Source organism: Pseudomonas sp. BGA-UO-ETr-WB11 (genome assembly GCF_059567785.1).
Genome location: NZ_JCAQOS010000004.1, coordinates 171,900 through 398,425, shown reverse-complemented (window position 1 = coordinate 398,425; position 226,526 = coordinate 171,900). Strand labels below are relative to the sequence as shown.

The following is a 226,526-nucleotide window of genomic DNA, read 5'->3' as shown; positions in this document are numbered from 1 at the left end:
GAGCGCGCCGCGCGGCGTTTCTCCCTGACCGCCGAGCGCTTCGACGGGCACAAGGCCGCGCAACTGGGCCTGCTCAGCGAAGCCTACCCGGCCGAGGAGTTGGAGACGCAAGCGGACAACTGGATCGCCAACCTGCTGCTCAACGGCCCGCAAGCGCTGGTGACATGCAAGGCGCTGTTCAACGAGGTCGGCGCTGGCGAACTGACTCCCGGCCTGCGCCGCTACACCGAAACCGCGATTGCGCGTATCCGTATCAGCGCCGAAGGCCAGGAGGGCCTGCGGGCGTTCCTCGATAAACGCAAACCGGCCTGGCAGGAGCAAGACTAATGGCGACCATCGACACCCTCTTGATCGCCAACCGTGGAGAAATTGCCTGCCGGGTGATGCGCAGCGCCCGCGACCTGGGCATTCGAACCGTGGCGGTGCACAGCAGCATCGACCAACAGGCTCGCCATGTACGCGAAGCCGATATAGCTATCGACCTCGGCGGCGCCAAGCCAGCCGACAGCTACCTGCTCGGCGACAAGATCATCGCGGCCGCCAAAGCCAGCGGCGCCCAGGCGATCCATCCGGGCTATGGCTTTCTCTCGGAAAACGCTGGCTTCGCGCGTGCCTGCGAGGCTGCCGGCCTGCTGTTTCTCGGCCCGCCCGCCAGCGCCATGGATGCCATGGCCAGCAAATCCGCCGCCAAGGCGCTGATGGAACAGGCGGCGGTGCCGTTGGTGCCCGGCTACCACGGTGAGGCGCAGGACGTGGAAACCTTCCGTGCCGCCGCCGCGGTGATCGGCTATCCGGTGCTGTTGAAAGCCGCCGCCGGTGGTGGTGGCAAGGGCATGAAGGTGGTCGAGCGCGAAAGCGAACTGGCCGAGGCCCTGCAATCGGCGCAGCGTGAGGCGCAATCGGCGTTCGGCGACTCACGCATGCTGGTGGAAAAATACGTGCTACAACCGCGCCACGTGGAGATCCAGGTGTTTGCCGATCAGCACGGCCACTGCCTGTACCTGAACGAGCGTGACTGCTCGATCCAGCGTCGCCACCAGAAGGTGGTCGAAGAAGCGCCGGCGCCAGGCCTGTCGCCGGAACTACGGCGCGCCATGGGCGAAGCCGCCGTCAAGGCCGCCCAAGCGATCGGCTATGTCGGCGCCGGCACCGTGGAGTTCCTGCTGGATGCCCGCGGGCAGTTCTTTTTTATGGAAATGAACACCCGGCTGCAGGTGGAACACCCGGTGACTGAGGCGATTACCGGCCTCGACCTGGTGGCCTGGCAGATTCGTGTGACCCGCGGCGAGGCGCTGCCGATCACCCAAGAGCAGGTGCCGCTCAATGGCCACGCCATCGAAGTGCGTCTGTATGCAGAGGATACCGAGCAGGACTTCCTGCCCGCCTCCGGCACCTTGAATCTGTACCGCGAACCCGCCGCCGGCCCTGGCCGCCGAGTGGACAGTGGCATCGTCGAAGGCGACAGCGTGTCGCCGTTCTACGACCCGATGCTGGCCAAGCTGATCGCCTGGGGCGAGAACCGCGAGGAGGCGCGCCTGCGCCTGCTGAGCATGCTCAATGACACCGCCGTCGGCGGTTTCAAGACCAACCTCGGCTTTCTCAAGCGCGTGCTGGCTCACCCGGCGTTTGCCGCCTGCGAACTGGACACCGGCTTTATCGGCCGCCATGAAGCGCAGCTGCGCCCTGCCCCCACGTCGTTGCCCGAAGCCTTCTGGCAGCTGGCCGGCGAAGCCATGTTGCTCAGCGAAACGCCGGCGCCCCGTGGCGATGACCCGTATTCGCCGTGGAGTAGCAATCTTGGCTGGCGCTCCGGGCTGCCGCAAGAAGTCAGCTTGCACCTCAGTTGCCAGGGCGAACGCCACTGGCTGCGTCTGCGCCGCACGCCGGGCGAGTCGGCCTACAGCCTGTGCGGTGAGCGTCTACTGCACAAGCAGGATGGTCTGCTCAGTAGCCATCAGCTGTTACGCCGTGGCCCGGCGCTGTTTATCGAATGGCAAGGCGAGCTGCGTGAAGTGCGCAAGGTCGATCCGATTGCTGAAGCCGAAGCCAGCCACAGCCATCAGGGCGGCCTGACCGCCCCCATGAATGGCAGTATCGTCCGCGTGCTGGTCGAGGTCGGCCAGGCCGTCGAAGCCGGCACCGCGCTGGTGGTATTGGAAGCGATGAAGATGGAGCACAGCATCCGCGCGCCCCATGCCGGTATCGTCAAGGCGCTGTACTGCAGCGAGGGCGAACTGGTCAGCGAAGGCAATGCGCTGGTGGAACTGGAAGAGACCGTTTGATGGGTATCGCGCGGCTCAACCCATCCTACAAAATTGCACGCGTAGGATGGGTTGAGCGCAGCGATACCCATCATCACGGCCCATGCCGCGTTGCTGAGTAACCCGGATGCAATCCGGGGTGGGTTTGCCGCCGCATCCCGGATTGCATCCGGGCTACGGTGTATTGGCTTGCGCGTTTTTGTAGGAGCGGCCTTGGCCGCGATAAATTGGAGATATGCATGTCCCTGCCAACCAACGTACGCCTGGTCGAAGTCGGCCCGCGCGACGGCCTGCAGAACGAGAAACAACCGATCAGCGTCGCCGACAAGGTGCGCTTGGTCGATGATCTGAGCGCCGCCGGCCTCGGTTATATCGAGGTGGGCAGCTTTGTGTCGCCCAAGTGGGTGCCGCAGATGGCCGGTTCTGCCGAGGTGTTCGCGCAGGTCCAGCAACTTGCAGGCGTGACCTACGCGGCGCTGGCGCCGAATCTCAAGGGCTTTGAAGATGCTGTGGCCGCTGGCGTGAAAGAAGTGGCGGTGTTCGCCGCCGCCAGCGAGGCCTTCTCGCAGAAGAACATCAACTGTTCGATTAGCGAGAGCCTGCAGCGTTTTGTTCCGGTAATGGAGGCTGCCCAGCAGCACGGTATCCGCGTGCGCGGCTATGTGTCATGCGTGCTCGGCTGCCCCTATGAAGGCGAGGTCGCGCCGGAGCAAGTCGCGGCAGTGGCCAAGGAGCTGTTTGCCATGGGCTGCTACGAGGTTTCGCTGGGCGACACCATCGGCACCGGCACCGCTGGCCATACGCGCTCACTGTTCGAGGTGGTCGGCCGTGATATTCCGCGCGACAAACTCGCCGGACATTTCCACGACACCTATGGCCAGGCTCTGGCGAATATCTATGCCAGTCTGCTGGAAGGCATCAGCGTGTTTGACAGTTCGGTCGCAGGCTTGGGCGGTTGCCCTTACGCCAAGGGCGCAAGCGGCAATGTGGCCAGTGAAGACGTGCTCTACCTGCTGAATGGCTTAGGCATTCACACCGGCATCGACCTAGATCAACTGGTCAGCGCCGGCCAGCGGATCTGCAACGTACTGGGCCGGGACAATGGCTCGCGCGTGGCACGGGTTCGCCACGCCGCGCAGTAAACGCAACCTTCACCCTGTCATGCCTTGGAGAACTGCAATGCCGCAACCGCTCTGGACGCCATCCGCCGACAGGATCGCTGCCACCCGCATGACGGCGTTTCGCCTGTTCATCAACCAGCGCCACGACCTGGAGCTAGCCGACTACCCGGCACTGCATGCCTGGAGCGTGGCGCAGCGTGAGGCGTTCTGGCAGGCGATTGCCGATTTCTTCGATATTCGTTTCAGCATTCCGGCCACGGCCGTGCTGCAGGAAGGTTCGGCCATGCCCAGCGCGCACTGGTTCCCTGGCGCCGCCCTGAACTTTGCCGAGCAACTGCTGCGCCGCCGCGATAACCATCCGGCGTTGGTTGCTATTGGCGAAGACGGTTCGCGGGAACAACTGAGCTATGCCGAATTAGCCGCCCATGTTGCCGGCCTGCAACAGCAACTCAAAGCCCTCGGTGTCGGCATCGGTGACCGGGTCGCGGCCTTTATGCCCAACACCTGGCAGACCGTGGTCGGCATGCTTGCCACCGCCAGCCTTGGCGCCACCTGGTCAAGTTGCTCGCCGGATTTTGGTACCCAGGGCGTAATCGACCGTTTCGGCCAGATCGAGCCCAAGGTGCTGATCGCCTGCGGTGGTTACCGCTACGCCGGCAAGACCATCGACCTGACCGTTAAGCTCAATGAAATCCTCGCTCGCCTGCCTTCACTCACTCAACTGCTCGTCGTCCCTTACGCCCGCCCTGAGGCGCAGGCTGGCGATTACCAGACCCAGGCCCAGGTGGCGTTGTGGGACGATTTCTATCAGGCCAGCGGCGAGCCCGAGTTTGTTGCGGTGGCCTTCGAGCAGCCGCTGTATATCCTCTATTCCAGCGGCACTACCGGGGTGCCCAAGTGCATCGTCCATGGCGTCGGCGGCACCTTGCTGCAACACGTTAAGGAACTGGGCCTGCACACCGACCTGACGGCCGACGACACCCTCTTCTACTACAGCACCTGCGGCTGGATGATGTGGAACTGGCTGGTTTCTGGCCTGGCCTTGGGCGCCACGCTAGTACTGTTCGACGGCTCGCCGTTCCACCCTGGCCCCGAGCGTTTGATTGACCTGATCGATGCCGAAAATATCTCCATCTTCGGCACCAGTGCCAAGTACCTGGCAGCGCTAGAAAAGGCCGGCGCCAAGCCCGCCAGCACACACACGCTAACGCGGCTGAAGACCATTTTGTCCACCGGCTCGCCGCTGTCCCACGAAAGCTTCGAATACGTCTACCGCGAAATCAAAAACGATCTGTGCCTGTCGTCGATTTCTGGCGGCACCGACATCGTCTCCTGCTTCGCCTTGGGTAATCCCGTATTGCCGGTGTGGCGCGGCGAATTGCAGTGCAAAGGCCTGGGGATGGACGTACAGGTGTGGAACGACGCTGGCCAGCCAGTACGACAGGAGAAAGGCGAACTGGTCTGCGCCCAGCACTTCCCCTCGATGCCGGTGGGCTTCTGGCACGACCCTGATGGTGCGAAGTTCCAGGCCGCCTACTTCGACATCTTCCCCGGCGTCTGGGCCCATGGCGATTATGCCGAAGTCACCGAACACGCCGGCCTGCTGATCCATGGCCGTTCGGATGCGGTGCTCAACCCCGGCGGCGTGCGCATCGGCACCGCGGAAATCTACCGCCAGGTGGAAAAGATCGAAGCCGTGCTGGAGTCCATCGCAATCGGCCAGCAGTGGCACGATGACGTGCGGGTGGTGCTATTTGTGCGCCTGCGCGAGGGCATCGAACTGACTGACACGCTGCAAGCCGAAATTCGTCAGGTGATCCGCGCCAACACCACACCCCGCCATGTGCCCGCAAAGATCATCGCGGTGGCGGATATTCCGCGCACCATCAGCGGCAAAATCGTCGAGTTGGCGGTGCGTAATGTGGTGCACGACTTGCCGGTAAAAAACACCGACGCCCTGGCCAATCCAGAGGCACTGGCGCTGTTTCGCGACTTGGACGACTTGCGCTGCTGATAGCGTCGAAATTCCCGTCCTGCTTGAGGCCCTCTGCTTATACTGCCTGCAACGCCGGTTATTGGAATGACGCGATGGTTGCGCGCTGGGTCTGCCTTGTCATGCTGTGCTTGCCGCTGAGTTATGGAGTCAAAGCCCAGGAGCTTCTTGAGTTGCATATGCCTGACGCCCCTCCGCTGACCTTGACTAGCGTCCAGGGCCGCTACGGCATGGTTGGCGATGTGGCGTTAGCCGCCATTGCCCAGGCAGGCTATCGCAGCCATATCGCTGTGGCCCCTTGGGCCCGTGCCCAGCAGGACGTCAGCCGCGCACATAATCAGCTGATCATCCCACTGTCACGCACGCCACAGCGGGAAGCGTTGTACACCTGGATTGCGCCGATCATGCCACTCGAGCGTGCGTTCTTCAGTCTTGATACCCCGGTAAGCGATTTTGCCGAAGCGCGGCGTCGCTACCAGCGTATTGCCGTTGGTTTAGGCACGGCACAACTGGAAATCCTCAAGACTCAAGGCTTTAGCGACAAACAACTCTACAGCCTCAAACTCGGTGATAACGCACCGCGCATGCTCGAAAAGGGCCGTATCGATGCATGGTTTACGGGTGTGGAAGAAGGCCTTTACCTCTGGCCGCAAAGCAATCGCACGCTCAAGATGAGCCCAACCTTGTCCAGTGCAGACCTGTATCTGGCCTGCTCCAAGAGTTGCGACGCAGAACTCGTGAGTAATCTGCGCAATGCCGTTGAGGCGCTGCGTGCCGATGGCAGCCTTCAGAAAATTCTTAGCACCTACAGACCCGCGCGTTAACCTTGGCGGTAGGGTTAACGCGCTTTTGCTCAAATGCCCTGTCGACCAGGGTCTTCAGGTGGCAGGTCGACCTCAATCTCCTCCAACTTCAACTCCATGCCCCAGTCGGCGACATCCGCCGCTTTGGCGGCAGGTGCAGCCACGGGCGCAGCGGCCACAGGAGCACTCGGGGTTTCCCGGTAGAGCTTGAGTTTGAGCCGTACGTTGTTCGCAGAGTCGGCGTTTTTAACGGCCTCTTCCTCATCGATGGCGCCCTCATTAACCAAGTCGATCAGGGCCTGATCGAAGGTCTGCATGCCGAGGTTTTTCGATTTCTCCATGATCTCCTTAATCTCGGAGAGGTCATTGCGCTTGATCAGGTCACGAATGGTCGGAGTGCCCAGCAGTACCTCCACCGCGGCGCGGCGCTTGCCATCAGCAGTTTTCACCAAGCGCTGTGAGACAAAGGCCTTGAGGTTGTTGCCCAGGTCATTGAGCAGCTGCGGACGGCGCTCCTCGGGGAAGAAGTTGATGATACGGTCCAGGGCCTGATTGGCGTTGTTGGCGTGCAGGGTGGAAATCGCCAGGTGGCCGGTGTCGGCGAAGGCCAGGGCATGCTCCATGGTTTCACGGTCGCGGATTTCGCCGATCAGAATCACGTCCGGTGCTTGGCGCAGGGTGTTCTTCAGGGCAGCGTGGAAGCTGCGGGTATCCACCCCCACCTCGCGCTGGTTGATGATGGATTTCTTGTGCCGGTGCACGTACTCGATCGGGTCTTCGATGGTGATGATATGGCCGCCGCTGTTGCGGTTGCGGTAATCGATCAGCGCCGCCAGGGAGGTGGACTTGCCCGAGCCGGTGCCACCGACGAACAGCACCAGACCACGCTTTTCCATGATGGTCTTGAGCAGCACTTCCGGCAGTTTAAGATCCTCGAAGGTGGGGATTTCCATCTTGATATTGCGCGCCACGATCGAGACTTCGTTGCGCTGCTTGAAGATATTGATACGAAAGCGCCCGACATTGGGGATGGAAATCGCCAGGTTCATTTCCAGCTCGCGGTCGAACTCCTCACGCTGAGCCGCATCCATGATTGAGTTGGCGATCTCAGTCACTGCGCCCGGCTTCAAGGTCTCGGCCGACAACGGCTTGAGTACCCCATTGAACTTGGCGCAAGGCGGCGCACCGGTTGCCAGGTACAGGTCTGATCCATCCTGACTGGCGAGAATTTTCAGCATTGCGGTGAGGTCCATGGACAGACTTCCTTCAAACAGTTCGATTACTACCTTAGGCCAGATTGTCAGGCCCGTAGCGCTCGTACAGCTTGCCATTTCGCTTGACCGACGACCGTGCATCGCCAGCAATTACTGGCACAATGGCGACCATTTTTTCAGGAGACAGCAGGCATGGCCAAAGCAATGGCGCGGCATATTCTGGTGAAGACCGAAGCCGAAGCAGCACAACTCAAAGCGCGCATTGCCAAAGGCGAAGCCTTCGACGTGTTGGCGCGCAAGTTTTCCACCTGCCCGTCGGGCAAGCGCGGCGGCGATTTAGGCGAAGTGCGGCCAGGGCAGATGGTCAAAGCCATCGACCAGGTTATCTTCAAAAAACCGCTGCGCGAGGTGCATGGCCCGGTGAAAAGCCAGTTTGGCTATCACCTGGTGCAGGTATTTTTCCGCGAGTAACGAAACGGGCGGCAGACGGGTAGCAAACGAAAGGCTCTGCACCCAGTTCACGTTGCATGCACGGGGCGCTCTTTGTAGGCGCCAGCTTGCCTGACTCAGCTAACGACACACGCATTGCATGCAGTGCGTGCGCGACAAGGGACGCAACCGCCTAGCACCGCCTAACGCGCAGACAACAAAAAACCCCGGAGGCTTTTGCCTGCGGGGTTTAGATGTTGGAGGCGCGACCCGGAGTCGAACCGGGCTAACTGGATTTGCAATCCAGGGCATAACCGCTTTGCTATCGCGCCTTAAAGCAAACAGGCCGTATTAGCGGCCTGTTTTAATTTGGAGCGGGAAACGAGACTCGAACTCGCGACCCCGACCTTGGCAAGGTCGTGCTCTACCAACTGAGCTATTCCCGCGTTTTGGTGGCGCCATTGTATCGATTTAAAACTAGTCGTCAACCCCTTGATTCGAAAAAGTTTTATTTCTTTTCCGTGGTCACGCTCAGGTGTGGCCAGGCGGCGCGTAGGTACTGCGTCATGGACCACAAGGTCAGTGCGGCAGAAACAAACAACAGGCCATAGCCGAGGCCGATCCAGAAGGAAAACTGCGGCGAATGCGCCAGGAGAATCACCAGCGCCAGCATCTGTGCTGCGGTTTTCCATTTGCCCACGTTGGACACCGCAACCTGGGCGCGCGCGCCCAGCTCCGCCATCCACTCACGCAAGGCCGAGACAACGATCTCACGACTGATGATCACAGCCGCCGGCAAGGTCAACCACAGGCTGGCGTGCTCATCCACCAAGAGCACCAAGGCCACGGCGACAATCAGCTTGTCCGCCACTGGATCGAGAAAGGCACCAAAGGGTGTGCTCTGCTGCAGCCGGCGGGCCAGGTAGCCGTCGAGCCAATCGGTGGCCGCTGCAAAGGCGAATACCGCGCTGGCGGCCAGATGGCTCCAGGAGAACGGCAGATAAAACAGCAGGACAAAGACCGGGATCAGCAGGACACGCAGTACGGTAAGCAGGTTGGGGATGTTCATCGACACGTCGGGTCCGCAAATTGAAAGGGGATTCTACTCGCTGTGCAGGGTTGCATAAATCAGCTCTGCAAGCTTTTTACTGATGCCAGGCGCCTTGGCGATTTCCTCACTGCTGGCACGCGTCAATTCGTGCAGCCCACCAAAGTGCTTGAGCAACTCTCGCCGCCGCTTTGGCCCAACCCCCGCCACATCTTCCAGGCTGGAGGTGCGCCGAGCCTTGCCGCGCCGTGCACGGTGACCGGTAATGGCAAAGCGGTGGGCCTCATCACGCACCTGTTGGATCAGATGCAGAGCCGGCGAGTCACCCGGCAAGGTAAATTCATGGGCGGCGTCATTCAGGTACAGGGTTTCCAACCCTGGCTTGCGGGTCACGCCCTTGGCCACACCAAGCAAGATCAGCTTCGGCACAGCCAGTTCCTGCATGACCTCCTGGGCCATCTTAAGCTGCCCCTTGCCGCCATCCACCAGCAGGATGTCCGGCAACTTGCCCTCGCCCTCTTTGGCCCGACTGAAGCGCCGGGCCAGGGCCTGGTGCATGGCTGCATAGTCATCGCCCGGCGTCACGCCTTCGATGTTATAGCGGCGGTAATCGGATTTCAGCGGGCCTTCGGGGCCAAACACCACGCAGGATGCCACCGTGGCTTCGCCGCTGGAGTGGCTGATATCAAAGCACTCCAGGCGTTGTGGCAACTCATCCAGCTGCAATGCCTTGGCCAAGGCCGCAAAACGCGCAGCCAGATGCTGGCGGTTGGCCAAACGAGAGATCAACGCCTGCTCGGCATTGGTCACGGCCATTTGCTGCCAGCGGGCCCGGGTGCCACGCACACGATGGACAATGCCCAACTCGATCTGCCGCGACTCGCTGATGGCACTGATCAGCAGGGGGAAGTCATCGTGCACGCAGTTGACGATCACCTCACGCGGCAGATCGCGTTCCTGGCTGCCGAGGTAGTACTGGGCAAGAAACGCCGACAGCACCTCGCTGCCCTCCTCCTCGATGGCCACCTGGGGGAAGAAGTTCTTGCTGCCCAGCACGCGCCCGCCGCGCACGCTGATCAGGTGCACGCAAGCGCCCCCCGGATTGACGATGGCGGCCACTACATCAACGTCACCGCTGCCGCCTTCCATGCTCTGCTGGTCCTGCACACGCCGCAGCAGGGCCATCTGGTCGCGCAGTTCGGCGGCGCGCTCAAATTCAAGCGCCTGCGCTGCCGCCTCCATGGCGCCGGACAGCTCGTCCGCCAGAGCATTGCTGCGCCCTTCCAGGAACATCACTGAACGGCGCACATCCTCGGCATATTCGGCAGGCTCTACCAGGCCGACACAGGGGCCTTTGCAACGTTTGATCTGGTACTGCAGACATGGCCGGGTGCGGTTGTTGAAGTAACTGTCTTCGCACTGACGGACCATGAAGGTTTTCTGCAGCAGGTTGAGGCTTTCACGAATGGCGCCTGCACTCGGATAAGGACCGAAGTAACGGCCTTTGGCCTTTTTGCCGCCGCGATGCAAGCTCAGACGCGGGAAGTCTCCCTCGCTAAGGAGTACGTAGGGATAAGACTTATCGTCGCGTAACAGAATGTTGTAAGGCGGGCGTGAGGCCTTGATCAGCGTCTGTTCCAGCAACAGCGCTTCGGTCTCGTTGGCGGTGACAGTGGTTTCGATCCGGGCGATCTTTGCGACCAGCGCGGCAGTTTTCGGTGCCAGACCGGTTTTGCGAAAATAACTGGAGAGACGCTTCTTAAGGTTCTTCGCCTTACCTACATACAGCAGTCGAGCCTCGGCATCGAACATCCGATACACACCGGGGTGACTGCTGCAAACCGCTAGAAACGCCGCGGCGTCGAGGGCTGGAACCGGCTCAGTGAGTTGCATCTACCATGCCGTGGCGCACAGCCAGCAATGCCAGCTCGACATCGCTGGTGATCGAGAGTTTTTCAAAGATCCGATAGCGGTAAGTGTTCACGGTCTTCGGCGACAGGCACAACTTATCGGAAATGCTCTGCACCTTCTGGCAGCCAGCGATCATCAAGGCAATCTGCACTTCGCGCTCGGAGAGCAGATCAAACGGCGAGCCATTGGTCTGCGGCTGGAAGGATTTCAATGCCAACTGCTGGGCAATCTGCGGGCTGATATAGCGCTGGCCGGCAAACACCATGCGAATCGCCTGGACCATCTCCTCCAGCGCCGCGCCCTTGGTCAGGTAGCCAGCAGCCCCGGCTTGCAACAGCCAGGTCGGGAACGGATCGTCCTCACAGGCGGTCACCGCCAGCACCTTCATGTCCTGATGACTGCGCAGCAGCTTGCGAGTGGCCTCAAGGCCACCGATGCCGGGCATTTTCACGTCCATCAGGACCACGTCTGGCTTGAGTTCGCGGGCCTTCTTCAGCGCTTCCTCGCCCGAATCGGCCTGGCCAACCACCTGCAAGCCACTGATATCGGCCAGCATCCGTGTGATTCCGGTACGCACCAGATCGTGGTCATCGACCACCAATACCCTAATCAAACGACACCTCACAGCACTGCGTACGCCACCACAAACGGCGGGCTGGTTTATTGCCGATCACATTAACAAATGCTATTTGCCAGACCTAGCGCTGCGTCGCCCTACCGGCAAAAAACCAGCAGGCGGTTAGGCGCAGCACTACGGGCGAGGCTTACCCGCGGCGCTTATCGCGCGCCAGAAACGACAAACCCCCGAGCTCGCAAGAGCTTGGGGGTTTGTTCTATATGGTGGAAGGCCAGGGATTCGAACCCTGGGAACGCTACTAACGTTCGACGGTTTTCAAGACCGTTGCATTCAACCGCTCTGCCAACCTTCCAGTTTTTTCTTGAGCCTCTGCAAACCTGCAGCCAAATACTAACTGGCAACACCCTGCTGTGACTCGGGCGGCATCATACCGAAATGAAACACACTGTCAAACTCTCTCGATTGGCAGTCACACTCGGTCTGTTATGATCGAATGCGACCACGGTCATGGAACCTTTGACCTTTTCAGGAGTGACGCCATGCAAGAACAAGATTACGCACTCAGCCACGCCCAGGTTGAGCAACAGCAAGTCAGCAGCGTGCTGCGCAATACTTACGGCCTGCTGGCCATGACCCTGGCCTTCAGCGGCCTGGTGGCGTATTTCGCCCAGCAGATGAATGTGCCCTACCCAAGTTTCTTTGTGGTGTTGATCGGCTTCTACGGCCTGTTCTTCCTCACCGTGAAACTGCGCAATTCGTCCTGGGGCCTGCTGTCCACCTTCGCCCTGACCGGTTTTATGGGTTACACCCTGGGCCCAATCCTCAACCGCTACCTGGATATGCCTAATGGCGGCGAAGTGGTCAGTTCGGCGTTTGCCATGACTGCCCTGGTGTTCTGCGGCCTGTCGGCCTACGTGCTGACCACCCGCAAGGACATGAGCTTCCTGGCTGGCTTTATCACCGCCGGTTTCTTTGTCCTGCTGGGCGCCACCCTGGCCAGCGTGTTCTTCGAGATCAGCGGCTTGCAACTGGCGATCAGCGCCGGCTTTGTGCTGTTCTCTTCGGTGTGCATCCTGTTCCAGACCAGCGCCATCATTCACGGCGGCGAGCGCAACTACATCATGGCGACCATCAGCCTGTATGTATCGATCTACAACCTGTTCATCAGCCTGCTGCAACTGCTTGGCGTGGTCAGTAGCAACGACTGATAGGCCAGGTAAAACATGACTGGCCGGGTAAACAACTGGTCAGCCATAAACGCAAAAACCCGCATATCGATGCGGGTTTTTGCGTTTATGGGCTCTCTAAAACTAATCAGCGAACCTCGAAGGTCTGCTCAGCCAGCAAGCGATCACCCTGGAACACCATGAAGCGCCACTCACCAGGCACAACTTCATAGGTTTCACTGAACTCGAAAGCCATCAGGTCTGCACCTGCGCCCTGCACCATCGGCTGCTGCACAACGAACTTGTCATGACGCAGACCGTCCGGCGTGACGACACCGGGGGTCAGGTACAGCAAGGTCAAAGGTGCATCACCGACTTGCTTGCCCGCCAGGGTATAGCGCAGGCCGAACTTGCTGCCCAGCTTGGCTGGAATCACCTGGGTAGGCTCGATGACCTGGTCACTGCGGGTCAACAAGCGCTCACCAGGGGCAAACTCCTTGGCGTTAGAGATGAAGATGCCGTACTCCACCGGCCCCTGCACCTGTACCTCGGCGCTTGCCAGAGCGGACAACAACAGCCCGCCAACCAGTATGGAAGATCGAATAGCGCGCATAAGTGGCTCCTGAATGATGATGGCCGAGCTTATGACGCTGACATGACAGACAGATGACAGTGCGGCGACTCACCCTTTGGGCCGCACAAACGCAAACCGGGGCCCTAAGGCCCCGGTTTGTGCAGTGCAGTACGACTTAAGCCGACAGTTCAACCAGCAGCTTGTTCAAACGCTGCACATACGCGGCAGGGTCTTTCAGGCTGTCGCCGGCGGCCAGCGCCGCTTGATCAAAGAGGATGTGCGAGAGATCGCCAAAACGGTCTTCACTCTGCTCCGCATCCAGCTTCTCAATCAGCGGGTGCGCCGGGTTGATCTCGAAGATAGGCTTGGAGTCCGGCACTTTCTGCCCGCTGGCTTCCAGAATCTGGCGCATCTGCAAGCCCAGGTCCTGTTCGCCAATGGCCAGAATGGCCGGCGAGTCGGTCAGACGATGGGATACGCGCACTTCACTGACGTGCTCGCCCAGCGCAGCTTTGAGGCGTTCCAGCAGACCTTCCTTGCTCTTGGCCACTTCTTCCTGGGCTTTTTTGTCCTCTTCCGAGTCCAGCTTGCCCAGGTCCAGATCGCCACGGGCGACATCGACAAAGCTCTTGCCGTCGAACTCGGTGAGGTAGCTCATCAGCCACTCGTCGATACGGTCGGTCAGCAGCAGGACTTCAATGCCCTTCTTACGGAACACTTCCAGGTGCGGACTGTTCTTCACTTGCGCGTAGCTTTCGCCAGTAAGGAAGTAGATCTTGTCCTGACCTTCTTTCATGCGGCCGAGGTAATCGGCCAGGGCAACCGTCTGCTCGCCGCTGGTGTCGCTGGTGGACGCAAAGCGCAGCAGGCCAGCGATTTTTTCCTTGTTGGCGAAGTCTTCAGCCGGACCTTCCTTGATCACCTGACCAAAGTTCTTCCAGAAGCCCTGGTACTGCTCAGGCTCGTTCTTCGCCAGTTTTTCCAGCATGTCCAACACACGCTTGGTCAGCGCCGACTTCATCGAGTCAATAATCGGGTCTTTCTGCAGGATTTCCCGCGAGACGTTCAGCGACAGGTCGTTGGAGTCGACCACGCCCTTGATAAAGCGCAGGTACAGCGGCAGGAACTCGTCAGCCTGGTCCATGATGAACACACGCTGTACATACAGCTTCAGGCCACGCGGTGCTTCGCGCTGGTACAGGTCAAACGGCGCGCGCGCCGGCACATAAAGCAAAGAGCTGTATTCGAGCTTGCCTTCAACCTTGTTGTGGCTCCAGGACAGCGGGTTTTCGAAGTCATGGGAGACGTGCTTGTAGAACTCCTGATACTCCTCGTCCTTAACCTCAGTACGCGGACGGGTCCACAGCGCGCTGGCGCGGTTGACGGTTTCCCACTCCGGCTCGGCCGCGGCCTCTTCACCGTGCTGCTCTTTCGGCAACTCGATAGGCAGGGCGATATGGTCGGAGTACTTCTTGATGATGTTGCGCAGGCGCCAGCCATCGGCGAATTCGTCTTCACCGCTCTTCAGGTGCAGGACGATGCGCGTGCCGCGGTCAGCTTTCTCAACCGTGGCCACTTCAAACTCGCCCTCACCCTTGGACGCCCAGTGCACACCTTCGCTGGCCGGCAGACCCGCGCGACGGGTGAACACTTCGACCTGGTCGGCGACGATAAAGGCGCTGTAGAAACCCACACCGAACTGGCCGATCAGGGTCGAGTCCTTCTTCTGGTCACCGGACAGGTTCTTCATGAAGTCGGCGGTGCCTGATTTGGCGATGGTGCCCAGGTGGGCGATCACATCGTCGCGGCTCATGCCGATGCCGTTGTCTTCGAGGGTGACAGTCTTGGCTTCTTTGTCGAAGCTGACGCGAATTTTCAGCGGGTCGCCGCCTTCCAGCAGCTCGGGCTTGGCCAGTGCTTCGAAGCGCAGCTTGTCGGCGGCATCCGAGGCGTTGGAGATCAGTTCGCGCAGGAAGATTTCCTTGTTGGAATACAAGGAGTGGATCATGAGGTGCAGCAGTTGCTTAACCTCGGTCTGGAAGCCCAGGGTTTCTTTTTGAGTTTCCACACTCATACGTTTTAACTCCACGCTGATGACATAAGCCGCGATCGCGGCGGATGTCATACAGATGGGGGCAGCCCTATCGATTTCAAGAGATTACTGCGATTCAGGGCTCCAGCAGTTCAATCTGGGTGATCTCTGCAGGGCGCAGAATATAGCTGGCCTCGCCTGGTCCGCTGAGTTCACGGCGGATGACGATTCGGCCATCGGCATTGATGCCGGCAAATTGGCCCTCAGCAGCACGCCCTTTTTCGGTCAGCGCACGCATGCGCAGGTTCAGGTATTGATCAGGTGCGCGCAGCAGCCGCTCAAGGGAAAAGCGCAAGCGTCGATCCAGCGTACTGCGGCTGCGCGGTGCCTCGACCGGCTTGGTGGCGATCTGCGCCACAGGTGCAGCCAACGAAGCAGGCAGACGCTCGTAATGATCGCCCTGCACCATCCAGCCACGATTGGGCGATTTGCTCAGGGTCAGCGCCAGGGGTTGTACCTGGCCGTCAACAACCGCCTCGATCTGCACATCCACCTGTTGCGCGGGCAAATTGATGATCGGTAACTGGCGCACGGAGACGTTGCGGCTGACATAGCGACGCTGCAGGTAGTCCTCCAGCACATACACCAGGGTGTCGCGGGAATCGAAGCGAGTGTCGACCTTGCCCTCGCGGTAACGCAAGCGATCGGTAAAGAGTTCGAGTTTGCCACTCAAGGCGGTCTGGTATTGCGGTGGCAGAATCAGATGAAACTCGCCGGCCATTTTATTCGGTGCAAGCGGCTGCAGGTTGAGGTGCAAGGTGTAGCCCTGACTCAACCGTCGGGCCTCGGGCAAATCTTGTTCGGGCTGCAACCAGCTGATTTCGATTTCCGGCAGTGGGCCGTTGTCGCCGGGCAGGATATCCAGGCGCAGCTCACCCGTGGGAACCCGTGGCAGGCGGATATTGACTTCGCGCCGGGCAAAAAAATCTTCGCCTTCACGCAGGCTCAGGACGCCATCAATCAATTCCGCCTGCTGTGGCGCGAAGGCTTCACCATGCAGTTGGCCACGCAAATCGATGGTCAGCTCTTTCGGTGCCTGCTCGGCCGGCTCCAGCCAGCGCAGACTGAGGATCGCCTGCAGGCGTTCAGGATCGTGATTGGCCAGCAACACCAGCCCAATCACCAGCGGGATAAAACCCAAACTGCCAAGCACCACGGCTTTGCGCGCGGTGCGCCAGTGACGCACCACGTACAGCAAGGTCAGCGGTGGAAACAGGCTACCCAAGCCCCAGAACAGGCTGCTGCCAAATGCCAGCGTCACCAGCCAGACCAGGCCGAAAACGATCAGCAGCAAGCCGCCGAGGATCAGTAACGCATCCATCCAGAATTCCTTGAGAGTGACGCTGGGCTTATTTCACGGGCCGAACCGCGTTGCTCAAGGCTCATCGACCTTGAAGTGGGCACGCGCGGTGGCAATCGGTTCTGTTTGCGTGGTTTGCCAGGCGGTGATGGCCACGTTGGCAACTCGTCGCCCCTGGCGCCAAACCTGGCATTGCACATAGGTGTCACGATAATGGCCAGCGCGCAGGTAATCTATCGAGAAATCGATGATTTTCGGCATATGTGGAATGCCCATGAACATCAGCAGATGCAACATCGCCGAATGCTCCATGAAGCCGGCGATCACGCCGCCATGAATGGCTGGCAGGATCGGGTTGCCGATGGTGTCCTTGTTGGCGGGCAAGCGAAAGACCATATCGTCGCCCAGGCGCAGACACTCGATGCCGATCAGCTTCGCGTACGGAATCAGGCTCAGCAGCGAGTCGTAGTCATTCTTCTCGTGGGCCTCGCGCACCAGCGCATTCAAATTCAACTGGCTCATGAGTTAACTCCAGGGGCAGGCGCTTTGAACGCCTGGTTGGCCTCGGCGCCTTTGCCCATGCGCATAAAGGTGCCGACCACATGGGCGATGGGCTGCTGCGGATCGTCCTGGTACGCGTAACCACGGGTAAAAATGATATTGGGGGTTACCCGATAGCACTCAGCGAACCCGTACACATCCTTATTAGGCTCGGCTGGACGCATGTAATCGATGCGCAAATCGATGGTTGGACAGACTTCAAACTCCGGCAATACGCAGACAGTCGAAATCCCGCAGGTGGTGTCCATCAAGGTGGTAATGGCCCCACCGTGGATAACCCCGGTTTCCGGATTGCCAATGATCTGCGTGCTGTACGGCAGGCACAGGGTCAAGCCGGCCGGCGTTACCCCATGCACCCGCATGCCCAGCACCTGACAGTGACGCAGGGCGCTCAAAAAACGCTGCGCTCGCTCGAGCATGAGGCTGTCGCTCATTGATCCAACTTCCTAAGGCAAAAACAAGGCGCGCATCATAACCGCTGACGGAGCCTGGACACAGTCTGCGCAGTAGATGACAACCCCTAGTCGAGTTTATCTTTATGCGCCTCGGACTCTGGCGTCGGCGTATAGCCCATCACCGCCAGCACATCGGAATGGAATTCGCGCTGATACAGCACCAATACCACCCCTGCAGTCACCAACATGAAGAACCATGGGTTGATAAACCAGGCCAGGGTAGCCATGCCAAAGTAATACGCACGCAGCCCGAAGTTGAAGGTGTTAGCTGCCATGGAGATGACCCGCGCCGCCCGCGTGGCGAAGGCCTGGCGCTCAAGATCAGTGACATTGCGTTCGCCAGCCATGGGCGCTGACCCCACCAACACGGCGGCAAAGTTGTACTGACGCATGCACCAACTGAAGGTGAAAAAGGCATAGACGAAGACGATGGCCAGGCACAGCAGCTTCAGCTCGGAAACGCTCTGGGTGACCTGGACCACCATGGGCAAGTCGGCCAGGAGAGAAACCGCACGATCGGACGAGCCCAGCACCGTAAGAATACCGGCGAGAATGATCAGCGTACTGGAGGCAAAGAAGGAGGCGTTGCGTTCCAGATTACCGATCACGCTGGCGTCGGCAATACGGTTGTCACGCAGCAGCAAGCGCCGCATCCAGTCCTGACGATACAGATGCAGCACACTGGATAAACACGGCGTGCTCAGCCCCTTCCAGTGGGAATAACGGGTGTAACCCACCCAGCACAGAACAAACCAGACAACGGCAAACAAGTCGGGCAAAAAATCGGGAATCAGCATGCAGCCTCCAGGCAAATCGCGGCGCCGATTATAGCCCTGGCAACCCGCTTACCGGGCACAAAGACACTGCGCCGGCTATCTGCGCATCAGGTCTGAAACTGTTGAATCAAGCGGGTCAACTGCCCGTCCAGCTGCAAAATACTCGCGGCTGCCGTACGCGTACGCTCGACCGTGGCGAAGGTATCTTCACTAATACCATTGGCCCGTGCCACGCCCTCTTCAACCACGTGAGCCACTCGCGCTTGCTCGGCAGCAGCCATCACCACGCGGCGAATATTCTGATCAATAGCATCTACAGCGGCAGTGATTTCCTGCAGCGTCTGACTGGTGTGCAAGGTACTTTCGCTGGCATGGGCAACGGCACTTTGGCTGTCAGTCATCATTGCAATGGCCGACTGGGTGCGTTGCTGCAAGGTCTGAATAATGCCCTGAATCTCTTCAGTGGATTGCTGGGTACGTTGCGCCAGGGAGCGCACCTCATCCGCCACGACGGCAAAGCCGCGCCCCTCATCACCAGCCCGCGCAGCTTCAATTGCCGCATTCAGGGCCAGCAAATTGGTTTGCTCGGCGATCGAGCGAATGACGGCCAGGACTGAGTCGATCAGGCCACTGTCTTTGCGCAATGAGTCGATCACCTGCGCCAGTTTTTCGACCTTCTCGGTCAGGCTGTCCATCGCATCGCGATTGGACTTGACTCGCGCCAAGCCACTGGCTGCCGACTGATGCGCGTCACATGACAGCTGCTCGGCCAACTCGGCGCTACTGGCCATTTGCAGCGCGCTGGCCGCGACTTGAGTCATGGCCGCGGCAATCTGACTGTTCTCGTGCCGCTGGCGACTCACATCGGCGCCCGCGCTTTGCGCATTGTCCTGCAAGTCGACGGCCGCGCGCTCTAGCGTATGCGACGCCAGTGCCACATCCGCCACAGTGCCACGGATTTTCTCGACAAAGGTATTGAAGCTCAGTGCCAGCCGGCCAAGATCATCACGCCCGTACACGGGCAGACGCTTGGTCAGGTCGCCCTCACCCGCGGCCATGTCCTGCAGCATCTGGTTGATCTGGTGCAATGAACGCACCAACGCAGCGCCTATGCCGTAGGCCAGCAGCGCACCAAACAGTATCCCGGCCAGCACCACGCCCCAGAACAGCTGATTGACCTCAACCACCGTTTCCTCGGCAGCCACGGCGGCATCTTGCATGGCCGTCATGATACTGCCCTGCAACTGTTGGGCTAAGTCCGCTATCTGTGGGTCAATCTTGTCCATGGACTGGACTGCCTGGTTGTGCATAGCCACCAACTGCACCAGTTTATCGGCCGCGGTTTTATACAACTCCAGGGCTGCCAAGGCCGCCTGCAACTTGGTTTTGGTGCTGTCACTGCTGGTGCGATCACGCAGCACGCTCATCATGCTCTGCGCATTTTCCAGCTCACGCTGAAACGCTGTGGCCTGCTCAGGCTGATTTTCCTGCAAGAACTGGTAGAGGTACTGGCTACCCAGCAACAGATGGCGCATCCCGGCACTGGCATAAAACACCGCATCCAGATTGAAATCCTGCTGGGCGTTTTCTAATACTGAGGTAAGGATTTTCTCGACCGCTGGGCCATGCACATTCAATCCAGCGGACATCAGTTGCTCGCGCTCCCGGCTGAGGGGGACCAGTTGCTCGCGGAACAGACGTCGATAGTCGCCATGTAATCGGCGTATTTCTCCCAGCATACGCTGACGTTCGGGGTCTCGCAGGCGTCCATCGGCGTGTTCGAGGGCGGTGCTCATGCGCTGATCCAGGGCCGCAAACTGTTGCTCTGCTGCCGAGTCGCCGTTGCGAGCAAAGTGGCGCACGCTCAGCTGCAGGCGTGCCATGGCATCGGTCACCTTGGTCAGTTGATCCATGCTCGGCCCCAGATCCTGGGTCACCACGTCAACCCGGCTGGCAATGCTGCGCAACGACAAGGTCGACACCACGCCCAGCATGACCAGCAGCAGCCCCAACGCCAGCGGCACGATGACAATCTTGTAAGCGATACGTAGATCGGCAAACCATTGCATGGCGCAGGCACTCCTGATGACTGGAAATAGACAGCGTTGCAATGCAAAGCGCAGGCCGCATATCTCGTATCGACCGCCCAACAGCGAATCGTGATTGCATCAGTCTAGTAAGCAAAAAGGCCACCCGAAGGTGGCCTTTTTGTTTTAACCGCTACTTTTACTTCACTTTCCAGCCAGTCAGCTCGGCCAGGGCCGTACCGATGTCAGCCAGGGAGCGCACGGTTTTTACACCCGCGTCCTGCAGGGCAGCGAATTTCTCGTCAGCCGTGCCTTTACCACCAGAAATGATCGCACCGGCGTGGCCCATGCGCTTGCCCGCTGGGGCAGTTACACCGGCAATGTAGGACACCACTGGCTTGGTCACGTGGGCCTTGATATAGGCTGCCGCTTCTTCTTCAGCCGAACCGCCGATCTCACCGATCATCACGATCGCTTCGGTCTTCGGGTCTTCCTGGAACAGTTTCAGGATGTCGATGAAGTTAGAGCCTGGGATCGGGTCACCACCAATGCCGACGCAGGTGGACTGACCGAAACCGGCGTCAGTGGTCTGCTTCACGGCTTCATAGGTCAGGGTGCCGGAACGCGACACGATGCCCACTTTGCCTGGCAAGTGGATGTGGCCTGGCATGATGCCGATCTTGCACTCGCCCGGCGTGATAACGCCTGGGCAGTTAGGGCCGATCAGGACTACGCCCAGCTCGTCGCACTTAACTTTAGCGTCCAGCATGTCCAGGGTAGGAATGCCTTCGGTGATGCACACGATCAGCTTGATGCCGCCGAATGCTGCTTCCAGGATCGAGTCCTTGCAGAAAGGAGCCGGAACGTAGATCACGCTGGCGGTGGCGCCAGTGGCAGCTACAGCGTCTTTCACGGTGTTGAACACTGGCAAGCCCAGGTGCTCGGTGCCGCCTTTGCCCGGAGTTACGCCGCCTACCATCTTGGTGCCGTATTCGATGGCTTGCTGGGTGTGGAAACTACCTTGCGAACCGGTAATACCCTGGCAGATAACTTTGGTGTCTTTATTGATCAGGACGCTCATTATTTGCCCTCCGCAGCTTTGACAACTTGTTGAGCAGCGTCGGTCAGGCTGGTAGCCGCGATGATGTTCAAACCGCTTTCTGCCAGTACTTTAGCGCCCAGTTCAGCGTTGTTACCTTCAAGGCGAACAACAACCGGGATTTTAACGCCGACTTCTTTCACTGCACCGATGATGCCTTCGGCAATCATGTCGCAACGAACGATGCCGCCGAAGATGTTGACCAATACTGCAGCGACGTTGGAGTCGGACAGGATGATCTTGAAGGCTTCGGTTACGCGTTCTTTGGTAGCACCACCGCCCACGTCGAGGAAGTTGGCTGGTTTGCCGCCATGCAGGTTGACGATGTCCATAGTACCCATGGCCAGACCGGCACCGTTGACCATGCAACCGATGTTGCCTTCGAGCGCTACGTAGTTCAGTTCGAACTTGGCAGCGTGGGCTTCACGTGGATCGTCCTGCGACGGATCGTGGAAAGTCTTCAGCTTCGGCTGACGGTACATGGCGTTGGCGTCAATGTTGATTTTGGCGTCGAGGCAATGCAGATCGCCGTCAGCCTTGATCACCAGCGGGTTCACTTCCAGCAGGGCCAGATCGTGATCCTGGAACAGTTTGGCCAGACCGACGAAGATCTTGGCGAACTGAGCAACTTGCTTGCCTTCCAGACCCAGCTGGAATGCCAACTCGCGACCCTGGAATGGCTGAGCGCCAACCAATGGATCGATCGTAGCTTTGAGAATTTTTTCTGGAGTTTCGTGAGCGATCTTCTCGATGTCCACGCCACCTTCGGTGGACGCCATGAACACGATACGACGGCTCGAACGGTCAACTACTGCGCCCAGATACAGCTCTTTAGCGATATCGGTGCAGGACTCGACCAGAATCTTGGTAACCGGCTGACCATTGGCATCAGTCTGGTAAGTCACCAGGCGCTTGCCCAACCACTGAGCAGCGAACGCCTTGGCGTCTTCCTTGTTGCGAACCAGCTTTACGCCACCCGCTTTACCGCGACCACCGGCATGCACCTGGGCCTTAACTACCCACTCAGTGCCACCAATTTTGTCACACGCCTCAGCAGCGGCCTCCGGAGTGTCTACCGCGAAGCCTTGGGACACCGGCAAGCCGTATTCGGCGAACAGCTGCTTACCCTGATACTCGTGAAGATTCATGCTTATCTACCGTCTTCGTTTAGGTATTGCGCATACGGCGCCGCGCTTGTGACGCAACGCCACCTGTGGCTGCTGCTTAACAGCAGCCCGACCAATATTGCCTAGGCAAGCCTTCGCAAAAGCCTGCCCGGACGCTATCAGCCGTGGTTCTCGTCTTAACGCTTTTTCCGGTTGGCAATGTGAATGGCATGACCATTCACTGCCAGGGCGGCTTCGTGCAGGGCTTCGGACAGGGTCGGATGGGAGAAAACCATCATGCCCAGGTCTTCGGCACTGGTGCCGAACTCCATGCCGATTGCGCCTTGTTGTACCAGCTCGGCAGCGCTTGGGCCAATCACGTGCACGCCCAATACGCGGTCGGTTGCTGCATCCGCAATCACCTTGACCATACCGCCGGTGTCATTTGCTGCCATGGCACGACCGCTGGCCGCGAACGGGAAGGTGCCGACGTTAACGGCAACGCCCTCGCCTTTCAGCTGCTGCTCGGTTTTACCCACCCATGCGATTTCCGGGTGGGTGTAGATCACGGACGGGATCAGGTCGTAGTTCATCTGTGCTTTGTGGCCAGCAATACGCTCAGCAACCATCACGCCCTCTTCCGAGGCCTTGTGTGCCAGCATCGCGCCACGCACCACGTCACCGACCGCGTAAACGCCCGGTACGCTGGTAGCGCAGTAGTCATCAACATAGATAAAACCGCGCTCATCCATGGTCACGCCGCTGTCACTTGCCAGCAGATCAGTGGTTACCGGACGGCGGCCGACAGCCACGATCAGCTTGTCGAAGGTCATCTTCTGCTCGCCTTCGGCGTCGGTGAAGCTGACGGTGACTTGCTTCTTCTTCACTTCCGAAGCTGTCAGGCGAGCACCCAGGCGAATTTTCAGGCCTTGTTTGGTGAAGGTTTTCAGGGCTTCCTTGGCGATCTGCTCGTCAGCCATCGGCAGGAATTTTTCCTGCGCTTCGATGACAGTCACTTCGGCACCCAAACGCGCCCATACCGAGCCCAGTTCCAGACCGATAACACCGGCGCCGATCACGCCCAGCTTCTTCGGCACGCTCTGGAATTCCAGAGCGCCGGTGGAGTCAACAATCACGTCCTGGTCAACCGGCGCCGGCGGGATGTCGATTGGCTTGGAGCCAGAGGCGATAATCACGTTGGCGGCATCAATGAGCTGCGTAGTGCCATCCAGACCAGTCACTTCCACCTGCTTATTGGCCAGCAGCTTGCCGTGGCCTTCCAGCAGGGTCACACCGTTAGCCTTGAACAGGGTGCTAACGCCGCCGGTCAGGTTCTTAACGATGTTCGACTTGCGCGCGACCATGGCCGGCACATCGATAGTCACACCTTTGGCTTCAATACCGTGAATGGCGAACCCTTCCAGGGCTTCATGGTACTTCCAGGAGCTGTCCAGCAGCGCCTTGGAAGGAATGCAGCCAACGTTCAGGCAGGTACCGCCAAGGGCGATTTTGCCTTCTTTATCCTGATACTTCTCGATACAGGCAGTCTTCAGGCCAAGCTGGGCCGCCTTGATGGCCGCAACGTAACCGCCGGGGCCGGCACCAATGACTACCACGTCAAATTTCTGGGTCATGCTTCATTCCTTCTCGAATTCAGGCAAACGGCCCCTCGTGAGGGCCGTTGTATAAGGGCTGCGGCTCAGATGTCGAGCAGCAGGCGCGCCGGGTCTTCCAGCAGGTTTTTGATGGTAACCAAGAAGCTGACCGCTTCCTTGCCATCGATCAAACGGTGATCGTAAGACAGCGCCAAGTACATCATCGGCCGGATAACCACTTGACCGTTGATGGCCATCGGCCGTTGCAGAATGTTGTGCATGCCGAGAATAGCGGCCTGCGGCGGGTTAACGATCGGGGTCGACATCATCGAACCAAAAGTCCCGCCATTGGTGATGGTGAAGGTGCCACCCGTCATATCGTCGATCGACAACTTGCCGTCTTTAGCCTTCTTGCCGAAGGTCGCGATACCACCTTCGATTTCAGCCAGGCTCATGAGTTCCGCATTACGCAATACCGGAACCACCAGACCACGGTCGCTAGACACAGCAACGCCGATATCGGAGTAACCGTGATAAACGATGTCAGTACCGTCGATAGAGGCATTAACGGCCGGGAAACGCTTCAGCGATTCGGTAGCAGCCTTGACGAAGAACGACATGAAACCCAGGCGCACGCCGTTGTGAGACTTCTCAAACAGGTCTTTGTACTTCGAACGCAGGGCCATGACTTCGGTCATGTCCACTTCGTTGAAAGTGGTAAGCATCGCCATGTTCGACTGAGCTTCAACCAGACGCTCGGCCACCTTGGCGCGCAGGCGAGTCATTGGCACACGCTTCTCGACGCGATCACCAGCAGCGAGCATCGGCGCGGCAGCAGCAGGAGCGGCAGGTTTGGCGACGGCAGCAACGGGGGCATTCTTCTTCGCTTCAACAGCGGCAACCACGTCCTCTTTGCTGACACGACCGCCTTTGCCGGTACCTACGACAGTGCTTGGATCAATGCCGTTTTCTTCAGCAATCTTGCGCGCTGCAGGCGACAGGATTTGCTCGTCGCCAGCCACTACCACAGCAGCAGCCACGGGGGCAGCAGCCTGGGCGGCAACGGCAGGGGCAGCAGCGACAGCACCACCTTCATTCAGGGTGCCCAGCAGTTCGTTGCTGAGTACGGTGTCGCCTTCGTTCTTGATGATTTGCGCGAGGACGCCGTCGGCCTCGGCCAGCACTTCGATCACAACTTTATCGGTTTCGATGTCGACGATCAGCTCGTCGCGCTTGACCACATCGCCTGGCTTCTTGTGCCAAGTGGCCACGGTGCCGTCGGCAACCGATTCCGGAAAAGTAGGGGCTTTGATCTCGATAGCCATTGTGTGTCGTTCCTTAAATTCGGTTTCTTCTACGAGGCGGCCTCAACAGGCCGCCCGTTGCGCGAAGGCGTTAAACAGTAAAGGCGTCAAGCAGGAGTTTGTCCTGCTGTTCCGCGTGCATTGAGGCATAACCGCAGGCTGGCGCCGCAGAACCATCACGGCCGGCATACTCAAGAAACAAGGTTTTCTTGTGCGCAGTAGCCACACGCCGCATGTGATGCTGACTGCAGTACCACGCGCCCTGGTTCATTGGTTCTTCCTGACACCAGACGATGTGCTTGAGGTTTTTGTAAGGTGCCAAAACCTCCGCCAAGTCGTCTTCCGGGAACGGATACAGCTGTTCAATACGCACGATGGCGATGTCTTCACGGCCTTCAGCGCGGCGCTTCTCCAGCAAGTCGTAGTAAACCTTGCCGCTGCACAGCACCACTCGCTCTACTTTCTTCGCGTCGTGGGCATCGACTTCACCCAGTACGGTCTGGAACGAGCCTTCAGCCAATTCTTCCAAGGTCGAGATAGCCAATTTGTGCCGCAACAGAGACTTAGGGGTCAATGCGACCAAAGGCTTACGCAGCGGACGAATCACCTGGCGACGCAGCATGTGGTAGACCTGCGCCGGCGTGGTCGGGACACATACCTGAATGTTGTGCTCAGCGCACAATTGCAGGTAGCGCTCCAAACGTGCCGAGGAGTGCTCTGGCCCCTGCCCTTCGTAGCCGTGCGGCAAGAGCATGGTCAGACCGCACAGACGGCCCCACTTGTGCTCACCACTGGTGATGAACTGGTCCACCACCACCTGGGCACCGTTGGCGAAGTCGCCGAACTGCGCTTCCCAAATGACCAGCGCATTGGGTGTGGTGGTCGAATAACCGTATTCAAAAGCCAGTACAGCCTCTTCGGACAACAGCGAGTCATACAGGTCGAAACGCGGCTGGCCTTCGTAGAGGTGCTGCAGGGCAATGTGAGTGCTGGCGTCTTTCTGGTTGTGCAGCGCCGCATGGCGGTGCGAGAAAGTGCCGCGACCCACATCCTGACCGGTAATACGGATCGGATGACCTTCGAACAACAAGGTGGCGTAAGCCATGGTCTCGGCGTAGCCCCAGTTGATTGGCAGCGCACCGGCTGTCATTTTCTGGCGGTCTTCGAGAATTTTCGCGACCTGGCGCTGAACCACAAAGCCGTCTGGGGTTTCCAGTAGCTTATTGGACAGTTCCTGCAGGGTTTTCAGCTCGAAACGCGTGTCGTGCCGCGCATTCCAGGCGTGCCCCAAGTACGGACGCCAGTCGACGAACAACTCTTCGTTCGGCTGTTTGACCAGGCTTTTGACCACATGCTGGCCGTTATCCAGCGCATTACGGTAGTCATCGACCTTGGCTTGCACCGCATCACTGCTGTGGCTGCCGGCCTGGGTCAGCGCATCGGCGTAGAGCTCACGAGTGGTGCGCTGCTTGGTGATTTGCTGATACATCAGCGGCTGGGTGCCACTCGGCTCATCGGCCTCGTTGTGACCACGACGACGGTAGCAAACCAGATCGATCACCACATCACGCTTGAACTGCATGCGGTAATCAATGGCCAGCTGGGTAACAAACAGTACAGCTTCCGGATCATCGCCGTTCACGTGCAGGATCGGCGCCTGAATCATCTTGGCAACGTCGGTGCAGTACTCAGTGGAGCGCGAGTCTTCCGGGTTGCTGATGGTGAAACCGACCTGGTTGTTGATCACGATGTGGATGGTGCCGCCTGTTTTGAAACCACGGGTCTGCGACATCTGGAAGGTTTCCATGACCACACCCTGACCGGCAAACGCCGCATCACCGTGCAGGGAAACCGGTAGAACCTTGTCACCGGTGGTGTCGAGGCGACGATCCTGACGGGCACGCACCGAACCCTCTACCACTGGCGAAACGATCTCCAGGTGGGACGGGTTGAAGGCCATGGCCAGGTGAACTTCGCCACCGCTGGTCATCACGTTGGACGAGAAGCCCTGGTGGTATTTAACGTCGCCAGAACCCAGTTCAACCTTCTTCTTGCCTTCGAACTCGTCGAACAGGTCGCGCGGGTTTTTGCCGAAGGTGTTGACCAGCACGTTGAGACGGCCACGGTGGGCCATGCCGATAACGATTTCCTTGGTGCCATAAGAGCCGCAGCGCTGGATGATCTCGTCCAGCAGCGGAATCAGGCTCTCGCCACCCTCCAGGCCGAAACGCTTGGTGCCCGGGTACTTGGTGCCCAGGTATTTTTCCAGGCCTTCGGCGGCGGTCAGACGCTCAAGCAGATGGCTTTGCGCATCGGCACTGATCTGCGGACGGCCGCGCACGCTTTCGAGGCGCTGCTGGAACCACTTGCGCTGCTCGGAATCGACGATATGGGTGAATTCGGCGCCAATGGTCCGGCAATAGGTCTGCCGCAACGCATCGTGAATCTCACGCAGGGTCGCCTCTTCTTTGCCGATATACAGCTCACCGGTACGGAAGACGGTATCCAAGTCAGCAGCGGTCAGACCGTAATGGTCAATCGACAGATCGGCGGGAGACGTACGTTGCCATAACCCCAAAGGATCGAGCTGGGCGGCCTGGTGCCCGCGCATGCGATAAGCCTGAATCAGCCGAAGGACTTCGACCTGCTTCTTCTCATGCTCAGTGCTAACGCTGCCGGCAGAAACCGGTTGGGCGCGGCGCTGGTTTTTGGCCAGTAAAACGAAGTGATCGCGAACCGTAGAATGCGAAACATCGGTGACAGAACTGCCGTCAGCGGGCAGCTTCTGGAAATAGGTGCGCCATTCATCTGGCACAGCGTTGGGATCGTGCAGGTAAAGCTCATAGAGCTCTTCCACATAGGCAGCGTTACCACCGGATAGGTGGGCACTGTTCCACATGCGCTGCATCACGCTTTCTTGCATGCTTGGTCACCCTCGGTAAGGGGACACCATCGGCGTAGATGCCGTAGTTAAGCTAGAACCGAGTCCTGGTGCAGCGACTTCGGTAAAGCCACTACGGGATCCTGCAGATAGTCCGGGTACCAGCCCGGATGCCCCTGCTGGTCGTCGTATTTACGATTTATGAAACGCGGCTTTGTGAGCTGCGTTCTTATTGACCACGGCGCGGAAGTATCTCCGCAGCCGTGGGTATTGCTGGTAAAGCTATTCGTTTATCAGGTCGCGCTTTGCAGCAGCATGCTACGTATGTGGCCGATTGCCTTGGTCGGATTGAGACCTTTAGGGCAAACGTTCACGCAGTTCATGATGCCGCGGCAACGGAACACGCTGAACGGGTCATCCAGTGAAGCCAGACGCTCTTCAGTCTTGGTGTCACGGCTGTCGGCCAAGAAGCGATAGGCCTGCAACAGTGCCGCTGGACCGAGGAACTTATCAGGGTTCCACCAGAACGACGGGCAAGACGTCGAGCAGCATGCGCACAGAATGCACTCATACAGACCGTCGAGCTTCTCGCGCTCTTCTGGCGACTGTAGACGCTCAATGGCAGGGCTCGGCGAATCGTTCTGCAGGAATGGCTGCACCTTCTCGTACTGCTTGTAGAAGATGCTCATATCGACCACCAGGTCACGAATGACCGGCAAGCCAGGCAGCGGGCGAATAACCAGCTTGCCGCCCTTCAGCCCTGCCTCTGACAGCGGGGTGATGCAGGCCAGACCATTCTTGCCATTGATGTTCATGCCATCAGAGCCGCAAACACCTTCGCGGCAGGAACGGCGGTAGGAAAAACCCTGGTCCTGTTCTTTGATCAGAGCCAGCACGTCAAGAACCATGATGTCCTTGCCGTCGGTATTGACCTGGAAGTCCTGCATGAACGGCGCCGCATCCTGGTCAGGGTTGTAGCGATAAACACTGACTTGCAACATATCGGTCACCCTTAGTAAGTCCGAATCTTGGGTTCAAACACAGGTACAGTCTTCGGTGCGAAGTTAACGGCGCGCTTGCTTACGCGCTTTTCACCCGGGAAGTACAGGGAGTGGCACAACCAGTTTTCGTCGTCACGATCTTCGAAGTCTTCGCGGGCGTGGGCGCCACGGGACTCGGTGCGCGTATCTGCCGCAATGGCCGTCGCTTCTGCCACTTCCAGAAGGTTCTGCAGTTCAAGGGCTTCGAGGCGAGCAGTGTTGAACGCTTGGCTCTTGTCCGTGATTTTTACGTTGGCAATGCGCTCGCGCAGGCCAACCAACTGTTCAATACCCTTCTTCATGTATTCGCCAGTACGGAATACACCGAAGTAGTTCTGCATGCAGGTCTGCAGCTCTTTACGCAGCGGTGCTACGTCTTCGCCAGTGGTGCGCTCGTTGACGCCATTCAGACGCTTGAGCGAAACCTCGATATCGGTCTCGGTGGCACCACGGTGCTCGATACCCTCTTTCAAGGCTTTCTCCAGGTGCATGCCGGCGGCACGACCGAAGACCACCAAGTCCAGCAGCGAGTTACCGCCGAGACGGTTGGCGCCGTGTACCGATACGCATGCCACTTCACCGACCGCAAACAGACCTTCAATGATCTTGTCGTTGCCGTTGGCATCCTGAGTGATGGCCTGACCATGAATGTTGGTCGGCACGCCGCCCATCATGTAATGGCAGGTAGGCACAACAGGAATCGGGGCAGTCACTGGATCGACGTGAGCAAACGTCTTGGACAGCTCACAGATACCCGGCAGACGGCTGTGCAGCACTTCTTCGCCCAGGTGATCGAGCTTGAGCATCACGTGGTCGCCATCTGGACCACAACCGTTGCCGGCGATGATTTCCTTGACCATGGAGCGTGCAACAACGTCGCGACCAGCCAAGTCTTTGGCGTTGGGCGCATAACGCTCCATGAAACGCTCGCCATGCTTGTTGATCAGGTAGCCACCTTCACCACGGCAACCTTCAGTCACCAGGGTACCGGCACCGGCGATACCGGTCGGGTGGAACTGCCACATTTCGATGTCTTGCACCGGCACGCCAGCACGCAGTGCCATACCAATACCGTCACCGGTGTTGATCAGGGCGTTGGTGGTCGATGCATAGATGCGACCCGCACCACCGGTGGCCAGAACCACAGCCTTAGAGCGGATATAAACGGTCTCGCCGGTTTCAATGCAGATTGCAATGACGCCAACAAACGCACCGTCTTGGTTCTTCACCAGATCGACAGCAAACCACTCGTTAAGGAACGAGGTGCCGGCTTTCAAGTTGGCTTGGTAAAGCGTATGCAGCAGCGCGTGACCGGTACGGTCAGCAGCGGCACAGGTACGAGCAGCCTGGGTGGAGTTGTCCGGACCCTTGGACTGACCACCGAACGGACGCTGGTAGATGCGACCCTGTTCGGTACGGGAGAACGGCAGCCCCATGTGTTCCAGTTCGAATACAGCCTCTGGACCCACCGAACACATGTATTCGATAGCGTCTTGGTCGCCGATATAGTCGGAACCTTTGACGGTATCGTACATGTGCCAGCGCCAGTCATCATGCGGGTCAGCCGAAGCGATTGCGCAAGTGATGCCGCCCTGAGCGGAAACGGTGTGCGAGCGAGTCGGGAACACCTTGGTGACTACAGCAGTCTTGTGACCACCTTGTGCCAGTTGCAGCGCAGCGCGCATGCCGGCACCACCACCACCAATAATGATGGCGTCGTAAGAAAGCGTACGAATGTTAGCCATGAATCAGATACCCCAAAGAATCTGCACACCCCAGACAAAGAACGTGAACATGGCGATGCCACACGTTGCCTGGAAGAGAAAACGCACAACAGTCGCCCACTTACCCAGTGCCATTGGCGTCAGGTAGTCGGTGGAGATGGTCCACATGCCGACCCAGGCGTGCACGCCAATGGCGACCAGGGCCAGCAGACTGAAGATACGCATCCAGTTCTGGGAGAACAGACCATGCCAATCGGCGAAGCTCAAGCCGGGGTTGGCAATCAGGTATCCCAACAGAAAGAGAAAATAAGCCGCCAGTGCTACAGCGGAAACACGCTGGGCCATCCAGTCATAGAGGCCCGAACGCGAGAAGTTCGTGACGTTGGTTACCATATCCACACCCCTGCCAGCACGATCACTACCGCAGACACGGCAAGAACGATTTGCGAGCCCAGTTTGCCGCCTTCCAGCGTCTCACCGATGCCCATGTCCATAATCAGATGGCGCACACCGGCCACCAAGTGATACAGCAGTGCGGAGAGCAGACCCCAAATCACCAGCTTGGCCAGCGGGCTAGTCATACACGCCTTCACCTGCTCGAAGCCTTCTTCGGACGCCAGCGATTTGTCGAGCGCATAGAGCAGCACGGCAATGCCAACAAAAAGAATGACACCGGAGATACGGTGAAGAATGGACGTGTAAGCAGTGATTGGGAGCTTGATCGTCCTAAGGTCTAGGTTTACAGGTCTTTGGCTTTTCACGGCTTATTTTCACACTGAGAGCCCCTAACAATCAGGGCAAAGTTGTCGGGAAGTGCACAGGTCAGTTACCCACCACCCAGGGAGTGACGACATCCAGAATACAGGCCCTAAAGCCCCTGGCGGTCGGGGGTAGAGTATAGACAGTTAGGGTACTAATGACAACGCACCGACCTTACCCAAAGAGCGCATTGCGCTCTTTATTGAAAGAGCGTAAATAGCCGCTTTTTACCTGCAAAAACAAGGCTCAAACCCCGCTGCCGACTGGGTTCCGGCAAATTGACTTTAGAATTTATCGCTCTATAGTGGTCGAGCCCTGCGTGGGGGGCAGTTGATGATTCCAAGCATAATTAGGAGGCCACACATGGCTGACAAAAAAGCGCAGTTGATCATCGAGGGCGCAGCCCCCGTCGAACTGCCCGTTTTATCCGGCACCGTTGGTCCCGATGTAATTGACGTACGGGGCTTAACCGCCACGGGCCGTTTCACTTTTGATCCTGGCTTTATGTCCACCGCCTCTTGCGAGTCGAAGATCACCTATATCGATGGTGACCAGGGCATATTGCTGCATCGCGGCTATCCGATTGAGCAATTGGCCGAGAAGTCCGACTACCTTGAGACCTGCTTCCTGCTGCTGAACGGCGAGTTGCCAAATGCAGCCGAGAAAGAACAGTTCGTCAACACCATCAAAAACCACACCATGGTCCATGAGCAGCTGAAAAGCTTCCTCAATGGCTTCCGCCGTGATGCCCACCCGATGGCCATCATGTGTGGCGTAGTCGGCGCACTGTCTGCCTTCTACCACGACTCCCTGGACATCAACGACGCGCACCACCGCGAAGTATCGGCCATGCGCCTAATCGCCAAGATGCCGACCATCGCTGCTCTGGCCTACAAGTACTCCATGGGCCAGCCCATGATGTACCCGCGTAATGACCTGAACTACGCAGAAAACTTCCTGCACATGATGTTCAACACCCCGTGCGAGATCAAACCGATCAGCCCGGTGCTGGCCAAAGCAATGGACCGTATTTTCGTCCTGCATGCTGACCATGAGCAGAACGCTTCTACCTCCACCGTTCGTTTGGCTGGCTCTTCAGGTGCCAACCCGTTCGCCTGTATCGCTGCCGGCATCGCCGCGCTGTGGGGCCCCGCTCATGGCGGCGCCAACGAAGCCGTACTGAGCATGCTGGACGAGATCGGCAGCGTCGATAACATCGACAAGTTCATCGCCAAGGCCAAGGACAAGAACGATCCGTTCAAGTTGATGGGCTTCGGTCATCGCGTTTATAAAAACCGCGACCCGCGTGCCACCGTGATGAAACAAACCTGCGACGAAGTACTGAAAGAACTGGGTATCACCAACGATCCGCAACTGGCCCTGGCCATGCGTCTGGAAGAGATCGCCCTGACCGACCCGTACTTCAAAGAGCGCAACCTGTACCCGAACGTCGACTTCTACTCGGGCATCATCTTGAAGGCAATCGGCATCCCAACCAGCATGTTCACGGTGATTTTCGCCATGTCCCGTACTGTTGGCTGGATCTCGCACTGGAAAGAAATGCTCTCCAGCCCGTACAAAATTGGCCGTCCGCGCCAGCTGTACACCGGCTACCCGCAGCGCGACATGACTGCACTGAAAGACCGCAAGTAAGTTTGCGACGGTAATACAGACTGTCCATCGGGCAGTCTGTGCGACATAAAAAATGCCCTCTATCGAAAGATCGAGGGCATTTTTTGTTGTCAGTTAAAAACTCAGCAGCTCCAGCAGCACGCTTATCGAGGCAAAGGGCTGCGCTGCAACGCCCGCCGCGCATTGGCGGCCGCCTCTTTGTGCCCGGCCCGCGCCACTTCATCCGCCGCCAACAACCAGCGCTGGGCATCGACCTTGGCCGGCAACTGCACCGGGGCCAGCACCAGCACCGCCCAGGCGCCGGAAGACTGCCAGGCCGACTCGAAACTGGAAAAACTGGTTTGCCAGCGCCGGCTATTACCCGCGCGCAGCAACAGGGTCTGCTCCGCCCGGTCATAGCCCACCAGCACCGCATAGCGCGGCATCGCCACCCAAGCCAAGCCTTCATTGAAGCGCAGCAACACCGGCAAGCCCGCCGCCACCTGCTCAAGCAACGCTTGCAAGGTCGGCTGCAGCGGATACACCAGCAGTCCATGGCTATTCACTTGAGTCAGCATATTTTGCTGCAGACGCTCCTCAGCCTCGGGCAATTGCAGCGCCTTAGCCTGCAAGCCCGGCGAAGTGTCCACGCCCTGCTGCACCAGCAGGCTGGCCAGGGCCGTCGGCGCACCTTGATAAGCACGCTCAGGGAAGGCCGGCACATCCGTCAGCTCCACCCGCTCGGGCAAGGGCCGCAGTGCCTGCTGCAAGGCCGTCGGCCCACTACAGGCCGACAAACTCAGGCAGGTAGCAAGCGCCAACGGCAGGCAATACGAAGAGCGACGGGAGAGCGGCACGTGGAGGTCCTTCTAAACAGGCAGGTGCCGCCATGATACTGACAGACGAGCAGCACCGCACCGCTCAAAAGGCATCGCGCAGACGGTAATAGGCCTTACCGATAGCCTCCAGCGGCGCCGCCAGATGGCGACCACCCGGGAAGTCATAGGCCTTGATGCGCTGAAAAACCTGCAGGTCGGCATCATCACCCAGGATCGCATCCGCCACCGCCCGCGCACTGGCCAGGGTGGGCAGCACCCCGTGCCCGGAGAAGCCCTGCAGCCAGTAGAGGTTGTTACGCCCACCCACGTCCGGCGTGCGTTTGAGACTGACATCAATATGCCCACCCCAGGCAAACTCAATGGGCACCCCGCGTAGTTGCGGGAATACCCGCTCCAGATAGGGTCGTGTCGCCGCAGCGATATCCCGCGGCATGCCGCCAAGATAAGTGCAGCCACCCCCGAACAGCAGGCGCTGATCCGGGCTCAGACGAAAGTAATCGAGCACAAACTGGTTATCGGTCACGCAGGCATTGCCCGGCAACAGGGACTGCGCCTGCTCGACCGACAGCGGCGCAGTGGCGACCTGATAGGTCCCAACCGGCAAGACGCGCCGCGAGATCGCCGGCGCCAGTTGATCAATATAGGTATTGGCGGCCAGCACCAAGGCACCACAACGCACCCGGCCGTGCTCGCACTGCACTTCGTAGCCATCGCTGCTGGCCTGATAGCTGAGCGCCCGGCTTTGCTCGAAGATCAGCCCGCCGTGGCGCTCAATGGTATCCGCCAGGCCACACACCAGCTTGAGCGGGTTGAGATGACCACCCTCAGGATCAAACAAGCCGGCTTGATAACGCTGACTGCCGATCCACTCCGGCAACTGTTCCTTAGTCACGAACTGCAGGCGGTCATATCCCCACTTCTGCGCGGCCTGCTCCTGCCACTCATGCAGATGGCTAACTCGTCGTGCCAACACCGAGGTCCACAAATGCCCTGCGCGGTAGTCGATATCGAAACCATGGCGTTGCGGTAGCGCCTGAATCTCTTCAGCGGCCCAGCGCACCAACTGCCACAGGCGCAATGCCCCCTCGTGCCCCAGCGCGACCTCAAGGGGCGGCATATCGCAGGACCAGCCAAGAATTGCCTGACCACCGTTACGGCCTGAGGCGGCCCAACCGATCCGGCTCGCCTCCAGCACAGCCACCCGCTTGCCGGCCAACACCAGGCGCAGCGCCGTGTGCAGACCACTGAAGCCGGCACCGATGATCGCCACATCGACATCCAGATCGGCGGCTAACGCCGGCCATGGACGTAACTGCTCGGCGCAACTGCTGGCGTAGTAACTGTCAACGTGCTGGCTGGCTAAGCAGAACATTACTGAAATACCTCACTTAAAGTTTCATGAAATTTACTTTAATTAATTTCATGAAACAAGCGCTCTCATATTTCATACCAGCGCGCAATCCCGGCATAATCGCTACGCCCTTCCCGCTCAACAGTCAGGTCCAGCATGCACAGCGCTCAGTCGACATTACTGGCACAGATCATTCGCGATCTGCGCAAACGCAAGAAAGTCACCTTGCAGCAACTGGCAGACCGCATCGAGCGCTCCATCGGCTTCGTCTCGCAGATCGAACGCGGCCTGTCGCAACCCAGCGTCGAAGATCTGCACGCCATCGGCCTGGCCCTGGACGTACCCAGCACCTACTTCGTCGAGCAAGCTGTCAGCCCGCACCAGCAATGGCTAACCCGGCCCAATGAACGGCGCACCCTGAGTTACGCCCGCGGCATTACCGACCAGGTGATCTCACCGGCCCTGTCAAAGCAATTCATCATGCTGGAAACCCTGCTGGAGCCTGGTTCAGACACCGGCGAGCGCAGCATCATCGACAGCGTCGAGCAAGGTGGTTATGTACTGGAGGGCGAGTTGACCCTGTGGATCAACGAACAAGAGCTACACCTTGGCCCCGGCGATGCCTTTCAGATCACCAGCGGCGTGTCGTGCCGCTATGCCAATCGCGGCAGCAGTAATACCAAGGTCTTGTGGGTTTACAGCTGAGCCCGAATGGGCGGGCAGCGTGGTGACGCAAGGCGAGCCAGAACAACCTGACCCGCCCGCTCACAGGATCAGCCAGCGCTTGGCGCGATAGCTGCATTTACCAGCTCTTGCGCCTCACTCACCAGGCGCTGCAAATGCGCATCACCGAGGAAGCTTTCCGCGTAAATCTTGTAGATGTCTTCGGTACCCGAGGGCCGTGCGGCGAACCAGCCGTTGGCGGTCATGACCTTCAAGCCCCCAATCGCTTCGTTGTTGCCCGGCGCATGGCTGAGAATGCTCTGAATCGCCTCGCCTGCCAGCTCGGTGGACCGCACCTGCTCCGGCGCCAGTTTGCTCAACTGCTTTTTCTGCTCAGGCGTAGCGGCCGCGTCGATGCGGGTAGCCACCGGCTCGCCCAATTCCTGCACCAGTGCCTGATAGCGCTCGCCAGGGTCACGACCGCTGCGGGCGGTCATCTCGGCAGCCAGCAGGGCCGGAATCAAACCGTCCTTGTCCGTGCTCCACACCGAACCGTCACGGCGTAGAAAGGAGGCGCCGGCGCTTTCTTCGCCGCCGAAACCCAAGGAGCCGTCAAACAAGCCGGCGGCGAAATACTTGAAGCCCACCGGCACTTCATACAAACGCCGGCCAAGCTTGTGACTGACCCGATCAATCAGGCCGCTGCTCACCACGGTCTTGCCAACAGCCGCGTCGCTGCGCCACTGCGGGCGGTTCTGGTACAGATAATCGATGGCCACCGCCAGGTAATTATTCGGCTGCATCAGGCCCACGCTCGGGGTGACGATGCCATGGCGGTCGTGATCCGGGTCGCAGGCAAAGGCCACCTGATAACGGTCTTTCAGGGCAATCAGGCCGCGCATGGCGTAGGCCGATGACGGATCCATACGCACCCGGCCATCCCAGTCCAGGCTCATAAAGCGAAAGGTCGGATCGACCTGTTTGTTCACCACATCCAGATTCAGCTTGTAGTGCTCGGCAATCGCCGACCAATAGTTGACCCCGGCGCCACCCAGCGGGTCGACGCCCAGGCGCAGGCCGGAATCGGCAATGGCCTGCATGTCTATGACGCTGCCCAGATCAGCCACGTAGCTGTTCAGGTAGTCATGCCGATGGGTGGTGCTGGCCTTGAGGGCTTGGGCATAACCAATGCGCTTGACGCCCTGCAGGCCGGCAGCCAGCAGCTCATTTGCACGGTTTTCGATCCAGCGAGTGATGTCGCTGTCGGCCGGGCCGCCATTGGTGGGGTTGTACTTGAAGCCACCGCTTTCCGGCGGGTTGTGCGACGGCGTAATGACGATACCGTCGGCCAGGCCGCGTGTACGACCACGGTTGTAGCAGAGGATGGCGTGGGAAATCGCCGGGGTCGGGGTGTACTCGTCATCGGCCGCCAGCATCACGTCGACGCCATTGGCCGCCAGCACTTCCAGAGCGCTGGCACTGGCCGGCGTGGACAGCGCATGGGTGTCGATACCGAGAAACAGCGGACCGTTGATGCCTTGGGCGTGGCGGTATTCGCAAATCGCCTGGCTGATAGCCAGCACGTGCCACTCGTTGAAGCTCAGGTCAAAGGAGCAGCCCCGATGGCCCGAGGTGCCGAACGCCACGCGTTGGGTGCTGATGCTCGGGTCCGGCTGGCCGGTGTAATAGGCGCTGACCAGCAGCGGCACATTGACCAGCATTTCGGGCAAAACCTGGCTACCGGCCAACGGGTGGGTGTTACTCATGTGACGCTCCATGGGTTGAGTCAGGCGCCAAGTTTAACCATTTCAGGCGTAGGCATAACGGCTTTGCGGGAAGAAAATGCGCGCCGAGGGGGCGTGCGCAAGCCCTTACTGGAGCCAGCATGCTGGCGATTCAGGCGAAGCGACTCAACCCGCTCACCCGCATTCGCATCGCCACACAGGCGCAACCGGCGATTGGCTGCATGTCCCACCTCCCTGTGGGGCACACACCTACGCCTGGTGCTTGCACTCAGGTCATCGTGCAGCTCAGAAGCTGTCGCCCGGCACCCGCACCCAGCCTTCCATCAGCACCCGCGCACTGCGGCTCATGATCGCCTTGGTCACGGTCCACTCGCCATTGACTTGGACGGCTTCGGCGCCGACCCGCAAGGTGCCGGACGGATGCCCAAAGCGTACCGCTGTACGCGCACCGCCACCTGCGGCGAGGTTCACCAAGGTGCCGGGCACCGCGGCGGCCGTACCAATGGCCACGGCACAGGTGCCCATCATGGCGTGGTGCAGCTTGCCCATCGACAAAGCCCGAACCAGCAAATCGATCTCGCTGGCGGCGATAGTCTTACCACTGGAGGCCGCGTAGTCCTTCGGTTTGGCGACGAAGGCGATCTTGGGCGTGTGCTGACGTTTGGCCGCCTCTTCCGGCGTCTTGATCAGCCCCATGCGCAGGGCTCCGGCAATGCGGATCTGCTCGAATCTTGCCAGCGCCTGGGGATCCGTGTTGATCGCCTCGCGCAGTTCGGTGCCGGTGTAGCCAATGTCTTCGGCATTGACGAACACGGTGGGAATGCCGGCCGAGATCATGGTGGCCTTAAGCGTGCCGATGCCGGGCACCTCAAGGTCGTCGACCAGATTGCCGGTGGGGAACATAGAGCCACCCTCCTCCCCATCATCGGAAGGATCGAGGAACTCCAGCACGATCTCGGCAGCAGGAAAGGTCACCCCGTCCAGCTCGAAATCGCCGGTTTCCTGCACATGACCATCGGTCACGGGCACATGGGCGATGATGGTTTTCTGGATATTGGCCTGCCAGATGCGCACCACGCAGGTGCCGTTCTGCGGAATGCGGGCTGGATCAACCAGACCAGCATGGATCGCAAAGGCACCGGCAGCGGTCGACAGGTTGCCGCAGTTGCCGGACCAGTCGACGAAGGCCGAATCAATCGACACCTGGCCATACAGATAGTCCACGTCATGCTCGGGCACGGCGCTTTTGGCCAGAATTACGCACTTGCTGGTGCTCGATGTCGCGCAGCCCATGCCGTCGATATGGGCGGCATAGGGATCTGGGCTGCCGATCACCCGCATAAACAACTGGTCACGCGCAGCGCCTGGCACCTGGCAGCGCTCGGGTAGGTCCTGCAGACGGAAGAACACACCCTTGCTAGTACCGCCACGGATATAGGTAGCGGGAATTTTGATCTGGGGTTGCTGAGCCATGATGGTGTCCTGGCTAAGGGATAAAAGTAGCCCGGATGGCATCCGGGCTACAGACTCAATGCACCGCATGGGTATCGCTGCGCTCAACCCATCCTACGGCCTCAATTGGCGGTCGACTCCAGGAAGTCTTGAGCGAAGCGCTGCAGCACGCCGCCCGCCTCGTACACCGAGACTTCCTCGTCGCTGTCCAGGCGGCAGGTCATCGGCACCTCGACCACTTCACCATTCTTGCGGCGAATAACCAGAGTCAGATCGTTACGCGGCTTGCGTTCGCCGATCACGTCATAGGTTTCGGTGCCGTCGATGCCCAGCGTCAGGCGGGTAGTGCCCGGCTTGAACTCCAGCGGCAGTACGCCCATGCCGATCAGGTTGGTGCGGTGAATGCGTTCGAAACCCTCGGCCGCAATCACTTCCACACCCGCCAGGCGCACGCCCTTGGCTGCCCAGTCGCGGGACGAGCCCTGACCGTAGTCGGCACCGGCGACGATGATCAGTGGCTGCTTACGCTCCATGTAGGTTTCGATGGCTTCCCACATGCGCGTCACCTTGCCTTCCGGCTCGATGCGGGTCAGTGAGCCTTTCTTCACCTGACCATCAACCACGGCCATTTCGTTGACCAGTTGCGGGTTGGCGAACGTGGCGCGCTGGGTGGTCAGGTGGTCGCCGCGGTGGGTGGCGTAGGAGTTGAAGTCCTCTTCCGGCAAACCCATTTTGTGCAAGTACTCACCGGCGGCGCTGTTCAACATGATGGCGTTGGACGGCGACAAGTGATCGGTGGTGATGTTGTCCGGCAACACCGCCAGCGGGCGCATGCCTTTGAGCGTGCGTTCGCCAGCCAGCGCGCCTTCCCAGTACGGCGGACGGCGAATATACGTAGACATCGGCCGCCAGTCATACAGCGGGCTGACCTTGCTGGCGCTGTCTTCCTGGATGGCGAACATCGGGATGTAGACCTTGCGGAACTGCTCCGGCTTGACCGCCGCCTTGACCACGGCATCGATCTCTTCATCGGTCGGCCAGATGTCCTTCAGGCGAATTTCTTTGCCATCGACCACGGCCAGCACATCTTTCTCGATGTCAAAACGCATGGTGCCGGCAATCGCGTATGCCACGACCAGTGGCGGCGATGCCAGGAACGCCTGCTTGGCGTACGGATGAATGCGCCCGTCGAAGTTGCGGTTACCCGACAACACGGCAGTGGCGTATAGATCACGATCGATGATCTCTTGCTGGATCGCCGGGTCCAATGCGCCGGACATGCCGTTGCAGGTGGTGCAAGCGAAGGCCACCACGCCGAAACCGAGGGCTTCCAGCTCCTTGGTCAGGCCTGCCTCGTCGAGGTACATGGACACCGTCTTCGAGCCAGGCGCCAGGGACGATTTCACCCACGGTTTGCGGGTCAGACCGAGCTTATTGGCGTTGCGCGCCAGTAAGCCTGCGGCAATCACGTTGCGCGGGTTACTGGTGTTGGTGCAGCTGGTGATGGCCGCGATGATCACCGCGCCATCGGGCATCAGCCCCTGGGCCTCTTCGGCGCGAGCCTTGTCCAGGTCGACAGCAATGCCGCGGGCCGCCAGGTCAGCGACCGGCAGACGGCGATGCGGATTGCTCGGCCCGGCCAGGGTGCGCACCACGGTGGACAGGTCGAAGCTGAGCACGCGCTCATATTCGGCCTCCACCAGGCTGTCAGCCCACAGACCCGTGGTCTTGGCGTACAGCTCGACCAGTTTGACCTGTTCGTCGTCACGACCGGTGAGTTTGAGGTAATCAATGGTCTGCTGGTCGATGGCAAACATTGCCGCTGTCGCACCGTATTCCGGCGCCATGTTGGAGATGGTCGCGCGGTCGCCCAGGCCCAAACTGGCGGCACCGGCGCCGAAGAACTCGAGGTAAGCACCAACCACCTTCTGCTGACGCAGGAACTCGGTCAGCGACAGCACCACGTCAGTGGCGGTGATACCTGGACCGGCCTTGCCACTCAGCTCGACGCCGATGATGTCGGGCAGGCGCATCCAGGAGGCGCGACCAAGCATGACGTTCTCGGCTTCAAGGCCGCCTACGCCGATGGCGATCACGCCCAAGGCATCAACGTGCGGGGTGTGACTGTCGGTACCCACGCAGGTGTCCGGGAAGGCTACGCCGTCGCGCGCCTGGATCACCGGAGACATTTTCTCCAGGTTGATCTGGTGCATGATGCCGTTGCCAGGCGGGATCACGTCGACGTTCTTGAACGCCTGCTTGGTCCAGTTGATGAAGTGGAAACGGTCTTCGTTGCGACGGTCTTCAATGGCGCGGTTCTTCTCGAATGCCTGCGGATCGAAACCACCGCACTCGACAGCCAGCGAGTGGTCGACGATCAACTGAACCGGCACCACCGGATTGACCTGGGCCGGGTCACCACCCTGATCAGCGATGGCATCACGCAAACCGGCCAAATCGACCAGTGCGGTTTGACCGAGAATGTCGTGGCAAACCACGCGGGCCGGGAACCAGGGGAAGTCGAGGTCGCGCTTGCGCTCGATTAACTGGCTCAGCGAAGCCTGCAAAGTGGCCGGATCACAGCGACGCACGAGGTTTTCCGCCAGTACGCGGGAGGTGTACGGCAGCTTGGCGTAGGCACCCGGCGCGATGGCGTCCACCGCCTCGCGGGTATCGAAATAGTCCAGCGCAGTGCCAGTTAGAGACTTACGAAATTGGCTGTTCATGGGCGGTCCTTGAGCGATACAAAGGTCAGGTCTTCCGGGCCAACGTAGTTGGCACTTGGGCGGATGATCTTGCCGTCGATACGCTGTTCGATAACGTGGGAAGACCAGCCCGAAGTCCGGGCAATCACGAACAACGGCGTGAACATGGCCGTCGGCACACCCATCATGTGGTAGCTGACCGCACTGAACCAATCGAGGTTGGGGAACATCTTCTTAGCATCCCACATCACGCTTTCCAGGCGCTCGGCGATGTCGAACATCTTGCTGTTGCCCTGTTCGGCACTCAGCTGACGCGCCACCTCTTTGATCACCTTGTTGCGCGGGTCGGCCACGGTGTACACCGGGTGGCCAAAGCCAATCACTACTTCTTTCTTCTCAACACGGGCACGGATGTCGGCCTCAGCTTCATCCGGGCTGTCGTAGCGCTTCTGGATCTCGAAGGCCACTTCATTGGCCCCGCCGTGCTTAGGCCCGCGCAGCGCGCCGATGCCACCACAGATCGCGGAAAACATGTCAGAGCCCGTGCCCGCCACAACCCGCGAGGTAAAGGTCGAGGCGTTGAACTCATGCTCGGCATACAAAATCAGCGACACGTGCATGGCACGCACCCAGCTCTCCCGTGGCGCCTCACCATGGAGCAGGTGCAGGAAGTGGCCGCCAATGGAATCATCGTCGGTTTCAACGTCGATGCGCTTGCCGTTGTGGCTGAAGTGATACCAGTACAGCAACACCGAACCCAGCGAAGCCATCAGCTTGTCAGCGATGTCGCGGGCGCCTGGGTGATTGTGGTCGTCCTTCTCCGGCGACAGGCAACCCAATACAGAAACGCCGGTACGCATCACGTCCATCGGATGAGCAGATGGCGGCAGTTGCTCCAGCGCCGTTTTCAGTGCTGCCGGCAGGCCGCGCAACGCTTTCAGCTTGGCCTTGTAGCCGGCCAGCTCTGCAACATTGGGAAACTTGCCATGCACCAGCAGGTGGGCAATTTCTTCAAACTCACAGGTGGTGGCGACATCCAGAATGTCATAGCCACGGTAATGCAGGTCGTTACCGCTGCGGCCAACAGTGCACAGCGCGGTATTGCCGGCAGCTGTACCACTCAGGGCCACAGACTTCTTTGGCTTGAAGCCAGGGGTGGTTTCGGTGCTAGCGCTCATCAGGGGGTTCTCCTCATCCAATCCGGTGGGATGCTTCTTGTTTTTACGCGGGTCTTCGCGACCCGCGATCCGGTTATTTCTTGGCGGCAAACAACGCGTCGAGGTGCTGTTCGAAGGCGTGGTAGTTGATGCGCTCGTAGAGTTCCATGCGGGTCTGCATGGTATCGATCACATTCTTTTGGGTGCCGTCACGACGCAAGGCGGTGTAGACATTCTCGGCAGCCTTGTTCATGGCGCGGAAGGCCGACAGCGGGTAGAGCACCAGGGATACGTCTACGCTGGCCAGCTCTTCGGTGGTGTACAGCGGCGTGGCGCCAAACTCGGTGATGTTGGCCAGAATCGGCGCCTTAATGCGGTCGGCGAAGGTCTTGTACATGGCCAGTTCGGTGATAGCTTCCGGGAAGATCATGTCGGCGCCGGCTTCGATGCAGGCGGCAGCACGGTCCAGCGCCGAGTTGAGACCTTCAACGGCCAACGCATCGGTACGCGCCATGATCACGAAGCTGTCATCGGTGCGGGCATCGACGGCGGCCTTGATGCGGTCAACCATTTCCTGCTGGGTCACGATCTCTTTATTAGGGCGATGACCGCAGCGCTTGGCGCCGACCTGGTCTTCGATATGGATAGCGGCAGCGCCAAACTTGATCATTGACTTGACGGTACGGGCGACGTTGAACGCCGAGGAGCCGAAGCCGGTATCCACGTCCACCAGCAAAGGCAGGTCGCAGACGTCGGTGATCCGCCGCACGTCGGTGAGTACATCATCCAGACCCGTAATACCCAGGTCAGGCAGGCCCAGAGAGCCCGCAGCAACACCACCACCCGAGAGATAAATAGCCTTGAAGCCGGCACGCTGTGCCAGCAAGGCGTGGTTTGCGTTGATCGCGCCGACTACCTGCAATGGATGCTCGGCCGCAACCGCGTCGCGAAAACGTTGACCTGGCGTGCTCTTGACTGAACTCATGACTCAGCTCCTGATTTAGTGGTCTTGTCTGCAGCGCCCAGATAGTGGCGCTCAATATTGCGCTTGGATGCGCCGATGTGACGGCGCATTAGCAACTCGGCCAGCTCACCGTCACGGTCAGCAATGGCATCGAGAATTCGGTGGTGCTCGGCAAAGGCCTGGCGCGGCCGGTTGGGCGTCGCGGAAAACTGGATGCGGTACATGCGCACCAGTTGATACAGCTCGCCGCACAGCATCTGGCTAAGGGTGCGATTGCCGCTGCCCTGAATGATGCGGTAGTGAAAATCGAAATCGCCTTCTTGCTGGTAATAGCCCACGCCAGCCTTGAAGGCGGCATCCTGCTCGTGGGTATCCAGCACCCGGCGTAACTCATCGATCTCCGCCGCACTCATGCGCTCGGCCGCTAGACGACAGGCCATGCCCTCCAGCGATTCGCGGATTTCGTACAGTTCAATCAACTCGGCATGACTAAGGGACACCACCCGTGCGCCCACATGGGGGATGCGCACAAGCAGCTTCTGCCCTTCCAGGCGGTGGATCGCTTCGCGCAGAGGGCCACGGCTGATGCCGTAAACCCGCGCCAACTCGGGCTCAGAGATCTTGCTGCCTGGGGCGATCTCACCCTTGACGATGGCAGCCTGAATGCGCCGGAACACGTGTTCGGACAGGGTTTCCGTATCGTCTGACTGGAGACTGGTGAGGCCACTGACATTGGTCATATTGTCGACACATCAGAAAATAGTGAGGCAAAAATAAGCTTTTAACTGCAGCAATGTCAAACAATCGACAGTAACTGTCGACAATTCGCCAGTAAATAATAGCCACAAAGCTTCAGCGGATACTTGCACAAACGCTTATAACCTTATGTCCCCACTGAAAAAGCCCATGTTAGAATGCTCAACCTAGCTTTCACCCTGGCGTCTTTGACAAGCCTGCTAGAATTCCAAGGCTGGTTGATTGACGGCTACTCGCCTCTCCGCCGCCCTCTTTACCCAACCACCGCTATTGCTTTTGGACTTATGACAAACAAGCCCTTTGCCCTACTCTCTTGCCTGGCCCTGCTACCCAGCGTAAGCCTCGCCGCAGAAAAGCCGGTGTTTGGCCTCAATGAGTACGCGCAACTGGCGGGACTCAACCTCGAAGTGGCCGCCAAACTCGATACCGGGGCCAAGACAGCATCGCTCAGCGCCCGCGACATCACCCGTTTTAAGCGCGACGGCGAGACCTGGGTACGTTTCTACCTGGCCATCGACGACGCCCACGAGCACCCGATTGAGCGGCCCCTGGCACGTATCAGCAAGATCAAACGCCGCGCCGGAGATGTTGACCCCGACGAAGGCAAGACCTATACCGCACGACCGGTGATTGAACTGGCCATCTGCATGGGTAAGACCGTGCGCAGCATCGAGGTCAACCTGACCGACCGCAGCGCCTTCCAATACCCCTTGCTGATTGGCTCGGAAGCCTTGAAACGCTTCAACGCCCTGATTGACCCAAACCTTAAATACGCAGCAGGAAAACCTGCCTGCGCCCCTGACGCACACTCTGCCGAGTAATCCACATGCGCGCTCTTAACCTGCATCTGAAAGTCCTCATCGCCCTATTGGTGAGCCTGGGCATTCTGGTCACGGCCTATCAGATTTTCATCCTGGGCATCCCCATGACCACGGATGAAACCGACTACCTGTGGAACGTCGACGCCAAGGTCGAGTTCCAGGCCAGCTCCCGCGACCCGGTCAAGGTGCAGATGTTCGTGCCGCCGCTGAATCAGGACTACGTCAGCCTGAATGAAAGCTTTATCTCCAATAACTATGGGGTGAGCATCAATCGCAACGACGGCAACCGTAAGGTGACCTGGTCAGCGCGGCGCGCCAGCGGCAATCAGACGCTCTACTATCGCCTGGTACTCACCAAGCGCTACAGCGATGAGAAGCCCAAGGCCAAAGGCCCGATTTTCCGCGAAAGTATCGCCGTGGAAGGCGCCGAGAAGATCGCTGCCGAAGCCCTGCTGGCGCCGATTCGCCAACACTCGGCCGACGTAGAGACCTTCATCAGCGAAACCGTCAAGCGGGTCAACAACACGAACGACGACAACGTCAAACTGCTGTTCGCTGGTGACTCGTCGGTGACCAATAAAGCCCGCGTAATCGAGCTGCTGCTGTCCATTGCCCACGTACCCATGGAGCGCGTGCACACCATTCGCTTGGTTGCAGATCAGCCACAAACTCCTGAGCTGTGGCTGCGCAGCTTCAACGGCAACAACTGGCTGTACTTCAACCCGGAAAGCGGCGAGCAAGGCCTGCCGAGCGACCGCCTGGTGTGGTGGACCGGTGACGACAACCTGATCAATGTCGAAGGCGGCAAGAAAGCCAAGGTGACCTTCAGCCTCGACAACAGCGAGATGAACGCCATTCACCTGGCCAAGCTGACCGACGAGAACACCGACGTTAACTTCCTTGAATACTCGCTGTACGGCCTGCCACTGCAAACCCAGCAGACCTATCAGATCCTCATCATGCTGCCGATTGGCGTACTGGTGATCCTGATTCTGCGCAACCTCGGCGGCCTGCAGACCCTGGGTACATTTACCCCGGTGCTGATCGCCCTGGCCTTCCGCGAAACCCAGCTGGGTTTCGGCATCATGCTGTTTACCGTGATCACAGCCCTCGGTCTGTCACTGCGTTCCTATCTTGAGCACCTGAAACTACAGATGCTGCCGCGGCTATCGGTGGTGTTGACCTTTGTGGTCATCCTCATCGCCGTCATTAGCCTGTTCAGTCATAAGCTCGGCCTGGAGCGCGGTCTGTCGGTGTCGCTGTTCCCGATGGTGATTCTGACCATGACCATCGAACGCCTGTCGATCACTTGGGAAGAGCGCGGCGGCGGCCATGCCTTCAAGGTTGCCGCTGGCACCTTGGTAGCGGCGTCCCTCGCCTACCTGCTGATGAACATTCCGGAGCTGACGTATTTCGTCTTCACCTTCCCGGCTGTGCTGTTGATTCTGGTGGGTTTCATGCTGGCGATGGGTCGCTATCGCGGCTACCGCCTGACCGAACTCTTTCGCTTCAAAGCCTTCCTGAAGGATTGAGCCATGATCGGTCTGTGGAAGAGATGGAAAGCCCTGGAAGCCCGCGGCATCATGGGCATCAACCGGCGTAACGCTGACTACGTACTCAAGTACAACAAGCGCAGCCTGTACCCGATTGTGGATGACAAGATCATCACCAAGATGCGCGCGATCGAAGCGGGCATCAATGTGCCGGAAATGTACGGGATCATTTCCACCGAGAAGGAAATCGAGAAGCTCGACGAGATTATCGGCGGGCGTACCGACTTCGTTATAAAGCCGGCCCAGGGTGCTGGGGGTGACGGCATCCTGGTGATTGCCGACCGTTTCGAGGGCCGTTATCGCACGGTCTCCGGCAAGATCGTCAGCCATGAGGAGATCGAGTATCAGATCTCCAGCATTCTCACTGGCCTCTACTCCCTCGGTGGCCACCGTGACCGTGCGCTGATCGAATACCGCGTTACCCCGGACCCGATCTTCAAAAGCATCAGCTACGAAGGCGTGCCTGACATCCGCATTATCGTGCTAATGGGTTACCCGGTGATGGCCATGCTGCGCCTGCCAACCCGTCAGTCCGGCGGCAAGGCCAACCTGCACCAGGGCGCTATCGGCGTCGGTGTCGACCTGGCCACCGGCTTGACCTTGCGCGGCACCTGGCTGAACAACAAGATCAGCAAACACCCGGATACCACCAATGCAGTGGACGGCGTACAACTGCCGGACTGGGACGGCTTTATGAAACTGGCCGCCGGTTGCTATGAGCTCTGTGGACTGGGCTATATCGGTGTCGACATGGTGCTGGACGTAGACAAGGGCCCGCTGATTCTCGAACTCAACGCCCGCCCCGGCCTCAACATCCAGATCGCCAACGACTGCGGCCTGACCCATCGCGCCCATGCGGTTGAAGCACGCCTGGCCGACCTAAAGAAAAAAGGCATTACCGAGACCCCGGAAGAGCGCGTGCGCTTTGCCCAGGAGCTGTTCGGTCACGTGCAGCCTGCTGAAATCTGATAAGCCAACAACCACAAAAAAGCCCAGCTCAGTGCTGGGCTTTTTTGTCGGCGGAAAAACACACTGATCAGCGCACGATGGCCACCTCGAACGCGCCGACTTCAGCATGCTGATGCACCTGCATGCCTGATTCATTCACCGGCAACGCCTGCAGCGGCCGTTTGAACGGCTTGTTGTCCAGGGTTTGCACCTTGCGGTCTTCGTCGGTGGTCAACAGCAACACATAGCGCTCACCCTGGCGGGCATTGACGGGCACCGTGCCCTCGATAAAGGCGTAGCGATACCAGGTTTCGCCGTGCAATTGGTACACCGCATCACTGACCAGCCGGGTTGGCTGTTTACGCTCATCGAGAAACAGCAACGAAGGGTACACCACCTGCTTGTTGGCAAAGCTGCGCACCCGCAGACCATAAGCGTGTTGCGACGTCGGCAGTTTCAGAGCGGCGTAATAACTGCGGCCCATGGGAAAATCGAAACTCGGGGAGAAACCGTTGAGCTCCTGATAACGCGGCTCGTCCGCCGACAGCTCGGTAAAAGCACCTTCCGCCAGATGACCGCAGCACTGGTCCTGCAAGCCTTGATACAAGCCCTCGGCTTTCTCCTGACTGCCTTCCAGCAAGGACTTCATCGCCTCATTGGGCTGACCATCCAGCCCCGGCAATTCGGCGGGTCGCTTGCTGAACAGCACCTGCCGGCCCTCGCTGTATTGAATCTCCCGGCTGGCCTCTGCGCCACTGCGCATACCTGCCGCCCGCTGCTCGGGTGTCACTGGCGAGTTGTGCATGCGCCCGTTTTCATCCACCCACGTGTAATAGGGATTGCCGTTCTCGCTGCGCACAAAGCCTTTGCCTTCAAAAGCCTCGGCGTCAATGTAATCGCTGGAATGCTGGCCGTTGGGCAGGGTCAACCCTTGCTGACCGTCAACTTGCTGGGCACCGGCATAAAAGCTGCTCTGCAAATTGCCCGTGGCATCGACCCAGGTAAAGTAACGGCGCTTGCTTTCCGCCCCGCTCTGCGACCCCGGCCAGGTGCTGCGCGCACCATCGGCCATGCGCTCCTGATCAGCCTGATTGATGCGCTGTGTCGCCGCCCGCTGTTGAGAGCCATAGCGGCTGTCGACAAAAGTGTTGTGCACACGCCCGTGGTCATCCACCCAGGTTAGGTAACGACCATTGCTGGCGTGCACGTCTAGAGCAACCAGCAAAGTCAGCGCAATCCACAGCTTGGACATAGGGCTAAAAACTCGTGGTGTACGTAAGAGCCATCACATACGCCTTGACGGTGGTTTCAACGTTCAAGTCGGCATAAGGGTTGTACACCACACTGTCGATCCCCGAACAGTTGACGTTGCAGCTGGTACCCGCCGGAATGCTCTGCTTTGACACCAAGTAGTTAAAACCGAGATCGATGACCGTGTCCTGATCCCAGCGATACCCCACGCCGAGACCATACAGGTCCGCATCACCCAAAGGTACCAAGGCGTCAGCCTTGTTGCCCGGAATGGCTGAAGGCCGCGGCTCGTAACCAGCACGCAAGCTCAGACGCTCATTGACATCGTACTGCATGCCTAGCGCCCAGCTCCACACTGACTCGTATCCGCGATCCAGGATGATTGAGGTGGCCGTGGCGCTCTGCGGAGAGAAAATCCGCGCGATTTTAAGCATGTCCAGTTCACGGTCGAACTTCAGCTCGAAGTTTTCCCACGCCGCATAGTCTGTCCATTTCACATCGAAATTGAACTGCCACTGGCTGGCAGGCTTGAGCTTGATACCGGTGGCGAAATGCTGCGGATAGGTCAGGTCCATCGACACGTTGCCACGCTCTTCGTCGACGGTGCCGTCAGGGGTAATACTGTTGAAGATGGCACCAAACAGCGAGCTATCCAGGCCTTTCCAGAAGCCCTGCCAGTTTTCGGTGTAATCCACCGTGAACTTACCCTGCATGTGCATCTTGGCTTCGCTCTGGTAGACCGCGCCCCAGGCAAACCAGTCGGTCGGTTCCCAAAGCACGCCCAAGTTCCAGTTCGGCGACAGTGACTGCTGCATGTCCACATCGAGGTTGGCCAAATTAGTAAAAGGGCCAAACTCGCCGCCGCAAATATTGATCAGCACCTCGAATGGGTTGCCCTGCACGGTACAAAGCGCATCTTGAGCAACCTTGGTAAAGCCTGTGAGTAGGTTCGGAGCGCGAAAATCCTGGTTGAGCGCCAACGCTTGATGAGAAAAGTTGACTGCCAGACCAATCGCCAACTCATCATTCATCTGGTAGCCCACTGACGGCGAAAAATAGGTCAGCCGCTGCATCACCACTTCCTTGCCCTGATAGACCGCGGGGTCATTGTCGTCGCGGGTAAAACCCAAGGCTTGCGGGGTGTAGACGTTGGTGGCAAAGGTCAGCTTCGAACCGGGCGGATTAATCGACAACCCGGCCAATGGCATAAACAGCAAAGGCAGCTCAGTGGCCCCGCCAAGCCCTGGCAGATACACCGCAGGGGAAATCGTACGACTGGACGAGTTGGCCACTGGATCATTTTTCAGACCGAGAAACTTGCTGCCGTAATCTGCCGGGGCATCGAACTCCGCACGAATATCCATCACCCCGGTGATGAACTTCATCGTGGTCTTGCGTCCCTTGAGTTTAGTCAGGGCAGCGGGGTTGTAATGCACCGCATCGATGCCACTGGAATCGGCCGTAATGGCGTTGCCCATGGCCATGGCCTTGGGGTTACCAATCGTCAGGTTTTGCGCCAACTGCGCCTGGGCTGCGCTGCTCAAGAGCACAGTCGCCCCGGCAATCGCCCGCGCAAGCAGCGAAAATCGCATGTTCATGAGGTTCTCGCTCGCCGCTTAAGGGGCCTTGAGGCCTTTGATATCCAGGGGCATAGACAGCCCCAAGAGCACATCCGGCGAGTCTTCCGTCATGCCGAAACCGGCATTGATATTGACGATGTAATCCGGCGAAGTTCTTAAGCCCAGCGAGAAGTTCATCAACGCACTGGTCTGCTCAGTGCCCTTAACCTCAGCATCGCTAAAGGTGTAAGTCGGCTTGAGGGTGTAAGCCATTTGATAGGACGTGGATAACGACACGTCATACGACAGCGCATAGGCAAAGCCCATGTTGTAGGAAAGGGTCGAACCAGGTTCGACCTTAGTCAACAAACGTCCGCCACGAACCTGATCAACATCATCAACAGGCAGGTTGTAGGTGTAGCCAAGGGAGCCGAACAGCACCACAGGGTCAATCACATAGGAAACGTTGGCCCCGCCACCAATGCTGTAATAACCACTGCCGGTGGACAGCCCACTGCCTTCGTTGACGTCATACGGACTTTGCCCAGTGGGCAAACCCAAGGTTGCATATAGCGTAGTAACCGGTTTGCCACGGGTTGATGACCACGGCTGCCAACGCAGGCTGGTGGATACATCGCCAAGGCTATAGGCATCAAGGTTACGCTCGGTGTCATAGACAGCCACCAGTGGCAGCCGGATGCTGAACGTCAGGTTGTCCCAGACGCCATAGTCGAAGGTGAACGAGTTAGTGAACGTATGCTGCGCTTCACTTTGCCCCACCACGCTGTAGATATTGTTGCCGGTGCGGAAGGTCTCGATCGCAACATCACGTACCAGGGAATAGTCAAAGCCATAGGTCAGCGTACGCTCACCTTTTTTCAGCAAGGTATAGCTCTGCTCAGAGGCCTGGAAAACCTCTTCAAGCGCCTTGGCGCTGTCGGCATCATCATCTTTCTTGCCCAAAGCCTCACGGGCCTGCTCGACGGACGGCTCATCCGCCCAGGCAAATCCGCCCACCAATAGCGCCAGCATGGCCAACCATGCACTACTCCGAACTACCATCACACATCCCCGATATCTTGTTGTTATGGCGGGTCGTTACTTACGACGGATATAGCGAATATCGCCCTGTGAACCGAGTTCACGCACCTCGTTCTGGGTAAATTTGCTGATCTGCGGAAACTCTCTGAACGCCAGCAAGCTAATTGTTCTGTCATCAATGACTCTCAGGTCATGGTCCTGCAGAGCCAAAGCGTTTTGTGGCTCCTGGCCACTGGGAAAAATCACGAAGACCACGCCGTGATCCCAGATTTCTTGAAAACGTGTACGGGTGAAGCTGATATTGCCAAGCGAAGGGTCAGCGACAAAAACATGATCGTTATAGACATCGCGCAGTACGACAAAATGCTTAAATCCGGCATAGGTAATCGGCACTATCGCCGGGTGCTCCAACTCTTCCAAGTCAGAGAATTCCGCCTTGAAACCGCCACTCTTGTAGCCAAGGGCAGAGACAAAACGCTTCATATCCAGCAGAGAAAACCCCCGCCGCTCAACGATCTTGTCAGCCTCACCAAAGCGCAACAACCCGTCCATGACCTGGCGCTCTTGCAGGTTGCGACCCAGGTAATAATCCAGCAACGTCGTCAAGGCTGCCGACCCACAGCTGTAGTCGTAGGCTTGGCGAATCACATTGCGAAACTGCAGTTGGCTTTTGGGCTCCAGCACCACCGACTCACGCAACGGTCCACTGGACAGTGACGACTGGGTGATATTGACCGTACCCGGTGCAGCCGGTTTGGTGTCAACCGCCTCGGTAAAACCGAACAGGCCGATCAGACTACCCAGCAGGATCTCGATCATTCGCGTTACACACTCCAGACACCGGCAGAAAAAAGCCTTGCCGACCCAGGCCGGCAAGGCTTTTGGTGATTCAGCTCAAGCGAGCAGAATCAATGACCCCATACTTTGATGGTGGTGCCGGACATATTGATATCGGAAATAGCCAGCGAGCCAATGCTAGCAGCGCCAGTGGTCGCGCCGTTAGCGTAGGTACCGCCAACATAGATACCGCCAACCGAAACAGTACCGGTCATAGCAGGCAAGCTGATGGCCAATTGCTCAGTAGCAGTAGAGCCGATGGTGGTGGTGACCACGTCAATCTTCAACGGGTTCGAGTCCGCAATGGAGAAACCAGTGAACGCAATGTTGGTCAGGTTCAGGCTGCCACCAGCGGCATCGTTGTCGGTGTATTTAACGTTACCAACGCTACCGGAGAAGTTACCGGAAATGCTGATACCGTCCTGACCGGTTACGCTCGACAGGGCGCCATCGTCCATAGCGGTCATATCGGCCTGAGCCATGAACGGAGTAGCCAGTACAGCAGCGGCGAAAGCGAGTTGTTTGAAATTCATTGTTGTTATCTCCAATGTTCACAGGTGGGTTGCCCAGAGGGCACTGACTGCGACGCCTGCCACAATCAGCTGGACCGGCTCACGCCAACATCCAGATCAGCCACTGCTTCCGTAGTCGCGACTGACATGGAATCGTGAAGCGCTGGGCTTCTCGTCCTGGTAATCAAACTACTGGCAGCAAACCCAACTGCCAGCCCATCCAAGGGATGGAGCAATAAACCCGCACAACCCCCATGTGCCTCAGGCCTCATTCAACAAGCCCATGCTTTTACCCTTGAGCACAGCCTGGGTGCGGCTGCGCACCCCAAGCTTGGCGAATAGATTGTGCAAGTGCCATTTGATCGTGGCCTCCGACAAATGCACCGCCTGAGCGATATCACGGTTAGACAGTCCGGCCGCAACAAACCGCAGAATCTCTCGCTCTCTATGGCTAACATCTTGATTTTCATCGAAAGTTTCAGGATCAACGGCCAGGCGCCGACATTGCTCGCGCAGCCCCTCGGCCACCCCTTGCCACGCGCTGGCCCGCTTGGGCTCAGCGGCCGCCCAGGCATCCCAGAGCGGTAACAGCCACAGGGCATCGTCCTGAAACAGGCGCCGATAACCGCGTGTCCAGGCCTCTTCCAGGGTTGAATGAAACAAGCTGAACGCCTTTTCACTGTTACCTTTGCGCCAATACGCTACCGCGAGTAACAATGAAACCCGCAGTCGCCGATCACGTTGATGCTCATCTGTGGGCTTGACCAGGCACGCCTCAAGACAGGCTTGGGCTTTTTCAGCACGGCGCTCACTCAGCGCCAAGCGGGCTTCTGCCAAAGCCAGGGCAATATGCGCATCCGGATAGCGTGCGGCAGGCAACACCGCCAAGTGCTGCTGCAACTGCAGGCACACTCTTTCCGCCTCATTGGGACGCCGTAACCACAACAGAAACTGCACCTTGCAGCTCATGGCGAAGGCAAACACCCGCTCGTACCCCGGACGCTGCAAGTCCGCCAGCCATTCGTCGAGCTGAGCCAAGCCTGACTCGGCCTCTCCGGCAAAAAAACGTGCACGGGCCATCACCAGTTGTCCCCGACTGATCAGCTCAACCGGCGTTGCCACATCGCGCCACGTGGTCGCCAGGGGCAGCTCGGCGAGAACCGCGGCATGCCGATCCTGCTCATACAACAAGTCCCCGTAAGCCAGCGCCAACGGCCCACCGACTCGACTGCGGCGCCCGAAAACCCGCTCCACCCGAGCCCGCGCCGCCTCCGCGATGGAGCGACCGCGTTCAAGATCACCGGCCTCCTTGCAAATCAGCACTTCGATCAGGCTGGTCATCACATGCAGGTATTCACTGTCGGCCGCGCCCAGGTAGCTGCGCGCGGCAGCAATTGCCTTGGCCGCCTCGGCAAAGTCGCTCAACAAGGCATACGCGGCGGCCTGCACACAGACCATGCTGGCGCGAAAGATCGGCTGATCACCCGGCACCATGCTCAACCATTGCCGCGAGACCTTGAGGCAGCTCTCCAACTTATCCTGATACAGCAGCACCAGCGCTTTGAGGATCTGCGCCGCAACCAGCAACTCGGCCAGACCAAAGTGCATCGCCTTGCCGCGCCCCTGCATCAAGCGTGTGCTGACCTCCTCAATCAACGCCTCAGCCTCGGCAAACTTCTGCTCGAATGCCAACTGCCAGGCATAGAAAATCTGGAACACCGGATGTTCGCGAATCACATCAACCGGCACGCTATTGAGCATGCTCAGCACGCCGTACACGCGATTGCCGGCGATCAGGCGCGCGCCCTGACGCTCGAGCATTTCAGCCGCGAAGCTGTAATCGCGGCCACGCAAGGCGTACTTGATCGCCCGGTCGGGCAAGTCACGGGCCTCGCACCAGCGCGCAGCCGCATTGAGCAGCGCCGCCTTATCACCGCGCCGCGCCAAGCGACCTTGGAGAAACTCGGCAAACAGGTGGTGATAGCGAAACCACTCGCCTTGCTCGTCCAGCGGAATGACAAACAGCTGTTCACGTTGCAAGCGCATGAGCATGTCCAAGCCGTCACGACGCCCGGTCAAGGCGTTGCACAGCTCAGCGCAGAACTCATCCAGCACCGAGGTCTGATCGAGAAACAGCTGCAGTTCGGCTGGCAGGCTATCAAGCACATCCTCAGCCAGGTAATCGGCGATATTGCGTTCAGTACCCGACAAGCCGGCAAGAAAGGCTGCCCGATCAGGATGCCGGGCCAAGGCCAGAGCTGCCAAATGCAAGGCCGTGATCCAGCCCTCGGTACGCGTCTGGAGCAAATCCAGCTCGGCCGAACTCAGTTCGATTTTTTTGATTTGCAGAAAGTAAGCCGCCGTTTCTTCACGGCTCAACCGCAGATCTTCGGCCAGCAACCAGAATGCCCAGGTATCGGCATCCTGCTCGGTGCTAATAAAGCGCGGTTTGTAACGGGTGCTGACGACCAGGCGCACGTTGTCCGGCAGCGACTTCAAGAGATAGCGTGCGGCCTGCCCTAATGCGAGATGACGAATACGATGAAAGTCATCAAGCATCAAATAAATATCGCCATCCAGGCGCTTCAAATCCGCCACAAAGGCATCAATCAAGGCTTCCACCGGCCAGCTGACATCCCCCGGGACCAAGCCTGCCGGAGTGCTGATGAAGGTCGGCGCCACCGCTTCAATGGCGGCGGACAAATACTGCATCAAACGTGCAGGCTCACTGTCCGACTCATCACACGACAGCCAGGCCACACGCGCACCCTGGCGCATCAGGTGCTGGCGCAGCAGGCTAAGCACGGTGCTTTTGCCAAACCCAGCAGGCGCGCTAAGCACCACCAATCGCTGCGCACGGGCCGCCATTAGGCGTTCAATCAACGCACTGCGCGGCAACAACGTAGGCGCACCGGCATCGGCGGGAAACAGCTTGGTGCGCAACAAAGGCACCGGTGACAGCGGGGGTAAAGTAGTGATCATGGTTCAAGCAGACTCAGTTCACGGACGCGACGGATAGCCTGAGTGCGGTTACGCACCTTGAGCTTCTCGTAGATGTTGTGCAGGTGCCATTTGACGGTGCCCAAGGCCAGAGACAGCTGCTTGCCGATTTCATCATTGGACATGCCCTTGGCAGCCAGGCAGACGACCTCACGTTCACGCTCGGTCAGTTCCTCTTCCAGCCCTTCAGCTGCCTTGCGCACGCTATGCCCAGGCCAGATGCTTAACAGACTGCGGATAAAACCCTGCAACGCTGGCTGGCGCTCGGCCGCTTCCAACTGCTGCAACATTTGCCGAATGGCCTCGCCCTCTTCTACAAAGAGGCTGCGCACCCCTTCCCGCTCAGCCGCCAGCAGGCACTGCTGCAACAAGCTCTGAGCCCGCTCCTGGTAGCCTAAACGCTGGTAACTCAAGGCAGCCAGCAGGTCCAGGCGCAGGCGCTGCAGACCATGCCAATTGGGCTGTAACTGACCGCGCAGCTGGGTAATCTCGTGCAGCGCTTCACTGTAATTGCCTCGCGCCTGCTGCAAGCGAATGCGCGCCAGGCCCAGGACCCAACTCACAGGATTGAACCCCGTTTTGGCATATTGGCCAGCCATCTTGTTCCAATCGACGCTTTGCAAACGCTGATCCGCACGCTTGATCCGATCGGTTGCCGGCTCCTGCAGGATCAGCGCGACCTCATCGCCCACCGCCTGGGCATAAAAACGCCAGGACTGATTGCGTGCCGCCAGATTCTGCATCAGCACCAGACTGGCCAAGGCTTCCTTGGGTTTGTCCTGCATACGTTGGCTGCGCGCCAGGCAAAGCATGCCCTGAGCATAAATATCGATGGGGTTGATCACGTCCACGGTAGCCAACGCCCAGTTGAGTTTTTCCTCAATACCCTGCACATGGCCCTGCTGGTAGGCCACCAGCGCCTCACCGATAGTCGGTAGCGCCAACGCCCGCGACTTTTCGCCAAACCAGGGCATGGCCTTGGCGCGCATTTGCAGGAACAACTGCTGCGCCCGCTGCACCTGGCCCTGCTCCAGGGCCATGAAGATTTCCACGTTGGCCAGCTGGATATCGAGGTAACGCCCCTTGAGAAAATGGTTGCGCTGATGGGCCAGGGCTAACAGCCGCCGCGCCTGCTCAGGCTGTACCAATACCACCTGGGCCAAGGCGGCAATGATCAAAATCGCCACCTCTAAAAAGGCATTGTGCAGCCCCAACTGCGGCTCGATCTTGCGTGCCATGCTGACGCACAGATCCAGATCGTCTTTCTGCAAGGCGATGACTGCCTTGACCGCCAGCGCGGCCAAGTAATTGTCATTCAGCTGGCTTTCACTCTTGCCTCCGTCCCATCGCGCCAGCAGTTCATCAATCATTCGATTGGCCTCAGGCAGCGCCAGTTCGGCGGCCTTGCCCCAGACATCGGCCAACACCAGAAGCGGATAACGCTCAGCAATGGCGTCTGGCACATACTGGCGCCAGCGATATATCTGGTTGAGACGACCGCGGTTGATCAGTTCAAGGCCACAACCGTCCACCAGAGCGGCAATCATCTCCGGGTCATCGGCCAGACACGCATGTTCAATCGCTAGGTCCTGCATGTGGTGGTTGGTAAACCAGAGGCTGGCATTGAAGTGCAGTTGCTTGAAGCGCTCCGGATCACGCTCGCGCAGACGCCCCTGGAGGAACTCGGCAAACAGATGATGAAAGCGATACCACTGCCGCTCGCGGTCCAGGGGCAAGAGAAACAGTTGCATGTCTTCCAACTGTTCCAGCAACGCCTGGCCGTCGGTGCGACCAGTCAATGCGCTGGCCAACTCGCCACTGAGCTGACGAGCAATGCCCAGCGCCAGCAACACTTCCTGCATATCCAGCGGCAATTGTTCAAAAACCGAGCGCAGCAAGTAATCCCCCACAGCGGCCTGGCCGGCACCAATGTCGGGCAATTGGGCGGGTATCTGCGTCTGGTTGCGCAGCCACAGGCTGGCCAGGTGCACGCCAACCATCCAACCTTCGGTATGGCTATGCAGCTCGCTCAGGGCCGTGTCGTTGAGTTGCAAACCCAGGCGATTGAGGTATTCCCGGGTTTCGTCCTCGGTCATGCGCAACTCATCGGGGCCAATTTCCAGCAGCAGGCCTTTCGCTCGCCACGTGGCCAGGTTCAGCGCGGGCTGGGAGCGACTGCCGATGGCCAGGGTAAAACCCACCGGGGCCAGTTGGACCAACCGAGTAAGGGCCGAGAACAGCTCGCGATTCTGTAGCAGGTGCAGGTCATCCAGCACCAGCAACAAGGGCTGCTGCACGTTGGACAGATCGACCAGCAGGCTCTCCATCACCGCCGCCACCGGTACGCGCATGGTGTTTTGCAGGTAGCCCAGAGCGTCCTGACCAAGGCCAGGTATGGCTGTGCTGAGGGTTTCGATCAATTGGGCAAAGAAGCGCGAGGGGTCATCATCTTCGCTGGCCAGGGAAAACCAGGCGACGGCGCTGCCATGGGCCTGACGCGCCAGGGTCAGATCAACCAGAGCAGTGGTCTTGCCAGACCCCGCGGGTGCGCAAAACAGCACCAGGCGCGCATTGGGATGACCGGCCAAGGCCTCCAACACCTGCGGGCGACTGAGGGAATCACTGGCAGCTTGTGGGGCCGTCAGCTTGGGGCGTAGTAAACTGCTGGCAGCAGCTTGCGAAACACTATCCATGGCCTGGATCCCTTGATAATTATCATTGTTGTGCGAGGTCTTTGCCTCTGGGATAGCTGCATACTAATCAGCCCAGCCCTCCCGAGTAAACCCACGCGAAGGCTCTAGGATGTACGGTTGCGCCGGACTACAATCTCTTCCCGCTGATCGCGATCACCCAGCATGCCTATAAGCACCGTACATCCACTGCCTTACAGCGCCGACCCTGGTGCCTACTTTGCCTGCCTACGTCATGCCCCCGGTGCCGTACTGCTCGACAGTGGGCGACCAGGGGCTGGACGCGGACGCTACGACATTCTCAGCGCCTGGCCATTGGCAGAGCTGGCACCGGGTACCGACGAATCGGCCAACGACTTCCTCGCTCGCCTGCGCAAAAGCCTGCAGCGCCTGGGCCCGGCGACCTTGCCGGGCGAATACGAGTTGCCGTTTGTCGGTGGATTGCTGGGTTACCTGGCCTATGACTTTGGCCGGCGCCTGGAACCCATGCCGAACCAGGCCGTCGATGATCTAGGCCTGGCGGACGCGCGCTTTGGCCTGTATGCCTGGGCCTTGATCAGCGACCATCAACGCGGCACCAGCCAGTTGGTGTGTCACCCAACGCTGCCGGCTGAAGAGCGTGAACGCTTGCTGGCCCTGCTTCAGCAGCCGGCCCCAGCTGCCCCGCAGCCGTTTCGCCTCAGTACCAGCTTCAGCGCCGACACTTCGCGCGAGCGCTACCAGCAGGCGATTGAAGCGATTCAAGCCTACATCCTCGCCGGTGACTGTTATCAGGTGAACTTTGCCCAGCGCTTTCGTGCGCCGTGCCAGGGCGAACCCTGGGCGGCCTACCGCGCCTTGCGCGCCGCCTGCCCAACGCCCTTTGCCGGCTATCTGCGACTGAGTGACGACAGCGCCATTCTCAGCCTGTCCCCCGAACGTTTTCTGCGTCTGCACCAGGGCGCGGTGGAAACCCGCCCGATTAAGGGCACCCGGCCGCGGCATAGCGAGCCCGCTGAAGATGCGGCAATGGCCGACGAGCTGCTGGCCAGCGCCAAGGATCGCGCTGAAAACCTGATGATCGTCGACCTGCTGCGCAACGACCTCGGTCGCAGCTGCCGCACGGGCTCGGTCCGGGTACCCGAGCTGTTTGCCCTGGAGAGCTATCCCAACGTCCATCACCTGGTCAGCAGCGTGACCGGCGAATTGGCCGTCAACAAAGACGCCCTGGACCTGATCGCCGGCAGCTTTCCCGGTGGCTCGATCACCGGCGCACCGAAGATCCGCGCCATGCAGATCATCGACGAGCTGGAGCCGAGCCGCCGTGGCTTGTATTGCGGCTCGCTGATGTATCTGGACGTGCGCGGCGAAATGGACAGCTCGATTGCCATCCGTAGCCTGCTAGTCAAAGACGGACAAATCAGCTGCTGGGGCGGCGGCGGCATCGTAGCCGATTCCCAGTGGCAGGCCGAATACCAGGAGTCCATCACCAAGGTGAAGGTGCTGCTCGACACCCTGGAGAATCTCCAGGGCGACGCAAGCGCCCAGCCGTAGGAGCGGCTTCAGCCGCGAATTCGCCGCTAAACCACGCCTACCAACGCGTAGCCATGAGTAAACAGCGAACCTGAACAGCGCCCACAAAAAAGGCCCGCAAATGCGGGCCTTTTTTTATCCAGCGCTGCTGCCTTACAGGCTCAGCTCGCGATTGGATGCCTTGATGAACTCACGCTTGAGGTCGTCAAAGGTGTGCACCGCCGGGAACTGCGGGAACTCGCGGATCACGTTTTCCGGGGCATGGAACAGAATCCCGGCATGGGCCTCGGCCAGCATGGTGGTGTCGTTATACGAGTCGCCGGCGGCCACTACGCGGTAGTAAAGGCTCTTCAGAGCAACCACCGACTGACGCTTGGGGTCTTTCTGGCGCAGCTGATAGCTCACTACGCGATCGGTTTCATCGGTGATCAGCTTGTGGCACAGCAAGGTCGGGAAACCCAGCTGACGCATCAGTGGCTGGGAGAACTCGTAGAAGGTGTCCGACAGAATCACCACTTGGAAGCGCTCACGCAGCCAGTTGACGAACTCTACAGCGCCATCCAACGGCTTAAGCGTGGCAATCACGGCCTGGATATCGGCCAGCTTCAAACCGTGCTCGTCGAGAATGCGCAAACGCTGCTGCATCAGCACGTCGTAGTCGGGAATATCCCGAGTGGTGGCTTTCAGCGCTTCGATGCCGGTTTTTTCCGCGAAGGCAATCCAGATTTCCGGAACCAACACACCTTCCAGGTCGAGACAGGCAATTTCCACGGGACACTCCTCGGGGGGATAAAAATTAGGCGGCACTCTAGCGGCTCATCGGGCGCGGTGCAACGCGCGGCTTATATCCTTAATGAAGCTTTATATAGGAACTTTGTTATTTAGGCGCATAACCGCTTTTTGCTACCATCGCCGGCACAGAGCGCGCAGCGCCATTACCACTAGGAAACCGCCTGATGAGTCACCCTTTCGACGTTGCGGAACTGGCTGCCAGCTACGCCAATAAATCCCCCCAAGACATCCTTAAACTGGCTTTCGAGCACTTTGGCGATGAACTGTGGATTTCCTTCAGCGGTGCCGAAGACGTGGTGCTGGTGGACATGGCCTGGAAGCTGAACAAGAACGTCAAGGTCTTCAGCCTGGATACCGGCCGCCTGCACCCGCAGACCTACCGTTTTATCGAGCAGGTGCGCGAGCACTACGGCATTGCCATCGAAGTGCTCTCCCCGGAAGCCGCCGAGGTCCAAGCCCTGGTCAAGGAAAAAGGCCTGTACAGCTTCCTTAAGGATGGCCATGGCGAGTGCTGCGGCGTGCGCAAGATCGCCCCGTTGCGGCGCAAGCTCAGTACCGTCAAGGCCTGGGCCACGGGCCAGCGCCGCGACCAGAGCCCCGGCACCCGTAGCCAGGTAGCCGCGTTGGAAATCGACAGCGCCTTCTCTACCCCGGAGCGGCCGCTGTACAAGTTCAACCCCTTGGCGCAGATGACCAGCGAGGAAGTCTGGGGCTATATCCGCATGCTCGAACTGCCCTACAACAGCCTGCATGAACAGGGTTTTATCAGTATCGGCTGCGAGCCCTGCACCCGTCCGGTCCTGCCCAACCAGCACGAACGCGAAGGCCGCTGGTGGTGGGAGGAAGCCACCCAAAAGGAGTGTGGCCTGCACGCCGGCAACCTGATCGCCAAGCACTGAATAGAGGTTGGCCTATGGATTGGCCGCCCTTGTAGGAGCGGCTTTAGCCGCGAACTGCGCGGACAAATCAGCACCGACAAAACCCAAGCGCAACGCATACCCAGGCTGACCAGCATTCACCTGCCGGTCAGTTATTCAGGGCAAAAAAAGACCGGACAATGTCCGGTCTTTTTTTGCTTCAAGCACGGGTAATACCCGTGCCCGTGCGGTCTAGCGTTCGATCATCTGTTTCACTTCAGACTTCTGGATCTGCTGGTCGCGACCCTCTTCGTCCTGGTAGTGGAGCATGTCGGTTTCTTCATCCAACTCAGGCTTCTCGTTGGTGGTGATCATCTTGCCGTCGTTGGTGGCGATGATGTATTCGCTGGCGCAACCGGTCAGGCTGAGCAGGCAGAACGCCACAAGCATTAAGTTTTTCATGGTGCATCCTTGAGTAATAAAGCAGGTTAAAACCATTAAGCATTGACCCTGGGCCAAACCTCCCAGAGCCAATCAGGCCATCTGCGCCGCAAGGCGGCGATGCCCTTTAGTTCTTGCGCCCAACCAGCAGCAAGATGCCGCCGAATACCAGCGCACCGATGCCGAGCCAGATCGGTACATTGACCCGCTGCTCTTCATCCACCGACAGGTGCAACGAGCCGATATCGGCTTTGTGGGTTTCTTTGGTGTAGGTGAAGCCGCCGTACGTCAGCCCCAGTACACCGGCAATAATCAGCGCAAGCGCCACGCCTCGTAGTCCATTCATAAACATTATCCCTAAATGATCCGCCGACCCTGGATCAGTCGCACCAGGATCATGACGATCGCCACCACCAGCAGGATGTGGATCAGACCACCCATGGTGTAAGACGAGACCAGGCCCAAGACCCAGAGAATCAACAAGACAATCGCAAGTGTTTGCAGCATGGCGTGAATCTCCGTAGTGCCGATGCAGGCGCAAGGTGCGCTGCACATTGCCAGCACTATGAATGCTTTTGCCCGACCGTTCGGTACGCCAGCACACATAAGCGTACGGCCACTCTGGCAAGAACAGAAAAGGCCTGACCGCTGCGTAACCTCACGAGCAGACAAACGCGTTTAGCGTACCGCCCCCTGCGGCACCAACAGCCTCGAACGTATTCGACCTGCTGCGACATTGCGACCGGCCTGCGACCCACAATGGCAGGCGCTCAAACCAGCGTCGGTGCGCTAGCGCGCTTAACCTAGCCGCCCTATCAACCGCAGCCACCGACTGACTTGATCGCCAACCCGCACGCTTGCAAAAGGCCGGCGTAGCGTCCATATCAGTCTGCAGAGCAGCATATTTGCCACATTGCACGCGCTGGCTGGCGCGCAGACCGTTACGGATGAATCACTCGGGGTAGTGCGATGGACTTTAAGGATTACTACAAGGTACTCGGGCTTGAGCCTGGGGCTGACGACAAGGCGGTCAAGGCCGCCTACCGCAAGCTGGCGCGCAAATATCACCCGGACGTCAGCAAGGAAAAAGACGCCGAGAATCAGTTCAAGGAAGTCGCCGAAGCTTACGAGGTGCTGAAAAGCGCCGAGAAGCGCGCCGAGTACGACGAGCTGCGTAAATACGCCCAGCAAGGCCGACCGTTCGAGCCGCCACCTGGCTGGCAGCCACGTGGCAATGCCGGTTTTGCCGATGAGATGGGCGGCGGCCGCGACTATTCCGACTTTTTTGAATCGCTGTTTGGCGCCGCCGGGCGCACCCAAGGCCCAGGCCGCAGCAGTGGCCGCCGAGGACAAGACGTGGAAATGGAATTGCCGATTCTGCTGGAAGAAACCCTGGCGGATGAGGCCAAGAAAATTGCCTTCCAGTTGCCGCAATACAGCGCCGACGGCCGGCCCCTGGCGCCCATCAGCAAGACCTTGAATGTGAAAATACCCGCCGGCGTCAGCGACGGCGAGCGCATCCGCCTCAAGGGTCAGGGTGCACCGGGCCTGGGCGGCGCGGCAAATGGCGATCTGTACCTGATCATTCGCCTGGTACCGCACCCACTGTTCGATGTCGAGGCACACAACCTGATCCTCACCGTGCCGCTGGCGCCCTGGGAAGCGGCGCTGGGCAGCAAGGTCACCGTGCCAACCCTGGACGGCAAGATTCACCTGAGCATCCCGGCCAATAGCCAGAACGGTCAGCGTTTACGCATCAAGGGCAAAGGCTTGATGAACAAGCAGGGCGAGCGTGGCGACCTGTACGCGCTGTTCAAGATCGTCATCCCCGCCCAGGCCGACGAGCCGACCCGCGCACTGTGGGCGCAACTGGCCGAACAGGCTGCCTTCGATCCGCGTGCCGAATGGAGTAAGTGATGATGAGCAGCCTGATCCTGCAACTGAACATTCACGAGTTCTGCCAGAGCGCCGAGCTGCCCCAGGCGGCGCTGCTGGAAATCATCGAGCACGGTATCCTCGAACCCAGCGGCGCCAGCCCGGAGCAATGGCTGTTCGACGCCAACGCCCTGGCCATCGCCAAGCGCGCACTGCGCCTGCAAGGCGAACTGCAGATCGAATGGGCCGGCATTGCTCTGGCGCTGCAGTTGCTGGATGAACTGGAGCAGCTACGCGCCGAAAACAGCCAATTGCGCCGCCGCTTGAGTCGCTTTGAGGCCGAATAATCCGCTTGCTGGTCGGCTCACCGCCGCGTGAGCCGACGATCCCCTGACTAACCCTATTGTTCCAACACCGGAGTTCACCATGCTTTACCGCCCGCTTGGCACCAGCCCTCTGCACGTCAGCGCCCTGGCGCTGGGTAGCATGACCTGGGGCGAACAAAACAACGAAGCCGAAGGCTTCGAGCAGATCCGCCGCGCCCAGGCCGCCGGCATCAACTTTATCGACACCGCCGAGATGTACCCGGTACCGCCCAAGGGCGAAACCGCCGGCGCCACCGAACGCATCATCGGCAACTATCTGCAACGCTTTGGCGGGCGCAGCGACTGGATCATCGCCAGCAAGGCCGCCGCGCCCGGCAACGGCATGAGCCATATTCGCGGCGGTCACGCCCACTTCGACCGCGCCAACCTGGTGGCCGCCGTGGACGCCAGCCTGCAACGCCTGCAGACCGACTACATCGACCTCTACCAGCTGCACTGGCCGGACCGGCACACCAACTACTTTGGCCAACTGGGCTATACGCACAACGCCGACGCCCACCTCACGCCGATTGAAGACACCCTCGAAGCCCTCGCCGAGCTGGTGGCCAGCGGCAAAATCCGTCACATCGGCCTGTCCAACGAAACGCCCTGGGGCGTGCACCGCTTCCTGCATCTGGCCGACAAACATGGCTGGCCACGGGTGGTGTCGATCCAGAACCCGTACAACCTGCTCAACCGCAGCTTCGAGGTGGGCCTGGCGGAAATCGCCATCCGCGAACAGGTCGGCCTGCTGGCCTACTCGCCCCTGGCCTTCGGCCTGCTATCAGGTAAATACGAAAACGGTGCCCAGCCGGCCGACGGCCGCCTGACCCTGTTCGAACGCTTCCAGCGCTACAACAACCCGCAGGCCCGCCGCGCCGCCAGCGCCTATATCCAACTGGCCCGCGAACACGGCCTGGACCCGGCGCAAATGGCCCTGGCCTATGTGAACAGCCGCGACTTCCTGACCAGCAACATCATCGGCGCCACCACCCTGGCGCAGCTCGACAGCAACATCGCCAGCCTCGACCTGCAACTACCCGACACCGTGCTGCAAGGCATCGAAGCCATCCACCGCGAACAACCCAACCCGGCGCCCTAACCCCGCCGCATAGGCCACAAAAAAACCGCGCACACCTCAATGGTTTGCGCGGCTTTTTATTTGGAAAGCGCCACTCACCCGGCAAGCGTCCGCAGTCCTTTGGTCACCGTCTTCAGTCCGTGCTGCCGCTATGCACTCATCAAAAATTATCTTTTGGTTATATTAAAATTACCAAACAGTCTTTTTAGAAATAATAAAGCCTGATTAGTATCTGCCCCATGCCGCTAACCCGCCGAGCGGCAACCGCAAGGAGCAGAGCAAAATGAGCGCAACTCTTCAAAAAATCGATGGCAGCGATGAAGCCAGCATCCTGCAAGAAATCCAGACGGCCCTGCGCAACCTGCGTTTTGGCTCGGTAGAAATCACCGTCCATAACGGCCAGATCGTACAGATCGAACGGAAAGAAAAAATCCGCCTGCAAGGCAATAACAACCGCCAGGCCTGAAACACCGCAATACCGTCGCCCGACTGGACCACCAGAGGGCGTGACATGACCCCGAGCCACTGACCACAAGAGCACGACCATGACCACGCACCTCAACGCAACTCCCCATCTGTATCGCTGTCGCCGCCGAATGTGTCGCTAACCCGCAACGCAACTACGCCACAGCAACACCCCCAAACAGATGAGCCGTGCCGCCAATGCCGCACGCAGAGGAGATTCACATGTCCATTCGCAAGCTAAGCCTGTCCCTGCTGACCGCCGCCCTGTTCGCCACCCCCGTGTTGGCCGAAACCACCTTGCTTAACGTGTCCTACGACCCGACTCGTGAGCTGTATACCGAGTACAACAAGGCGTTTAACCAACACTGGACCGCCGCTGGCAACGAAGCCGTGACCTTTCAGCAATCCCACGGCGGTTCGGGCAAACAAGCCCGTGCGGTGATCGATGGTTTGAAAGCTGACGTGGTAACCCTGGCCCTGGCTGGCGATATCGACGAGCTGTACAAGCTCGGCAAGCTGATCCCGGAAGACTGGCAAACCCGCCTGCCGCAATCGAGCACGCCGTACACCTCGACCATCGTGTTCCTGGTGCGCAAGGGCAACCCGGAAGGCATCAAGGACTGGGATGACCTGGTCAAGCCGGGCGTTGAAGTGATCACCCCGAACCCGAAAACCTCCGGCGGTGCACGCTGGAACTTCCTCGCCGCGTGGGCCTACGCCCAGCAGAAATACGGCAGCGAAACCAAGGCCCAAGAGTTCGTGCAGCAGCTGTATAAAAACGTGCCGGTACTGGACACCGGTGCTCGCGGTTCGACCATCACCTTCGTTAACAACAACATTGGTGACGTGCTGCTGGCTTGGGAAAACGAAGCCTTCCTGGCCCTCAAAGAGCAAGGCGGCGACAAGTTTGAAATCGTCGCGCCGTCGCTGTCGATCCTGGCCGAACCACCGGTGGCTGTCGTCGATAAAAACGTCGACAAGAAAGGCACCCGCAAGGTCGCCGAAGCCTACCTGCAGTACCTGTACAGCGAAGAAGGCCAGCGCATCGCGGCGAAGAACTTTTACCGCCCACGCAACGAAGCCGTTGCCGCCGAGTACGCCAAGCAGTTCCCGAGCCTGAAGCTGGTGACCATCGACAAAGACTTCAACGGCTGGAAAACCGCCCAACCGAAGTTCTTTAACGACGGTGGCGTCTTCGACCAAATCTACCAGGCCAATTGAAGCTACTGCGCTTGCTCATACTGCGTTGAAGACCGGCTCGGGCCTGCTCATTTACAGCCCGTAAACTCCGCGGCCCTCGCCGGTCTTCGCCTTGTCTGCGCTGCGCTCGTGACGCTTCAGCTGCACCTTCTCTGCATGGAAAAAGCCCTACCGCTCCAACCCAGAATAAGGACACCCCATGTCTCGCCGCATTTCCCCCGTCATACCCGGCTTCGGGCTGACGCTGGGTTACACCCTGGTGTACCTCAGCCTGTTGGTGCTGATCCCCCTGGGTGCCATGTTTCTGAAAACCAGCGATCTCAGCTGGAGCCAATTCATCACCATCATCAGCGCGCCGCGGGTACTGGCTGCGCTCAAACTGAGCTTCAGCACCGCCTTCTACGCAGCCCTGGTGAATGGCCTGATCGGTACCCTGCTGGCCTGGGTGCTGGTGCGTTACACCTTCCCCGGCCGCAAGATCATCGACGCGATGATCGACCTGCCCTTCGCCCTGCCCACTGCCGTGGCCGGTATCGCCCTGACAGCGCTGTATGCGCCCAGCGGTTTGATCGGCCAATTTGCCACCGACCTGGGTTTCAAAATCGCCTACAGCCCACTGGGCATCACCCTGGCGCTGACCTTCGTCACCCTGCCCTTCGTGGTCCGTACGGTGCAGCCGGTGCTGGCGGACATCCCCCGCGAGGTCGAGGAAGCCGCCGCGTGCCTGGGCGCCAAGCCGTTGCAGGTGTTTCGCCACATCCTCATGCCAGCCCTGCTACCGGCCTGGCTGACGGGCTTTGCCCTGGCCTTTGCCCGTGGCGTGGGCGAGTACGGTTCGGTGATTTTTATCGCCGGCAATATGCCGATGAAAACCGAGATCCTGCCGCTGCTGATCATGGTCAAGCTCGACCAGTACGACTACACCGGCGCCACCGCCATCGGCGTGTTGATGCTGGTGGTCTCCTTCGTCCTGTTGCTGCTGGTCAACCTGCTGCAACGCCGTATCGAAACCCCTTAAGGAGGCTGCCATGTCATCTATTACTGTTAGCGCAGCCGCCACTCGCAATGCCGCCCGCCGCGGCAATGCCTGGGCGCGCCGGCTGCTGATCCTCAGCGCCTGGCTGGCCTTCGCGCTGTTTCTGCTGCTGCCGCTGTACATGGTATTGAGCGAGGCATTGAAGCTCGGGTTTGGCACCTTCTTCACCTCGATTCTCGAACCCGACGCCATTTCGGCACTCAAGCTGACCCTGATTGCCGTTGGTATTTCGGTGCCGCTCAACCTGGTGTTCGGCGTCTCGGCCGCCTGGTGCGTGAGCAAGTTCGAGTTCCGCGGCAAGAGCCTGTTGGTGACCCTGATCGACCTGCCGTTCTCGGTCTCGCCCGTGATTGCCGGCTTGATCTACGTGCTGCTGTTCGGCGCCCAAGGCTACTTTGGTGAGTGGCTGAGCGAGCACGACATCCAGATCGTCTTCGCCGTGCCCGGCATCGTACTGGCCACCCTGTTCGTCACTGTGCCTTTTGTCGCCCGCGAGCTGATCCCGCTGATGCAGGAGCAAGGCACCCAGGAAGAAGAAGCCGCCCGCCTGCTCGGCGCCAACGGCTGGCAGATGTTCTGGCACGTGACCCTGCCCAACATCAAATGGGGCCTGATCTACGGCGTGGTGCTGTGTACCGCCCGGGCCATGGGCGAGTTTGGCGCGGTGTCAGTGGTGTCCGGGCATATCCGTGGCTACACCAACACCCTGCCGCTGCACGTCGAGATTCTCTACAACGAATACAACCACGTCGCCGCCTTCAGCGTCGCCAGCCTGCTGCTCGCCCTGGCCCTGATCATCCTGCTGCTCAAGCAGTGGAGCGAAGCCCGTTTGTCCCGTCTGAAATCCGCAGACGATGAGGAATAAGTCATGAGTATTGAAGTTCGCAATATCAGCAAAAACTTCGGCGCCTTCCGTGCCCTCAACGATATCAACCTGGACATACACAGCGGCGAACTGGTGGCCCTGCTCGGCCCGTCCGGCTGCGGCAAAACCAGCCTGCTGCGCATCATCGCCGGCCTGGAAACCCCCGACACCGGCAGCATCCAGTTCCATGGCGAAGACGTGTCCGGCCACGACGTGCGTGACCGCAACGTCGGTTTCGTGTTCCAGCACTACGCCCTGTTCCGCCACATGACGGTGTTCGACAACGTCGCCTTCGGCCTGCGCATGAAGCCGAAAAAGCAGCGCCCCAGCGAAGAAGAAATCGCCCACAAGGTGCATGAACTGCTGAACATGGTGCAGCTCGACTGGTTGGCCGATCGCTACCCGGAGCAACTCTCCGGTGGCCAACGCCAGCGTATCGCCCTCGCCCGCGCCTTGGCCGTGCAGCCGAAAATCCTGCTATTGGATGAGCCGTTCGGCGCCCTGGATGCCAAGGTGCGCAAAGAACTGCGCCGCTGGCTGGCGCGCCTGCACGAAGAGATCAACCTGACCTCGGTGTTCGTTACCCACGACCAGGAAGAAGCCATGGAAGTGGCCGACCGCATCGTGGTGATGAACAAGGGCGTGATCGAGCAGATCGGCACACCGGCTGAGGTGTATGAGAAACCGGCCAGCGATTTCGTTTATCACTTCTTGGGCGACTCCAACCGCCTGCACCTGGGCGATGACGGGCACATTTTGTTCCGTCCGCACGAAATTTCCCTGTCGCGCCTGACCCAAGCCGAGCACCTAGCAGCCCAAGTACGCGACATCCGCCCGCTCGGCGCCATCACCCGCGTGACCCTGAAAGTCGAGGGCCAGGACGAGCTGATCGAAGCCGAAGTGGTCAACGACCACGCCAGCCTGGCCGGCCTGATCCGTGGCGAAACCCTGTACTTCAAACCACGGCCCAGCTTTGCGGCCAACGGTCACTGAGTTGAACCATCACAAAACCAAAGCCCGCTGATCAGCGGGCTTTTTTCTGCGCTGAATCCCCCTGCGGCGCTCCGCCCCAGGCAGGCGCCCAGCGCGTGGTGGTTACAATGGGGTTTTTCACGGAGCATTGCAGATGAGCCAATCCCCTGCCTACGGCGTCGGCGACGCGTCCTACCAGGCCGCCGGCGGTATCGACGGCCTGCAACGCCTGGTCGATGACTTCTACACGCTGATGGATGAACGGCCCGAAGCTGTGGCGATCCGCGCCATGCACCCTGAAAGCCTGCAACTGGCACGCGACAAGCTGGCCTGTTTTCTCAGCGGCTGGCTGGGCGGCCCGCGGTTGTTCAGCGAACGCTACGGGCCGATTGCCATCCCAGCGTTCCATGCCCAATGGCCCATCGACGAAACCCACAGCGCCGCCTGGTTGCAGTGCATGGCCGGCGCCATCGCCCGTCAGCCTTACGCGCCAGACTTTGCCGAATACCTCCTGACCCAGTTGCGCGTGCCCGCCGCCCGTATCGTCCAGGCCAGCGGCAATCGGCATAAACAGGGATAAAACCTAAAGGCTACGCACAACCTGAAAAGGAGGGTCTTAGAACCTAGCAACAGGCCAAAAGCCGATCATGGACATGCTGCAGCCCCGCCCGTAATGTGCACACAAGCCATGTCGCTTTACCTCCCCGCCTTATGCCGCGTTTCTGGCGCGGCACTCAAGCCAAACAAGGAGTTACGCATGGACAAGGAGTGTTATCGAATACAAGCGGCGCAAAGCATTAAGTCACTTGTGTCGTCTACTTATAGTTAGGAGCATTACCTGTGCTTGGACGCATTGCACTAACCACTATGATGGTTCTTCTTTCTGCATGCGCTGCAACTGAAACAGTTGATTGTCCACCACAAGAAAAAGACCTTGCCGAACTCAAAGAACTCCTTCAGCTCAATCCTGAGCAGCTAGCAAAAGAAGAAGCAAAACTTTCCAATCCCGCATTTTATGGGGTGTATGGCTACTCGGTAAGCACTCCAGGGCTTACAAGCGGCGTAATGGCTTGCCTGCATCAAAAAGCACAAATCAAACATATGCCTGGTACATCCGATGTTTTGTGCAGCGATGAAATAGTTAATCTACAGCCGGCAGCTATAAATTTCGCAGAGCGTTATAATTCAGAGCTGGCGCGCGGCATGGAGTTGAAATGCCCCTAACTAGTGGTTCAAGCCGTTCGCTTCGCTCACTCGGGACGGGCTAAAGCCCGCCCCTTAACCAAACGTTAGGTACGCTATTAAAAATGAGAGCATCATAAGAATGAATGGAAAAATCACATCATGGAAAGATGAAAAAGGCTTCGGCTTCATTACTCCTGACGGTAAAAGCGAACAAGTTTTCTTTCATATTTCAAGCGTCAAAAAAGCCACTCGCAAACCAGAGGTTGGCGACGCGGTTGTTTTTGAAATAGCAAAGGATTCTCAAGGTCGTCTCAAAGCAACATATGTACTACTTGAAGGCGTTTTACTTGCAAAGCCTGCGGCTTCTAAAAAAATAGTAACTGAGCCTGTTAAAAAAGACGTGCTAGATTATTTTACCTATTTTATTTTGGTTATACTTTTTGTTATCTCATTAGGCCTTTTCGTGAAAACAGGCAAGCCAGAGTCTGCTTTGGTGCCTGGTGCTATTTTCCTGGTAATTTCCTTCTTCATGTCAAGTAGAAAAAAGCAGCCTGCAAATAAACTATTCTCATGCTCAAAGTGCCGGTCAGTCTCCAGTCACGACGAGAGAACAGTGCTTGCCTGGAATAGAGGCTTAAATAGGTTATATTGCAAATCTTGCCACCAAGGATGGCTGCGCGAGCAGCCTAAAGAACAACAAGAAAGCCGAAGCTCTTACGCTTCATCCAAGTCAGGTTGTCTTGGTCTGTTTTTAGTCATTGCGTCCGCGCCAATCATTTGCATTGTCGGTGCGTTCACATGGTTTGTGTAGGCTAAACCTAACTAGTGGTTCAAATCGTTCACCTCGCTCACTGGGACGGGCTAAAGCCCGCCCCTTAACCAAACGTTAGAGAAAAACATGGAACGTAAACCTGTACTACTCGGACTAGCCGCTGCAGCAATTGCATTGCTGATTGTTAAATTTATCAAAGTCGCACTAAGCAACCCTCTCGCAGAGTTCATGCTGGATGCTGTCTATAACCTTCCATGGTTAGTCGGCGGATTTGTCACTGGTTACATTTCTAAATTTTCTCCACTCAGAAATGGCGCTATCGCAGGTGCATTCTATGGAATTATCTTCAGCCTGATCGGAATGGCTCTAGTCTCAGCCCAAACCTATGGTGTGCAAGAGAAGATTTCACAACTTGGTATCGCAACTTTAGTAATTATAAAGTTTGCCTTTATGTTCTCCTTAGCATCTGCATTCGGACACTTGCAAAAATCACCGCGCGCATTTTTCTAGCAATGCGTATATGGCCTCTCCCACAAGTAGTGATCAAAGTTGGGCTTTTGCACCTGTCGTCAGCACTGCTCAGCGCACTAACGCAGCCCAAACTCCACGCAGAAAAAAGCCCGGCAAATGCCGGGCTTGCGTTGGTGTCGCACACACTTACAGCTTGGCGATCGACACCTCGGTGGATTTGACGAAGGCGATCACTTCACTGCCCACCTTCAAGTCCAGTTCGCGCACTGAACGGGTGGTGATCACCGAAGTGACGATGCCGGAAGCGGTTTGCACGTCGATTTCCGACAGCACGTCGCCGAGGACGATTTCCTTGATGTTGCCTTTGAACTGGTTGCGTACGTTGATGGCTTTAATGGTCATGGTGTTGCTCCTTGGATTGGGGGTACGAATTTACGGTTAGGGTTACAGCGCCCAGCGCAACTGCGTGGGCAAGGGTGAAAGCGGTTCTGGTTCCGGTGGGATGAGCGGCAGCGCCAGCACCCGGTTGAGCACGTCGGCTTCCAGTGCGGCCAGGCGCGCCGAACCACGCTGACGAGGCCGTGGCAGATCGACCTGCAGGTCGAGGCCGACTTCGCCGTCTTCGATCAGGATCACCCGGTCGGCAATCGCCACCGCCTCGCTGACATCGTGGGTCACCAGCAACACGGTAAAACCATGTTGCTGCCACAGACGCTCGATCAGTTGCTGCATCTCGATCCGGGTCAGGGCGTCCAGTGCACCCAGCGGTTCATCCAGCAGCAACAGCCGCGGTTGATGAATCAGCGCGCGGGCCAAGGCTACGCGCTGCTTTTGCCCGCCGGATAAGGCCGCCGGCCATTCATTGGCACGATCGGCCAGGCCGACCGCGTCCAGCGCTTGCAGGGCCTTGGCCCGCCAGTCGCCGGTCAGGCCCAAGCCGACGTTGTCGATCACCCGCTTCCACGGCAGCAGACGCGAGTCCTGGAACATCAGGCGGATATCACTGCGCGACGCCGCCAATCCCGCATTACCGGCGCTCAGTACGCCACCGCTGGGCTGATCCAGCCCGGCCAGCAGGCGCAGCAAGGTGCTCTTGCCGCAACCACTGCGGCCCACCACCGCAACGAACTGCCCGGTTGGAATGCGCAGGTCAATGTTGTGCAGCACCTGCCGCGTACCGAAGGCCTTGTGGATGCCGTTGATGGCCAGCGGCAGGCCGCTTTTCAGACTGTGGAGAACGCTCATTGTCCACCCGCCTTGGCCTGATAGGCCGGATGCCAGCGCAGCCAGATACGTTCAAGACCACGGGCGCTGCTATCGGCCAGCTTGCCCAGTACTGCGTACAAGAGAATCGCCAGCACCACCACGTCGGTTTGCAGGAACTCGCGGGCGTTCATTGCCAGGTAACCGATGCCGGCACTGGCAGAGATGGTTTCCGCGACGATCAGGGTCAGCCACATAAAGCCTAAGGCGAAGCGCACGCCGACCAGGATCGACGGCAAGGCGCCTGGCAGGATCACCTGACGGAACAGGCTGAACCCGGACAGGCCATAGCTGCGGGCCATTTCCACCAGCGCCGGGTCAACGTTGCGGATGCCGTGGTAGGTGTTCAGGTAGATCGGGAACAGGGTGCCAAGGGCGACCAGAAAGATCTTCGCGCTCTCGTCGATGCCGAACCACAGGATCACCAGCGGGATCAGCGCCAGGTGCGGCACGTTACGGATCATCTGCACCGAGCTGTCGAGCAGGCGTTCGCCCCACTTCGACAGGCCGGTAATAAAGCCCAGGGTCAGGCCGATGCTGCCGCCGATGGCAAAGCCGATGCCGGCGCGCCAGCCGCTGATGGCCAGGTGGGTCCAGATCTCGCCGCTTTCCAGCAGGCTCCAGCCGGCGGTCAGCACCGCACTGGGGGCTGGCAGAATCCGCGTCGACAGCCAGCCGGCGACCACAGCGATCTGCCAGATTGCCAGCAAGGCAATCGGCAAGGCCCAAGGCGCCAGGCGCAAGGCCAAGCGTTCAATTGTTGTACTCATGTTCAACCTCGTAACGACGGCGCTGGCCAGTCGTCATGCCTAAAAATAAGTGGCCGCATCCTGCAGCCGTTCGGGCGCTCCTGCGTTGGCTTCCCGCGTCCGTGCGAGTGCAGCTCCTTAACGCTGCGCTGCCGCCTTGGGCAGAATGTCGTTGGCCACCATCTCGCCGAACGGGCTGACATAGCCGCGGCCTTCCGGCACCGCTGGGCGGTTGACGTCCAGATGGGGGAACAGCAGTTCGGCCACCCGATATGACTCTTCCAGGTGCGGATAACCGGAGAAGATGAAGGTATCGATACCCAACGCCGCGTACTCCTTGACCCGCGCTGCCACGGTCGGGCCGTCGCCGACCAGCGCCGTGCCGGCACCACCGCGTACCAGGCCGACCCCGGCCCAGAGGTTGGGGCTGACTTCCAGGTGGTCCTTGCTGCCGCCATGCAAGGCGGCCATGCGTTGCTGACCGACCGAATCAAAGCGCGCCAGGGACGCCTGGGCGCGGGCAATGGTCTCGTCATCGACATGGCTGATCAGCTTGTCAGCGGCGGCCCAGGCCTCGGCATTGGTTTCACGCACGATCACATGCAGGCGGATGCCGAAGCGCACTTCACGACCTTGCGCGGCGGCTTTGGCGCGAACTTCGGCGATCTTCTCTGCCACGGCGGCCGGTGGTTCGCCCCAGGTCAGGTACAGCTCAACCTGCTCGGCAGCGAGGTCTTGCGCAGCCTCGGACGAGCCACCGAAATACAACGGCGGACGCGGCTGCTGGATCGGCGGATAGAGCAACTTGGCGCCCTTGACCTGAATATGTTTGCCGGCGTAATCGACGGTCTCGCCTTCCAGCACGCGGCGCCAGATGCGGGTGAATTCCACCGAGGCTTCGTAGCGCTCGGCGTGAGACAGGTTGAGGCCGTCACCGGCCAGCTCGTCCGGGTCACCACCGGTGACCAGGTTGAACAGCGCGCGGCCGTTGGACAGACGGTCCAGGGTGGCCGCTTGGCGCGCCGCCACGGTCGGAGAAATGATCCCCGGGCGCAGCGCCACCAGAAATTTAAGTCGTTGGGTGACCGGGATCAGCGACGCTGCCACCAGCCAGGAGTCTTCGCAGGAACGCCCGGTGGGAATTAACACGCCGCCAAAACCGAGGCGGTCTGCCGCCTGGGCGATCTGCTGCAGATAGCCGTGATCGACGGCGCGCGCGCCCTCGGCGGTGCCAAGGTAATGGCCGTCGCCGTGGGTGGGCAGGAACCAAAAAATATTCAAACTCATGGAGTGGACTCCTTAGAAAACGGCGTGCGCTAGCCCGGAAATACTCCGGGCTAGCGGTGAAGACTTACTGCTGCGCGACCTTGGCCGGCGGTACCGCATCCGGCCGAGTCCAGATCACATCTTTAATGCTGAGTTGTTTGGGGATCAGCTTCAGGGCGGTGAAGGTGTCGGCGATCTTCTGCTGCGCCTTGACCACCTCAGGGGTAATCAGCTGCGCGCCATAACCCTGGCGTTTGACTGCCACGGCGGTGATGTCCTTAGACAACCCCAGCAATGGCGCGACCTGTTCGGTGACGGCGACGGGATCGGCCTTGGAGTCTTCACCGACGGCACGCACTTCTTCGATCAGCGTGTTAAGCACCTGCGGGTGTTGCTCGGCATAGGGCTTGGTTGCCAGGTAAAACTGGTGGTTGTCCACCAGGCCCTGGCCATTGCGCAGGCTACGGGCTTGCAGCTGGTTCTCGGCGGCGGCCAGGAACGGGTCCCAGATCACCCAGGCGTCCACACTACCCCGCTCAAACGCGGCACGAGCGTCAGCCGGCGGTAGGTAGATCGGGGTGATGTCGCTGTACTTCAGACCCGCATCTTCCAGGGCGCGCACCAGCAGGTAGTGGACGTTGGATCCTTTGTTGAGGGCGACTTTCTTGCCTTTCAGCTCGGCCACCGATTTCAGGCTCGAGCCCTTGGGCACCAGGATCGCTTCGCTGCTCGGTGCTGGCGGCTCATAGGCCACATACAGCAAGTTCGCACCGGCGGCCTGGGCGAACACCGGCGGGGTTTCGCCAGTCACGCCGAAGTCGATCGAACCGACGTTAAGCCCTTCCAGCAGCTGCGGGCCACCTGGGAACTCAGTCCAGCTCACCTCGACGCCCTGCACGGCCAGGCGTTTCTCCAGGGTGCCCTTGGCTTTGAGCAGCACCAGGGTGCCGTATTTCTGATAACCGATGCGTAGCGTTTCGGCCTGGGCTTGGGTAACAGCGCCGATAGACGTGGCCGCGACAAACAGGGCGACCAGGCTCCGACGCAAAGTGCTAGTGCGCATGGCGCTCTCCTTTGCATTCAATGAGGGTTTGGTGACCTGCTCGCCCGTTGGCGGGTGAGTGAGGCGGTGAGGCGGCTGCTTGGGCGCAGGCCCGTGCAGCAAACTCTTGTCAGGGTTTCAAATACTCCAGCGGGCGTTTACCAGCCGGTCGTTCAATAACTGCGGATCAAGCGGTTTTGGCCGTCGGGCCAGGGCCGCAAAAAAGTGTTCCAGGGCGTCATCCAGACGCTCTTGCAGCACCGGCACCAGCTCCGCTGGGGCAGCGCCTTCGCCGTAGCTGATCTGGCAGTCTTCGGCGAACACGCCTTGCAGCATTTCCTGGGCCTTGAGTGCGGCCAGCACCGGTTTCAGGGCGTAATCCACCGCCAACATATGAGCACTGCTGCCGGCCGTGGCCAACGGCAGTACCACCTTGTGTTGCAAGGCCCGCTCCGGGAGCAGGTCGAGCAGGGTTTTCAGCGCCCCGGAAAACGACGCCTTGTACACCGGCGTGGCCACCAGCACGCCATCGGCCTGGGCAATCTGCTCGATGAGCAACTGGATCTGCGGGCTGTCGAAGCGTGCATGCAGCAGGTCTTCGGCAGCGAAATCGCGGATCTGGTAGCTGATCACCTCAACGCCCTGTTGCTGCAAACGTTGCCGCGCATAGTCGAGCAACACCGCCGAACGGGACTTCAGGCTCGGGCTGCCGCCTAGAGATACCACCAACATGCCGTGCTCCTAGCGATTCGGTTGCGGGGTCAGCCGCAGGTAGGGTTTGACGGCGCGATAACCCTTGGGGAAGCGCTGCTTGATTTCGTCTTCGTCCTTGAGCGACGGCACGATCACCACCTCGTCACCGTCCTGCCAGTTGGCGGGGGTGGCAACCTTGTGGTTGTCGGTCAGTTGCAGCGAGTCGATCACCCGCAGGATTTCGTGGAAGTTGCGCCCGGTGCTAGCCGGGTAGGTGATGATCAGCCGTACTTTCTTGTGCGGGTCGATGATGAACAGCGAACGCACGGTCAGGGTGTCGTTAGCGTTCGGGTGAATCAGGTCGTAGAGGTCGGACACCTTACGATCGGCATCGGCCAGAATCGGGAAGTTGACGGTGGTGTGCTGGGTTTCGTTGATGTCGTCGATCCAGCGCAGGTGCGAGTCCACCGGGTCCACGGACAAGGCGATGGCCTTGACCCCGCGGGCGGCGAATTCGTCCTTGAGCTTGGCGGTAAAACCCAGTTCGGTGGTGCACACCGGGGTGAAGTCGGCAGGGTGCGAGAACAGTACACCCCAGCTGTTGCCCAGCCACTCGTGGAAACGAATGCGACCGCTGCTGGAGTCCTGTTCAAAATCGGGGGCGATGTCGCCAAGGCGAATGGTCATGGTGCGTCTCCTGCTAGGTAAAGCGGGAGCCTGCGCGGCTCCCGGCAAACGGGGCTTACAACAGCGGCAAGCTGTAGCTGACGATCAAACGGTTCTCATCCTGGTCGGCGGTGCTGCTATTGCCGCGCAGGCTGGCGTTACGCCAGGAGAAACCCAGGCCTTTGAGGGCGCCGTCCTGCAGGGCGTAATCCAGGCGGAAATCGCGTTCCCACTCTTGCTTGTCACCCGTGGCCGACTCGATGTTGCTGCCAGACAAATAGGTGGCGGTGGCCTTCAGGCCCGGCACGCCGAGCTTGGCGAAGTCGTAGGCATACTCGGTCAACCAGGTGCGTTCGCCCGCGTTGGCGAACTTGCCGATTTGCCGATCAGTGATCAGGTACGCCGTAGCGCCATCACCCTGGTTGAGAAACGGAAAGTTGCTGTCGCCGGAGAGCTGCTGATAACCCGCGCTCAGGGCATGGCCGCCGAGGGTGTAAGTGAACAGCGCACTCCAGGTGTTGTTGTCGACTTCGCCCTTGGTGATGCCCTTGCCCTGGGCATTCAAGCCGTAATAGCCGGTGCTGGCGAAGCCCTCGGCGACACCGGCAGCCGTGCCGTTTTTGCCATCGGAGCCGCTGTTGAAGTAGCGCAGATCAGACTTCAGCACGCCGGCACCGAGCGCCAGGTTGTGGGTCAAGCCGAGGAAATGCTGGGTGTAGAAGTCATCCAGATTGCCGTAGTAGTACTGCGCCAGCAGGTCCTTGCTGAGCTTGTAGTCGGCGCCGGCATAGTAGAACTGGTTAACGAACTGACCAGTTTTAGCGTTGTTGGCACCGCCAATCGACAGGCCTTCGTTGCTGCTCGAGCTGCGGCCCTTGGCGTGTTCCAGTTGACCGCCGATCAGGGTCAGGTTGTCGAATTCGTTGCTGGTGATCTGCCCGCCTTCGAAGGTTTGCGGCAGCAGACGACCGTCGTTGAAGGTTACTACCGGCAGCTTCGGCTGCAGGGTGCCAATACGCCCTTCACTCTTGGAGATGCGCACCTTGCCTGTCAGACCAAGGCTACCGAACTCATCGACAGCGCGGCCGTCTTCATCGGTTGGGAATACGGTGCCGGCGTACTTGCTGGAGTCGGCGTTGCCATGACGGCCCTTACCCGAATCGAGCTTGATCCCAGCCAACCCAAGTGCATCGACGCCAACCCCAACGGTGCCTTCAGTGAAGCCCGAGGTGTAGTTGAACAGAAAGCCCTGGCCCCACTCTTCCTGGGTATTGGCGTCTGCGTTGCGGGTGTCTTGGTTGATGTAGAAGTTGCGCAGGCCGAGGGTGGCCTTGCTGTCGTCGACAAAACCAGCGGCGCCGGCCTGTTGGGCGAGAATGCCAAGCGCGATGGCCAGCGGTAGGGATAGTGGTTTCATGCTCAAGCTCCAGATGCAATTAAGTGTGCGTGTTGGCACTGCAGTGGGGCTCGATCCAGCTTGCTTGTCCGGCGTACTTAGCACCGGGTTCTGCTGGTGAAAAAGGGTGAGCCCCATCATTCATGGGCTCGGTGCGGTGGTCCGCTGTCGGCTTGGAGCTGACTTTAGGGCAGCCCGCTAATTCCTCAAAAGAATTGTTAGTTATTTTTTAGTAACTATATCGAATATAAAAGCCTTCCATCAGCACTCAGCCACCACCCCCTGAAACAGTCACCGGACGGGGCTATGTGTTCCAGCGCACCGACTGGAAGCAGCGCAGGCGGCACCCTCATGGTGCACCGGCAGGCTGTTGGCGGGTGTTACGAGTTCGAGGCAATCCTCTCTGCGCCCTCCAGGCGCCGTCGACACAGGCCCGAGAATTAACCTCGGGCGCTTACCGCGACCTAGCGGTTCAGCTACTCGGTACCCCATGTAACGATGGACATGAAACGGCTTTTCGCATCCCTGAGTATTTCGCGACTGGTGGCGGCTTTCCGTCTGTGGCCGGTTTCCGCCAGCAAATTTGCTTATGAGCCCGCGCTGCGCTCGGAGCTGTTCAGCGCCGAACAGATGGCCGAGCACGGCATGCTGCTGGCCCGCCAACACCACCTCAGCCCCTGCTCGGCCACCGACGTGTTGCTCGAACGCCTGGCCGACAACGAGGTGCTGCTGGCCCGCAGTTGCCGGTTGCTGACCCAGGCCACCTTGTCCACCCGCCGGGTCACGCCGGCGGCCGAGTGGCTGCTGGACAATTTTTACCTGATCGAAGAACAGATCCGCACCGCTCAGCTGCACTTGCCCAAGGGCTACAGCCGCGAACTACCGCGCCTGGCCAAAGGCCCCTCCGCTGGTTTGTCGCGGGTCTATGACATTGCTCTGGAGATCATTTCCCACGGCGACGGCCGCGTCGACAGTCACAGCCTTAGCCGCTTTATTGCCGCTTATCAGACGGTCACACCGCTGACCCTCGGCGAGCTGTGGGCGATCCCGATCATGCTGCGCCTGGCCTTGATCGAAAACCTGCGCCGCGTGGCATCGCGAGTGATTGCCGACTGGAACGACTGCAACCTGGCGGAAAACTGGGCTGATCGCCTGGCCGAGATTGCCGAGCAGGACGCCAAGAGCGTGGTTCTCACCGTCGCCGACATGGCCCGCTCCGCGCCACCGATGACCAGCTCATTCGTCGCCGAACTGACCCGCCGCCTGCAAGGCCAGAGCGCCGCGCTGGCCCTGCCGCTGACCTGGATCGAGCAACTGTTGTCGGAATCGGGCCTTAGCATTGAGCATCTGGTCCAGTTGGAAGCCCAGCAACAGGCGGCGGATCAGGTGTCGATCAGCCACAGCATCGGCAGCCTGCGCCTGCTCTCGGCCACCGACTGGCGCGAGTTTGTCGAGAGCATGAGCATCGTCGAGCAGACCCTGCGCCAGGACCCGTCCGCGGTATACGGCGCCATGGACTTTGCCACCCGCGACCACTACCGCCATGTGGTCGAGCGCCTGGCGCGCAGCAGCAACAAAGCCGAGGACGACGTTGCCCAGGCCGCCATCGCCCTGGCCGGTGAGCACCCGGCCGCAGAGCTGGCAGGTCATGTGGGCTACTACCTGATCGACCGCGGTTTGCCGGCGCTGCAAACGCAGATCGGCGCGCAACTCTCGCTGCGCGATATGCGTCGCTGGCTGCAAGGCTGCGCCCCGCTGTCGATCTACCTAAGCCTGGCCCTGCTGTTTACCCTCGCCCTGGCCTGGCCGCTTATCGCCCTCGCCAAGAGCGCCGGCTGGCCTGACTACCTGCTGCTTGTGCTGGCACTGCCGACCCTGCTGATGGCCAGCCAACCCGGCATTGGCCTGGTCAACTGGCTGGTGACCCTGAGTGTTCGCCCAAGCGTGCTGCCGCGCATGGACTTTGACCTCGGCATACCGACCGACGCGCGCACCCTGGTGGTGGTGCCAACCCTGATTGGCAACGCTGATGACGTTGAGGAGCTGGTCGAAGGCCTGGAAGTGCGCTTTCTCGCCAACCGCGACCAGCACCTGCACTTTGCCCTGCTAACCGATTTTATGGATGCAGCCAGCGAAGTGTTGGAGGGCGATACCGCCCTGCTGCTGCTCGCCCGTCAACGTATCGAGGCGCTCAACCGCAAATACCCGGACCCCGACGGCCAGCGCTTCTTCCTGTTCCACCGGCCGCGCCGCTGGAACGCGCAAGACCAGCTGTGGATGGGCTACGAACGCAAGCGCGGGAAAATCGCCGAGTTCAATGCCTTGCTGCGGGGCCAGGGCGCGGAGCGTTTCGCCTTGATTGTCGGTGACATGCAAAGCTTGCCCGCCGTGCGTTACGTGATCACCCTCGATACCGACAGCCAGCTACCCCGCGATGCCGCCCGGCAATTTATTGCGACCATGGCCCACCCGCTCAATCACCCGGTGTTCGACCCCGTGAAGCAACGCGTCACCCGCGGCTACGGCATTCTCCAGCCGCGGGTTGGCATCAGCCTGCCCAGTACCGCACGCTCGGTCTATGCCCGGCTGTTTGGCAGCGATGCTGGTATCGACCCCTACACCCGCAGTGTTTCGGACGTCTATCAGGATGTGTTCCAGCAGGGCTCGTTTGTCGGCAAGGGGATCTATGCCGTCGACGCGTTTGAACAAGCCATCGCCAGCCGCTTTGCCGACAACAGCATCCTCAGCCACGACCTGATCGAAGGCTGTTTTGCCCGCGCCGGCCTGCTCAGTGATGTGCAGTTGTATGAAGAATATCCGGCCCGTTACAGCGCCGACGTCAATCGCCGTCACCGCTGGATCCGTGGTGACTGGCAGTTGCTGCCGTGGCTGCTGCCCTGGGCGCCAACCCGCAGCGAGGGCCTGCAACGCAATCCTCTCTGCGCGCTGTCACGCTGGAAAATTGCCGATAACCTGCGCCGCAGCCTGCCCCCTACCGCACTGCTGAGCCTGTTTCTGCTCGGCTGGTGCAGCAACCTCGACAGCGGTCTCTGGACCCTGGCCCTGCTGGTGCTAGCACTCAGCCCGGCACTGCTGCATGGCCTGCTGGCGCTGCCGCACAAGCCAGCCGAGATGACCCTGAGGCACCACCTCAAGACCATCACCCAGAGTGCCGGCCAACACCTGCTGCGCAGTAGCCTGGCACTGGTGTGGCTGCCCCATGAGGTGCTCTACAGCCTTGACGCCATCGTGCGGACCCTCTGGCGCCTGCTGGTCAGCCGCCGCCGTTTGCTGCAATGGAACCCCTCGCGGGAAGTCGAGCGCACCAGCACCGCCAGCCTCAGAGGCCTGTATCGCCTGATGTGGATTGGCCCACTGCTGGCCGTACTACTGCCTATCCTGCTGTGGCCGCAGCCCCTGACTTTGATCTATGCCGCGCCGCTGTTGTTGCTCTGGCTGCTGTCGCCCGCTGTGGCGTGGTGGATCAGCCGCCCACCCAGCCATCATGCATTTGTGCCGACGGCGCTAGAGCTGAGTTTCCTGCGCGCCCTGGCGAGGCGCACCTGGGCATTTTTCGACCGTTATGTCGGCCCTCAAGACAACTGGCTGCCGCCGGACAATATGCAGGAACAACCACTGGCGGTGATCGCTCACCGCACGTCGCCAACCAATATGGGCATGGCCCTGTTGGCCCATCTGGCCGCCCATGACTTTGGCTACCTGAGTGGTGCGCGCCTGCTGCTGCGCGTCGAACAATCCCTGGCGAGCATGGCCCGCCTGGAGCGCCATCGCCGCCACTTCTACAACTGGTACGACACCCTGACGCTGAAGCCACTGCCGCCCTTCTACGTCTCGACCGTGGACAGCGGCAACCTAGCTGGCCACTTGCTGACCCTGCGCCCCGGCTTGCTGGCGCTGGTGGACGAACCGGTGTTTACCCTGCGCCAGTTCAGCGGCCTGGCCGACAGTGTGCAGGTGCTGCGCGACGCCATGCTGGCCGACGGCCAGGACAGCCGCCCGCTGCTGGCCATGCAACAGCAGCTAGACACCCTGCACAACACACCGCCGCCGTCGCTGCTGGCCGCCCATCGCGCCATGCATGACCTCTGTGCCCTGAGCAAGACCCTGGCCAGCCAGGCGTTCTCGCCACTGCTCAGCGACAGCAGCTTCTGGCTTCAGGCGCTGCTGGAGCATTGCAGCGACCTGCACAGTGAGCTGGCGCGTTTTATCCTGCCGGCCAACCCTGACAACGGCTTGCCCGCATGGCCGAGCTGGCGGCAACTGGCCGCCGTCGACAGCCGCCACTGGCCCGAAGCCGAGCGCGAACAGGTGCTTGCCGTGCAACGCTGCGCGCAACAACGCATCGTCAGCGCCCAACGCCTGGGGCAATTGGCCGGGGACCTGGCCGACATGGACTTTGCCTTTTTGTACGACCAGCGCCGCGATCTGTTTGCGATTGGCTACAACGTCGAAGAACGGCGCCTGGACGCCGGCTTCTACGACCTGCTGGCCTCCGAGGTGCGCCTGACCAACTTCGTCGCCATCGCCCAGGGCCAGTTGCCGCAACAAAGCTGGTTCACCCTCGGGCGCCTGCTGACCGCCAATGCCGGCGTGCCGGTGCTGCTGTCGTGGTCAGGGTCGATGTTCGAATACCTGATGCCGATGCTGGTGATGCCCAGCTACGCCGGCACCTTGCTAGACCAAACGTGCCGCGCCGCCGTGGCCCGGCAGATTGAATACGGCAATCAGCTGGGCTTGCCCTGGGGCGTGTCCGAGTCTGCTTACAACGTGATGGATGGGCACTTCAATTATCAATACCGGGCCTTCGGTGTGCCGGGGCTGGGACTCAAACGCGGCCTCGGCGACGACCTGGTGGTGGCGCCCTACGCCACGGCACTGGCCATGATGGTGGCGCCCCAAGCCGCCTGCCGTAACCTGCAACGCCTGGCCGCGGATGGATTGGCCGGGCGCTTTGGCCTGTACGAGGCCATCGACTACACCGTCGCCCGCCTGCCGCGCGGGCAGACTTCGATGATCATTCGCTCGTTTATGGCCCACCACCAAGGCATGAGCCTTCTGGCCCTGGCCAGCGTGTTACTGGACCGACCGATGCAGCGACGCTTCGAGTCCGAGCCGCAGTTTCAGGCCATTACCCTGCTGCTGCAGGAGCGCATTCCGAAAACTGCCACGCCGTTCCTGCACACCGCCACTCTAACGACCCTAACCCCCGCCAGTGCCGAGGCAGAAACCCGCCTGCGGGTGATCACCGACCCCGACCGTCAGCGCCCGGCCGTGCAACTGCTCTCCAATGGCCGCTATCACGTCATGGTCAGCAGCGCCGGGGGTGGCTACAGCCGCTGCCGCGAGCTGGCCGTGACCCGCTGGCACGAGGACATCAGCGCCGACAACTGGGGCATGTTCTGCTACCTGCGCGATGTTGCCAGCGGCGAGTTTTGGTCCAGTGCCCACCAGCCGACGCTCAAGCAACCGCAGTGCTACGAGGCAATCTTCTCCGATGCGCGGGCCGAATTTCGCGTGCGGGAACGGGACTTCGATGCCCATACCGAGATCGTCGTCTCCCCCGAGGACGATATCGAGCTGCGCCGTATCACCCTCACCAACCGCGCCCGCGTGCGTCGCACCATCGAGATCACCAGTTACGCCGAAGTGGTGCTCGCCCCGGCCCTAGCCGATGCCCTGCACCCGGCGTTCAGTAACCTGTTTGTGCAGACCGAACTGGTGCCTGCCCTGCAGGCCATTATCTGCACTCGCCGACCGCGATCCAGCAGCGAAGCGGTGCCGTGGATGTGCCACCTGCTGGCGGCCCATGGCGCCGATATCGAGTCGATCTCCTACGAAACCGACCGTTCACGCTTTATCGGTCGCGGCCGCAGCCTGACCCAGCCGGCAGCCATGGACGATAACCACGCGGGGCTACTGTCCAACAGCGCCGGCTCCGTGCTCGACCCGGTGGTAGCGATCCGCTGCCGGATCAGCCTCGACGCCGGGCAATCGGCCAGCATCGACCTGGTCACCGGCCTGAGCACTAGCCGCGAAGGCTGCCTGCAGCTGATCGGCAAATACCGCGACCGTTATCTGGCTGACCGGGTCTTCGACCTGGCCTGGACCCACAGCCAGGTGTTGCTGCGCCAACTCAACGCTTCGCCCGCCGATGCCCGGCTGTACGAACAGATGGCCGCCTCGCTGGTGTACGCCAATGGCACCTTGCGCGCCGAAAGCAGCGTACTGAGCAGCAACCTGCGCAATCAGTCGGGCCTCTGGGGTCAGGCTATTTCCGGGGACTTGCCCATCGTCCTGGTGCAAATCGACGACTCGGCGCAAATCGAACTGGTGCGCCAACTCGTACAGGCCCACGCCTACTGGCGGCAAAAAGGCCTGGCGGTGGACCTGGTGATCTGGAACGAAGACCAAGCCGGTTACCGCCAGCAGCTGCAAGACCTGATCATGGGCCTGATCGCCTCTGGCATCGAAGCCAACCTGATTGACCGCCCAGGCGGCATCTTCGTGCGCAGCGCCCAGCAACTGTCGCCGGAAGACCGCACCCTGATGCAGGCCGTTGCGCGCATCGTGCTCGCCGGCAACCGCGGCGGTCTGCACGAACAAGTGCATCGCCGCCGGGTTGAAGTTGCCCTACCGCGCTTCGATCCCAACCATTTGCGCAGCGCTGAGCGCAGTTCGGCCGTACCGTCGCGGGTCGACCCCGAGCTGCAGCTGGGTAATCCCTATGGAGGCTTTTCAGCCGACGGCAGCGAATATGTCATCACCCTGCGTCCTGGCGACGCCACCCCGGCGCCCTGGGCCAACGTGCTGGCCAATCCGCAGTTTGGCAGCGTGATCTCCGAAAGCGGTGGCGCCTATACCTGGAGCGCCAACGCCCACGAATACCGCCTGACGCCATGGCACAACGACCCGGTGGGCGATACCAGCGGCGAGGCGCTGTATTTGCGCGATGAAGACAGCGGCCATTACTGGTCACCCACCCCCGCTACCAAGGCGCGGCAACGGCACGTACATCACCCGCCACGGCTTTGGCTACAGCGTGTTCGAGCATGAGGAAGACGGCATTCACAGTGAACTGTGGGTGTACGTGGCCCTTGATGCGCCGGTGAAGTTCTCGGTCTTGAAGCTGCACAACCGCTCCGGTCGCCCACGGCGCCTGTCCGCCACCGGTTATGTGGAGTGGGTGCTGGGCGACCTGCGGGAAAAAACCGCCATGCACGTGGTCACCGAGTCGGACCCAATCAGCGGTGCGCTGTTCGCTCGCAATGCCTATTCGATGGAATATTGCGGCCGCGTGGCGTTCTTCGATGTCGATTGGCCAGGGCGCAGCATCAGCGGCGACCGCAGCGAGTTCCTCGGCCGCAATGGCAACCTCCGCGCACCAGCAGCCCTGGGCCAGCCGCGCCTGTCCGGGCGGATCGGCGCCGGGCTCGACCCTTGCGGGGCGATCCAGACCGGCTTCGAGCTGGCCGATGGCGGCCGCCATGAAATCGTCTTCCGGCTGGGCGCCGAGCAAGATGCCCGCGCCGCCACCAGCTTGGTGCAGCGCCTGCGCGGGGTGGGCACCGCCGCCAGCGCCTTGCAGGCGGTGCGCAAGCATTGGCAGCAAACCCTGGGCAAGGTGCAGGTGCAAACCCCGGATCCGGCCGTTAACGTGCTGGTCAATGGTTGGCTGATGTATCAGGTCATCGCCTGCCGCTTCTGGGCGCGCAGCGGCTACTACCAGTCCGGCGGCGCCTTTGGCTTTCGCGACCAGTTGCAGGACAGCCTGGCGATGCTACATGCAGCGCCCGCCAGCACCCGCGAGCATTTGCTGGTGTGTGCCGCGCACCAGTTTGTCGAAGGCGATGTGCAACATTGGTGGCACCCGCCACAAGACCGCGGCGTGCGCACCCACTGCTCGGATGACTACCTGTGGCTGCCGCTGGTCACCAGCCGCTATGTTCAGGTCAGCGGCGATCGCAGCGTGCTCGACGAGCCCGCCGGCTACCTAGAAGGTCGGCCGTTAAACCCTGGCGAGGAGTCTTATTTCGACCTGCCACGGCCCAGCGCCCTGCGCGAAAGCCTCTATCAACATTGCGTACGCGCCCTCGAACATGGCCTGCAACGCGGTGCCCACGGCTTGCCGCTGATGGGCTCCGGCGACTGGAACGACGGCATGAACCGCGTTGACGAACTTGGCCAGGGCGAGAGCATCTGGCTGGGCTTCTTCCAGTATCAGGTGCTGCGCGCCTTTGCCGGCACCGCCCGCGAGCATGGCGACGAGACCTTTGCCCAGCGCTGCGAAGAACAGGCCCGCCTGCTACAAATCAGCCTGGAAAACCACGGTTGGGATGGCGCCTGGTATCGCCGCGCCTACTTCGATGACGGCACGCCGCTGGGTTCGGCCAGCAATGATGAATGCCGGATCGACTCCATCGCCCAGAGCTGGTCGGTGCTCTCCGGCGCAGCGCCGGATCAACGCCGGCGCAGCGCCATGCAGGCGCTCAACCAGCACCTGGTGCGCCGCGATCTGGGTCTGATTCAGCTGTTCGAGCCACCGTTTGACACGTCCACTCTCGACCCTGGCTACATCAAGGGCTACGTGCCGGGCGTGCGCGAAAACGGTGGCCAATACACCCATGCCGGCATCTGGGCGGCCATGGCTTTTGCCGAACTGGGCGACAGTGCCAAGGCCTGGGAGCTGACGCGCATGCTTAACCCGCTCAGCCACGGCCAGAGCGCCGAGGCGGTCGAGGTGTATAAAGTCGAGCCCTATGTCATCAGTGCCGATGTCTACGCCGTGGCGCCCCATGCCGGGCGCGGGGGTTGGAGTTGGTACACCGGCTCGGCTGGCTGGATGTACCAGTTGCTGGTGGAATCCCTGCTCGGCTTGCGCTTAGAAGGTGCGCGCCTGCACCTGCGCCCAGTACTGCCCGCCGATTGGCCAGGATTCAGCCTCGACTACCGCTTTGGTGCCAGCCTCTACCAGATTCACGTGCAGCAAAGCCCACAGGCCGACAACAGCGTCAGCCTGGACGGCGTACTGCAACCAACAGCGGAGGTGCTACTGCTCGACGACGGCCAGCCGCACCGGATTGATATCCACTGTGCAGCGACCTAAAGGCCGAAGAAATGCTGAGCTGTGCGGGTGTTATTCGCGCTCAGCCCAGCGGGCCTTGATCTCCAGAATGGCTGGCATCTGGCCCAGGAACAGCTCGACCAAGTGCGGATCGAAGTGCTTGCCGCTCTCACGCTGGATCAACGCCAGGGTGTCTTCCAACGACCAAGCCGGTTTGTAAGGACGTACGCTGGTCAGCGCATCGAACACATCTGCAATCGCGACGATGCGTCCGGCAATGGGAATCTCCTCACCCTTGAGACCGTTGGGGTAACCACTGCCATCCCACTTTTCATGATGGGTCAGGGCAATGCTGCGGGCCATCTGCAGCAAGCCCGAGGGATGATCACCGATGATCTCGGCGCCGATCTGCGCATGGCTGCGCATCACCACCCACTCGGCCTCGTCGAGCTTGCCGTTCTTCTGCAGGATGGCATCGGGAATGCCGATCTTGCCCACATCGTGCATGGGGGCAGCGTTGAGCAAGTCATCGGCGGCCAGCTCGCTGAAGCCGGCGGCCAGGGCCAATATCCGCGAGTAATGGCTCATGCGAATGACGTGCAGGCCAGTCTCGTTGTCCTTGTATTCGGCCGCCAGGCCGAGGCGCTGGACGATTTGCAGACGCGTTTGCTTGAGCTCATCAACCCGCACCAGCGACAGGTGAGTGCGCACACGGGCCCGCACGATGGGCGGGCTGACCGGCTTGGTGATGTAGTCCACCGCCCCGACTTCGAAGCCACGGGCCTCGTCGTCGACATCGGCCAGGGCCGTGACGAAGATCACCGGCGTGGCGACCGTCATCTCATCCTGCTTGAGCCGGGTACAGACTTCGTAACCCGTCATGCCGGGCATCATCACATCGAGCAGGATTAGATCAGGCCGCTCGCGCGCCGCCATCTCCAGGGCCTTGTCGCCGTCCTTGGCAAAGAACAGGCGGTAGTCATCCTGCAGGATCTGCCGCAGCACTTGCAGGTTGGTCGGCTCGTCGTCGACCAACAACAACTTGGGACGGCTATCGACGGCTTCGCTCATGGGGCTGTACCTCCGGGCTGCTGTTTGAGCCAGCCGAGCAACTCGGCAAGCTGAGCAGCGGCGTGCTCAAAGTTGAAATCATTGATGGCCGCTTCCAGGGCTTGCGCCCGCGCCACCGGCAGTGCGGCGAGCAATTGCTGCATGGCTTGCTCAGCCAATTCGCCATGTTGCAGGGCGATACGCGACTGCTCGATCAGCGGACGTAACTGCAGCAGTTCTACTGTGTCGACGACGGGCTTGTCCAGCGCGGCGGTAGGCCGCTCCGGCAGTTCGGCCGACAGATTGGTCAGGGCCTGTTGCAACGCAACCAGCAAGGCGTCGGGGAAGACCGGTAACGGCCCCTTGAGCACCTGCTCCAACTGCCCGGCCAGGTGACTCAGGGGCAGCAGCGCCAGGTTGGCGGCAGCGCCACGCATACGATGGGTCAACTCGGCGGCTGCAGTTTGCTCGCCGCCCTGCAGCAATGCCGTAATCTGCGCAGCCACTTGCAGGTGTTCATCGAGGAAGCGGTGAATGGCCGCCTGCAAAGCGGTTTCGCTCCCCCATAGCTGCATGCCACGGGCCCAGTCGATGGCGCTCTCAGCCACGCCTTGCGGCAACCTTACGGGTGCTGCAGGTACTTGGGCAGCCAGGCCGGTCACCGCGGCCATCTCGGCGAGCAACTTATCGATCTCCAGCGGCTTGGAGGCAAAACCATCCATGCCGGCCTCCCGCGCGGCACGGCGGTCCTGCTCCAGGACACTGGCCGTGAGGGCAATGATCGGGATGGGCTGCAGACCATTGATCTGCTCATGCTTGCGAATTCGCCGGGTCGCCTCCAGGCCGTCCATGCGCGGCATCTGCACGTCCATCAGCAGCAGGTCGAAGTGGCCGTTGAAGTAACCGGCCAGTGCCTCTTCTCCGTCATAGGCGGTGACGACTTGGTGCCCCAGGCGAGTGAGGATCAAGCTGAGCAACTCGATGTTCTGCGGCACATCGTCGGCCGCCAGGATGCGCAATGGTGGCAGGTCGATAGCGCTGGCACTCGGCTCATGGGAAGGAGCAACACCTGCAGGCAGACGTAACCAGACATGAAAGGTGCTGCCCTCACCCGGCTGACTTTGTACCTCGATGCGCCCGCGCATCAGCTCGGTCAGCTGGCGGGCGATGGTGGTGCCCAGCCCCGTGCCGCCAAAGCGCCGACTCATCGAGGCATCAGCCTGGGCGAACGGTTCGAAGATGCGCTGCAGACGATCCGCGGCAATGCCGATACCACTGTCACGCACGGCAAAGTGCAGTTCATCACCCTGCCCAGCCCGCACCTCCAGACGCACCCAGCCCTGCTCGGTGAACTTCACCGCGTTGCCCAACAGGTTGGTCAGCACCTGCTGGATACGCAGCGGATCGCCTTTGAAGTGCTCACCGAGCTCGGCCGGGTAGTCCAGGTCCAGGGTCAGGCCCTTGGCCTCGGCACTCAGGCGTAGGGAGTTGCAAATTTGCTGGCACAGCTCGGGCAGGGAAAAGTCCGCACACTCCAGTTCAACCGCGCCGCGCTCCAGCTTGGCGGTATCGAGAATGCCGTTGAGCAGCCCCAGCAGCGAGCGCGCGGCCTGCCGTACGGTGCTCAGGTGACGACGCTGCTGGCTGTCCAGGGAGCTGTCGAGGAGCACTTCGGTAAACCCGATGATGGCGTTCATCGGCGTGCGAATTTCATGGCTCATATTGGCCAGGAAGGTGGTCTTGGCCGCCGCTGCCTGTTCGGCCACGTCCTTGGCCTCGCGCAGGGCCCGCTCCATTTCGCGGCGCAGGCTGAGGTCAGTGGCGAATTTGATCACCTTGAACGGCTTGCCATCGGCATCGAAGATCGGGTTGTAGGACGCCTGAATCCACACTTCCCGCCCCCCCTTGCCCAGGCGCAGGTATTCGCCAGCATCCAGCTCGCCTCGGCCCAGGTGCGCCCAGAGCGCGGCGTAGTCTGGGCTTGCAACGTAGGCCTGCTCACAAAACATACGGTGATGCTGACCCTGGATTTCCTCCAGTCGATAGCCCATGAGGTCGAGAAAGTTCTGGTTGGCGTCGAGGATGGTGCCCTGCAAATCGAACTCAACCACCGCCAACGCACGGCGGATGGCATTTACCGTGCTCTCGAATTCGGCGTTGCGCAGCTTGCTCTCGGTGATGTCGAGCAGTACGCCGTCGATCCACTTCGGCTCGCCGTGCTCATCGAGCACCGCGCTGCCGCTTTCCCAGATCCAGTGCTCTTGACCTTGGCGGTCGACGAGGCGGTATTCGACGGTGTAATTACCATCCCGAGCAATGCCCTGCAGCACGTCGTTGGCGATGCGCTGGACATCTTCAGGGTGGAACAGCTGATTGATTGACTTGCGCCGCTGCATGAACTCATCCGCCGGCCAGCCCGTCAGCTTTTCTACGGCGTCGCTGATGAACAACATGCTCCAGTCCGTGTCCAGCAGGCAGCGGAACGATACGCCGGGGATATTGCCGATCAGTGAGCGGAACTGCTGCTCGCTCTCGCGCAAGGCCTGCTCCATCGCCTTGCGTTCGCTGATGTCACTGATAAAACCCACATACAGCGACTGCCCAGGGATATTGGCCTTGCCGATGGCCAGGCGGATGGGCATGAGGCTGCCGTCCTTGCGCTGCGCGTCCACTTCGCGCCCAACACCGATAATGCGTGCCTCGCCAGTGCGGTGGTAATTGGCCAGGTAACCGTCGTGTTGTGAACGGTGGGGCTCGGGCATCAGCATGCGGATGTTCTGCCCCAGCAGCTCTGCACTGGACCAACCAAACAACTGCTCGGCAGACTGGTTAAGGCCCACGATCTGGCCGCGCTCATCAATGGTGATAATACCGTCCACCGCGGTATTGAGGATGGCCCGCAGCCGCGACTCACTGCTCTGCATCTGCCGGTATAACTGGCGATAACGCAACAGGCCATTGGCAGCCGCGACGAAGATGGTCAGCGACACGGTGGCCACCGCCACGGCCAGGGCGATAAATACACTGTCCGCATTGCTCTGCTGATCCAACGGCTCGGCAATGCCAACAAAACGCGCCGCGGCCATGCCGGTGTAATGCATACCGGCGATGGCCAAGCCCATAACCACCGCGCTGGCGAGAATCGCCCGGCCACCGGAAATGCGTCCACGCAGGCCGAAGCGCACCCACAGCGCCAAAATCGCCAATACCACCGCGACCAGAATGGACAAGGCAAACCAGTACGGGTCATAGCGCAGCAAAGGCGCCATCTGCATGGCGGCCATGCCGCTGTAGTGCATGGCACCTATACCTGCCCCCACCAACACACCACTGGCAATCAGTTGTGTACGGCTAATACTGCGCAGCGCCAGCAGTTGCAAAGCGATCCAGGAGGCAAACAAGCTGGGCAACAGCGACAGCAGGGTCAAGCCAGGGGCGTAATCCACCCGCGCGCACAACTGGAAGGCCAGCATGCCGATAAAGTGCATTGACCAGACGCCGCCACCCAATGCCAGCGAACCGGTGAGCAGGGCCACCTGACGGTACAGCGCGTTGTCACTCACTCGTGCCATGCCCGCCACTTGCAGGGCCATGCCTGAAGCGAAAATCGCGATCAGCAACGACAGCGCCACCAACCAAGGGTTGTAGCTGCCGTAAAGGTACAAGCCGGGATCGCTGGCATCGAGAAACAAACGGGTCAAATAAGACATAAGAACTCTGGCAGGGCCCTAGGAACAGGAGCGGAACGCGTGCAGTCAGGCACATGCCATGAATATGGCACGCGGCTATTAAATCGCCATCACCACGCAAGCTCCAGTGCTATCTACCGCCTAGCCAACCCCTTCGGCAACGCCCCGGGCCGGGTCTTGAGGCAGAATATCCGCTCTCCTGAATCTCGATGCTCTTCAATGCAGCCCGGTGCTGATAACGATGTATGCCTAAATAAAAACACCCCGCGAAGGACATGCTTGCGCGGGGTGCTGGGCGTAGCCAAGTGCCGGTCTTACGGAGTGCGCGACTCAGTAGGTCGGTAGCTGTATATCGCGAAACAGATCGTCCATCTCCGCCTTGTTGTGGCATTGCAGCGCTTTGGCCTGCATTTCACGGGTCAGGTGCGGGGCAAACTTCTCGATGAAGTCGCACATAAATCCGCGCAGGAAGGTGCCACGACGGAAGCCAATCTTGGTCACGCTGGCCTCGAACAGCTCGCTGGCATCCAGCACCACCAGATCCGGATCGTGCTTGGCATCGACGGCCATGGTCGCCAGGATGCCGACCCCCAGCCCCAGGCGTACATAGGTCTTGATCACGTCGGCGTCGGCGGCGGTGAACACCACTTTGGGCGACAGGCCGCGGTGACTGAACGCTTCATCCAGCTTGGAGCGCCCGGTAAAACCGAATACGTAAGTGACAATCGGGTACTCGGCCAAGGCTTCCAGGGTCAACTTCGGCAACTTCGCCAGTGGATGGCCCTGGGGCACCACCACGCAGCGGTTCCAGCGGTAGCACGGCATCATCACCAGGTCACCAAACAGCTCCAGGGCTTCGGTAGCAATGGCAAAGTCCACAGTGCCGTCAGCCGCCATTTCGGCAATCTGCATCGGCGTGCCTTGGTGCATGTGCAAGGCGACGTCCGGGTATTGCTTGATAAAGGCGCTGATCACCGGCGGCAAGGCATAGCGGGCCTGAGTATGGGTGGTGGCAATCGACAGCGTGCCTTTCTTCTCGTTGGAGAATTCCTGGGCGATCTGCTTGATGCTCTCGACCTTGCGCAAAATCTCGCCGGCCGTGCTGATGATGCGCTCGCCAGCCGGGGTCACGCGGGTGAGGTGTTTGCCACTGCGGGCAAAGACTTCAACGCCCAGCTCGTCTTCCAGCAACCGGATCTGCTTGCTGATCCCTGGCTGGGAGGTATAGAGGCTCTGCGCCGTCGCCGAAACGTTAAGGTCGTGGTGGGCGACTTCCCAGATATAGCGCAGTTGTTGGAGCTTCATACTCGTCCCTCAAAACAGATAGGCCCTGAAGTGGCCTGCTATCCCATATAACCATAATGGCGATACGAACAATCAATCTAGATGATTTATCTCAAATTGCCCGCCCTTCAGCTGACCGCACGTCGCCCTGCTAAAGCTCGCCATGGCCGCGGTGCTGCAGCATAGGCACCAGGTACACCGGCACCTCAGCCAGCTGGACCAGGCGTGCGGAGGTACGGCCCAACGGCGTATCCCAGGTTGCGCCGTGGCTGTGGCTGCCGACCACCAGCAAGTCCACCTCCAGCTCGCGCGCCTGGGCCAGAATGACCTGCGGCGGATCGCCCTGAATCACGCGCACGGCCTTGATCAGGGCCATGTCCTCCTGGGCATCGCCCATCTCGTCGTAAAAACCTTCCAGCACGCGCTGTTCGATGCTGGCCATGACGGTGCTCAGGCCATTGCTGCGCATGTCCTTGAGCGTGTTTTCATCGAGATAGGTCTGTAATACGGACTCAGCAAACAAGCCCATGGGTTCGACCGCATGCACCACATACAGCGAGGCATTGAACGAACGTGTCAGGGCTAGCGCATGCTGCAACACATAAGGCGCGTAAAGACCAAGATCGGTGGCATAAAGAATTGAGCGGATCATCCGAGACCTCTTCTACTGCTGGCGGAAGGCCTGCAATAGAGCGTAGCAGCGCCGCGCCAAAGCGGTTTGCCGCTGGGCGCTTAGGCCTCGGGCATCTCGTTGCTGACGCCATGCAGCACGTGGCCGGTGGCGACCACGCCGCTGGCTTTCTCGCAATGACCGGCCTGGTCATCGAAAAACATGTCGGCGCCAAAGGTTTCCAGGATTGCCGATTTCTCCAGCCCACCCAGAAAGAAGGACTCATCCAGGCGGATGTCCCACTCGCGCAAGGTACGAATCACTCGCTCATGGGCCGGCGCCGAGCGTGCGGTGACCAGTGCGGTACGGATCGGACAACTGGCTTCGGGAAACTCTTGCTGCAAGCGGTTCAACGCCGCCAGAAACGGCTTGAACGGCCCACCGACCAGCGGCTCCCGCGCTGACTTGCGCTCATGGGCCTGAAACGCAGCGAGCCCGCCCTGCTGATAGACCCGCTCGGAATCGTCGGAAAACAACACTGCATCGCCGTCGAAGGCGATCCGTAACTCATTGCTGTCCGCTCGTCGCGCCCCACCCGAAAGGATACTGGCAGCGGCAAAACCGGCCTGCAGCGCACTGCGCACGTCCTCGGCATGGGTAGAGAGAAATAAGTGGCAGCCAAACGCGGCCAGATAAGGTTCCGGACTGCGACCGCCGACAAAGGCCGCGCGGGAAATCCCCAAGTTGTAATGCTGGATCGAGTTGAACGCCCGCAAGCCCGTGTCGGCGCTGTTGCGCGAGACCAGAATCACCTCGACCCGCGGCTGGCCAAGGGCACTATTGAGGTTGAGGAGTTTTTCCACCAATGGAAAGGCATCGCCTGGGCTGAGAATTTCCTCCTCGTGCTCGATCTGATACTGGCGATACGCTTCAATGCCTTCGGCCTCGTAGACCCGATGACTGTCACTCAGGTCAAACAAGGCCCGAGAGGAAATCGCCAGCACCAGTTTGTCGCTCAATCCATTGCCCATACGCACTCCTAGTGCTTGCGACTGTCGATAAAACTCAAGGCTTGGTACAGGGCCTGAATGCGCGGCAACGCGCAACCGGCCTGGGCGGCGGCTGCCAAGGGCGCGGCATAGATCGCCTGCAGCTCCATAGGCCGCTGCTGTTGCCAATCGTGGTACATGCTCGGCTGGTAGTCGGGCATCCGCTCGGTATTGGCAAACAGCTTGTCGGCAAAGCCCGCCGGCAGTTCATGGCCGCAAGCGGCAGCGCCCTGCACTACTTCCTGCATGAGGGCTTGAATCAATGCCCGACTGTCGGCATTGCCCATCAATGCGCTGGTGCCCGCGTTCAGCAATACCGACAAGCCGTTGTAAGGCACATTCCACACCAGCTTCTGCCAGCGCGCCTGCTCCAGACTGGCCATGGCCGTGGCATCAATACCGGCAGCACTGAACATCCCAGCCCCTTGCTCAAGAATCGCCTGGCGTGCGCCCTGCTCGACTGCCGGGCCGGAGTGATAACCCAGGCTGACCGCCCCCAGGGACTGATGCTCCACCACCCCGGGCGCCGAACGGTGCACGCAGATAAAACACAGGCCACCGAGCAGGTGCAGGGACGCCGGCAACAGCGGACGCAGCGCCTCCTCGACGCCCAAACCATTTTGCAGCAACAGCACCTTGGCACCAGGCGCCGCCACCTGCGCAATCAGTGGCGCCAGCGCCGCATTACTGGTGGTTTTAGCCCCCACCAGCAGCCAATCGCAAGGCGGCATCTGCGCCACATCACGGTAGGCCTGGACATTGTCCAGGGTGATGGCGCCATGTACCGCACTGTTGACCTGCAAACCGTTGCTGCGCACCGCCTCGTATTCACTGCGCAGGAGGAAATGCACATCGAAGCCGGCCCGCGCCAGCATCACGCCATAAAATCCGCCAATAGCGCCGGTACCGATGATCGCGATCCGTGGACGTTGTGAATTTGCCATTCAGGGAAGCTCCTCAGCCTCAATAGCCAGCACCCTATCCAAGGCCTGGCAACAGTCTTCGCGATTAAAGCCCACCGCCAACTCGCCGAAAAACTGACTATCACGTACGGCAAATACGGCCGGCAGGTGCCGCACTTCATAGCGCTCAACCAGGCCGCCATTATTGCCGGCGTCAATCCAGCACAGCCGCGTGACCGGCAGTCGCCAAGTGGGCAATTGCTGACGCAACCAGCGGCATCTGGCACAACCTGTGCTGGTAAAGATCACCAGTGATACGCCAGGCAAGGCCAATAATTGACGGTCCGCATCAAAATCTGTCAATTCAAGCTCGGTCACTATACTGCCTGCAGCGATGTCAAAATGATGGCATTGGGAGTGGTGGGTCATGCGTCGATTTTTGCGTCATCCCAGCGATATGCCGGTGGAGTTGGTTCTGCGCCGGCAGGCGTTCGTACCGCGCCAGCGCCTGCACAATATCAGCCTCGGCGGCGTGGCGTGCAATTCACCGCGCCGCTTCCGCTGCGGCAGCGCCATCGAAATGCGCATCCCCCTGCTTGGCGAGGCCGCCTGCTACCCCGGTATTGTGGCGTGGTGCCGTAAACAGGCCGACGACTATCTGGTCGGCATCGCCTTTATGGATGAAGACACCTTGTTTCGCGCGCGCATGGTCGAGCAAGTCTGCCAGATCCAACATTACCGTCATCAACGGGAACTGGAACTCGGCCAGGCATTGCCGATTGAGGCCGTAGCCCAGGAATGGATCGCCGCCCACGCCGCCGAATTCTCCAGCGCCAGCTTCGACCAGCAGCGCCCGACAGCCGATTAAAGCCCGCCGTGCCCATTGTCTAGCCAAGGCCTAACGCGCTAAGGTTCAGCCTCCCCACTGCGCCCATCTTGCTGTATACCGCCCAGGGGATCGCTGGCGGCCGGCACTTGTGACCTGACGACTCTGACCTGATGAATAGCACCATGGCTGATTTACCCATCGACGACCTCAACGTTGCCTCCAACGAAACCCTGATTACCCCGGAGCAACTCAAGCGCGAAATCCCTCTGACCGACGCGGCGCTACAGACCGTGGCCCAAGGCCGCGAAGTCATCCGCAACATCCTCGACGGCAAGGATCATCGCCTGTTCGTGGTCGTCGGCCCGTGCTCGATCCATGACATCAAAGCGGCCCACGAATACGCCGAGCGCCTCAAGGTGCTGGCGGCTGAGGTTTCGGATAGCCTCTATCTGGTCATGCGTGTGTATTTCGAAAAACCGCGCACCACCGTCGGCTGGAAAGGTTTGATCAACGACCCGTATCTAGATGACTCGTTCAAGATTCAGGACGGCTTGCACATCGGTCGCACCCTGCTGCGCGATCTGGCGGAAATGGGCCTGCCGACAGCCACAGAAGCACTCGACCCGATCTCGCCGCAGTACCTGCAGGACCTGATCAGCTGGTCGGCGATTGGCGCACGCACCACCGAATCCCAGACCCACCGCGAAATGGCTTCCGGCCTGTCGTCTGCTGTAGGTTTCAAGAATGGCACTGACGGTGGCCTGACCGTGGCCATCAACGCGCTGCAGTCGGTTTCAAGTCCTCATCGCTTCCTCGGCATCAACCAGGAAGGCGGCGTGTCCATCGTCACCACCAAAGGCAATGCATACGGCCATGTAGTACTGCGTGGCGGCAACGGCAAGCCCAACTATGACTCGGTCAGCGTGGCGGTTTGCGAACAGGCGCTGAACAAGGCCGCCATTCGCCCGAACATCATGGTCGACTGCAGCCACGCCAACTCCAACAAAGACCCGGCCCTGCAACCGCTGGTCATGGACAACGTGGCCAACCAGATTGTCGAAGGCAACCAGTCCATCGTCGGCCTGATGGTGGAAAGCCACCTGGGCTGGGGCAGCCAGTCCATCCCCAAAGACCTCTGCGAACTGCAATATGGCGTATCCATCACCGATGCCTGCATCGACTGGGACACCACCGAAAAAGCTCTGCGCGGCATGCACCAGAAACTCAAGGATGTATTGCCAAAGCGCTCGCGAGATTAATTATTTCGCGCACAAAAAAGCCGGGCATTGCCCGGCTTTTTTGTGCGCGTAGATTTTAGCTTTTTACCGTGCTGCGTTGCCGGCGCTCCATGTAGCGCTCGACATAGGAGCAAGAAGGAATCACCGAATAACCAGCCTCGTCGGCGTAGGCCAACGCCTGTTCGGTCAAGGCCGCGGCAATGCCGCGCCCACGCAGCGCGTTGGGCACGAACGTGCGATAGATATCCAGCGTCTGCTTGCCCAGATCCATATACGCCAGGTAAGCGCGATGGCCGTCCACCGTCGTTTCGAATTGGTGGCCGACAACATCATGCTGAACCTCTACAGCTTCACTCATTGCAATCCCTCAGCAGCCATCAGAGAAGCACCCTTACCTGATGAATTTTATCCAAACGCAAAGACATCTCCGCCGATCCCGACTGGAACTGCACACTTAGGTAAACCTTACCGTTTTCAACCCGGTGCAGCACGCCTTGATAATAGGCGCCATCAAAGGTGATGAACTGCAGCCTTTTTCCAGCATAGCTGGGCAATTGCTCGACCGCGACGAACTGCGGACGTTGCTCCCCCGGCGCGGCCGAAACCGGCTGATCAGCCACAGCAGGTTCGGCGGCGTTCTTCACGGCCAGCGACACGTTAGGGTCAACCCAGGTAAACCCCAGCGGCTCAACCACCTCCTGATTGACCAACACTACAGGCCTGAGCATGGCCAGAACATCCTTGGCATCAAAGAATTGCAGACCATCCCAGACCATGCCTTCTGTGGGATTGAACTCCAGGCGCAATGACTGTGGGTCCTGCAAATACCGGCCATAGGCGGCCAGCACCGGAGGCTCAAGGGCAATGCGCTGGCTGCGTAGCACCCGATCAAACTGAGCGACGGCCGTTTGCACATATTGTTTAGTGTCTTGGCCGAGCTTACCGGCGCAATACTCCTGCACCTTGCGCTGGTACTGGTTGTCGCTCACTTCCACCGTCACCAGCGACACCCGAGGCGGATTGGCACGCAGGTCACCGGGCTTTTCTGACATATTGGCCAGGGTCATCGACACCTGCATGGCTGCCATATCGCGCGTATCTGAACGCAAGTTGAAGCTGAGCTTTTGAGCGCCTGGCTCAAAACGATAGGAAAACTCGGCATCGGTCTCAAACGTCCGATACCCCATGTCCAACAGCTCACCGGTACCAATATTACGCACCTTGCCGCATGCCACCTCACTCATGGCGGTAAACACACTGCGCTCTGCGGGCTGGCTATAAAGCTGGGCCATAAAGGGGCCGTGCACATCCAGCGCCAGGCCTTGCAGCTTAACGGCCATCTGCTCAGGGAATTTACCTTCAGCCAGCCGCTCCTTGAAGCGCAGCAGCTCCCCCAGCCCATGGAAACGCAGCTCGGCATGCGCCACGCGCAGCTCATCATGCAGTGCAGGGACGCGGATCTCGACTTTTTCCAGCCCAATGCGCCCGTCAAACGACGACGTAATGCCTGAATATTTGATGACCACGTGCGGCGCCATCTGTTCAATGGCGTCATCCATGACAGAGCGCACGGACAGCCACAACGACAGCTTGATCAGCAGCGCAACTGCCAACAGCCCTAGCACCGCCCACTTAATAATCTTGTTCATATTCACTTCCCTGATCCGCAGGCGATCGCGTCCTGCAAAAAACTGGCGGCAGCTTATCAGCCCTATGGACACTGCGTCACGACCGAGGCCATGCCCATTTTTAGCCCACTCGACTTACTACAGCGGGATGTTCTGTATGTTTTTTACCCAGCTGGCAATCATCTGGATCAACCCAGTCCATATTCTGTAAAAAAACCAGCACTCCTTGCTTTGCGCCGATTTACTTATTAGAAGTTATGAGTACTATGTACACCGGCTAATTCTCCGAGCTCGGGGAATTGCTTTTATGGAAAGTCCACCTTAAGGGGAAACACATGAACAACGTATTCAAGCTGTCCGCTATCGCTCTGGCTGCCGTTCTGGCAACTGGCTGCAGCAACACCAAAGAAATCGAAGCTCGCGTAACTGCAGTTGAAGATTCTTCCGCTCGCGCCCAGGCTCGTGCTGACGAAGCTTACAGCAAAGCTGACGAAGCTCTGGCTGCTGCTCAGAAAGCTCAGCAAACTGCTGACGAAGCTAACGAGCGCGCTCTGCGTATGCTGGAAAAAGCTTCCAAGAAGTAATAGTCTTTCGAGACTAATAAGCCGACCCGGTTTCCGGGCCGGCTTTTTTATTGCCCAAAATTCACCCAATAGCGTTTTCCAGGCAATAAAAAGCCGCCCCAGAGGGCGGCTCTAAACAACAGCCTGATCGATTAGTTAAGCGGCAAGGCCGTGCTCGCTACAGAGTTATCCGGCACAGCAATTTCGATCGGCAAACCATCTTCAGCGGCCACCACCTCGCGCACCACATCCCAATCCAGACGCAGTTGATTGACCAAGTCATCACGCTTGAGCAGTGCATTGATCACCGCCGTGTGTTTGTCGACCAAGGATGGCTCGCCGTGATCATCCAGCGGCGCATGGGCCTCCAGATAAACCTTACCGCCACTCACGCCGAACTTGTACGGCTCGTTGATGATGCGCAGCTTGGTGCCCACCGGTGCCATGCCAGCCAACTCCAGCACGTTGTTGTTCAGCATGCGGAAGCAGCCATGGCTGACGCGCATACCGATACCGAACTTCTTGTTCGAGCCGTGAATCAGGTAGCCCGGCGTACCCAGGGTGAACTTGAATGGACCCAGCGGGTTGTTAGGGCCAGGTGCGACCACAGTCGGCAACGGATCACCTTCAGCAGCATGCTCTTCACGAATCGATTTTGGCGGATACCAGGCCGGATTCGGCGTCTTGGCAGTAATCGAGGTGTTGGTAATCGGCGAACCCCAGCCCTCGCGGCCAATACCCAGCGGATAGGTGTAAACCACATTGCGCCCTTTCGGGAAGTAGTACATGCGGTACTCGGCAAGGTTGATCACGATGCCTTCACGCGGGCCGGCAGGCAAAATGAAGCGCGTCGGCAAGATCACCTCAGAGCCTTCACCCGGCAACCAGGCGTCGACGCCCGGGTTAGCTGCCACCATCTCGGTATAACCCAGATCGTTGGCCTTGCCGAGATCGGCAAAGGTGTCCTCATATTTGGCCTTAATCACCTGCACCTGGCCAACAATATCCTCGCCAGGCGGCGGTAGAGGCAGCTCCAGAGCGACAGCGGAACCGGCCGCAAACGAGACGGCAAGCGATAACGAACGAAGAGCGAGAGGGACACGGGACAACATCCGGGAATCCTTGGCGTGGCGCAGATAAAATGACCGCAGATTGTACACTGCCCGGCATGCGCCAGGCCAACGTCAAGCGTCCGACCAAAGCGACCGTTCGCCCCGCCGCTGCGCTTGCAGCACAGCAAAGCAGGCTTTACATAAGCGTTTGTCGCGCAGCATGGGCTTTTCTAGAACAATCAGCTGCGGTTGTGCCGGCAGCAGCCCGCCGCACAGAGTCCGGTCCGCAAACCCACCCAGCTCTAGCTGACGCGCCAACAGGTGCACGCGAACTTCGCGGCACGCGAACAGGTCAAGCTGCTCATCGGGCTCGATCAACTGATAAGCATGCAGGGACCAGGTGACGCGCGGCATGGACGACTCCAAAAGAGGGCCGCCACATTAGCCCAAAGTGCCCGCCCAGAAAAGCCTCTGGGCGCAGGCTGGAATTGCGGTCACCAGGATTTAATCGAGCCAGTGGGCCGGCTTTAAATCGAAGATTTTCCATTCCTGACAAACGATTGTCCGACGCGCTTGATGCTGATCTGCGCCGAATAGCCGAGCCGATCATCTTTTAAAGCCGCTGCGCAGGGTGCATAGGGGGCCTAGAAAGCCAGTTTGCAGGTGTCTTTTGCGATCAAGCCCCTGCCACCACGCTTAAATGCTCAAGGCCAGAAGCAGCAGAACTGCAGCCTCGGCCAACTCCACCAGGGCGCCAGCAGTATCGCCGGTGGTGCCACCCAGGCGTTGGCACATCAGCCGGCGCAGGCCAGCGAACACCAACAGCGCCGCCAGCAAGGCCAGCAGCCCAGTCCAACCACTGAGCACTATGAGCAGCAAGACATGGCCGGCCAGCCACCAGGGCAATTCAGCGCGCGGTAGGTGCGTGGCTAGCAGAGCACCCAAGCCGCCCGGTCGCACATAGGGCGTACTGAGGAACAGCAGCGGCAACAGACCGCGGGCAATCCACGGTGCCAGCAACAGGGCCAAGGGCTGATCAGCCTGCAGCAAGGTCAGCAGCGCGGCGAACTTGAGCAGCAACAGCAGCACCAGCACCACCACGGCGATCGGCCCACTGCGCGGGTCCTGCATGATCGTCAGGGTGCGTTCGCGATCACCAAAGCCGCCGGCCCAGGCATCGGCGCTGTCGGCCAAACCGTCCAGATGCAAACCGCCGGTCAAGCCGACCCAGAGGATCAGCAACAAGGCTGCCTGCAAGGCCGGCGCCACGCCCTGTAGCGCCCACTGCGCGCTCAGCAACACCGCGCCGAGCAACAGCCCGACCAGCGGATAGCTGAGCAGCGAACGTCCTACTGCAGCCGGCACCGGCATGCCCGGCAGGCTGATCGGCAGGCGAGTGAGAAACTGCAGAGCAATCAGGAAAGCCGACACGGCGCCACTTCGCTGAGTTCACCAGCCACGCAGCGCACACCCAGCAGGCTGGCGTGGGGGACTTCGACTTGCAGTAATTGCGCCTCTGGCAAGCCACGGGCACGGGCGAGCAGCAGGCGCATGACCCCGCCATGGGTGACAACCAGCACGCGCTGGCCGGCCAGTTCTTCGCTCAAGCGCGTCACGGCAGCGAGCACCCGGTTGGCAAAGTCGCGCACCGGCTCGCCAGCTGGTGGGGTGTAACCGTAGGGATTGGTCCAGAACTGGCCCAGCGCGTGCTCGTCCTCGAACAGAATCTCGGCGGCGTTACGGCCTTCCCAGTCGCCAAAGTGCAGCTCGCGCAGATCGGCTTCAATACGCAACGGCAGACCACGGGCGGCGGCCAGCTGTTCGGCAAACACTTGGCAGCGCTGCAGGGGTGAACTGATGACCAGGTCCCAGCCACCAAAATCGGCTACGGCCTGCTGCATCTGGGTCTGTCCAAGTTCGGTCAGGGCATCATCGAGACTGCCGCGAAAGCCGCTGCCACCGGTGGTTTCACCGTGGCGCAATAAATCTAGATGGAAGCTCATGCTTGCCGCTCCGTGACTGCTGCTTGTTGAAAGGTGGCCATGCCAGCGTGCAGCTCACAGGCCAATTTGATCAGGGGTAAAGCCAGGGCCGCACCGCTGCCCTCGCCCAGGCGCAGGCCCAGGTCGAGCACGGGTTGCGCCTCCAAGATGGCCAATAGCGCCCGATGCCCAGGCTCGGCGCCGGCATGGGCGAACAGCAGCCAGGGCGCGCAGGCCGGATTCAGACGCAACGCACACAGGGCTGCAGCGCTGCAGATAAAGCCATCCACCAGGACTGGGATGCCCGCCTGGGCGCAGGCCAGATAAGCGCCACTCAGCGCCGCCAGTTCGAAACCGCCGACCCGCCGTAAAGCCTCGAAAGGCTCGGCCAACTGGCTGCCATGCAACGTCAGGGCGCGTTCAATGATCGCTTGTTTATGCACCACCCCGGCCCGATCCAGCCCGGTACCAGGCCCTACCAACTGTGCTGGGCTGGCAGCGCTCAGCGCGCAGGCCAGGGCGGTGGCAGCCGTGGTGTTACCGATGCCCATCTCGCCGGCCAGAAACAGATCCGCATTAATGGCCTGCGCACGCAACAGCGCATCGCGGCCGGCGGCCAGGGCCAGCTGGCATTGTTCAACGCTCATCGCTGGGCCTTGGGCAAAATTAGCTGTGCCGGCCCCCAGGCGCAGATGGCGCACGCCAGGCAATTCCAGATCGAGGTCGATAGTGCCCAAATCCACCACTTCCAGCGGAATCTGCTGCACCCGCGCCAACACGCTGACCGCCGCGCCGCCGGCGACAAAGTTGTGCAGCATCTGCGCCGTCACCGCCTGCGGATAGGCCGACACGCCCTCCGCCACCACGCCGTGATCACCGGCAAACAAACTTAGCCACGGCCGCCTAATCTGCGGCTGCTCGCAGCCCTGCAGGCCGGCCAGTTGAATGGCAATGGCCTCCAGTTGGCCTAAGGCACCGGCCGGCTTGGTCAGCTGCGTTTGCCGTGCACGGGCGGCGGCTTCAGCGGCGCTATCGGGCTGGCGACAAGCCGCCTGCCACCATTGTTGTTGGCTCATAACGGCGCTCCTTTGAGCAGCATGGGCAGGCCGGCAACGGTAAACACCACCCGTTGGCAACGTTCGGCGATGGCCTGATGCAGCCAGCCGGCCTCATCGACATAGCGGCGGGTCAGCTCGCCCATCGGCACCACGCCCAGACCGCTTTCGTTGCTGACCAGAATGATTCGTCCCGGCAACCCAGACAGGCAATCGAGCAGCGCTTCGCGCTCGGCAACCAAGCGTGCGTCGTCTTCCAGCATCAGTAGATTGGTCAGCCACAGGGTCAGGCAATCGACCAGTAGGCAGCGCTCGGCATTGGCCGACTCGCGCAGCACCCGCGCCAACTCGATGGGCTCCTCGACCAGCGCCCACTCGGCCGGACGCCGCTCGCGGTGCTGGCGAATGCGGCTGCTCATCTCGCCATCTAGGGCCTGGCTGGTGGCGATATAGGTGACGGCCAAGCCACTGTCCGCCGCCAGTTTTTCCGCCAACCGGCTTTTGCCGGAGCGGGCGCCGCCGAGAATCAGTTCACGCATGATCAAGCCCACACAAATCGGCCAATTTGCCGGTGTCCAGATGCGCCTCAACCAGATCGGCCAGGCGCTCGATATCCCACTCGCGCAGGCTGTGGTAATCAAACGCCTGCACCTCGACCAGCCCAGCCCAGCGCAACAAAGCGCTGCAAGCTGCGGGCGTTTCGAACAGGCCATGCAGATAAGTGCCGAGCACCTGACCGTCGGCACTCAGCGTCCCGTCGCTGCGCCCGGTGTCCAGCTGCACGGCGGCCTGACTCAGCGCTGGGCCGCTGCTAACGCCGGCATGAATCTCATAACCGCTGACCGGCGCGTCTTCCAGGCACAGGCGGCCCTGCACGGTGCGCAGTTGTTTTTCCGCTTCCAGCACGGTGCTGAACTCCAACAAGCCCAAGCCAGCGCTGCTGCCCGGCGCACCTTCCAGCCCCAGCGGGTCGTCGATGCGCGTGCCAAGCATCTGCAAACCGCCGCAAATTCCCAGCAGCTTGCCGCCGTAGCGCAGATGGCGTTGCAGCGCCGCCTCCCAACCGTTGGCGCGCAAAAAGGCCAGGTCGGCGCGCACGCTCTTCGAGCCCGGCAGGATGATCAGGTCAGCGGGCGGAATGGCCGCGCCGGGGCCGATAAATTGCAGATCGACCTGCGGGTGCAGGCGCAGCGGGTCGAAGTCGGTGTGATTGCTGATGCGCGGCAGCACCGGTACCACGACTTTCAGTACCCGTTCAGCCTTGCCTGCCTGGCGCTGATCGATGCCGTCTTCGGCTTCCAAATGCAGGTTGTGCAGATACGGCAGCACGCCCAACACCGGTTTGCCGGTGCGCGCCTCCAGCCAGTCCAGCCCCGGTTGCAGCAGGCCAATGTCGCCGCGAAAGCGGTTGATCACGAAGCCTTTGACCCGCGCCTGCTCACTCGGCGACAGTAGTTCCAGGGTGCCTACCAGGTGGGCAAACACCCCGCCCTTGTCGATGTCGGCGATGATAATCACCGGACAATCGACCGCCTCGGCAAAGCCCATATTGGCGATATCGTTGGCCCGCAGATTGATCTCCGCCGGCGAGCCAGCGCCCTCGACCATCACCACCGCATAGTTAGCCGCCAGGCGTTTATGCGACTCCAGCACCGCCGCCATCGCGACCTTTTTGTAGTCGTGATAGGTGCCGGCCTGCATATTGGCCACCGCCTGGCCGTGGATAATCACCTGGGCGCCGGTGTCGGAATTGGGCTTGAGCAGCACCGGGTTCATATCGGTGTGCGGCGCCAGTCCCGCCGCTTGGGCCTGCACCGCCTGGGCGCGGCCGATCTCGCCGCCTTCTGCCGTCACCGCCGAATTGAGCGCCATATTTTGTGGTTTGAACGGCACCACGGCCACGCCCTGACGCGCCAGCCAGCGGCACAACGCGGTCACCAGGGTGCTCTTGCCGGCATCGGAGGTGGTGCCCTGCACCATCAAGGTGGTGGCGGCGACTTTCATGCTTTGCTCCCCGGTAATTCGTCTAAGGCCAGGCGCAAACACTGCCAGTCGGCCTCAGTGGCCGGCAGGCCAAAACGCAGGCTCTGCGGCTGGGTGAAGTGGCGCAACAGAATGCCGCGCTGGGCAAAGTGCTGGTGCAACGCCGCAGCGTTGGTGCTAAGCAGCCACTGAAACAACGCGCAGCCCTGGGTCGCCAAGCCAAATTCGGCCAGCAGATCGGCCAGGCGCTGACTGGCCTGTTGCAGACGTAGGCTTTGTTGACGATGGGCCACCTGATCGGCCAGGCAGGCCAGCCCCAGCCAGCGCGCCGGACCGCTGACGGCCCAGGGCCCGAGGCGCTCATTCAATTCACTCAACAGGCCCGGCTCGGCCAGCACAAAGCCCAGCCGCACCCCGGCCAGGCCATAAAACTTGCCGAACGAGCGCAGCACGATCAGCCCAGGCGTGTGGCTGTAGGCAGCCAGGCTCAACTCGGGGGTGGCATCGATAAATGCCTCGTCCACCACCAGCCAACCGCCCCGCGCGGCCAGTCGCGCATGCCAGGCGAGCAATTGCGCCGGGGCAAACACGCGGCCAGTGGGATTGTTCGGGTTGACCAGCAACAGCACGTCCAGCTCGTCCAGTGCCGCCTCGATGGCCTCGTCGCGTAGCTCCAGCAACCGATGCCCCGCCCGCAGCCAGGCATGGGCATGCTCGGCGTAGCACGGGGTCGCAATCCCCACCCGGCTGCCGGCACTGCGCAGTTGCGGCAACAACTGGATCGCCGCCTGGGCGCCGGCCACCGGCAACGCCTGCGCCGCGCCATAGCGCTGGGCAGCCACACCGGCCAGGCCATCTTCGGTTTCTGGCAGGCGCTGCCAGACACTGGCCGGCACCGCCGGAAAGCTGAAGGGCCAAGGCGCCAGACCAGTGGACAGGTCCAGCCACTCGACCAAGGGGATGCCGTACTGCTGCGCCGCCGCGCGCAGGCGCCCGCCGTGTTCAAGCATATAAAGCCGCCACCACGCAGAGCAGCACCAGCCAGACGGCCACGCCGCTTTGCACCAGTTGCAGGGCCCGACGAATATCCGCGGCCACCGGCGCGGCGCCCTCACCCAACGGCGGGCGTTGATGCAGTTCATCGTGATAAACCGCCGCGCCACCCAGGGCCAAGCCCAGCGCACCAGCCCCGGCAGCCATCACAGGGCCGGCATTCGGGCTGTCCCAAGTAGGGGCTTGGGTGCGCCAGCAACGCAGGGCCAGCTTGGTCTGCCCGCACAACGCATAGGTCAACGCCACCAAACGGGCCGGCAGGTAATTGAGCAGGTCATCGAGGCGCGCAGCCGCCCAGCCAAACTTTAAAAAACGCGGTGTGCGGTAGCCCCACATGGCGTCCAGGGTATTGCTCAAGCGATAGAGCACCACCCCCGGCGCGCCAGCCACGACAAACCAGAACAGCGCGGCAAACACCGCATCGCTGCCGTTCTCCAGCATCGATTCGCTGGCGGCGCGGGCCACGCCTTCTTCATCCAAGTCACGGGTATCGCGGCTGACGATGCGCCCAACGTGCTCACGGGCGCGGGGCAGATCGTCGGCCTCCAGCGCATCGGCAATCGGCTCGGCATGCTCGGCCAGGCTGCGCAGGCCGATGGCCAGGTACAACGCCAGCACCTGCACGCACCAGCCGAGATAAGGTATTTGCGCCAACAGGCCAGCCAGCAAGGTCAGCGGTAGCACCGCCAAACACCAGGCCAAGACGCCTTGAGCACGATCGCCGCTGCTGGCTGGATTGAGTGCCCGTTCGATACGCTGCACCAGCGCACCAAAGCCCACCAGCGGATGCCAACGGCGTGGCTCGCCGAGGGACACATCAAGGGTAACGGCGGCCAGTACGGCCAACACCAGACTCAACATGCCGGCGTCCCCCAACCGTCTTGGTAGAGCAATTCGTGCAAAGGCCGCTCAGTCGCCCAGCCCTCTTGCACCAGCATCGGTTTGGCGTAGAACTCGGTGACCGGGCCAAGGCAAAGAATCGCCACTGCCTTGGCCCCGGCCGGCAAACCGAGCAAGTCGCCCAGCGCTTGCGGCTCGAACAGCGACACCCAGCCCATGCCCAAGCCTTCGGCGCGTGCCGCCAGCCAGAGGTTTTGAATGGCGCAGGACAGCGACGCCAAATCCATTTCCGGCAAGGTGCGCCGGCCAAAGATATGCGCCTCGCGGCCTTCCATCAGCGCCGCCACCAGCAGCTCGGCGCAGTCATGAATGCCTTGCACTTTCAGGCGCATAAAGTCGTCGCTGCGCTCGCCCAGGGCTTCGGCGGTGCGCAGCCGTTCGGCCTCGACCAGAGCGTGAATGTCTGCGCGTAACTCCGGCCGTTTGATACGGATAAACCGCCACGGCTGCATCAGGCCAACACTCGGCGCCTGATGCGCAGCGGCCAGCAACTTGCCGAGCAACTCTGGCGCTACCTCGCCGCCGGCAAAGTGGCGCATATCGCGCCGCTCGGCGATGGCCCGATAGACCGCTGCGCGTTCCTCGGCGCTAAAGGCGTGCTCACTCATGCTGCAACCGTTGGCGCAAACAACGCGGCCGCTGCCTGGGGATTGGACGGCAGATAAAAGTGGATATACGAGGCGGTCAGTCGGCCGTCGCGAAACACCGCCTCGGCGGTCGGTTTGCCGTTCGGGCAGCGGCCACGGGCCAGCGGTGCAAGTGGCGAATCGAGCAATGAGTGGTGATAGGTATGCCCGCGCAGCAGGCCTTCCGGCAGCTGCACATCCTGCAAGGCGAGCGCCGCCAGACGCTTTTGTAGCGTCGCATGACCGGCCAGTAAACCGAGCATTTCGCCCTGCTCGCCGGCGGCATCGGTCAGGCTGTCGAGTAGATAGAGCATGCCGCCACATTCGGCCAGCAGCGGTTTACCCGCTTGATGATGGGCGCGAATCGCCGCGCGCATCGGCTGATTGCCGGCCAGCTCCGCCAGGTACAGCTCGGGGTAGCCACCGGGCAGGTACAGGCTGTCGACCTTGGGCAATTCGCTGGCACTCAGCGGCGAGAAAAACACCAACTCGGCGCCCAATTGACGCAGCAGATCGAGATTGGCCTGATAGGTAAAGGCAAAGGCCGCATCGCGGGCCACGCCGATGCGCACATCAGCCAGCAGCGGCTCACGGGCCTGAACATCCGGCACGGCAAAACTCACAGGCAACGGCAAATCGGTACTGGCGCTGGCGGCGATGGCATCGGCGGCGGCGTCCAGCCTGGCGTCCAGATCGGCCAATTCCTGGGCCTGAATCAAACCTAGATGGCGACGCGGCAACTCCACCGAGCTGCTGCGCGGCAAGGCACCGAACCAGCGCAAATCCGGCGGCAGGCTGTCACGCAGAATATCGCCATGCCGCAGGCTGCCGGTACGGTTGGCCAAGACCCCGGCGAAGGGCAAGTCCGGCTGAAAATGCGCCAAGCCAAAGGCCAGCGCGCCGAAGGTCTGGGCCATGGCGCCAGCGTCGATCACCCCGAGCACCGGCACGCCGAAGTGCCGCGACAGGTCGGCGGCGGACGGCGCGCCGTCAAACAGCCCCATAACCCCTTCGATCAGAATCAGATCGGCCTCGCCCGCGGCTTCCCAGAGTAGGCGACGGCTCTCGGCCTCGCCGACCATCCACAGATCCAGCTGATACACCGGGTTGCCGCTGGCGCGGGCGAGGATCATCGGGTCGAGAAAATCCGGCCCGCACTTGAACACCCGCACCCGCCGCCCCTGGCGTGTATGCAAGCGTGCCAGAGCGGCAGTGACGGTGGTTTTACCCTGACCGGAAGCCGGGGCGGCAATCAGTAAAGCCGGACACTGGCGCATTAATATTCAATCCCTTTCTGCGCCTTAACCCCGGATTTAAACGCGTGCTTGACCATATTCATCTCGGTCACGGTATCGGCGGCCTCGACCATCCCCGGCAATACGCCGCGTCCCGTCACCACCACATGCTGCAGGGTCGGCCGCGCCGTGATGTCGGCGAGCACTTCGTCCAACTGCAAGTAGCCGTGTTTGAGGGCGATGTTCAGTTCATCCAGCACGATCAAATGGATCGACTCATCGCGCAGCAGCTCGCGGGCCACCAACCAAGCGGCCTGGGCTTTTTCGATGTCGCGCTGGCGGTCTTGGGTTTCCCAAGTGAAGCCCTCGCCCATCACGTGATAACGCACTTGTTCGGGGAAACGCCGGAAGAAGGCTTCTTCGCCGGTGCTGGCGGCGCCCTTGATAAATTGCACCACCGCCACCTGCATGCCGTGGCCGAGGGCGCGGGCCAGCATGCCAAAGGCCGAGCTGCTTTTGCCCTTGCCATTGCCGCTGTGCACCAGCAGCAGGCCGTATTGCTCTTGAGCTTCGGCGATCTTGCCGTCCATCAGGGCTTTTTTACGTTGCATACGCGCCTTGTGGCGGGCGTCACGCTCCTGCTCGTGGGTTGTGGCAGTCATGGGCGCCTCGCAACACCGGCACAGCCGACAACGGAACGCGCAACAAACAGGTTGATACGGCAAGCGGCGCACAGGCCGGCCGTTATGCAATAGAGCATCAGGCATCTCCGTCGCGCCACCCGCGCGACCTAAAGGTAGGCGGCTCGCAGGGCGCGAGGCCAAGCGAACCAGAAGTGCGACAGGCCGGTCTCCGGGCTTACGAGCGATCCCGTGGGGGGATCAGAACCGCACCTTCCCATGCCCTGACCCGAAGGCCAGCGATACACAGTGGTTATCGCGGTTGTTGCACTCGTCTACCGTTGCGGGGGCAGCGCCGGAATCTTCGTGAGAATGAACCGGCTTCCCTGTTTCACCCCGTACAGACCTGCGGTCTGTGGGGCACCTGAAGCTGGCCGGCAGGGTAGATAGGCGCGGGGGCTGCGTCAATCGCCGCTTGCGGCATGTGTCAGATAAGGCTCAGTCCAGCGGGCGCATCAACAGCTCGGGCACCGGCTGACCGCCCAGCAATTGCTGCTCGACGATCCGCTCCAGATCGGCCTGATTGCGCACCTGATACCAGGCACCGGGCGGATACACGCTCAGGGTCGGGCCCTGGTCGCAGGGAAACTGACACTGGGTGCGGGTGATATGCACACCGCCGTCGCACTCGAGTTTGCCCGCCGCTTTCAGCTGCTCACGCAGGCTCTTCCACAACGGCAAAGCGCCACGTCGGGTGCAGCGCGGGCCGTTGCACAGCAGCACCCGGTAGCGGTGTTCGGGGATGCACGACCAGGCATGGGCACTGGGCAACTCGGGCACCACCGTGCAGCCCAGGTGCAGTTCGGGCTGATTGACCAAGGCCAGCGCGGCGCTGATATCAGCCTGCTCGCCCTGCCTGGCCGCAGCGACAAACAGCTGATCGGCCACGCCTGAAACGCCGGCAAGACGCTGCAACTCACTGCGCAACCAGTCCAGATAAGGGCTGCTGCTCTGCGGGTCGAGGTCCAGCAGCAACAAAGGCAACTCGCCGTCAGCGATGCAGGCCGTCACTCGCTGCCAGAGCCCATCGAAACCGGCCGTGGTGTCGACGATATCGGCCAGCGCCGACTCATCGCGCAGGGCCAGTAACTGGCGCTGGAACAGCTCGGCATACGAGCCGGCCGCCAGATCAGGACCGACCAACAACACGCGGGCATAGGCGGTGACAACGGACATGAGCAGGACTCGGCAGGCAAACGGCCGCGCAGTCTACCCGAGGCGACCGGGCAAGGCTTGCAGCGCCGACCATACGTCTTCAACCGCACTGAACTGCCGATCAACCGCTGGCAACGGCGGCCGCGCCAGCAGTAACACCGGCAGGCCCAGCTCGCGGGCCACCTGCAATTTGGGTTCGGTGGCACTGCTGCCGCTGTTCTTGCTGATCAGCACGTCGAACTGGCCGGCAGCGAACAGCGCGCGTTCGTCTGCCAGATTGAACGGCCCACGCGCGCCGATCACCCGCGCGCGCGGAGTACCGGGATAGTCGTCGAGGCAGCGCACCGTCCAGTGTTGATGCAGCGGAATCGCCTGCAAATGCGCTAAGGGCTCACGGCCGAGGGTAAAGAACGGCCGCTGAAAAAGCTCAAGCGCCGTACTCAACGCGGCCCAGTCGGCCACTTCGCGCCAGTCATCGCCACCGCCCGCTTGCCAGCCAGGACGCCGTAATGCCCAGCACGGCACGCCACTGAGTTCAGCGGCGCGTGCGGCGTTGGCGCTGATCTGCGCGGCGTAGGGATGGGTGATATCCAATAGCAAGTCGATGCCTTCGGCAGCCATAAAAGCCGCCAATCCCTCGGCACCGCCGTAACCGCCGACGCGCACCTGACATGGCAGATCAGCGGGAACTTTGCCCAGGCCGGCCAGGCTGTAGATGTCCTGCGGCGCCAGGCGACGGGCAATCGCCAGCGCATCGCCAACCCCACCCAATAACAAGATACGGCTCACCCAGACTCCTTACTTACGGGTTGAGAACAGGCCATCCGAACGCGCCCTGAGCCGCGCTCGCAAGCCGATCAACAGGGTTTGTGCAGCTCCAGCAGGGTAATCGGCAAGGCGCTGCGCCAGGTGTCGAAGTCACCCAGCGGCTTGGCCTGGGCGACCTGAATGCGCGTCAGCTCGCCACCATGCTCGGCGCGCCAGGCCAGCAGCGTGACCTCGCTTTGCAGGGTGACGGCATTGGCCACCAGGCGTCCGCCAGGTTGCAGGTGTTGCCAGCAGTACTCCAGCACGCCGGGGTGAGTCACGCCGCCGCCGATAAAGATCGCCTGCGGCGCCTCCAGGCCGAGCAAAGCCTCGGGCGCCTGGGCGGCCAGCAGTTGCAGCTGTGGCACACCGAGGGCGTCACGGTTGTGCTTGATCAACTGCTGCCGACCGGCGTCAGCCTCGATGGCAATCGCCCGGCAACTGGGGTGGCTGCGCAGCCATTCGATGGCGATGGAGCCACAACCGGCGCCGACATCCCAGAGCAGTTCGCCGGGTTTCGGCGCCAGCCGGGCCAGAGTGATGGCGCGCACATCGCGTTTGGTCAGTTGGCCATCGTGTTGGTAAGCACTGTCAGGCAGGCCGACGGTCAGCGGCAGACGTTGGGCGTCGTGGCCGGCGAGACAATCCACCGCCACGATATTCAGCGCCGCGGCGTCACTCAGACCCCAACTGGCCGCCAGTCCATCGATCCGCCGTTCTTGCGGGCCGCCCAAATGCTCCAGCACGGTCAGCCGACTGGGGCCAAACCCGCGCTCGCGCAGCAACTGGGCAATCGCCGCCGGGCTGCTGCCATCGTTACTGAGGATCAACAGCCGCGCGCCGTGATGGACCTGCGCGTGCAACGCCGCCAAGGGCCGCGCCACCAGGCTCAGTACAGTCACTTCCTGCAGCGGCCAGGCCATGCGTGCAGCGGCCAGGGAAACCGACGATGGCGCCGGCAGCACCTGCAGCTCATCAGCGGGTACGTGCCGGGCGAGGCTGGCACCCACGCCAAACAGCATGGGGTCACCACTGGCCAGCACGCACACCGGCGTGCCGCGTCGCGCCAGCAGCCCATCGAGGCTGAACGGGCTTGGCCAGGTTTGCTGCGGCGCGCGAATGCAGCGGGGCAACAACTGCAGCTGACGCGGCGCACCGACAATCACCTCCGCGGCCAACAAGGCCCGTCGGGCCGCCTTGCCCAAGCCGGCATAGCCCTCTTCACCGATACCCACCACCGTCAGCCAGGGTGCCATGCGCTGTCCTTATCTGTCGTCCACCCGCCGGCAGACAGACAAGTTTGCTTGCCGGCGGCGAGGGAAAAGCGGGCATAATAGCGCCATTATTCGTCGGTGCTTAATGGGCTCTGCCCATTGGCCTAAGAGGGAACACGGAAACAACCGAGTGTTGTCAGCCGTGGCTGCCCCCGCAACTGTAATCAGCGAGTCGATGTGCATACGTGTCACTGGGCAACCGGGAAGGCCGCACAACGATGTTGACCTGACAGCCAGGAGACCTGCCGACGACGCTGGTCGCGAGTGCCATCATCGGGCGGGGTGTACCGATGCCTTGGCGATCTGTGGGGGGCGTTTATGCGCACCCCACAGATCGCTGACGTTCTGCTAGTGCAGAACCGAGTGGGTTTGGTCGCCGCACCCTTTGTATTTGGTGACCGTTTGAACCTCCCACCCGCCACGCCACCGTCAATGGCCACGCGTCCATCCGCCTGCCCCGGCTTGCTGCGCATCGTGCACGCCCTGGATGGCGGTATTTGCCGCGTCAAACTGCCAGGCGGGCAACTGCACAGTCAGCAGGCACGCGCCATTGCCGGGGCCGCCAGCCACTGCGCCAGTGGTGTATTGGAGCTGACCAACCGCAGCAACCTGCAGATTCGTGGCGTGCGCAGCGGTTGCGAGAACGCGCTGATCGCGCAACTGCTGGACGCCGGCCTGGGCCCACGCAACCTTGCTGCCGATGACGTGCGCAACCTAATGCTCAGCCCCGCTGCCGGCCTCGACCGCGCCGCGCTGTGGGACACCCGGCCGCTGGCCACACAGATTCTCGCCCTACTGGAAAACCACCCTGAGCTGCACGCGCTGTCGGCCAAGTTTGCCCTACAACTGGATGGCGGCGAGTCGTTGGCGATGCTGCAACACCCCCATGATCTATGGCTCAGCGCCCTGCCCGGCGAACCGCAGTGGCTGGCGTTCGGCCTGGCCGGCAGCCCGAGCGATCCGGCCCTGGCGGCGGTGCCTATCGAACATGGTCTGACGTTGGTGCACGGGGTTCTAAGCGTGTTTTTGCAGCTCGCTGGCCCCGGGCAAAACCGCATGCGGCAATTACTCAGCACCTTACCGGTGGCCGCGTTTATCGAGCACCTGCAAGCGCGCCTGCCCTTCCCGCTGCGACGCGACCAGGCCGTTAGCCACTGGCGCCGCCCTGAGGTGCCGTGCCGCGCGCCCATGGGCCTGATTGCCCAGCAGCAAACGGGTTTGCAGATGGTTGCCGCAGCGGCGCGCCTGGGGCGAATCAGCGCCAACCAGCTGTTGGCCCTGGCCGATCTGGCCGAGCAATACGGCGATGCCAGCCTGCGTCTGACACCCTGGCAGGGCTTGCTGCTGCCGAACATCCCCAGCGCAGCAGCCGACGCCGTATTGCAGGCATTGGCCGAAATCGGCCTGCTCACCGACGCCCGTGAGCCACTCGGCCATCTGATCGCCTGCAGCGGCTCAACGGGCTGCGCCAAGGGCCTGACCGACAGCAAGGCCGATGCCCTGCAATTGGCCGAGCGCCTGCGCGCCAGCACGGCGTGCCCGCACGTGCATATCAGCGCCTGCCCACGCTCCTGCGCCGCCGCGCACACCGCGCCTTTTACCCTGCTGGCCAGCAACAACGACCACTACCAGCTCTATCAACGCATGCCCGAGGCGGCCGGTTTCGGCCAGCTGCTGGTCGCCGCCATGACTATCGACGAGGCCGGCGACTGGTTCGCCGCCCACTGCGCAACAGGAAACAGCGATGCTTGAGTACATCCGCGACGGTCAGGAAATCTACCGCCAATCCTTCGCCACCATCCGCGCCGAGGCTGACTTGTCGGCGATCCCGGCGGATCTGGAAAAGCTCGCGGTGCGGGTCATCCACGCCTGCGGCATGGTCGATGTGGTGCAGGACCTGCGCTTCTCCCCTGGCGCTGGCGCTGCCGGTCGCGCGGCGCTGGCCAAGGGTGCAGCAATTCTCTGCGATGCGCGGATGGTCGCCGAGGGCATCACCCGCCCGCGCCTGGCCGCCAACAACCCGGTGATCTGCACCCTGCATAACGACGGTGTGATTGAGCAGGCCCGCGCACTGGGCAATACCCGTTCGGCAGTCGCCTTGGAGCACTGGCGCGAGCACCTGGAAGGCAGCGTGGTGGTGATCGGCAACGCGCCCACCGCACTGTTTTATCTGCTGGAAATGCTCGACGCCGGCGCACCGAAACCGGCGCTGATCATCGGCATGCCGGTGGGCTTTATCGGCGCAGCCGAATCCAAGGACGCCCTGGCTGCCGACAGCCGTGGCGTGCCCTATGTGATCGTGCGCGGCCGGCGCGGCGGTAGCGCCATGGCGGTGGCGGCGGTCAACGCCCTGGCTACGGAGGTGGAATGATGACAGTACAAAAAGGCCGCCTGCTGGGGCTCGGCGTCGGCCCTGGCGACCCCGAGCTGATCACCCTCAAGGCCCTGCGCCTGCTGCAATCGGCGTCGGTGGTCGGCTACTTCGTGGCCAAGGCCAAAGCCAACAAAGGCCATGGCGGCAACGCCTTCGGCATCATCGAACAGCACCTGACGGACGCCCAACAGCGCCTGCCGCTGGTGTACCCGGTGACCACGGAAAAACTCGCCGCGCCGCTCAGTTATGAAGATGTGATCAGCGACTTCTACGACACCTGCGCGGTGCAGATCGCCGCCCAGCTCGACTCCGGCCATGACGTGGCGGTGATCTGCGAAGGCGACCCGTTTTTCTATGGCTCTTACATGTACCTGCACGACCGTTTGGCCGGCCAGTACGACGTGGAGGTGGTGCCCGGCGTGTGCTCCATGCTCGGCTGCGCCTCGGTGCTCGGCACCCCACTGGTGTACCGCAACCAATCGTTAAGCGTGCTCTCCGGCGTGCTCCCCGAAGACGAACTCAAGCAGCGCCTGCACAGCGCCGAAGCCGCCGTGATCATGAAGCTCGGGCGCAATTTCGAGAAAGTCCGCCGCGTGCTGCAGGAGCTGGGCATCGACCAACGCGCCCACTACGTCGAACGCGCCACCATGGGCAACCAACGCATCGTGCCGCTGGACGAAGTGGAGCCGATGTCTTCGCCCTACTTCTCAATGATCGTCATTCCCGGCGAGAAATGGCGCGGTTAGCGTTGGCTGAACGTAGCCCGGATGCAATCCGGGAATCGCGGTTTCCCGGATTGCATCCGGGCTACACAACTGAACACATTCCCCGTAGGAGCGGCTTCAGCCGCGAAGCCTTTTCGCGGCTGAAGCCGCTCCTACAGGTTGCGACCCACCTGGGCTACAGGACTCAAGCATGACCGCCGCTCCCGCCATCATCATCCTCGGCCCCTCCGCCCTGCCCTGCGCCCGGCGCATCCAGGCGCGGTATCCGCAGGCCGACATCCACGGCCTGCACAGCCGAGTGACGGACGTTGAGCGCACCTATGACGACTTCGGCGACAACCTGCGTGCGCTCTACCGCACCGGCACGCCGCTGATCGTACTGTGCGCCGCCGGCATCGTGATTCGCAGTTTGGCCGCCGTGCTTGGCGAGAAAGACAGCGAACCACCGGTACTGGCCGTGGCCGAAGATGGCAGCGCCGTGGTGCCGCTGCTTGGCGGCTTGGGCGGGGTCAACCGCATGGCGCGTGAGTTGGCCGCGCACCTAGAGGTCAGCGCAGCGATCACCACCAGCGGCGAGCTACGTTTTGGCACCTGCCTGCTGGAACCACCAGCCGGCTATGTGCTGGCCGATCTTGAGCAAGGCAAAGGCTTTGTCAGCGACCTGCTCGGCGGCCAGGCCGTGCGCATCGAAGGCGACGCGCCCTGGCTGATGCAAGCCAAGCTGCCGGTGACTGACGACGCCGCACGGGTGATCCATATCAGCCCCCATAACCGCGCCGCCAATGCCGATGAGCTGCTGATCCACCCGCAGCAAGTGGCCGTCTGGGTCGAACGCACCAGCGCCGACTTGCTTAGCGAACTGCGGCAAGCGCTACAAGCCAGCAACCTGGCCGCGCAAAGCCTGGCCTGCCTGCTGGCCGCACCAGAGTTGATGGCCAACGCCGACCTGCACGCCGCCGCCTCACAGCTCAAATTGCCGCTGCGTTTTATCGACGACGCCACGCAACTGCCGCCGCTGCATAGCCAGCACACCAATCTGCGCCTGCTGCTGGCCGCTGCGCCTATCGCCGCCAACCAACTCGGCCGCCCCCGTGGTCGCTTGACCGTGATCGGTCTCGGCCCTGGTGCCGCCGAATTTATGGTGCCCGCCGCACGCCAGGCACTGGACGAAGCGCAGGACCTGCTCGGCTACGAAACCTATATCAACATGGCCGGCCCGCTGCGCCCGGAGCAGGTGCGCCATTGCACCGATAACCGCGAGGAAATGCAGCGCGCTCGCCACGCCTTTGCACTGGCCGCCAGCGGTCGGCGCGTGGTGGTGGTTTCGTCCGGCGACCCCGGCGTATTCGCCATGGCCGCCGCCGTGCTGGAAGCCCTGCATGAATCGACCGATGCCGAATGGCAGCGAGTCGACTTACAGGTATTCCCCGGCGTTTCCGCCGCCCTAGCCACCGCCGCCAAGGCCGGCGCGCCGCTGGGCCACGACTTCTGCCTGATCTCCCTATCGGACAACCTCAAGCCCTGGGCCATTATCGAAAAACGCCTGGCCCACGCCGCCGCCGCCGACCTGGTGATGGCCTTCTACAACCCCATCTCCAAAGCCCGCCCCTGGCAGCTCGGCAGCGCGCTAGACATCGTCCGCCAACAACGCACGCCGGAAACCCTGGTGGTGCTCGGCCGCGACATCGGCCGCCCCGGCGAAACCCTGCGCACCCTCACCCTGGGCGAACTCACGCCAGAGATGGTCGATATGCGCACCTTGGTCATTATCGGCTCCAGCCAAACCTGCCGGTTTCCGAGGGCTGAGGGTGGCGAGTGGGTGTATACGCCGCGGAGCTACCCACAGACGTAGGATGGGTTGAGCCTGCGATACCCATCAGGGGGTTTACGGTTCATAAATGATGGGCTTGCAGCATGGGTATCGCTACGTTCAACCCATCCTACGAGCTGACCACCGCGCATGCAGCGATGGGTTTAAGGCATTAAATTACCTATTTCTAAGCAATATGCGCCCATGATCGGCATTTAAATACCTAAAAGCAGCTTACCAGGCACAAATATAGGCACTATAGTTCTCATCAGGTTAAACCCTTGCGGAGAATTAGGCATTTAAATGCCGGCCAAGTTATGGATTCGATCACCCTTCAAGTCCACCTGGATGGCCAGTGGCGTGATGCCATGGTGGTGAACTTCGACACACCGGAAGATGGCCTGCGCAGTCGTTGCAGTGCCAGCTACGTCGCAGAATACCTAGCCGGGCTGATCCAGCAGATGGGTACTGTGAAATCGCCGGCGGTAAGCGCTGACTTTCCCCTGTCCTGGGAGATTCGCCGCGATCTGGCCCCGGCTTTTCTGCACGACATCATTCCCGCTGGGGCCGCACGTCGGCACATTCTGGCCCGAATGGCCGTGCCGCTGGACACCTATGAAGAGTTCTTCCTGCTACAGCGATGCTGCTCGGCGCCCATCGGCCATTTGCGCGTCAAGGAATCCGTCGACAACGTGCTCGCTCAGGGGCAAGTGATCGGCTTCCCTCGCGAGGAAGTTATCCGTCGCGATACCCGTTTTCTCGATTATGCCTACGAACGTGGCGCGGCTATTGGCGGTGCTACGGGTGCTGGCGGTGAGGCGCCGAAGCTGCTGCTGGTGGAAGATGCCGCCGGGAATGTTTTTCCAGATGCGGTGCTGCCAGAACATGAGGTGCGTCGGCACTGGTTTGTGAAGTTTCCGCGCAACGCCGCAGGCGAAACTGACCGGAATATCTTGCGCAGTGAATACTGCTACTACCGCGCACTTGGCCAATTGGGCATCGACACTATTGCCAGCGACAGCCTGGCCTACGAGATGGCCGAAAAACCCAGCCTGTGGATGTCGCGCTTTGACCGCAAGGTAACGGCCAATGGCGTGGAACGTACCGGGGTCGAATCCATCTATTCCCTGTGCGGTGTGACCCGTCCGGGGAGTCGCATGGACCATCTTGCCGTCGTGGAGCGACTGGCAGAAACCTGGCAGGCCGCCGGTCAAGCGGATCAAATCCCCGCCATGGTCAGCGAATACCTGCGGCGTGACCTGATCAATCAGATCCTCGGCAACACCGATAACCATGGCCGCAACCTCTCCATCCTGCGTACCCATGAGCAGCTCAGTTTTGCCCCGATCTATGACCTGGCGCCCATGGTGATGGACCCGGAGGGAATTGTACGAACCACCAAGTGGCCATCCACAATCGAGCGTTTAAACGCGGTTGATTGGCAAGCAGCCTGTGCCCGCCTGGCGCACAGGGCCGATCCCGAGTGGCTATTTGCACGCTTACGTGAGGATGCTCGGCTGTTGCTGGCGCTTCCAGACTTGCTCGTTGACCTGGAGCTACCAGAAGAAACCTGGAATGCACCGACAATTGTGCTGAACCGGCTGGAAGATACGTTCCGCCAATGGGGGCTTATGTGAGTAAACCGCTGCAGGACCGTCAGGCGGTTCTAGATCACATCAGTCAGCAACTGGCGGACGGAAGCATGACGTTCGGTGCGGCGATCCGCCAGTTACGCACCCAGGTCACGGGCCTGAGCCAGAGCGACTTTGCCCGGATGTGCAAGCTTTCCCTGCGCACGGTGCGGTTACTTGAGCAGGACGCCAGCAACCCGACAATCGAAACCCTCAACAACGTTTTCAAACTGTTCGGTATGCAGGTGGGCATCGTTGCGCTGCGGCGCACGCCGATCAAACTGTCAGAGTGAGCGGCCATCCGGACGGTCGAATTATCAGTTGGTGGCTGTAGCGCTCGTATCGCGCTCACACCTGCGCAACAGATAACTGTCCATAATCCACCCATGCTGCTCACGCAGTTCGGTGCGGCGGGTGCGGATGGTGTCGGCGACTTCATTTAGCGGGCCGGCGATCAGCACTTCGTCCGGGGTGCCGATATAGGCGCCCCAGTAGATGTGCATGGCCTGATCGACAAAGCGTTGGTAGGTGTCTTGGGCATCGAGCATGACCAGCACGCTGTCCAACCCAGGAGGAAAGCCGCCTTCGGCCAGGCGGCGCGCCGGGGTGACCTGGAAGGCCTGGCCGATGCTGTTAAAGCAGACCTTATGCTTGGCCGCCAGGGCTTGCAGGCTGGTGATGCCGGGGATCACTTCGTACGCAATCTGTTCGCTGCTGTTGGCCACGATCTGTTCGACGATGCGCAGGGTGCTGTCGTAGAGCGCCGGGTCGCCCCAGACCAGAAAGGCGCCGGTTTCGCCATCGCGCATCTGCTCGCGGATCATGCCTTCGAACACCTGCTGCTTGTCCTGATTCAGGTCGACCACGCTGCCGCGATAGTCCGGCACATCGCGCACCCGCTCCGGGCAGTCGGCACTGACAAAGCGGTAATCGCGGCCCTGGATAAAGCGCTCGCAGATGGTCTTGCGCAGGCCAATCAGGCTGTCCTTGGCGCTGCCCTTGTCCATCAGGAAGAACACGTCCGTGCGGTTCAGCGCGTTGATCGCCTGCACGGTTAGGTAGTCCGGGTCGCCGGCGCCGATGCCGATTATCAACAGGGTTTTCATAAGGCGGTCTCCAGGCTGCCGGCTAATAGCGGCAGCGAATCGATATGTCGGTAGTCGGCACCCAGCTCAGTGGCTAATTGGCGCGCGCGGCCGAGGCGGATCGGCGCACTTTCGATATCCACCAGCAGCGCCGGGCAGGCGCTTGGGGTTAAGGCTGGCCAATCGCGCAGGCGGCCATCGGTAATGATCAATAAACGGTGACGCTCGGCCGGGTGCAGGCGCTGACGCCGTGCCTGCCAGTCGGCGGCCTGCTGTATTGCCGCCAGCAAAGGCGTGCCGCCGCCCGCGCCCAACTCGGTCAACCACTGCTGCAAGGCCTGGGAGGCTTTCTGCCCCTGCCAAAGCCATTGCGCCTGACGGCCGGTGGCGTGCAGCACGGCCAGGCGCGCGCGTTGCCGGCGGGCCTGCTCGAACACCTCACTGAGCAGGCCTTTGGCTTTGCTCAGCGCGCCATGCCGGCAGGTCGAGGCCGAGGCGTCGACTATCACCAGCCACAGCTCCGCAGGCTTGGCGCTGCGCGGGCGCAACACGAGATTCTGTCGAGTACGCGGGCGACCGTTAAGCAGGCTCGCCGGCCAGTCGACACGCCCTGCCGCGCCACTGCGACTGGCACCGTTGCGCCCATTGCCGAGTGTGCCGGGAGCGGCCCGGGCATCCGCGCCTGGGGCTGTGCGCGGGCGGATGCCTAGGGCTTTTTTGTCCAGCGCGGCGGTTCACGCCGGACGCCTAGGCTCTGCGCCTGGGCGGGTAATTCCCCCCACTGACCCTCGCCTTGCGGCGCTTGTGGCTGCTCACTGGTGGCGCTGTTGTCGGGCTGCGTTTGAGGCTGCGGGGATTGTGCAGCAGGCGGCGGGTTGTGGCGGCGACGGTGACGCAGAACGAAGTCTGCCACCGCGTCGATATCCACCGACTCAATGTGTTCCGCACCCCGCCAGGCGGCATGGGCACGGGCGGCGCGCAGCCAGACCAAATCGGCACGCAGGCCATCGACGGCCGCAGCGAAACAACGCTGGCTGATCTGTTCCAGAGCGGCATCATCTAATGGAATCGCCACCAGCCGCTCACGGGCGCTCTGGCAGCGTTCACGCAGTTCATACTGCTGCGTCTGCCAGCGCTCAAGAAACGCCTGCGGGTCGGCATCAAAAGCCAACCGACGACGGACGATCTCGGCGCGCTGGGCCGGTTGCGGCTGGGCGTCCAGGGCCAGGTTAAGACCGAAGCGATCGAGCAACTGCGGGCGCAACTCGCCCTCTTCCGCGTTCATGGTGCCGATCAGCACAAAACGCGCGGCATGCCGATGGGAGATGCCGTCACGCTCGATATGGTTGACCCCGCTGGCGGCGGCATCCAGCAGCAGATCGACCAGATGATCGGGCAGCAGATTGACCTCATCGACATACAGCACGCCGCCATTGGCCTTGGCCAGCAGACCGGGGGAAAACTGCGCACGACCTTCGCCCAGGGCGGCGTCGAGATCGAGGGTGCCGACGATGCGTTCTTCGCTCGCGCCCAACGGCAGGGTAACGAAAGTGCCGCTGGCAAGCAGATCAGCCAGGCCACGGGCCAGGGTCGATTTGGCCATGCCGCGTGGGCCTTCGATCAGCACGCCGCCAATCGCGGGGTCGATGGCCGCTAGGCACAGCGCCAGTTTCAGGTCATCGGCGGCGACCACGGCAGCGAGAGGGAAGTGGTATTCGGTCATCGTCGTGATCCGCTCGGGCAAACGCAGGGTGGGTTGGCGGCGCAGAACGGCGGACTTGCAACCACACAGGACGATAGCGCGCCGCGTAACCCACCAGCCGATGGTATGCGTTGCGCCGATGGTGGGTTACGCCGCATCCGGACTGGCGTGATGCTTGACAATGGTGGCATGCGGCTAACCCACCCTACGGTCCGGTGAGCGCGAACGAGCGCTGCGTAGCCCGGATGCAATCTGGGAATATCGAGTGCAAATGCCCCGGATTTTATCCGGGCTACGAACATGATCATGCTTCCTCGCTATCAATCAGCAGGTTTTCCAGGGCTTCGCGGTACTCGCCGGGATGCTGCCAGAGGCCGCGTTGCTGGGCTTCGAGTAGGCGCTCGAGGATGTCCTGCAGGGCGCCGGGGTTGTGCTGCTGGATAAAGTCGCGGGTGTTTTTGTCGAGCAAATAGGCATCGGTGAGCAGTGCGTACTGGTGGTCGTCGACCAGTTCGCTGGTGGCGTCGAAGGCGAATAGGTAGTCGATGGTCGCCGCTAGCTCGAACGCGCCCTTGTAGCCGTGGCGCTTCATGCCCTCGATCCACTTGGGATTGGCCGCACGGGCGCGCACCACGCGATTGAGTTCTTCCTTCAGGGTGCGGATGCGCGGCGTATCCGGCTGGCTGTTGTCGCCGTGATAACTCGCCACCTTGGCACCGCGCAGGGTTTCCACCGCGGCTAGCATGCCGCCCTGGAACTGGTAGTAGTCGTTGGAATCGAGGATGTCGTGCTCGCGGTTGTCCTGGTTGTGTAGCACCGCCTGCATCTGCTCCAGGCGTTCGGCAAACTGCGCGCGCGCCGGGGTGCCTTCGCTGTGGGTGCCGTAGGCGTAGCCGCCCCAATTCAGGTAGACCTCGGCCAGGTCCTCGCGGGTTTGCCACAGACGTTCTTCGATAGCGTTCTGCACGCCCGCGCCATAGGCGCCGGGCTTGGAGCCGAACACCCGCCAGCCGGCTTGCTGGCGCGCCTCGGCTTCGTCCAGGCCGCTGTCTTGCAGGGTCAGGGATTCACGCCAGACCCGCGCCGACAGTGGGTTCATCTCTTCTGGCTCATCGAGATCAACCACCGCCTGCACAGCGTCATCGAACAGGCGGATCAGGTTGCTAAAGGCATCGCGGAAGAAGCCGGACACGCGCAGGGTCACGTCCACCCGTGGGCGGCCGAGTTGCGCCAGCGGCAGCACCTCGAAACGCTCGACGCGCTGGCTGCCGGCCTGCCACACCGGGCGCACGCCCATCAGCGCCAGAGCCTGAGCCATATCGTCACCGCCGGTGCGCATGGTCGCAGTGCCCCACATCGACAGGCCGAGCTGACGCAGGTGGTCGCCGTGATCCTGCAGATGCCGCTCCAGCAGGCGATCCGCCGCCTGCACGCCGATTCGCCAGGCAGTCGGTGTGGGCAGGTTGCGCACATCGACGCTATAGAAATTGCGCCCGGTGGGCAGCACATCCAGGCGGCCGCGACTCGGCGCGCCACTCGGCCCGGCGGGAACGAAACGCCCGCTTAGCGCCGCGAGCAGGCCGTGAATTTCGGCCGGGCCGCAGGCATCCAGCAGCGGCGCGATCTGCTCACGCAAACGCTGCAACACCTGGGTGCTTTCCGCACCAACGGATTCAAAATCCGCCGCGCTAATCAACTGCAAGGCCAGCAGTTCCAAGCGTTCACGGGTATCGCCCGCGCTGCGCCAGCTGTCATCGCTCAGGCGCTGCAACAGCGCCGGGCGCGGCCCCTGCCAAGGTGCGGCCATGTCGCAGTCAAGCGGATCGAAGCCCAGCTCCAGATCGCGGGCCAGAGCGCGCAGCAGGCTGGCATTGCCGCCCTGACCATCGCCACGGGGAATGCGCAGCAGCGCCAGCAGGGTGTCGCGGCGCAGGGTGCCGGCCGGTGATTCGCCAAACACATGCAGCCCATCGCGGATCTGCGACTCCTTCAAATCGCACAGGTAGGCGTCGAGTTGCGGCAGCCAGCTATTGGGGTCTTCGTTCAGTTGCAGGCCCAGCTCGCGGTCGAGGCTGGCCTCGCGCACCTTGAGCAGAATCTCGCCGCGCAGTTCGGCAGCGCGGCGCAGGTCGAGCTGGCTGGCTTCGTAATATTCGTCGGCCAGGCGCTCCAGATCGCGCAGCGGGCCGTAGCTTTCGGCGCGGGTCAGCGGCGGCATCAGGTGGTCGATAATCACCGCCTGGGTGCGCCGCTTGGCCTGCGCGCCCTCGCCCGGATCGTTGACGATAAACGGGTAGATATTCGGCAGCGGGCCGAGAATCGCGCTCGGCCAGCACTGCTCGGACAGGCCGACGCTCTTGCCCGGCAGCCATTCCAGATTGCCGTGTTTGCCGACGTGGATCACCGCGTCACAAGCAAAGGCCCGGCGCAGCCAGCAGTAGAACGCCAGGTAGCCATGCGGAGGCACCAGATCGGGGTCGTGATACACCGCCGCCGCATCCAATTGATAACCACGGGCCGGCTGGATGCCGACAAAGGTCAGGCCGAAGCGCAGGCCGGCGATCATCAGCCGACCGCTGCGGAACATCGGATCACTTTTCGGTTCGCCCCAGCGTTCACGCACCGCCTGCTGGTTGGCCACCGGCAAGCTGTGGAAAAACGCCAGGTACTCATCCAGCGCCAAGCTCTGGGCGCAGGGCCGCGCGTCGAGGCTGTCCAGCTCATTGGTCACGCCGCCGAGCAACTGGTGGATCAGCGCGGTGCCGCTGTCGGGCAACCCGGCAACCGGGTAGCCCTGCTGTTGCAGCGCCTTGAGGATATTCAGCGCCGCCGCCGGGGTATCCAGGCCAACGCCATTGCCAATGCGCCCATCGCGAGTCGGGTAGTTGGCCAGCACCAGGGCGATGCGCTTGTCGGCGTTGTGTTTGCGCGCCAGAGCAATCCAGTTACGCGCCAGCTCGGCGACAAAGTCCATCCCCGGCAGATGGGGCTGGTAACAGACCACATCGCTCTGGCTGCGCTCGCTGCGCCAGGCCAGGCCCTTGAAGCTGATCGGCTTGGTTATCAGCCGGCCATCCAGCTCGGGCAGCACGATATGCATGGCCAGGTCGCGCGAACCCAGGCCCTGGTCATTGGCTTGCCACTGCTCATGGTTATCCAGCGCGCAGATGGCTTGCAGCACCGGGATATCGCGGCGGAAAGGTCGTGCGCTCGGCGCTTCCGGGTTAGACAGGGCGAATGCAGTGGTGTTGATAATCAAGCGGGCATCGGCTTCGTCCAGCCAGTCCTCGACTTGGGCCAGGCAGGCCGCTTCCTTGAGGCTGGCCACGGCAATCGGCAGCGGATTAAGGCCATGGGCCTGCAAGCGCTGGCAGAACACATCAATAAAGCCGGTATTTGCCGCCTGCACCTGGGTGCGGTAGAACAGCAGCGCCGCCACCGGCGCACCGACCTGCCAATCAGCTTGCCAATCAGCCAGGCTCGGGGTGCTCAGCTGCGGGTGATACAGGCCCACGCGCGGCAGCGGCTGCGGTTCTACCCAGGGGTAGTCACGCTGCAACCAGTGGCTGGCGATGCAGTTGAACAGCTGCTGGGCATTGGCCGCCCCGCCCTGGCGCAGGAACTGCCAGAGCCGCTCGGCCTCCGCCAGCGGCACGCTACTCAACGCCATCAGTTCCGGATCGGGATTGTCGCAACCCGGCACCATGATGACTTGTGCGCCGCGCTCGGCCAGCTCGACCAAACGCTCGATGCCGTAGCGCCAGTAGCTGACGCCACCGTGCACGGAAATCAGGATGACCCTGGCGTGCTGCAACACCTGCTCGACGTAAAAATCCACCGAGGCGTGATTGCTCAGCTGCGCCGGGCTGGCCAGGCGCAGGCTCGGGTAATCCGCCGGCAACTGCCGCGCCACCTCCGCCAACAGCGACAACTGCGAATCGCCGGTGCACAGAATCACCAGCTCGGCCGGGGTCTGGCCGAGGTCGGCGATGCTGTCGACCGGCACTTGGCTGCCGGGTTGGGTGCGCAATAAGTGCATGGGATCAGGCGTTCCGTAGGAGCGGCTTTAGCCGCGAAGCCGCGTTCGCGGCTAAAGCCGCTCCTACACTCATCAGGCCAGCGCCGCCCGTAGTTCGGCTTCGATAGCGGCTTGATCGAGGCTCTGGCCGATCACAATCAAACGGGTGATACGCGCCTCGTCGGCCTGCCAGGCGCGGTCGAAGTGTTTGTCAAAACGCTGGCCGACGCCTTGCAGCAGCAGGCGCATCGGTTTGCCGGGAATCGCCACAAAGCCCTTGATGCGCAGAATGCCGTGGGTGCTGACGGCGCTTTTCAGCGCTTGCAGCAGACGGGCTTCCTCGGCTTCAGGCAGCTCGATGGCGAAGGAGTCGAACTCGTCGTGATCGTGTTCTTCATGGCCTTCCAGGTCATGGTGGGTCTTGCGCGCATCGATATGCAGCTCGGTCTCGCAGTTCAGGCCCAGCAGCACATCCAGCGGCAGCTCGCCGCCATGGGCTTCGATGATTTTCACTGCGGGCGGCAGTTCCTCGGCGACTTCCGCACGCACCGCAGCCAGGGCGGCGGCGTCGAGCAGGTCGGCCTTGTTGAGGATCACCAGGTCGGCGCTGGCCAACTGGTCGGCGAACAGCTCATGCAGCGGCGATTCGTGGTCCAGGTTCGGGTCAAGCTGGCGCTGCGCGTCGACTTGCTCAGGAAAGGCGGCGAAGGTGCCGGCGGCCACGGCCGGGCTGTCGACCACGGTGATGACCGCATCGACGGTGCAGGCGTTGCGGATTTCCGGCCAGTTAAAGGCCTGCACCAACGGCTTGGGCAAGGCCAGGCCGGAAGTTTCAATCAGGATGTGGTCGAGCTCGCCACGGCGTGCCACCAGCTCGCGCATCACTGGGAAGAATTCTTCCTGCACGGTGCAGCACAGGCAGCCGTTGGCCAGCTCGAAGATGCGGCCGTTGGCGTCTTCTTCGCTGCAACCGATGGAGCACTGCTTGAGGATTTCGCCGTCGATGCCCAGCTCGCCAAACTCGTTGACGATCACCGCGATACGCCGACCGTCGGCGTGGCCGAGCATATGCCGCAACAGGGTGGTTTTGCCGGCGCCGAGGAAGCCGGTAACGATGGTGACGGGAAGTTTGCTGAAGGTTTTCATGGGTGGCCTGCGCAGCGTCGAAGGGTTCGGCGAGCAGGCAGGCGGCAACGGGGGCAACGCCAACGCGTCGCAACCCTGCACCACCGGAGCACCCCGCCCGGTTGTCAAAAACATTGCGAGGCAGGTCTCCTGGCTCACGACCCGCGCGTTGCGCAGTTCCTTCACCTTCCCGCCGGCAGGCAGTGGTGTATCGAAGGGGGTTTGGTCGTTCACAGTTGCGGGGGCAGCCGCGGCATCACCGCGTTCCCTCTTAGCTTCGGCGCATAACCGAAGAACCTCGAATGCCGCGAAGGCTACGCAGTGACTTGGGGCAGGTCAATGCCATGGTTGACGCTCGGGGGCGCTTCGTGATGTTCTAAAAAGCTGTTTCAGGTGTCTCGCACCGTCGTGTGTGGGGTGAAACGGGAAGCCGGTGTGAGTCCGGCGCTGCCCCCGCAACGGTAAGCAGACGCAAGGGTTGTGTTAACCACTGTGCCTCGGCATGGGAAGGTCAACCCTGAACTGTCCACGACAGTCGTCGCAAGCCCGGAGACCGGCCTGAGCCTTGTTTGGCAATCCGCGGTGGGCGGGTGCGCGCCGGATTTTTAGCTCGCCCCGGGCTATTGTCGTGCTGCGTACCTTCTCTCGCGTTCACTCCCCACAGAAGGTCACACCATGTCCGGCACGCTGTCCTCTTTAGCGCCCCTTGCGCAAGCTCTTAGCCTTGTCGCTAACACCTGCGCCACCTGTACGCGCGCGTGACCCGCTGAACATGCACTACGTAGCGGGACTGGGTTGCCGGCAGAATTGCCCACTGAGCGAGTTGCGCGACCTGCTGCAACACACGCTGACCACCCATGACCTGCCACTCAGCGCGCTTACCGGCCTTGCCAGCAGCCAACACAAACGAGGGGAACCTGCGTTGCTGCAACTGGCCAGCGAGTTGCAAATCCCCCTGTACTGGCTGAGCAGCGCACAGCTACAACCTTATGATGCGCGCCTAAGTCAGCACTCAGAACTCAGTCGACAACTGACCGGCAGCGCCGGAGTGGCCGAAGCCTGCGCGCTGGCCCAGGCCGAATATCTCAATGGTGGCCGCGCCACGTTACTTGGCCCCCGCCAGCACAACGCCCGCGCCACCTGCGCGATCGCCGTCGCCCCAATCACGGAGCCTGCATGACCGTCTATTTCATTGGTGCCGGCCCCGGTGACCCGGAGCTGATCACCGTCAAGGGGCAGCGCCTGCTGCGCAGTTGTCCGGTGATCCTGTATGCCGGTTCACTGGTGCCGGAAGCGGTGCTCGAAGGCCATCGCGCCGAACGACTGGTCAACACCGCCGAACTGCACCTGACACAAATAATCAAGCTGATCCGTGAGGCCCACGACAAAGGCCAGGACGTGGCCCGCGTGCACTCCGGCGACCCGTCACTGTACGGCGCCATCGGCGAACAGATCCGCCACCTGCGAGCACTGGCGATCCCGTTTCAGATCATCCCCGGCGTCACGGCCACGGCGGCCTGTGCGGCGCTGCTGGAAAGTGAACTGACCCTACCCGCCGTCTCGCAAACCGTGATTCTTACCCGCTACGCCAGCAAGTCGGAGATGCCCGCCGGTGAGCAACTGGCTGACCTCGCCCGCCATGGCGCGACCATGGCCATTCACCTGGGCGTGGTGCACCTGAAAAAAATTATCGCCGAACTGCTGCCGCACTATGGCGCCGATTGCCCGATTGCGGTGGTCCATCGCGCCAGCTGGCCTGACCAAGACTGGGTCAGCGGCACCCTGGCGGATATCGAGGCCTTGGTGCAGGCCAAAGGCTTTCGCCGCACGGCCCTGATTCTGGTTGGCAGAGTCTTGGGCGCCGAGGACTTTGCCGACTCCGCGCTTTACCAACCCGGCACTCAGCACCTGTTCCGCGCAGGTAACACGCCTGACTATTGAGGCTGGCGCCGACGCCCCATCACCACGCACATGACCAAAGCAAATGTGACCGTACCCAGCAGGACGTGGTGTTCAAAAGCGCTGCTCCCGTGCTCGTCAACCACAGGACCTCTTGAGCCGTTTGCAGCTCGCAGCTCTTGCGTTCACATTGATGTGCACAGAAGCAAGGCCTCGAGACCTGTATAATCTCCACCCCGTTTTCCTCCTGTGCGCCTGCTGTGCACTTACTGAGTTCTTCTAGCTATGCCCCAGGTTATTGCATTGGAAAAAGACCTTTCTAATCAGCACGTTTTAAGCAGGAAATTCAGCGTTGCGCCGATGATGGATTGGACCGACCGCCATTGCCGGTTCTTCCTGCGCCTACTCTCCAAGCATGCCCTGCTCTACACCGAAATGGTCACCACCGGTGCGGTGCTGCATGGCGACCGGCAGCGTTTTCTACGTTACAGCGAGTGCGAGCACCCGCTGGCGCTGCAACTGGGCGGTAGCAATCCGGCTGATCTGGCAGCTTGCGCGCGCCTGGCTGAGGACGTTGGGTATGACGAGGTCAACCTAAATGTTGGCTGCCCCAGTGATCGGGTGCAGAACAACATGATTGGGGCCTGCTTGATGGGCCATCCGCAGCTGGTGGCCGATTGCGTCAAGGCCATGCAGGATGCAGTGAGCATCCCGGTAACGGTCAAGCATCGAATTGGTATTAATGGTCGCGACAGCTACGCCGAGCTGTGTGACTTCGTCGGTACCGTTGCCGCCGCCGGTTGCCGCAGTTTTACCGTGCACGCACGGATCGCCATTCTCGAAGGCCTGTCGCCCAAGGAGAACCGTGAGGTGCCGCCGCTGCGCTACGAGGTCGCCGCCCAGCTCACGCACGACTTCCCCGATCTTGAGTTCATTCTCAACGGTGGTATCAAAACCTTGGATGAGTGCCGCACGCACCTGCAGACCTTCGATGGCGTCATGCTGGGCCGCGAGGCTTATCACAACCCCTACGTGTTGGCGCAGGTCGATCAACAGCTGTTCGCCAGCAACGCGCAGGTCATTGGCCGCGCCGAGGCGCTGCGCCAGTTGCGCCCTTACATCGAGCAGCATCTGGCCGAAGGCGGCGCGATGCACCACATCACACGGCATGTACTGGGTCTGGGCCAAGGTTTCCCTGGCGCTCGGCGCTTTCGCCAGCTGCTCTCGGTGGATGTGCACAAGGTCGATGACCCGCTGCAACTGCTGGATCAGGCCACTCAATTGCTTGAGGGTCACTAGGGTCTATTCCCGTTTCATTCGCGGCCGCGCCGGAGCCTGTTTTTGCGCGAGGCAAGACGCGAGGAGCGTGATTGGGTTGTTCCAAATAAGCGACGAGTAACGCCGCCTCGCACAAAAACAGGCCCGGCCCTTCGGGTTGCGCGAGAAATGGCCCCCACTGTCGTTGCAGGACTTGGCAAGGGAATAACCATTACCTACGTCCTGCGCCTAAGCGGGGGCCATTTCTCGCAGCAACGCAGCTCGCGATGAAACGGGAGTAGACCCTAAGCTCTGTTGAGTGGTGGCGGCTGCTCGGGTAAGGTCAAGGGATCAGCATCGACAAGGCTTCGTCATGACTTCCAAACTGGATCAACTCAAGCAGTTCACTACCGTGGTGGCCGATACCGGCGACCTTGACGCCATTATTCGTCTGCAGCCCGTGGATGCCACCACCAATCCATCGTTGCTGCTCAAGGCCGCTGCGCTGCCGCGTTATGCGCCGCTGCTGCAGAACGCCATTGGCCATTGTGACGGCGACTTGGGCTTGGCCTGCGACCTGTTTGGCGCCAGCGTCGGCCAGGAAATCCTCAAGGTCATTCCCGGACGAATTTCCACCGAGGTCGACGCCCGCCTATCGTTCGATACCCAGGCTACCCTCGCCCGCGCTGAACGCCTGGTCGGCCTTTACGAGCAGGCCGGGGTCGGCCGTGAGCGGGTACTGATCAAGATCGCCGCTACTTGGGAAGGCATCCGCGCCGCTGAACAACTGGAGCGCCAAGGCATCCAGACCAACCTGACCCTGCTGTTCTCCTTCGCCCAGGCTGCTGCCTGCGCCGATGCCGGGGTGTTTCTGATCTCACCCTTCGTTGGCCGCATCTATGACTGGTACAAGAAGACCGAAGGCCGCGACTTTGTCGGCGCCGAAGACCCTGGCGTGCAGTCGGTTACACGCATCTACAACTACTACAAAGCCAATGCCTACAGCACCGTGGTGATGGGTGCGAGCTTTCGCAATGTCGGCCAGATCGAACAACTGGCCGGCTGCGACCGCCTGACCATCAGCCCAGAGCTGCTGCAGAAACTGGCCGACGAACACGCCCCACTGCCTCGCCTGCTCGCGCCGGGCAATGCCGGTGAGTCCCGCCAAACGCTGGGCGAAAGCCAGTATCGCTGGGCCATGAACGAAGATGCCATGGGCACCGAGAAGCTCGCAGAAGGCATTCGCCTGTTTGCACGCGATCAGGAAAAACTCGAAGCCCTGCTGAAAGCCCTGGCCTGAAACGACAATGGGCGATCCTGTGAGGGATCGCCCATTGCCATCAAGTCGGTTGCGGCGTTGTCAGTGCTGGCGTTCCAGCGCGCTGACGAGGTCGTGAAAAGCCTCACGGTTGGATTCATTCAGGCTCATCAGAATTTGGTGCGCTTCCAACACCTTGGCCTTAACCACGTCTTCTGACTGATCCTGCGAGGGCAAATCCGCCAGGCATTCTGGGCATGGCAGCGGGCTTTCGACGATATTGAACACCTGATCGAAGCCCATGGATTGCAGCAAGCGGGTGATGTCATCGTGGGTCGTCACCACGGTAGGCAGCAGGCCGATTTTTTGCCGCGACAGGATCGACAACTTGGCCAGCAGGCCGAGCGTGGTGCTGTCGATACTGCGCGTTTCGGTCAGATCAATGACGATGGCCGAGAAATTCAGGGAGGTGAAAATCTTCTCAATCGTCGCATCCAACGCCGAACACAGGGTCAGACGGACTTCTCCGACGAACTTTAAAACAAATGTGCCGCTTTGCTCGGCAAACTGGATTTTACCAGTACTCATGCAAGGTTCCTGCTCATCACCAGCAAGGCGATATCATCCGGCATATCGCCCAGCTTGGCCAGACCAAAGACTCGACGCAACCCATCAAGCGTGCCGCCCGCACTGGATACCAACTGCGGCAGGAGGGTCTCTTTCTCTTTGAGTGTATCGCCAGGCAAAAGGTCCAGGATGCCGTCAGACAGCAACGTCAGGCTGAAACTCTCCGGTATCTGCATGACATGATCCTGATAGGTGGCTTCGGCAAACAAGCCCACCGGCAAGCCGCGCCCCTGCAAATAGTGCGACTCACCTTCACTGAACAGCACGGGCAGCGGCAGATGGCCGCCGATGCTGTAGGTCAGCGAGCCCGCCTGCTCATCAATCACCCCGCCAATCATGGTCACGTGCTTACCCAGCTTGCAGTTGAGCAGGCCACGGTTGATATGGGCGAGCACATCCGAGGGTTTGAACTCCGGGAGCACCCCGCCGCGGCGCGATTCATAGAGCAAACGGGTGGTCATGAACTTCAACAGTACGGTGACAAAGGCCGATGAAGCGCCATGGCCAGAAACGTCAGCCAGGTAAAACGCCACGCGGTGCTCATCGAGGCGGAAATAATCGACAAAGTCGCCAGACAGATAAAGCGATGGAATGATCTGGTGAGCGAACTGCAGGCCATCGGCGACCCAAGGCGTCTGCGGCAGCATGTTCATCTGCACGTGTCGCCCAGCGTTCTGATCTTCCTCAAGCAAGCTCAGGCTGGCCTGCAACTGACGGTTGGCGGCTTCGAGCTTTTCCCGATAGCGCAGGTTTTCCACCCGAAGCAGAACGCGATCCAGAGCCCGCCGCACCGAGTGCTCGAGCACAGCGAGGTCTTCGAGAGGTTTGATCAGGTAGTCGGCAGCGCCCAAGCGCAGGGCTTCCACCGCATCGGTCATGACCCCGGCCCCGGAGACCACAATGACCGGTGTTTCCACCTGCAGCGCATTGATTCGGCGAATCAACTCCAGACCATCGACCTGCGGCATGCGCAAATCACAGATGACTAGGTCGGGATGATCACGCTCAAACACTTCAAGGCCCTGCAATCCATTGCTGGCTTGCAGGACGGTGAAACCGCTGTCTTCGAGATAGGCTGCGAGGCTCGCACGCACGACTTGGTCGTCGTCAATGATCAGCAGCGTGGCACTGGAATTGTGCATTGGGTATCCAGGCAAACAACGCCGGGGACGGGTTAAATTTGGCATCAGCACGCAGGTCTGGATGCATTGGCGAGGCTTCACTTCAAGGCGCAGACGGTACTCCCATCTCAGCATCGATTCAAGCGTGAGCCGATCGTCGCCGGGCGACTTTACACCTCAAATCCGCGGGGGTTATAAGAGTTACTGGAGAGCGTCCATAGAACAAGAGGAAGGGGTTAATGAGCCAAATTGATCGTGCCTACAGTGAGAAACGAGACTACATCCGCATGCGGATGGAAGCCAAAATGACTCTGCACCATGCCGGCCAGGAAATTCCGGCGCTGTGCTTGGATCTGTCTAGCACCGGCATGCAGGTCGAAGCGACCAGCAACCTGCAGATGGGTGAAAAAATCCGCGTTCAAATTGCCTCTGACCACGACAAGCTGTCTGGGCTGAACGCTGAGACCGAAGTGGTACGCGTCATCGATCTGGGCGACGGCCGCCAATCCTTGGGCCTGACCATTCTGTCCATGAGCTGAGTTAAGGCTTGCAGACACACAAAAGGCGGCCATGGCCGCCTTTTGTTTTATCTGGCTGATGACTTAGAAGTCATCCACCACTTCACCATCCGTGACCTTGAACTCGCGATTTTGCAGGTAGGCATTGCGAATAAAGACGTACTTGTCGCCGCTGATCAGCTTTTCGGCCGAGAGCAAGCTGGCACGGGTGTCGACAACATCAACACCACGGGTCACGTTGCGCGCAGGCACATCATTAATATATGGATAGGGTTCCAGCAGGCTATCCGGGATTTTGGCAACGGCATCGCGACCGCTACTTGGCCCCAGCAGCGGCAAGACCACATAAGGACCACTGCTCACGCCCCAGGCACCCAGGGTCTGACCAAAGTCCTCATCACTCTTGCGCAGCTCCATCTTGGTCGCCACGTCGAAGAAGCCGAGCAGACCGAAGGTGGTATTGAACAAGACCCGGCTGGTATCGATGCCCGCCGCCTCGATTTTGCCCTGCAGCAGGTTGTTGGCCAGATTGCCGACATCGCCGACATTGCCAAACATGTTATGGATGCCATCCTCGAGAAATTGCGGAGTTATGGCCTGATAACCCTGCGCCAGAGGCTTGAGTGCATAGGTATCGAGGGTGTCGTTAAAGGTGAAGATCGGTCGATTGAACGACTCCCACGGATCATCTTCACTGGCGGCCTGCGCCAACACCGGCAGGCACAACAACCCGGCGCAGAGGAAAAGCTTGCCCAACTGTTCAGACCAGCTCGCAGCTATTGCGCGCATATCCACTCACTCCCTTCGATTTAATCTGCCGATGCGGCTAACCCGTCGACGCTGTAGCGCAGTATAAAGCCACAGCGCTCGTTTTTGCCGGCCAGAACGCGGCAAAATCACCAACTCCGATAGCGCAGCATTTGACCCGAATCAGGCAAGCGATGCGCAGGTAGATTAATCTGCAGGTAGACGCTCCACGGGCACCCTGCCCAGCGCCCCATCACTCAGGGAAACCAGCATGCCGGCACATTTACAGCAACAACTGCAAGAACTGCGCGATCAACTGGCCCAGCAGCCACCGCTGAGCGACGACGACAGGGCAGCCCTGGCTGCTCTATTAGAAGAAATCGACCAGCAACTGACCCGCTCCAGCATCAACCCGCCAGACACGTCACTGGTTGACGGCGTCAACCTGGCCGTAGAGCGCTTTGAGGTGGAACACCCGACAGTGGCCGGCACGTTGCGCAACATCCTGCAGAGCCTGGCCAACATGGGCATCTGAGACATAAAAAATCCCGGCGCTATGGCCGGGATTTTTCTTACTGCCGCACCAGGCGCCGGTTGTCCGGGCTTGGCGTGCTCAGACTGCGGTACGGATTGATGTCCAGCCCGCCGCGACGCACATAACGCGCGTACACGTTCAACGCCTTGGGCTGCAATAAACGCTGCAGGTCCAAAAAGATGCGCTCCACGCATTGCTCGTGAAAATCCGCGTGCTGACGAAAGCTCACCAGGTAACGCAAGAAGCTGGCGTGATCCAGCGCCGGCCCGCTGTATTCAACCACTACACTGCCCCAGTCCGGCTGCCCGGTGACCGGGCAATTGGAACGCAGCAGATGGCTGTGCAAGGCTTCAGTGACCTGCCGCTGCGGATCGCATTGCAGCAACTGCGGTTGCGGCTGGTGGTAGTCCTGAATGCTCACCTCCAGCTCATCAATGCACACGCCCGGCAAGCGCGCCACGCCCTCCTCTTCAACCTCACTCAAAGTGCGCACACACACCGACACGTGAGCTCCGGCCACCTTCGACAAATCGGCCTGCAGCAGCGCGGTAAGCTCCTCACGAGACGCAAACGGCGTCTGATTCAGGGAGTTGAGGTAGAGCTTGAACGATTTGGACTCGATGATATTCGGCGAGTCAGCGGGAATGGCGAACTCGCCAATCGCTACCACTGGTTTGCCCGAGGGTGTCAACCAGGACAGCTCATAGCAATTCCACAGGTCCACACCCTGATACGGCAAGGTCTGCGCCGTCAGGCCCAGCTCGGCCCATTTGGCTGTACGCGGGATCGGGAACAGCAGTGACGGCGTATAGGTGGCGACGTAGTCACTGGTTTTACCCAGTGGCGAGTCTTCGGCGGCAGGATGATGCATAAAAGACAACCCGAATCAGAACAGGAGGCGATTGTAGCCCGTTTGCCGGCGCCTTTCAGCGCCAGCAAGGTCGTCGCCATCACGACAACGCACCACGCGATACACCTACTGACGCATGCCGCGACCGCTAATCAGCAAGCGAATGCACAGCAGATACAGGGCAGACGTGGTGACCAGCATCAGGCCGATGGCCACGTTGATATTCAGGTCAGAGACGCCAAGAATGCCGTAGCGGAAGGCATTGACCATATGCAGGATCGGATTGGCCAGCGATACCGTCTGCCAGAACGGCGAGAGCATGTGGATCGAGTAAAACACCCCGCCAAGGTAGGTCAGCGGCGTCAGCACGAAGGTCGGAATGATGGAAATATCATCGAAATTACGCGCATACACCGCATTGATAAAGCCGCCCAAAGCAAAGATGGTCGCGGTCAGAGCAATCACCAGAATGGTGATACCCAGGTGATGCACCTGCAGATCGGTAAAGAACAGCGACAGCAAGGTCACAATCAGCGCCACTGCCAAGCCGCGCAACACACCACCGGTGACATAGCCGACCAGAATCACATGGGGCGACACCGGCGACACCAGCAATTCCTCCACCGAGCGCTGGAATTTGCTGCTGAAGAAACTCGACACCACATTGCTGTAGGCGTTGGTGATCACTGACATCATGATCAGTCCAGGCACGATGTAGTCCATATAGCTGAAGCCATCCATATCACCAATCTGCCGGCCAATCAGGTTGCCGAAGATGACGAAATACAAGGCCATGGTGATGCCCGGCGGCAGCAACGTCTGCGGCCAGATACGGGTGAAGCGGCGAATTTCTCGGTAAACAATGGTTTGCAGGGCAACCAGATTAGCGCGCAACTCGCTGTTGATAAGATCCGTATTCATACGCTCGCCTCGGCCAGGTTTTTCTCCACCAAGGAGACAAACAACTCCTCCAGCCGATTGGTTTTATTGCGCAAGCTCAGCACCTCGACGTTCTGACTGGCCAGTTGGCGAAACAGCTCGGTAATGCCCTGGCTTTTTTCCACCTGCACCTCCAGGGTGTGGGCATCGAGCATCTGCGCCGGGTAACCAAGCAATTGCGGCGGCACCAACTGCGCGTCTTTGAGGTCGAGCAGCAAGGTTTCGACGTGCAGCTTACCCAGCAGCTCACGCATGCTGGTGTTCTCGACAATCCTGCCATGATCGATGATGCCGATATTGCGGCACAGCTGCTCAGCCTCCTCCAGATAATGCGTGGTGAGAATGATGGTGATGCCCTGCTCGTTCAGCTCGGTCAGAAAGCTCCACATCGAACGGCGCAGCTCGATATCCACCCCGGCGGTTGGCTCATCAAGAATCAACAGGCGCGGCTGATGCACCAGCGCGCGGGCGATCATCAAACGGCGCTTCATGCCCCCTGAAAGCATCCGCGACGGCACATCACGCTTATCCCACAAGCCCAACTGGGTCAGGTACTGCTCGGCACGCGCCTTGGCCAGCTTCGACGGGATGCCGTAATAGCCCGCCTGGGTGGTGACGATATCGAAGGTTTTCTCGAACTGGTTGAAGTTGAATTCCTGCGGCACCACGCCTATGCAGCGTTTCAACGCCGACGGCGAGCGGTCGAGGTCATGGCCAAAGACATTCACCGTGCCACTGGTTTTGTTTACCAGGGTCGAGAGAATCCCAATAGTTGTCGACTTGCCAGCCCCGTTAGGGCCCAGCAGGGCAAAAAAATCACCCTCAGCCACGTCCAGATCAATGCCCTGGAGGGCCTGAAAGCCATTGCCGTAGGTTTTGGTCAGCTGCCGGATGGACAGAGCAGGATGCATAACGTGCACGCGCCGAAAGAAAGGGAGTCTTTAGATAAGGGCGCAATGGCGTAAATGCAACTCAGCGGCGGCGAATAAGCCGGCAGGATGCAGGCGACCCGCTAAGCAAGCGCGCTTGCCTCACACTGCAAGTCACCGCCCAGACTCAGCGCTTCATCATTAAAAAAGTGCGGATAACAGGCCGCCAAATGACTGAAAAACAACTCCAGCGGCAACTCGGCGAATTGGCCGTGGTCCTGCAGATATTCCATGTAGCGTTCCCCCTGCTGATTACAGGGATGGAACACGCTGTCACTAAGGCCGTCGAACGCTAACGGCTCAACCTTGAACACCCGGCACAACGCCAGATTGAATGCAGGGGTCGCCTTGACCCAGCGCCCCTCAAGGTACAGCTCGGTGTAACCATGCATGGCAAACACCTCGCTGCGCAGCAGCGCCAGCAAGCGTGGCGTCGCCAGATGGTTACGCACATCAGCCAGCCCAATCCGTGCGGGAATACCGCAATGCCGGGCGCACGCCGCCAACAGCAGCGCCTTGGGCACGCAGTAACTCTCGCCCGCGCTTAGTGCATGGCTGGCCTTAAGTGTGTGCGGGTCTCGGCTGAAGGTATAGGGGTTGTAGCGCACCTGATCACGCACGGCGTAATAGAGGCTGACGGCCTGTTCGCGCAGATCCTCACTGCCCCCGCGGTTGCGCTCGGCAAACGCGATGACGTCGGGATGATCACTGTCAATAAACGGACCAGGCTGCAGATACTCATCCACGGCAAGCGCTCCTCAGCAAATGGACTTTCAGTCTAACCAGCACCCGCACCTAGGGTTAACGCCGAACACGCCAGGCTTGCCAGCCATTGCGCCAATCCTCTATTTCACTGTGCGCCGCGTTGTCACGAATGAAACGGCAAACAGGACAGCCGCCAGCCAGCCGCCTATACTCGCGCGCTTGATTTTTTGCAGAGGACTGCCCCATGGCCACCACCTATCTCGACCACCACCTCGCCCTGCTGGCACACCTGCGCAGCATTCTGGTTGCCCTCGGCGATGCCGAGCAGGTGCCTGAAGAAAATCACGCCCTGTTCCTTGAGCGCTTCGACGAACTGCTGACGCAACTCCCCGCCTCGCCGGATGAGAACCTCTACCTGGGCCAAGACCTGATCTGCCAGATCATCCATCGCTACCCGCAAATCGCTCACCTGGTGCCTCGCGACCTGCTGTGGTTCTTTGGCGGCGACTGCCTGCATTACATGCCCGATGAAGAGCTGCAAATGTTCCAGGCCCTGGACGAGCGCCGCTACGAAGCCGCGCAGAACGACGAGCCCTTCGACTGGAATCAGGAAAAACAGCTGCTGAGCTTGTCGACACAAGGCATCCAGCACTGATCCACCGCGTTTAAATGAAAAAAGCCCGCACGGTAAACCGGCGGGCTTTTTTCTTGCGCGATTAAATCGCACAAACAAAAACGCCGCTCAATGAGCGGCGTTTTTGTGAATATGGAGCGGGAAACGAGACTCGAACTCGCGACCCCGACCTTGGCAAGGTCGTGCTCTACCAACTGAGCTATTCCCGCAATATGGCGTCCCCTAGGGGACTCGAACCCCTGTTACCGCCGTGAAAGGGCGGTGTCCTAGGCCACTAGACGAAGGGGACACGCTCCGGATATCGACTGGGTTTTTCTCATCAACCCTTCCGGCTTCAGCGTTTCGCTTTTGGCTTTACGCTTGAAGTGGCGCGCATTCTATGGAGCTCTCGAAGAGTCGTCAACCCCTGAGTTAATCTTTTTTAAATCAATGACTTCTAGGTATAAACAGGCCTAGTGCTATGAGCAACAGAGCGAAGGCACTACACTCAAGCGAAAATCACTTGCATGAGGCTCTAGCGGTGTCGCCACTCGTCATAACCCTGCTGATTGTAGTCGGCATCTTTCTCCTGATCGCTATCGCCTACATCAACCACATGCTGGAAAGCAGCAAGCTGGAAAAGGCCCGCCTTAAAGCCGACCTCACCGACCGTGCGCGCCGTAACCGCAGCGTTTCGGACAATCTGCCAGGTCAACTGATGACCCCCGCGCTGAAACTGCTGCTCAGCCGCCTAGAACTGCAAGCCAGTGACAAGTTGCTGCCACTGGATAAAACCAACAGCGAACTGCGCAACCGCATTTCTGAACTGCGCGAGCAGGTCAACAAGAACGAACTGATCACCATCGAAAACCCTGTGCAGCCCATTAACACCGAGGCCAAGGCCAAGGAAGTACGCTTCACCCTGGAGAACCTGCACAGCCAAATCAGCCGTGCCGCCCAGGAAGGCTTGCTGCAAGCCAATGAGGCCAAGCACTGGAATAAAGAAATCCAGCACATGCTGTGCCTCCTGCACATCGACTTCTTCAATAATCTCGGTCAGCAAGCCCTGCAAAAGAGCCTGCCAGGTCAAGCTCGGCTAGCGTTTGAACGCGGCGTGCAGTACCTGCGCAAACAACCTGAGCCGGGCAAATACCAGGCGCAACTGGCACAACTGGAAAACCATTTAAATCGCGCCAATGCCATGGTGCTGGAAACCAGCAAGCCCGCCGAAAATGAAATCAATCAGTTGACCGAAGGTCTCAAGGACCTGGACGAAGAAGACAGCTGGAAGAAAAAGAGCTTCTAAAGCCCCCGCCTCCTCTACCTGACAACCAAGGATTACCCATGAGCCTGATCGTCTACGGTGCGCCCCTCTCACCCTTCGTACGCAAACTGCGGTTATTTCTTGCAGAGAAGGGCCTGGAGTATCAACTGGAGATCATCACGCCCTTCGGCCAGCCCGAGTGGTACCGCGAACTCAGCCCACTGGGACGTATTCCCGCACTGAAGGACGACGACTTCGCCTTGGCCGACTCCAGCGTGATTTGCCACTATCTGGAAGAGAAACATTCTGACTTGCAGCCACTTTATGGCAGCACACCTGAGCAGCGCGCCAGGATCAACTGGCTGGAAAAATACGCCGACTACGAACTTGCGCCGCTGACCACTTTTGCCGTGTTCCGCAACCGCGTCTTGAAGCCAACCATGCAGCAACCCTGCGACGAGACGGCCGTACAAAGCGCATTGCACGACAAGCTGCCAGCCCACTTCGACTACCTGGAAAAGACCCTGGGCAGCGCCGACTACTTTGTCGACAATCGTTTAAGCATGGCGGACCTGGCAATTAGCTGTCAGTTGATCAACCTTGAGCATGGTGGCGAACGCGTGGACAGCCAGCGCTGGCCACAACTGGCTGCCCTGCTTGAGCGCATCAAGGCGCGTCCCAGCGTACAAGCCGTACTTCCTGGGGAGCAGCGGACACTGGCCAAACTCAGCGGCAACGCTTAAGAGCGTTACCGCCAATAAAGCATTAAGTCCGGCCACCCATCCGTCTTACTGGCCAATAAGCCAAACGCCCGCCCTTGATGGGCCTGGCATTGGATGACCTATGCTTCAAGCGCCCACACTGAAAGGCTCCAGCACGCCCCATGGACATCCCACTGATCCGTCGCCTGTCATTCAAACAGGCCAGCCTCACGGTGCTGGTGGCCTTTATTCTTGGCACACTGCTGAGCTTGCTGCAGGTCAGCATCGACTATACGAACGAAGACGCCTCGATTGACCGCGAAATTCGTGCACTTTTGGAAATCACCCGCACCCCGGCCACCCGTATTGCCTACAACATCGACGCGGAACTGGCCCACGAGCTAGTGCTCGGCCTGCTCAACTCACCCGCCATCGTCCGCGCGGAAATCCTCGATAACAGTGGCGCCAGTCTGGCCAGCGTCAACCGCCCCCGTCAGGACAGCCGCTACCGCCTGGTCAGCGATTTTCTGTTTGGCAGCGAGCGCCAATTCGATCTCCCCCTGTTCACCGACCACGCCCCACGTGAAGCGCTGGGGCAGCTGCGCCTGGAAGTCGACACCTTTGCCTTTGGTAGTCACTTTCTTGGCCGCGCCCTCCTGACCATGACCACCGGCTTTGTCCGCAGCCTGCTGCTGTCGCTGATTCTGCTGGTGCTCTTCTACTTCATGCTGACCAAGCCCCTGATCAGCGTTATTCGCGCCATCAGCGAACGCGACCCCAGCGCGCCCGGCCGCCAAAAGTTGCAGTGCCCGCCCGGTCATGAGCAGGACGAAATTGGCGTACTGGTCGAGGTCACCAATCAACAACTGAGTGACATCACCAAACAGATCGACCGCCGTCTGGCCGCCGAAGAGCGCCTGACCCAGTACTTGGGCGAGCTGGAGACCATCATTTCCACCCGCACCACCGAACTGAAAGCCAGCAACGCCCGCCTGACCCACGCCAACCAGGAGTTGGAGAAATCCCGCAGCAATGCGTTGCAAATGGCCCAGGCCCGTGCGGTTTTTCTGGCCAGCATGAGCCATGAGATCCGCACGCCCCTGAGCGGCCTCTTGGGCATGCTCGCCCTGACCCTCGACAGTCCTCTGAACGCCGAACAACGGCAGCAGCTGACTATTGCCAACAACTCCGGAACCGTTCTGCTGGAGCTGCTCAACGACATTCTCGACCTGTCCAAAATCGAAGCCGGGCAACTGCAGCTGGAACACATCCCCTTTGACCTGGCCAAACTGGCGGAGGAAACGGCCAGCCTGCTGTCGCAAAACGCCGCCAGTGACGTGGAGCTGACCTGCCTGATTAACCCGCAGCTACCAAGCCTGGTGCTCGGCGACCCCACCCGGGTCCGGCAAATCATCAGCAACCTGCTGTCCAACGCCTTGAAGTTCACCCACAACGGCCGGGTCGACCTGCGTGTCAGCCCAAGCCCAAACGGCATACGCATTTGCGTGCAAGACACTGGCATCGGTATCAGCGCCGAGCAACAGGCCAAAATATTCCAGCCCTTCACCCAGGCCAATATCGGCACCACCCGCCAGTACGGCGGCACCGGCCTCGGCCTGACGCTAACCCGCACCCTGTGCAAAGCCATGCAAGGCCAACTCAGCCTGGCATCGGAAGAGCATCGCGGCAGTTTGTTCTGCGTCGATCTGCCCTTACCCGAACAGCAACCGGCCACGGCACCACACCCTCTGCAAGGACGCGTACTCGCCCTGCTCAATGCGCAGAGCGGCCTCGCCGAACTGCTGAGCGAGCAACTACCTGGCTGGGGACTGCACTATCAGCTGGGCGACCGGCAAAGCACACCGGAACACATCAGTGCAGACGTGCTGATAAGCGCCGATCCGGCGCAACTGAACGAACTGCGCCGCCAATGCAGCGCGCCGCTGGTGCTGGTGTGCCGTTACAGCGACTTCCTCGCCCCCGAGCAAGCCCGCGCCCTGGCCCCCTTCACTCAGCTGGCCAGACCGCTAACCCGCCAACAGCTGCAACAGGCCATCGGCCAAGCCCTGCAACAACAACCTGGCGCTCAACCCACAACGCCACCAGCAACTTCGCCAGCGGTGCCGCCGCACAACACGATCCTACTGGTTGAAGACAACCCGGTGAATCAACTGGTCGCCAAAGGCATGCTGGCAAAACTCGGTTATCAGGTACTACTCGCCACCCAAGGCGAAGAAGCCCTGGCCAGCCTGGCCCGAGAAACCGTTGATTTGGTGTTGATGGATTGCAATATGCCGGTGATGGACGGCTACGAAGCCACTCGCCGTATTCGCCAGAATGCGGCCTGGCAGCACCTGCCGATCATTGCCCTGACGGCCAACGCCATGGCCGACGAGCGCGAGCGTTGTCGCGCCGCCGGCATGGACGATTACCTGGCCAAGCCGTTCCGCATGGAGCAGCTAGCCGCCCTGCTCAAGCAGTGGCTAACCATCAAGGCAGCGCCATAAGTCGCGTCAGCAAACCGCTGAGTTGCTCGCGCAGGGTTTCAAGCTCCTCCGGCGAGGCACCGTTGTCGCACAGCAAGCCTGCCTGCAAAGGCAGGACTTGGGCACGCAAGGCCTGGCCGGCTGTCGTCAGACCTAGATGCACTTCGCGCTCATCGTGGCTGGCGCGCTGACGCAGCACCAAACCTAACTGCTCCAGACGCTTGAGCAGCGGTGTCAGGGTCCCGGAGTCGAGCAGCAAGCGCTCGCCGAGCGCCTTCACCGTCGGCTGCGCCGGCGGCGTGTCTTGCCACTCCCACAGCACCAGCATGGCCAGATACTGCGGGTAAGTCAGGCCCAACTGATCAAGCATCGGCTTGTAGGCTCGGGTTACGGCCCTGGAGGCGGCATACAGCTTGAAGCACAGCTGGTTATCCAGCAGCAGCGCCGCCTCGTCTGCCCGTGACGGCTGACTCATTGCAGCAAGGCTTCGATCTCGGCGCTCAGGTCTTCCGGCTTGGTAGTCGGGGCGAAGCGCTTGACCAATTGGCCGTCCTTGCCGATCAGGAACTTGGTGAAGTTCCACTTGATACCCTGACTACCCAGCAGCCCTGGTGCGGTTTTCTTCAATTGCACAAACAGCGGGTGAGCCTGGGCACCATTGACATCAACCTTCTTGAACAGCGGGAAACTCACGCCGAAGTTGAGCTCGCAAAACTCGGAGATTGCGCCTTCATTGCCCGGCTCCTGCTTGCCAAACTGGTTGCAGGGAAAGCCCAACACCACCAAACCCTGGTCCTTGTAGGTCTGCCAGAGGTTTTCCAGGCCCTTGTATTGCGGGGTGAAACCGCACTTGCTGGCGGTGTTGACCACCAAAATGGCCTTGCCGGCAAAGTCGGCCAGGGTCTTCTGCTCACCCTTGATGGTGGTGCAGGGAATACTGAGAAGCTGATTGCTCATGGGATGAATCTCGCAAAAGAATTGACCCGCGCAATATAGCGAGCAATTCAATTGCACACAATTCAATTATTCAGCACATCTCCCCGGCAAACCACTCTCTACGCGTTTGGCGACTGAAGTTTGAGCGCAACGGAGTTAATGCAGTAACGCAAACCGGTCGGTGCCGGGCCGTCATCAAATACATGACCCAAGTGCGCATCACAGCGCGCACAGAGCACTTCAGTGCGCTGCATGCCATGGCTGTTGTCAGCCTGATTGACCACCGCGCTGGCCGTCACTGGCTGAAAGTAACTTGGCCAGCCACAGCCCGCATCAAACTTGGCAGACGCATCAAACAGCTCAGCACCACAGCACGTACAGAGGTAGCGCCCCGGCAATGTAGTGGCGTGATAAGCACCCGAAAACGGCCGCTCGGTGCCTTTCAGCCGGCACACCTGAAACGCCTCCTCGGACAACTGCTCACGCCAGGCCTGCAGTGGCTTTTCCAACTTTTCCATAAGCACCTCGCAAAGGAGAAAAAAGCCCGGCCTGTCCCTTTCCCCAAGGTCGGGCCGAACGTATGATTCGACCCCAGTTTGTCACCCACGCCAAGCACTGCCAAGGCGAGCCAGATCAAGCCTGTTGCAGCATTTTTCCGCGGCGTTTGTTTCTTTCAGGATCATTTCCATGCAGATCAGCAAATCCAACAAGCTCGCCAACGTCTGCTACGACATTCGCGGCCCGGTGCTCAAGCACGCCAAGCGCCTGGAAGACGAAGGCCAGCGCATCCTCAAGCTGAACATCGGCAACCCTGCCCCATTCGGCTTCGAAGCGCCGGAAGAAATTCTCCAGGACGTGATCCGCAACCTGCCCACCGCCCAGGGCTACAGCGACTCCAAAGGCCTGTTCAGCGCGCGCAAGGCGGTGATGCAGTACTACCAGCAAAAGCAGGTGGAAGGCGTCGGCATTGAGGACATCTACCTCGGCAATGGCGTGTCCGAACTGATCGTGATGGCCATGCAGGCGCTGCTCAACAACGGCGATGAAGTGCTGATCCCGGCCCCCGACTACCCGCTGTGGACGGCCGCTGTGGCCCTGTCCGGCGGCAACCCGGTGCACTACCTGTGCGACGAGCAAGCCGGCTGGTTTCCCGACATTGCCGACATGCGCGCCAAGATCACCCCCAACACCAAGGCCCTGGTGCTGATCAACCCGAACAACCCCACCGGCGCTGTGTACTCCAAAGAAGTACTAATGGACATCGTCGAGCTGGCACGCCAGCACAACCTGGTGCTGTTCTCCGACGAGATCTACGACAAGATCCTCTACGATGACGCCGTGCACATCTGCACCGCCTCACTGGCCCCGGACGTGCTGTGTCTGACCTTCAACGGCCTGTCCAAGTCCTACCGTATCGCCGGTTTCCGCTCTGGCTGGGTGGCCATTTCCGGGCCCAAGCACAAGGCACAAAGCTACATCGAAGGCATCGACATCCTCGCCAACATGCGCCTGTGCGCCAACGTCCCGAGCCAGCATGCGATTCAGACCGCGCTCGGCGGCTACCAGAGCATCAACGACCTGGTGCTGCCCAACGGCCGTCTGCTGGAGCAGCGCAACCGCACCTGGGAGCTGCTCAACAACATCCCTGGCGTCAGCTGCGTGAAGCCTATGGGCGCTCTGTATGCCTTCCCGAAGATCGATCCGAAGGTCTGCCCGATCCACAACGACGAGAAGTTCGTGCTCGACCTGCTGCTCTCCGAGAAGCTGCTGATCGTCCAGGGCACCGCCTTCAACTGGCCGTGGCCGGATCACTTCCGCGTCGTCACCCTGCCCCGCGTCGATGATCTGGAGCAGGCCATCGGCCGCATCGGCAACTTCCTCAAGACCTACAGCCAGTAATGCCCACAACTGGCCACTCCACGCGGGTGGCCAGCTGACGCGGACACGGCACTCGATCCTCACGACGGCAAGGCGCGCAACAGTCATGGACCTGCAGATCGACGATTTCTACAAAGATGCCGCCGCCGGCATGCTCCTGCTCTACCAGAGCTTCCCGCGCAAAATCGGCCTGTATGTTGAAGACCTGATTGGCCGCGAGGAGCCCGACGAGTTTGGCCTGCCCACCCCGCGCCACCAGAGCTGTCTGGGCACCCTGTTGTGGCTGGCTGAGGAAGGCTATATCCGCTTCGACAGCACCATCGGCTATGACGCCCTAGACCAGGCCACCCTCAGCGAAAAAGGCTTTCTGCGCCTATCACGCGGCCTGCCCCACGCCATTGCTGAGGGCGAACCTGTGCCACCCAGCGTACGCCGCGTGCAAGCCACCCTCGCGTATCAGCTGCGTGAAGCCCTCAGCAGTCGGCAAAGCGAGCGCGTGGTGCGCCTCACTCGCCAACTGTTTACCAGCACGCTGAACGGCAACGACACAGTTTGAAATAGTCCCCAGGTTGAATCCACAGGGGCCCCACCCGTATATAAGCCGCTGTAAACCGGGTATTGCGCACTGAGCCCTGCCAGCCGCGCACCCGCCCGAACTGTATATTTCAAGGAGACTGCTTCAACCATGATGCGCATTCTGTTGTTCCTGGCCACCAACATGGCGGTGCTGATCATCGCCAGCATCACCCTCAAGCTCCTGGGTGTGGACCGTTTTACCGGGCAGAACTACGGCAGCCTTCTGGTCTACTGCGCCGTGTTCGGCTTTGCCGGCTCGCTGATCTCGCTATTCCTCTCCAAGTGGATGGCGAAGATGAGCACCGGCACGCAGATCATCACCCAGCCGCGTACCCGCCACGAACAGTGGCTGATGCAAACCGTCGCTGAACTGGCCCGCGATGCCGGGATCAAGATGCCAGAAGTGGGTATCTTCCCAGCCTACGAGTCCAATGCTTTTGCCACCGGCTGGAACAAGAACGACGCCCTCGTGGCCGTCAGCCAGGGCCTGCTGGAGCGTTTCTCGCCCGATGAAGTGAAGGCCGTACTGGCCCACGAAATCGGCCATGTGGCCAACGGCGACATGGTGACCCTGGCGCTGATCCAAGGCGTGGTGAACACCTTCGTGATGTTCTTTGCCCGCATCTTCGGCAACTTCGTCGACAAGGTGATCCTGAAAAACGAAGACGGCCCCGGCATTGGCTACTTCGTGGCGACCATTTTTGCCGAGCTGGTACTGGGCATTCTGGCCAGCATCATCGTCATGTGGTTCTCGCGTAAACGCGAGTTCAAAGCTGACGAAGCCGGTGCCCGCCTGGCTGGCACCAACGCCATGATTGGCGCCCTGCAACGCCTTCGTGCCGAACAGGAAGTGCCTGTGCAGATGCCCTCCAGCCTCACCGCCTTCGGCATCAACGGTGGCCTCAAGCACGGCCTGGCTGGTCTGCTGATGACCCACCCACCGCTGGAAGACCGTATCCGCGCCCTGCAACAGCGCGGCTAAACGCCAGCAGCAAGAAAAAGGGCGACCCATGGGTCGCCCTTTTTTGTTTAACGTTTGCGTAATCGATACGCCCGCTCATCCAGCCGCGCCAGGCCGCGCTGCAAGAACCGCCAGTTCTGCCCCAACACATCCGCCTGCTCCAGCAGCTCACATGCCCACTGTTGCTCCGTGAGCAGCTGCGCCACCAAAGCCTCGTCCACCGCAAAGGGCGGGCCGCTCATCTCGGCCTGCGGGTAATCCAGGGTCACCAACAACCCGGAACAGCCACTCGGCAGGATGGCCGCCAAGTGCGCTGCATAACGCTCGCGCATACCCTCTGGCAAGGCGATCAGCGCCGCCCGGTCATACAGGCCGGCACACGCCGCCACATCCGCAGCTTGCAGCGCGAAGAAATCGCCGCACAGCAGCTCGACAGCGCCGGCCCGATAACGGCGAAAAGCGCCGTACTGATCGACCTCCGGGGTCAGCTCCTGCTCGGCAAAAAACGCGATCACCGCACTCTCCGCCAGCTCAACGCCCAGCACCCGATAGCCCTGGCCCGCCAGCCAGGCCATATCCAGCGACTTGCCGCACAAGGGCACCAGCACCTGCGCGCCCGCCGCCAACCCCAGGTCAGGCCAATGGCGCTGCAGATAGGGGTTCACCTCACGCAGATGAAAGCCGATTTCGTTGCGCGCCCAGCGCTCCTGCCAAAAATCTTCGTGCACAAGCAACCTCACAAATTCGATCAAAAAGGCCAGAAATTTATACTAGATATCGATATATCCAGGACTGAAGATGGGGCCATTATCACTCAGGAAACCACCATGTTACCCAGCCTGTTTATCTCCCACGGCTCCCCCATGCTGGCGCTACAGCCCGGCGCCAGCGGTGTCGCACTGAGTCAGCTGGCCGCCGACTTACCCACACCGATGGCGATCCTGCTGGTCTCGGTGCACTGGGAAAGCTCAGAACTGCGCGTCAGCGGCGCCCGCCAACCGGCCACTCTGCACGACTTTGGCGGTTTCCCGGCGCCACTCTATCAAATTCAGTACCCAGCCCCCGGCTCGCCCGCCCTCGCCGCCCAGGTTGTCGAATTGCTGGCCGAGGCCGGTTTGCTGGCACAGATTGATCCAACCCGTCCGCTGGATCACGGCGCCTGGGTGCCACTGTCGCTGCTGTACCCGCAGGCCGATATACCGGTGGTGCAACTGTCGCTGCCGAGCCGACTCGGACCCGTCCTGCAAAACCGCACCGGTCACTGCTTGAGTGTGTTGCGCCGCCAGGGCGTGCTGCTGATCGGCTCCGGCAGCATCACCCATAACCTTGGCGAGCTGGACTGGCACGCCGGCCCAGACACCATCACCCCCTGGGCCAAGGACTTCCGCGACTGGATAGTTGAGCACCTGCAACAGGGCGACGAGGAAACCCTGCTGGATTACCGCCGCCAAGCGCCCCATGCCCAGCGCAACCACCCCAGCGACGAGCACCTGTTGCCGCTGTTCTTCGCCCGCGCCGCCGGTGAGCGGTTCAGCCTGGTGCATCAAGGCTTCACCTATGGTGCCCTGGGGATGGACATCTACCGCTTCGACTAGCTCACTCTTTTAAGCACCACGCAGAAACGAAAAAGCCCCGCACAAGACGGGGCTTTTTCAGTTAGCGCGAATTAATCTTCGCGATAACGACGCAGCTTCAACTGCTTACCGGCAACGCGAGTGTCTTTCAGCTTGCCCAACAGGCGGTCAAGACCCTCTTCCGGCAGCTCGACCAGGCTGAAGCTTTCACGCACCTGGATACGACCGATGGCTTCGCGGGCCAGGCCGCCTTCGTTGAGGATGGCACCCAGCAGGTTCTTGGCAGCGATACCGTCGCGCAGACCCAACGCGGTACGGCAACGGGCACGACCTTCAGCCAATGGCATCGGCGCACGACGCTCACGCGGCTCGCCACGTTCGCTGCGCTCGGAACGCTCACCGCTGCGCTCAGGACGATCACCACGCGGTGCGCCATTCGGCACCAGCGGCTGCTCGCGCTCAACTTCAGCCAGGGTCAGCGCTTGGCCATTGGTGGCCTTGCGCAGCAGGGCAGCAGCCAGGGCACGCGGCGTGCAGCCGATATCGGCAGTCAGACGATCAAGCAGATCACCATGGCTGGCTTCAGCATCAGCCACCAACGGCGCCAGGCTGTTGGTCAGTTTCTTGATGCGTGCAGTCAGTACGGCAGCGGCGTCCGGCAGACGTACTTCAGCAACTTTCTGCCCAGTTACACGCTCGATCACCTGCAGCATGCGACGCTCACGCGGCGTTACCAGCAGCAGTGCGCGACCGGTACGGCCAGCACGGCCGGTACGGCCGATACGGTGCACGTAGGATTCCGGGTCATACGGCATGTCCACGTTCATTACGTGGGTGATGCGCGGCACGTCCAGACCACGAGCTGCCACGTCGGTCGCAACCACGATGTCCAGACGGCCATCTTTCAGCGATTCGATAACGCGCTCACGCTGGTTCTGGGCGATGTCGCCGTTCAGTGCAGCAGCCTTGTAGCCTTTGGCTTCCAGCGCCGAAGCGAGGTCCAGGGTGGCTTGCTTGGTGCGCACGAACGCGATCAGGGCGTCGAACTCTTCCACTTCCAGCAAACGCAGAACAGCAGAAACCTTCTGGTCAGCGTGAACCATCAGGTGAGCCTGCTCGATGGCAGTCACGGTCTGGGTCTTGGTTTCAACTTTGACGTGCTTCGGGTTGCGCAGGTGCTTTTCAGCAATGGCGCGAATCGAGTGCGGCAAGGTGGCCGAGAACAGTACGGTCTGACGCTCAGCCGGGATGCCCTTGAAGATCACTTCGAGGTCGTCCATAAAGCCCAGCTTGAGCATTTCGTCCGCTTCGTCGAGGACCAGGTGGCGCACGGTCGACAGGACTTTCTCGTCGCGGCGCATGTGGTCAACCAGACGACCCGGAGTAGCGACAATGATCTGTGCGCCATTGCGGATAGCTTTCAGCTGCGGGCCCATCGGGGCGCCACCGTAGACAGCAATCACGTTTACGCCGGGCATTTGCTTAGCGTAGGTTTCAAAGGCGCTGGCAACCTGCAGGGCCAACTCGCGGGTTGGCGCCAGGATCAGGGCTTGCGGCTCACGCTTGGCCGGATCAATGCGGCTCAGGATTGGCAGGGCGAAGGCGGCGGTTTTACCGGTACCGGTCTGGGCCTGGCCGATCATGTCGTCGCCAGCCAGGATCACCGGAATCGACATAGCTTGAATCGCCGACGGCTCTTCATAGCCAGTCGCGATGACGGCGGCAAGAATATTTGGGTGAAGTTCGAGTGCGGCGAAGCCGCCGATTACTTGGGTCATGGGTCTGCCTCTAGTGCATCCGCAAAGACCCATGTTCCAAAGCGGCACATGCCGTGTAAGACCCGAAGGTAACCCTGGCAGCTTTGTCGGCGAGTATTTGCGAAAACGTATTGATGAAAGAATCGTCAGGTGGAGCCCGCTGAGCGGACAAGCAGCCGAAGGGTTGGCTTCGGAAAAGTTGCACCATCTGAACGCGGCCCGGTAAAAGGCCGGCGCGCACTATACCTGAAACCCTGACCTATAGGTGGGTTTTTACAAAACGCCGCATCGTCGGCCGCCAGACGGCGTATTTTGCCAAGCGCCTGCGCGCCGCCACGAAATCATTTGCACAACTCACTGGCCGCCAGCTATACCGGTCACACGCCTTTTACCTAGCAAGGATTACCGCCATGTCGCAAAGCTCCAGTGGCCGTGTCAGTCGTGAACAACGTGGCCATATTCTGCTGCTCGGCCTGGACCGACCCAGCAAACGCAACGCCTTCGACCTTGATCTTCTCAACGACCTGACCCTGGCCTACGGCGAGTTCGAACGCAACACTGACGCCCGCGTGGCGATCGTCTTTGCCCATGGCGAGCACTTCACCGCCGGCCTCGACCTGGCCAATATCGCCCCCACCCTGGCCGCAGGCTGGCAACCGCCCGCCGGCGCCTGCGACCCATGGGGTGTATTCGGTGGCCCGCGGGTGAGCAAGCCGGTAATCGTCGCCGCCCAAGGTTACTGCCTGACTATTGGCATCGAGCTGATGCTGGCCTCCGACATCAATCTCTGCGCCAGCAACACCCGCTTTGCGCAGATGGAAGTGCAGCGCGGCATCTTCCCGTTCGGTGGCGCCACCCTGCGCATGCACCAGAGCGCCGGCTGGGGCAATGCCATGCGTTGGCTGCTGACGGGGGATGAGTTCGACGCCCATGAAGCCTATCGTCTTGGCCTGGTACAGGAAGTCATGGCCAGCGAAGACTTACTGCCACGCGCCCTGGCCATCGCTGAACGCATCGCCGCACAGGCGCCGCTAGGTGTACAGGCCACCCTGGCATCGGCACGCCAGGCCGTGCAAGAAGGTGTCGACGCCGCCAGCGCCAGCCTGCCAGCCACCATGCGCCGCCTGATGAGCAGCAACGACGCCCAGGAAGGTGTGCGCGCCATGCTCGAACGCCGCCCCGGCGACTTCAAAGGCGACTAGGATCTGTTGCCGTTTCGTTCGCGGCCGCGATGAAACGTCAACAGACCCTATGACGCTGGGCGCACCGCCTTGATCAACGGCAGCAGCGAGTATCCCATCAAGGGGGCGAGCTGCTCGTCGCGGGCCTTCAAGTCCAGCAAGTCCAGCTCCTGCTCCAGATCAGCCGGGATGATCAGGATCACGTTGCCCTCCTTCACCGGTATTTCCCAATAGTGGCGGTGAAATAACCCGCGCAGCAGCGCAGCCCCCAGCGGTTTGCCGTCGTTGGCCGCCCATTGGTTGATGATCAGCCAACCACCGGGATTCAGCCGCTGCTGGCAGTTCTCCAGAAACTTCCAGGCCAGATGCCCCACAGCCGGCCCGGTATCGGTATACAGGTCGAGGAAAATCAGGTCGGTGGTCTCGGCACTGTCGAGCAAATCCAGGGCATCGCCGATGCGGATGGTCAGCCGCGGATCATCCTCCAACCCCAGATATTCCATGGCAAGGCGTGGCACGTCCGGGCGCAGCTCAATGACCTCGACGTCTTCCAGAGGCAGAAACTTCAGGCACGCCTGGGTCAGGTTGCCGGCGCCCAGCCCTAGAAACAATGCAGTTTCCGGGCGCTCATGACAAAGCGCACCAAGCAACATAGCGCGGGTGTAGTCGTACTCCAACCAACTGGGGTCGCTGGTAAATACGCAGCTTTGCTCGATCGAGTCGCCGAACTCGAGAAACCGGTAGCCACCCATCTCGACCACGCGAATCACTCCGAAGGCATCTGTCACCTCGGCAATCGGCACCAGCTCGCTGACTTCCTCTTTTTGCATGACCCGCCCCTGTTGGATAAGGGCGCAATTGTCCCGGAACAACGCGGCCGGGGTCACGCGTTAAATCATGGGCCGGCGACAAGGGGCCTGGCGCGGCAACCCACAGTGACATCCACGCCCAGTCTGCACGGCAAAACGGCGCCCTTTGCCATTGTTTGCCGGCGCCGCCATGCCGACACTCGACCTCGTCATCTATTCCTTTACCCGCCCCATGGAGCAACACATGCAGGTCACCCTGATTACCGGCGCCGCCAGCGGCCTCGGCTGGCAATTAGCCCGCGCCTGCCATGCCCGCGGCGACGCCTTGTTGCTGACTGATATCAACGCCCCTGGCTTGGCGGCTCGCGCCGAGGAGCTGGGCCACGAGCGACTTCTGGCCATCCCCGGCGACATTACCGACCCGACCTTGCACGCCTTGCTGCTGCAACGCTGCCGGGAGCGTTTCGGCCAGTTGGACCTGCTGATCAATAACGCCGGCATCACCCATCGCTCGCCCACCACCCAGACCGCAATGGCCGTGTTTCGCCAGGTGATGGCCGTCGACTATCACGCACCGCTGGAATTGACCCTGGCTGCCCTGCCCCTGCTGCGGGAAAGCCGCGGACAGATTGCCGCCATTGGCTCGATGGCGGGCTGGATGCCGGTGCTCGGCCGCGCCGGTTACTGCGCTGCCAAAAGCGCCTTGAGCCAGTTTTTTGAAGTGCTGCGCGGCGAAGTCGCCCGCGACGGCATTCACCTATTGATGGTCTACCCAAGCTTCCTCGACACCCCTATCGAGCAGCACGCACTGGGCGGCGACGGTCAGCCTGCTCGCCATGGCCGCTCAACCGTCGGCCGCATACGCAGCGCCGACTGGATGGCCCAGATCATCATCCAGGCCCTGGCGCGCCGGCAAGAGCGCCTCTTCCCGGACCGCGGTAGTTGGCTGGCCAGTCTGCTCTGGCGTATCGCTCCGGCGCTGTATTACCGGCAAATGAGCCGCCGCTTTGCCGCAGAGATGGATTAACGCGCCAACACAGGCCTGCTGGCGTTGCGGCCAATAGTCGCAACAACAGCCAAAAACAGCGCTTATGCGGCGATACAGACGCTCTATCAGAGCTATCGGCTTGAAGGACCAGAGTGATCGGTTACCATGCCCGCCTGGTCCATCTAAAAAAGCCGAGAGCACTGATGTCGCAAGCCTGGAGCCCCGAGAGCTGGAAAGCCAAACCGATCCAGCAACAACCCCTTTACCCGGACGCCGCGCACCTGCTGGCCGTTGAGCAAAAGCTCGCCAGTTATCCGCCGCTGGTGTTCGCCGGCGAAGCACGTGAGTTGCGCCGCCAGTTTGCCGAGGTCACCCAGGGCCGCGCATTTTTGCTGCAGGGCGGCGACTGCGCCGAAAGCTTTGCCGAATTTTCCACCTTGAAAATCCGCGACACCTTCAAGGTGCTGCTGCAGATGGCCATCGTCATGACCTTCGCCGCCGGCTGCCCGGTGGTCAAGGTTGGGCGCATGGCGGGCCAGTTTGCCAAGCCGCGCTCGGCCAATGACGAAACGATCGACGGTGTGACCCTGCCCGCGTACCGCGGCGACATCGTCAACGGCATCGGCTTTGATGAAAAAAGCCGCGTACCGGACCCGGAGCGCCTGCTGCAGGCGTACCACCAGTCCACCGCCAGCCTCAACCTGCTGCGCGCCTTTGCCCAAGGCGGCTTTGCCGACCTGCATCAAGTGCACCAGTGGAACCTGGACTTTATCGCCAACTCCGCCCTCGGTGAGAAGTACAACGCACTGGCTGGCCGTATCGACGAAACCCTGGCCTTTATGCGCGCCTGCGGCATGGACAGCTCCTCGCAACTGCGCGAAACCAGCTTCTTCACCGCCCATGAAGCGCTGCTGCTGAACTACGAACAGGCCTTCGTGCGCAAAGACAGCCTCACCGGCGGCTTCTACGATTGCTCGGCGCACATGCTCTGGATCGGTGACCGCACGCGCCAACTGGACGGCGCCCATGTCGAGTTCCTGCGCGGTGTTGGCAACCCGATCGGGGTTAAAGTCGGCCCGAGCATGACCAGCGAAGAGCTGATCCGCCTGATCGACATTCTCAACCCGGACAACGACCCCGGCCGCCTCAACCTGATCGTGCGCATGGGCGCCGGCAAGGTCGAAGCCGGCCTGCCGCGCCTGATCCAGACCGTGCAGCGCGAAGGTCGCCAGGTGCTGTGGAGCAGCGACCCCATGCACGGCAACACCATCAAGGCCTCCAGCGGCTACAAGACCCGCGACTTCGCGCAGATTCTCGCCGAGGTTAAGCAGTTCTTCGCCGTGCACCAGGCCGAGGGCAGCTACGCCGGCGGCATTCATATCGAGATGACCGGGCAGAACGTCACCGAATGCATCGGCGGCGCCCGACCGATCACCGAAGATGGCCTGTCGGACCGCTACCACACCCACTGCGACCCGCGCATGAACGCCGACCAGTCCCTGGAACTGGCGTTTCTAATTGCCGAAACGCTGAAACAGGTACGCCGCTAAGCCGTGCCTGCGGCTGGGATGACCCGCTCGACGCTTGAGCGGGTCATCCCAGAACGGCCGCTCACTTTCTTCCAGGGTGTCCGCCCGACTCAACCCCAAATCCTTCAAAGCGCTATCACTGAGCATCGCCAACTGCCGACGCTGACGCGCCAGCTCCGCCCAGCGTCGTAGCTGCGCGACCCACGCCCGCCCGTAAAACACCCAACCCCTGCGCCTCTGCATGATTTCGCCCTCCCTTGGTGGATGGCGTCAGTGTCGAATTGTGCTTAACATCAATCCAACGAATGTTTCTTATGCTTGGCATCTGCGAGATTGATCAATGGCCAACTTCCCCAGCATTGACACCGAACTGCTGCGCACCTTGGTAGCGATTGCCGATCACGGTGGCTTTACCCGCGCGGCCGAGCACCTGAACCGCACCCAGTCGGCAGTCAGCATGCAGATGAAGCGCCTGGAAGATGACGTGGTGCAGCGGCGCCTGTTCGAACGCGAGGGTCGTCAGGTGCGCCTTAATACCGAGGGCCAGGTATTGCTGGGCTATGCCCGGCGCATACTCAACCTGCATGGCGAAGTCCTTAGCACCCTGCGCGAGCCGCACATGGTTGGCGCCGTCCGCATTGGCACGCCGGATGACTATGTCATGCGCTTCCTGCCGGGCATCCTCTCGCGCTTCGCGCAAAGCCATCCGCTGGTGCAAGTGGAGGTGCATTGCGAGTCGTCGGCACAACTGCTGCAGCGCCAGGACCTCGACCTATCGATAGTCACCCGCATGCCGGGCAACGAAATCGGCCAACTGCTGCGCCAGGAGCGTTTTGTCTGGGCCGAAGCGCAAGGCTTCAACCCACACGAGCAGAGCCCCATGCCCTTGGCGATGTTCAACAGCGGTTGCTTCTGTCGGGCCTGGGCTTGCAATGCCCTGGACACTCAGCAGCGCCCGTATCGCGTGGCCTACACCAGCCCCAGCCTCTCGGCGATCATGGCAGTGGTCGGCGCAGGCTTGGCAGTAACCGCACAACTACGCAGTCTGATCACCCCGGGCCTACGCATCCTAGGAAACCATGAAGGCCTGCCGGAGCTGCCCAACTGCAGCATCGTGCTACTGCGTAATCCGCGCAGTCAGTCTGCCGTAAGCGAAGCCCTGGCCGAACACATCGTCGAGGGTTTCAAACTCTAGAACGAGCGCTGACGATCGCACGTCCAAACAGCCATAAAAAAGCCCGACGCTAGGTCGGGCTTTTTGTCTCGCGGAAAACGCCGGAAATTAAACCGGGGCTTTGGCGCGGGATTTGTACTCGCCGGTACGGGTGTCGATTTCGATCCAGTCGTCGATTTCGCAGAAGTCGGCAACTTTGACTTCAGTACCGTTGCTCAGCTTGGCTGGCTTCATCACTTTGCCGGAAGTGTCGCCACGGGCGGAACCTTCGGTGTAAGTGATCTGACGCACGATGGTGGTCGGCAGATCAACCGAAACCACTTTGCCTTCGAAGAATACGGCTTCGCAAACGTCGGTCATGCCATCAACGATGAACGGCAGTACGCTTTCCAGGTCGTCCTGGTTCAGCTCGTACTGGTTGAACTCTTCGTCCATGAACACGTAGTTCGGTTCGCTGAAGTACGAGTAGGTCACTTTGGCGCGGTCGAGAATGACCGGTTCCATTTTGTCGTCAGCTTTGTATACGGTTTCAGTCGAAGAACCGCTCAGCAGGTTCTTCAGCTTCATTTTAACGATGGCGCTGTTACGACCGGACTTGGTGAACTCGGCCTTCTGGATAAGCCAAGGTTGGCCGTCGATCAGGGCCACACTGTTGGGCTTCATTTCTTGTGCGGTTTTCATACTAATGTCCGGATTTGGATGGGGAATACGAATTTCTAGGCCGCGTATCATAGCCAATTTAGGTAAAACTGCACCAGCCCCGCAGCAAGATCGCGCCGAGCGGCCTGCTGTGCGGCCCAGCGTTCAGCATGTTCAGCCACTTCCGGCCAGTGCAACTGCAACGCCTGCCAGCTTGCCGCCATGCCCTGCCCAGCATTCCAGGCCCGCCACAAATCACTCAGCGCAGCCTGCGCCAATGGCGACAAGCCTTGCAGATAAAGACCCAGAAACGCTTCGAGCTTGTCCCAATGAGCGCCCTCCGCCTGCGCATAGATATGCCAGAGCAATGGCCGGCCCGCCCACTGCGCACGCACGAAGGAATCTTCACCACGCACCACATTGAAGTCACAGCACCAGAGCAAACGGTCGTAATCATCCTGACTGACGAAGGGCAGAATCTGCACCGTCAACGCGCCCCGCACGTCTACAGCACCCACACGCAAATTCGACAGCCCCAACCAGCGCTGCACATCCGCCAGCACCCGCCCTTCCGGCACCAGTAGATGACACGCCTGGGAGCCGTCGGCCAGCACCTGCAACCACTCATCCAGGCCGGTATTTTCATAGGCAAACAACGAGATCAGCCGCGCGCCCGGCGCCGGATCGACACCCAAGCCACGCAAGAACGCCTGCTGCGCGACGGGGTCTTGCTGGAAGCTATCGCGCCGCGCCAACAGACTCGCCTCGAGCAGTACACCGCCAGTGCCCTCGACAAAACCGGGAAAGAAGAAGAACTTCTGCACACCATTGCCCTGGGGCGACGGCAAACCGTGACAACCGGCCACCCAGTCCTCGGCGCTGAGGTATTCCAGATTCAGCCACAGCACTGGCGGCGCAGCGCTCGCCAGGGCCGCAACATAGGCTGGCGGCAAGGTGCAGGCAAAAGCTTCTATAACCACCGTCGCCGGCCTCACCGGCAGCCAGTCAACTGGCCAGTGACGCACGCTGACACCCTGCTGACACTGCTCGGCCAACTGCACGTCCGCCGACGGGCAAACCCGCACAAACGCTGCCAGATCATCCACCCACAGGCGCACATCGAGGCCATGCTCGGCCGCCAGTTGCCGGGCCAGCCGCCAGGTCACGCCGATGTCGCCATAATTGTCGACGACGCTACAGAAAATATCCCAGGTCACTCGCATCACTTACTCATCGCACTCGGCGGCCATTGGCCGCGCATTATGCCTGCGGCACATGATCAGAGCCCGCCGGCCGATAAATGACGTTAACAAAGCGTACGTTTTGCCGTACGCTGCTGAGTAATGACATAGGAGGCTAGACCCCATGCAAACCCTAACCGCAAGTGAAGCACGCACAAACCTGTACCGGCTCATGGATCAATCTGCCGAATCGCACCAGCCGATCCTGATTTCAGGCAAGCGCAACAACGCTGTTCTGATATCGGCTGAGGATTGGGAAGCGATTCAAGAGACTCTGTATCTGCTGTCTGTTCCTGGCATGCGCGAGTCGATCAAAGAAGGCATGGCCGAGCCGGTCGGGGAATGCGCTAAGGAACTGGATTGGTGAATTGGCAGCTCGTCTACACAAAGCAAGCACAGAAGGACGCACAGAAGCTGGCTGCAGCAGGCTTAAAGGACAAAGCCAAAGCCCTGCTGGCTGTCGTACAGGACAACCCGCTTCAGACCCCTCCGCCATATGAAAAGCTGATTGGAGATCTTGCCGGGGCTTACTCGCGCCGAATCAATATTCAGCATCGCTTGGTTTATCAGGTGCTGCAGGATGAGCAAGTAGTGAAGGTTTTACGGCTCTGGTCGCACTACGACTGACAGAATGACCATGTGTTATGCCAATCAGATCACTCTTGTTAGGATGAGAGGTAAAGGCTTAAGCGTTGCAGGGAGCAATGGACTGCTATGGGTAACAAAAACGATTGGGGAAATGATCGCTGGGATGATGCTCCTGACTTCATTCGTGAGCGCATGCAGAAGCGTAAGCGTCGCATCACCGGGATTGATCTGCTCAATGCCATTGGCGTCATCTGTCTTTCCGTGGTTACTTGGCAAGTCTTCAAAAGCAACTTGCTTCACCCCCAGACTCAACCAGTGGCAACCGAACAAGTTAGCCCGCCACCAGCTGAACCCCCTTATAGCTCCGGGCTGCCTGATGATCTTGAGCCCGTAAGGCCGACCATTACGGCTCTAGCACCGCCTGCTCCCCAGCCCTTAGACGACTGCATCAAAGACGGGAACGTTATTGATGAGAGCGTTATTCGCTGCCGCTATGGTGAGCTTCCAGTCGCGAAGGAAGACCCCGCAGAACAGGCGGAGCCACAGGGCATGGTCAGTACTGCTTATCTAGAAAATTTCAAAGATAATCGGCAACAGAGCTCCAGCTCAACCGGCAAATCAAGAAGCGTCGAGTACGACTCTCATGAGGTCGAAAAATGGAGTGGCGGCGGTAGTTATCGTGCTGAATGGACAATAGTCAGCAATTACATAGATGGCACCACCGTATGCGGCAATCACCGGCGCGGCTCAATTGATTACCGAGAGTGCAGAAAAGGTGCAAAGCAGTTTTTCAAAAAGCAATGCCGAGAGTGGTCGAATAGCTGGGATAGCAATCAGGATGACAACAGCAAGACGATGCAGCGTCGTTATTGCAGCGCCGCTAACAGCTTTAGCCCTATGGGGTGATCGCTAGGTCTGGTGGTGCTTTCGACACTTTTTCGACACCACCAAAAGCCAGAAAGCAAAAAGCCCCGAAATCTTGTTAGAAATCAGGGCTTCAGCAAATCGAAAGTGGCGGTGAAGAAGGGATTCGAACCCTTGATACGATTTCTCGTATACACACTTTCCAGGCGTGCTCCTTCAACCGCTCGGACACTTCACCGGTACTCGGCAAACCGTGGTCTGTCGAGGCGCGCTAATCTAGCCGAAGAGCCTGCTAAAGGCAACGTATTTTTTCAGGCGATTCAAACTCTTATGCATAACACCCAGCGCATCGACAGGGTCGATTGAATCGTTGGTAGGGCTGACCTGCCAGTCAGCCGCGGCGCTTTACCTTGACGCTGCGGGTCGGTAAGGTCGGCGCCACGTCATTCCAAGGAATTTTTGTCATGAGTGAGCTGATCTCCTACCACCTCGAAGATGGCATCGCCACCTTGGCCCTGAGCAACGGCAAGGTCAACGCCATTTCCCCGGACGTCATCGCCGCCTTTAATAGCGCGCTGGACCAGGCAGTGCAGGACAAGGCCATTGTCATCATTACCGGCCAGCCTGGCATTCTCTCCGGCGGCTACGACCTCAAGGTCATGACCTCCGGCCCACAAAACGCCGTGGCCCTGGTCACCGCAGGCTCAACCCTCGCGCGCCGCATGCTCTCGCACCCCTACCCGATCATCGTGGCCTGCCCAGGCCATGCAATCGCCAAAGGCGCCTTTATTCTGCTCTCGGCTGATTACCGCATCGGCGTCGACGGCCCGTTCAATATCGGCCTGAATGAAGTGCTGATCGGCATGACCATGCACCACGCAGGCATTGAGCTGGCCCGTGACCGCCTGCGCAAATCCGCGTTCAGCCGCTCGGTGATCAACGGCGAGCTGTTCAACCCGCAAGACGCCGTGGATGCTGGCTTCCTCGACAAGGTAGTGCCTGCAGACCAATTGCTGGCCAGCGCCTTGGCCGTGGCCCAGCAGATGAAGAAGATCAACATGACTGCGCACAAGAACACCAAGCTGAAGGTGCGCAAGGCCATGCTCGAAAGCCTGGACAAGGCCATCGAGATGGATCAGCAGCACCTCGGCTGAGCCCTCCCAGGCAACGCCAGAAGCCCGGCCTAGCGCTGGGCTTTTTATTGGCCGGCGATCATCTGACGACCGGCGGGTCCTTTAATTGCCGAAAAGAGTGCACGCCCGTACACTGCGCGCCTTTTTGTCTGCCCATAGGCCTCCCCGATGCTTTTCCTCGCCCGCATGTTGTTGCTGAGCCTGCACTTTGTTGCAGCCGGCATTGTTGGTCTGCTGCTTGGTCTGTGCCGCCCTTTCAACCCGGATAACAGCCGCCTGTGCGCTCTGTTTTACTCCTGGCCGGCGCTGCGCATTCTCGGCCTGCGGGTTGAAACAGAAACCACTAGCTTGCGCGACCACGTGCGCAGTGCTGTGATCGTCGCCAACCACCAGTCCAACTACGACCTGTTCGTGGTCGGCAGTGTGGTGCCGGCGCGCACCGTCTGCCTAGGCAAGAAGAGCCTGAAATGGGTACCGTTTTTCGGCCAGCTGTTCTGGCTCTCGGGCAACGTGCTGATTGATCGCGGTAATGCGGCGCAAGCCAAGCAGGCCATGCTCACCACCACCGACACCCTGCAGCACAAAGACACCTCCATCTGGGTGTTTGCCGAGGGCACACGCAACCTCGGCAAAGGGCTGCTGCCGTTCAAGAAAGGCGCCTTCCAGATGGCCATTGCCGCCGGCGTGCCGATTGTTCTGGTGTGCACCAGCACCTACGTCAAACACATGCAACTCAATCGCTGGAGCAGCGGCACCATCAAGATTCGCTCACTGGCACCGATCCCCACCGCCGGTTTGACCCTGGATGACCTGCCCGCCCTGATGGAGCAGTGCCAGCAGCAGATGCATGCCTGCATCGACCGTCTCGATGCTGAGATTGAAGGCCGCGCCTAAAACGCCCGCCTGCAACGCAAAAGCCCGGCTAAATGCCGGGCTTTTTGTATCGCGACGCTGCCGAACTCAGGCACGCAAACGGCGAGTCTTCCAGGTGCCCACACCGTTGTGCAGCAGATTGGCGCAGAACGACCACAGCCCCGATTCATTAGGTTTGGGCGCCTGCCCTTTGGCCATGCGGCGCAGCTGACGCGAATACCAAACCACCTCCATCAACGCCATGCGGTCGATGGCTTTGATGCCCGTACTGATCGGCCGCACCGCATATTGCGGCTCCTGACCGGCCAGCAAGCGCTGCGGCAGGTCGGGCTCGATGGCCAGGCCGCGGGCAAGGCCGATCAGGTCCATGGCGCCACTGCTGAGCGCCGTCGCCATGCCGCCAAGGCTGCGGAAACCACCGGTAACCATCAACGGTACCGGCACCGCCGCGCGCACCTTCTCGGCAAACTCGAGGAAGTACGCCTCACGGGCCAGGGTGCTGGCCCGATGGCGCTTCTGATCACTCATGGCCGGTGCTTCATAGGTGCCGCCGGACAGCTCGACCAGGTCAATGCCCTCCTCATGCAGCGCCTGAATCACCGCCAGCGACTCGTCTTCGCTAAAGCCGCCCTGCTGAAAGTCCGCCGAGTTGAGCTTGATGCCAATCGGGAACGTCGCCCCGACCTCCGCGCGCATGGCCCGATAGACTTCCAGCACGAAACGCCGACGGTTCTCCGCACTGCCACCCCACTGATCGCTGCGCTGATTGGTTAGCGGCGAAAGGAACTGGCTGACCAAATAACCATGCGCCGCGTGGATCTGCACACCACTGAATCCGGCGCGCTTGACGATGCCCGCTGAACGCGCAAAGCGCTGGATAAGCGCCACAATCTCGTCTTCAGTCAATGCCCGCGGCGGGGCGAAAAAGGCCTGCAAGGCCGGGCTGAAAGGCACCGCCGAGGGCGACACGTTCTCGGCATTCAACCCCTTGGGCGACTGGCGGCCGGGGTGATTGAGCTGCACCCAGAGCTGCGTACCGTCCGCCTGGCCAGCCGCCGCCCAGCGCTGCAGGAGCGGCATATCACTGTCATCTTCAATGGCCACATTGTTCGGCTCACCCAAGGCCCGGCGATCGATCATGGCGTTGCCGGTAATCAGCAGACCAATGCCACCCGCCGCCCAGCGCCCGTACAACCGCACCAACGCCTCAGTGGCGTGGTTATCGGTAGTGCCCAATGCTTCACTCATCGCCGATTTAGCCAGACGGTTCTTCAGGCGACTGCCATTGGGCAGCGTTAGCGCTTGTTGCAGCAGGTCTTGTGGACTGTCCATCGATCGTACTCCGGGGTGGGCCAATGGCTGCTACCCTAGAAAACGATTCGATAGTTGTCAAACTATAGAAGTGGCAAAATATGTCACAATCACTCAGCCCAATCTTTGGATAGCCTGATGAGCATGCCCACCCCCACCGAACGCGAGCAATTGGCCAAGGCATTCAAAGCCCTGTCGTCGCCCAATCGCCTGGCCATGTACCTGGACCTCTTGGCCCAGGAAGAAACCAGCGTGGCCCACTGCTGCCTGGGCGATCTAATTGCACGCCTGGAGATCGGCGCGCCAACCGTTTCTCATCACATCAAAGAGCTGGTCAACGCAGGTTTGATCGAGGTGCAGCGGGACGGCAAGTTCGTGCGCTGCCGCCTCAATGCGGCCATGCGCACCCGCCTGGCCGCCTTCTTCAGCGCGCCTCAATAGGCCCTAGGTCAGGCACTCAAGCGTTCGCGCAAGCGCCCGAGCATGCCCAGCAGACTGCCGAGCTTTTCCCGCTCCGGCTCATCACGCGGCACCACCGGCAAACGCTGCACTCGCTCCGCCGACTGACCGCGCAAAAGCAAGGCTTGTGCAGCTGCCGCCTGCAGGCCTTTATCGAACAGCCCCTTGCGGATCGGCTTGGGCAAGTAGCGGAAGATCTGCGCCTCGTTGATCAGTTTGAGCAATGCCTGGGTATCTTGAAACGGTGTAACCACCAAACTGAGCAAACGCGGGTGCAGGCGCGCCAGGGTCTTGAGCAAGGGAACGGTATCCTCACCCGCCAGCTTCAGATCGCTGACCAGCAGATCAACCGACTCGTGATTGAGAAACTGCAACGCCTCAGCCAGATTGGCTGCTCGCAGCAGACGGTGCCCACCAGCCACACAAAACTCGGCAACCACCGCCAGGGTTTGCGGATCGTCATCAAGCAATAACAACTTCAGCGCCGTGGTTGCCGACACGGGCGACTGCAGCACTGCAGCCGTGGCCGGGACTTGGCGCAAGGCCAACTCGCCGGCCTGGCGCAAGGTAAACGCCATCTCCTGGGCATCCCAGGGTTTGGTCAGGTAACGGAAGATGCCGCCATTGTTGAGCGCCGCGACGGCCGCATCGAGGTCCGAATAGCCGGTGAGCAAGATCCGCAGGGTTTGTGGCGCAAGTTGTTGCGCCGCCGCCAGCAACTCGGCACCGGTCATGCCAGGCATGCGCTGATCGCTGACCAGCACATGCACGGATTCACTCTTCAGGCGCTGCAGCGCGCGGAGCGGATCGCTCTCGGTCAACACCTCGTACTCGCGGCGAAACTGCAGGGCGAGACTGCGCAGAATGCGCTCTTCATCATCAACAAAGAGGATGCGAATTCGCTCACTCATGTTCAGGCGCTCCTTTTCAGTTCGTCGGCTTGACGCCGCGGCAGACGCAACACAAAGCGCGTACCACGCCCCAGCACAGAAGCCACGCGAATGGTGCCGCCGTGGTCCTGAATAATTTTGAAGCTGATCGACAGGCCCAAACCGGTGCCCTCACCCACGGCTTTGGTGGTGAAAAACGGATCAAAAATGCGTTTCTGCACCTCCGCCGACATGCCGCGACCGCTGTCTTCAATCGAGATCAGTACCTCATCGGCTTCGGCCCAGGTCTTCACCAGAATCCGGCCAAAGCCGTCGATGGCTTGCGCGGCGTTATTGAGCAGATTGAGTAACACCTGATTGATCTGCGACGGCGCGCACGCGATGGCGGGCAACTCACCGAGTTGCTGCAACACCTCAGCCTTGTCCTTGAGGTTGTTGCGAGCAATCAGCAAGGCACTGCGGATGCAGTCGTTAAGGTCAACATGCTCGCTCATGGCACGATCCAGGCGGGCGAAATCCTTCAAACCAACCACCAGCTCGGCGATCTGCCCAAGGCCATAATCGGTGTCGGCAAACAATTGCTGCAGATCATCGGCCAGCAGCTCCGGGGCGGCCTGCGCGCGGCTCACAGCGGCGGCTTCCAGAGCGCTGGCCAGGCGCGACTCGGTGCAACTGGGATCGGCCAGGCAATCAGCCAACTCCGCCTGGGCCGCGGCCAACTGCAACAGTGGCAGGCTTAACTCACGCAGCAACTGCACGTTGTTGGTGACATAACCCAGCGGGGTGTTCAGCTCATGGGCGACGCCGGCAACCATCTGCCCGAGGGACGCCATTTTCTCCGATTGCACCAGCTGCACTTGCGACTCTTTAAGGTCAATCAACGCCTGGCGTAGCACGCTATTGCGCTGACCCACGCGGCTCTCCATGGCTTTGAGCACATCCAGCACAGTGCCCAGGCCGCAGTATCGGCCCTGAGCATCGACCAGCATGAAGTCGTCACGAATGGGCGACTGTAACTGCGCAGTAATTTGCCGGGCGGCCTCCTCCAGACGGGTATCCAGACGCACCAGCAACGGCTGCGAGTCCATCACCTCGCTGACCGGTTTATTCCCCCAAAGATCACGACCAAAGCGCTGCATAAAAATGTTCTGCAACGCATAACGGCTGATCAAGCCGCAGGGCTGGCCGTCGTCGTCAACCAGCGGTAGCGATAAGAAGCGGCTGTGGCTCGCCTGCAAAAAACACTCGGCCACCTCACTAATGCGGGTGTTGACGGATAAGGGTTGCACGGCCCGAAGCAACTGGGTGAGCGCGGGAACAGTGTTCATAAACCATCCAGACGGCTAAGACGTGGGCAGCATTTAACCAGCGCCAAGTTTCCGTCAGATGACATTGGCGATTGTGCCCGGCCTCCCGTTTATGCAGGCCTAATCCGCGGCCATGCACCCGCGCGAGCCGTAAAACCCTCAACTATATTCATCCCAATCATTCACAAATACGCCACACACGGGGAATCTGGCCATGCGCAATTGGATTCGCTTTTGTTGGGTCGTGCTGTTGCTCAATACCTCCATTCAGGCCAAAGCTGATGGGCCGCTGATGTTCATCACCGAGGCCTACCCGCCCTACAACTTCAGCGACGACAATATCCTGCGGGGCATCGCCGTAGACCTACTGGTGATCGCCAGCCTTAACACCGAGCAGCCGATACAGCGTGGACAGATCCGCTTAATGCCGTGGGCTCGGGCCTACAACACGACCCTCAACACCCCAAACACCATGCTGTTTTCCACCACTCGCACCGCCGAACGGGAACGCCTGTTCAAATGGGCAGGCCCCATCGCCGATACCCGCGTGGTGCTGCTGGCGCGCAAGGCCGACAAAATCCGCATCCAATCCGCCGCAGACCTGCAGCGCTACCGTATTGGTGTGATTCACGAAGACATCGGCGAACAGTCAGTGCTGGCCCTGGGCGTGCGCAAGGAACAGCTGCAAGTTTCGGCCAATGCCGATGCCTTGATCCGCCAACTGCACGCCGGACGCATCGACCTCTGGGCCTACGAGGAAAACGTCGCACACTGGTTCCTGCGCAATGCCAACTTCAACCCAGAAGACTTCGAAAGCGTCTATCAGCTCAAGCAAGGGCAACTCTGGTACGCCTTCAACCCCAACGTCAGCGACGAAAAAGTCCAGCAACTGCAAAAGGCCATAGACGCATTGCGGCAGACGCCAGGCAAATTCGGCAAGACCCGCTACGAAGACATTCTGATCGACTACCTCTAGCAGCCCGTAGAAAAGCCACCTGCGTTCCCGTCTCAAGGTTTTTAATCAGCCTACCAGTGCGCCCTGATGGTGAGACTCGTCACCAGCGCGCACCAACCTCTGGCATAAGCGTCGAAATATGTAGGGGAAATCCGCCACAAACACCCGAAAACAGCACCTACACACGAAATCCTCCCGCTTGGCATAGACCATGCTTTTAACCTTGCAGACAATCTCTCTGCGAGGACCACACTTATGGCCACACAACTCAAAGCCAGCCTCGGCACCCTGCACCTCTGGGGCATTGCCGTCGGCCTGGTGATTTCCGGTGAATACTTCGGCTGGAGCTACGGCTGGGGCAGTGCCGGCACCCTGGGCTTTCTGGTCACCGCGCTGCTGGTGGCGACCATGTACACCTGCTTTATCTTCAGCTTCACCGAGCTGACCACCGCCATTCCCCATGCCGGCGGCCCGTTCGCCTACAGCCGCCGCGCCTTCGGGCCCAAGGGCGGGCTGATTGCAGGCCTTGCCACCCTGATCGAGTTCGTCTTCGCCCCACCGGCCATCGCCCTGGCCATAGGCGCCTACCTCAACGTGCAGTTTCCGGGGCTGGACCCCAAGCATGCTGCAGTGGGGGCCTACTTTATCTTTATGACCCTGAACATCCTCGGCGTCAGCATTGCCGCCACCTTTGAGCTGGTGGTGACCGTACTGGCGGTGGCCGAATTGCTGGTGTTCATGGGCGTGGTAGCGCCTGGCTTCAGCTTCAGTAACTTCGCCCTCAACGGCTGGTCCGGCGCCAGCGAGTTCAGCAGCGCCTCGATTGCCGGCATCTTTGCCGCCATCCCCTTTGCCATCTGGTTCTTCCTCGCCATCGAAGGCGCCGCCATGGCGGCCGAAGAAGCCAAAGACCCCAAACGCACCATCCCGCGCGCCTACATCAGCGGCATCCTGACCCTGGTATTCCTTGCCCTTGGGGTGATGATCATGGCCGGTGGCGTTGGCGACTGGCGCCAACTGGCAGGCATCAACGACCCATTGCCTCAGGCGATGAAAACCGTGGTTGGCGACAACTCCACTTGGCTGCACATGCTGGTGTGGATCGGTCTGTTCGGCCTGGTGGCCAGCTTCCACGGCATCATCCTCGGCTACTCACGGCAGTTCTTCGCCCTCGCCCGCGCCGGCTACCTGCCTAAAGGTCTCGCCAAACTCAATCGTTTCCACACCCCACACCGGGCGATCATCGCCGGCGGCGTGATCGGCATCGGTGCGATTTACAGCGACAGCCTGATCAACCTGCAGGGCATGACCCTGACCGCGGCAATGATCACCATGGCGGTGTTCGGCGCCATCGTCATGTACATCATGAGCATGCTCAGCCTGTTCAAACTGCGCAAAAGCGAGCCGCTGCTGGAGCGCAGCTTCATGGCGCCTGGCTACCCCTATGTGCCTGCGGTCGCCCTGGTATTGGCGCTGGTGTGCCTGGCGGCAATGGTCTGGTTTAACTTCACCATCGCCCTGGTATTTGTCGGTTTCATGGCAGTGGGCTTCGTCTACTTCCAGTTCACCTCACACCATCGTGCGGCTGCCGCCGAGGATGTTCTGCTGACTGGCCAAGCTGTATAACAACAGCATGCTGAACCCAAGGCCCGGTTCGCCGGGCCTTGTCTTTTCTGCCCCAGGATTACGCCATGCCCTATCAAACCACTGTCGGCCACCTGACCTACCGCTTCGCGGATCTCAAGACCCTGCTGGCCAAAGCCAGCCCGGCGCGCTCAGGCGATTACCTGGCAGGCCTGGCTGCGGCCACCTATGAAGAGCGCATGGCAGCCAAGATCGCTCTGGCCGACGTACCGCTGACCACCTTCCTCAACGAAGTGCTGATCCCTTATGAAGCCGATGAAGTCACCCGCCTGATCATCGACCGCCACGACAAAATCGCCTTCGCGCCCATCAGTCACCTGACGGTTGGCGACCTGCGCGACTGGCTGCTGCTCGACGCCACTGACAGCCTCACTCTGGCCGCCGTCGCCCCCGGTATCACCCCAGAAATGGCCGCGGCCGTGAGCAAGCTGATGCGCAATCAGGACCTGATTCTGGTGGCCAAGAAGTGCCAGGTGATCAGCCGTTTTCGCAACACCCTCGGCCTGCCCGGCCATCTGGCGGTGCGCCTGCAACCCAACCACCCCACTGACGATGTGCGCGGCATCGCCGCCAGCCTGCTGGATGGCCTGCTGTATGGCTCCGGCGACGCCACCGTCGGCATCAACCCGGCCAGCGACTCACTGCCGACCCTGATGCGCCTGTGGCAGATGCTCGACGAGGTGCGTCAGCACTTCGAGATTCCCATGCAGAGTTGCGTGCTCACCCACGTCACCACGCAGATCCAGGCCATCGAAGCCGGCGCGCCAATCGACTTGGTGTTCCAGTCAATTGCCGGCAGCGAGAAAACCAACAGCAGCTTCGGCGTCAGCCTGAGCATTCTCAAGGAAGCCCACGAGGCCGCCCTCAGCCTTAAGCGCGGCACCGTTGGCGACAACTGCATGTACTTCGAAACCGGCCAAGGCAGCGCCCTGTCGGCCGGCGGCCATCATGGTATAGACCAACAAACCTGCGAGGCCCGCGCTTATGCCGTGGCCCGCGAGTTCAAACCGCTGCTGGTCAACACCGTGGTCGGCTTTATCGGTCCGGAATACCTCTACGACGGCAAGCAGATCATCCGCGCCGGGCTGGAAGACCACTTCTGCGCCAAACTGCTGGGCCTGCCGATGGGCTGCGACGTCTGCTACACCAACCACGCCGAGGCCGACCAGGATGACATGGACACCCTGCTGACTCTGCTTGGTGCCGCCGGGATCAACTTCATCATGGGCATCCCCGGCGCCGACGACATCATGCTCAACTACCAAAGCACCTCGTTCCACGACGCCCTGTACCTGCGCAGCGTACTCGGCCTCAAGCGCGCGCCGGAGTTCGACGCCTGGCTGACGCGCATGGCCATCACCGAGCCAAACGGGCGCCTGCGCGAGATCGGCCGGGGTCATCATCTACTGCAGCAACTGCCGCATCTTTCTGGAGCTGCCTGATGAGCGATCTGACCCAAAGCAACCCCTGGGATGAGCTGCGCGCTCACACCTCGGCACGCATCGCCCTCGGCCGCGTTGGCTCCAGCCTGCCCACGCGTGAAGTACTGAAATTCGGCCTGGCCCACGCCCAGGCCCGCGATGCCGTGCACCGCCCGCTGGACTTTACCGGCTTGCGCGAGCAACTGGACCACGCCGGCTTTCGCACCCTGCACGTGTGCAGCGACGCGCCAGACCGGCCCACCTACCTGCTGCGCCCGGACAAAGGCCGGCATTTGCAGGATGACTGCTATGCACGCTTAAGCGCGCAAGCGCCCGCCCCCGAATTGGCCATCGTGATAGCCGACGGTTTGTCCTCGATTGCCGTGCAGCGTCACGCCTTGCCGCTTCTGGAGTTGTTTCGCCAGCGCTTCGACACCGACTGGGCCAACACCCCGGTGGTGCTGGCCGAACAGGGCCGCGTAGCCATTGGCGACGGCATCGCGGTGGCGTTGCGCGCACGCTTGGTGATCGTCTTGATCGGCGAGCGACCAGGCCTGACCTCACCCGACAGCCTGGGCCTGTACCTCAGCTATCAGCCGCAAGTGGGGATGATGGACAGCCAACGCAACTGCATCTCCAACGTGCGCCCCGAAGGCCTGCCCTACGATCTCGCCGCGCACAAACTCGACTATCTGGCGCGCCAGGCCCTGCGGCTGCAATTGTCCGGGGTGGCACTGAAAGACGACAGCGACCTGCTGCAGATCAAACAAAGCGACTGAGCCGCCGAACTAAATGCCCGCTGCAGCACCAGGGGCATACACTGGGGCTCAACCTAATCTGCGGAGCGTTTCTCATGCCTTGGTACGCCTGGCTCATCATGGCCCTAGCCCTGGGCTCGATTCTCGGCGGCCTGCTGCTGTTGCGCGACAGCGCCGGCAAGCTGCCGCTGACGGAAGAACAACTCAAGCGCGTGCACGAACGCAATGCGGAGATGGACGCCAAGGATGCTGAACAGCGCTGAGGCAGGCCCGTACGACGTAATGACATCGCACCGGCAAACACGCTGACGGGTTAATTACACGCTGCCCCACGCCGGAGCGATCCGCACACGTACTCTGTCGACGTCATCCAGCCGTTAGTGGCGCTGAACCCGAGTCAAGAATCGCAGTACGGCAGGTATCCAGAATTTCATCTGCCAGCGGTGAATCATCAGGGCAAGCCCGGGACAAAACGAGCGCACCAAGCGCATGGGCAATGGTATCAATCGCTCTGGCGCGGGCGTCTCGTCGTGCTTCCTCAGTGCCTGCAGGCTCCTCACCGAGCAGGTCGGCAAGTATGCTTTCGAGGCCCGTCGCGAAGGTTGTCTTGATCGCCTCTGGCTGACGTGCCGCGTCGCCGCACAAGGCCGCCAGGGTGCAGCCGCCGCTGCGGTCGTCGCGATGCTCACGTGACACGTAGTGGCCAATGAAATCAGCCATATTCACGCCGTCCAGCAGTGACTGGGTCTTGGCCACCCCACAGGCAGCAGCTTCTGCCATCAGCTCCGCCTTGGAGCCAAAGTGCCGGTAAAACCCACCGTGGGTGAGGCCAGCAGTCGCCATCAGCTCCGCCACACCGACACCGTCATAGCCGCGCTCACGAAATAGCGTGCAGGCCGTATCGACAATGTGCGCCCGGTTCGCCTCTACCTGCGCCTTTGTAACCTTCATGCCCAGCCCCCTCTTCTGCAGTCATTGCCCGGCAAAGATACATTGATGTTACCCATAATCAAAATGTTTGACTATTTTGATTACGATCATCATCATAAATTCCATCGGCACCCAAAAACACTGACCAAGAGAGATGCCGACACATTTTGCTCATCTCATTTTCAGGTAGCCCGCCCATGCCGCAATCAACCTTGCTCAACACCAACCTCCTGACGCGACAGCTGCAACTGCCCAACGGCAGCCTGTTGCGTAACCGCTTGGCCAAGGCGTCCATGAGCGAGGCGCTGGGCACCTACGACAACCGCCCGACCCTGGGGCTGGTCACGCTTTATCAGCGCTGGGCCGCATCCGGCATCGGCCTGATTCTGACCGGCAACGTGATGATCGATCGGCGGGCGCTGGGTGAGCCGGGCAACGTGGTCATTGAGGACGAAGCGGATCTGCCGATCCTGCAACAATGGGCGCGTGCCGCCACCGATCAGGGCGCGGCCATCTGGGTGCAGCTCAACCACCCCGGCAAGCAGTCAACCAAAGGCCTGAATGAACGCACTATCGCGCCATCGGCGGTGCCATTTCGCGCGGATATGGCGGCGTTTTTCGAGACACCTCAAGAAGCCACCCAGGCAGAAATCCAGGACATCATCAAGCGCTTCGGCCGTAGTGCGGCCATCTGCAAAAAGGCCGGTTTCAGCGGTATCGAAATCCATGGCGCGCATGGCTACCTGATCAACCAGTTCCTCTCGCCGCACCACAATCAGCGCACGGATCAATGGGGCGGCTCGCCGGAGAACCGCCGCCGCTTCCTGCTGGCCGTCTACACCGAGATTCGTCGCCAAGTGGGTGCCGACTTCCCGGTGGCGATCAAGCTCAACTCCGCAGATTTCCAGCACGGCGGCTTTAGCGAAGAAGAGTCGCAGGCAACCATTCAGGCGCTGGTCGATGCCGGCATCGATCTGATCGAGATATCGGGTGGCACCTACGAAGCCCCGGCCATGAGCGGCGCCCTCCAGGAGCAGAAGAAGGCTTCCAGCGTGGCGCGCGAAGCCTACTTCCTCGAATTCGCCGAAAAAGTGCGCGCCGCGGTGCAAGTACCGCTGATGCTCACCGGCGGTTTTCGCAGTGCTGCCGGCATGAATGCAGCACTGGCCTCCGGTGCGGTGGATGTCATTGGTCTGGCGAGACTGATGGCGATTGATCCCGACGCGCCGGCCGCACTGCTGCAAGGAAGAGACAGCGCGCAACAGGTGCACAGCATCAAGACAGGCATCAAGCCGGTCGACCGCATGGGGCTGATGGAGATTCTCTGGTACTCCCTGCAACTCAAGCGAATCGCCAAGGGCGGCGAGCCGCGTGCCCACGAGAGTGGCCTGCTGGCGCTCGTGAAGTCGCTGGCCATGAGCAGTTGGGGCACCTATCGCACCCGACGCCTGCGTGCGCGTAATTAAGGCACGCATTCAGCAACAACCCTGATCGCAATTGCTCGCCGAGCGGTTGCCAGAAGAACTCACACATAAGGTACTGCCATGACTTCCAACACCCCCATCGCACTGGTCACTGGAGCCTCATCGGGCATTGGCGAAGCCACGGCCAAGCGGCTGGCGCAGGCTGGCTACAAGGTTTATGGCACCAGCCGGCGCGGAGCCCAGGCCGCGCAAGGCACCATCAGGATGCTGGCGCTCAATGTCACGGATGACGCCTCCGTAGCGGCGGCGGTCAGCGAATTGATCGGGCTTGAAGGACGTATCGATCTGCTGGTGAACAATGCCGGTATCGGCATTGCCCCTGCCGGTGCGGAAGAAAGCTCGATCGAACAGGCCCAGGCGCTCTTCGACACTAACTTCTTTGGCCTGGTGCGCATGACCCGCGCCGTGGTCCCACACATGCGCCGTCAAGGCAGCGGCCGAATTATCAATATCGGCTCGATACTGGGCGTCGTGCCCATGCCTTATATCGCGCTGTATGCCGCCAGCAAACACGCCGTAGAGGGCTATTCGGAAGCGCTTGATCATGAACTGCGCACGCGTGGCATTCGCGTAGCGGTCATCGAGCCGGCCTTTACCAAGACCGCATTCGAGGCGAACACCATTGAGCCCGATGCCACGCTCGACGAGTACCGCAGCGTACGGGCCAGCATCACCCAGGTGTTCAGCCAATCGATGGCCAGTGCCGATGATCCTGACATCGTTGCCAAGGTTGTGCTCAAGGCCGCTAGCGCCGCGCGACCCAAACTGCGTTACACCGCGGGTGTCGCCGCTGGCCGTTTGAGCCTGCTGCGCGCCTTCGCACCCGCGGGGGTTCTCGATGCTGGCATCCGTAAAAATCTGCAGCTCAATGACTAAAACACTGCAAACACTGGATGAGCACACCCATACCCGGCGAGCGCATTCAGCTGCGCCCCAACCCCTGCGCGACTGGAAAGACTCGCGCTCTTATAAGGCCCCCACAGGAGCTCGCACATGAAGCAAACCGTTGAGTTTTTCTTTGATTTCGTCAGCCCTTACAGCTACCTGGCGTATAGCCAGCTAGACAGCCTGCAGGCGGATATCCGCCTGCGTCCCATGCATGTACTGAGCGTTATGAAGGCCGTTGGCAACACGCCGACCACCGTCACCTGCGCCGCGAAAGGCCGCTACGCCGGCGCCGATCTCGCACGCTGGGCGCGTCGCTATGGCGTCGTGCTCAAGCGCCCGGACATGCGCGCGATGAACAATGCCGCCTGTGCACGGGCCGTACTTGCTGCTCCGTCCAATGAGGCCGCACGGCAGATCACCACCGCGCTGTTCAATGCCTGCTGGCGGGACGGTCAGACCCTGACCACGACCGCCGAAGTGCTCGGCGTGCTTGCAGCCGCAGGCATCGAAACGGCGAGCTTGGCTGGCCAGATCGATGCACCGGAAACCCTCGAACAGCTGGAAAAGAACAATCAGGAAGCGGCCGAGCGCGGCGTATTTGGCGCACCGAGCTTTTTGCTCGGCGAGAGCTTGTTCTTTGGTAATGATCGACTCGATTTTGTTCGCGAACAGTTGGCAGGAGCGTAACCATCATGACTAACACTACTCAGCAACCATTGGCCCTGATTACCGGCGTCGGCCCAGGCGTCGGCTCATCCCTGGTTCGTCGTTTTGCCGAGGGCGGCTATCGCGTTGCGATGATCGCTCGCGACACCGCCCGACTGGCCGAGCTTGAGGCCGAAGTGCCCGGTGCATTTGCCATGCCCTGCGATGTCACCGACGTCACCGCGCTTAAACAGGTGGTCGAGCAGATTGGCGCACCGCAAGTGGTGGTGCACAACGCGGTAGGTGGATCCTTTGCCCCCTTCCTCGATACCGATCCGCAAACCCTGCGCCGTAATTTCGAAGTCAACACCATGGCGCTGCTGAACCTGGCGCAACTGGTGGCCCCGGCGATGATCGAGGCAGGTAAAGGCGCCATCGTCGTCACCGGCAATACCTCGGCGCTGCGTGGCTCACCCAACTTCGCCGGGTTCGCGCCCACCAAGGCCGCTCAGCGCATTCTCGCCGAGTCGCTGGCCAGGGATTTGGGGCCCAAAGGGGTCCATGTGGCTTATCTGGTCATCGATGCCGTAATCGATGTGCCTTGGGCACGCGAGATGTACAGCAACGCGCCGGATGATTTTTTCATCCAACCCAAGAGCATCGCCGCGGAGGTCTTTCACTTGGCGCATCAGCCTAAAGATGCCTGGACCTTTATCTCCGAAGTGCGCCCCTACCGCGAAAAGTGGTAAAGAACGCAGGAGAAGCATAAGCCGCCTGGCTTCATACACACCTCAGAGTGCTTGCCTTTGCACGGTTGCAGCCCCTCAGTGCCTGACCTGAGAAGCACCTGCGCATCAGCACCCAGCAACCTTTACGCTTAAGCCGCTAAACTGCCGCTCTCGTTTTAGCGCAAGTACCCACCATGCCCATTCCCCTGCATCTGCGTCTACTATTGCCCGCACTGGTATTGGGGCTGGGCGTGGCCAGTGGTCACGTACAGCCTGTGGGGCTGTGTCTTGGCGCCCTGTATAGCGTTTGGGTACTGCGGGGCGCGAGCCATCTACCGCGCTGGCTGTGGTGGTCGGTGAGCTTGCTGAGCAGCATGGCGTTGGCGGCCCATCTGTTACCCGGTTTTGTGGCGATGCCACTCTGGGCGGCGCGCCAACTCAGCCCAGATGCCGCGCCCTATGCGTTGCGCCTGAGCTGGGACAAATGGCTGGTCGGCATGACGCTACTGGCCTGGTGGCTGGGCCAACCTGCAGTGGCAACCGCTCACCCAGGGCGCGCCTGGCCGATTGCCCTGCTAACCCTGCTGGCAGTACCGACACTGGCGCTAGGGCTTGACCTGCTCGCCTGGCAGCCCAAATGGCCCGCTGATATTGGCTTGTGGCTGGCGGTGAATATCGGGGTGGCGGTGCTGGCGGAGGAGTTGCTGTTTCGTGCCTGGCTGCAGCCTTGGCTGATCGCCAGGTTGGGAATCTGGCCAGGGCTGTTGCTGACGGCTGGGCTGTTTGCAGCCGTACACCTGCCGTTTAGCCCGCTGTTTGCATTGATCGCGGGCGTTGCCGGTCTGGGCTATGGCCTGATGTTCTACTGCAGCGGCCGCCTGCTGGCGGCGGTGGCCTTACATGCGGCAGTCAATCTGCTGCACCTGCTGCTACTCAGCTATCCCCTGCGCCTGGTTTGACCCATAACGCCGTGGCATCAGGGGCGGACGACCTTACGGCTTTGGGTCAGGTCGTAGCGACGATACAACGCGCTCAACTCGCCGCCATCACGCAGCTGAAGTAACACGCGGCGCAGGTTTTCAACGCTGATGGGGGCATTGGGGCGCAGCAGCGCTTGGTGCCGATAGACCTGGTCAACGCGATCTGAAACCAGCATCTGCGCGCGCTGCTCGGGATAGCGCAGGAGGTAATCCTGCAGATAGGAACGCGTCACCACCGTAAGGTCGGCGCGCTCGCGCAGCACCATCAACAGATTGCTGTCATGGGAATAGGTCAATACCGCATTGAACTGCTTGGCCAGGTACTCGGGGTCGGCATTGAACTGAGCAAATCCGTAGTGGTAGCCGCTGAAGAGTGCCAGGCGCTTGCCGCTGAGGTCGGAAAAGTACCCTTGCCCGCGGCCGGCAATGGCTTTTGCCACGTACACCTCGGCATCCTGAACCTGCAAATCAAAGGTTTCATGCGCCGTATTCTGCCAGCCCCAGGTGGGCGACTCGAACATGATCAGGTCGTAGCGAGCGTTCTGAAAATCGCGGAAACGGCGAGGCACTGAAGTAGCCACCAGCACAAACTTATAATCGCTCTGCTGGTTGTTCAATGCAGTCAGCAGTTCTGGCAGCAGCCCTTGCGGCGCGTCAGTCTCGGGTTTGCTCACATAGGGCGGGAAATGATACGCGCCGACTTTGACCAACTGCGCCGCCAATAAGGGCTGCGCAGCCAATAAGACAAGCGCCGCCAACAACAATCGACAAACAACACGCACTGCACACCCCCGAAAGCTACTGCTGTGCAGAGTGTAACCGAAGATTTACGAAGTATTGCTGAGCCATGATGGCAAATGGCCGGCCAGGCGGACAAAAGTCCATCTCAACTGTCTTTGATCACCAGCGATAAGGCTTCATGGGCCAGTTGGTCGAGGCTCATCGGCCCTTCGGGACGGAACCAGGTGGTGCTCCAGGACAGCGCACCCGTGAGGAAGCGACGAATGATGAACGGATCAGCCTTGAAGTAGCCGGCGGCACGGGCCTCCTCCAGCACATCCAGCCAGATCTGCTCGTAGGTATCGCGCAGGCCGAGGATGTAGGTACGGCCATCAGCCGACAGCGAGCGCCACTCATACACCAGCACACCCATGGCCTCACCAGTGCCGCCCATGATCGATTGCAACTCGCAGCGGATCAGCGCCAACACCCGCTCTTGCAAGGTATGCGCTTCGGCCAGGGCCGCGTGCATCAAGGCGGTGTTGTAGATGATGGTCTCCTCCATCACCGAGCGCAGGATCTCATCCTTACTCTTGAAGTGATGAAAGATGCTCCCCGACTGAATGCCCACCGCGCCCGCTAGATCACGCACGGTGGTGCGCTCATAACCTTTGCTACGAAACAGGTGAGCAGCAGTTTGCAGCAACTTGCCACGGGCGCTTTCCGGGTCGGTCACCCGGCCCGCCGCGACCAACTGCTGCATCACATCGCGGGCTTTTTGTTCGTCCAGGCTCATTGATTCCCCTAATCCGGGTGCCCCCGGTACAGCCATCCAACTTAAGAATGGTCTGCAAGTGTTTGTCTTAAGAGTGAAATTTATGCCCCAGGGGCCAGCCAAGCAAGCGCTTGGGTAAAAAGTTGTTTCGGGGACTTTCAAACCAAGCGCTTGCTTGGTAGTGTTCACCTTACCTTATCCATGTGTTGCGGAACCCCTCCTATGAACAAAACCGTACGCATCGGTTGCGCCTCCGCTTTCTGGGGCGACACCTCCACCGCCGCCGCCCAACTGGTACACGGCGCTCCAATCGATTACCTGGTATTCGACTACCTGGCCGAGATCACCATGTCGATCATGGCCGGCGCGAAGATGAAGAAGCCCGACGAAGGCTATGCCAAGGACTTCGTTGACGTGCTCGCGCCCTTGCTGGGCGACCTCGCAGCCAAGCAGATTCGCGTAGTCAGCAATGCTGGCGGGGTCAACCCGCAAGCCTGCGCCAGCGCCCTGGCCGCAGCCTGCGAGAAGGCCGGAGTGAACCTGAAGATTGCCGTCGTGCATGGCGACAACCTGCAACCCAAGCTCGGCGAACTGGCCAAGGCCGGCGTCAAAGAGATGTTCAACGGCGCGCCATTGCCGCCCTTCTGCGTCTCGCTGAACGCCTACCTGGGCGCGCCAGGCATTGCTGCAGCGCTGGATCAAGGTGCGGACATCGTTATCACTGGCCGCGTCGTCGACAGCGCCGTGGTCAGCGGCGCCCTAGTGCACGAGTTTGGCTGGAGCTGGAGCGATTACGACCAACTGGCCCAAGCCGCCCTCGCCGGCCACTTGGTTGAATGTGGCGCGCAAAGCACTGGCGGCAACTTCACCGACTGGCGCGACGTACCGGACTACGAACACATCGGTTTCCCGATCATCGAAGTCAGCGCTGACGGCAGCTTCACCCTCAGCAAGCCCGAGGGCACTGGCGGCCTGGTAACGCCGTTTACCGTCGGCGAGCAGATGCTCTACGAAATCGGCGACCCACGCGCCTACCTGCTGCCGGATGTAATCAGCGACTTCAGCGCCGTCACCCTCGAACAAAGCGGCCCCGACCAGGTGCTGGTCAAAGGTGCCAAGGGCCTGCCGCCTACTGACCAATACAAGGTCAGCGCCACCCACCCGGACGGCTTTAAATGCACCGCCAGCTGCCTGATCGCCGGCATTGATGCCGTGGCCAAGGCCGAACGGGTCAGCCAGGCCATCATCAACAAGACCAGCGAAATTTTCACCCAGCGCGGTTGGGGTCCTTACCGTGAAGTGAATATCGAGATTCTCGGTACGGAAGCCACCTACGGTGCCCACGGCCAACGCCGCGACACCCGTGAAGTGGTGATTAAGCTCGCCGTCAGCCACAGCAAGAAGGAAGCCCTGGTGCTGTTCTCTCGCGAGATCGCTCAGGCCTCCACCGGCATGGCGCCGGGCCTGACCGGTATCGTCGGCGGCCGCCCCACCGTATACCCAGTGATTCGCCTGTTCTCCTTCCTGGTCGACAAGAGCGCCTGCACTCTGGAAGTGGAATTAGATGGCCAACGCACCCCCGTCGCCCTACCCGACCTCGCTTCATTCGACCCGGCCAGCATCGCCACGCCTGCCGCCGTGCCGCAACCACAGGGTCAAGCCGACGCCTGCGTGCCGCTGATCAAGGTGGCGGTGGCGCGCTCAGGCGACAAGGGTAACCACAGCAATATTGGTGTGATGGCCAGAAAGCCCGAGTATCTGGCGTGGATCGCGGCTGCGCTGAGTGAGGGCGCCGTGGCCGAATGGATGCAGCACGTACTCGACCCGCAAACCGCCAAGGTGTCGCGCTGGTACCTGCCCGGCAGCCATAGCCTGAATTTTTTGCTGGAGAACGCCCTGGGCGGCGGCGGGATCGCCAGCCTGCGCATCGACCCGCAGGGCAAGGCCTTCGCCCAGCAGCTGCTCGAATTTCCGATTCCGGTGCCCCAGGCACTGGCTGACAGCCTGTCATAAGGACAATAACAATGGCATACGACTCAGTGTTCAAAGCCGGCCTGTTTGCCGGCCAGACCATCATGGTCACCGGCGGCGGCAGCGGCATCGGTCGCTGCACCGCCCATGAACTGGCGGCACTTGGCGCCCATGTGGTGCTGGTCGGGCGCAAGCTGGAGAAGCTGGAAAACACCTGCGCGGAAATCATCCACGACGGCGGCCAGGCCAGTTTCCAGGTCTGCGATATCCGTGAGGAAGAGGCCGTCAAAGCCATGGTCAAAGCCGTGGTCAGCGAACGTGGGCAGATTCACCACCTGGTCAATAACGCCGGCGGCCAGTTCCCGGCCCCGCTGATTGGCATCAACCAGAAAGGCTTCGAGACCGTGGTGCGCACCAACCTGGTCGGTGGTTTTCTGGTGGCCAAGGAAGTGTTCATGCAAAGCATGAGCAAGCACGGTGGCAGCATCGTCAACATGCTCGCTGACATGTGGGGCGGCATGCCCGGCATGGGCCACTCCGGCGCCGCCCGCGCCGGCATGGAGAATTTCACCAAAACTGCCGCCTACGAGTGGGGCCATGCCGGCGTGCGGGTCAACGCCGTAGCGCCGGGCTGGGTTGCCTCCAGCGGCATGGACACCTACCCGGATGCGATGAAAAACATGATCCGCTCGCTCAAGGATCACGTGCCCCTGCAACGCATTGGCACCGAGGCGGAAATCGCCTCGGCAATCGTCTTCCTGCTCACGCCCGGCGCCAACTTCATCAGCGGCAACACCGTGCGTATCGATGGCGCCGCGAGCCAGGGCACCCGCGCCTGGACCCTGGCCAAAGCCAAGAACAGCGAGTCCTACAACGGCTTCCACCGGGCTTACCTGCCCGATGTACTGAAAGAGCAGGAGTAAGTCATGCCCGTCATTCAGTCTGAGATTGACGTCCACGGTACTGCCTTCGCGCAGAACCGCGAGACCATGCTGGCCACCATCGCCGGTTTTCGCGAGGTCGAGCAGAAGGTTCTGGACAAGGCCAATGAGGCCAAGGCCAAGTTCGAAAAACGCGGCCAGTTGCTGCCCCGCGAGCGCATCAACCTGCTGCTCGACCCCGGCGCGCCATTTCTGGAGCTGGCCTCGCTGGCCGGCTACAAGCTGCACGACGACAAGGACGGCAGCATGGCCGGCGGCGGCCTGATCGCTGGCATCGGCTATATCCAGGGCGTACGCAGCCTGGTCATCGCCAACAACAGCGCGATCAAGGGCGGCACCATCTCCCCCTCCGGCCTGAAAAAATCCCTGCGCCTGCAGCAGATTGCCTTTGAGAACAAACTGCCGGTGGTGACCCTGGCCGAAAGCGGTGGTGCCAACCTCAACTACGCCGCCGAGATTTTTGTCGAAGGCGCCCGCGGCTTCGCCAACCAGGCACGCATGTCGGCCATGGGCCTGCCGCAAATCACCGTGGTTCATGGTTCCAGCACCGCCGGCGGGGCCTATCAGCCTGGCCTTTCTGATTACGTGGTAGTGGTGCGCGGCAAGGCCAAGATGTTCCTTGCCGGCCCGCCACTGCTGAAAGCCGCCACTGGCGAAGTGGCCACCGATGAAGAACTGGGCGGCGCCGAAATGCACGCCCAGGTCGCCGGCACGGCCGAATACCTGGCCGAAAACGACGCTGATGGCGTACGCATCGCCCGCGAAATCGTCGGCATGCTGCCATGGAATGCGCAGCTGCCGGCCCCAGTGAAAACGCCCTATCAGGAGCCGCTGTACCCGGCCGAAGAGCTGCTCGGCATCGTGCCAAACGATGCGAAAAAGCCCTACGACGTGCGCGAGATCATCGCCCGTATCGCCGATGGTTCAGTGTTTCTCGACTTCAAAAACGAGTTCGACAACCAGACCGTCTGCGGCCACCTGGCCATCGAAGGCCAGCGCTGCGGCTTTATCGGCAACAACGGCCCGATCACCCCGAAAGGTGCCGCCAAGGCCGCGCAATTTATCCAGCTGTGCGAGCAGAGCAACACGCCGATTCTGTTCTTCCACAACACCACCGGCTTTATGGTCGGCACCGAGTCGGAACAGAACGGCGTGATCAAGCACGGCTCCAAGCTGATCCAGGCCGTGGCCAATTGCAGCGTGCCCAAGCTGACCATCGTCGTCGGCGGTTCCTACGGCGCGGGCAACTACGCCATGTGCGGCCGTGGTCTGGACCCACGCTTTATCTTCGCCTGGCCCAACAGTAAGACCGCCGTAATGGGCGGCGCCCAGGCCGGCAAGGTGCTGCGCATCGTTACCGAGGACAAGCACCTGAAGATGGGCCAAACGGCCGATCCAAAGATGCTCGACATGCTGGAAACCGTCACCGCGCAGAAGCTCGACAGCCAGTCGACGGCCCTGTACGGCACCGCCAGCCTATGGGACGACGGCCTGATCGACCCACGTGACACGCGCAAGCTGCTGGGCTTCTTGCTCGACATCTGCGCCGAGGCGGCCGTGCGGCCGCTCAACTCCAATACCTTCGGCGTCGCTCGCCTGTAACCCTTCGGAGAATAAAAATGATTTTTACCCAAGAACACGAAGAACTGCGTCGCACGGTCCGTAACTTTGTCGACAAGGAAATCAACCCGCACGTCGACGAGTGGGAAAAGGCCGGCAAATTCCCCATCCACGAAATCTTCAAGATGGCCGGTGACCTGGGCCTGCTGGGTATTTCCAAGCCGGAGAAATTCGGCGGCATGGGCCTGGACTACAGCTACTCGATCGTCGCTGCCGAAGAGTTCGGCACCATCCGCTGCGGTGGCATCCCGATGTCGATTGGCGTGCAGACCGACATGTGCACCCCAGCCCTAGCTCGCTTCGGCTCCGATGAACTGCGCGCCGAGTTCCTCGCCCCGGCCATTAGCGGCGACATGGTCGGCTGCATTGGCGTATCGGAAGTCGGCGCCGGTTCCGACGTGGCCGGGCTGAAAACCCACGCCAAGAAAGACGGCGATGATTACGTGATCAACGGCAGCAAGATGTGGATCACCAACTCGCCGTCCGCTGACTTTATGTGCCTGCTGGCCAACACCAGCGACGACAAGCCCCACGTCAACAAGTCGCTGATCGTGGTGCCAATGAACACCCCCGGCATCAGCGTCAGCCTGCACTTGGACAAGCTCGGCATGCGCAGCTCGGAGACCGCCCAGGTGTTTCTCGACAACGTGCGCGTACCGCAGCGCAACCGCATCGGCCACGAAGGCGCGGGCTTCATGATGCAGATGCTGCAGTTCCAGGAAGAGCGCCTGTTCGGCGCAGCCAACATGATCAAGGGCCTGGAGTATTGCATCGACAGCACCATCGAATACTGCAAGGAGCGTCAGACCTTCGGTCAGCCGCTGATCAACAACCAGGTCATCCACTTCCGCCTGGCCGAACTGCAGACCGAAATCGAGTGCCTGCGCGCCCTCGTCTACCAGGCTACCGAACAGTACGTGCGCGGCCGCGACGTGACCAACCTGGCGTCCATGGCCAAGCTCAAGGCCGGCCGCCTGGGCCGTGAAGTGTCCGACGCCTGCCTGCAGTACTGGGGCGGTATGGGCTTTATGTGGGACAACCCGGTGTCGCGTGCTTACCGCGACGTGCGCCTGGTCTCGATTGGCGGCGGCGCCGACGAAATCATGCTGGGCATCATCTGCAAACTGATGGGTATTTTGCCGGGCAAGAAGAAAGCTTAGGGACGGAAACGTCGTAGGGTGGATGTCGTTTTTTACATCCACCATGGCCCCGCTCGGTGGATCGATGAAACGCGATCCACCCTACGCCTGATCAGGAAGTCATGATGGTCACACTACCGAACTGCGAAACCTTGCTGCTCAACCTTGAGGCCGGCGTGCTACACGTCACCCTCAATCGCCCAGACAGCCGCAACGCCATGAGCCTGGCCATGGTCGGTGAACTGCGCGCCGTACTCGACAGCGTGCAAAACGACCTGAGCGTACGCGCCATCGTCCTACGTGGCGCCGGTGGGCACTTCTGCGCCGGTGGCGACATCAAGGACATGGCCGGTGCTCGCGCGGCTGGCCCCGAAGCTTACCGTGAGCTGAACCGCGCCTTTGGCGCCATGCTCGAACAAGCCCAACAGGCGCCGCAAGTTGTCGTGGCGGTGCTGGAAGGCGCGGTACTGGGCGGTGGTTTTGGCCTGGCCTGCGTGTCGGATATTGCGATTGCCGATCAAGGCGCCAAGTTCGGCCTACCGGAAACCACCCTGGGGATTCTGCCGGCGCAGATCGCCCCGTTCGTGGTCAAGCGTATCGGCCTGACCCAGGCCCGGCGTCTGGCGCTGACCGCCGCCCGTTTCGACGGCGCAGAGGCCCTGCGCCTGGGCCTGGTGCATTACTGCGAAAGCAGTGACAGCAGCCTGGAACAACGTCTGGACGAGGTGCTCGGGCAAATCCGCCAATGCGCACCGCACGCCAACGCACAGACCAAAGCCCTGCTGCTGGCCACCGAAAGCGAAGCCCTCGGCCCGTTGCTGGACCGCGCAGCCGAGCAATTTGCCGCGGCCGTAACCGGCGGTGAAGGTACCGAGGGCACCATGGCCTTTATGCAAAAACGCAAACCAAAGTGGGCGCTGTAGACCGACGAACACAGACTGTAGGAGCGAGCTTGCTCGCGATCAGCCCAGACCAAGATCGCCAGCAAGCTGGCTCCTACAACAATCGAACAGACCGTAGCCCGGATGCACTCCGGGAATCGACCACCCCGGATTGCATCCGGGCTACGCCAGCAGGAGCACCCAGATGCCCGCCTTTAACAAGATTCTGATCGCCAACCGCGGTGAAATTGCCTGCCGAGTGATGCGTACGGCCAAGGAACTCGGCTACCGCACTGTGGCTGTGTATTCCGAGGCCGATGCCGGCGCTCGCCATGTGCACGTAGCCGACGAAGCCGTATGCATTGGCCCAGCCCAGGTCAACCAGTCGTACCTGGTGATCGACGCCATCATCGCGGCGGCCAAGAAGACCGGTGCCGATGCGATTCACCCGGGCTACGGCTTTCTCTCCGAGAACGCCGACTTCGCCCGCGCCTGTGAAGCGGCCGGCATCGTGTTTATCGGCCCGACCGTGGAAGCCATCCACCTGATGGGCAGCAAGCGCCTGTCGAAGATCGCCATGCTTGAAGCCGGCGTGCCGTGCATTCCCGGCTACGAAGGCGCCGCGCAAGATGAAGACACCCTGATCCGCGAGGCCGGTCGTATCGGCTACCCGCTGATGATCAAGGCCAGCGCCGGTGGCGGTGGACGTGGCATGCGCCTGGTGCATGAGGCCAGCGAGCTGGCCGAACAGATCCGCACCGCCCGCTCCGAGGCGCAGAACGCCTTCGGCTCGGGCGAGCTGATTCTCGAACGCGCAGTGATCAAGCCGCGGCATGTGGAAATTCAGGTGTTCGGCGACCAGTTAGGCAACATCGTCTACCTCGGTGAGCGCGACTGCTCGGTGCAGCGTCGCCACCAGAAAGTGGTCGAGGAAGCGCCCTGCCCAGTGATGACGGCCGAGCTGCGTAAAGCCATGGGCGAAGCCGCGGTCAAGGCCGCCGCCTCGGTCAACTATGTCGGCGCCGGCACCGTGGAGTTTCTGCTGGATCAGAGCGGCGAATTCTTCTTCCTGGAAATGAACACCCGCCTGCAGGTGGAGCACCCGGTCACTGAGCTGATCACCGGCCAAGACCTGGTGGCCTGGCAGATCCGCGCCGCCGCCGGGCAGCCGCTGCCGCTCAAACAGGATGAAATTCGCCTGACCGGCCACGCCATGGAAGTGCGCCTGTACGCCGAAGACGCCGCCCATAACTTCCTGCCGCAAACCGGCCAGGTACTGCGCTGGGAGCCGGAGTTACTCGACGGCGTGCGCATCGACCACGGTCTGGTCGAAGGTCAGGAAATCAGCCCGTTCTACGACCCGATGCTGGCCAAGATCATTGCCTATGGCGCCACCCGCGACGACGCTCGGCGCAAGCTGGTGCGCGCTGTGGAGGAATGCGTGCTGCTGGGCGTAAATGGCAACCAACGCTTCCTCGCCAACCTGCTGGCCAACCCCGAGTTCGCCAGCGGCAACGCCACCACCGCATTTATTGCCGAGCACTTCAATGCCGACCCAAGCCTGACGGCACAAGCCCCGGCGGCCAGCGAGCTGGCCATTGCCGCAGCCCTGCTCTATCAGCAATCGGCCAATGCCCGCGCCCACCAGCGCGAATTGGCCGGCTGGCGCAGTGCCGGCAGTGCGCCGTGGCAGTTCACCCTCAAGCACGGCGAGCAGAAGCACCGCGTCAACCTTGATGTACAGGTTGCCGGCAGCCAGCCGAGCCTGCTGGCAACGGTCGGCGACACCCAGGTCAGCCTGACCTTGCTGGCCAGCGATGGCCGTTGGCTGACCCTGGAGCTGGACGGCATCCGCCGGCGTATCGCCTATCAGCAACAGGCCGATCAGCTGTGGTTGTACGGCCATTACGGCAACCTGGAACTGCTCGACATCACCCACGAACCTGCCGGTGGGCAGAATGCCGCCAGCAGCGGCGCGGTCAAGGCACCGATGGACGGCGCCATCGTTGACGTACTGGTCAGCGAAGGCGAGCGCGTCAGCAAAGGTCAACTGCTGGTGGTGCTGGAAGCCATGAAGATGGAGCACCCAATGAAAGCCGGCGTCGACGGCACCGTCCGCCGCATCGGCATCAGCAAGGGTGACCAGGTCAAGAACCGCCAGTTGCTGGTGGAAATCGAAGCCGACCCGGCCTAATTGCAGAAAAGTAGGATGGGTTGAGCAACGCGATACCCTTCCTACAACAGCCAATCGGACGAATACTTACAAAGCCCGGAGCACGCCCATGTCCTTGCAAGGCAAAACCCTGTTTATCACCGGTGCAAGCCGCGGCATTGGCCGCGAGATCGCCCTGCGTGCCGCCCGCGATGGCGCCAATATCGTCATCGCGGCCAAAAGCGCCGAAGCCCACCCCAAGCTGCCCGGCACCATTCACTCGGTGGCTGCCGAAGTCGAAGCCGCCGGCGGCAAAGCCCTGGCCCTGCAACTGGATGTGCGCGATGAGGACGCGGTGAAGGCGGCCATGGCCAAAGCCTTCGAGCACTTCGGCAGCATCGATGCCGTGATCAACAACGCCGGCGCAATCAAGCTGATGGGCGTCGAGCACCTGCCGCCCAAGCGCTTCGACCTGATGTTCCAGATCAACACCCGCGCGGTAATGGTCTGCAGCCAGGCGGCACTGCCTTACCTGAAGCAAAGCCGCGGGCACATCCTCAGCCTGTCGCCACCCGTAAACCTCGACCCCAAGTGGTTCGCCAACTACGGCCCCTACACCACCACCAAATACGGCATGAGCATGCTCACCTTGGGCATGCACGAGGAGTTCAAGAAGTACGGCATCAGCGTTAACTCACTGTGGCCGAAAACGGTGATCGCCACCGCCGCCATCGAGTTTGAAGCCGGCGGCCCAGCCGTGATGAAGGCCGCGCGCCTACCGGCAATCATGGCTGATGCCGCTTACGCCATCCTCAGCAGCACCGAGCGCACGATCAGCGGCCGCCTGCTGATCGACGAAGAGCTGCTGCGCGAACACGGCGTGAGCGACTTCGAGCACTACCGTTACGACCCAAGCGGCAAACTGATGACCGACCTGTTCGTCGACTGATCCAGGCACAAAAAAAGGCGGCAACCCCGTACAGGGATTGCCGCCTTATTTTTGCGTAAGACTCAGCTCAGGCGCGAAGACGACTTGCGCAAGATTTTGATCGAGTGGGTCAGGTTGGGCTTGCGTGTGACGCTGATAGCACGGCGGCTGACGGTGTCGATGGTGATGTTCCAGAAGCCGGTGCTGGGGACGGTGATCTTCGCCGGGAAGGCATCGAAGGCGCCGCCGTGGTAGGTGTGGCGACCACCGTTCTTGAAACTGCGAAAGTTCGCATCGCTCATCAGGCGGATGTTGCAGGTCTGCGAGCATTGGATGACGACCACGTCGTCTTCATTCAAATGTTCGCGCTGATGTATGAATTTCATGTCCTGCTCCGCACTGCTTCTTTAGCCAAATCAAGACGATACCACGCCAGCCCGAGCAAGGCTGCCCTGCCCCGACCGATCACCCGACTAAATCATTGGCTTGCTGACGCCATGCGCGGCCCGCCACTGCGAGGGCGACACGCCCTGAGAGAGGCGAAAGGCTTTGGAAAAGGCAGCAATGTCGGCGTAACCGAGCATGTCCGCCAACTGGGTAATCTCCAGGCTGGACGCGCTCAGGTACCAGCTGGCAGTTTTCATCTTCACGTCCTGCACCAGCGCCTTGAACTGCAGGTTCTCGGCCAGCAAACGCCGTTGCAAAGCGCGCGGGTGCAAGCCCAGTAAGGCGGCGATATGGGCCAGGGAGTGTTGCTGCAAACCAATGGTTTGCGACACCAAGGTGCGCACCTGCAGTTCGAGATTTTCCTCGCAGCGACTGAGTAGGTCGCGCACGTAATCGTCGACTTGCGCCAGCAGTTGGCCATCGGGCGGAAGCAACGGACGCTGCAACACGCTGGGGTCAAAGACCAACCGGTCGAACTCCTGATTGAACAGCACCTCGCAACCAAAGAACTGCCGGTAGCGTGACAGCGGCGCCAGCGGCTGATGCACGAACTCGGCCCGCAGCGGACGAATAGCTTCGCCGCCAAAAGCACGCACCAACCGGCAGCAGGCGCCGAGGGCCATTTCCCGGTATTGCCGGGGGTTGTCGATGGCATAGAAGTGCTCAATGCGGTGCAGGCACACCAGGCCGCCCTCCTCACGCATGCGCCAGTGCTCGGCCTTGTTGTGCAGGGCCATAAAGCGCTGCGCGGCATTGAAGGCCGCGCCCAGGGTCGACGCCGTGAGCAGCACCCGGCCGAGCACACCTAGCATGTCGATGCCCTGATAACCGGCCAGGCGCAGGCCGAAGTCAGCGCAGGCCAGGTGCTTGGCGCAGTTGTCCAGCAAGGTCGCCAGTTGCTCGATATCGATCAACCGATCCGGATTGGCCAGCACCTCGCGATCCAGCCCAACCGCGGCCAACAGGCCATCGGCATCGCCATTCAGGCAGCTAACCAAAGGCAAAAAACCGCTGAGGGCGCCGCTGCGCACCTGATAAACAATCGACATAAGGGCCTTGCCCGGACATGGCGGGAGAAAGCGCAGAATTGATGATTTGTCGTCTAATAACAAGTGAGCCTATCAACAGCTCGCTAAGCTCGGCCCACTCATACACAACAATAATTATGCGAGAGCCCAGCTTATGAGCCAGTTCGACATCATCATCAACGGTGGCCGCTACTTCGATGGCAGCGGCGGTCCCTCGGCCATCCGCCACCTCGGCGTGCGCGATGGCAAGGTGGTGGTGGTCAGCACCGACCCTCTCGACCCAAGCCAGGCAGCCACCCTGATCGATGCCACCGGCAAGTGGGTCGCCCCTGGGTTTCTCGACACCCACACCCATTACGATGCCGAGCTGATCGTCGCCCCGAGCCTTTCGGAGTCGGTCCGCCACGGCGTAACTACGGTGCTGGTGGGCAGCTGCTCGTTGAGCATGGTGTGCTCGCCCGCCGAGGATGCCTCGGACATCTTCACGCGGGTAGAAACCGTGCCGCGCGAAAAGGTGCTGCCGATTCTGCAACAACACAAAACCTGGTCCACTCCGCTGGAATGGATCGAGTTCATCCAACAACAACCCATGGGTCCAAACGTCATCAGCCTGCTCGGCCACAGCGACCTGCGCGTCGGTGTGATGGGCCTGCACCGCGCCACCGACCGCGCCGTGGTACCGACGGAAAGCGAGCTGCAACAGATGGAAGACATCCTCGCCACGGCGCTGAATGCCGGCTTCCTCGGCCTGTCGACCATGTGCCTGAAGTGGGACAAGATCGACGGCGACCGCGAATGGTCCAAGAGCCTGCCCAGCACCTATGCGCGCTGGAAGGAAATCCGCCGCTTCAATCGCATGCTGCGCCAGCGCGGGCGCGTGCATCAGGGCGCGCCGAACGCGGCCAACCCGTTGCAAATCACTCAGTACCTGCAGCAGGCCCTGGGCCTGTTTGGCAAACCGCTGAAGACCACGCTGATCTCCATGCTCGACCTCAAGGGCAACCAGAGCCTGCAGATGATGGCGCGCCTGGCTGCCTGGAGCGCCAACCTGCTGGGCGGCAACTTCCGCTGGCAGCTGTTGCCGACGCCCTTTGCGATTTACGCCGATGGCATGGACGTGGTGCTGTTCGAGGAGTTCGGCGCGGGCGAAATGGCCCTCGACCTAAAGAACCAGATCGAGCGCAACGCCCTGCTGCAGGACGAGGGCTACCGCCGTAACTTCCGCAAGTTCTATGCGCAGAAGCTCTCGCCACGGGTCTGGCAGCGTGACTTTGGCGATGCGGTGATTCTCAACTGCCCGGACAGCAGCATCATCGGCCGTAACTTTGCTGAAGTGGCCAACGAACGCGGCGTGCACGTGGTCGATCTGTTCCTCGACATGGTGGTCAAGTATGGCCGCGCGCTGCGTTGGTTCACCGTGATCGGCAACCACCGCAAAGACCGCCTGCGCAAGATGATCAACAACCCCAACACCCTGATCACCTTCTCCGACGCCGGCGCCCATATCCGCAACATGGCCTTCTACAACCTGCCACTGCGCATGCTCAAGCTGGTGCAGGAAAGCATCGACGAGGGCCAACCGGCGATGACCATCGAGCAGGCCGTGCACCGCCTGACCGGCGAACAGGCCGACTGGTTTGGCGTCGACGCCGGCTACATTCGCGTGGGTGACCGTGCCGACATCGTGGTGCTCGACCCCAACGGCCTGCAGCAGGACATGGAGCAGGAAACCTGGGCCGAGATGCAGAACTTCGGCATCCAGCGCATGGTCAACCGCGTGCACGGCTGCGTCGAGCAGGTGATCATCAACGGCAAACTGGCCGTCGCCGATCAGCAGGTGGTGCCTGAGCTCGGTCAGCGCACCGGGTTTGGTACGTTTCTGCCAGCGCGTTGAATCGCTGACAGCGCCCGGCTTTCACCGGCCAAACAGGCGGCGTAGTGCTAAGCTCGCCGCCTTTTTTACGCCTTTGATATGACCTATGCACAGCCTTGAACAACTGCACCGCGGCGAATTGGCCGGTATCACCCGCCTCGACCTGGCCTGCGACCTGACCGAGTTTCCCGAGGCCATCTTCACCCTGGCCGATACGCTGGAAATTCTGAACCTGTCCGGCAATCAGCTCAGTAGCCTGCCCGCCGACCTGCCGCGCTTGCACAAACTGCGCGTGCTGTTTTGTTCCGATAATAATTTCATCGAAGTACCCGCCGTGCTGGGCCAATGCCCGCAGCTGGAGATGGTCGGCTTCAAGGCTAACCAGATCCGCCACCTGCCGGCGGCCGCCCTGCCGGCCAAGCTGCGCTGGCTGATCCTCACCGACAACCAGCTCGAACAACTGCCTGAGGAACTGGGCCAGTGCCCGCGCCTGCAAAAACTCATGATGGCCGGCAACCGCCTGCGCGAACTACCCGCCAGCCTGGTGAACTGCCACAACCTGGAGCTGCTGCGCATCGCCGCCAACCAGCTCGACGCCTTGCCGCGGTGCTTGGTGCAACTGCCACGCCTGAGCTGGCTGGCCTTTGCCGGCAACCCGTTCAGCGACCGCGAGGAAGTGCTGGCTCTAGCTCGCCATCCACACCCGCCCATCGCGCGCACGCAACTGGTGATTGGCGAACTGCTTGGCCAGGGAGCCAGTGGCATGATCCATCGCGCGCAGTGGTCGTCTCCCGGCCAGCCGTCACGGGCAATGGCCGCCAAGCTGTTCAAGGGCGCACTCACCAGCGATGGCCTGCCCCACAGCGAAATGGCCGCCTGCCTGGCTGCTGGCGAGCACCCCAACCTGATCCGCGTAGCCGGCCCGCTGGCCGAGCAAGCCGATGCGCCAGCAGGCCTGCTGCTGGAGCTAATCGAACCGAGCTATCAGGTCTTAGCCGGCCCGCCCTCGTTGGCCAGTTGCACCCGCGATCAATACTTAAGCGAACGGCGTTTTAGCCTCAGCGAAGCGCTGCACATCGCCCGCGGCGCCGCCGCGGCCATGAGCCATCTGCATGCTAAGGGCATCCTGCATGGCGACTTGTATGGCCATAACCTACTGGTCGACCCAGACGGCGACTGCCTGCTCAGCGACTTCGGCGCGGCCTCCTTCTTCGCCCCAGACAGTTCGCTTGGCGCGGCGCTGCAGCGCATTGAGGCGCGCGCCTTCGGTTGCCTGCTGGAGGAGCTGCTACAACGCTGCACCGCGGATGAACTCGAGCCGCTCTGGCAACTGCAGCGCCGCTGCGTGTCGACAAACCTCGCCGAACGCCCGACCTTCGCGCAGATCCTCGACCTGCTTGACGCTTGAGCCACGCGTGCAGCATCGAGCGACTCACGCAGAAGCGCAGGCCAGCAGGTAAAACGACGAAGCCCCGGACGGTGCCGGGGCTTCAGGGGACGCTGTAACCGTCAGGTGCCGCTCTTGATCTTGCTCCAGATGCGAGTGCGCACACGGTCGATCTTCAGCGGCATGGCTTCCAGTGCGTACAACTTGCTCATCACATCCTGTGGCGGATAGACCTTGTTGTCCGCCTTAAGCGCCGGGTCGACCAGGGTATCGGCCTTGCCGTTGCCATTGGCGTAATGCACGTAGTTGCTGATGGACGCCATGACCTTGGGCTCCAACAGGTAATTCATAAAGGCATAGGCCTCGGCCTGATTCGGCGCATCGGCCGGCATGGTGACCATGTCGAACCACATTGGCGCGCCTTCTTTAGGAATCACGTAGTCAATCTTCACCCCATTGCCGGCTTCAGTGGCGCGACTGGCGGCCTGCATGATGTCGCCGGAGAAACCCACTGCCAGGCAGATATCACCATTGGCCAGATCGCCGACGTACTTCGATGAGTGGAAGTAGCGCACGTTCTTGCGCATCTCCATCAGCAGTGCCTCGGCCTTTTTGTAGTCCTCCAGGTTCTGACTGTGGTGCGGCAAGCCGAGCTGGTGCAAAGCGATCGGCAGCATCTCCGGGCCATTGTCGAGGATGGCTACGCCACACGTAGCGAGCTTGGCCAAATTCTCCGGCTTGAAAATCACATCCCAAGAGTCCACTGCCACGCCTTCACCCAGTACCGCTTTGACCTTGTCGACGTTGTAACCGATGCCAGTCGTGCCCCACAGATAAGGAAAGCCATGCTGGTTGCCCGGATCGTTACCTTCCAGAGCCTTCATCAGCACCGGATTGAGGTTGCCCCAGTTAGGCAGTTTGCTGCGGTCAAGCACTTGCAGCGCCCCGCTCTGGATCTGCCGAGCCATGAAATGGTTGGACGGAAACACCACGTCGTAACCAGAACGCCCCGCCATCAGCTTGGCATCGAGGGTTTCGTTACTGTCATAGACGTCGTACTGAGCGGACAACCCGGAGGCCTTCTCGAACGCTGTCACCGTGTCCGGCGCGATGTAGTCGGTCCAGTTGTAAATACGCACACCACCCGCGGCCTGACTAACCGATGCCACCAGCATCAGCGGGATGACTTTCTTCAGCATGGGATTACCTCAACATTTTTATCAGTGTTATCGAAGTGGCAGTGAATAGACGCAGCTGGGCCTCTACGGGCGCTTGCTTACCGCTGCAAAGCTCGCGAGCGGCTATACAGGTCCTCAGAAAATCAGCACATAGCTCTTGCGCAGGGTTTCCTGGATATCCCAGATACCGGTGGTATTGGCGGGAAAGAGAATGGCGTCACCGGCCTGGATTTCGATCGGCTCACCCTCGTCAGGGATGAAGGTGCAACGCCCGGCGATAAAGTGGCAGAACTCCTGCTGCACGATCTGCCGGCGCCAGCGCCCCGGCGAACACTCCCATACGCCGGTTTCCACGCCGTCGCTGCGCTCAACGCTGGTCACCGAGGTGACCGCGACCGGCTCGCTGAGCGGCACAGCCACCGGGTTAGAGTCTTCCAGCAGCAGGCTGGCGGTGTTTTTGAACTGAGTGATAGTCACGCTTTTCTCCCGATTGATTAGCCCTAGAAACGGCTCTGCTAATGCATGAAACCTTCCATGAAGCTCGCCACACCCTGAGCAAGGCGGCGGCGCCAAGGTGCGCTGTGCGGGTCCGCTAGCACCCGGTCTTCATGGACAAAACTGCGGATGATGGCGTTGTAGCCCAACCAACGGCACGGCTCAGGCTCCCAGCCACGCAACTGGTGAAGGTTCCCATCGCGCATGACCCAAGGCTGACGGGTCAACTCGCTGTCCTTGCCGAGAATCAACTCGGCCAGGGTGCGGCCACCGAGATTGCTGGCCCCGACCCCTTCGCCGCCGTAACCACCCGACAAGGCGATGCCATTGCGCCGGTCGGCCAACATGTGCGGATGGAAACCCCGCGCCATACCCAGGTTGCCGCCCCAGGCGTGGGTCAGGCGTACCTCGCGCAACTGAGGGAACAGTTCACCGAACAAATAACGGCGCAGCTGGCGCTCATCGCTGGTCAGGTTGAAATCCGTGCGCAACTGCCCGCCGAAGCGATAACCACCACGGGCACCAAAGACCAGACGATCGTCACTGGTGCGCTGGCCGTAGGTCACCTGGCGACTGGCCTCGCTGAACGCCTGGCCCCGGTCCAGACCGATCTGCGCCCAGGTCTCGGCCGGTAAGGGTTCCGTGGCCACCAGTAGGCTCTGCACCGGCAATTGATAGCGACCCAGCGGCGGCAGGCTGGCGGCGTAGCCTTCCACAGCCGGTACCACCCAGTCGGCGCGCACGCTGCCATGGGTCGTTCGCACCAGGCCAGGTTGCCAGTCGAGGACACGGCTCTGCTCGTAGATCTCCACCCCCAGCGCCGCGACACAACGGGCCAGGCCACGCACCAGCTTGGCCGGTTGGATGGTCGCGCAGTGCGGGGTAAACAGAGCGCCATAGGGGTTGGCGACACGCAGTTGGGCCGCCAACTCGGCGGGCGCCAACCAGCGGTAATCGTCCTCACCCAGGCCCAGCTCGCGCAGCCCCTGCAATTGCTCGCGCAGGCTGACCTGCTGCTCCGGATAGCGCGCCGCGCAATACAGCACGCCGCCCTTGCGGTAGTCGCAGGTAATCGCTTCGCGCTGCAATACCGCGCCGACTTCATCGGGAATGCCGTGCAACAGGTCGAACGCGGCTTTGCGCTGCGCTGCCGGCAAGCCGCCGAGCAGGCGGTCCTCGCCCAACAGGTTACCCATCAGCCAGCCGCCGTTGCGCCCGGAAGCACCAAAGCCGGCGGTCTCCGCTTCGATGATGACGATGCGCAGCTGCGGCGCCTGACGTTTGAGGTAGTAAGCGGTCCACAGCCCGGTGTAGCCGGCACCGATGATCGCCACATCAGCCTGCAGCTCGGCGCCCAAGGCGGGACGTGCAGTCAGTGGCTCGTCAAGCTGATCCATCCACAGACTGAGGGTGCGCCAGTCGCTCATTGCATGCTCCAAAAACGAGGTATGCGCAGAGCTTAGTGACTCACCTCAAGGCGTGTCGTGCGTGCGGGCCCGCAAGGAAATCTGCTTGAGGTAGGCCTTGGGCGACTGGCCTGTATGCCGGCGAAAACAGCTGTAAAACGCCGACAAGGAATTGAATCCGGCGGCGGACGCCAGCTCATCCACCGGCCGCGGATCAGCGCCGGCGGCCAAGCCATCGAGCAGATGCTGCAGGCGCGCTTGGTTGACGTAGCGGTAAAAGCTCTGGCCGAGGACCTGGTTAAGCAGATGGGAAATCTGGTTGCGGCTGTAGCCAGTCGCCATGGCGACCTGCTGCAGGTTCAGCTCAGGGTCGAGAAAGGGTTTGTGCTGCTGGAAGTACTCCTGCAAATCCTGGGACAACTGAGCCAGTTGGCGCGCCGACAGGCCCAGGCGACTGATAGCCGGACGCGCGACACCGCCCGTGCTGGCCGTGCGCTCCTCGCGCAGCAGGGTCGCGTATTCGTTGATCCGCCAGATCAGCCCGTCACGCACGGTAATCGCCTCGCCGGTGCGAAACGACACCAGTCCGTCACTGCCCTGCAGGCACAACCGGTACTGGATAAATGCGGTGTGGCCATCGATGCGGATACGGTCGCTGTGTTCCAGTGTTTCGCCGGGCTGGCGTGGCAAGTTGTCCTGCACGTACTCGCGCAGCTCGGCCAAACCCATGCTTCGCTGCTGGAAGAAGTCGTTGTACTCGATGTCCGGGTGATAGAGCGCCAACACCGCGTCGAGGTCGCGATGCTTCCAGCTCAGGTGGTAACGCAGGATGACTTCACGGGTACGTTCGGTTTGCTGCGCATCATCAGGAAAATCACTGTCAGACATACAGGTCTCGGTGCTGAACAATCCGGGCAGCTTGCCCTAGCACCAGCAGCACCTCAATGGCGAATTCACCGACGCACGCCTATGCCTTGTCGATGCCCCACACGACACGCCCGTCTAAGCACGCCAATGCTGTACCGACCGGCATAGCTGCCAGCACAACGACTAAGCTGTGCTGGCAGACAAGGAGATCGCAATGGACGAACAACCCCCAAGCCCGCCGACGTTCTGGCAAATGCTGCACAGCGTGCTGGCCGCGGCCTTTGGCGTGCAGAGTGGCAAAAACCGCGCCCGCGACTTCAGCCAGGGCAAACCGGGGCACTTTATTGCCCTCGGTCTGTTGTTTACCCTGGTTTTCGTCCTGATTCTGGTGGGCGTGGTCAAGCTGGTGTTGCACCTGGCCGGGCTGTAACAGCTCAGCGCACGGTCAGGCCAAACGGCTCTTCGCTGAAGTCAAAGCAGGCGAGGAAGGTCTTGATGTCCAGCAGGTTGCCCTGCACCTTCACATCGCCCAGCAAAACACCCTTGAGCAGGCCGCTTTCGCCGGTCAGCAGGGTTTCCATAAAGGTTTTATCCATTGTCAACTGCAGCGCCGTGCCCTCAGGAATGCCACGGTGCAACTGGGCAACGCCGCGACGTACTTCCAGCGCCCACTGTTCATTGATGTCCGGGAAGGTGAAGCCCAGGGTCAGGCTGACGTCGTTGGCCTTGTCCGGATCGACGCGGGTAATCCAGTTCTGCAGGAAGATCTGCGGGGTGAAGTTTTTCACCATGGCCGGCGACAACAGCACCGCACGCATGTCCGCCGAGCGCTGCTTGATGTCATCACCGTTGAATTTGCCCTCCAGCTCCATGGCGCTCATCAGGTACCAGTTACGCCAGTTGATGTTCATGCTCGCATAACCCAGTTTGCGAAAACTGCGGGCCTTGATGTCGCGCGCCAGGGCGTCTTCGTTATCCACCCGAATGGCATAACTGGCTAGCTCCGCCGCCCACTGGTATTCACCCTTGAGGTAGGCATTGCCGGCCTCCAGCAGCAACTTGTCGCGCCCGCCCATCAAGGCCATCAGCCGCTCGGCGCTGGCCTTGGGCGGGGTTGGATCGAGGTCTACGGGGTCACCCTGAAACCACCCCAGGTAGCCGTTGTAGATCTGCCGCACGCTGTGTTTGACCGTACCGTAGTACTCACGCAGGTACGGCGTATAACCGGCCAGGTGCGGCGGCAGCTTGACCTTCTCCACCAGCTCATCGGGGGTCAGGCCTTTGTTCATCCAGCGCACGCTCTGGTCGTGAATGTAGGCAATCCCGTCGCGGGTCATGCGCAGCACTTCCTCGACTCGCGCCTGGCCGGACACCGGCTGGCCGTGCAGCGGCACCATGAAATCGGCCTGATAGGCGCGCAGCTTGTCCAGGCTGGCCACCCACTGCACCGGATCACGGAACTTGGTGCCGCGCAGGGTGTGGATATTCGGCAGCGTCGGCCCCTGATCCACCTCGGCACTGATCAGCACCCGGTTGTTGGGCAAATACAGGACAATTTCGTCCGGCGCTTCGCTGGGCACGTGCAGCAACTGCACCGGCAAGCCGGCGATGGTGGTATCCAGCTTGTCGGCGAAGGTGATGGTCGGGGCGAGAAAGGTCGACGCTTCAGGTTTGACCAAAGGGCCAATGCCGGCATTCATGTCGCGCTGGTCAGCGGCGTCCAGAAATGAGCCGAAGCTGTAGCCCGAACGCACGCCAAGAATCGGCCCAACCAAGGCACCCTGGGCCACCACGTTGGCCAGCAGGCTGTCGTGGGCGTAGATCTGCACCTCGCCACTGGCCACCTGCTCGGGGGTCACGAAGGCCTGCACGCCGTTGATGTGGTCTGGGTGAAAGTGGGTATAGACGATGGCCTTGACCGGCTTGTCGGTGACCTTACGAAACTCGGCCATGATCTTGCGCGACTCACTGACCGACTCACCCGTGTCGACGATGATCAGGCCTTCTGGTGCCTCAATCATGGCCACGTTACCGAGCTGCCAACCCACCGCCGAATAGACGTTGTCGGCAATCTTGTAGAGCTTCTTGGAGAAGTGTTTGGTGTGCTCAGCCAGCTCGGCATTGATGCTCGGCGCGATGGTTTCGGCCGGCAAGGCCGCCAGGCTCGGGAGCGGTAAGGCCGTTGCCAGCAGCAGGCAACTCAGACGCAGGACAGTCGACATCGCAAAGCACTCTTATGATTAGCAGTACTGGCAGAGTGGCAAAGCAACGCCGATAATTCCAATGCATTCCAATCAAATAAGTGATGCGCAAAACGCATGAATGACCTACGCCAGCTCCGCCACTTTGTTGCCCTCGCCGAACACGGCCACTTTGCCCGCGCGGCGGCCGCCGTGCACCTCAGCCAGCCGGCACTCAGCCGCAGCATTCAGGCCCTGGAGGCCAGCCTTGGCTGCAACCTGGTAGACCGTCATAGCCGCGGCATTAGCCTGACCGCCCACGGTAGCCTGGTGCTGGAACACGCCCGGCGCTTGCTGGCGGGCAGCCAGGCGCTGAACAGTGCCGTCAGTCAGCTGGGCAACCTGGCCAGCGGCGAATTACGCCTGGGCGCCGGCCCCTATCCCGCTGCACGTCTGGTGCCGCGCACCATTGGCCAATTCGCCAGCGCCTACCCACGGGTGCAGGTGCACCTACTTATCGATAATTGGGAAAACCTTCGCCTGCGCCTTTTAGAAGACAGCATCGAGTTGTTTGTCGCCGATATTCGCGAACTGCAAGGCGATAGCCGCCTGCAGATCCTGCCCCTACAACGCTGGCCGGGGGTGATCTTCTGCCGCCCCGCTCACCCACTACTGAGCCAAGCACCCCGCAGCCTGGCAGACCTGGGCAATTACCCGTTGGCCGGCACCCAACTGCCAAAGGAAGTGGCCGAACACCTCAAACGCCTCAGTGGCCGCGAACAGCCACTGGGCATCGAGTGCGACAACTTTATGGTGCTCAAGGCCCTGGTGGCCGAAAGTGATGTGATAAGCATGGCGCCCTGGGATGTGGTCGCCGAAGAAGTGCGCAGCGGACACCTCGCACTACTCGATGTGCCCGCCACGCTTTTGCAGCACTCAGCCTACGGCCTGGTCAGCCGGGCCGGCCAGAGCCTGTCACCGGCCGCCAGCCAATGGCAGCGTCTGCTGCTGGAGCTTGACCAGCAGGCTGTGGCGCCGCCCATTCAGTAGCGCCGAGCCTCCCAGCCGCGACCTTGCTCGCGGTGACGCTCTTCACGGCGATCATTACGTTGATGCCGTTCATAGCGCTCATGCCGCTCTTCACGGGCCTGCTGCTGATAGCGTTCACGGCGCTCCTCGCGGTGCTCGTGCTGACGATGGCGCGAGCGCTCGACCTGATAACGCGGCGCGTCCATCGGCCATAGCGGTGCCGCGTGGTAGCGCGGTGGCGGCTGACGGTAGACCTGCACCACCGGCGCCCGCGGATAACGGTACTCCTGCACCCGCGGGTACTGTGGGTAATAGGCCCGTGGATACACCGGTTGCTGATAGCCGTAGCTGGGGTAACGCGGGGCGGAATAACCCCGGTGATCCACCTCGTAAACGGTACAACCAGTAAGGGACAAACTCAGGGACAACAGGGCTGACTGCAAAATTCGGCGAGTCATGTGGCGGCCTCCTTCGACCGCTGGGATGACGCCGGCGAATACCGGCGTCCGAAAGACCTCAGATCTTCCACAGACTTCGAACACGGCCCGCGAACAAAGCTCCGTGCCGGCAAAAATATATTTCGCGGGCCCACAGCCCCATGCACCAGCGCGGCGCACAACCCCTGTTAATGCACCGGCATACTGCGGCAAAAAAACCGCAAAACGCCAAGCTCGTCACAGCCATCCAGCACCGCCAAGGCTTGGCACGAACTTCGCAAACGCATTGAAAACACAGGAAAAAGTCTTGGCCAAGGGCACCGAAGTGCCGCATCAGAGTGCCAAGCAGCAATGGTCGACTAGGGTTCCGATCTGTCTAGGTTCACAGATGACTGGTCCGAGAGTTGACGACCTCCACCGAGGTTACACGGCGGGATAAAAGCCCGGGAGATCACGCCTATCAGGCTGGCGTGCACCTGTACCCATTCCGTTCTACCCACCGAGGTGTTCTATGCGCTGCCCATCCCTACTCCTGCGTCTGCTGCCCTGTTTGCTGGCGCTGCTGCTGACCCAGCCCGCCGCACTAGCAGCGGAAAAACCCGCCTTCAAGGTCTGCTGGTCGATCTTTGCTGGCTGGATGCCCTGGGGCTATGCCGCCAGCGAAGGCATCGTGAAAAAATGGGCGGACAAATACGGCATCAGCATTCAGGTCGATGAAGTGCCGGACTACGTCAACTCCATCGAGCGCTACAGCGCCGGCGAATACGATGGCTGTGCAATGACCAACATGGACGCCTTGACCATTCCGGTGGCGGCCGGGGTCGACTCCACCGCCCTGATCGTCGGCGATTTCTCCGCCGGTGCCGACGGCATCCTGATTCGCGGCCACGACAAGGGCCTGCGCGACCTCAAGGGCAAGACCGTGCTGCTGGTGGAAAACTCGGTGTCCCATTACCTGCTCAGCCGCGCCCTGGAACTGGCCCACTTCGAACCCAGCGACGTGACCATCCAGAACGTCTCCGACAAGGATATAGTCCAGGCCTTCCTCGCCGGTCAGGGCGACGCGGTGATCACCTGGAATCCCCTTTTGGCCAGCATCAAGCAACAAACCGCAGCCACCCAGGTGTACAGCTCGCGCTATATTCCCGGCGAAATCGTCGACCTCATGGTGGTTAACAGCACCACCCTCGCCGCCCACCCGGAGCTGGGCAAAGCCCTCACCGGCGCCTGGTTCGAGACCCAGCGCCTGATGGGCCAGACCAGCCCTGAAGGCCAGGCCGCACGGGCAAAAATGGCCGCCGCTGCCGGCACCACGGCCGACGATTTCGACGAACAACTGCGCACCTTGCGCTCGTTTTACAGCCCACGTCCGGCACTGGCGTTTGCCAGCAGCGAGAACATGCCGCAGCTGATGCAACGCGTGGTGAACTTTGCCAACGGGCAAAAGCTGCTGGGCGAGGATGGCAACGGCCTCAGCCGCCTGGGCATCAGCTTCGGCGACTCGTTGGTGATGGGTAACAACAAGCAGATCAAGCTGCGCTTCGACCCGACCTATCTGCAGCTAGCCACAGATCAGCAGCTCTAGCAGGCCGCTGAAATAGGCTAGTAGCCGCTAACTGCTGCGTACATAGTGACTACTGGTTTCGCCTTTACGGCGAGTTACTTTCTCTTGACTCGCTTTGCTCGCCCTTCGGGCCAGCCTGCGGCTGTTACTCCGCTGCGCTCCGTATGCTTGCGCGAAAGAGAAAGTAACCAAAGAGAAAGCGCACCCGGCATCCGGGTTTCGCTACGCGAAACTCCCCTCGTTCCAGCACTGTTCCGAAGGTCGTCACGGTGGGCCATCCCTGGCCTAGGCGGCCCCGCCCATCGTTCCTCATTTGGCATCCTTGCCAAATGCCCCTCTCCACAGCACCTCCACTCGGCCTCCTGACGGGACCGGAGGACCGAGGCGCCTGTGAACTCTGTGGGAGCGGTCTTGACCGCGAAACTTTTTAACGGCATTAGCTCTATCCACTGCCAACCAGCACCACAAAAGCGCCCACCCCCTAAAACCGCGCACCAATTGCGCGCATCCAATCACGCACAACACCCAGCCCAGGCGCGGCAGAGCCCGCGCCTCGGCGCTTAGCAGTAACTGGCACGATGTTCGCTAAAGCCTAACCATGCAGAAGCACCCCTTGGGGGCGCGGCACTACAACTTGCAATGGCTGACTAGGGTTCCGGCTCGCTGACTGCGGCAACGCACAGGCAAGTGACTGGTCCGAGAGTTGGCGACCTCGTTCGGGGTTACACGGCGGGATAAAAGCCCGGGAGATAGCGCACCTCGCCCAGCGAGGCCGTGCCGCGCTGCTCTTGCCCGTATTTCATCGAACTGGAGGTTTCACCATGCGCAAGTTCCTGCTCTCCTCGCTGATCGCCAGCGGCCTGGCCGCCACCCTGAGCATTCCGGCCCACGCCGAAGCGAAGACCGACTTCAACGTCTGCTGGACCATCTACGCCGGCTGGATGCCATGGGAATACGCCCAGGCTGAAGGCATCGTCGACAAATGGGCGAAGAAATACGCCATCAACATCGAAGTCACCCAACTCAACGACTACGTCGAGTCGATCAACCAGTACACCGCCGGCCAGTTCGACGGCTGCACCATGACCAACATGGACGCCCTGACCATCCCCGCCGCCGGTGGCGTCGACAGCACCGCGCTGATCATCGGTGACTTCTCCAACGGCAACGACGGCATCGTGCTCAAGGGTGAGAAGAAAACCCTCGCCGACCTCAAGGGCCAGAACGTCAACCTGGTGGAACTGTCGGTATCCCACTACCTGCTGGCCCGCGGCCTGGACCGCGCCCACCTGAGTGAGAAAGACCTCAAAGTGGTGAACACCTCCGACGCCGACCTGGTCGCCGCCTTCGCCACCGACGATGTCACCGCCGTCACCACCTGGAACCCGCTACTGGCCGAGATCGAAGCCACCCCAGGCGTGACCAAGGTGTTCGACTCCAGCCAGATCCCCGGCGAAATCATCGACCTGATGGTGGTCAACAGCGAAACCCTGCAGGACAACCCGGCCCTGGGCAAAGCCCTGACCGGCGCCTGGTACGAAATCATGGCCACCATGAGCGCCAACACCCCGGCCGGCATCGCCGCCCGCGAGCACATGGCCAAGGCCTCCGGCACCGACCTGGCCGGCTACGAGTCGCAACTGGCCGTGACCAAGATGTTCTACTCCGCCAAAGATGCCGTGGCGTTCGCCAACAGCCCGAAACTGCCAGCAACCATGAGCAAAGTGGCCGAGTTCTCCTTCAGCCACGGCCTGCTCGGTGAAGGCGCGAAAAGCAGCGATGCCATCGGCATGAGCTTCGCCAAAGGCATCACCACCGGCGACAAGGCCAACCTCAAACTGCGCTTCGACCCGAGCTACATGCAGATGGCGGCCGACGGCGCGCTCTGACCGCTAGGTAGGGTGGATGACGCTCTTTTCATCCACCGTAAATCCGCTGGGGTGGATGGATAAAACGCCATCCACCCTACGCACTGGCCTTGAGGGCTCTGCATGCGCCTAATCAACCGACACCCGGACCGCGGCGGTCGTTTGCTGCTGATCCTGTTGCCGTTCGCCCTGCTGCTGTTTGCCTATTTCATCGGCTCGGCGGCGCGGCTGACGGACAACCCCAATGACAAACTGCTGCCCAGCGCCAGCCAGATGGTCGCCGCCATCGACCGCCTGGCCTTCACCGAAGACAAACGCAGCGGCAACTACCTGTTCTGGCAGGACAGCGCCGCCAGCCTCACGCGCCTCGGCCTGGGCATCGGCATCGCCGCCGTAGCCGGCCTGTGCTTGGGCATCGCCGCAGGCATCCTGCCACTGCTGGGCGCCCCGCTGTCGCCGTTGCTGACGGTGCTGTCGATGGTGCCGCCGCTGGCGATCCTACCCATTCTGTTTATCACCTTCGGCCTCGGCGAATTATCCAAGGTCATGCTCATCGTTATCGGCATCACCCCGGTGCTGGCGCGCGACTTGGAACAACGGGCCCGCGAGATCCCCACCGAGATCCTGATCAAGGCACAAACCCTCGGCGCCAGCACCTGGACCCTGATCCTGCGTGTGGTGCTGCCGCAATTGCTGCCACGCCTGCTGATTGCCTTGCGTCTGGTGCTCGGCTCGGCCTGGCTGTTTCTGATTGCCGCCGAAGCCATCGCCTCCACCGACGGCCTCGGCTACCGGATATTCCTGGTGCGCCGCTACATGGCCATGGATGTGATCCTGCCCTACGTCATCTGGATCACCCTGCTTGCCTGGCTGATGGACCTCGGCCTGCGCCGGGTGACTCAGCTGTGTTTCCCCTGGTTTGCGGGGAGCAAGGCATGAAGCCGTTTATCGAAGTAAAAAACGTCTGGCAGGAATATGGCGATCAAGTCGTTCTCGAACGCTTGAATTTGACCGTCAACGAAGGCGAGTTCTGCACCCTGGTCGGCGCTTCCGGCTGCGGCAAGTCGACCTTTCTGCGCCTACTGCTGGGCCAGGAGCGACCGAGCAAAGGTGAAATCCTGCTGGCCGGCCAACCGTTGCCAGGCGAACCGGATGCCAGCCGTGGCGTGGTGTTCCAACGTTATTCGGTGTTCCCACACCTAAGCGTGCTGGACAACGTCGCCATCGGCCTGGAGCTACCACGCGCGCCGATCCTCGGTCGCCTGTTCGGCGCCGCCAAACGCGAAGCCCGCGAACAGGCGGCCGTCATCCTGCAGAAAGTCGGCCTCGGCCATGCCCTGGACAAATACCCCAGCCAACTCTCCGGTGGCATGCAACAGCGCCTGGCCATCGCCCAAGCGCTGATCATGAAGCCGCGCGTGCTGCTGCTCGACGAGCCATTCGGGGCACTGGACCCCGGCATCCGCAAGGACATGCATGCCCTTCTGCTGGAGCTGTGGCACGCCACCGGCCTGACCGTGTTTATGGTCACCCACGACCTCAGCGAAGGCTTCAGCCTCGGCACCCGCCTGCTGGTGTTCGACAAGACACGCATCGACCCGCACGCCCCCGGTGCCTTTGGCGCGCGCATCACCTACGACATTCCCTTGAATACAGACCGCCGCGCGGCCCGCGCCGCCGTTGACGCCTTGCCGGCGCATCTGCAGCCGGCCCGGTAAGGAGCGACCATGATCACCGCATTGACCCTGCGTCCGACCCTCTACGAAGAATTCGTCCCCGGTGGCGGCCACACCTCCTTCGTCCTTAAACGCGGCCAGTTGCTGCGCATCACCGACCTCGAAGGCGGCGCCAATGTCAGCTTGCTGCTGCTCTCTGCTGCGGAGAAAAGCGAGCGCCTCAACCTGCCCGACACCCTCAAGTGCCAGCACACCGCCAAACTCACCGCCGGCCACTGCCTGTACTCGGACATGGGCCGCGTGCTCGCTGCCATCACCGCAGACACCTGCGGCTGGCACGACAGCTTCGGTGGCGTATTGAACGCCGCCGAAGTCGCGGAAAAATACGGCGCCGGCCGCTACCAGGAACTGCGCAACGGCTTCTTCCGCAACGGCATGGACAACCTGCTGGTGGAAATGGGCAAGTGGGACCTCAACCTGCAAGACCTGCTGATGAACCTCAATCTGTTCAGCCAGGTCACGGTTGATGCCGACGGTGCCTTCCACTTCCAGCCCGGCAACTCCAAGGCCGGCGACTATGTGGAGCTGTACGCACCGATGGACACCCTGGTGGTGCTCACCGCCCTGCAACACCCCATGGACCCCAACCCTGCGTACGCGCCCAAGCCCGTGCAACTGAGCTGGCACCAAGTCGCCAGCGACGGCATCAGCGTGCTGTGCCGCACCTCGCGCCCGGAAAACGGCCGCGGCTTCCACAACACCGAACGTCTGTACATCTGAGGGTTGCCCACATGAATTTAATCGCCAGCACCCTGCAGCCTGAAGCCGCCGTGTACCGCCACGAAATCCCGGCCGGCGAGCCGTTTCTCTGTGAAGTCAAGGCCGGACAGACCGTGCGCCTGCTCGACCTGCAAGGTAACCAAGCCGTCGACACACTGTTCTTCTCGGCCCGCAACCCACGTGAGCGCTACGACCCACAGCGCACCCTGCGCAAGCAGAACAGCGTGTACCTAAGCACCGGCACGGTGCTGTACTCGAACCTCGGCAATCCGCTGCTGACCATCAGCGCCGACACCTGCGGGCGCCACGACACCCTCGGCGGCGCCTGCGCCCAGGAGAGCAACACCGTGCGCTACGCCCTGGACAAGCGCTATATGCACAGCTGCCGCGACAACTTTCTGCGCGCCAGCCTGCATGACGGCCGCCTGGCCAAACGCGACATCGGCGCCAACATCAACTTCTTTATGAACGTGCCCGTCACCCCCGAAGGCGGCCTGACCTTCGAAGACGGCATCTCCGCACCGGGCAAGTACGTCGAGCTGAAAGCCCATATGGACGTGATCGTGCTGATCTCCAACTGCCCGCAACTGAACAACCCGTGCAACGGCTACAACCCAACCCCGGCCGAGGTGCTGGTGTGGGATTGATGAGTCAGCTCAACCGTAGGATGGGTTAGCCAAAAACGTAACCCCTCCTACGCAAGCGCATAACGAAGCCTTTCAACCACGGACGACCGTGGTGCAGACCGAATACCGCGGGACGGCCCGCCAACCCTTTCGAGGGCAAGCACATGTTCGACAAACTCCTGATCGCCAACCGCGGCGCCATCGCCTGCCGCATCCTGCGTACCCTGCGTGCACTCAATGTCAAAGGCGTGGCTGTGTACTCCGAAGCCGACGCCGCCAGCCTGCATATCCAGCAGGCCGATGAAGCCTTTAGCCTCGGCGAAGGCCCTGCCGCCGGCACCTATCTGGAGGTCGAGAAAATCCTCGCCGTCGCCAAACAAACCGGCGCGAAAGCCATCCACCCTGGCTACGGCTTCCTCTCCGAAAACGCCGCCTTTGCCGAAGCCTGTGAAGCCGCCAACATTGCTTTTGTCGGCCCAACGCCAGAACAGCTTCGCGTGTTCGGCCTCAAGCACACCGCCCGCGCCCTTGCCAAGCAGCACGGCGTGCCGATGCTGGAAGGCACCGAGCTGCTGGAAAACCTAGACGCCGCGCTGATCGCTGGCGAGCAGGTCGGCTACCCGGTGATGCTGAAAAGCACCGCCGGCGGTGGCGGCATCGGCATGCGCGTATGCAACAGCGCCGCAGAGCTGAGCGATGCCTTCGACGCGGTCAAGCGCCTCGGGCAGAACAACTTTAGCGACAGCGGCGTGTTTATCGAGAAGTACATCCAGCGCGCCCGCCACCTGGAAGTGCAGGTGTTTGGCGACGGCCAGGGCGACGTACTGGCCCTGGGCGTGCGCGACTGCTCGGTGCAACGGCGTAACCAGAAAGTGCTGGAAGAAACCCCCGCACCCAACCTGCCGGCCGGTATGGCGGATGAGCTGTGCGCAGCGGCAATCAAGTTGGCCAAGGCGGTCAGCTACCGCAGCGCCGGTACCGTGGAATTCGTCTACGACAGCGCCGCCGAGCGCTTCTATTTCCTCGAAGTGAACACCCGCCTGCAGGTCGAGCACGGTGTCACCGAACAGGTGTGGGGCGTAGACCTGGTGCGCTGGATGATCGAACTGGCGGCCGGTGACCTGGCGCCGCTGAGCGATCTGGCCAAAGGCCTGAAGCCCAGCGGCCATGCCATCCAGGCGCGCCTGTATGCCGAAGACCCGGGCCGCGACTTCCAGCCGAGCCCCGGCCTGCTCACCGCTGTGGACTTCCCCAAGGCCGATGGCAAAGCCCTGCGCATCGACACCTGGGTCGAAGCCGGCTGCGAGATCCCGCCCTACTTCGACCCGATGATCGCCAAGGTCATCACCTGGGCAGCAACCCGCGACCAAGCCAGCGCCGCACTCAGCCAAGCCCTGGCCGACTCGGTGCTGTACGGTGTGGAAAGCAACCGCGATTACCTGCGGCAGATTCTGCTCGACGCGCCGTTCGCCAGTGGCGAACCGTGGACCCGCTGTCTGGAAGGCCTGACTTACACAGCCAACACCTTTGAGGTGCTGTCTGCCGGCACCCAGACCACCGTGCAGGACTTCCCCGGCCGCCTCGGCTACTGGGCGGTCGGCGTACCTCCGTCGGGACCGATGGACGACTGCGCGCTGCGTCTGGGCAACCGTCTGCTGGGTAACGCGGAAGGTGCCGCCGGCCTGGAAATCACCATGAGCGGCCCGCTGCTGCGCTTTAACACCGATGCGGTGGTGGCCGTGACTGGCGCGACGATTCCGCTGAGCGTGGATGGCAACGAACAACCGATGAACACCGCGCTGCTGATCAAGGCCGGCAGCACGCTGAGCCTCGGCACCATCGCCGGTAGCGGCGCACGCGCGTATCTGACTCTGCGCGGCGGCCTGCAAGTGCCGGAATACCTGGGCTCGAAAAGCACCTTCACCCTCGGCCAGTTTGGCGGCCACGGCGGCCGCGCCCTGCGCGCCGGCGATGTGCTGCATATCCCGGCATTGAGCAATGCGGACAACGGCGCGCAATTGCCCGCCGCACTGTGCACCGCCCTGCCCGCCGTGCGTGAAATCCGCGTGATCTACGGCCCACATGGCGCGCCGGAATACTTCACCCCGGCCTATATCGAGACCTTCCTCGCCACCAACTGGGAAGTGCACTTCAACTCCAGCCGCACCGGCGTACGCCTGATCGGCCCGAAACCGGAGTGGGTGCGCGACAGCGGCGGCGAAGCCGGCCTGCACCCGTCGAATATCCACGACAACCCCTATGCGATTGGCGCGGTGGACTTCACCGGCGACATGCCGGTGATCCTCGGCCCGGACGGCCCGAGCCTGGGCGGTTTCGTTTGCCCGGTGACCATCATCGAGGCGGACTTGTGGCAGCTGGGGCAGCTCAAGGCTGGGGACAAGGTGCGCTTTGTGCCGGTGGATATCGCCACGGCGCGTGAGATGGCTAAAGCGCGCCAGCAGGAATGCACGCTTGTCTCCCCTCTCCCGTTCACGGGAGAGGGGCCGGGGGAGAGGGTTGCGTCAGCCGACTCCCACGCTCCCTCTCCCCAACCCTCTCCCATAAATGGGCGAGGGGGCTTGCCCGAGCGGGTCGAGGGTTCTGTGCTCACCTCGCCCATCATCCTCGACATCGGCGCCGCCGATAAACGCCTGGTCGCCCGCCTTTCCGGCGACACTCACCTGCTGCTAGAAATCGGCGCAGCAGAGCTGGACCTGGTGCTGCGTTTCCGCGGTCATGCGCTGATGCAGGCGCTGGAAGCCAAGCAGCTCAAGGGCGTGATCGACCTGACGCCGGGCATCCGCTCCCTGCAAGTGCACTATCAGCCGGAAACCCTGGCCCTCAACGATTTACTCAGCATCGTCGCCGGCGAGTGGGATGCGGTGTGCGCAGCACAGGACCTCAAGGTGCCGTCGCGCATCGTCCATCTGCCGTTGTCCTGGGATGACCCGGCCTGCCAATTGGCCATCGACAAGTACATGACCACGGTGCGCAAGGACGCGCCCTGGTGCCCGAGCAACCTGGAATTTATCCGCCGCATCAATGACCTGCCCAATCTGGACGAGGTCTATCGCACGGTGTTCGACGCCAGCTACCTGGTGATGGGCCTGGGCGACGTCTACCTCGGCGCACCGGTTGCCACGCCGCTTGATCCGCGCCATCGCCTGGTTACCACCAAGTACAACCCGGCGCGCACCTGGACCGCCGAGAACTCGGTGGGCATCGGCGGCGCCTACATGTGCGTGTACGGCATGGAAGGCCCCGGCGGTTACCAGTTCGTTGGCCGCACCCTGCAGATGTGGAACCGCTACCGCGAAGTCGCCGCATTCAACGGCAAGCCTTGGCTGCTGCGCTTCTTCGACCAAATCCGCTTCTATCCGGTGGGGGCCGAAGAGCTGCTGCAGATCCGTCGCGACTTCCCGCTCGGCCGCTACGAACTGCGCATCGAGGACAGCGAACTGAAGCTGGCCGATTACCAGGATTTCCTGACCAAAGAAGCCGAGGGCATCGACGCCTTCCGCACTCAGCAACGCGGCGCCTTTGATGCCGAACGCCAGCGCTGGATCGAATCCGGCCAGGCCCACTTCGACAGTGAAGAAGTGGCGCCCGAACTGGGTGATGACGCGCCGCTTGGCGCCGGCCAGCACAGCATCGAAAGCCATATCGCTGGCAACCTCTGGCAGGTATCGGTGAGCGAAGGCGACACGGTCAAGGCCGGCGATGTATTGGTGATTCTCGAGTCGATGAAGATGGAAATCCCCCTGCTCGCCCCACGGGACGGTGTGGTCCGTGAAGTGCGCGTGCAACCCGGATCGCCGGTGCGCGCTGGTCAACGTGTTGTTGTTCTGGAGGAAGTTTGATGCCTGCCTTTGCCCATGATTTGCGCCTCGGCGCCCTGAAAACCGCCTACGCAGATGGCAGCCTGACCCCGCGCCAGCTAATCCTCGCCCTGCACAACCAGGCCGCCGCGCTGAACCCTGAGTTCAACCTGTTTATCCATCTGCTCAGTCTCGCCGAGCTGGAGCCCTACCTGGCCGCCCTGGATGGCAAGACACCCGCCGAGCTACCGCTGTTCGGCGTGCCCTTTGCGATCAAGGACAATATCGATCTGGCCGGCATCCCGACCACCGCCGCCTGCCCGGCCTTCGCCTATGTGCCTGAACAGAGCGCGACCATCGTCTCGCAGCTGATCGCCCTCGGCGCCGTGCCGATGGGCAAAACCAACCTCGACCAGTTCGCCACCGGCCTTAACGGCACCCGCTCGCCTTACGGCGAATGCCGCAACAGCGTGCACCCGGATTACCCGTCCGGCGGCTCCAGCGCCGGTTCGGCCCTGGCCGTGGCGCTCGGCGTGGCCAGCTTCGCCCTCGGCACCGACACCGCCGGCAGTGGCCGGGTGCCGGCGGCGCTGAACAACCTGGTCGGTCTCAAGGCCAGCAAAGGGCTGATATCCACCGCTGGCGTGGTGCCGGCCTGCCGCAGCCTGGACTGCGTGACCTACTTCACCGCTACCGCAGCCGAGGCCAGCCAACTGCTGGCGCTAACCGCCAAGCTGGATGCACGTGATGAATACAGCCGCGCCAACCCGCTGTGGAACGATGCCAGTGCCTTCGGCAAACCACGCCCAGGCTTTCGCTTTGGCGTGCCGGCGCAGCTGGAGTTTCTCGGCTGTAACGAGAGCCCGGCGCTATTCGCCAGCACTATCGAACAGCTGAAAGCCCTGGGCGGCGAAGCGGTGGAAATCGACTTCGCGCCCTTCCTCGAAGCCGCGCGCCTGCTGTATGCCGGCCCCTGGGTGGCCGAACGCTACAGCGTCGCCGGGGCATTGATTGAGCAACAACCGGAGGCCGTGCTGCCGGTGATCAAGGCGGTGTTGGAGAAGGCGCCCGCCGTCAGCGGTGTCGACACCTTCCGCGCGCAGTACCGTTTGCAGGCGCTCAAGGCACGCTGCGATCAGATCATGGCCAACCTGGATTGCGTACTGACGCCGGCCTACCCGCGCCCGGTGACCCTGGCCGAGGTGCACGCCGAACCCGTTCAGCGCAACTCGGACCTGGGTTACTACACCAACTTTATGAACATGCTGGATTACGCCGCCGTCGCCGTGCCCGCCGGCTTTATGGCCAATGGCTTGCCCTGGGGCGTGACCCTGTTCGGCCGGACGTTTACTGATCAATACCTGCTCAGCCTGGCGGACAGCCTGCAACATCAGCATGGCCTGCCGCTGGCCGGCGAACGCCGCCTGGATTCGAAAACCCCGGCAGCTGTCGCGCGCAACGATAGGGCCCGCGTGGTGGTCTGCGGCGCGCACCTGGACGGCCTGCCGCTCAACTGGCAGCTCAAGCAACGCGGTGGTCGGCTGATTGAAGTTACGCAGAGCTCACCGGATTACCAGCTGTATGCCCTGGCCGGCGGCCCGCCATTCCGTCCGGGGATGGTGCGAGTGGCTAAAGGGGGTGTGAGCATTGCCGTGGAAGTCTGGGAATTGCCGAGCGCCGAGCTGGGCTCCTTCCTCACCGGTATTCCGGCACCCTTGGGCCTGGGCAAGGTGCAACTGGCGGACGGCCGTTGGGAAACCGGCTTTATCTGCGAGGCCTATGGCCTGCAAGGGGCAGAGAACATCAGCCATTTCGGCGGCTGGCGCGCCTATATGGGGCGCTGATACGCGCCACAGCCAGTGGGCTGAGGTTTACCTCAGTCCAGCAAGGGTTGCAGGGAGAAGTTGTAATCGCGCTGCCGAGGATTGCCCACGACACTGAAACGCCGAAAATCCAAGTCATAGCGTTGGCTTTGAATACGCTGCAACAAGCGTTGCGACTGTGGCTTGTCCAGCTGCATAAACAACGCGTCCTGACGGTCCTTGCCGCCGCGGGAGGCAAAATCCAACCCGGCATCGTAGTCATGCAGCAGCACCATGGCCCAGCCGCCGGCGGTAAAGTGCCCGCTAACCAGCACGCTGACACGCTCGTCCAGCCGCGCCTGGAGAACCTCTGCGGAGTTGTTCAGCGTCGAGAACAGCAGATCCTTACCTGACACGCGGCCCAGCTCGTCAGCCGCGCGCATGGCGCCAAAGGCCATTTCATCGTTTGCAGCCCAAATCAGCCTGGCCCCTGGATGGCGCGGCAACAGTTGCTGAGCCTGCTCATAGGCACGCTGGCGATTCCACTCGCTGTACACCAACTGGCGCAGGCGCACCTCAGGATGCTCGGCCAATGCCCGCTGCAGCCCACGCTCACGAAACTGCGCCGCAGGCGTCTGCTTGGCGCCGGAAAATGCCAATAACTGCATCTCACCGGCAGGTTGCAGCGCCCGGCCGCGCTCGATCAAGCGCGAGGCCATCAGGTAACCGGCCTCCTCATCGTTAGGCACCAGGCTGCCAATCCAGTTGGGATAGCGTTCGCGGCTCTGGCCGATCAGGCTCTGTTGATCGGCCGTCAGAGTGCTGCTGACAGCAAACAGCTTGACCCCGGAATCCTTGGACAGACGCAGAATTTCCGGGCCGGCATACTCTTCATTGACGAACACCAGATAGTCCGGCCGATGGCTACCCTGCAACAACGCACGGGCTTGCTCAATCATGAGTTGCGGATTGCGCTCGGCGTAGATGACCTGCAGCGGCATGCCAAGGTCAGTGGCCGCAGCCTGCATAAAGTGCGCATAGCTGAGCCAATAGGCTTCGGTCGACTTGCCGGGGTTAAGGAACACCACGCTCGCCGCACTGACCAGACCACCGTTCAGGACCAGATAAAGGCTGAGGACCACCTGCCAAAATTGCTTCAACACCCGTAACCCACGAATAAAAGGGCGCGCATTATAGCGGCCTAGGTAGCGGCGTTGCGCCACCATTCGTCCAGCCAGGCGCAGAAACAACAACGCCGCGCGGTGATTGTCACTGCGCGGCGTTAAAAGTGCTGTATCAAGGGGTAATTTACTGCTGACTAACCCAGAAGACGGCGCAGGTCACGGCCAGCAGGATCAAGGTAAAAATCGCGCGGGCATCGACCACGCTGTCACGCTGGTCGGCTTCGGAGTGATCGGTCATGGCGACACCTTTAATTGTGATTAGAGCGGAGCAGGCCTTTGCAGTTAAGACCAGTGCGGCCTACAGCTCAAGCCAGCCGGCACTGCGACCTCCGTTCCTTAGCACTCAAAGTTCAGTTCTTATATTAAAACATCACTTTTGCGCATATCCCTGAGCTGGTATCGTGCGCCGGCTCCACTCAACGGAGAGCGCGGCCGTGCGCGCAGAACAGCTGTAGCAGCCTGAAAACAGGACACTTCATGTACGTATACGACCAGTACGACCAACAGATCGTCGAGGACCGCGTCAAGCAGTTCGCCGACCAGACCCGCCGCTACCTGGCCGGTGAACTGTCGGGCGAAGAATTCCGCCCTCTGCGCCTGCAGAACGGCCTTTATATCCAGCGTTTCGCGCCAATGCTGCGCGTCGCTGTGCCCTACGGCCTGTTGTCTGCCACCCAGGTGCGGATGATGGCCAAGATCGCCCGCGACTACGACAAAGGCTACGCCCACATCAGTACCCGCCAGAACGTGCAGTTCAACTGGCCGGAACTGGAAGATGTGCCGGCCATTCTCGGCGAACTGGCTACCGTGCAGATGCACGCGATCCAGACCAGCGGCAACTGCATTCGTAACACTACCACCGACCAGTTCGCTGGCGTGGCCAAAGACGAAATCGTCGACCCACGTCCGTGGTGCGAAATCATCCGTCAGTGGTCGACCTTCCACCCGGAATTCACCCACCTGCCGCGCAAGTTCAAGATTGCCGTCAACGGTGCCGTCAGCGACCGTGCAGCCATCGAAGTGCACGACATCGGCCTGGAAGCGGTACAGAACGCCGCCGGCGAGCTGGGTTTCCGCGTGTCTGTCGGTGGCGGCCTTGGCCGTACGCCGATTGTCGGCAGCTTTATCAATGAATTCCTGCCATGGCAGCACCTGATCAGTTACCTCGACGCCATCCTGCGGGTATACAACCGCTATGGCCGTCGCGACAACAAGTACAAGGCGCGCATCAAGATCCTGGTCAAGGCACTGACACCTGAAGTGTTCGCTCAGCGCGTAGATGCAGAATGGGCTCACCTCAAGGATGGTCCGAGCACCCTGACCGAGGCCGAAGTGGCCCGCGTTGCTGCCCACTTCATCGACCCAGCTTACAAAGCCCTGAGCGACCAGGACGCGGCGCTGGCTGCGCTGGATGCCGAGCACCCGGGCTTTGCCCGCTGGCGTCAACGCAACACCTTCGCGCACAAGAAGCCGGGCTATGTGGCCGTCACCCTGTCGCTCAAGCCTACCGGCGTGGCGCCAGGCGATGTCACCGACAAGCAGCTGGATGCCATCGCCGACCTGGCCGACCGCTACAGCTTCAGCGAAGTGCGCAACAGCCATAACCAGAACATCATCCTCGCCGATGTCGAGCAGGCGCAGTTGTTTACCCTGTGGGGCGAGCTGCGTGAGAACGGTTTTGCTACGCCGAACGTCGGCCTGCTGACCGATATCATCTGCTGCCCAGGTGGCGACTTCTGCTCGCTGGCCAACGCCAAGTCGATCCCGATCGCCGAAGCCATCCAGCGCCGCTTCGATGACCTCGATTACCTGTTCGACATCGGCAATATCGACCTGAACATCTCCGGTTGCATGAACGCCTGCGGCCACCACCACGTCGGCCACATCGGCATCCTCGGCGTGGACAAGAAAGGCCAGGAGTTCTACCAGGTTTCCCTCGGCGGTAGCGCCGGCCGTGATGCCAGCCTGGCGCAGATTCTCGGCCCGTCCTTCGCCGAAGCGGACATGGCCGACGTGATCGACAAGATCATCAAGGTCTATGTCGAGAAGCGCACCGATGAAGAAAGCTTCCTCGACACCTTCCGCCGCGTTGGCGTCGACCCGTTCAAGGAGCGTGTATATGCAGCGAATCATTAAGAACGGTCAGATCATCGACGAGACCTGGCACCTGCTGCCCAAGGACGCGACGCTCGACTCGCTGAGCAACTGCGACGACTACATCGTGCCCTTGGCCCTGTGGGTCGAACACAGCAGCGCCCTCAAGGCCCGCGATGGCGGCCTGGGCGTATGGCTGGAAGCCGGCGAAGAGATCGAAGAAATCGCCGACCAACTGGATAACTTCCAGGTGATTGCCCTGAACTTCCCGGCTTTCACCGACGGGCGCCACTGCTCCACCGCCTACCTGCTGCGCACTCGCTATGGCTACACCGGCGAAGTGCGGGCGATTGGTGATGTGCTGCGCGACCAGCTGTTCTCCTACCAGCGCGTTGGCTTCGATGCCTTCGCGTTGCGCGCGGACAAAGACCCGGTCGACGCCCTGCAAGCCTTCGAGGAATTCGCCGAGGTCTACCAGGCGTCTGCCGACCAGCCGCAACCGCTGTTCCGCCGCCGCGCCTGAGTTTTGCGCTGCAAACAAAAAGCCCTGCACATGCAGGGCTTTTTGTTTTCTACCGCGGCGCTCTAACCGAGATTGACCAGCACCCGGCCCACCAGCTTGCCAGCCAAAATCTGCTCAATGGCCGCTGGCAGTTCGCTCAGGTTCACTTCGTGGGTCAAAGCCGCCAGATTGGCGATTTTCCACTGCAGGGACAGCTTGTCCCACATCGACGCCTTGACCACCAAGGGCAGCTCCACCGAGTCGACGCCCAGCAGGTTGACCCCGCGCAGAATGAACGGCAGCACACTGGCCTGGAAGTTGACCCCAGCCGTCAGCCCGCAACAGGCCACACTGCCGCCGTACTGCAGCGACTTAACCACGTTGAAGAGAATATCGCCGCCCACGGTGTCCACCGCCGCCGCCCACTGCTCTTTAAGCATGGGTTTGGCCGTACCGGCCTGCAGCTCCTCACGACTGACCACCTGACTGGCGCCCAGGCCGCGCAGAAACTCTTCCTGCCCGGCCTTGCCAGTGGCCGCGGCCACGCGATAACCCAGACTGGCCAGCAGCGCCACGGCAATGCTGCCAACGCCGCCGGTGGCACCCGTGACCAGAACGATGCCGGCCTCGGGCGTCAGGCCGGCCTGCTCCAGTTTGGCCACACAGAGCGCGGCGGTCAGCCCGGCGGTACCGAGCATCATCGCCTCGCGCAGCGCCAGACCTTGCGGACGCTTGAGCAACCAGGCCGAAGGCACACGGATGTACTGGCCAAAGCCGCCCGCGGTGTTCATTCCCAGGTCATAGCCGGTGACGATCACCTCATCGCCAGGGGCGAACTCGCTCACGGTGGACTGCTCCACCACACCGGCGGCGTCGATCCCCGGCGTATGCGGATACTGGCGCGTCACCCCGCGGTTACCACTGGCCGACAGGGCGTCCTTGTAGTTGAGTGACGAATAGCGCACCCGAATCAGCACCTCGCCAGCGGGCAGCTCGACGATATCACGCGCCACCACCTCGGGGCGGAAATGCCCAGGGCTGTCTTCGCTGACCAGCAATGCCTGAAATTTGCTCATCCTGCTCTCCTCTACCGGCAAACTTTACTGCCAGAAACGTTGTTGGTTGAGCCGGCTCCACCAAGTCAGCAAGACTCGGTCGAGTGCCACACTCGTGGCGATACCAAAGCGTTCCTGCAGGCTCTTTTTCTCAGCGTAATGCAAATGGAACAACTCGGCCTCACGGGCACGGTTGCCGAGGTATTCGTCGCTGGTCTGCAAATCATCCACCAACAGTTTGTCCAGCGCCGCCATGCCCAGCCAGACTTCGCCGGTGGCCACCTCGTCGATGCTCAACTGCGGGCGGTAGCGGGCGACAAAGCCCTTGAACAGTTCGTGGGTGGTTTCCAGGTCTTCCTGGAATTTCTCCCGGCCCTTGTCGGTGTTTTCGCCAAACACGGTCAGGGTGCGCTTATATTCGCCGGCGGTCAGCACTTCAAAATCTATCTCGTGCTTCTTCAGCAGCCGGTGCACATTGGGCAACTGCGCCACTACACCGATGGAGCCGAGAATGGCAAAGGGCGCGCTGAGGATCTTGTCGCCAATGCAGGCCATCATATAGCCGCCGCTGGCCGCCACTTTGTCGACACATACGGTCAGGGGAATGCCGGCCTGGCGGATGCGCGCCAGTTGCGACGAAGCCAAGCCATAGCTATGGACCATGCCGCCACCGCTTTCCAGGCGCAGCACCACTTCATCGCTGGCGGTGGCCATGCTCAGCAGCGCGGTGATCTCATGGCGCAGGTTGTCGGTGGCCGAGGCCTTGATGTCACCATCGAAATCCAGCACAAAAACCCGCGGTTTCTTGATGCCCTCTTTCAGCGCCTGCTTGGCGTGCTTGGCCTCGGCCTTGCGTTGGATTTTCAGGCTGTGTTTGTCCAGCACCGCCTGCTCCAGACGCTCGCGCAGGCCTTGGTAGACATCATTGAGCTTGTGCACCTGCAGATGACCATGGCGCGGACCGCGACCTTTGCTGCGCAGCGCTGCAATCACCAGCAGGACCAAAACAATCGCCACCACCACGGTGACAGTCCTGAGCAAAAACCCTGCGTACTGGGCAAAAAACTCCACACATCTCTCCTTCAATTTTACCGATACGGGCACACCCTGGCATGACCCCGCTGCTCACCAAGCATACCGACGCCACCCGGCGCCGGCCAGCCGCTTGGCTGTGCCCATGACAGTCGATCCGACAATTCAAACAAGCGTATGTTTTTTCGTTGACAGGCCGTTTCTATCACCCTACCCTCGGCTGAATTTCACCGATTGGGATACCAGCGGGCGTGGGCAGTATTTACCTGATTCGACATGGCCAGGCCTCCTTCGGCGCAGACGACTACGACGTGCTGTCGCCGATTGGCGTGCGCCAGGCCGAAGTGCTCGGTCAGTATCTACTCGACCTTGGTGTCAGTCTTGACCGTTGCGTGAGTGGCGACCTGCGCCGCCAGCAGCACACCGCCAGTGCAGCGCTGCAACAATACGCCAACGCCGGCGTGACGCCGCCAACCATCGAACAGGATGCCGCGTTCAACGAATTCGATGCCGACAACGTGATTCGTCATCTACTGCCGGAAATACTCCCGCAAGAGCCCGACGCCCTGCATATTCTGCGCAACGGCGCCCAGAACCGCGCCGAGTTCCAGCGCCTGTTTGCCCTGCTTATTCAGCGCTGGGTAAAAGGTGAATATGCCGCCACGGCTGTGCCCAGCTGGGCCAGTTTTGTCAGCCAGGTTGCCGGCGGCTTGCAGCGCCTGCTACAACTGGCAGACAGCAAAGACAACGTTGCCGTATTCACCTCCGGCGGCACCATTACCGCACTGCTGCATCTGATCACGGGTATCACTGCGGAAAATGCCTTCGAACTTAATTGGCAAATTGTTAACACCTCGCTCAGCCGCCTGAAGTTTCGCGGCAGCGATGTGGCCCTAGCTTCCTTCAACAGCCACGCACACTTGGAGCTGCTGAAGGCGCCGGAGCTCATCACTTTCCGATGACCTCCTGCCCACTGCGCCTATCCTGGCGCGAGAAAAACCTGAAAACAAAGGATAGAAACCATGACCTCAGTTGCTGACATCGCCCAAAACATGCAAGCCAAGTTCAACTCCGCTGCTGCTGCCGGCCTGGACCTGGTATTCGGCTTCAACATCGAAGACGGCGAGAACTTCTTCCTGACCGTTAAAGATGGCACCTGCGAAATGAGCCAAGGTGAGTCGGCCAACGCCAACGTGACCCTGATCATGAGCACCGAAACCCTGGCCGGCATCACCACCGGTGAAACCGACGGCATGCAAGCCTTCATGGGCGGCAAACTGCGCGCCGAAGGCGACATGATGCTGGCCATGAAACTGGGCGAACTGTTCCCAGTTTAAGCGTCTACGCTGTAGTCGCTGACGAAAAACCGGGGTCTTCGGACTCCGGTTTTTTTTCGCCTGAACAATCCTGGCATTCAGAATCAGGCCAGCTGATTGGGCGGCAACACGCTCGCCAATAAGAGCCCATGCGACTTGTGAGACGCCCCTAGCAGCATTAGATTAAACAATAATCTCGAGCCCCCATCATAAGTAGAAGGGATAAGCATGGCGCTTAATGATCAATCCACCCGTATCCGCGACGGCGAAGAGCTCGACGCCGCGATCATCGACAGCTACCTCAAGGCCCATATTCCTGGCCTGAGTGGTGAGCCACAGATCAGCCAGTTCCCAGGCGGGGCATCGAACCTCACCTACCTGCTGGAATACCCGCAGCAGGAATTCGTTCTGCGCCGGCCGCCGTTTGGCCATAAGGCCAAATCTGCCCATGACATGGGCCGCGAATACCGCATTCTCAACCAGCTCAACGCCGGTTTCCCCTACTGCCCGAAAGCCTATGTGCACTGCACCGACGAGTCGGTGATTGGCTCCGAGTTCTATGTCATGGAGCGCGTCAACGGCATCATCCTGCGCGCTGACCTGCCGGCCGAGCTGAACTTCAGCCCGGAGCAGACCACCCAACTGTGCAAAAGCTTTATCGACAAGCTGGTTGAGCTGCACAACGTCGATTACCAGGCCTGCGGCCTCGGCGACTTGGGCAAACCAGAAGGCTACGTGGCCCGCCAGATCAGCGGCTGGAGCGATCGTTACGAGAAAGCCCTGACCCCCGATGCGCCGCTGTGGACCGAGGTCAAGGCCTGGCTGAACGAGAAGATGCCAGCGGACCACCCCAAGTCGGCCATCGTGCACAACGACTACCGCTTCGATAACGTGATCCTCGATCCGCGCGACCCACAACGCATCATCGGTGTGCTGGACTGGGAGCTGACCACCCTTGGCGACCCGCTCATGGACCTGGGCAACACCCTGGCCTATTGGATCGAAGCTGGCGACCCAGCACCGGTACAGCTGATGCGCCGCCAGCCGAGCAATGCACCTGGCATGCTTACCCGTCAGCAGTTTGCCGACTACTACGCCGAGCGCGCGGGCATCGAAATCAAAAGCATCGACTTCTACTACACCTACGGCCTGTTCCGCCTGGCCGGCATCGTGCAACAGATTTACTACCGCTTCTTCCATGGCCAGACCCAGGACAAGCGCTTTGCTCAGTTCGTGCAGATGAACAAACTGCTGGAGCAAATGAGCCTGCAGGTCATCAAGAAATCCAGCCTCTGAGGCTCGCCGCTTAAGGCTCACGTTTAAGGAGAGAGTTGCATGTCCAAGACCAACCTGTTCGACCTCGATGGCAAGATCGCCTTCGTTTCTGGCGCCAGCCGCGGCATCGGCGAAGCCATCGCCAAACTGCTGGCCCAGCAAGGCGCCCACGTAATTGTCTCCAGCCGCAAGATCGAAGGCTGCCAGGCCGTTGCTGACGCGATCATTGCCGAAGGCGGCAAGTCCACGGCGATTGCCTGCCACATCGGCGAAATGGAGCAGATCCAGAGCGTGTTCGCGCAGATTCGCGAACAGTTCGGTCGCCTCGACATCCTGGTCAACAATGCGGCCACTAACCCGCAATTCTGCAACGTACTGGACACCGACCTGTCGGCCTTCCAGAAGACCGTTGACGTCAACATCCGCGGCTACTACTTCATGTCCATCGAAGGCGGCAAGCTGATGAAGGAAAGTGGCGGTGGCAGCATCATCAACGTCGCCTCGATCAATGGCGTAACCCCAGGCGAGTTCCAGGGCATCTACTCGGTGACCAAAGCTGCCGTGATCAGCATGACCAAGGTTTTTGCCAAGGAATGCGCGCAGTTCAACATCCGTTGTAACGCCCTGCTGCCTGGCCTGACCGACACCAAGTTCGCCTCAGCCCTGACCAAGAACGACAGCATCCTGAAGATTGCCTTGCAGCGTATCCCGCTCAAGCGCGTCGCCGACCCGAGCGAAATGGCTGGCGCGGTGCTGTACCTGGCCAGCGAAGCCTCCAGCTACACCACCGGTATCTCGCTGAATGTCGACGGCGGCTTCTTGTCGTAAGCATTCATCTGCATAAAAAAGGGGAGCCACTGGCTCCCCTTTTTTATGCAGAACAACTACTGCCAGTCTTTCAACGCCTGGTCGGCAGCCTGGGTCATGGGCTGCGCCAGCAGGCCCGCCGGCGTCAGGCTGACGGAGTACACCGCGCCATCGGCCATCGGCAGGTAGGTGACACGCCGCGCCTGGGCATCCAGCAGAAACAGGTCATGCTGACCCGCCCGCAGCCAGCGCCACAGGTCGATGCCATAGGGACTCGCGCTCAACGCAACGCGGGTGAACTGAGCCACATCCTGCTGCTCAATGGCGAGAAAACGCCCGGACACCTGCTCCAGCCGGTAGCCTGGCTGCAGCCCTATAAGCCCCGCCAGCCCTTTCCAGTGCAGCAAGCGCGCGTCCAGCTGCCAGAGGTCACCCTCCAGGGTAATCAGCCGCTCCTCGCCACCCTGCAGCAGACTGACCTGGTAACGCTGTGGCCCCAGCGCTTGAAAGCTCAGGGTTACCAGCGGCTTACCCTCAGGCAACGGTTGGTAACTGCGCACATCATTGGCTACCAAGGCAATCAAACCGGCCAGCGCCAGCAGCAGCAAACCGGCGGTGCCGCGCAACCAGCCCAGCAGCCAATCACTGCGCCACAGGATACGGGCCGCTATCAGCAATGCCAGGAGCGCCAGCAGGGCAACCCCTACAGCCAGGCCGTCATACTGCATAGATCCAATTCCTTGTGGGTAAATTAGCCGGCATTATGCGCAACTCCTTTTGCTGCGGCCAAGCACGGCGGCGCACAAACGCACACAGGTCGACTTTTTATGCCGTTTCCCTTTGAGTTGGCCGTAGATCCAAGCCTTTTGGCGATATTAGCCTTTGTGGCTTTTGTTGCCGGTTTTATCGATGCCATTGCCGGCGGCGGTGGCCTGCTGACAATCCCGGCCCTGCTCACTGCCGGCTTGCCGCCCCACTTGGTATTGGGCACCAACAAGCTGTGCGCCACCTTTGGCGCAGCCACCGCCAGTTATACCTTCTATCGCCGCCAACTGTTCAACCCAGCCCTGTGGCGCAACGGCTTGCTGGGCACCGCGATTGGCGCATTGTTGGGCGCCAGCCTGGCCCATTGGCTGCCCGCCGCCTGGCTGAACCAGATGCTGCCCGTCGTGGTTTTTGCCTGCGGTCTGTACCTGCTGTTCAGTGGCCCACCGCGTGTCGCCCCAGCAGTGGTGGCGGCCATTCCCCGTGGCCGGCAGTGGCCGCAAGGCCTGGCGCTGGGCTTTTACGATGGGGTGGCCGGCCCCGGCACCGGTGCCTTCTGGACCGTCAGCAATATGCTGCTCTACCCGCTCGACCTGCTGCGCGCCAGCGGCGTGGCCCGCAGCATGAACTTCGTCAGCAACGCCATGGCCCTGACCGTGTTTATCGTCCATGGCCAGGTGGCCTGGCTGCTGGGTATCTGCATGGGTCTGGCGTTGATGGCCGGTGCGTTTTTCGGCGCACGCACCGCGATCAAGGGCGGCAATCGCTTTATCCGCCCGGTGTTCATTCTGGTGGTGTTGGCCCTGACCGCGCGACTAGCCTGGCAGCATTGGTTCGGCATGGCCTAGGCGGCGCGCCAGATAGAGGTCGATCAGGTAACGAGAGATAGAACGCGGTGGTGGCAGGCTCGGCAGGTTATCCAGACTG

The 226,526-nt window shown here is 60.9% G+C and carries 205 protein-coding genes, 6 tRNA genes, 3 pseudogenes and 6 riboswitches (2 of these 220 cut by a window edge); of the genes and pseudogenes, 96 read left to right on the top strand and 118 right to left on the bottom strand.

Annotation, left to right across the window (positions count from 1 at the left end; all coding sequences use genetic code 11):
* The 5 genes from AC56DI_RS05000 to AC56DI_RS04980 all read left to right on the top strand — a co-directional run.
* Positions 1-327: the 3' end of a gamma-carboxygeranoyl-CoA hydratase gene (locus AC56DI_RS05000; protein WP_496345191.1), read on the top strand. It extends 471 nt beyond the left edge of the window; 327 of the gene's 798 nt are visible here — the last part of the coding sequence; the start codon falls outside the window, past its left edge; the stop codon is at positions 325-327.
* Positions 327-2,282 carry an acetyl/propionyl/methylcrotonyl-CoA carboxylase subunit alpha gene (locus AC56DI_RS04995; protein WP_496345190.1) on the top strand — a complete coding sequence of 652 codons (1,956 nt, stop codon included), beginning with the start codon at positions 327-329 and terminating at the stop codon, positions 2,280-2,282. Before AC56DI_RS05000 ends, AC56DI_RS04995 begins: the two co-directional genes overlap by 1 nt.
* Positions 2,283-2,500: 218 nt before the next feature.
* Positions 2,501-3,403, top strand: coding sequence for a hydroxymethylglutaryl-CoA lyase (locus AC56DI_RS04990; RefSeq protein WP_496345189.1), 903 nt, complete (start codon positions 2,501-2,503; stop codon positions 3,401-3,403).
* A gap of 37 nt (positions 3,404-3,440) precedes the next feature.
* Positions 3,441-5,396 carry an acetoacetate--CoA ligase gene (locus AC56DI_RS04985; protein ID WP_496345188.1) on the top strand — a complete coding sequence of 652 codons (1,956 nt, stop codon included), beginning with the start codon at positions 3,441-3,443 and terminating at the stop codon, positions 5,394-5,396.
* A gap of 158 nt (positions 5,397-5,554) precedes the next feature.
* Positions 5,555-6,199 carry a substrate-binding periplasmic protein gene (locus AC56DI_RS04980; RefSeq protein ID WP_496345187.1) on the top strand — a complete coding sequence of 215 codons (645 nt, stop codon included), beginning with the start codon at positions 5,555-5,557 and terminating at the stop codon, positions 6,197-6,199.
* A gap of 29 nt (positions 6,200-6,228) precedes the next feature.
* Here the strand turns inward: AC56DI_RS04980 and AC56DI_RS04975 are convergent, their stop codons facing one another.
* Positions 6,229-7,431 carry a PilT/PilU family type 4a pilus ATPase gene (locus tag AC56DI_RS04975; RefSeq protein ID WP_496345186.1) on the bottom strand — a complete coding sequence of 401 codons (1,203 nt, stop codon included), beginning with the start codon at positions 7,429-7,431 and terminating at the stop codon, positions 6,229-6,231.
* A 153-nt stretch (positions 7,432-7,584) separates the two neighbouring features.
* On the opposite strand from AC56DI_RS04975, the gene AC56DI_RS04970 reads away from it, so the two are divergent.
* Complete coding sequence (locus AC56DI_RS04970; protein WP_496345185.1) at positions 7,585-7,863, top strand: peptidylprolyl isomerase; 279 nt, start codon at positions 7,585-7,587, stop codon at positions 7,861-7,863.
* A gap of 216 nt (positions 7,864-8,079) precedes the next feature.
* Here the strand turns inward: AC56DI_RS04970 and AC56DI_RS04965 are convergent.
* The 6 genes from AC56DI_RS04965 to AC56DI_RS04940 all read right to left on the bottom strand — a co-directional run bounded on the left by AC56DI_RS04965 (position 8,080) and on the right by AC56DI_RS04940 (position 11,709).
* Positions 8,080-8,153: transfer RNA gene (locus AC56DI_RS04965), tRNA-Cys, on the bottom strand.
* A 38-nt stretch (positions 8,154-8,191) separates the two neighbouring features.
* Positions 8,192-8,267 (bottom strand) — tRNA-Gly (locus tag AC56DI_RS04960).
* A 62-nt stretch (positions 8,268-8,329) separates the two neighbouring features.
* Entirely contained in the window at positions 8,330-8,890 is a 561-nt protein-coding gene (gene pgsA, locus AC56DI_RS04955; RefSeq protein WP_324522030.1) for a CDP-diacylglycerol--glycerol-3-phosphate 3-phosphatidyltransferase, read from the bottom strand.
* A gap of 33 nt (positions 8,891-8,923) precedes the next feature.
* Positions 8,924-10,762 carry an excinuclease ABC subunit UvrC gene (gene uvrC / locus AC56DI_RS04950; RefSeq protein WP_496345184.1) on the bottom strand — a complete coding sequence of 613 codons (1,839 nt, stop codon included), beginning with the start codon at positions 10,760-10,762 and terminating at the stop codon, positions 8,924-8,926.
* Complete coding sequence (gene gacA, locus AC56DI_RS04945) at positions 10,749-11,393, bottom strand: response regulator transcription factor GacA (protein ID WP_324522027.1); 645 nt, start codon at positions 11,391-11,393, stop codon at positions 10,749-10,751. The genes uvrC and gacA overlap by 14 nt, the downstream gene beginning before the upstream one ends.
* A 225-nt stretch (positions 11,394-11,618) precedes the next feature.
* Positions 11,619-11,709, bottom strand: a tRNA-Ser gene (locus AC56DI_RS04940).
* Between the two features lie 187 nt (positions 11,710-11,896).
* On the opposite strand from AC56DI_RS04940, the gene AC56DI_RS04935 reads away from it, so the two are divergent.
* Complete coding sequence (locus tag AC56DI_RS04935) at positions 11,897-12,565, top strand: Bax inhibitor-1/YccA family protein (protein ID WP_324521010.1); 669 nt, start codon at positions 11,897-11,899, stop codon at positions 12,563-12,565.
* Between the two features lie 106 nt (positions 12,566-12,671).
* Here AC56DI_RS04935 and AC56DI_RS04930 read toward each other — a convergent pair whose 3' ends face one another.
* From AC56DI_RS04930 to sdhC, 17 genes and pseudogenes are all read right to left on the bottom strand, one after another.
* Entirely contained in the window at positions 12,672-13,136 is a 465-nt protein-coding gene (locus tag AC56DI_RS04930; protein ID WP_496345183.1) for a DUF3859 domain-containing protein, read from the bottom strand.
* Positions 13,137-13,272: 136 nt separating this feature from the next.
* On the bottom strand, positions 13,273-15,171 hold the full coding sequence (gene htpG / locus AC56DI_RS04925) for a molecular chaperone HtpG (RefSeq protein ID WP_496345182.1): 1,899 nt from the start codon (positions 15,169-15,171) through the stop codon (positions 13,273-13,275).
* Between the two features lie 94 nt (positions 15,172-15,265).
* Positions 15,266-16,510 carry an MFS transporter gene (locus AC56DI_RS04920; RefSeq protein WP_496345181.1) on the bottom strand — a complete coding sequence of 415 codons (1,245 nt, stop codon included), beginning with the start codon at positions 16,508-16,510 and terminating at the stop codon, positions 15,266-15,268.
* Positions 16,511-16,564: 54 nt separating this feature from the next.
* The gene (locus AC56DI_RS04915; RefSeq protein ID WP_496345180.1) at positions 16,565-17,011 is read right to left on the bottom strand and encodes a PaaI family thioesterase; all 447 of its coding nucleotides are present in this window, start codon (positions 17,009-17,011) and stop codon (positions 16,565-16,567) included.
* Positions 17,008-17,484 (bottom strand): PaaI family thioesterase, encoded by a 477-nt coding sequence (locus tag AC56DI_RS04910; protein ID WP_496345179.1) that lies wholly within the window; start codon positions 17,482-17,484, stop codon positions 17,008-17,010. Before AC56DI_RS04910 ends, AC56DI_RS04915 begins: the two co-directional genes overlap by 4 nt.
* Before the next feature lie 86 nt (positions 17,485-17,570).
* Complete coding sequence (locus AC56DI_RS04905; RefSeq protein WP_496345178.1) at positions 17,571-18,302, bottom strand: DUF599 domain-containing protein; 732 nt, start codon at positions 18,300-18,302, stop codon at positions 17,571-17,573.
* Between the two features lie 86 nt (positions 18,303-18,388).
* On the bottom strand, positions 18,389-19,102 hold the full coding sequence (locus AC56DI_RS04900) for a methyl-accepting chemotaxis protein (protein WP_496345263.1): 714 nt from the start codon (positions 19,100-19,102) through the stop codon (positions 18,389-18,391).
* A 144-nt stretch (positions 19,103-19,246) separates the two neighbouring features.
* Positions 19,247-19,501: pseudogene (locus AC56DI_RS04895) on the bottom strand (HAMP domain-containing protein); the annotation flags it as partial.
* Between the two features lie 1,006 nt (positions 19,502-20,507).
* Positions 20,508-21,389 (bottom strand): succinate--CoA ligase subunit alpha, encoded by an 882-nt coding sequence (gene sucD, locus AC56DI_RS04890; RefSeq protein ID WP_496345177.1) that lies wholly within the window; start codon positions 21,387-21,389, stop codon positions 20,508-20,510.
* Positions 21,389-22,555: an ADP-forming succinate--CoA ligase subunit beta gene (gene sucC, locus AC56DI_RS04885; RefSeq protein WP_324520997.1), complete on the bottom strand. Its 1,167-nt coding sequence runs from the start codon at positions 22,553-22,555 to the stop codon at positions 21,389-21,391. The genes sucD and sucC overlap by 1 nt, the downstream gene beginning before the upstream one ends.
* A 155-nt stretch (positions 22,556-22,710) precedes the next feature.
* Positions 22,711-24,147: a dihydrolipoyl dehydrogenase gene (gene lpdA / locus AC56DI_RS04880; protein WP_422589519.1), complete on the bottom strand. Its 1,437-nt coding sequence runs from the start codon at positions 24,145-24,147 to the stop codon at positions 22,711-22,713.
* 65 nt (positions 24,148-24,212) lie between these two features.
* On the bottom strand, positions 24,213-25,433 hold the full coding sequence (gene odhB / locus AC56DI_RS04875; protein WP_496345176.1) for a 2-oxoglutarate dehydrogenase complex dihydrolipoyllysine-residue succinyltransferase: 1,221 nt from the start codon (positions 25,431-25,433) through the stop codon (positions 24,213-24,215).
* A 70-nt stretch (positions 25,434-25,503) separates the two neighbouring features.
* Positions 25,504-28,335 (bottom strand): 2-oxoglutarate dehydrogenase E1 component, encoded by a 2,832-nt coding sequence (locus AC56DI_RS04870; RefSeq protein WP_496345175.1) that lies wholly within the window; start codon positions 28,333-28,335, stop codon positions 25,504-25,506.
* Positions 28,336-28,586: 251 nt separating this feature from the next.
* Positions 28,587-29,294, bottom strand: a complete 708-nt coding sequence (locus AC56DI_RS04865; protein ID WP_496345174.1) for a succinate dehydrogenase iron-sulfur subunit — start codon at positions 29,292-29,294, stop codon at positions 28,587-28,589.
* An 11-nt stretch (positions 29,295-29,305) separates the two neighbouring features.
* The gene (sdhA, locus tag AC56DI_RS04860) at positions 29,306-31,078 is read right to left on the bottom strand and encodes a succinate dehydrogenase flavoprotein subunit (RefSeq protein ID WP_324520992.1); all 1,773 of its coding nucleotides are present in this window, start codon (positions 31,076-31,078) and stop codon (positions 29,306-29,308) included.
* A 3-nt stretch (positions 31,079-31,081) separates the two neighbouring features.
* Entirely contained in the window at positions 31,082-31,450 is a 369-nt protein-coding gene (sdhD, locus tag AC56DI_RS04855) for a succinate dehydrogenase, hydrophobic membrane anchor protein (RefSeq protein WP_496345173.1), read from the bottom strand.
* Positions 31,444-31,818 (bottom strand): succinate dehydrogenase, cytochrome b556 subunit, encoded by a 375-nt coding sequence (gene sdhC, locus AC56DI_RS04850; RefSeq protein WP_496345172.1) that lies wholly within the window; start codon positions 31,816-31,818, stop codon positions 31,444-31,446. Before sdhC ends, sdhD begins: the two co-directional genes overlap by 7 nt.
* A gap of 361 nt (positions 31,819-32,179) precedes the next feature.
* Here sdhC and gltA point away from each other — a divergent pair, with 361 nt between their 5' ends.
* Positions 32,180-33,469, top strand: coding sequence for a citrate synthase (gene gltA, locus AC56DI_RS04845; RefSeq protein ID WP_324520989.1), 1,290 nt, complete (start codon positions 32,180-32,182; stop codon positions 33,467-33,469).
* Between the two features lie 122 nt (positions 33,470-33,591).
* Here gltA and AC56DI_RS04840 read toward each other — a convergent pair whose 3' ends face one another.
* A complete protein-coding gene (locus tag AC56DI_RS04840) occupies positions 33,592-34,284 on the bottom strand; it encodes a PA2778 family cysteine peptidase (RefSeq protein ID WP_496345171.1) in 693 nt (230 codons plus the stop codon).
* A 64-nt stretch (positions 34,285-34,348) separates the two neighbouring features.
* Entirely contained in the window at positions 34,349-35,638 is a 1,290-nt protein-coding gene (locus AC56DI_RS04835; RefSeq protein ID WP_496345170.1) for an NAD(P)/FAD-dependent oxidoreductase, read from the bottom strand.
* A 135-nt stretch (positions 35,639-35,773) separates the two neighbouring features.
* Here AC56DI_RS04835 and AC56DI_RS04830 point away from each other — a divergent pair, with 135 nt between their 5' ends.
* On the top strand, positions 35,774-36,322 hold the full coding sequence (locus AC56DI_RS04830; RefSeq protein WP_496345169.1) for a helix-turn-helix domain-containing protein: 549 nt from the start codon (positions 35,774-35,776) through the stop codon (positions 36,320-36,322).
* A gap of 68 nt (positions 36,323-36,390) precedes the next feature.
* Here the strand turns inward: AC56DI_RS04830 and pgm are convergent, their stop codons facing one another.
* From pgm to AC56DI_RS04800, 6 genes are all read right to left on the bottom strand, one after another.
* Positions 36,391-38,046, bottom strand: a complete 1,656-nt coding sequence (gene pgm, locus AC56DI_RS04825; RefSeq protein WP_496345168.1) for a phosphoglucomutase (alpha-D-glucose-1,6-bisphosphate-dependent) — start codon at positions 38,044-38,046, stop codon at positions 36,391-36,393.
* 264 nt (positions 38,047-38,310) lie between these two features.
* A complete protein-coding gene (prpF, locus tag AC56DI_RS04820) occupies positions 38,311-39,498 on the bottom strand; it encodes a 2-methylaconitate cis-trans isomerase PrpF (RefSeq protein WP_496345167.1) in 1,188 nt (395 codons plus the stop codon).
* 101 nt (positions 39,499-39,599) lie between these two features.
* Positions 39,600-42,203, bottom strand: coding sequence for a Fe/S-dependent 2-methylisocitrate dehydratase AcnD (gene acnD, locus AC56DI_RS04815; protein ID WP_496345166.1), 2,604 nt, complete (start codon positions 42,201-42,203; stop codon positions 39,600-39,602).
* Positions 42,200-43,360 (bottom strand): bifunctional 2-methylcitrate synthase/citrate synthase, encoded by a 1,161-nt coding sequence (gene prpC / locus AC56DI_RS04810; RefSeq protein ID WP_496345165.1) that lies wholly within the window; start codon positions 43,358-43,360, stop codon positions 42,200-42,202. The genes acnD and prpC overlap by 4 nt, the downstream gene beginning before the upstream one ends.
* A gap of 73 nt (positions 43,361-43,433) precedes the next feature.
* On the bottom strand, positions 43,434-44,324 hold the full coding sequence (gene prpB / locus AC56DI_RS04805) for a methylisocitrate lyase (RefSeq protein WP_496345164.1): 891 nt from the start codon (positions 44,322-44,324) through the stop codon (positions 43,434-43,436).
* The gene (locus AC56DI_RS04800; protein ID WP_496345163.1) at positions 44,321-45,043 is read right to left on the bottom strand and encodes a GntR family transcriptional regulator; all 723 of its coding nucleotides are present in this window, start codon (positions 45,041-45,043) and stop codon (positions 44,321-44,323) included. The genes prpB and AC56DI_RS04800 overlap by 4 nt, the downstream gene beginning before the upstream one ends.
* Positions 45,044-45,343: 300 nt before the next feature.
* On the opposite strand from AC56DI_RS04800, the gene rloA reads away from it, so the two are divergent.
* Genes rloA through AC56DI_RS04785 form a run of 3 tightly spaced genes read left to right on the top strand, consistent with a single transcriptional unit; the run spans position 45,344 to position 48,402 of the window.
* Positions 45,344-45,880 (top strand): retropepsin-like aspartic peptidase RloA, encoded by a 537-nt coding sequence (rloA, locus tag AC56DI_RS04795; RefSeq protein WP_496345162.1) that lies wholly within the window; start codon positions 45,344-45,346, stop codon positions 45,878-45,880.
* Between the two features lie 5 nt (positions 45,881-45,885).
* Positions 45,886-47,412 (top strand): osmotic stress tolerance membrane protein RloB, encoded by a 1,527-nt coding sequence (gene rloB / locus AC56DI_RS04790; protein WP_496345161.1) that lies wholly within the window; start codon positions 45,886-45,888, stop codon positions 47,410-47,412.
* A 6-nt stretch (positions 47,413-47,418) separates the two neighbouring features.
* On the top strand, positions 47,419-48,402 hold the full coding sequence (locus AC56DI_RS04785) for an alpha-L-glutamate ligase-like protein (protein ID WP_422588214.1): 984 nt from the start codon (positions 47,419-47,421) through the stop codon (positions 48,400-48,402).
* Between the two features lie 67 nt (positions 48,403-48,469).
* Here the strand turns inward: AC56DI_RS04785 and AC56DI_RS04780 are convergent, their stop codons facing one another.
* The 7 genes from AC56DI_RS04780 to AC56DI_RS04750 all read right to left on the bottom strand — a co-directional run bounded on the left by AC56DI_RS04780 (position 48,470) and on the right by AC56DI_RS04750 (position 59,274).
* Positions 48,470-49,633 (bottom strand): MalM family protein, encoded by a 1,164-nt coding sequence (locus AC56DI_RS04780; protein ID WP_496345160.1) that lies wholly within the window; start codon positions 49,631-49,633, stop codon positions 48,470-48,472.
* Between the two features lie 4 nt (positions 49,634-49,637).
* Positions 49,638-51,230, bottom strand: a complete 1,593-nt coding sequence (locus AC56DI_RS04775; protein ID WP_496345159.1) for an outer membrane protein transport protein — start codon at positions 51,228-51,230, stop codon at positions 49,638-49,640.
* An 18-nt stretch (positions 51,231-51,248) separates the two neighbouring features.
* The gene (locus AC56DI_RS04770; protein ID WP_496345158.1) at positions 51,249-52,253 is read right to left on the bottom strand and encodes a transporter; all 1,005 of its coding nucleotides are present in this window, start codon (positions 52,251-52,253) and stop codon (positions 51,249-51,251) included.
* 36 nt (positions 52,254-52,289) lie between these two features.
* Positions 52,290-53,051, bottom strand: a complete 762-nt coding sequence (locus AC56DI_RS04765; RefSeq protein WP_496345157.1) for a C39 family peptidase — start codon at positions 53,049-53,051, stop codon at positions 52,290-52,292.
* Between the two features lie 89 nt (positions 53,052-53,140).
* Positions 53,141-53,602, bottom strand: a complete 462-nt coding sequence (locus AC56DI_RS04760; RefSeq protein WP_496345156.1) for a DUF6160 family protein — start codon at positions 53,600-53,602, stop codon at positions 53,141-53,143.
* Between the two features lie 240 nt (positions 53,603-53,842).
* Positions 53,843-56,563, bottom strand: coding sequence for a helix-turn-helix transcriptional regulator (locus AC56DI_RS04755; RefSeq protein ID WP_496345155.1), 2,721 nt, complete (start codon positions 56,561-56,563; stop codon positions 53,843-53,845).
* Complete coding sequence (locus AC56DI_RS04750; protein ID WP_496345154.1) at positions 56,560-59,274, bottom strand: winged helix-turn-helix domain-containing protein; 2,715 nt, start codon at positions 59,272-59,274, stop codon at positions 56,560-56,562. The genes AC56DI_RS04755 and AC56DI_RS04750 overlap by 4 nt, the downstream gene beginning before the upstream one ends.
* A 162-nt stretch (positions 59,275-59,436) precedes the next feature.
* On the opposite strand from AC56DI_RS04750, the gene pabB reads away from it, so the two are divergent.
* Entirely contained in the window at positions 59,437-60,804 is a 1,368-nt protein-coding gene (pabB, locus tag AC56DI_RS04745; RefSeq protein ID WP_496345153.1) for an aminodeoxychorismate synthase component I, read from the top strand.
* A gap of 132 nt (positions 60,805-60,936) precedes the next feature.
* Here the strand turns inward: pabB and thrH are convergent, their stop codons facing one another.
* On the bottom strand, positions 60,937-61,554 hold the full coding sequence (gene thrH, locus AC56DI_RS04740; protein ID WP_496345152.1) for a bifunctional phosphoserine phosphatase/homoserine phosphotransferase ThrH: 618 nt from the start codon (positions 61,552-61,554) through the stop codon (positions 60,937-60,939).
* Positions 61,555-61,739: 185 nt separating this feature from the next.
* Between thrH and AC56DI_RS04735 the strand changes: the two genes are divergently transcribed.
* A complete protein-coding gene (locus AC56DI_RS04735; RefSeq protein ID WP_496345151.1) occupies positions 61,740-62,474 on the top strand; it encodes a phosphoadenylyl-sulfate reductase in 735 nt (244 codons plus the stop codon).
* A gap of 210 nt (positions 62,475-62,684) precedes the next feature.
* Here the strand turns inward: AC56DI_RS04735 and AC56DI_RS04730 are convergent, their stop codons facing one another.
* The 3 genes from AC56DI_RS04730 to AC56DI_RS04720 all read right to left on the bottom strand — a co-directional run bounded on the left by AC56DI_RS04730 (position 62,685) and on the right by AC56DI_RS04720 (position 63,380).
* Positions 62,685-62,894 (bottom strand): YgdI/YgdR family lipoprotein, encoded by a 210-nt coding sequence (locus AC56DI_RS04730; protein WP_324517373.1) that lies wholly within the window; start codon positions 62,892-62,894, stop codon positions 62,685-62,687.
* A 106-nt stretch (positions 62,895-63,000) separates the two neighbouring features.
* A complete protein-coding gene (locus AC56DI_RS04725; protein ID WP_422588210.1) occupies positions 63,001-63,219 on the bottom strand; it encodes a hypothetical protein in 219 nt (72 codons plus the stop codon).
* An 11-nt stretch (positions 63,220-63,230) separates the two neighbouring features.
* Positions 63,231-63,380 carry a lmo0937 family membrane protein gene (locus AC56DI_RS04720; protein WP_324517371.1) on the bottom strand — a complete coding sequence of 50 codons (150 nt, stop codon included), beginning with the start codon at positions 63,378-63,380 and terminating at the stop codon, positions 63,231-63,233.
* Between the two features lie 462 nt (positions 63,381-63,842).
* Between AC56DI_RS04720 and cbpA the strand changes: the two genes are divergently transcribed.
* The 12 genes from cbpA (at position 63,843) to AC56DI_RS04660 (ending at position 73,199) form a co-directional block, all read left to right on the top strand.
* Positions 63,843-64,790, top strand: a complete 948-nt coding sequence (gene cbpA / locus AC56DI_RS04715) for a curved DNA-binding protein (RefSeq protein ID WP_496345150.1) — start codon at positions 63,843-63,845, stop codon at positions 64,788-64,790.
* A complete protein-coding gene (locus AC56DI_RS04710; RefSeq protein WP_496345149.1) occupies positions 64,790-65,095 on the top strand; it encodes a chaperone modulator CbpM in 306 nt (101 codons plus the stop codon). The genes cbpA and AC56DI_RS04710 overlap by 1 nt, the downstream gene beginning before the upstream one ends.
* Positions 65,096-65,174: 79 nt before the next feature.
* Positions 65,175-66,215 (top strand): NADP(H)-dependent aldo-keto reductase, encoded by a 1,041-nt coding sequence (locus tag AC56DI_RS04705; RefSeq protein ID WP_496345148.1) that lies wholly within the window; start codon positions 65,175-65,177, stop codon positions 66,213-66,215.
* Positions 66,216-66,477: 262 nt separating this feature from the next.
* Positions 66,478-66,660, top strand: a complete 183-nt coding sequence (gene oscA, locus AC56DI_RS04700; protein WP_324517357.1) for a sulfur starvation response protein OscA — start codon at positions 66,478-66,480, stop codon at positions 66,658-66,660.
* 221 nt (positions 66,661-66,881) lie between these two features.
* Entirely contained in the window at positions 66,882-67,880 is a 999-nt protein-coding gene (locus tag AC56DI_RS04695) for a sulfate ABC transporter substrate-binding protein (protein WP_496345147.1), read from the top strand.
* Positions 67,881-68,058: 178 nt separating this feature from the next.
* Complete coding sequence (cysT, locus tag AC56DI_RS04690) at positions 68,059-68,877, top strand: sulfate ABC transporter permease subunit CysT (RefSeq protein ID WP_324517355.1); 819 nt, start codon at positions 68,059-68,061, stop codon at positions 68,875-68,877.
* 10 nt (positions 68,878-68,887) lie between these two features.
* Positions 68,888-69,760 (top strand): sulfate ABC transporter permease subunit CysW, encoded by an 873-nt coding sequence (cysW, locus tag AC56DI_RS04685; RefSeq protein ID WP_496345146.1) that lies wholly within the window; start codon positions 68,888-68,890, stop codon positions 69,758-69,760.
* A 3-nt stretch (positions 69,761-69,763) separates the two neighbouring features.
* Positions 69,764-70,753 carry a sulfate/molybdate ABC transporter ATP-binding protein gene (locus tag AC56DI_RS04680; protein WP_496345145.1) on the top strand — a complete coding sequence of 330 codons (990 nt, stop codon included), beginning with the start codon at positions 69,764-69,766 and terminating at the stop codon, positions 70,751-70,753.
* A 133-nt stretch (positions 70,754-70,886) separates the two neighbouring features.
* Complete coding sequence (locus tag AC56DI_RS04675) at positions 70,887-71,312, top strand: group II truncated hemoglobin (RefSeq protein WP_496345144.1); 426 nt, start codon at positions 70,887-70,889, stop codon at positions 71,310-71,312.
* A gap of 260 nt (positions 71,313-71,572) precedes the next feature.
* Positions 71,573-71,956: a hypothetical protein gene (locus tag AC56DI_RS04670; RefSeq protein ID WP_496345143.1), complete on the top strand. Its 384-nt coding sequence runs from the start codon at positions 71,573-71,575 to the stop codon at positions 71,954-71,956.
* A gap of 100 nt (positions 71,957-72,056) precedes the next feature.
* Positions 72,057-72,728 carry a cold shock domain-containing protein gene (locus tag AC56DI_RS04665; RefSeq protein ID WP_496345142.1) on the top strand — a complete coding sequence of 224 codons (672 nt, stop codon included), beginning with the start codon at positions 72,057-72,059 and terminating at the stop codon, positions 72,726-72,728.
* An 87-nt stretch (positions 72,729-72,815) separates the two neighbouring features.
* The gene (locus AC56DI_RS04660; protein WP_496345141.1) at positions 72,816-73,199 is read left to right on the top strand and encodes a hypothetical protein; all 384 of its coding nucleotides are present in this window, start codon (positions 72,816-72,818) and stop codon (positions 73,197-73,199) included.
* 147 nt (positions 73,200-73,346) lie between these two features.
* Here the strand turns inward: AC56DI_RS04660 and AC56DI_RS04655 are convergent, their stop codons facing one another.
* From AC56DI_RS04655 to AC56DI_RS04620, 8 genes are all read right to left on the bottom strand, one after another.
* Positions 73,347-73,562, bottom strand: coding sequence for a TOBE domain-containing protein (locus tag AC56DI_RS04655; protein WP_324517349.1), 216 nt, complete (start codon positions 73,560-73,562; stop codon positions 73,347-73,349).
* Positions 73,563-73,604: 42 nt separating this feature from the next.
* The gene (ssuB, locus tag AC56DI_RS04650) at positions 73,605-74,405 is read right to left on the bottom strand and encodes an aliphatic sulfonates ABC transporter ATP-binding protein (protein WP_496345140.1); all 801 of its coding nucleotides are present in this window, start codon (positions 74,403-74,405) and stop codon (positions 73,605-73,607) included.
* The gene (gene ssuC, locus AC56DI_RS04645; RefSeq protein WP_496345139.1) at positions 74,402-75,193 is read right to left on the bottom strand and encodes an aliphatic sulfonate ABC transporter permease SsuC; all 792 of its coding nucleotides are present in this window, start codon (positions 75,191-75,193) and stop codon (positions 74,402-74,404) included. The genes ssuB and ssuC overlap by 4 nt, the downstream gene beginning before the upstream one ends.
* 117 nt (positions 75,194-75,310) lie before the next feature.
* Positions 75,311-76,459: an FMNH2-dependent alkanesulfonate monooxygenase gene (gene ssuD / locus AC56DI_RS04640; protein ID WP_496345138.1), complete on the bottom strand. Its 1,149-nt coding sequence runs from the start codon at positions 76,457-76,459 to the stop codon at positions 75,311-75,313.
* A 64-nt stretch (positions 76,460-76,523) separates the two neighbouring features.
* Complete coding sequence (locus tag AC56DI_RS04635; protein WP_496345137.1) at positions 76,524-77,501, bottom strand: sulfonate ABC transporter substrate-binding protein; 978 nt, start codon at positions 77,499-77,501, stop codon at positions 76,524-76,526.
* Positions 77,502-77,618: 117 nt separating this feature from the next.
* Positions 77,619-78,212 (bottom strand): NADPH-dependent FMN reductase, encoded by a 594-nt coding sequence (ssuE, locus tag AC56DI_RS04630; RefSeq protein WP_496345136.1) that lies wholly within the window; start codon positions 78,210-78,212, stop codon positions 77,619-77,621.
* 9 nt (positions 78,213-78,221) lie between these two features.
* A complete protein-coding gene (locus AC56DI_RS04625) occupies positions 78,222-78,860 on the bottom strand; it encodes a peroxiredoxin (protein ID WP_496345135.1) in 639 nt (212 codons plus the stop codon).
* A 55-nt stretch (positions 78,861-78,915) separates the two neighbouring features.
* Entirely contained in the window at positions 78,916-80,256 is a 1,341-nt protein-coding gene (locus tag AC56DI_RS04620) for an OprD family porin (protein ID WP_496345134.1), read from the bottom strand.
* Between the two features lie 477 nt (positions 80,257-80,733).
* On the opposite strand from AC56DI_RS04620, the pseudogene AC56DI_RS04615 reads away from it, so the two are divergent.
* Positions 80,734-89,359, top strand: a pseudogene (locus AC56DI_RS04615) (GH36-type glycosyl hydrolase domain-containing protein).
* A gap of 30 nt (positions 89,360-89,389) precedes the next feature.
* Here AC56DI_RS04615 and AC56DI_RS04610 read toward each other — a convergent pair.
* From AC56DI_RS04610 to AC56DI_RS04580, 7 genes are all read right to left on the bottom strand, one after another.
* A complete protein-coding gene (locus AC56DI_RS04610) occupies positions 89,390-90,388 on the bottom strand; it encodes a response regulator (protein WP_496345133.1) in 999 nt (332 codons plus the stop codon).
* Complete coding sequence (locus tag AC56DI_RS04605) at positions 90,385-94,077, bottom strand: PAS domain S-box protein (RefSeq protein WP_496345132.1); 3,693 nt, start codon at positions 94,075-94,077, stop codon at positions 90,385-90,387. The genes AC56DI_RS04610 and AC56DI_RS04605 overlap by 4 nt, the downstream gene beginning before the upstream one ends.
* Before the next feature lie 309 nt (positions 94,078-94,386).
* The gene (gene cysB, locus AC56DI_RS04600; RefSeq protein WP_496345131.1) at positions 94,387-95,361 is read right to left on the bottom strand and encodes an HTH-type transcriptional regulator CysB; all 975 of its coding nucleotides are present in this window, start codon (positions 95,359-95,361) and stop codon (positions 94,387-94,389) included.
* A gap of 130 nt (positions 95,362-95,491) precedes the next feature.
* A complete protein-coding gene (locus AC56DI_RS04595) occupies positions 95,492-95,992 on the bottom strand; it encodes a universal stress protein (RefSeq protein WP_496345130.1) in 501 nt (166 codons plus the stop codon).
* Positions 95,993-96,072: 80 nt separating this feature from the next.
* A complete protein-coding gene (locus AC56DI_RS04590; RefSeq protein ID WP_496345129.1) occupies positions 96,073-96,981 on the bottom strand; it encodes a 5'-nucleotidase in 909 nt (302 codons plus the stop codon).
* An 8-nt stretch (positions 96,982-96,989) separates the two neighbouring features.
* Positions 96,990-97,943: a putative 2-dehydropantoate 2-reductase gene (locus AC56DI_RS04585; protein WP_496345128.1), complete on the bottom strand. Its 954-nt coding sequence runs from the start codon at positions 97,941-97,943 to the stop codon at positions 96,990-96,992.
* On the bottom strand, positions 97,944-98,330 hold the full coding sequence (locus tag AC56DI_RS04580; RefSeq protein WP_496345127.1) for a YbbN family protein: 387 nt from the start codon (positions 98,328-98,330) through the stop codon (positions 97,944-97,946). It lies immediately after the preceding gene.
* On the opposite strand from AC56DI_RS04580, the gene AC56DI_RS04575 reads away from it, so the two are divergent.
* Together AC56DI_RS04575 and AC56DI_RS04570 are read left to right on the top strand one after the other, a co-directional pair.
* The gene (locus AC56DI_RS04575) at positions 98,329-98,769 is read left to right on the top strand and encodes a PilZ domain-containing protein (protein ID WP_496345126.1); all 441 of its coding nucleotides are present in this window, start codon (positions 98,329-98,331) and stop codon (positions 98,767-98,769) included. The genes AC56DI_RS04580 and AC56DI_RS04575 overlap by 2 nt on opposite strands.
* Before the next feature lie 143 nt (positions 98,770-98,912).
* A complete protein-coding gene (locus AC56DI_RS04570) occupies positions 98,913-99,989 on the top strand; it encodes a 3-deoxy-7-phosphoheptulonate synthase (RefSeq protein ID WP_496345125.1) in 1,077 nt (358 codons plus the stop codon).
* A gap of 55 nt (positions 99,990-100,044) precedes the next feature.
* Here AC56DI_RS04570 and AC56DI_RS04565 read toward each other — a convergent pair whose 3' ends face one another.
* The gene (locus AC56DI_RS04565; RefSeq protein ID WP_496345124.1) at positions 100,045-100,326 is read right to left on the bottom strand and encodes a GNAT family N-acetyltransferase; all 282 of its coding nucleotides are present in this window, start codon (positions 100,324-100,326) and stop codon (positions 100,045-100,047) included.
* Positions 100,327-100,345: 19 nt separating this feature from the next.
* On the bottom strand, positions 100,346-101,617 hold the full coding sequence (locus tag AC56DI_RS04560) for an aq_1923 C-terminal domain (RefSeq protein ID WP_496345123.1): 1,272 nt from the start codon (positions 101,615-101,617) through the stop codon (positions 100,346-100,348).
* A gap of 314 nt (positions 101,618-101,931) precedes the next feature.
* Between AC56DI_RS04560 and AC56DI_RS04555 the strand changes: the two genes are divergently transcribed.
* Positions 101,932-102,180 carry an Lpp/OprI family alanine-zipper lipoprotein gene (locus tag AC56DI_RS04555; protein ID WP_324517332.1) on the top strand — a complete coding sequence of 83 codons (249 nt, stop codon included), beginning with the start codon at positions 101,932-101,934 and terminating at the stop codon, positions 102,178-102,180.
* A gap of 131 nt (positions 102,181-102,311) precedes the next feature.
* Here the strand turns inward: AC56DI_RS04555 and AC56DI_RS04550 are convergent, their stop codons facing one another.
* The 15 genes from AC56DI_RS04550 to cbiE form a co-directional block, all read right to left on the bottom strand.
* Positions 102,312-103,271, bottom strand: coding sequence for a L,D-transpeptidase family protein (locus AC56DI_RS04550; RefSeq protein WP_496345122.1), 960 nt, complete (start codon positions 103,269-103,271; stop codon positions 102,312-102,314).
* Between the two features lie 72 nt (positions 103,272-103,343).
* Entirely contained in the window at positions 103,344-103,625 is a 282-nt protein-coding gene (locus tag AC56DI_RS04545; RefSeq protein ID WP_496345121.1) for a hypothetical protein, read from the bottom strand.
* A 282-nt stretch (positions 103,626-103,907) separates the two neighbouring features.
* Positions 103,908-104,642, bottom strand: a complete 735-nt coding sequence (locus tag AC56DI_RS04540; RefSeq protein ID WP_496345120.1) for an adenosylcobinamide-GDP ribazoletransferase — start codon at positions 104,640-104,642, stop codon at positions 103,908-103,910.
* The gene (locus AC56DI_RS04535) at positions 104,627-105,214 is read right to left on the bottom strand and encodes a histidine phosphatase family protein (RefSeq protein WP_496345119.1); all 588 of its coding nucleotides are present in this window, start codon (positions 105,212-105,214) and stop codon (positions 104,627-104,629) included. The genes AC56DI_RS04540 and AC56DI_RS04535 overlap by 16 nt, the downstream gene beginning before the upstream one ends.
* On the bottom strand, positions 105,211-106,269 hold the full coding sequence (gene cobT, locus AC56DI_RS04530; RefSeq protein WP_496345118.1) for a nicotinate-nucleotide--dimethylbenzimidazole phosphoribosyltransferase: 1,059 nt from the start codon (positions 106,267-106,269) through the stop codon (positions 105,211-105,213). Before cobT ends, AC56DI_RS04535 begins: the two co-directional genes overlap by 4 nt.
* Positions 106,266-106,787: a bifunctional adenosylcobinamide kinase/adenosylcobinamide-phosphate guanylyltransferase gene (cobU, locus tag AC56DI_RS04525; RefSeq protein ID WP_496345117.1), complete on the bottom strand. Its 522-nt coding sequence runs from the start codon at positions 106,785-106,787 to the stop codon at positions 106,266-106,268. Before cobU ends, cobT begins: the two co-directional genes overlap by 4 nt.
* Positions 106,780-108,252 carry a cobyric acid synthase gene (locus tag AC56DI_RS04520; protein ID WP_496345116.1) on the bottom strand — a complete coding sequence of 491 codons (1,473 nt, stop codon included), beginning with the start codon at positions 108,250-108,252 and terminating at the stop codon, positions 106,780-106,782. The genes cobU and AC56DI_RS04520 overlap by 8 nt, the downstream gene beginning before the upstream one ends.
* On the bottom strand, positions 108,249-109,241 hold the full coding sequence (gene cobD / locus AC56DI_RS04515) for a threonine-phosphate decarboxylase CobD (RefSeq protein ID WP_496345115.1): 993 nt from the start codon (positions 109,239-109,241) through the stop codon (positions 108,249-108,251). The genes AC56DI_RS04520 and cobD overlap by 4 nt, the downstream gene beginning before the upstream one ends.
* Complete coding sequence (cbiB, locus tag AC56DI_RS04510) at positions 109,234-110,142, bottom strand: adenosylcobinamide-phosphate synthase CbiB (RefSeq protein ID WP_496345262.1); 909 nt, start codon at positions 110,140-110,142, stop codon at positions 109,234-109,236. Before cbiB ends, cobD begins: the two co-directional genes overlap by 8 nt.
* Positions 110,139-110,792, bottom strand: coding sequence for a 5,6-dimethylbenzimidazole synthase (bluB, locus tag AC56DI_RS04505; RefSeq protein WP_496345114.1), 654 nt, complete (start codon positions 110,790-110,792; stop codon positions 110,139-110,141). Before bluB ends, cbiB begins: the two co-directional genes overlap by 4 nt.
* On the bottom strand, positions 110,789-112,087 hold the full coding sequence (locus AC56DI_RS04500) for a cobyrinic acid a,c-diamide synthase CobB (protein WP_496345113.1): 1,299 nt from the start codon (positions 112,085-112,087) through the stop codon (positions 110,789-110,791). Before AC56DI_RS04500 ends, bluB begins: the two co-directional genes overlap by 4 nt.
* A complete protein-coding gene (gene cobO, locus AC56DI_RS04495; RefSeq protein ID WP_496345112.1) occupies positions 112,087-112,707 on the bottom strand; it encodes a cob(I)yrinic acid a,c-diamide adenosyltransferase in 621 nt (206 codons plus the stop codon). Before cobO ends, AC56DI_RS04500 begins: the two co-directional genes overlap by 1 nt.
* 164 nt (positions 112,708-112,871) lie before the next feature.
* Positions 112,872-113,108: riboswitch (cobalamin riboswitch) on the bottom strand.
* A 55-nt stretch (positions 113,109-113,163) separates the two neighbouring features.
* Complete coding sequence (locus AC56DI_RS04490; protein ID WP_496345111.1) at positions 113,164-113,901, bottom strand: (2Fe-2S) ferredoxin domain-containing protein; 738 nt, start codon at positions 113,899-113,901, stop codon at positions 113,164-113,166.
* 33 nt (positions 113,902-113,934) lie between these two features.
* Positions 113,935-114,669 (bottom strand): cobalt-precorrin-6A reductase, encoded by a 735-nt coding sequence (locus AC56DI_RS04485; RefSeq protein ID WP_496345110.1) that lies wholly within the window; start codon positions 114,667-114,669, stop codon positions 113,935-113,937.
* Positions 114,670-114,737: 68 nt separating this feature from the next.
* On the bottom strand, positions 114,738-115,943 hold the full coding sequence (cbiE, locus tag AC56DI_RS04480; RefSeq protein WP_496345109.1) for a precorrin-6y C5,15-methyltransferase (decarboxylating) subunit CbiE: 1,206 nt from the start codon (positions 115,941-115,943) through the stop codon (positions 114,738-114,740).
* Between the two features lie 77 nt (positions 115,944-116,020).
* A riboswitch (cobalamin riboswitch) is annotated at positions 116,021-116,225 on the top strand.
* A 168-nt stretch (positions 116,226-116,393) separates the two neighbouring features.
* Here cbiE and cobG point away from each other — a divergent pair.
* The 6 genes from cobG to AC56DI_RS04450 all read left to right on the top strand — a co-directional run bounded on the left by cobG (position 116,394) and on the right by AC56DI_RS04450 (position 122,794).
* A complete protein-coding gene (gene cobG / locus AC56DI_RS04475; RefSeq protein WP_496345108.1) occupies positions 116,394-117,713 on the top strand; it encodes a precorrin-3B synthase in 1,320 nt (439 codons plus the stop codon).
* On the top strand, positions 117,706-118,332 hold the full coding sequence (locus AC56DI_RS04470) for a precorrin-8X methylmutase (RefSeq protein ID WP_090251038.1): 627 nt from the start codon (positions 117,706-117,708) through the stop codon (positions 118,330-118,332). The genes cobG and AC56DI_RS04470 overlap by 8 nt, the downstream gene beginning before the upstream one ends.
* The gene (locus AC56DI_RS04465) at positions 118,329-119,081 is read left to right on the top strand and encodes a precorrin-2 C(20)-methyltransferase (RefSeq protein ID WP_496345107.1); all 753 of its coding nucleotides are present in this window, start codon (positions 118,329-118,331) and stop codon (positions 119,079-119,081) included. Before AC56DI_RS04470 ends, AC56DI_RS04465 begins: the two co-directional genes overlap by 4 nt.
* A gap of 169 nt (positions 119,082-119,250) precedes the next feature.
* A complete protein-coding gene (cobJ, locus tag AC56DI_RS04460) occupies positions 119,251-120,912 on the top strand; it encodes a precorrin-3B C(17)-methyltransferase (protein WP_496345106.1) in 1,662 nt (553 codons plus the stop codon).
* Between the two features lie 275 nt (positions 120,913-121,187).
* Positions 121,188-122,507, top strand: a complete 1,320-nt coding sequence (locus tag AC56DI_RS04455) for a type II toxin-antitoxin system HipA family toxin (RefSeq protein WP_496345105.1) — start codon at positions 121,188-121,190, stop codon at positions 122,505-122,507.
* Complete coding sequence (locus AC56DI_RS04450) at positions 122,504-122,794, top strand: helix-turn-helix transcriptional regulator (protein ID WP_496345104.1); 291 nt, start codon at positions 122,504-122,506, stop codon at positions 122,792-122,794. Before AC56DI_RS04455 ends, AC56DI_RS04450 begins: the two co-directional genes overlap by 4 nt.
* A gap of 24 nt (positions 122,795-122,818) precedes the next feature.
* On the opposite strand, the gene cobF is transcribed toward AC56DI_RS04450, so the two are convergent.
* The 5 genes from cobF to cobW all read right to left on the bottom strand — a co-directional run bounded on the left by cobF (position 122,819) and on the right by cobW (position 130,452).
* A complete protein-coding gene (cobF, locus tag AC56DI_RS04445; RefSeq protein ID WP_496345103.1) occupies positions 122,819-123,607 on the bottom strand; it encodes a precorrin-6A synthase (deacetylating) in 789 nt (262 codons plus the stop codon).
* Positions 123,604-124,290, bottom strand: coding sequence for a vWA domain-containing protein (locus AC56DI_RS04440; protein ID WP_496345261.1), 687 nt, complete (start codon positions 124,288-124,290; stop codon positions 123,604-123,606). Before AC56DI_RS04440 ends, cobF begins: the two co-directional genes overlap by 4 nt.
* A gap of 2 nt (positions 124,291-124,292) precedes the next feature.
* Positions 124,293-125,309 carry a magnesium chelatase ATPase subunit I gene (locus AC56DI_RS04435; RefSeq protein WP_496345102.1) on the bottom strand — a complete coding sequence of 339 codons (1,017 nt, stop codon included), beginning with the start codon at positions 125,307-125,309 and terminating at the stop codon, positions 124,293-124,295.
* A gap of 283 nt (positions 125,310-125,592) precedes the next feature.
* The gene (cobN, locus tag AC56DI_RS04430) at positions 125,593-129,327 is read right to left on the bottom strand and encodes a cobaltochelatase subunit CobN (RefSeq protein WP_496345101.1); all 3,735 of its coding nucleotides are present in this window, start codon (positions 129,325-129,327) and stop codon (positions 125,593-125,595) included.
* Positions 129,328-129,399: 72 nt separating this feature from the next.
* The gene (cobW, locus tag AC56DI_RS04425; protein WP_496345100.1) at positions 129,400-130,452 is read right to left on the bottom strand and encodes a cobalamin biosynthesis protein CobW; all 1,053 of its coding nucleotides are present in this window, start codon (positions 130,450-130,452) and stop codon (positions 129,400-129,402) included.
* A 102-nt stretch (positions 130,453-130,554) separates the two neighbouring features.
* Positions 130,555-130,747: riboswitch (cobalamin riboswitch) on the bottom strand.
* A 58-nt stretch (positions 130,748-130,805) separates the two neighbouring features.
* Positions 130,806-131,007: riboswitch (cobalamin riboswitch) on the top strand.
* Positions 131,008-131,203: 196 nt separating this feature from the next.
* Between cobW and AC56DI_RS04420 the strand changes: the two genes are divergently transcribed.
* The 4 genes from AC56DI_RS04420 to tal all read left to right on the top strand — a co-directional run bounded on the left by AC56DI_RS04420 (position 131,204) and on the right by tal (position 134,887).
* Entirely contained in the window at positions 131,204-131,611 is a 408-nt protein-coding gene (locus AC56DI_RS04420) for a cobalamin biosynthesis protein (protein WP_496345099.1), read from the top strand.
* On the top strand, positions 131,608-132,372 hold the full coding sequence (cobM, locus tag AC56DI_RS04415) for a precorrin-4 C(11)-methyltransferase (RefSeq protein ID WP_496345098.1): 765 nt from the start codon (positions 131,608-131,610) through the stop codon (positions 132,370-132,372). The genes AC56DI_RS04420 and cobM overlap by 4 nt, the downstream gene beginning before the upstream one ends.
* Positions 132,373-132,615: 243 nt before the next feature.
* Positions 132,616-133,629, top strand: a complete 1,014-nt coding sequence (gene dusA / locus AC56DI_RS04410; RefSeq protein WP_496345097.1) for a tRNA dihydrouridine(20/20a) synthase DusA — start codon at positions 132,616-132,618, stop codon at positions 133,627-133,629.
* Positions 133,630-133,960: 331 nt separating this feature from the next.
* Entirely contained in the window at positions 133,961-134,887 is a 927-nt protein-coding gene (gene tal / locus AC56DI_RS04405; RefSeq protein ID WP_496345096.1) for a transaldolase, read from the top strand.
* A gap of 60 nt (positions 134,888-134,947) precedes the next feature.
* Here the strand turns inward: tal and rssC are convergent, their stop codons facing one another.
* Both rssC and rssB read right to left on the bottom strand, forming a co-directional pair.
* Positions 134,948-135,433: an anti-sigma factor antagonist RssC gene (rssC, locus tag AC56DI_RS04400; RefSeq protein WP_496345095.1), complete on the bottom strand. Its 486-nt coding sequence runs from the start codon at positions 135,431-135,433 to the stop codon at positions 134,948-134,950.
* On the bottom strand, positions 135,430-136,614 hold the full coding sequence (gene rssB / locus AC56DI_RS04395; protein ID WP_496345094.1) for a two-component system response regulator RssB: 1,185 nt from the start codon (positions 136,612-136,614) through the stop codon (positions 135,430-135,432). The genes rssC and rssB overlap by 4 nt, the downstream gene beginning before the upstream one ends.
* Before the next feature lie 218 nt (positions 136,615-136,832).
* Here rssB and AC56DI_RS04390 point away from each other — a divergent pair, with 218 nt between their 5' ends.
* Positions 136,833-137,132, top strand: coding sequence for a PilZ domain-containing protein (locus tag AC56DI_RS04390; protein ID WP_324521920.1), 300 nt, complete (start codon positions 136,833-136,835; stop codon positions 137,130-137,132).
* A gap of 63 nt (positions 137,133-137,195) precedes the next feature.
* On the opposite strand, the gene AC56DI_RS04385 is transcribed toward AC56DI_RS04390, so the two are convergent.
* Positions 137,196-137,900, bottom strand: coding sequence for an MlaA family lipoprotein (locus AC56DI_RS04385; protein ID WP_496345093.1), 705 nt, complete (start codon positions 137,898-137,900; stop codon positions 137,196-137,198).
* A 229-nt stretch (positions 137,901-138,129) separates the two neighbouring features.
* Here AC56DI_RS04385 and AC56DI_RS04380 point away from each other — a divergent pair, with 229 nt between their 5' ends.
* Positions 138,130-138,393 (top strand): DUF4404 family protein, encoded by a 264-nt coding sequence (locus AC56DI_RS04380; RefSeq protein ID WP_496345092.1) that lies wholly within the window; start codon positions 138,130-138,132, stop codon positions 138,391-138,393.
* Positions 138,394-138,430: 37 nt separating this feature from the next.
* On the opposite strand, the gene queF is transcribed toward AC56DI_RS04380, so the two are convergent.
* From queF to AC56DI_RS04360, 4 genes are all read right to left on the bottom strand, one after another.
* A complete protein-coding gene (gene queF / locus AC56DI_RS04375; RefSeq protein ID WP_496345091.1) occupies positions 138,431-139,264 on the bottom strand; it encodes an NADPH-dependent 7-cyano-7-deazaguanine reductase QueF in 834 nt (277 codons plus the stop codon).
* A gap of 105 nt (positions 139,265-139,369) precedes the next feature.
* The gene (locus AC56DI_RS04370; RefSeq protein WP_496345260.1) at positions 139,370-140,149 is read right to left on the bottom strand and encodes an ABC transporter permease; all 780 of its coding nucleotides are present in this window, start codon (positions 140,147-140,149) and stop codon (positions 139,370-139,372) included.
* A gap of 11 nt (positions 140,150-140,160) precedes the next feature.
* Positions 140,161-141,093 (bottom strand): ABC transporter ATP-binding protein, encoded by a 933-nt coding sequence (locus AC56DI_RS04365; protein ID WP_496345090.1) that lies wholly within the window; start codon positions 141,091-141,093, stop codon positions 140,161-140,163.
* A 101-nt stretch (positions 141,094-141,194) separates the two neighbouring features.
* Positions 141,195-141,857, bottom strand: coding sequence for a transglutaminase-like domain-containing protein (locus AC56DI_RS04360; protein ID WP_496345089.1), 663 nt, complete (start codon positions 141,855-141,857; stop codon positions 141,195-141,197).
* Between the two features lie 203 nt (positions 141,858-142,060).
* Between AC56DI_RS04360 and AC56DI_RS04355 the strand changes: the two genes are divergently transcribed.
* A complete protein-coding gene (locus AC56DI_RS04355; RefSeq protein WP_324521224.1) occupies positions 142,061-142,471 on the top strand; it encodes a PA2817 family protein in 411 nt (136 codons plus the stop codon).
* Positions 142,472-142,583: 112 nt separating this feature from the next.
* On the opposite strand, the gene AC56DI_RS04350 is transcribed toward AC56DI_RS04355, so the two are convergent.
* Positions 142,584-142,659: transfer RNA gene (locus AC56DI_RS04350), tRNA-Gly, on the bottom strand.
* 4 nt (positions 142,660-142,663) lie between these two features.
* Positions 142,664-142,739, bottom strand: a tRNA-Glu gene (locus tag AC56DI_RS04345).
* A 231-nt stretch (positions 142,740-142,970) separates the two neighbouring features.
* Between AC56DI_RS04345 and AC56DI_RS04340 the strand changes: the two genes are divergently transcribed.
* The 3 genes from AC56DI_RS04340 to AC56DI_RS04330 all read left to right on the top strand — a co-directional run bounded on the left by AC56DI_RS04340 (position 142,971) and on the right by AC56DI_RS04330 (position 146,901).
* The gene (locus tag AC56DI_RS04340; RefSeq protein WP_496345088.1) at positions 142,971-143,735 is read left to right on the top strand and encodes a hypothetical protein; all 765 of its coding nucleotides are present in this window, start codon (positions 142,971-142,973) and stop codon (positions 143,733-143,735) included.
* A gap of 38 nt (positions 143,736-143,773) precedes the next feature.
* Positions 143,774-144,436: a glutathione S-transferase family protein gene (locus AC56DI_RS04335; protein ID WP_496345087.1), complete on the top strand. Its 663-nt coding sequence runs from the start codon at positions 143,774-143,776 to the stop codon at positions 144,434-144,436.
* Between the two features lie 140 nt (positions 144,437-144,576).
* Entirely contained in the window at positions 144,577-146,901 is a 2,325-nt protein-coding gene (locus tag AC56DI_RS04330) for a hybrid sensor histidine kinase/response regulator (protein ID WP_496345086.1), read from the top strand.
* On the opposite strand, the gene AC56DI_RS04325 is transcribed toward AC56DI_RS04330, so the two are convergent.
* The 3 genes from AC56DI_RS04325 to msrB form a co-directional block, all read right to left on the bottom strand.
* Positions 146,885-147,355 carry a MarR family winged helix-turn-helix transcriptional regulator gene (locus AC56DI_RS04325; protein ID WP_496345085.1) on the bottom strand — a complete coding sequence of 157 codons (471 nt, stop codon included), beginning with the start codon at positions 147,353-147,355 and terminating at the stop codon, positions 146,885-146,887. The two genes, AC56DI_RS04330 and AC56DI_RS04325, sit on opposite strands and share 17 nt — an antisense overlap.
* The gene (locus AC56DI_RS04320) at positions 147,352-147,837 is read right to left on the bottom strand and encodes a glutathione peroxidase (protein WP_324521219.1); all 486 of its coding nucleotides are present in this window, start codon (positions 147,835-147,837) and stop codon (positions 147,352-147,354) included. Before AC56DI_RS04320 ends, AC56DI_RS04325 begins: the two co-directional genes overlap by 4 nt.
* A 98-nt stretch (positions 147,838-147,935) precedes the next feature.
* Positions 147,936-148,334 (bottom strand): peptide-methionine (R)-S-oxide reductase MsrB, encoded by a 399-nt coding sequence (gene msrB, locus AC56DI_RS04315; protein WP_496345084.1) that lies wholly within the window; start codon positions 148,332-148,334, stop codon positions 147,936-147,938.
* A gap of 169 nt (positions 148,335-148,503) precedes the next feature.
* Here msrB and AC56DI_RS04310 point away from each other — a divergent pair, with 169 nt between their 5' ends.
* From AC56DI_RS04310 to htpX, 3 genes are all read left to right on the top strand, one after another.
* Positions 148,504-149,715, top strand: a complete 1,212-nt coding sequence (locus AC56DI_RS04310; RefSeq protein ID WP_324521217.1) for a pyridoxal phosphate-dependent aminotransferase — start codon at positions 148,504-148,506, stop codon at positions 149,713-149,715.
* 85 nt (positions 149,716-149,800) lie between these two features.
* On the top strand, positions 149,801-150,250 hold the full coding sequence (locus tag AC56DI_RS04305; RefSeq protein ID WP_324521216.1) for a hypothetical protein: 450 nt from the start codon (positions 149,801-149,803) through the stop codon (positions 150,248-150,250).
* 129 nt (positions 150,251-150,379) lie between these two features.
* Positions 150,380-151,252, top strand: coding sequence for a protease HtpX (gene htpX / locus AC56DI_RS04300; protein ID WP_496345083.1), 873 nt, complete (start codon positions 150,380-150,382; stop codon positions 151,250-151,252).
* Positions 151,253-151,299: 47 nt separating this feature from the next.
* Here the strand turns inward: htpX and AC56DI_RS04295 are convergent, their stop codons facing one another.
* Complete coding sequence (locus AC56DI_RS04295; RefSeq protein WP_496345082.1) at positions 151,300-151,959, bottom strand: thiopurine S-methyltransferase; 660 nt, start codon at positions 151,957-151,959, stop codon at positions 151,300-151,302.
* Positions 151,960-152,058: 99 nt separating this feature from the next.
* Between AC56DI_RS04295 and AC56DI_RS04290 the strand changes: the two genes are divergently transcribed.
* Complete coding sequence (locus tag AC56DI_RS04290) at positions 152,059-152,826, top strand: DODA-type extradiol aromatic ring-opening family dioxygenase (RefSeq protein WP_496345081.1); 768 nt, start codon at positions 152,059-152,061, stop codon at positions 152,824-152,826.
* A gap of 71 nt (positions 152,827-152,897) precedes the next feature.
* On the opposite strand, the gene AC56DI_RS04285 is transcribed toward AC56DI_RS04290, so the two are convergent.
* Positions 152,898-154,583, bottom strand: coding sequence for a DEAD/DEAH box helicase (locus tag AC56DI_RS04285; RefSeq protein ID WP_324521212.1), 1,686 nt, complete (start codon positions 154,581-154,583; stop codon positions 152,898-152,900).
* A 389-nt stretch (positions 154,584-154,972) separates the two neighbouring features.
* Here AC56DI_RS04285 and AC56DI_RS04280 point away from each other — a divergent pair, with 389 nt between their 5' ends.
* Positions 154,973-155,764 (top strand): crotonase/enoyl-CoA hydratase family protein, encoded by a 792-nt coding sequence (locus AC56DI_RS04280; protein ID WP_496345080.1) that lies wholly within the window; start codon positions 154,973-154,975, stop codon positions 155,762-155,764.
* A gap of 47 nt (positions 155,765-155,811) precedes the next feature.
* Here the strand turns inward: AC56DI_RS04280 and AC56DI_RS04275 are convergent, their stop codons facing one another.
* Positions 155,812-156,573, bottom strand: a complete 762-nt coding sequence (locus tag AC56DI_RS04275; protein WP_496345079.1) for a spermidine synthase — start codon at positions 156,571-156,573, stop codon at positions 155,812-155,814.
* Positions 156,574-156,742: 169 nt separating this feature from the next.
* Between AC56DI_RS04275 and AC56DI_RS04270 the strand changes: the two genes are divergently transcribed.
* Together AC56DI_RS04270 and AC56DI_RS04265 are read left to right on the top strand one after the other, a co-directional pair.
* Positions 156,743-157,579: an SDR family oxidoreductase gene (locus AC56DI_RS04270; protein ID WP_496345078.1), complete on the top strand. Its 837-nt coding sequence runs from the start codon at positions 156,743-156,745 to the stop codon at positions 157,577-157,579.
* Positions 157,580-157,743: 164 nt separating this feature from the next.
* Complete coding sequence (locus AC56DI_RS04265; RefSeq protein WP_496345077.1) at positions 157,744-159,090, top strand: class II 3-deoxy-7-phosphoheptulonate synthase; 1,347 nt, start codon at positions 157,744-157,746, stop codon at positions 159,088-159,090.
* Between the two features lie 30 nt (positions 159,091-159,120).
* Here AC56DI_RS04265 and AC56DI_RS04260 read toward each other — a convergent pair.
* Positions 159,121-159,312: pseudogene (locus AC56DI_RS04260) on the bottom strand (DUF1127 domain-containing protein); the annotation flags it as partial.
* Positions 159,313-159,409: 97 nt separating this feature from the next.
* Between AC56DI_RS04260 and AC56DI_RS04255 the strand changes: the two are divergent.
* The gene (locus AC56DI_RS04255) at positions 159,410-160,264 is read left to right on the top strand and encodes a LysR substrate-binding domain-containing protein (RefSeq protein WP_496345076.1); all 855 of its coding nucleotides are present in this window, start codon (positions 159,410-159,412) and stop codon (positions 160,262-160,264) included.
* Between the two features lie 87 nt (positions 160,265-160,351).
* Here AC56DI_RS04255 and efp read toward each other — a convergent pair whose 3' ends face one another.
* Both efp and earP read right to left on the bottom strand, forming a co-directional pair.
* Complete coding sequence (efp, locus tag AC56DI_RS04250) at positions 160,352-160,924, bottom strand: elongation factor P (RefSeq protein WP_324521207.1); 573 nt, start codon at positions 160,922-160,924, stop codon at positions 160,352-160,354.
* A gap of 47 nt (positions 160,925-160,971) precedes the next feature.
* Positions 160,972-162,105: an elongation factor P maturation arginine rhamnosyltransferase EarP gene (gene earP, locus AC56DI_RS04245; RefSeq protein ID WP_496345075.1), complete on the bottom strand. Its 1,134-nt coding sequence runs from the start codon at positions 162,103-162,105 to the stop codon at positions 160,972-160,974.
* Between the two features lie 142 nt (positions 162,106-162,247).
* Here earP and AC56DI_RS04240 point away from each other — a divergent pair, with 142 nt between their 5' ends.
* The 3 genes from AC56DI_RS04240 to AC56DI_RS04230 all read left to right on the top strand — a co-directional run bounded on the left by AC56DI_RS04240 (position 162,248) and on the right by AC56DI_RS04230 (position 163,617).
* Positions 162,248-162,490 carry a type II toxin-antitoxin system Phd/YefM family antitoxin gene (locus AC56DI_RS04240; RefSeq protein WP_496345074.1) on the top strand — a complete coding sequence of 81 codons (243 nt, stop codon included), beginning with the start codon at positions 162,248-162,250 and terminating at the stop codon, positions 162,488-162,490.
* Positions 162,487-162,750: a Txe/YoeB family addiction module toxin gene (locus AC56DI_RS04235; protein ID WP_496345073.1), complete on the top strand. Its 264-nt coding sequence runs from the start codon at positions 162,487-162,489 to the stop codon at positions 162,748-162,750. The genes AC56DI_RS04240 and AC56DI_RS04235 overlap by 4 nt, the downstream gene beginning before the upstream one ends.
* A gap of 87 nt (positions 162,751-162,837) precedes the next feature.
* Entirely contained in the window at positions 162,838-163,617 is a 780-nt protein-coding gene (locus tag AC56DI_RS04230) for a hypothetical protein (RefSeq protein ID WP_496345072.1), read from the top strand.
* A gap of 106 nt (positions 163,618-163,723) precedes the next feature.
* Here AC56DI_RS04230 and AC56DI_RS04225 read toward each other — a convergent pair.
* Positions 163,724-163,813, bottom strand: a tRNA-Ser gene (locus tag AC56DI_RS04225).
* A 226-nt stretch (positions 163,814-164,039) separates the two neighbouring features.
* Here AC56DI_RS04225 and AC56DI_RS04220 point away from each other — a divergent pair.
* Positions 164,040-164,729, top strand: a complete 690-nt coding sequence (locus tag AC56DI_RS04220) for a crotonase/enoyl-CoA hydratase family protein (protein WP_496345071.1) — start codon at positions 164,040-164,042, stop codon at positions 164,727-164,729.
* Between the two features lie 147 nt (positions 164,730-164,876).
* Positions 164,877-165,602: a lysophospholipid acyltransferase family protein gene (locus tag AC56DI_RS04215; RefSeq protein ID WP_496345070.1), complete on the top strand. Its 726-nt coding sequence runs from the start codon at positions 164,877-164,879 to the stop codon at positions 165,600-165,602.
* A gap of 66 nt (positions 165,603-165,668) precedes the next feature.
* On the opposite strand, the gene AC56DI_RS04210 is transcribed toward AC56DI_RS04215, so the two are convergent.
* Positions 165,669-166,913, bottom strand: coding sequence for an NADH:flavin oxidoreductase/NADH oxidase family protein (locus AC56DI_RS04210; protein WP_496345069.1), 1,245 nt, complete (start codon positions 166,911-166,913; stop codon positions 165,669-165,671).
* 117 nt (positions 166,914-167,030) lie between these two features.
* On the opposite strand from AC56DI_RS04210, the gene AC56DI_RS04205 reads away from it, so the two are divergent.
* Positions 167,031-167,333 (top strand): ArsR/SmtB family transcription factor, encoded by a 303-nt coding sequence (locus AC56DI_RS04205; RefSeq protein WP_496345068.1) that lies wholly within the window; start codon positions 167,031-167,033, stop codon positions 167,331-167,333.
* 8 nt (positions 167,334-167,341) lie between these two features.
* Here the strand turns inward: AC56DI_RS04205 and AC56DI_RS04200 are convergent, their stop codons facing one another.
* Positions 167,342-168,262: a response regulator gene (locus tag AC56DI_RS04200; RefSeq protein WP_496345067.1), complete on the bottom strand. Its 921-nt coding sequence runs from the start codon at positions 168,260-168,262 to the stop codon at positions 167,342-167,344.
* 2 nt (positions 168,263-168,264) lie between these two features.
* Positions 168,265-169,569: an ATP-binding protein gene (locus AC56DI_RS04195; protein ID WP_496345066.1), complete on the bottom strand. Its 1,305-nt coding sequence runs from the start codon at positions 169,567-169,569 to the stop codon at positions 168,265-168,267.
* A 193-nt stretch (positions 169,570-169,762) separates the two neighbouring features.
* On the opposite strand from AC56DI_RS04195, the gene AC56DI_RS04190 reads away from it, so the two are divergent.
* The 5 genes from AC56DI_RS04190 to AC56DI_RS04170 all read left to right on the top strand — a co-directional run bounded on the left by AC56DI_RS04190 (position 169,763) and on the right by AC56DI_RS04170 (position 174,589).
* Positions 169,763-170,524, top strand: a complete 762-nt coding sequence (locus tag AC56DI_RS04190; RefSeq protein WP_496345065.1) for a substrate-binding periplasmic protein — start codon at positions 169,763-169,765, stop codon at positions 170,522-170,524.
* A 234-nt stretch (positions 170,525-170,758) separates the two neighbouring features.
* Positions 170,759-172,129 carry an ethanolamine permease gene (gene eat, locus AC56DI_RS04185; protein ID WP_496345064.1) on the top strand — a complete coding sequence of 457 codons (1,371 nt, stop codon included), beginning with the start codon at positions 170,759-170,761 and terminating at the stop codon, positions 172,127-172,129.
* Positions 172,130-172,194: 65 nt separating this feature from the next.
* A complete protein-coding gene (locus AC56DI_RS04180) occupies positions 172,195-173,589 on the top strand; it encodes an ethanolamine ammonia-lyase subunit EutB (RefSeq protein ID WP_496345063.1) in 1,395 nt (464 codons plus the stop codon).
* Positions 173,586-174,347 carry an ethanolamine ammonia-lyase subunit EutC gene (gene eutC / locus AC56DI_RS04175; RefSeq protein WP_496345259.1) on the top strand — a complete coding sequence of 254 codons (762 nt, stop codon included), beginning with the start codon at positions 173,586-173,588 and terminating at the stop codon, positions 174,345-174,347. Before AC56DI_RS04180 ends, eutC begins: the two co-directional genes overlap by 4 nt.
* Positions 174,348-174,421: 74 nt before the next feature.
* Positions 174,422-174,589, top strand: coding sequence for a DUF2897 family protein (locus AC56DI_RS04170; protein WP_496345062.1), 168 nt, complete (start codon positions 174,422-174,424; stop codon positions 174,587-174,589).
* A 103-nt stretch (positions 174,590-174,692) separates the two neighbouring features.
* Here AC56DI_RS04170 and AC56DI_RS04165 read toward each other — a convergent pair whose 3' ends face one another.
* On the bottom strand, positions 174,693-175,277 hold the full coding sequence (locus AC56DI_RS04165; RefSeq protein WP_496345061.1) for a TetR/AcrR family transcriptional regulator: 585 nt from the start codon (positions 175,275-175,277) through the stop codon (positions 174,693-174,695).
* Between the two features lie 176 nt (positions 175,278-175,453).
* Between AC56DI_RS04165 and AC56DI_RS04160 the strand changes: the two genes are divergently transcribed.
* From AC56DI_RS04160 to AC56DI_RS04140, 5 genes are all read left to right on the top strand, one after another.
* Complete coding sequence (locus tag AC56DI_RS04160; protein ID WP_496345060.1) at positions 175,454-176,722, top strand: NADH:flavin oxidoreductase/NADH oxidase family protein; 1,269 nt, start codon at positions 175,454-175,456, stop codon at positions 176,720-176,722.
* 78 nt (positions 176,723-176,800) lie between these two features.
* Entirely contained in the window at positions 176,801-177,616 is an 816-nt protein-coding gene (locus AC56DI_RS04155; RefSeq protein WP_496345059.1) for an oxidoreductase, read from the top strand.
* Between the two features lie 117 nt (positions 177,617-177,733).
* On the top strand, positions 177,734-178,315 hold the full coding sequence (locus AC56DI_RS04150; protein ID WP_496345058.1) for a 2-hydroxychromene-2-carboxylate isomerase: 582 nt from the start codon (positions 177,734-177,736) through the stop codon (positions 178,313-178,315).
* Between the two features lie 5 nt (positions 178,316-178,320).
* Positions 178,321-179,022, top strand: coding sequence for an SDR family NAD(P)-dependent oxidoreductase (locus AC56DI_RS04145; protein WP_496345057.1), 702 nt, complete (start codon positions 178,321-178,323; stop codon positions 179,020-179,022).
* Between the two features lie 179 nt (positions 179,023-179,201).
* Complete coding sequence (locus tag AC56DI_RS04140; RefSeq protein WP_496345258.1) at positions 179,202-179,960, top strand: CPBP family intramembrane glutamic endopeptidase; 759 nt, start codon at positions 179,202-179,204, stop codon at positions 179,958-179,960.
* A 17-nt stretch (positions 179,961-179,977) separates the two neighbouring features.
* Here the strand turns inward: AC56DI_RS04140 and AC56DI_RS04135 are convergent, their stop codons facing one another.
* Together AC56DI_RS04135 and AC56DI_RS04130 are read right to left on the bottom strand one after the other, a co-directional pair.
* Positions 179,978-180,721, bottom strand: a complete 744-nt coding sequence (locus AC56DI_RS04135) for a substrate-binding periplasmic protein (RefSeq protein ID WP_496345056.1) — start codon at positions 180,719-180,721, stop codon at positions 179,978-179,980.
* Between the two features lie 146 nt (positions 180,722-180,867).
* Positions 180,868-181,491 (bottom strand): TetR/AcrR family transcriptional regulator, encoded by a 624-nt coding sequence (locus AC56DI_RS04130; RefSeq protein ID WP_496345257.1) that lies wholly within the window; start codon positions 181,489-181,491, stop codon positions 180,868-180,870.
* Positions 181,492-181,698: 207 nt separating this feature from the next.
* Between AC56DI_RS04130 and AC56DI_RS04125 the strand changes: the two genes are divergently transcribed.
* From AC56DI_RS04125 to AC56DI_RS04095, 7 genes are all read left to right on the top strand, one after another.
* Positions 181,699-183,489, top strand: coding sequence for an acyclic terpene utilization AtuA family protein (locus tag AC56DI_RS04125; protein ID WP_496345055.1), 1,791 nt, complete (start codon positions 181,699-181,701; stop codon positions 183,487-183,489).
* 11 nt (positions 183,490-183,500) lie between these two features.
* Positions 183,501-184,370 (top strand): SDR family oxidoreductase, encoded by an 870-nt coding sequence (locus AC56DI_RS04120; RefSeq protein WP_496345054.1) that lies wholly within the window; start codon positions 183,501-183,503, stop codon positions 184,368-184,370.
* A gap of 3 nt (positions 184,371-184,373) precedes the next feature.
* On the top strand, positions 184,374-185,990 hold the full coding sequence (gene atuC / locus AC56DI_RS04115) for a geranyl-CoA carboxylase subunit beta (protein ID WP_422587733.1): 1,617 nt from the start codon (positions 184,374-184,376) through the stop codon (positions 185,988-185,990).
* A 17-nt stretch (positions 185,991-186,007) separates the two neighbouring features.
* A complete protein-coding gene (gene atuD / locus AC56DI_RS04110) occupies positions 186,008-187,168 on the top strand; it encodes a citronellyl-CoA dehydrogenase (protein WP_496345053.1) in 1,161 nt (386 codons plus the stop codon).
* 104 nt (positions 187,169-187,272) lie between these two features.
* Positions 187,273-188,070, top strand: a complete 798-nt coding sequence (locus tag AC56DI_RS04105) for an enoyl-CoA hydratase/isomerase family protein (RefSeq protein ID WP_496345052.1) — start codon at positions 187,273-187,275, stop codon at positions 188,068-188,070.
* Between the two features lie 163 nt (positions 188,071-188,233).
* The gene (locus AC56DI_RS04100) at positions 188,234-190,222 is read left to right on the top strand and encodes an acetyl/propionyl/methylcrotonyl-CoA carboxylase subunit alpha (protein WP_496345051.1); all 1,989 of its coding nucleotides are present in this window, start codon (positions 188,234-188,236) and stop codon (positions 190,220-190,222) included.
* An 88-nt stretch (positions 190,223-190,310) separates the two neighbouring features.
* Positions 190,311-191,129, top strand: coding sequence for an SDR family oxidoreductase (locus AC56DI_RS04095; protein ID WP_496345050.1), 819 nt, complete (start codon positions 190,311-190,313; stop codon positions 191,127-191,129).
* Between the two features lie 62 nt (positions 191,130-191,191).
* On the opposite strand, the gene AC56DI_RS04090 is transcribed toward AC56DI_RS04095, so the two are convergent.
* Positions 191,192-191,494 (bottom strand): DUF1883 domain-containing protein, encoded by a 303-nt coding sequence (locus AC56DI_RS04090; protein WP_324520119.1) that lies wholly within the window; start codon positions 191,492-191,494, stop codon positions 191,192-191,194.
* A gap of 87 nt (positions 191,495-191,581) precedes the next feature.
* Positions 191,582-192,604 carry an AraC family transcriptional regulator gene (locus AC56DI_RS04085; protein WP_496345049.1) on the bottom strand — a complete coding sequence of 341 codons (1,023 nt, stop codon included), beginning with the start codon at positions 192,602-192,604 and terminating at the stop codon, positions 191,582-191,584.
* A gap of 133 nt (positions 192,605-192,737) precedes the next feature.
* On the opposite strand from AC56DI_RS04085, the gene AC56DI_RS04080 reads away from it, so the two are divergent.
* The gene (locus AC56DI_RS04080) at positions 192,738-194,477 is read left to right on the top strand and encodes an N-acyl-D-amino-acid deacylase family protein (RefSeq protein WP_496345048.1); all 1,740 of its coding nucleotides are present in this window, start codon (positions 192,738-192,740) and stop codon (positions 194,475-194,477) included.
* 85 nt (positions 194,478-194,562) lie between these two features.
* The gene (locus tag AC56DI_RS04075) at positions 194,563-195,864 is read left to right on the top strand and encodes a leucine-rich repeat-containing protein kinase family protein (RefSeq protein ID WP_496345047.1); all 1,302 of its coding nucleotides are present in this window, start codon (positions 194,563-194,565) and stop codon (positions 195,862-195,864) included.
* 101 nt (positions 195,865-195,965) lie between these two features.
* Here AC56DI_RS04075 and AC56DI_RS04070 read toward each other — a convergent pair whose 3' ends face one another.
* The 4 genes from AC56DI_RS04070 to AC56DI_RS04055 all read right to left on the bottom strand — a co-directional run bounded on the left by AC56DI_RS04070 (position 195,966) and on the right by AC56DI_RS04055 (position 199,810).
* On the bottom strand, positions 195,966-197,042 hold the full coding sequence (locus AC56DI_RS04070; protein WP_496345046.1) for a polyamine ABC transporter substrate-binding protein: 1,077 nt from the start codon (positions 197,040-197,042) through the stop codon (positions 195,966-195,968).
* 114 nt (positions 197,043-197,156) lie between these two features.
* Positions 197,157-197,498: a cupin domain-containing protein gene (locus AC56DI_RS04065; protein ID WP_496345045.1), complete on the bottom strand. Its 342-nt coding sequence runs from the start codon at positions 197,496-197,498 to the stop codon at positions 197,157-197,159.
* Between the two features lie 38 nt (positions 197,499-197,536).
* Entirely contained in the window at positions 197,537-198,943 is a 1,407-nt protein-coding gene (locus tag AC56DI_RS04060; protein ID WP_496345044.1) for an NAD(P)/FAD-dependent oxidoreductase, read from the bottom strand.
* 45 nt (positions 198,944-198,988) lie between these two features.
* Complete coding sequence (locus tag AC56DI_RS04055; protein WP_496345043.1) at positions 198,989-199,810, bottom strand: AraC family transcriptional regulator; 822 nt, start codon at positions 199,808-199,810, stop codon at positions 198,989-198,991.
* A gap of 193 nt (positions 199,811-200,003) precedes the next feature.
* On the opposite strand from AC56DI_RS04055, the gene AC56DI_RS04050 reads away from it, so the two are divergent.
* Positions 200,004-200,219 (top strand): DUF2970 domain-containing protein, encoded by a 216-nt coding sequence (locus AC56DI_RS04050; RefSeq protein WP_286817760.1) that lies wholly within the window; start codon positions 200,004-200,006, stop codon positions 200,217-200,219.
* A 4-nt stretch (positions 200,220-200,223) separates the two neighbouring features.
* Here AC56DI_RS04050 and AC56DI_RS04045 read toward each other — a convergent pair whose 3' ends face one another.
* Complete coding sequence (locus AC56DI_RS04045) at positions 200,224-202,011, bottom strand: alkyl/aryl-sulfatase (RefSeq protein ID WP_496345042.1); 1,788 nt, start codon at positions 202,009-202,011, stop codon at positions 200,224-200,226.
* Positions 202,012-202,107: 96 nt separating this feature from the next.
* Between AC56DI_RS04045 and AC56DI_RS04040 the strand changes: the two genes are divergently transcribed.
* Complete coding sequence (locus AC56DI_RS04040; protein WP_496345041.1) at positions 202,108-203,019, top strand: LysR family transcriptional regulator; 912 nt, start codon at positions 202,108-202,110, stop codon at positions 203,017-203,019.
* Here AC56DI_RS04040 and AC56DI_RS04035 read toward each other — a convergent pair.
* Positions 203,013-203,456, bottom strand: coding sequence for a hypothetical protein (locus AC56DI_RS04035; protein ID WP_496345040.1), 444 nt, complete (start codon positions 203,454-203,456; stop codon positions 203,013-203,015). The two genes, AC56DI_RS04040 and AC56DI_RS04035, sit on opposite strands and share 7 nt — an antisense overlap.
* Before the next feature lie 327 nt (positions 203,457-203,783).
* A riboswitch (guanidine-I (ykkC/yxkD leader) is annotated at positions 203,784-203,887 on the top strand.
* A 59-nt stretch (positions 203,888-203,946) separates the two neighbouring features.
* On the opposite strand from AC56DI_RS04035, the gene AC56DI_RS04030 reads away from it, so the two are divergent.
* The 8 genes from AC56DI_RS04030 (at position 203,947) to atzF (ending at position 215,611) form a co-directional block, all read left to right on the top strand.
* Positions 203,947-205,020, top strand: coding sequence for a putative urea ABC transporter substrate-binding protein (locus AC56DI_RS04030; protein WP_496345039.1), 1,074 nt, complete (start codon positions 203,947-203,949; stop codon positions 205,018-205,020).
* Between the two features lie 615 nt (positions 205,021-205,635).
* Positions 205,636-205,750, top strand: a riboswitch (guanidine-I (ykkC/yxkD leader).
* Positions 205,751-205,820: 70 nt separating this feature from the next.
* Entirely contained in the window at positions 205,821-206,888 is a 1,068-nt protein-coding gene (locus AC56DI_RS04025; protein WP_496345038.1) for a putative urea ABC transporter substrate-binding protein, read from the top strand.
* A gap of 102 nt (positions 206,889-206,990) precedes the next feature.
* Entirely contained in the window at positions 206,991-207,806 is an 816-nt protein-coding gene (locus tag AC56DI_RS04020; protein WP_496345037.1) for an ABC transporter permease, read from the top strand.
* Positions 207,803-208,585: an ABC transporter ATP-binding protein gene (locus AC56DI_RS04015; protein ID WP_496345036.1), complete on the top strand. Its 783-nt coding sequence runs from the start codon at positions 207,803-207,805 to the stop codon at positions 208,583-208,585. Before AC56DI_RS04020 ends, AC56DI_RS04015 begins: the two co-directional genes overlap by 4 nt.
* Positions 208,586-208,594: 9 nt before the next feature.
* Positions 208,595-209,323 (top strand): urea amidolyase associated protein UAAP1, encoded by a 729-nt coding sequence (locus tag AC56DI_RS04010; protein WP_496345035.1) that lies wholly within the window; start codon positions 208,595-208,597, stop codon positions 209,321-209,323.
* 11 nt (positions 209,324-209,334) lie between these two features.
* Positions 209,335-209,970, top strand: coding sequence for an urea amidolyase associated protein UAAP2 (locus tag AC56DI_RS04005; RefSeq protein ID WP_324520107.1), 636 nt, complete (start codon positions 209,335-209,337; stop codon positions 209,968-209,970).
* A gap of 143 nt (positions 209,971-210,113) precedes the next feature.
* Positions 210,114-213,809 (top strand): urea carboxylase, encoded by a 3,696-nt coding sequence (uca, locus tag AC56DI_RS04000; protein WP_496345034.1) that lies wholly within the window; start codon positions 210,114-210,116, stop codon positions 213,807-213,809.
* Complete coding sequence (gene atzF / locus AC56DI_RS03995) at positions 213,809-215,611, top strand: allophanate hydrolase (RefSeq protein WP_496345033.1); 1,803 nt, start codon at positions 213,809-213,811, stop codon at positions 215,609-215,611. The genes uca and atzF overlap by 1 nt, the downstream gene beginning before the upstream one ends.
* 32 nt (positions 215,612-215,643) lie before the next feature.
* Here atzF and AC56DI_RS03990 read toward each other — a convergent pair whose 3' ends face one another.
* Positions 215,644-216,732, bottom strand: a complete 1,089-nt coding sequence (locus AC56DI_RS03990; RefSeq protein WP_496345032.1) for an ABC transporter substrate-binding protein — start codon at positions 216,730-216,732, stop codon at positions 215,644-215,646.
* A 498-nt stretch (positions 216,733-217,230) separates the two neighbouring features.
* Between AC56DI_RS03990 and AC56DI_RS03985 the strand changes: the two genes are divergently transcribed.
* Together AC56DI_RS03985 and AC56DI_RS03980 are read left to right on the top strand one after the other, a co-directional pair.
* On the top strand, positions 217,231-218,889 hold the full coding sequence (locus AC56DI_RS03985) for a nitrite/sulfite reductase (protein ID WP_496345031.1): 1,659 nt from the start codon (positions 217,231-217,233) through the stop codon (positions 218,887-218,889).
* Entirely contained in the window at positions 218,873-219,370 is a 498-nt protein-coding gene (locus tag AC56DI_RS03980; RefSeq protein ID WP_324520100.1) for a DUF934 domain-containing protein, read from the top strand. Before AC56DI_RS03985 ends, AC56DI_RS03980 begins: the two co-directional genes overlap by 17 nt.
* A 62-nt stretch (positions 219,371-219,432) precedes the next feature.
* Here the strand turns inward: AC56DI_RS03980 and AC56DI_RS03975 are convergent, their stop codons facing one another.
* Positions 219,433-220,425, bottom strand: coding sequence for a YhdH/YhfP family quinone oxidoreductase (locus tag AC56DI_RS03975; RefSeq protein WP_496345030.1), 993 nt, complete (start codon positions 220,423-220,425; stop codon positions 219,433-219,435).
* 24 nt (positions 220,426-220,449) lie between these two features.
* Positions 220,450-221,475: a protease SohB gene (gene sohB, locus AC56DI_RS03970; protein WP_496345029.1), complete on the bottom strand. Its 1,026-nt coding sequence runs from the start codon at positions 221,473-221,475 to the stop codon at positions 220,450-220,452.
* A gap of 212 nt (positions 221,476-221,687) precedes the next feature.
* On the opposite strand from sohB, the gene AC56DI_RS03965 reads away from it, so the two are divergent.
* The 4 genes from AC56DI_RS03965 to AC56DI_RS03950 all read left to right on the top strand — a co-directional run bounded on the left by AC56DI_RS03965 (position 221,688) and on the right by AC56DI_RS03950 (position 224,855).
* Positions 221,688-222,398: a histidine phosphatase family protein gene (locus AC56DI_RS03965; RefSeq protein ID WP_496345028.1), complete on the top strand. Its 711-nt coding sequence runs from the start codon at positions 221,688-221,690 to the stop codon at positions 222,396-222,398.
* 60 nt (positions 222,399-222,458) lie between these two features.
* Complete coding sequence (locus AC56DI_RS03960; protein ID WP_496345027.1) at positions 222,459-222,773, top strand: SCP2 sterol-binding domain-containing protein; 315 nt, start codon at positions 222,459-222,461, stop codon at positions 222,771-222,773.
* Positions 222,774-222,980: 207 nt separating this feature from the next.
* On the top strand, positions 222,981-224,048 hold the full coding sequence (locus AC56DI_RS03955; RefSeq protein ID WP_324520093.1) for a phosphotransferase family protein: 1,068 nt from the start codon (positions 222,981-222,983) through the stop codon (positions 224,046-224,048).
* A gap of 39 nt (positions 224,049-224,087) precedes the next feature.
* On the top strand, positions 224,088-224,855 hold the full coding sequence (locus AC56DI_RS03950; protein WP_496345026.1) for an SDR family oxidoreductase: 768 nt from the start codon (positions 224,088-224,090) through the stop codon (positions 224,853-224,855).
* 56 nt (positions 224,856-224,911) lie between these two features.
* Here AC56DI_RS03950 and AC56DI_RS03945 read toward each other — a convergent pair whose 3' ends face one another.
* Positions 224,912-225,562: a hypothetical protein gene (locus tag AC56DI_RS03945; RefSeq protein ID WP_496345025.1), complete on the bottom strand. Its 651-nt coding sequence runs from the start codon at positions 225,560-225,562 to the stop codon at positions 224,912-224,914.
* 99 nt (positions 225,563-225,661) lie between these two features.
* Here AC56DI_RS03945 and AC56DI_RS03940 point away from each other — a divergent pair, with 99 nt between their 5' ends.
* Positions 225,662-226,447 (top strand): TSUP family transporter, encoded by a 786-nt coding sequence (locus AC56DI_RS03940; RefSeq protein WP_496345024.1) that lies wholly within the window; start codon positions 225,662-225,664, stop codon positions 226,445-226,447.
* Here AC56DI_RS03940 and nudC read toward each other — a convergent pair.
* Positions 226,415-226,526 carry the end of an NAD(+) diphosphatase gene (gene nudC / locus AC56DI_RS03935; RefSeq protein ID WP_496345023.1) on the bottom strand. It continues 719 nt past the right edge of the window, so 112 of the gene's 831 nt are visible here — the last part of the coding sequence; its start codon lies off the right edge, out of view; its stop codon occupies positions 226,415-226,417. The genes AC56DI_RS03940 and nudC overlap by 33 nt on opposite strands.

What these genes read in the sequence shown, in the direction of transcription:
- AC56DI_RS04995 (WP_496345190.1), top strand. Translation starts at nt 327, where the DNA reads ATGGCGACCATCGACACCCTCTTGATCGCCAACCGTGGAGAAATTGCC.
- AC56DI_RS04990 (WP_496345189.1), top strand. Translation starts at nt 2,501, where the DNA reads ATGTCCCTGCCAACCAACGTACGCCTGGTCGAAGTCGGCCCGCGCGAC.
- AC56DI_RS04985 (WP_496345188.1), top strand. Translation starts at nt 3,441, where the DNA reads ATGCCGCAACCGCTCTGGACGCCATCCGCCGACAGGATCGCTGCCACC.
- AC56DI_RS04980 (WP_496345187.1), top strand. Translation starts at nt 5,555, where the DNA reads ATGCCTGACGCCCCTCCGCTGACCTTGACTAGCGTCCAGGGCCGCTAC.
- AC56DI_RS04975 (WP_496345186.1), bottom strand. Translation starts at nt 7,431, where the DNA reads ATGGACCTCACCGCAATGCTGAAAATTCTCGCCAGTCAGGATGGATCA.
- AC56DI_RS04970 (WP_496345185.1), top strand. Translation starts at nt 7,585, where the DNA reads ATGGCCAAAGCAATGGCGCGGCATATTCTGGTGAAGACCGAAGCCGAA.
- pgsA (WP_324522030.1), bottom strand. Translation starts at nt 8,890, where the DNA reads ATGAACATCCCCAACCTGCTTACCGTACTGCGTGTCCTGCTGATCCCG.
- uvrC (WP_496345184.1), bottom strand. Translation starts at nt 10,762, where the DNA reads ATGCAACTCACTGAGCCGGTTCCAGCCCTCGACGCCGCGGCGTTTCTA.
- AC56DI_RS04935 (WP_324521010.1), top strand. Translation starts at nt 11,897, where the DNA reads ATGCAAGAACAAGATTACGCACTCAGCCACGCCCAGGTTGAGCAACAG.
- AC56DI_RS04930 (WP_496345183.1), bottom strand. Translation starts at nt 13,136, where the DNA reads ATGCGCGCTATTCGATCTTCCATACTGGTTGGCGGGCTGTTGTTGTCC.
- htpG (WP_496345182.1), bottom strand. Translation starts at nt 15,171, where the DNA reads ATGAGTGTGGAAACTCAAAAAGAAACCCTGGGCTTCCAGACCGAGGTT.
- AC56DI_RS04920 (WP_496345181.1), bottom strand. Translation starts at nt 16,510, where the DNA reads ATGGATGCGTTACTGATCCTCGGCGGCTTGCTGCTGATCGTTTTCGGC.
- AC56DI_RS04915 (WP_496345180.1), bottom strand. Translation starts at nt 17,011, where the DNA reads ATGAGCCAGTTGAATTTGAATGCGCTGGTGCGCGAGGCCCACGAGAAG.
- AC56DI_RS04910 (WP_496345179.1), bottom strand. Translation starts at nt 17,484, where the DNA reads ATGAGCGACAGCCTCATGCTCGAGCGAGCGCAGCGTTTTTTGAGCGCC.
- AC56DI_RS04905 (WP_496345178.1), bottom strand. Translation starts at nt 18,302, where the DNA reads ATGCTGATTCCCGATTTTTTGCCCGACTTGTTTGCCGTTGTCTGGTTT.
- AC56DI_RS04900 (WP_496345263.1), bottom strand. Translation starts at nt 19,102, where the DNA reads ATGACTCAAGTCGCGGCCAGCGCGCTGCAAATGGCCAGTAGCGCCGAG.
- sucD (WP_496345177.1), bottom strand. Translation starts at nt 21,389, where the DNA reads ATGAGCGTCCTGATCAATAAAGACACCAAAGTTATCTGCCAGGGTATT.
- sucC (WP_324520997.1), bottom strand. Translation starts at nt 22,555, where the DNA reads ATGAATCTTCACGAGTATCAGGGTAAGCAGCTGTTCGCCGAATACGGC.
- lpdA (WP_422589519.1), bottom strand. Translation starts at nt 24,147, where the DNA reads ATGACCCAGAAATTTGACGTGGTAGTCATTGGTGCCGGCCCCGGCGGT.
- odhB (WP_496345176.1), bottom strand. Translation starts at nt 25,433, where the DNA reads ATGGCTATCGAGATCAAAGCCCCTACTTTTCCGGAATCGGTTGCCGAC.
- AC56DI_RS04870 (WP_496345175.1), bottom strand. Translation starts at nt 28,335, where the DNA reads ATGCAAGAAAGCGTGATGCAGCGCATGTGGAACAGTGCCCACCTATCC.
- AC56DI_RS04865 (WP_496345174.1), bottom strand. Translation starts at nt 29,294, where the DNA reads ATGTTGCAAGTCAGTGTTTATCGCTACAACCCTGACCAGGATGCGGCG.
- sdhA (WP_324520992.1), bottom strand. Translation starts at nt 31,078, where the DNA reads ATGGCTAACATTCGTACGCTTTCTTACGACGCCATCATTATTGGTGGT.
- sdhD (WP_496345173.1), bottom strand. Translation starts at nt 31,450, where the DNA reads ATGGTAACCAACGTCACGAACTTCTCGCGTTCGGGCCTCTATGACTGG.
- gltA (WP_324520989.1), top strand. Translation starts at nt 32,180, where the DNA reads ATGGCTGACAAAAAAGCGCAGTTGATCATCGAGGGCGCAGCCCCCGTC.
- AC56DI_RS04835 (WP_496345170.1), bottom strand. Translation starts at nt 35,638, where the DNA reads ATGTTCTGCTTAGCCAGCCAGCACGTTGACAGTTACTACGCCAGCAGT.
- AC56DI_RS04830 (WP_496345169.1), top strand. Translation starts at nt 35,774, where the DNA reads ATGCACAGCGCTCAGTCGACATTACTGGCACAGATCATTCGCGATCTG.
- pgm (WP_496345168.1), bottom strand. Translation starts at nt 38,046, where the DNA reads ATGAGTAACACCCACCCGTTGGCCGGTAGCCAGGTTTTGCCCGAAATG.
- prpF (WP_496345167.1), bottom strand. Translation starts at nt 39,498, where the DNA reads ATGGCTCAGCAACCCCAGATCAAAATTCCCGCTACCTATATCCGTGGC.
- acnD (WP_496345166.1), bottom strand. Translation starts at nt 42,203, where the DNA reads ATGAACAGCCAATTTCGTAAGTCTCTAACTGGCACTGCGCTGGACTAT.
- prpC (WP_496345165.1), bottom strand. Translation starts at nt 43,360, where the DNA reads ATGAGCGCTAGCACCGAAACCACCCCTGGCTTCAAGCCAAAGAAGTCT.
- prpB (WP_496345164.1), bottom strand. Translation starts at nt 44,324, where the DNA reads ATGAGTTCAGTCAAGAGCACGCCAGGTCAACGTTTTCGCGACGCGGTT.
- AC56DI_RS04800 (WP_496345163.1), bottom strand. Translation starts at nt 45,043, where the DNA reads ATGACCAATGTCAGTGGCCTCACCAGTCTCCAGTCAGACGATACGGAA.
- rloA (WP_496345162.1), top strand. Translation starts at nt 45,344, where the DNA reads ATGACAAACAAGCCCTTTGCCCTACTCTCTTGCCTGGCCCTGCTACCC.
- rloB (WP_496345161.1), top strand. Translation starts at nt 45,886, where the DNA reads ATGCGCGCTCTTAACCTGCATCTGAAAGTCCTCATCGCCCTATTGGTG.
- AC56DI_RS04780 (WP_496345160.1), bottom strand. Translation starts at nt 49,633, where the DNA reads ATGTCCAAGCTGTGGATTGCGCTGACTTTGCTGGTTGCTCTAGACGTG.
- AC56DI_RS04775 (WP_496345159.1), bottom strand. Translation starts at nt 51,230, where the DNA reads ATGAACATGCGATTTTCGCTGCTTGCGCGGGCGATTGCCGGGGCGACT.
- AC56DI_RS04770 (WP_496345158.1), bottom strand. Translation starts at nt 52,253, where the DNA reads ATGGTAGTTCGGAGTAGTGCATGGTTGGCCATGCTGGCGCTATTGGTG.
- AC56DI_RS04765 (WP_496345157.1), bottom strand. Translation starts at nt 53,051, where the DNA reads ATGATCGAGATCCTGCTGGGTAGTCTGATCGGCCTGTTCGGTTTTACC.
- AC56DI_RS04760 (WP_496345156.1), bottom strand. Translation starts at nt 53,602, where the DNA reads ATGAATTTCAAACAACTCGCTTTCGCCGCTGCTGTACTGGCTACTCCG.
- AC56DI_RS04755 (WP_496345155.1), bottom strand. Translation starts at nt 56,563, where the DNA reads ATGATCACTACTTTACCCCCGCTGTCACCGGTGCCTTTGTTGCGCACC.
- AC56DI_RS04750 (WP_496345154.1), bottom strand. Translation starts at nt 59,274, where the DNA reads ATGGATAGTGTTTCGCAAGCTGCTGCCAGCAGTTTACTACGCCCCAAG.
- pabB (WP_496345153.1), top strand. Translation starts at nt 59,437, where the DNA reads ATGCCTATAAGCACCGTACATCCACTGCCTTACAGCGCCGACCCTGGT.
- AC56DI_RS04735 (WP_496345151.1), top strand. Translation starts at nt 61,740, where the DNA reads ATGAGTCACCCTTTCGACGTTGCGGAACTGGCTGCCAGCTACGCCAAT.
- AC56DI_RS04730 (WP_324517373.1), bottom strand. Translation starts at nt 62,894, where the DNA reads ATGAAAAACTTAATGCTTGTGGCGTTCTGCCTGCTCAGCCTGACCGGT.
- AC56DI_RS04725 (WP_422588210.1), bottom strand. Translation starts at nt 63,219, where the DNA reads ATGAATGGACTACGAGGCGTGGCGCTTGCGCTGATTATTGCCGGTGTA.
- AC56DI_RS04720 (WP_324517371.1), bottom strand. Translation starts at nt 63,380, where the DNA reads ATGCTGCAAACACTTGCGATTGTCTTGTTGATTCTCTGGGTCTTGGGC.
- cbpA (WP_496345150.1), top strand. Translation starts at nt 63,843, where the DNA reads ATGGACTTTAAGGATTACTACAAGGTACTCGGGCTTGAGCCTGGGGCT.
- AC56DI_RS04710 (WP_496345149.1), top strand. Translation starts at nt 64,790, where the DNA reads ATGATGAGCAGCCTGATCCTGCAACTGAACATTCACGAGTTCTGCCAG.
- AC56DI_RS04705 (WP_496345148.1), top strand. Translation starts at nt 65,175, where the DNA reads ATGCTTTACCGCCCGCTTGGCACCAGCCCTCTGCACGTCAGCGCCCTG.
- oscA (WP_324517357.1), top strand. Translation starts at nt 66,478, where the DNA reads ATGAGCGCAACTCTTCAAAAAATCGATGGCAGCGATGAAGCCAGCATC.
- AC56DI_RS04695 (WP_496345147.1), top strand. Translation starts at nt 66,882, where the DNA reads ATGTCCATTCGCAAGCTAAGCCTGTCCCTGCTGACCGCCGCCCTGTTC.
- cysT (WP_324517355.1), top strand. Translation starts at nt 68,059, where the DNA reads ATGTCTCGCCGCATTTCCCCCGTCATACCCGGCTTCGGGCTGACGCTG.
- cysW (WP_496345146.1), top strand. Translation starts at nt 68,888, where the DNA reads ATGTCATCTATTACTGTTAGCGCAGCCGCCACTCGCAATGCCGCCCGC.
- AC56DI_RS04680 (WP_496345145.1), top strand. Translation starts at nt 69,764, where the DNA reads ATGAGTATTGAAGTTCGCAATATCAGCAAAAACTTCGGCGCCTTCCGT.
- AC56DI_RS04675 (WP_496345144.1), top strand. Translation starts at nt 70,887, where the DNA reads ATGAGCCAATCCCCTGCCTACGGCGTCGGCGACGCGTCCTACCAGGCC.
- AC56DI_RS04665 (WP_496345142.1), top strand. Translation starts at nt 72,057, where the DNA reads ATGAATGGAAAAATCACATCATGGAAAGATGAAAAAGGCTTCGGCTTC.
- AC56DI_RS04660 (WP_496345141.1), top strand. Translation starts at nt 72,816, where the DNA reads ATGGAACGTAAACCTGTACTACTCGGACTAGCCGCTGCAGCAATTGCA.
- AC56DI_RS04655 (WP_324517349.1), bottom strand. Translation starts at nt 73,562, where the DNA reads ATGACCATTAAAGCCATCAACGTACGCAACCAGTTCAAAGGCAACATC.
- ssuB (WP_496345140.1), bottom strand. Translation starts at nt 74,405, where the DNA reads ATGAGCGTTCTCCACAGTCTGAAAAGCGGCCTGCCGCTGGCCATCAAC.
- ssuC (WP_496345139.1), bottom strand. Translation starts at nt 75,193, where the DNA reads ATGAGTACAACAATTGAACGCTTGGCCTTGCGCCTGGCGCCTTGGGCC.
- ssuD (WP_496345138.1), bottom strand. Translation starts at nt 76,459, where the DNA reads ATGAGTTTGAATATTTTTTGGTTCCTGCCCACCCACGGCGACGGCCAT.
- AC56DI_RS04635 (WP_496345137.1), bottom strand. Translation starts at nt 77,501, where the DNA reads ATGCGCACTAGCACTTTGCGTCGGAGCCTGGTCGCCCTGTTTGTCGCG.
- ssuE (WP_496345136.1), bottom strand. Translation starts at nt 78,212, where the DNA reads ATGTTGGTGGTATCTCTAGGCGGCAGCCCGAGCCTGAAGTCCCGTTCG.
- AC56DI_RS04625 (WP_496345135.1), bottom strand. Translation starts at nt 78,860, where the DNA reads ATGACCATTCGCCTTGGCGACATCGCCCCCGATTTTGAACAGGACTCC.
- AC56DI_RS04620 (WP_496345134.1), bottom strand. Translation starts at nt 80,256, where the DNA reads ATGAAACCACTATCCCTACCGCTGGCCATCGCGCTTGGCATTCTCGCC.
- AC56DI_RS04610 (WP_496345133.1), bottom strand. Translation starts at nt 90,388, where the DNA reads ATGAGCGAAGCCGTCGATAGCCGTCCCAAGTTGTTGTTGGTCGACGAC.
- AC56DI_RS04605 (WP_496345132.1), bottom strand. Translation starts at nt 94,077, where the DNA reads ATGTCTTATTTGACCCGTTTGTTTCTCGATGCCAGCGATCCCGGCTTG.
- cysB (WP_496345131.1), bottom strand. Translation starts at nt 95,361, where the DNA reads ATGAAGCTCCAACAACTGCGCTATATCTGGGAAGTCGCCCACCACGAC.
- AC56DI_RS04595 (WP_496345130.1), bottom strand. Translation starts at nt 95,992, where the DNA reads ATGATCCGCTCAATTCTTTATGCCACCGATCTTGGTCTTTACGCGCCT.
- AC56DI_RS04590 (WP_496345129.1), bottom strand. Translation starts at nt 96,981, where the DNA reads ATGGGCAATGGATTGAGCGACAAACTGGTGCTGGCGATTTCCTCTCGG.
- AC56DI_RS04585 (WP_496345128.1), bottom strand. Translation starts at nt 97,943, where the DNA reads ATGGCAAATTCACAACGTCCACGGATCGCGATCATCGGTACCGGCGCT.
- AC56DI_RS04575 (WP_496345126.1), top strand. Translation starts at nt 98,329, where the DNA reads ATGCGTCGATTTTTGCGTCATCCCAGCGATATGCCGGTGGAGTTGGTT.
- AC56DI_RS04580 (WP_496345127.1), bottom strand. Translation starts at nt 98,330, where the DNA reads ATGACCCACCACTCCCAATGCCATCATTTTGACATCGCTGCAGGCAGT.
- AC56DI_RS04570 (WP_496345125.1), top strand. Translation starts at nt 98,913, where the DNA reads ATGGCTGATTTACCCATCGACGACCTCAACGTTGCCTCCAACGAAACC.
- AC56DI_RS04565 (WP_496345124.1), bottom strand. Translation starts at nt 100,326, where the DNA reads ATGAGTGAAGCTGTAGAGGTTCAGCATGATGTTGTCGGCCACCAATTC.
- AC56DI_RS04560 (WP_496345123.1), bottom strand. Translation starts at nt 101,617, where the DNA reads ATGAACAAGATTATTAAGTGGGCGGTGCTAGGGCTGTTGGCAGTTGCG.
- AC56DI_RS04555 (WP_324517332.1), top strand. Translation starts at nt 101,932, where the DNA reads ATGAACAACGTATTCAAGCTGTCCGCTATCGCTCTGGCTGCCGTTCTG.
- AC56DI_RS04550 (WP_496345122.1), bottom strand. Translation starts at nt 103,271, where the DNA reads ATGTTGTCCCGTGTCCCTCTCGCTCTTCGTTCGTTATCGCTTGCCGTC.
- AC56DI_RS04545 (WP_496345121.1), bottom strand. Translation starts at nt 103,625, where the DNA reads ATGCCGCGCGTCACCTGGTCCCTGCATGCTTATCAGTTGATCGAGCCC.
- AC56DI_RS04535 (WP_496345119.1), bottom strand. Translation starts at nt 105,214, where the DNA reads ATGAGCTTCCATCTAGATTTATTGCGCCACGGTGAAACCACCGGTGGC.
- cobT (WP_496345118.1), bottom strand. Translation starts at nt 106,269, where the DNA reads ATGAGCCAACAACAATGGTGGCAGGCGGCTTGTCGCCAGCCCGATAGC.
- cobU (WP_496345117.1), bottom strand. Translation starts at nt 106,787, where the DNA reads ATGCGTGAACTGATTCTCGGCGGCGCCCGCTCCGGCAAAAGCCGGTTG.
- AC56DI_RS04520 (WP_496345116.1), bottom strand. Translation starts at nt 108,252, where the DNA reads ATGAAAGTCGCCGCCACCACCTTGATGGTGCAGGGCACCACCTCCGAT.
- cobD (WP_496345115.1), bottom strand. Translation starts at nt 109,241, where the DNA reads ATGCTTGAACACGGCGGGCGCCTGCGCGCGGCGGCGCAGCAGTACGGC.
- bluB (WP_496345114.1), bottom strand. Translation starts at nt 110,792, where the DNA reads ATGAGTGAGCACGCCTTTAGCGCCGAGGAACGCGCAGCGGTCTATCGG.
- AC56DI_RS04500 (WP_496345113.1), bottom strand. Translation starts at nt 112,087, where the DNA reads ATGCGCCAGTGTCCGGCTTTACTGATTGCCGCCCCGGCTTCCGGTCAG.
- cobO (WP_496345112.1), bottom strand. Translation starts at nt 112,707, where the DNA reads ATGACTGCCACAACCCACGAGCAGGAGCGTGACGCCCGCCACAAGGCG.
- AC56DI_RS04490 (WP_496345111.1), bottom strand. Translation starts at nt 113,901, where the DNA reads ATGTCCGTTGTCACCGCCTATGCCCGCGTGTTGTTGGTCGGTCCTGAT.
- cbiE (WP_496345109.1), bottom strand. Translation starts at nt 115,943, where the DNA reads ATGGCACCCTGGCTGACGGTGGTGGGTATCGGTGAAGAGGGCTATGCC.
- cobG (WP_496345108.1), top strand. Translation starts at nt 116,394, where the DNA reads ATGGCCACGCGTCCATCCGCCTGCCCCGGCTTGCTGCGCATCGTGCAC.
- AC56DI_RS04470 (WP_090251038.1), top strand. Translation starts at nt 117,706, where the DNA reads ATGCTTGAGTACATCCGCGACGGTCAGGAAATCTACCGCCAATCCTTC.
- AC56DI_RS04465 (WP_496345107.1), top strand. Translation starts at nt 118,329, where the DNA reads ATGATGACAGTACAAAAAGGCCGCCTGCTGGGGCTCGGCGTCGGCCCT.
- cobJ (WP_496345106.1), top strand. Translation starts at nt 119,251, where the DNA reads ATGACCGCCGCTCCCGCCATCATCATCCTCGGCCCCTCCGCCCTGCCC.
- AC56DI_RS04455 (WP_496345105.1), top strand. Translation starts at nt 121,188, where the DNA reads ATGGATTCGATCACCCTTCAAGTCCACCTGGATGGCCAGTGGCGTGAT.
- cobF (WP_496345103.1), bottom strand. Translation starts at nt 123,607, where the DNA reads ATGAAAACCCTGTTGATAATCGGCATCGGCGCCGGCGACCCGGACTAC.
- AC56DI_RS04435 (WP_496345102.1), bottom strand. Translation starts at nt 125,309, where the DNA reads ATGACCGAATACCACTTCCCTCTCGCTGCCGTGGTCGCCGCCGATGAC.
- cobN (WP_496345101.1), bottom strand. Translation starts at nt 129,327, where the DNA reads ATGCACTTATTGCGCACCCAACCCGGCAGCCAAGTGCCGGTCGACAGC.
- cobW (WP_496345100.1), bottom strand. Translation starts at nt 130,452, where the DNA reads ATGAAAACCTTCAGCAAACTTCCCGTCACCATCGTTACCGGCTTCCTC.
- AC56DI_RS04420 (WP_496345099.1), top strand. Translation starts at nt 131,204, where the DNA reads ATGCACTACGTAGCGGGACTGGGTTGCCGGCAGAATTGCCCACTGAGC.
- cobM (WP_496345098.1), top strand. Translation starts at nt 131,608, where the DNA reads ATGACCGTCTATTTCATTGGTGCCGGCCCCGGTGACCCGGAGCTGATC.
- dusA (WP_496345097.1), top strand. Translation starts at nt 132,616, where the DNA reads ATGCCCCAGGTTATTGCATTGGAAAAAGACCTTTCTAATCAGCACGTT.
- tal (WP_496345096.1), top strand. Translation starts at nt 133,961, where the DNA reads ATGACTTCCAAACTGGATCAACTCAAGCAGTTCACTACCGTGGTGGCC.
- rssC (WP_496345095.1), bottom strand. Translation starts at nt 135,433, where the DNA reads ATGAGTACTGGTAAAATCCAGTTTGCCGAGCAAAGCGGCACATTTGTT.
- rssB (WP_496345094.1), bottom strand. Translation starts at nt 136,614, where the DNA reads ATGCACAATTCCAGTGCCACGCTGCTGATCATTGACGACGACCAAGTC.
- AC56DI_RS04390 (WP_324521920.1), top strand. Translation starts at nt 136,833, where the DNA reads ATGAGCCAAATTGATCGTGCCTACAGTGAGAAACGAGACTACATCCGC.
- AC56DI_RS04385 (WP_496345093.1), bottom strand. Translation starts at nt 137,900, where the DNA reads ATGCGCGCAATAGCTGCGAGCTGGTCTGAACAGTTGGGCAAGCTTTTC.
- AC56DI_RS04380 (WP_496345092.1), top strand. Translation starts at nt 138,130, where the DNA reads ATGCCGGCACATTTACAGCAACAACTGCAAGAACTGCGCGATCAACTG.
- queF (WP_496345091.1), bottom strand. Translation starts at nt 139,264, where the DNA reads ATGCATCATCCTGCCGCCGAAGACTCGCCACTGGGTAAAACCAGTGAC.
- AC56DI_RS04365 (WP_496345090.1), bottom strand. Translation starts at nt 141,093, where the DNA reads ATGCATCCTGCTCTGTCCATCCGGCAGCTGACCAAAACCTACGGCAAT.
- AC56DI_RS04355 (WP_324521224.1), top strand. Translation starts at nt 142,061, where the DNA reads ATGGCCACCACCTATCTCGACCACCACCTCGCCCTGCTGGCACACCTG.
- AC56DI_RS04335 (WP_496345087.1), top strand. Translation starts at nt 143,774, where the DNA reads ATGAGCCTGATCGTCTACGGTGCGCCCCTCTCACCCTTCGTACGCAAA.
- AC56DI_RS04330 (WP_496345086.1), top strand. Translation starts at nt 144,577, where the DNA reads ATGGACATCCCACTGATCCGTCGCCTGTCATTCAAACAGGCCAGCCTC.
- AC56DI_RS04325 (WP_496345085.1), bottom strand. Translation starts at nt 147,355, where the DNA reads ATGAGTCAGCCGTCACGGGCAGACGAGGCGGCGCTGCTGCTGGATAAC.
- AC56DI_RS04320 (WP_324521219.1), bottom strand. Translation starts at nt 147,837, where the DNA reads ATGAGCAATCAGCTTCTCAGTATTCCCTGCACCACCATCAAGGGTGAG.
- msrB (WP_496345084.1), bottom strand. Translation starts at nt 148,334, where the DNA reads ATGGAAAAGTTGGAAAAGCCACTGCAGGCCTGGCGTGAGCAGTTGTCC.
- AC56DI_RS04310 (WP_324521217.1), top strand. Translation starts at nt 148,504, where the DNA reads ATGCAGATCAGCAAATCCAACAAGCTCGCCAACGTCTGCTACGACATT.
- AC56DI_RS04305 (WP_324521216.1), top strand. Translation starts at nt 149,801, where the DNA reads ATGGACCTGCAGATCGACGATTTCTACAAAGATGCCGCCGCCGGCATG.
- htpX (WP_496345083.1), top strand. Translation starts at nt 150,380, where the DNA reads ATGATGCGCATTCTGTTGTTCCTGGCCACCAACATGGCGGTGCTGATC.
- AC56DI_RS04290 (WP_496345081.1), top strand. Translation starts at nt 152,059, where the DNA reads ATGTTACCCAGCCTGTTTATCTCCCACGGCTCCCCCATGCTGGCGCTA.
- AC56DI_RS04285 (WP_324521212.1), bottom strand. Translation starts at nt 154,583, where the DNA reads ATGACCCAAGTAATCGGCGGCTTCGCCGCACTCGAACTTCACCCAAAT.
- AC56DI_RS04280 (WP_496345080.1), top strand. Translation starts at nt 154,973, where the DNA reads ATGTCGCAAAGCTCCAGTGGCCGTGTCAGTCGTGAACAACGTGGCCAT.
- AC56DI_RS04275 (WP_496345079.1), bottom strand. Translation starts at nt 156,573, where the DNA reads ATGCAAAAAGAGGAAGTCAGCGAGCTGGTGCCGATTGCCGAGGTGACA.
- AC56DI_RS04270 (WP_496345078.1), top strand. Translation starts at nt 156,743, where the DNA reads ATGCCGACACTCGACCTCGTCATCTATTCCTTTACCCGCCCCATGGAG.
- AC56DI_RS04265 (WP_496345077.1), top strand. Translation starts at nt 157,744, where the DNA reads ATGTCGCAAGCCTGGAGCCCCGAGAGCTGGAAAGCCAAACCGATCCAG.
- AC56DI_RS04255 (WP_496345076.1), top strand. Translation starts at nt 159,410, where the DNA reads ATGGCCAACTTCCCCAGCATTGACACCGAACTGCTGCGCACCTTGGTA.
- efp (WP_324521207.1), bottom strand. Translation starts at nt 160,924, where the DNA reads ATGAAAACCGCACAAGAAATGAAGCCCAACAGTGTGGCCCTGATCGAC.
- earP (WP_496345075.1), bottom strand. Translation starts at nt 162,105, where the DNA reads ATGCGAGTGACCTGGGATATTTTCTGTAGCGTCGTCGACAATTATGGC.
- AC56DI_RS04240 (WP_496345074.1), top strand. Translation starts at nt 162,248, where the DNA reads ATGCAAACCCTAACCGCAAGTGAAGCACGCACAAACCTGTACCGGCTC.
- AC56DI_RS04230 (WP_496345072.1), top strand. Translation starts at nt 162,838, where the DNA reads ATGGGTAACAAAAACGATTGGGGAAATGATCGCTGGGATGATGCTCCT.
- AC56DI_RS04220 (WP_496345071.1), top strand. Translation starts at nt 164,040, where the DNA reads ATGAGTGAGCTGATCTCCTACCACCTCGAAGATGGCATCGCCACCTTG.
- AC56DI_RS04215 (WP_496345070.1), top strand. Translation starts at nt 164,877, where the DNA reads ATGCTTTTCCTCGCCCGCATGTTGTTGCTGAGCCTGCACTTTGTTGCA.
- AC56DI_RS04210 (WP_496345069.1), bottom strand. Translation starts at nt 166,913, where the DNA reads ATGGACAGTCCACAAGACCTGCTGCAACAAGCGCTAACGCTGCCCAAT.
- AC56DI_RS04205 (WP_496345068.1), top strand. Translation starts at nt 167,031, where the DNA reads ATGAGCATGCCCACCCCCACCGAACGCGAGCAATTGGCCAAGGCATTC.
- AC56DI_RS04200 (WP_496345067.1), bottom strand. Translation starts at nt 168,262, where the DNA reads ATGAGTGAGCGAATTCGCATCCTCTTTGTTGATGATGAAGAGCGCATT.
- AC56DI_RS04195 (WP_496345066.1), bottom strand. Translation starts at nt 169,569, where the DNA reads ATGAACACTGTTCCCGCGCTCACCCAGTTGCTTCGGGCCGTGCAACCC.
- AC56DI_RS04190 (WP_496345065.1), top strand. Translation starts at nt 169,763, where the DNA reads ATGCGCAATTGGATTCGCTTTTGTTGGGTCGTGCTGTTGCTCAATACC.
- eat (WP_496345064.1), top strand. Translation starts at nt 170,759, where the DNA reads ATGGCCACACAACTCAAAGCCAGCCTCGGCACCCTGCACCTCTGGGGC.
- AC56DI_RS04180 (WP_496345063.1), top strand. Translation starts at nt 172,195, where the DNA reads ATGCCCTATCAAACCACTGTCGGCCACCTGACCTACCGCTTCGCGGAT.
- AC56DI_RS04170 (WP_496345062.1), top strand. Translation starts at nt 174,422, where the DNA reads ATGCCTTGGTACGCCTGGCTCATCATGGCCCTAGCCCTGGGCTCGATT.
- AC56DI_RS04165 (WP_496345061.1), bottom strand. Translation starts at nt 175,277, where the DNA reads ATGAAGGTTACAAAGGCGCAGGTAGAGGCGAACCGGGCGCACATTGTC.
- AC56DI_RS04160 (WP_496345060.1), top strand. Translation starts at nt 175,454, where the DNA reads ATGCCGCAATCAACCTTGCTCAACACCAACCTCCTGACGCGACAGCTG.
- AC56DI_RS04155 (WP_496345059.1), top strand. Translation starts at nt 176,801, where the DNA reads ATGACTTCCAACACCCCCATCGCACTGGTCACTGGAGCCTCATCGGGC.
- AC56DI_RS04150 (WP_496345058.1), top strand. Translation starts at nt 177,734, where the DNA reads ATGAAGCAAACCGTTGAGTTTTTCTTTGATTTCGTCAGCCCTTACAGC.
- AC56DI_RS04145 (WP_496345057.1), top strand. Translation starts at nt 178,321, where the DNA reads ATGACTAACACTACTCAGCAACCATTGGCCCTGATTACCGGCGTCGGC.
- AC56DI_RS04125 (WP_496345055.1), top strand. Translation starts at nt 181,699, where the DNA reads ATGAACAAAACCGTACGCATCGGTTGCGCCTCCGCTTTCTGGGGCGAC.
- AC56DI_RS04120 (WP_496345054.1), top strand. Translation starts at nt 183,501, where the DNA reads ATGGCATACGACTCAGTGTTCAAAGCCGGCCTGTTTGCCGGCCAGACC.
- atuC (WP_422587733.1), top strand. Translation starts at nt 184,374, where the DNA reads ATGCCCGTCATTCAGTCTGAGATTGACGTCCACGGTACTGCCTTCGCG.
- atuD (WP_496345053.1), top strand. Translation starts at nt 186,008, where the DNA reads ATGATTTTTACCCAAGAACACGAAGAACTGCGTCGCACGGTCCGTAAC.
- AC56DI_RS04105 (WP_496345052.1), top strand. Translation starts at nt 187,273, where the DNA reads ATGGTCACACTACCGAACTGCGAAACCTTGCTGCTCAACCTTGAGGCC.
- AC56DI_RS04100 (WP_496345051.1), top strand. Translation starts at nt 188,234, where the DNA reads ATGCCCGCCTTTAACAAGATTCTGATCGCCAACCGCGGTGAAATTGCC.
- AC56DI_RS04095 (WP_496345050.1), top strand. Translation starts at nt 190,311, where the DNA reads ATGTCCTTGCAAGGCAAAACCCTGTTTATCACCGGTGCAAGCCGCGGC.
- AC56DI_RS04090 (WP_324520119.1), bottom strand. Translation starts at nt 191,494, where the DNA reads ATGAAATTCATACATCAGCGCGAACATTTGAATGAAGACGACGTGGTC.
- AC56DI_RS04085 (WP_496345049.1), bottom strand. Translation starts at nt 192,604, where the DNA reads ATGTCGATTGTTTATCAGGTGCGCAGCGGCGCCCTCAGCGGTTTTTTG.
- AC56DI_RS04080 (WP_496345048.1), top strand. Translation starts at nt 192,738, where the DNA reads ATGAGCCAGTTCGACATCATCATCAACGGTGGCCGCTACTTCGATGGC.
- AC56DI_RS04075 (WP_496345047.1), top strand. Translation starts at nt 194,563, where the DNA reads ATGCACAGCCTTGAACAACTGCACCGCGGCGAATTGGCCGGTATCACC.
- AC56DI_RS04070 (WP_496345046.1), bottom strand. Translation starts at nt 197,042, where the DNA reads ATGCTGAAGAAAGTCATCCCGCTGATGCTGGTGGCATCGGTTAGTCAG.
- AC56DI_RS04060 (WP_496345044.1), bottom strand. Translation starts at nt 198,943, where the DNA reads ATGAGCGACTGGCGCACCCTCAGTCTGTGGATGGATCAGCTTGACGAG.
- AC56DI_RS04055 (WP_496345043.1), bottom strand. Translation starts at nt 199,810, where the DNA reads ATGTCTGACAGTGATTTTCCTGATGATGCGCAGCAAACCGAACGTACC.
- AC56DI_RS04050 (WP_286817760.1), top strand. Translation starts at nt 200,004, where the DNA reads ATGGACGAACAACCCCCAAGCCCGCCGACGTTCTGGCAAATGCTGCAC.
- AC56DI_RS04045 (WP_496345042.1), bottom strand. Translation starts at nt 202,011, where the DNA reads ATGTCGACTGTCCTGCGTCTGAGTTGCCTGCTGCTGGCAACGGCCTTA.
- AC56DI_RS04040 (WP_496345041.1), top strand. Translation starts at nt 202,108, where the DNA reads ATGAATGACCTACGCCAGCTCCGCCACTTTGTTGCCCTCGCCGAACAC.
- AC56DI_RS04035 (WP_496345040.1), bottom strand. Translation starts at nt 203,456, where the DNA reads ATGACTCGCCGAATTTTGCAGTCAGCCCTGTTGTCCCTGAGTTTGTCC.
- AC56DI_RS04030 (WP_496345039.1), top strand. Translation starts at nt 203,947, where the DNA reads ATGCGCTGCCCATCCCTACTCCTGCGTCTGCTGCCCTGTTTGCTGGCG.
- AC56DI_RS04025 (WP_496345038.1), top strand. Translation starts at nt 205,821, where the DNA reads ATGCGCAAGTTCCTGCTCTCCTCGCTGATCGCCAGCGGCCTGGCCGCC.
- AC56DI_RS04020 (WP_496345037.1), top strand. Translation starts at nt 206,991, where the DNA reads ATGCGCCTAATCAACCGACACCCGGACCGCGGCGGTCGTTTGCTGCTG.
- AC56DI_RS04015 (WP_496345036.1), top strand. Translation starts at nt 207,803, where the DNA reads ATGAAGCCGTTTATCGAAGTAAAAAACGTCTGGCAGGAATATGGCGAT.
- AC56DI_RS04010 (WP_496345035.1), top strand. Translation starts at nt 208,595, where the DNA reads ATGATCACCGCATTGACCCTGCGTCCGACCCTCTACGAAGAATTCGTC.
- AC56DI_RS04005 (WP_324520107.1), top strand. Translation starts at nt 209,335, where the DNA reads ATGAATTTAATCGCCAGCACCCTGCAGCCTGAAGCCGCCGTGTACCGC.
- uca (WP_496345034.1), top strand. Translation starts at nt 210,114, where the DNA reads ATGTTCGACAAACTCCTGATCGCCAACCGCGGCGCCATCGCCTGCCGC.
- atzF (WP_496345033.1), top strand. Translation starts at nt 213,809, where the DNA reads ATGCCTGCCTTTGCCCATGATTTGCGCCTCGGCGCCCTGAAAACCGCC.
- AC56DI_RS03985 (WP_496345031.1), top strand. Translation starts at nt 217,231, where the DNA reads ATGTACGTATACGACCAGTACGACCAACAGATCGTCGAGGACCGCGTC.
- AC56DI_RS03980 (WP_324520100.1), top strand. Translation starts at nt 218,873, where the DNA reads ATGCAGCGAATCATTAAGAACGGTCAGATCATCGACGAGACCTGGCAC.
- AC56DI_RS03975 (WP_496345030.1), bottom strand. Translation starts at nt 220,425, where the DNA reads ATGAGCAAATTTCAGGCATTGCTGGTCAGCGAAGACAGCCCTGGGCAT.
- AC56DI_RS03960 (WP_496345027.1), top strand. Translation starts at nt 222,459, where the DNA reads ATGACCTCAGTTGCTGACATCGCCCAAAACATGCAAGCCAAGTTCAAC.
- AC56DI_RS03955 (WP_324520093.1), top strand. Translation starts at nt 222,981, where the DNA reads ATGGCGCTTAATGATCAATCCACCCGTATCCGCGACGGCGAAGAGCTC.
- AC56DI_RS03950 (WP_496345026.1), top strand. Translation starts at nt 224,088, where the DNA reads ATGTCCAAGACCAACCTGTTCGACCTCGATGGCAAGATCGCCTTCGTT.
- AC56DI_RS03945 (WP_496345025.1), bottom strand. Translation starts at nt 225,562, where the DNA reads ATGCAGTATGACGGCCTGGCTGTAGGGGTTGCCCTGCTGGCGCTCCTG.
- AC56DI_RS03940 (WP_496345024.1), top strand. Translation starts at nt 225,662, where the DNA reads ATGCCGTTTCCCTTTGAGTTGGCCGTAGATCCAAGCCTTTTGGCGATA.